Origin of the sequence: Streptomyces sp. NPDC008125 (assembly GCF_042957125.1) — a bacterium.
GTDB lineage: Bacteria > Actinomycetota > Actinomycetes > Streptomycetales > Streptomycetaceae > Streptomyces.
On record NZ_JBIBHR010000005.1, the window covers coordinates 134,642 to 365,327 of the forward strand.

Annotated in this window: 157 protein-coding genes and 2 pseudogenes (2 of these 159 cut by a window edge); 93 read left to right on the forward strand and 66 right to left on the reverse strand. The window is 72.6% G+C overall.

All coding sequences use genetic code 11. The features are described from left to right. The 6 genes from ACFZAX_RS10650 to ACFZAX_RS10675 all read left to right on the forward strand — a co-directional run. Positions 1 to 452 carry the end of a cytosine permease gene (locus ACFZAX_RS10650; RefSeq protein WP_390960670.1) on the forward strand. Its footprint begins 1,084 nt before the window's first position, so only the last 452 of its 1,536 coding nucleotides appear in the window; the start codon falls outside the window, past its left edge; it ends in the stop codon at positions 450 to 452. Between the two features lie 64 nt (positions 453 to 516). After that, positions 517 to 921, forward strand: coding sequence for a nuclear transport factor 2 family protein (locus tag ACFZAX_RS10655; protein ID WP_390960672.1), 405 nt, complete (start codon positions 517 to 519; stop codon positions 919 to 921). Between the two features lie 17 nt (positions 922 to 938). Next, positions 939 to 2,378 carry an aminobutyraldehyde dehydrogenase gene (locus ACFZAX_RS10660; protein ID WP_390960675.1) on the forward strand — a complete coding sequence of 480 codons (1,440 nt, stop codon included), beginning with the start codon at positions 939 to 941 and terminating at the stop codon, positions 2,376 to 2,378. Between the two features lie 190 nt (positions 2,379 to 2,568). Next, entirely contained in the window at positions 2,569 to 3,021 is a 453-nt protein-coding gene (locus ACFZAX_RS10665; RefSeq protein ID WP_390960677.1) for a hypothetical protein, read from the forward strand. 500 nt (positions 3,022 to 3,521) lie between these two features. Beyond that, entirely contained in the window at positions 3,522 to 4,760 is a 1,239-nt protein-coding gene (locus ACFZAX_RS10670) for a DUF4032 domain-containing protein (RefSeq protein WP_390960678.1), read from the forward strand. A gap of 174 nt (positions 4,761 to 4,934) precedes the next feature. Continuing rightward, complete coding sequence (locus ACFZAX_RS10675) at positions 4,935 to 5,126, forward strand: DUF6381 family protein (protein ID WP_390960679.1); 192 nt, start codon at positions 4,935 to 4,937, stop codon at positions 5,124 to 5,126. On the opposite strand, the gene ACFZAX_RS10680 is transcribed toward ACFZAX_RS10675, so the two are convergent. Continuing rightward, on the reverse strand, positions 5,111 to 5,557 hold the full coding sequence (locus tag ACFZAX_RS10680) for a hypothetical protein (RefSeq protein ID WP_390960680.1): 447 nt from the start codon (positions 5,555 to 5,557) through the stop codon (positions 5,111 to 5,113). The two genes, ACFZAX_RS10675 and ACFZAX_RS10680, sit on opposite strands and share 16 nt — an antisense overlap. Positions 5,558 to 5,618: 61 nt before the next feature. Continuing rightward, the gene (locus ACFZAX_RS10685) at positions 5,619 to 6,089 is read right to left on the reverse strand and encodes a MarR family transcriptional regulator (protein WP_390960681.1); all 471 of its coding nucleotides are present in this window, start codon (positions 6,087 to 6,089) and stop codon (positions 5,619 to 5,621) included. A gap of 92 nt (positions 6,090 to 6,181) precedes the next feature. Here ACFZAX_RS10685 and ACFZAX_RS10690 point away from each other — a divergent pair, with 92 nt between their 5' ends. From ACFZAX_RS10690 to pgm, 4 genes are all read left to right on the forward strand, one after another. Next, positions 6,182 to 6,535: an HGxxPAAW family protein gene (locus tag ACFZAX_RS10690; RefSeq protein ID WP_390960683.1), complete on the forward strand. Its 354-nt coding sequence runs from the start codon at positions 6,182 to 6,184 to the stop codon at positions 6,533 to 6,535. Between the two features lie 298 nt (positions 6,536 to 6,833). Further along, the gene (locus ACFZAX_RS10695; protein WP_390960684.1) at positions 6,834 to 8,471 is read left to right on the forward strand and encodes an ATP-binding cassette domain-containing protein; all 1,638 of its coding nucleotides are present in this window, start codon (positions 6,834 to 6,836) and stop codon (positions 8,469 to 8,471) included. A 579-nt stretch (positions 8,472 to 9,050) separates the two neighbouring features. Next, positions 9,051 to 10,703 carry an ATP-binding cassette domain-containing protein gene (locus tag ACFZAX_RS10700; protein WP_390960686.1) on the forward strand — a complete coding sequence of 551 codons (1,653 nt, stop codon included), beginning with the start codon at positions 9,051 to 9,053 and terminating at the stop codon, positions 10,701 to 10,703. 151 nt (positions 10,704 to 10,854) lie between these two features. Beyond that, on the forward strand, positions 10,855 to 12,501 hold the full coding sequence (pgm, locus tag ACFZAX_RS10705) for a phosphoglucomutase (alpha-D-glucose-1,6-bisphosphate-dependent) (protein ID WP_390960688.1): 1,647 nt from the start codon (positions 10,855 to 10,857) through the stop codon (positions 12,499 to 12,501). A 106-nt stretch (positions 12,502 to 12,607) separates the two neighbouring features. On the opposite strand, the gene ACFZAX_RS10710 is transcribed toward pgm, so the two are convergent. Both ACFZAX_RS10710 and ACFZAX_RS10715 read right to left on the reverse strand, forming a co-directional pair. Beyond that, positions 12,608 to 13,804 carry a GDSL-type esterase/lipase family protein gene (locus ACFZAX_RS10710; protein WP_390960689.1) on the reverse strand — a complete coding sequence of 399 codons (1,197 nt, stop codon included), beginning with the start codon at positions 13,802 to 13,804 and terminating at the stop codon, positions 12,608 to 12,610. A gap of 66 nt (positions 13,805 to 13,870) precedes the next feature. Next, positions 13,871 to 14,440, reverse strand: a complete 570-nt coding sequence (locus ACFZAX_RS10715; RefSeq protein ID WP_390961003.1) for a WHG domain-containing protein — start codon at positions 14,438 to 14,440, stop codon at positions 13,871 to 13,873. A gap of 71 nt (positions 14,441 to 14,511) precedes the next feature. Between ACFZAX_RS10715 and ACFZAX_RS10720 the strand changes: the two genes are divergently transcribed. Continuing rightward, positions 14,512 to 15,003, forward strand: coding sequence for an FBP domain-containing protein (locus tag ACFZAX_RS10720; protein WP_390960690.1), 492 nt, complete (start codon positions 14,512 to 14,514; stop codon positions 15,001 to 15,003). A 52-nt stretch (positions 15,004 to 15,055) separates the two neighbouring features. Here the strand turns inward: ACFZAX_RS10720 and ACFZAX_RS10725 are convergent, their stop codons facing one another. From ACFZAX_RS10725 to ACFZAX_RS10755, 7 genes are all read right to left on the reverse strand, one after another. After that, positions 15,056 to 15,418 (reverse strand): hypothetical protein, encoded by a 363-nt coding sequence (locus ACFZAX_RS10725; protein WP_390960692.1) that lies wholly within the window; start codon positions 15,416 to 15,418, stop codon positions 15,056 to 15,058. A 216-nt stretch (positions 15,419 to 15,634) separates the two neighbouring features. After that, a complete protein-coding gene (locus tag ACFZAX_RS10730) occupies positions 15,635 to 16,090 on the reverse strand; it encodes a MarR family winged helix-turn-helix transcriptional regulator (RefSeq protein WP_390960694.1) in 456 nt (151 codons plus the stop codon). 169 nt (positions 16,091 to 16,259) lie between these two features. Continuing rightward, positions 16,260 to 17,399, reverse strand: a complete 1,140-nt coding sequence (gene rho / locus ACFZAX_RS10735) for a transcription termination factor Rho (RefSeq protein WP_390960696.1) — start codon at positions 17,397 to 17,399, stop codon at positions 16,260 to 16,262. A 490-nt stretch (positions 17,400 to 17,889) separates the two neighbouring features. Next, positions 17,890 to 18,888 carry a methylmalonyl Co-A mutase-associated GTPase MeaB gene (meaB, locus tag ACFZAX_RS10740; RefSeq protein WP_390960698.1) on the reverse strand — a complete coding sequence of 333 codons (999 nt, stop codon included), beginning with the start codon at positions 18,886 to 18,888 and terminating at the stop codon, positions 17,890 to 17,892. A gap of 12 nt (positions 18,889 to 18,900) precedes the next feature. Next, positions 18,901 to 21,144: a methylmalonyl-CoA mutase gene (scpA, locus tag ACFZAX_RS10745; protein WP_390961004.1), complete on the reverse strand. Its 2,244-nt coding sequence runs from the start codon at positions 21,142 to 21,144 to the stop codon at positions 18,901 to 18,903. After that, positions 21,144 to 22,997 (reverse strand): methylmalonyl-CoA mutase family protein, encoded by a 1,854-nt coding sequence (locus tag ACFZAX_RS10750; RefSeq protein ID WP_390960699.1) that lies wholly within the window; start codon positions 22,995 to 22,997, stop codon positions 21,144 to 21,146. The genes scpA and ACFZAX_RS10750 overlap by 1 nt, the downstream gene beginning before the upstream one ends. 195 nt (positions 22,998 to 23,192) lie before the next feature. Next, positions 23,193 to 23,609 carry a hypothetical protein gene (locus tag ACFZAX_RS10755; protein ID WP_390960700.1) on the reverse strand — a complete coding sequence of 139 codons (417 nt, stop codon included), beginning with the start codon at positions 23,607 to 23,609 and terminating at the stop codon, positions 23,193 to 23,195. Positions 23,610 to 24,337: 728 nt separating this feature from the next. Here ACFZAX_RS10755 and ACFZAX_RS10760 point away from each other — a divergent pair. Next, entirely contained in the window at positions 24,338 to 25,147 is an 810-nt protein-coding gene (locus ACFZAX_RS10760) for a tyrosine-protein phosphatase (RefSeq protein ID WP_390961005.1), read from the forward strand. Positions 25,148 to 25,291: 144 nt separating this feature from the next. On the opposite strand, the gene ACFZAX_RS10765 is transcribed toward ACFZAX_RS10760, so the two are convergent. Further along, a complete protein-coding gene (locus ACFZAX_RS10765) occupies positions 25,292 to 26,209 on the reverse strand; it encodes a LysR family transcriptional regulator (RefSeq protein WP_390960702.1) in 918 nt (305 codons plus the stop codon). 123 nt (positions 26,210 to 26,332) lie between these two features. Here ACFZAX_RS10765 and ACFZAX_RS10770 point away from each other — a divergent pair, with 123 nt between their 5' ends. After that, the gene (locus tag ACFZAX_RS10770; RefSeq protein WP_390960703.1) at positions 26,333 to 27,214 is read left to right on the forward strand and encodes an NmrA family NAD(P)-binding protein; all 882 of its coding nucleotides are present in this window, start codon (positions 26,333 to 26,335) and stop codon (positions 27,212 to 27,214) included. A gap of 241 nt (positions 27,215 to 27,455) precedes the next feature. On the opposite strand, the gene ACFZAX_RS10775 is transcribed toward ACFZAX_RS10770, so the two are convergent. Both ACFZAX_RS10775 and ACFZAX_RS10780 read right to left on the reverse strand, forming a co-directional pair. Then, positions 27,456 to 28,259: a hypothetical protein gene (locus ACFZAX_RS10775; protein ID WP_390960704.1), complete on the reverse strand. Its 804-nt coding sequence runs from the start codon at positions 28,257 to 28,259 to the stop codon at positions 27,456 to 27,458. Beyond that, positions 28,256 to 28,855 carry a hypothetical protein gene (locus ACFZAX_RS10780; protein WP_390960705.1) on the reverse strand — a complete coding sequence of 200 codons (600 nt, stop codon included), beginning with the start codon at positions 28,853 to 28,855 and terminating at the stop codon, positions 28,256 to 28,258. The genes ACFZAX_RS10775 and ACFZAX_RS10780 overlap by 4 nt, the downstream gene beginning before the upstream one ends. A 207-nt stretch (positions 28,856 to 29,062) precedes the next feature. Between ACFZAX_RS10780 and ACFZAX_RS10785 the strand changes: the two genes are divergently transcribed. The 7 genes and pseudogenes from ACFZAX_RS10785 (at position 29,063) to ACFZAX_RS10815 (ending at position 34,052) form a co-directional block, all read left to right on the forward strand. Beyond that, entirely contained in the window at positions 29,063 to 29,482 is a 420-nt protein-coding gene (locus tag ACFZAX_RS10785) for a DnaJ family domain-containing protein (protein WP_390960706.1), read from the forward strand. 85 nt (positions 29,483 to 29,567) lie between these two features. Further along, positions 29,568 to 30,497 carry a LysR substrate-binding domain-containing protein gene (locus tag ACFZAX_RS10790; protein ID WP_390960707.1) on the forward strand — a complete coding sequence of 310 codons (930 nt, stop codon included), beginning with the start codon at positions 29,568 to 29,570 and terminating at the stop codon, positions 30,495 to 30,497. A 154-nt stretch (positions 30,498 to 30,651) separates the two neighbouring features. Continuing rightward, positions 30,652 to 30,888: pseudogene (locus ACFZAX_RS10795) on the forward strand (EamA/RhaT family transporter); the annotation flags it as partial. Positions 30,889 to 30,928: 40 nt separating this feature from the next. Continuing rightward, entirely contained in the window at positions 30,929 to 31,567 is a 639-nt protein-coding gene (locus ACFZAX_RS10800) for an EamA family transporter (RefSeq protein ID WP_390960708.1), read from the forward strand. A 440-nt stretch (positions 31,568 to 32,007) separates the two neighbouring features. After that, positions 32,008 to 32,535: a GNAT family N-acetyltransferase gene (locus tag ACFZAX_RS10805; protein ID WP_390961006.1), complete on the forward strand. Its 528-nt coding sequence runs from the start codon at positions 32,008 to 32,010 to the stop codon at positions 32,533 to 32,535. Beyond that, complete coding sequence (locus ACFZAX_RS10810) at positions 32,499 to 33,368, forward strand: ATP-binding cassette domain-containing protein (RefSeq protein WP_390960710.1); 870 nt, start codon at positions 32,499 to 32,501, stop codon at positions 33,366 to 33,368. Before ACFZAX_RS10805 ends, ACFZAX_RS10810 begins: the two co-directional genes overlap by 37 nt. Before the next feature lie 180 nt (positions 33,369 to 33,548). After that, complete coding sequence (locus ACFZAX_RS10815; protein ID WP_390960712.1) at positions 33,549 to 34,052, forward strand: DUF6328 family protein; 504 nt, start codon at positions 33,549 to 33,551, stop codon at positions 34,050 to 34,052. Between the two features lie 46 nt (positions 34,053 to 34,098). Here the strand turns inward: ACFZAX_RS10815 and ACFZAX_RS10820 are convergent, their stop codons facing one another. Next, the gene (locus ACFZAX_RS10820; protein WP_390960713.1) at positions 34,099 to 34,923 is read right to left on the reverse strand and encodes a VOC family protein; all 825 of its coding nucleotides are present in this window, start codon (positions 34,921 to 34,923) and stop codon (positions 34,099 to 34,101) included. A gap of 280 nt (positions 34,924 to 35,203) precedes the next feature. Here ACFZAX_RS10820 and ACFZAX_RS10825 point away from each other — a divergent pair, with 280 nt between their 5' ends. Next, positions 35,204 to 35,338, forward strand: coding sequence for a hypothetical protein (locus ACFZAX_RS10825; RefSeq protein ID WP_390960715.1), 135 nt, complete (start codon positions 35,204 to 35,206; stop codon positions 35,336 to 35,338). Here ACFZAX_RS10825 and ACFZAX_RS10830 read toward each other — a convergent pair. Beyond that, positions 35,335 to 36,216: a cation diffusion facilitator family transporter gene (locus ACFZAX_RS10830; protein WP_390961008.1), complete on the reverse strand. Its 882-nt coding sequence runs from the start codon at positions 36,214 to 36,216 to the stop codon at positions 35,335 to 35,337. The two genes, ACFZAX_RS10825 and ACFZAX_RS10830, sit on opposite strands and share 4 nt — an antisense overlap. A gap of 103 nt (positions 36,217 to 36,319) precedes the next feature. Next, entirely contained in the window at positions 36,320 to 36,649 is a 330-nt protein-coding gene (locus ACFZAX_RS10835; RefSeq protein WP_390960717.1) for a DUF6479 family protein, read from the reverse strand. An 88-nt stretch (positions 36,650 to 36,737) separates the two neighbouring features. On the opposite strand from ACFZAX_RS10835, the gene ACFZAX_RS10840 reads away from it, so the two are divergent. The 9 genes from ACFZAX_RS10840 to ACFZAX_RS10880 all read left to right on the forward strand — a co-directional run bounded on the left by ACFZAX_RS10840 (position 36,738) and on the right by ACFZAX_RS10880 (position 47,891). Continuing rightward, on the forward strand, positions 36,738 to 37,703 hold the full coding sequence (locus tag ACFZAX_RS10840; RefSeq protein ID WP_390960718.1) for a TIGR03557 family F420-dependent LLM class oxidoreductase: 966 nt from the start codon (positions 36,738 to 36,740) through the stop codon (positions 37,701 to 37,703). A 163-nt stretch (positions 37,704 to 37,866) separates the two neighbouring features. Next, positions 37,867 to 38,256: a hypothetical protein gene (locus tag ACFZAX_RS10845; RefSeq protein WP_390960719.1), complete on the forward strand. Its 390-nt coding sequence runs from the start codon at positions 37,867 to 37,869 to the stop codon at positions 38,254 to 38,256. A 55-nt stretch (positions 38,257 to 38,311) separates the two neighbouring features. Then, on the forward strand, positions 38,312 to 38,920 hold the full coding sequence (locus ACFZAX_RS10850) for a 2Fe-2S iron-sulfur cluster-binding protein (protein WP_390960720.1): 609 nt from the start codon (positions 38,312 to 38,314) through the stop codon (positions 38,918 to 38,920). Continuing rightward, the gene (locus tag ACFZAX_RS10855) at positions 38,917 to 39,909 is read left to right on the forward strand and encodes an FAD binding domain-containing protein (RefSeq protein ID WP_390960722.1); all 993 of its coding nucleotides are present in this window, start codon (positions 38,917 to 38,919) and stop codon (positions 39,907 to 39,909) included. Before ACFZAX_RS10850 ends, ACFZAX_RS10855 begins: the two co-directional genes overlap by 4 nt. 52 nt (positions 39,910 to 39,961) lie before the next feature. Next, complete coding sequence (locus ACFZAX_RS10860) at positions 39,962 to 42,058, forward strand: molybdopterin cofactor-binding domain-containing protein (RefSeq protein WP_390960723.1); 2,097 nt, start codon at positions 39,962 to 39,964, stop codon at positions 42,056 to 42,058. A gap of 194 nt (positions 42,059 to 42,252) precedes the next feature. After that, positions 42,253 to 42,711, forward strand: coding sequence for an ATP-binding protein (locus ACFZAX_RS10865; RefSeq protein WP_390960724.1), 459 nt, complete (start codon positions 42,253 to 42,255; stop codon positions 42,709 to 42,711). 151 nt (positions 42,712 to 42,862) lie between these two features. Next, positions 42,863 to 44,284: an NADP-dependent succinic semialdehyde dehydrogenase gene (locus tag ACFZAX_RS10870; RefSeq protein WP_390960725.1), complete on the forward strand. Its 1,422-nt coding sequence runs from the start codon at positions 42,863 to 42,865 to the stop codon at positions 44,282 to 44,284. Positions 44,285 to 44,417: 133 nt separating this feature from the next. Then, positions 44,418 to 46,811: a phosphoketolase gene (locus ACFZAX_RS10875; protein ID WP_390960726.1), complete on the forward strand. Its 2,394-nt coding sequence runs from the start codon at positions 44,418 to 44,420 to the stop codon at positions 46,809 to 46,811. 117 nt (positions 46,812 to 46,928) lie between these two features. Then, entirely contained in the window at positions 46,929 to 47,891 is a 963-nt protein-coding gene (locus ACFZAX_RS10880) for an NAD(P)-dependent oxidoreductase (RefSeq protein WP_390960727.1), read from the forward strand. 31 nt (positions 47,892 to 47,922) lie between these two features. Here ACFZAX_RS10880 and ACFZAX_RS10885 read toward each other — a convergent pair whose 3' ends face one another. Next, the gene (locus ACFZAX_RS10885; protein WP_390960728.1) at positions 47,923 to 49,038 is read right to left on the reverse strand and encodes a chemotaxis protein; all 1,116 of its coding nucleotides are present in this window, start codon (positions 49,036 to 49,038) and stop codon (positions 47,923 to 47,925) included. Positions 49,039 to 49,209: 171 nt separating this feature from the next. Here ACFZAX_RS10885 and ACFZAX_RS10890 point away from each other — a divergent pair, with 171 nt between their 5' ends. Continuing rightward, positions 49,210 to 49,761, forward strand: coding sequence for a DUF1269 domain-containing protein (locus ACFZAX_RS10890; RefSeq protein ID WP_390960729.1), 552 nt, complete (start codon positions 49,210 to 49,212; stop codon positions 49,759 to 49,761). Positions 49,762 to 49,823: 62 nt separating this feature from the next. Continuing rightward, the gene (glsA, locus tag ACFZAX_RS10895) at positions 49,824 to 51,299 is read left to right on the forward strand and encodes a glutaminase A (protein WP_390961009.1); all 1,476 of its coding nucleotides are present in this window, start codon (positions 49,824 to 49,826) and stop codon (positions 51,297 to 51,299) included. Positions 51,300 to 51,350: 51 nt separating this feature from the next. Here the strand turns inward: glsA and ACFZAX_RS10900 are convergent, their stop codons facing one another. Further along, on the reverse strand, positions 51,351 to 52,175 hold the full coding sequence (locus ACFZAX_RS10900; RefSeq protein ID WP_390960730.1) for an endonuclease: 825 nt from the start codon (positions 52,173 to 52,175) through the stop codon (positions 51,351 to 51,353). Between the two features lie 293 nt (positions 52,176 to 52,468). On the opposite strand from ACFZAX_RS10900, the gene ACFZAX_RS10905 reads away from it, so the two are divergent. Both ACFZAX_RS10905 and ACFZAX_RS10910 read left to right on the forward strand, forming a co-directional pair. After that, entirely contained in the window at positions 52,469 to 52,693 is a 225-nt protein-coding gene (locus ACFZAX_RS10905) for a hypothetical protein (RefSeq protein ID WP_390960732.1), read from the forward strand. Between the two features lie 71 nt (positions 52,694 to 52,764). Beyond that, positions 52,765 to 53,940: a methyltransferase gene (locus tag ACFZAX_RS10910; protein WP_390960733.1), complete on the forward strand. Its 1,176-nt coding sequence runs from the start codon at positions 52,765 to 52,767 to the stop codon at positions 53,938 to 53,940. 251 nt (positions 53,941 to 54,191) lie between these two features. On the opposite strand, the gene ACFZAX_RS10915 is transcribed toward ACFZAX_RS10910, so the two are convergent. Continuing rightward, positions 54,192 to 54,518: a hypothetical protein gene (locus ACFZAX_RS10915; protein ID WP_390960734.1), complete on the reverse strand. Its 327-nt coding sequence runs from the start codon at positions 54,516 to 54,518 to the stop codon at positions 54,192 to 54,194. Beyond that, positions 54,515 to 54,655 (reverse strand): hypothetical protein, encoded by a 141-nt coding sequence (locus ACFZAX_RS10920; protein ID WP_390960736.1) that lies wholly within the window; start codon positions 54,653 to 54,655, stop codon positions 54,515 to 54,517. Before ACFZAX_RS10920 ends, ACFZAX_RS10915 begins: the two co-directional genes overlap by 4 nt. 327 nt (positions 54,656 to 54,982) lie before the next feature. Here ACFZAX_RS10920 and ACFZAX_RS10925 point away from each other — a divergent pair, with 327 nt between their 5' ends. The 3 genes from ACFZAX_RS10925 (at position 54,983) to ACFZAX_RS10935 (ending at position 60,139) form a co-directional block, all read left to right on the forward strand. After that, the gene (locus ACFZAX_RS10925) at positions 54,983 to 57,370 is read left to right on the forward strand and encodes a tetratricopeptide repeat protein (protein ID WP_390960738.1); all 2,388 of its coding nucleotides are present in this window, start codon (positions 54,983 to 54,985) and stop codon (positions 57,368 to 57,370) included. Positions 57,371 to 57,532: 162 nt separating this feature from the next. Then, complete coding sequence (locus ACFZAX_RS10930; RefSeq protein ID WP_390960740.1) at positions 57,533 to 57,964, forward strand: DUF6083 domain-containing protein; 432 nt, start codon at positions 57,533 to 57,535, stop codon at positions 57,962 to 57,964. A 606-nt stretch (positions 57,965 to 58,570) separates the two neighbouring features. After that, positions 58,571 to 60,139 (forward strand): FAD-dependent oxidoreductase, encoded by a 1,569-nt coding sequence (locus tag ACFZAX_RS10935; protein WP_390960741.1) that lies wholly within the window; start codon positions 58,571 to 58,573, stop codon positions 60,137 to 60,139. A gap of 59 nt (positions 60,140 to 60,198) precedes the next feature. Here the strand turns inward: ACFZAX_RS10935 and ACFZAX_RS10940 are convergent, their stop codons facing one another. Continuing rightward, positions 60,199 to 62,064, reverse strand: a complete 1,866-nt coding sequence (locus ACFZAX_RS10940; protein ID WP_390960742.1) for a serine hydrolase — start codon at positions 62,062 to 62,064, stop codon at positions 60,199 to 60,201. Positions 62,065 to 62,293: 229 nt separating this feature from the next. On the opposite strand from ACFZAX_RS10940, the gene ACFZAX_RS10945 reads away from it, so the two are divergent. From ACFZAX_RS10945 to ACFZAX_RS10965, 5 genes are all read left to right on the forward strand, one after another. Next, complete coding sequence (locus tag ACFZAX_RS10945) at positions 62,294 to 63,820, forward strand: fatty acyl-CoA synthetase (protein ID WP_390960743.1); 1,527 nt, start codon at positions 62,294 to 62,296, stop codon at positions 63,818 to 63,820. Positions 63,821 to 64,048: 228 nt separating this feature from the next. Beyond that, positions 64,049 to 64,396, forward strand: a complete 348-nt coding sequence (locus ACFZAX_RS10950) for a DUF805 domain-containing protein (RefSeq protein ID WP_390960744.1) — start codon at positions 64,049 to 64,051, stop codon at positions 64,394 to 64,396. 134 nt (positions 64,397 to 64,530) lie between these two features. Next, on the forward strand, positions 64,531 to 64,926 hold the full coding sequence (locus ACFZAX_RS10955) for an ACT domain-containing protein (RefSeq protein ID WP_390960746.1): 396 nt from the start codon (positions 64,531 to 64,533) through the stop codon (positions 64,924 to 64,926). A gap of 107 nt (positions 64,927 to 65,033) precedes the next feature. Next, positions 65,034 to 65,534: a hypothetical protein gene (locus ACFZAX_RS10960; protein ID WP_390960747.1), complete on the forward strand. Its 501-nt coding sequence runs from the start codon at positions 65,034 to 65,036 to the stop codon at positions 65,532 to 65,534. Between the two features lie 489 nt (positions 65,535 to 66,023). Continuing rightward, on the forward strand, positions 66,024 to 66,614 hold the full coding sequence (locus tag ACFZAX_RS10965) for a hypothetical protein (protein WP_390960748.1): 591 nt from the start codon (positions 66,024 to 66,026) through the stop codon (positions 66,612 to 66,614). Positions 66,615 to 66,626: 12 nt separating this feature from the next. Here ACFZAX_RS10965 and ACFZAX_RS10970 read toward each other — a convergent pair whose 3' ends face one another. The 3 genes from ACFZAX_RS10970 to ACFZAX_RS10980 all read right to left on the reverse strand — a co-directional run bounded on the left by ACFZAX_RS10970 (position 66,627) and on the right by ACFZAX_RS10980 (position 71,100). Continuing rightward, positions 66,627 to 67,706: a WxL protein peptidoglycan domain-containing protein gene (locus tag ACFZAX_RS10970; RefSeq protein ID WP_390960749.1), complete on the reverse strand. Its 1,080-nt coding sequence runs from the start codon at positions 67,704 to 67,706 to the stop codon at positions 66,627 to 66,629. A gap of 78 nt (positions 67,707 to 67,784) precedes the next feature. Beyond that, entirely contained in the window at positions 67,785 to 69,761 is a 1,977-nt protein-coding gene (locus ACFZAX_RS10975) for a fibronectin type III domain-containing protein (protein WP_390960751.1), read from the reverse strand. Positions 69,762 to 69,888: 127 nt separating this feature from the next. After that, positions 69,889 to 71,100, reverse strand: a complete 1,212-nt coding sequence (locus tag ACFZAX_RS10980; RefSeq protein WP_390960752.1) for a HupE/UreJ family protein — start codon at positions 71,098 to 71,100, stop codon at positions 69,889 to 69,891. A gap of 234 nt (positions 71,101 to 71,334) precedes the next feature. On the opposite strand from ACFZAX_RS10980, the gene ACFZAX_RS10985 reads away from it, so the two are divergent. From ACFZAX_RS10985 to ACFZAX_RS10995, 3 genes are all read left to right on the forward strand, one after another. Next, positions 71,335 to 72,009: a hypothetical protein gene (locus tag ACFZAX_RS10985; RefSeq protein WP_390960753.1), complete on the forward strand. Its 675-nt coding sequence runs from the start codon at positions 71,335 to 71,337 to the stop codon at positions 72,007 to 72,009. Between the two features lie 570 nt (positions 72,010 to 72,579). After that, complete coding sequence (locus ACFZAX_RS10990) at positions 72,580 to 78,738, forward strand: DNRLRE domain-containing protein (RefSeq protein WP_390960754.1); 6,159 nt, start codon at positions 72,580 to 72,582, stop codon at positions 78,736 to 78,738. Between the two features lie 2 nt (positions 78,739 to 78,740). Further along, positions 78,741 to 79,031, forward strand: coding sequence for a hypothetical protein (locus tag ACFZAX_RS10995; protein WP_390960755.1), 291 nt, complete (start codon positions 78,741 to 78,743; stop codon positions 79,029 to 79,031). 87 nt (positions 79,032 to 79,118) lie between these two features. Here ACFZAX_RS10995 and ACFZAX_RS11000 read toward each other — a convergent pair whose 3' ends face one another. Next, on the reverse strand, positions 79,119 to 81,365 hold the full coding sequence (locus ACFZAX_RS11000) for a germacradienol/geosmin synthase (RefSeq protein ID WP_390960756.1): 2,247 nt from the start codon (positions 81,363 to 81,365) through the stop codon (positions 79,119 to 79,121). Between the two features lie 352 nt (positions 81,366 to 81,717). On the opposite strand from ACFZAX_RS11000, the gene ACFZAX_RS11005 reads away from it, so the two are divergent. Next, complete coding sequence (locus ACFZAX_RS11005; protein WP_390960757.1) at positions 81,718 to 83,040, forward strand: N-acetylmuramoyl-L-alanine amidase; 1,323 nt, start codon at positions 81,718 to 81,720, stop codon at positions 83,038 to 83,040. 144 nt (positions 83,041 to 83,184) lie between these two features. On the opposite strand, the gene ACFZAX_RS11010 is transcribed toward ACFZAX_RS11005, so the two are convergent. Then, the gene (locus tag ACFZAX_RS11010; protein ID WP_390960758.1) at positions 83,185 to 84,324 is read right to left on the reverse strand and encodes a phosphotransferase; all 1,140 of its coding nucleotides are present in this window, start codon (positions 84,322 to 84,324) and stop codon (positions 83,185 to 83,187) included. Between the two features lie 232 nt (positions 84,325 to 84,556). Between ACFZAX_RS11010 and ACFZAX_RS11015 the strand changes: the two genes are divergently transcribed. Further along, positions 84,557 to 86,047 carry a hypothetical protein gene (locus ACFZAX_RS11015; protein WP_390960759.1) on the forward strand — a complete coding sequence of 497 codons (1,491 nt, stop codon included), beginning with the start codon at positions 84,557 to 84,559 and terminating at the stop codon, positions 86,045 to 86,047. Positions 86,048 to 86,156: 109 nt separating this feature from the next. On the opposite strand, the gene ACFZAX_RS11020 is transcribed toward ACFZAX_RS11015, so the two are convergent. Next, entirely contained in the window at positions 86,157 to 87,575 is a 1,419-nt protein-coding gene (locus tag ACFZAX_RS11020) for a SpoIIE family protein phosphatase (RefSeq protein WP_390960760.1), read from the reverse strand. A gap of 427 nt (positions 87,576 to 88,002) precedes the next feature. Here ACFZAX_RS11020 and rpmG point away from each other — a divergent pair, with 427 nt between their 5' ends. Both rpmG and ACFZAX_RS11030 read left to right on the forward strand, forming a co-directional pair. Continuing rightward, positions 88,003 to 88,167 (forward strand): 50S ribosomal protein L33, encoded by a 165-nt coding sequence (gene rpmG, locus ACFZAX_RS11025; RefSeq protein WP_390960761.1) that lies wholly within the window; start codon positions 88,003 to 88,005, stop codon positions 88,165 to 88,167. 81 nt (positions 88,168 to 88,248) lie between these two features. Further along, a complete protein-coding gene (locus tag ACFZAX_RS11030; RefSeq protein WP_390960762.1) occupies positions 88,249 to 88,506 on the forward strand; it encodes a type B 50S ribosomal protein L31 in 258 nt (85 codons plus the stop codon). 469 nt (positions 88,507 to 88,975) lie between these two features. On the opposite strand, the gene ACFZAX_RS11035 is transcribed toward ACFZAX_RS11030, so the two are convergent. Further along, positions 88,976 to 89,143: a hypothetical protein gene (locus ACFZAX_RS11035; protein WP_390960763.1), complete on the reverse strand. Its 168-nt coding sequence runs from the start codon at positions 89,141 to 89,143 to the stop codon at positions 88,976 to 88,978. Positions 89,144 to 89,262: 119 nt separating this feature from the next. Then, on the reverse strand, positions 89,263 to 89,469 hold the full coding sequence (locus ACFZAX_RS11040; protein ID WP_390960764.1) for a hypothetical protein: 207 nt from the start codon (positions 89,467 to 89,469) through the stop codon (positions 89,263 to 89,265). 134 nt (positions 89,470 to 89,603) lie between these two features. Here ACFZAX_RS11040 and ACFZAX_RS11045 point away from each other — a divergent pair. Further along, positions 89,604 to 89,768, forward strand: a pseudogene (locus tag ACFZAX_RS11045) (IS701 family transposase); the annotation flags it as partial. A gap of 113 nt (positions 89,769 to 89,881) precedes the next feature. Here the strand turns inward: ACFZAX_RS11045 and ACFZAX_RS11050 are convergent. From ACFZAX_RS11050 to ACFZAX_RS11060, 3 genes are all read right to left on the reverse strand, one after another. Next, positions 89,882 to 90,493 (reverse strand): DUF1275 family protein, encoded by a 612-nt coding sequence (locus ACFZAX_RS11050; protein ID WP_390961010.1) that lies wholly within the window; start codon positions 90,491 to 90,493, stop codon positions 89,882 to 89,884. A 248-nt stretch (positions 90,494 to 90,741) separates the two neighbouring features. Continuing rightward, the gene (locus tag ACFZAX_RS11055; RefSeq protein WP_390960766.1) at positions 90,742 to 91,791 is read right to left on the reverse strand and encodes a Ca2+-dependent phosphoinositide-specific phospholipase C; all 1,050 of its coding nucleotides are present in this window, start codon (positions 91,789 to 91,791) and stop codon (positions 90,742 to 90,744) included. Between the two features lie 208 nt (positions 91,792 to 91,999). Continuing rightward, positions 92,000 to 92,500 (reverse strand): tetratricopeptide repeat protein, encoded by a 501-nt coding sequence (locus ACFZAX_RS11060; protein ID WP_390960767.1) that lies wholly within the window; start codon positions 92,498 to 92,500, stop codon positions 92,000 to 92,002. Between the two features lie 145 nt (positions 92,501 to 92,645). Between ACFZAX_RS11060 and ACFZAX_RS11065 the strand changes: the two genes are divergently transcribed. The 7 genes from ACFZAX_RS11065 to lepB all read left to right on the forward strand — a co-directional run bounded on the left by ACFZAX_RS11065 (position 92,646) and on the right by lepB (position 99,599). Next, entirely contained in the window at positions 92,646 to 93,503 is an 858-nt protein-coding gene (locus tag ACFZAX_RS11065; RefSeq protein ID WP_390960768.1) for a VanZ family protein, read from the forward strand. 1,868 nt (positions 93,504 to 95,371) lie between these two features. Then, entirely contained in the window at positions 95,372 to 96,157 is a 786-nt protein-coding gene (locus ACFZAX_RS11070; RefSeq protein ID WP_390960769.1) for a DUF4389 domain-containing protein, read from the forward strand. Between the two features lie 51 nt (positions 96,158 to 96,208). Further along, a complete protein-coding gene (locus tag ACFZAX_RS11075) occupies positions 96,209 to 96,724 on the forward strand; it encodes a DUF664 domain-containing protein (protein WP_390960770.1) in 516 nt (171 codons plus the stop codon). 83 nt (positions 96,725 to 96,807) lie between these two features. After that, on the forward strand, positions 96,808 to 97,524 hold the full coding sequence (locus tag ACFZAX_RS11080) for a DUF4230 domain-containing protein (protein WP_390960771.1): 717 nt from the start codon (positions 96,808 to 96,810) through the stop codon (positions 97,522 to 97,524). Between the two features lie 147 nt (positions 97,525 to 97,671). After that, the gene (locus tag ACFZAX_RS11085; RefSeq protein WP_390960772.1) at positions 97,672 to 98,190 is read left to right on the forward strand and encodes a DinB family protein; all 519 of its coding nucleotides are present in this window, start codon (positions 97,672 to 97,674) and stop codon (positions 98,188 to 98,190) included. 140 nt (positions 98,191 to 98,330) lie between these two features. After that, on the forward strand, positions 98,331 to 98,642 hold the full coding sequence (locus tag ACFZAX_RS11090; RefSeq protein WP_390960773.1) for a hypothetical protein: 312 nt from the start codon (positions 98,331 to 98,333) through the stop codon (positions 98,640 to 98,642). A gap of 117 nt (positions 98,643 to 98,759) precedes the next feature. After that, complete coding sequence (gene lepB, locus ACFZAX_RS11095; protein WP_390960774.1) at positions 98,760 to 99,599, forward strand: signal peptidase I; 840 nt, start codon at positions 98,760 to 98,762, stop codon at positions 99,597 to 99,599. Here lepB and ACFZAX_RS11100 read toward each other — a convergent pair. Continuing rightward, entirely contained in the window at positions 99,566 to 100,006 is a 441-nt protein-coding gene (locus tag ACFZAX_RS11100; RefSeq protein WP_390960775.1) for a protein-tyrosine phosphatase family protein, read from the reverse strand. The two genes, lepB and ACFZAX_RS11100, sit on opposite strands and share 34 nt — an antisense overlap. Before the next feature lie 11 nt (positions 100,007 to 100,017). Then, on the reverse strand, positions 100,018 to 100,266 hold the full coding sequence (locus tag ACFZAX_RS11105; protein ID WP_390960776.1) for a DUF6296 family protein: 249 nt from the start codon (positions 100,264 to 100,266) through the stop codon (positions 100,018 to 100,020). A gap of 252 nt (positions 100,267 to 100,518) precedes the next feature. On the opposite strand from ACFZAX_RS11105, the gene ACFZAX_RS11110 reads away from it, so the two are divergent. Further along, positions 100,519 to 101,355 carry a PepSY domain-containing protein gene (locus ACFZAX_RS11110; protein ID WP_390960778.1) on the forward strand — a complete coding sequence of 279 codons (837 nt, stop codon included), beginning with the start codon at positions 100,519 to 100,521 and terminating at the stop codon, positions 101,353 to 101,355. 110 nt (positions 101,356 to 101,465) lie between these two features. Here the strand turns inward: ACFZAX_RS11110 and ACFZAX_RS11115 are convergent, their stop codons facing one another. The 3 genes from ACFZAX_RS11115 to ACFZAX_RS11125 form a co-directional block, all read right to left on the reverse strand. Further along, positions 101,466 to 103,493, reverse strand: a complete 2,028-nt coding sequence (locus tag ACFZAX_RS11115) for an NB-ARC domain-containing protein (RefSeq protein ID WP_390960779.1) — start codon at positions 103,491 to 103,493, stop codon at positions 101,466 to 101,468. A 223-nt stretch (positions 103,494 to 103,716) separates the two neighbouring features. Next, positions 103,717 to 104,625 (reverse strand): zinc-binding dehydrogenase, encoded by a 909-nt coding sequence (locus ACFZAX_RS11120; protein WP_390960780.1) that lies wholly within the window; start codon positions 104,623 to 104,625, stop codon positions 103,717 to 103,719. A 5-nt stretch (positions 104,626 to 104,630) separates the two neighbouring features. Continuing rightward, entirely contained in the window at positions 104,631 to 105,356 is a 726-nt protein-coding gene (locus ACFZAX_RS11125) for a ScbR family autoregulator-binding transcription factor (RefSeq protein ID WP_390960781.1), read from the reverse strand. Positions 105,357 to 105,658: 302 nt separating this feature from the next. On the opposite strand from ACFZAX_RS11125, the gene ACFZAX_RS11130 reads away from it, so the two are divergent. Further along, positions 105,659 to 106,423 (forward strand): SDR family oxidoreductase, encoded by a 765-nt coding sequence (locus ACFZAX_RS11130; RefSeq protein WP_390960783.1) that lies wholly within the window; start codon positions 105,659 to 105,661, stop codon positions 106,421 to 106,423. Between the two features lie 147 nt (positions 106,424 to 106,570). On the opposite strand, the gene ACFZAX_RS11135 is transcribed toward ACFZAX_RS11130, so the two are convergent. From ACFZAX_RS11135 to ACFZAX_RS11145, 3 genes are all read right to left on the reverse strand, one after another. Next, positions 106,571 to 107,362, reverse strand: coding sequence for a DeoR family transcriptional regulator (locus ACFZAX_RS11135; protein WP_390960785.1), 792 nt, complete (start codon positions 107,360 to 107,362; stop codon positions 106,571 to 106,573). An 88-nt stretch (positions 107,363 to 107,450) separates the two neighbouring features. After that, positions 107,451 to 108,809 carry a gluconate:H+ symporter gene (locus tag ACFZAX_RS11140; protein WP_390960787.1) on the reverse strand — a complete coding sequence of 453 codons (1,359 nt, stop codon included), beginning with the start codon at positions 108,807 to 108,809 and terminating at the stop codon, positions 107,451 to 107,453. Beyond that, complete coding sequence (locus ACFZAX_RS11145; RefSeq protein ID WP_390960788.1) at positions 108,806 to 110,218, reverse strand: homoserine dehydrogenase; 1,413 nt, start codon at positions 110,216 to 110,218, stop codon at positions 108,806 to 108,808. The genes ACFZAX_RS11140 and ACFZAX_RS11145 overlap by 4 nt, the downstream gene beginning before the upstream one ends. Positions 110,219 to 110,422: 204 nt before the next feature. Here ACFZAX_RS11145 and otnK point away from each other — a divergent pair, with 204 nt between their 5' ends. Together otnK and ACFZAX_RS11155 are read left to right on the forward strand one after the other, a co-directional pair. Beyond that, entirely contained in the window at positions 110,423 to 111,712 is a 1,290-nt protein-coding gene (gene otnK, locus ACFZAX_RS11150; RefSeq protein WP_390960789.1) for a 3-oxo-tetronate kinase, read from the forward strand. Next, the gene (locus ACFZAX_RS11155; RefSeq protein ID WP_390960791.1) at positions 111,709 to 112,359 is read left to right on the forward strand and encodes a class II aldolase/adducin family protein; all 651 of its coding nucleotides are present in this window, start codon (positions 111,709 to 111,711) and stop codon (positions 112,357 to 112,359) included. The genes otnK and ACFZAX_RS11155 overlap by 4 nt, the downstream gene beginning before the upstream one ends. A gap of 35 nt (positions 112,360 to 112,394) precedes the next feature. Here the strand turns inward: ACFZAX_RS11155 and ACFZAX_RS11160 are convergent, their stop codons facing one another. Beyond that, positions 112,395 to 112,889 carry a hotdog fold thioesterase gene (locus tag ACFZAX_RS11160; RefSeq protein ID WP_390960792.1) on the reverse strand — a complete coding sequence of 165 codons (495 nt, stop codon included), beginning with the start codon at positions 112,887 to 112,889 and terminating at the stop codon, positions 112,395 to 112,397. Positions 112,890 to 113,289: 400 nt separating this feature from the next. Then, positions 113,290 to 113,700: a winged helix-turn-helix transcriptional regulator gene (locus tag ACFZAX_RS11165; protein WP_390960793.1), complete on the reverse strand. Its 411-nt coding sequence runs from the start codon at positions 113,698 to 113,700 to the stop codon at positions 113,290 to 113,292. A gap of 100 nt (positions 113,701 to 113,800) precedes the next feature. Between ACFZAX_RS11165 and ACFZAX_RS11170 the strand changes: the two genes are divergently transcribed. Next, complete coding sequence (locus ACFZAX_RS11170; protein WP_390960794.1) at positions 113,801 to 114,658, forward strand: alpha/beta fold hydrolase; 858 nt, start codon at positions 113,801 to 113,803, stop codon at positions 114,656 to 114,658. Between the two features lie 367 nt (positions 114,659 to 115,025). Here the strand turns inward: ACFZAX_RS11170 and ACFZAX_RS11175 are convergent, their stop codons facing one another. The 7 genes from ACFZAX_RS11175 to ACFZAX_RS11205 form a co-directional block, all read right to left on the reverse strand. Next, positions 115,026 to 116,003 carry a bile acid:sodium symporter gene (locus ACFZAX_RS11175; protein WP_390960795.1) on the reverse strand — a complete coding sequence of 326 codons (978 nt, stop codon included), beginning with the start codon at positions 116,001 to 116,003 and terminating at the stop codon, positions 115,026 to 115,028. A gap of 164 nt (positions 116,004 to 116,167) precedes the next feature. Continuing rightward, the gene (locus ACFZAX_RS11180) at positions 116,168 to 116,512 is read right to left on the reverse strand and encodes a hypothetical protein (RefSeq protein ID WP_390960798.1); all 345 of its coding nucleotides are present in this window, start codon (positions 116,510 to 116,512) and stop codon (positions 116,168 to 116,170) included. Then, the gene (locus tag ACFZAX_RS11185) at positions 116,509 to 117,372 is read right to left on the reverse strand and encodes an isocitrate lyase/phosphoenolpyruvate mutase family protein (RefSeq protein ID WP_390960799.1); all 864 of its coding nucleotides are present in this window, start codon (positions 117,370 to 117,372) and stop codon (positions 116,509 to 116,511) included. The genes ACFZAX_RS11180 and ACFZAX_RS11185 overlap by 4 nt, the downstream gene beginning before the upstream one ends. Before the next feature lie 388 nt (positions 117,373 to 117,760). Next, complete coding sequence (locus ACFZAX_RS11190; RefSeq protein WP_390960800.1) at positions 117,761 to 118,357, reverse strand: phosphohydrolase; 597 nt, start codon at positions 118,355 to 118,357, stop codon at positions 117,761 to 117,763. 142 nt (positions 118,358 to 118,499) lie between these two features. Then, on the reverse strand, positions 118,500 to 119,048 hold the full coding sequence (locus ACFZAX_RS11195) for a TetR family transcriptional regulator (RefSeq protein ID WP_390960801.1): 549 nt from the start codon (positions 119,046 to 119,048) through the stop codon (positions 118,500 to 118,502). Further along, positions 119,048 to 119,632, reverse strand: coding sequence for a DapH/DapD/GlmU-related protein (locus ACFZAX_RS11200; RefSeq protein WP_390960804.1), 585 nt, complete (start codon positions 119,630 to 119,632; stop codon positions 119,048 to 119,050). Before ACFZAX_RS11200 ends, ACFZAX_RS11195 begins: the two co-directional genes overlap by 1 nt. Before the next feature lie 79 nt (positions 119,633 to 119,711). Continuing rightward, positions 119,712 to 120,305, reverse strand: a complete 594-nt coding sequence (locus ACFZAX_RS11205; protein ID WP_390960806.1) for a CGNR zinc finger domain-containing protein — start codon at positions 120,303 to 120,305, stop codon at positions 119,712 to 119,714. Positions 120,306 to 120,361: 56 nt separating this feature from the next. Here ACFZAX_RS11205 and ACFZAX_RS11210 point away from each other — a divergent pair, with 56 nt between their 5' ends. Beyond that, positions 120,362 to 121,699, forward strand: coding sequence for an MFS transporter (locus ACFZAX_RS11210; RefSeq protein ID WP_390960807.1), 1,338 nt, complete (start codon positions 120,362 to 120,364; stop codon positions 121,697 to 121,699). Between the two features lie 154 nt (positions 121,700 to 121,853). Here the strand turns inward: ACFZAX_RS11210 and gap are convergent, their stop codons facing one another. The 3 genes from gap to ACFZAX_RS11225 all read right to left on the reverse strand — a co-directional run bounded on the left by gap (position 121,854) and on the right by ACFZAX_RS11225 (position 125,488). Continuing rightward, positions 121,854 to 122,852 carry a type I glyceraldehyde-3-phosphate dehydrogenase gene (gene gap, locus ACFZAX_RS11215; RefSeq protein WP_390960810.1) on the reverse strand — a complete coding sequence of 333 codons (999 nt, stop codon included), beginning with the start codon at positions 122,850 to 122,852 and terminating at the stop codon, positions 121,854 to 121,856. A 265-nt stretch (positions 122,853 to 123,117) separates the two neighbouring features. Then, the gene (locus ACFZAX_RS11220; protein WP_390960811.1) at positions 123,118 to 124,074 is read right to left on the reverse strand and encodes a helix-turn-helix domain-containing protein; all 957 of its coding nucleotides are present in this window, start codon (positions 124,072 to 124,074) and stop codon (positions 123,118 to 123,120) included. 502 nt (positions 124,075 to 124,576) lie between these two features. Further along, the gene (locus ACFZAX_RS11225; RefSeq protein WP_390960813.1) at positions 124,577 to 125,488 is read right to left on the reverse strand and encodes a LysR substrate-binding domain-containing protein; all 912 of its coding nucleotides are present in this window, start codon (positions 125,486 to 125,488) and stop codon (positions 124,577 to 124,579) included. Positions 125,489 to 125,644: 156 nt separating this feature from the next. On the opposite strand from ACFZAX_RS11225, the gene ACFZAX_RS11230 reads away from it, so the two are divergent. Then, positions 125,645 to 126,655, forward strand: coding sequence for an aldo/keto reductase (locus ACFZAX_RS11230; RefSeq protein ID WP_390960815.1), 1,011 nt, complete (start codon positions 125,645 to 125,647; stop codon positions 126,653 to 126,655). A gap of 71 nt (positions 126,656 to 126,726) precedes the next feature. Further along, complete coding sequence (locus ACFZAX_RS11235; RefSeq protein ID WP_390960818.1) at positions 126,727 to 127,143, forward strand: SRPBCC family protein; 417 nt, start codon at positions 126,727 to 126,729, stop codon at positions 127,141 to 127,143. 41 nt (positions 127,144 to 127,184) lie between these two features. Here ACFZAX_RS11235 and ACFZAX_RS11240 read toward each other — a convergent pair whose 3' ends face one another. Then, complete coding sequence (locus tag ACFZAX_RS11240; protein ID WP_390960819.1) at positions 127,185 to 128,132, reverse strand: formyltransferase family protein; 948 nt, start codon at positions 128,130 to 128,132, stop codon at positions 127,185 to 127,187. A gap of 231 nt (positions 128,133 to 128,363) precedes the next feature. On the opposite strand from ACFZAX_RS11240, the gene ACFZAX_RS11245 reads away from it, so the two are divergent. The 8 genes from ACFZAX_RS11245 to ACFZAX_RS11280 all read left to right on the forward strand — a co-directional run bounded on the left by ACFZAX_RS11245 (position 128,364) and on the right by ACFZAX_RS11280 (position 148,945). After that, on the forward strand, positions 128,364 to 129,719 hold the full coding sequence (locus tag ACFZAX_RS11245; protein WP_390960821.1) for a SidA/IucD/PvdA family monooxygenase: 1,356 nt from the start codon (positions 128,364 to 128,366) through the stop codon (positions 129,717 to 129,719). 160 nt (positions 129,720 to 129,879) lie between these two features. Next, the gene (locus ACFZAX_RS11250; RefSeq protein WP_390960822.1) at positions 129,880 to 130,938 is read left to right on the forward strand and encodes an iron chelate uptake ABC transporter family permease subunit; all 1,059 of its coding nucleotides are present in this window, start codon (positions 129,880 to 129,882) and stop codon (positions 130,936 to 130,938) included. Between the two features lie 146 nt (positions 130,939 to 131,084). After that, entirely contained in the window at positions 131,085 to 132,107 is a 1,023-nt protein-coding gene (locus tag ACFZAX_RS11255; RefSeq protein WP_390960824.1) for an iron chelate uptake ABC transporter family permease subunit, read from the forward strand. A 45-nt stretch (positions 132,108 to 132,152) separates the two neighbouring features. Then, positions 132,153 to 133,001, forward strand: a complete 849-nt coding sequence (locus ACFZAX_RS11260) for an ATP-binding cassette domain-containing protein (protein WP_390961011.1) — start codon at positions 132,153 to 132,155, stop codon at positions 132,999 to 133,001. A gap of 117 nt (positions 133,002 to 133,118) precedes the next feature. Beyond that, entirely contained in the window at positions 133,119 to 134,177 is a 1,059-nt protein-coding gene (locus tag ACFZAX_RS11265) for an ABC transporter substrate-binding protein (RefSeq protein ID WP_390960825.1), read from the forward strand. 46 nt (positions 134,178 to 134,223) lie between these two features. After that, positions 134,224 to 136,011, forward strand: coding sequence for an ABC transporter transmembrane domain-containing protein (locus tag ACFZAX_RS11270; protein WP_390960826.1), 1,788 nt, complete (start codon positions 134,224 to 134,226; stop codon positions 136,009 to 136,011). Positions 136,012 to 136,314: 303 nt separating this feature from the next. Further along, a complete protein-coding gene (locus tag ACFZAX_RS11275) occupies positions 136,315 to 147,258 on the forward strand; it encodes an amino acid adenylation domain-containing protein (RefSeq protein ID WP_390960827.1) in 10,944 nt (3,647 codons plus the stop codon). Continuing rightward, a complete protein-coding gene (locus ACFZAX_RS11280; protein ID WP_390960828.1) occupies positions 147,242 to 148,945 on the forward strand; it encodes an ABC transporter transmembrane domain-containing protein in 1,704 nt (567 codons plus the stop codon). Before ACFZAX_RS11275 ends, ACFZAX_RS11280 begins: the two co-directional genes overlap by 17 nt. Positions 148,946 to 149,009: 64 nt before the next feature. Here the strand turns inward: ACFZAX_RS11280 and ACFZAX_RS11285 are convergent, their stop codons facing one another. Next, positions 149,010 to 150,122: an alpha/beta hydrolase-fold protein gene (locus ACFZAX_RS11285; protein ID WP_390960829.1), complete on the reverse strand. Its 1,113-nt coding sequence runs from the start codon at positions 150,120 to 150,122 to the stop codon at positions 149,010 to 149,012. A gap of 255 nt (positions 150,123 to 150,377) precedes the next feature. Between ACFZAX_RS11285 and ACFZAX_RS11290 the strand changes: the two genes are divergently transcribed. After that, on the forward strand, positions 150,378 to 150,590 hold the full coding sequence (locus tag ACFZAX_RS11290; protein ID WP_390960830.1) for an MbtH family NRPS accessory protein: 213 nt from the start codon (positions 150,378 to 150,380) through the stop codon (positions 150,588 to 150,590). 457 nt (positions 150,591 to 151,047) lie between these two features. Continuing rightward, positions 151,048 to 151,470 (forward strand): TIGR03618 family F420-dependent PPOX class oxidoreductase, encoded by a 423-nt coding sequence (locus tag ACFZAX_RS11295; RefSeq protein WP_390960831.1) that lies wholly within the window; start codon positions 151,048 to 151,050, stop codon positions 151,468 to 151,470. A gap of 121 nt (positions 151,471 to 151,591) precedes the next feature. On the opposite strand, the gene ACFZAX_RS11300 is transcribed toward ACFZAX_RS11295, so the two are convergent. The 3 genes from ACFZAX_RS11300 to ACFZAX_RS11310 all read right to left on the reverse strand — a co-directional run bounded on the left by ACFZAX_RS11300 (position 151,592) and on the right by ACFZAX_RS11310 (position 154,563). Further along, the gene (locus ACFZAX_RS11300; protein ID WP_390960833.1) at positions 151,592 to 152,338 is read right to left on the reverse strand and encodes an ATP nucleotide 3'-pyrophosphokinase; all 747 of its coding nucleotides are present in this window, start codon (positions 152,336 to 152,338) and stop codon (positions 151,592 to 151,594) included. Positions 152,339 to 152,551: 213 nt separating this feature from the next. Beyond that, entirely contained in the window at positions 152,552 to 153,727 is a 1,176-nt protein-coding gene (locus tag ACFZAX_RS11305) for a GNAT family N-acetyltransferase (protein ID WP_390960834.1), read from the reverse strand. Beyond that, positions 153,724 to 154,563, reverse strand: a complete 840-nt coding sequence (locus ACFZAX_RS11310) for a methyltransferase (protein ID WP_390960836.1) — start codon at positions 154,561 to 154,563, stop codon at positions 153,724 to 153,726. Before ACFZAX_RS11310 ends, ACFZAX_RS11305 begins: the two co-directional genes overlap by 4 nt. A gap of 652 nt (positions 154,564 to 155,215) precedes the next feature. Between ACFZAX_RS11310 and ACFZAX_RS11315 the strand changes: the two genes are divergently transcribed. The 8 genes from ACFZAX_RS11315 to ACFZAX_RS11350 all read left to right on the forward strand — a co-directional run bounded on the left by ACFZAX_RS11315 (position 155,216) and on the right by ACFZAX_RS11350 (position 172,951). Continuing rightward, positions 155,216 to 156,766, forward strand: coding sequence for a Re/Si-specific NAD(P)(+) transhydrogenase subunit alpha (locus ACFZAX_RS11315; protein ID WP_390960837.1), 1,551 nt, complete (start codon positions 155,216 to 155,218; stop codon positions 156,764 to 156,766). A gap of 1 nt (position 156,767) precedes the next feature. Then, positions 156,768 to 158,216 carry a Re/Si-specific NAD(P)(+) transhydrogenase subunit beta gene (gene pntB, locus ACFZAX_RS11320; RefSeq protein ID WP_390960839.1) on the forward strand — a complete coding sequence of 483 codons (1,449 nt, stop codon included), beginning with the start codon at positions 156,768 to 156,770 and terminating at the stop codon, positions 158,214 to 158,216. A 147-nt stretch (positions 158,217 to 158,363) separates the two neighbouring features. Further along, the gene (locus ACFZAX_RS11325) at positions 158,364 to 159,317 is read left to right on the forward strand and encodes a 5'-nucleotidase (protein ID WP_390960840.1); all 954 of its coding nucleotides are present in this window, start codon (positions 158,364 to 158,366) and stop codon (positions 159,315 to 159,317) included. Between the two features lie 293 nt (positions 159,318 to 159,610). Next, positions 159,611 to 159,850, forward strand: coding sequence for a winged helix-turn-helix transcriptional regulator (locus ACFZAX_RS11330; protein ID WP_390961013.1), 240 nt, complete (start codon positions 159,611 to 159,613; stop codon positions 159,848 to 159,850). A 105-nt stretch (positions 159,851 to 159,955) separates the two neighbouring features. Continuing rightward, a complete protein-coding gene (locus tag ACFZAX_RS11335) occupies positions 159,956 to 164,155 on the forward strand; it encodes an SNF2-related protein (protein ID WP_390960841.1) in 4,200 nt (1,399 codons plus the stop codon). Beyond that, positions 164,152 to 165,354 carry a hypothetical protein gene (locus ACFZAX_RS11340; protein WP_390960843.1) on the forward strand — a complete coding sequence of 401 codons (1,203 nt, stop codon included), beginning with the start codon at positions 164,152 to 164,154 and terminating at the stop codon, positions 165,352 to 165,354. Before ACFZAX_RS11335 ends, ACFZAX_RS11340 begins: the two co-directional genes overlap by 4 nt. 406 nt (positions 165,355 to 165,760) lie before the next feature. After that, on the forward strand, positions 165,761 to 168,778 hold the full coding sequence (locus ACFZAX_RS11345) for an AAA family ATPase (protein ID WP_390960845.1): 3,018 nt from the start codon (positions 165,761 to 165,763) through the stop codon (positions 168,776 to 168,778). Positions 168,779 to 169,198: 420 nt separating this feature from the next. Next, entirely contained in the window at positions 169,199 to 172,951 is a 3,753-nt protein-coding gene (locus ACFZAX_RS11350) for a carboxypeptidase regulatory-like domain-containing protein (protein ID WP_390960846.1), read from the forward strand. Between the two features lie 666 nt (positions 172,952 to 173,617). On the opposite strand, the gene ACFZAX_RS11355 is transcribed toward ACFZAX_RS11350, so the two are convergent. Then, entirely contained in the window at positions 173,618 to 173,977 is a 360-nt protein-coding gene (locus ACFZAX_RS11355) for a hypothetical protein (protein ID WP_390960847.1), read from the reverse strand. 784 nt (positions 173,978 to 174,761) lie between these two features. Here ACFZAX_RS11355 and ACFZAX_RS11360 point away from each other — a divergent pair. The 3 genes from ACFZAX_RS11360 (at position 174,762) to ACFZAX_RS11370 (ending at position 179,115) form a co-directional block, all read left to right on the forward strand. After that, positions 174,762 to 175,412 carry a LuxR C-terminal-related transcriptional regulator gene (locus ACFZAX_RS11360; RefSeq protein WP_390960848.1) on the forward strand — a complete coding sequence of 217 codons (651 nt, stop codon included), beginning with the start codon at positions 174,762 to 174,764 and terminating at the stop codon, positions 175,410 to 175,412. Positions 175,413 to 175,596: 184 nt separating this feature from the next. Then, on the forward strand, positions 175,597 to 176,697 hold the full coding sequence (locus tag ACFZAX_RS11365; protein ID WP_390960850.1) for a hypothetical protein: 1,101 nt from the start codon (positions 175,597 to 175,599) through the stop codon (positions 176,695 to 176,697). Positions 176,698 to 177,282: 585 nt separating this feature from the next. Continuing rightward, positions 177,283 to 179,115 carry a hypothetical protein gene (locus tag ACFZAX_RS11370; protein ID WP_390960851.1) on the forward strand — a complete coding sequence of 611 codons (1,833 nt, stop codon included), beginning with the start codon at positions 177,283 to 177,285 and terminating at the stop codon, positions 179,113 to 179,115. A gap of 141 nt (positions 179,116 to 179,256) precedes the next feature. Here the strand turns inward: ACFZAX_RS11370 and ACFZAX_RS11375 are convergent, their stop codons facing one another. The 3 genes from ACFZAX_RS11375 to ACFZAX_RS11385 all read right to left on the reverse strand — a co-directional run bounded on the left by ACFZAX_RS11375 (position 179,257) and on the right by ACFZAX_RS11385 (position 182,120). Further along, a complete protein-coding gene (locus tag ACFZAX_RS11375; RefSeq protein ID WP_390960853.1) occupies positions 179,257 to 179,385 on the reverse strand; it encodes a hypothetical protein in 129 nt (42 codons plus the stop codon). Between the two features lie 208 nt (positions 179,386 to 179,593). Continuing rightward, positions 179,594 to 179,839 (reverse strand): Smr/MutS family protein, encoded by a 246-nt coding sequence (locus tag ACFZAX_RS11380; protein ID WP_390960854.1) that lies wholly within the window; start codon positions 179,837 to 179,839, stop codon positions 179,594 to 179,596. A 190-nt stretch (positions 179,840 to 180,029) separates the two neighbouring features. Beyond that, positions 180,030 to 182,120 (reverse strand): cysteine/serine endopeptidase inhibitor, encoded by a 2,091-nt coding sequence (locus ACFZAX_RS11385; protein WP_390960855.1) that lies wholly within the window; start codon positions 182,118 to 182,120, stop codon positions 180,030 to 180,032. A 754-nt stretch (positions 182,121 to 182,874) separates the two neighbouring features. On the opposite strand from ACFZAX_RS11385, the gene ACFZAX_RS11390 reads away from it, so the two are divergent. Both ACFZAX_RS11390 and ACFZAX_RS11395 read left to right on the forward strand, forming a co-directional pair. After that, positions 182,875 to 185,658: a hypothetical protein gene (locus tag ACFZAX_RS11390; protein WP_390960857.1), complete on the forward strand. Its 2,784-nt coding sequence runs from the start codon at positions 182,875 to 182,877 to the stop codon at positions 185,656 to 185,658. Between the two features lie 53 nt (positions 185,659 to 185,711). Continuing rightward, a complete protein-coding gene (locus ACFZAX_RS11395; RefSeq protein ID WP_390960858.1) occupies positions 185,712 to 187,304 on the forward strand; it encodes a hypothetical protein in 1,593 nt (530 codons plus the stop codon). Here ACFZAX_RS11395 and ACFZAX_RS11400 read toward each other — a convergent pair. The 4 genes from ACFZAX_RS11400 to ACFZAX_RS11415 form a co-directional block, all read right to left on the reverse strand. Next, the gene (locus ACFZAX_RS11400; RefSeq protein WP_390960860.1) at positions 187,285 to 189,474 is read right to left on the reverse strand and encodes a hypothetical protein; all 2,190 of its coding nucleotides are present in this window, start codon (positions 189,472 to 189,474) and stop codon (positions 187,285 to 187,287) included. The genes ACFZAX_RS11395 and ACFZAX_RS11400 overlap by 20 nt on opposite strands. 523 nt (positions 189,475 to 189,997) lie before the next feature. Next, entirely contained in the window at positions 189,998 to 191,698 is a 1,701-nt protein-coding gene (locus ACFZAX_RS11405; RefSeq protein WP_390960861.1) for a glycosyltransferase family 39 protein, read from the reverse strand. Next, positions 191,695 to 192,702, reverse strand: a complete 1,008-nt coding sequence (locus tag ACFZAX_RS11410) for a glycosyl hydrolase (RefSeq protein WP_390960862.1) — start codon at positions 192,700 to 192,702, stop codon at positions 191,695 to 191,697. Before ACFZAX_RS11410 ends, ACFZAX_RS11405 begins: the two co-directional genes overlap by 4 nt. Next, positions 192,699 to 194,396 carry a glycosyltransferase family 2 protein gene (locus ACFZAX_RS11415; protein WP_390960864.1) on the reverse strand — a complete coding sequence of 566 codons (1,698 nt, stop codon included), beginning with the start codon at positions 194,394 to 194,396 and terminating at the stop codon, positions 192,699 to 192,701. The genes ACFZAX_RS11410 and ACFZAX_RS11415 overlap by 4 nt, the downstream gene beginning before the upstream one ends. Before the next feature lie 383 nt (positions 194,397 to 194,779). On the opposite strand from ACFZAX_RS11415, the gene ACFZAX_RS11420 reads away from it, so the two are divergent. The 5 genes from ACFZAX_RS11420 to eccCa form a co-directional block, all read left to right on the forward strand. Continuing rightward, on the forward strand, positions 194,780 to 195,235 hold the full coding sequence (locus tag ACFZAX_RS11420) for a YbaB/EbfC family nucleoid-associated protein (protein WP_390960865.1): 456 nt from the start codon (positions 194,780 to 194,782) through the stop codon (positions 195,233 to 195,235). 81 nt (positions 195,236 to 195,316) lie between these two features. Next, complete coding sequence (locus ACFZAX_RS11425) at positions 195,317 to 195,673, forward strand: hypothetical protein (protein WP_327179394.1); 357 nt, start codon at positions 195,317 to 195,319, stop codon at positions 195,671 to 195,673. Further along, positions 195,673 to 227,643, forward strand: a complete 31,971-nt coding sequence (locus ACFZAX_RS11430; protein WP_390960867.1) for a hypothetical protein — start codon at positions 195,673 to 195,675, stop codon at positions 227,641 to 227,643. The genes ACFZAX_RS11425 and ACFZAX_RS11430 overlap by 1 nt, the downstream gene beginning before the upstream one ends. A gap of 137 nt (positions 227,644 to 227,780) precedes the next feature. Continuing rightward, a complete protein-coding gene (locus tag ACFZAX_RS11435; protein ID WP_390960868.1) occupies positions 227,781 to 228,572 on the forward strand; it encodes a hypothetical protein in 792 nt (263 codons plus the stop codon). A gap of 491 nt (positions 228,573 to 229,063) precedes the next feature. Further along, positions 229,064 to 230,686: the start of a type VII secretion protein EccCa gene (eccCa, locus tag ACFZAX_RS11440; protein ID WP_390960870.1), read on the forward strand. Its footprint extends 2,304 nt past the window's final position; only the first 1,623 of its 3,927 coding nucleotides appear in the window; its start codon is at positions 229,064 to 229,066; its stop codon lies off the right edge, out of view.

Below are 230,686 nucleotides of genomic sequence, written 5' to 3' on the forward strand. Positions count from 1 at the left end.
CCACCTTCGCCACGCTGATCATCACCTGCACCGCCCCGTGGATGGTCGTCATGGCGCTCGGCTACGTCACCCGGCGCGGCTGGTACGACCCCGACGCGCTCCAGGTCTTCAACCGCCGCCAGCGCGGCGGCCGGTACTGGTTCGCCCACGGCTGGAACTGGCGCGGCATGGCGTCCTGGCTGGTCTCCGCCGTGGTCGCCCTCCTCTTCACCAACCTGCCCGGCCAGTTCGTCGGTCCGCTCGGCGACCTCGCCGACGGCGCGGACATCTCCCTGCCGGTCGGCCTCCTCCTGGCCGCGGTGATCCACCTCGCACTCCTCACCCTCTTCCCCGAGCCGCGCGCGGTCTACGGCCCCGCAGGCCCCCGCTTCGTCCGCGCCGCCGACACGGAGGTCCCGCCCATCACCGGCGGCCCCGAGGAGCGGATGACGGCCGCGACCGCCGTGGGCTGACCGCCCGGGCCCGCCACACGTCACACCCCCACCCACGTCTCCCCCCACGGCAAGGAGCCGATCAATGAGCGACACCCCCGGCCACGAGGACGTGCGGGCCGCCGCCGACGCACTCGTCGCGGCCTTCGCGGAAGGCCGCCTCGACGACTACTTCGGCGCCTTCGCCCCGCACGCGACCTTCGTCTTCCACACCACCCCGCAGCGGCTGGCCTCCACCGCCGAGTACCGTGCCCTGTGGCAGCGCTGGGTGGAAGAGGACGACTTCCGCGTCCTGGCCTGCACCTCCACCGGCCGGCTGATCCAGCACTTCGGGGACACCGCGGTCCTCAGCCACGACGTGGAGACCCGTATCGCCACCTCCTCGGGCGAGGAGACGCTGCTGGAGCGCGAGACGATCGTCTTCGCCCGCGCGGCCGACGGCGGCTGGCCCGCCGTCCACGAGCACCTGTCCGCCCGTACCACCGTCTGACCAGGAGAACCCGTTCCATGAGCACCACGTTCCGCAACTACATCGACGGCGTATCCGTGGACGCCGCGGACGGTCGCACCCTCGACGTGGTGGACCCCACCACCGGTGACGTCTACGCCACCTCGCCGCTCTCCGGCCAGGCCGACGTCGATGCCGCCATGGCCGCCGCGGCGGCGGCGTTCCCGGTGTGGCGCGACACCACCCCCGCCGTGCGCCAGCGCGTCCTGCTCAGGATCGCCGACGCGATGGAGGCGCGGGCCGACGAGCTCGTCGCCACCGAGAGCCGCGACACCGGCAAGCCGCTCCACCTGACCCGGAGCGAGGAACTCGCCCCCGCCATCGACCAGATCCGCTTCTTCGCGGGCGCCGCCCGGATGCTGGAGGGCCGCTCGGCCGGCGAGTACATGGAGGGCATGACCTCCCTCATCCGGCGCGAGCCGGTCGGCGTCTGCGCCCAGGTCGCCCCCTGGAACTATCCGCTGCTGATGGCGGTCTGGAAGTTCGCCCCGGCCCTCGCGGCGGGCAACGCCGTCGTCATCAAGCCCTCCGACACCACCCCGGCCTCGACCGCGCTCATCGCTGAGATCATCGGCGGCGTGCTGGCGGAGACGGACCTGCCGCTCGGCGTCTTCAACGTCGTCTGCGGCGACCGCGAGACCGGCCGCATGATGGTGGAGCACCCGACCCCCGCGATGGCCTCGATCACCGGTTCCGTACGCGCCGGCATGCAGGTCGCCGCCTCGGCGGCCAAGGACGTCAAGCGCGTCCACCTGGAGCTCGGCGGCAAGGCCCCCGCGGTCGTCTTCGAGGACGCGGACCTGGAGAAGGCCGTGGAGGACCTGATCGTCGGCGGCTTCTTCAACGCCGGCCAGGACTGCACGGCGGCGACCCGGGTGCTGGTGCACGAGTCGGTGCACGACGCCTTCGTGTCGGCGCTCGCCGCGGCGGCCAAGGGAACCAGGACCGGCCTGCCGGACGACGAGGACGTGCTCTACGGCCCCCTCAACAACGCCGGCCAGCTCGCCCAGGTCAGCGGGTTCATCGACCGCCTCCCGGCGCACGCCACCGTCGAGGCGGGCGGCCACCGGGTCGGCGAACAGGGCTACTTCTGGGCACCGACCGTCGTCTCCGGCCTGCGCCAGGACGACGAGATCGTCCAGAACGAGGTCTTCGGCCCCGTCATCACCGTGCAGTCCTTCACCGACGAGGCCCAGGCGCTGGAGTTCGCCAACGGCGTCGAGTACGCGCTCGCCTCCTCGGTGTGGACCAAGGACCACGCGCGCGCGATGCGGATGTCGAAGAACCTCGACTTCGGCTGCGTCTGGATCAACAGCCACATGGCACTGGTCGCCGAGATGCCGCACGGCGGGTTCAAGAAGTCCGGCTACGGCAAGGACCTCTCGGCGTACGGCTTCGAGGACTACACCCGGATCAAGCACGTCATGACCGCTCTCTGAGCCTTGCCCCCAGCCGGCCGCGCGACAGCCCGCGCGGCCCGCCTACGGCCCACGCCCCGCGCCGGGACCCTCGGGAACCGGGCGGGGCGTGGGCCGTAGGCGGCCCGTCGCACGCACCGCGCACGCCCGGTCGGGTGGCCCGGGCGGCCGGAACCCCCTCCGGGGCCGGGAGACGGGCAGGTACCGAGGCATGAGCGAAGAACACGCCGACCGCCCGGACACCGCCCACACCCGACCCGACGGGGTGGGCGACGCGACCGTCCGCGCCTTGGGCGCCCTGTCGGAGGCCCTGGAAACCACCGAGCGCGCCCGCGGTGCCCTCTACACCTTCCACCAGCTCACCGGGGGCGCGGACTTCCAACTCGACGAAGCCGTACGGCTCCTTCGCGAGGCCGGCCACGACAGCGCGGCGGACAGGGTGGAGCAGGAGATCGTGGGCCGCAACGTCATCCCGGGCCACTGGACGTTCCAGATCGTCGAGGCGTACGACCGCACGTACTACCGGCCCTTCGTCGACGTCGAAGGACGCCTGGTCGACGAACTGGCCGCAGGGCGCGCCCACTTGTACGAGGCGGAGCTCAAAGAGGCCCGCCGGACCCGGGGCCTGCCCGACCACACCGCGCGCCCGGGCACCGCGCGATGACCCGAGCCGGAGACCTGCCGCCGGTCGGACGCGGGCCGCCCGGGTCACGAGTGATCCGGGCCTGCTCGCGGCTCCACCTCCCCATCGGCGCGCTGACGCTCTGGGGGCATCCCGCACACCCGCCGCCCTCGCCTGCGCGCCGGCTGCGGGCCCGCTCACCCCGGCGGTGCCTCACCTCGCCGACCCGCTCGCGCTGCGACGCGTCCGGCGCACTTCTTCGGCACGGTCAAGAGCGCCACCCCGGTCTTCGCCGCCCTGATCGGTCCCGTCGTGCTCCGCCAGCATCTCGACGCGGCTGCGTGGACGGAGGCCTTCGTCACCGTCGGCGCCAACACCGTGGCCGTCGAAGGGACACGCAAGCCACCGGAGCAGCAGGTCCAGGACGCCTGACCCGCTCGGGGGAGGGAGCGGCCCGGCGTCCCTCCGCCACCCCGATGCCCGGCCCGTACGACCGCGTCCCGCACACTGGTGGCCCCGCACCCGTACGAGCGAGGCGAGTCATGGCTTTGCAGATCAGCGCCACCAACCCGGAACACCCCGCGCTCCTCCTGGAGCTGCCGTGGCACCTGCCGCTGGAGGAGTGGCCGGAGAAGTACCTCGTACCGCTGCCGCGCGGCATCTCCCGGCACGTGGTGCGCTACGCCCGCGCCGGAGCCGACGTGATCGCCGTCAAAGAACTCGCCGAGCGCCCGGCCGTCCGCGAGTACGACCAGCTGCGCACCCTCGACCGGCTCGGGATACCCGCGGTCGACCCGCTCGCCGTGGTCACCGGACGGGCCGGGGCGGACGGGGAGCCGCTGGAGCCCGTGCTCATCACCCGGCACCTCAACGGCTCGCTGCCCTACCGCTCGATGTTCGAGACCACCATGCGCCCCTCCACCGTGCACCGGCTGATGGACGCCCTCGCGGTCCTGCTCGTCCGGCTGCACCTCGTCGGATTCGCGTGGGGCGACTGCTCGCTCTCGAACACCCTGTTCCGGCGCGACGCGGGCGCCTACGCGGCCTACCTCGTGGACGCCGAGACCGGGGAGACCCACGAACGGCTGAGCGACGGTCAGCGCGAGTACGACATCGACCTCGCCCGCGTCAACATCAGCGGCGAGATGCTCGACCTGGAGGCCGCCGGAGCGCTCCATCCCTCGGTGGACCCGATCGCGTTCGGCGCCGAGATCTCCCGCCGGTACGCCGCGTTGTGGCAGGAGCTGACCCGTACCTCCGTCTACCCGGCGGGCAAGTACCACTACATCGAGCGGCGGGTGCGCCGGCTCAACGACATGGGCTTCGACGTGGCCGAGATGCAGATCGTCAACTCGCCGGACGGCGACACCGTCACCTTCGTGCCCAAGGTCGTCGACGCCGGCCACCACCAGCGCCAGCTGCTGCGGCTGACCGGCCTCGACACCGAGGAGAACCAGGCGCGGCGGCTCCTCAACGACCTGGAGAGCTGGATGGCCACCCAGGACGACTACGCCCCCGGCGACCCGCTCGGGGCGCGTACCGAGGTTCTCGCGCACCGCTGGGTCCGCGACCAGTTCAGGCCCACGGTCCGTGCCGTCCCGCTCGACCTGCGAGGCTCCATGGACCCGGCCGAGCTCTACCACGAGCTGCTGGAGCACCGGTGGTTCCTCTCCGAGCGCGCCCAGCACGACATCGGCCTGGAGTCCGCCGTGGCGGACTACACCGCCACCAGGCTTTCCCGGGCCGGCATACCCGCGGCCGGGGAAACCGCTGACGATTAGGGGCTCACGTCCGGAATCGCCGGGCACCGGGGCACCCGAGCCGGGCATGATCCGAACGAAGAACCTGGCCCCCGGGCAGGGCAGGAGCCGGTCCGCGCCGGCCCGCCGAGATGCGTCCGCCCCGTCGTGCTGCTTCGCTGGGAGCGTCGGATGTCCAGCGGACGAGGAGTGGTGATGAGCGGAGCGGACGAACCCGCCAAGCTGGCCCGCCAGATGCGGGACAAAGCCCAGCAGCTGAGCGAGGCCTCCGAGAAGGCGAAGGATCCCGAGGAGCGGCAGCGCCTCGCGGAGAAGGCCCGCAAGATGCGCGACCGCAGCGAGCAGCAGTCCGGACTGAGCAGCGGGGACATCTACCCGCAGCTGTAGTACGAGCGCCCAGGCCCGCCGTCGAAGCGGTGCCGCCCCCGCACGGGGCCGGCACCGCTTCCGGTGCGCGGCTCTGACGGTGGTGTCCGGCAGATCACGGCCGGGACCGGCCTCGACCGGCCGGACACCACCTCCAGGGCGAGGGCGCGCAGAGCCGCGTGAGTGACCGTGCCGCGTTCGGCGGTCAGGGTAACGATCCGCTGGCCGGGGCCGTCGGCGCAGGTGAGGAACGACCGGTCGAGGGTGAGCTCCCCCGCGACCGGATGGTGCAGGATCTTCGTACCGGTGCCCTGGCAGGCGAGGTGACGGGCGCCCCACCACCGGCGGGAGAGTCGGTCGTCATCGCGGGCGCCACCCACGGCGACCTGTACGACAGGGACACCTGCGTCGCTCCCGCCGTTGCCCGGCTCACCGGCTTCTTCGGCGAGCATCCGGCCGGGTAGCGGGGGAGCCCGGAGGAGGGGCGGCGGTCCGTCGCTTCCCCGGAGGCCCTCAGCCTCGCAATTCGGCGAGGTGGGCGCGCATTTCGTCGGCGGCGCGGGTGAACCAGTCCGCCAGCACCGCGGTCTCCTCGGGCGAGTAGTCGGCGAAAAGGGCCGTCAGCCGCCGATAGAAGGGTTCGTACACCGCGACCACCCGGCCCGCCGCGGACTCGTCGGCGACGATCCGTACCCGTCGGCGGTCGCCGGGATCGGGCTGTCGGCGGGCGAAGCCCGCGCGCTCCAGACGGTTGAGCACGCCGGTGATGGCGCCGGTCGTGAGGTCGGCGCGCTCGGCGAGGTCTCCCGCGGTCAGCGCGTCGGGGCCCGCACCGAGGATGTGCCCGAGGCAGGTCAGATCCGTGACGTTGAGCCCCAGCGACTGGGCGATGCCGCTCTGGCCCACGAGACTCAGCGCGACGAACTGGTCCATGCGCTGAAGTGCCTGCTCGGCCGAGGCATCGGGGCGGGTCTTGCCCTCCACGAGCATTCTCCTTAGCATCTAAGTAACTTAGCTCGTGAGATGAAATATCTCCCCGGAGCCTGCCGCTGTCATTTTCCTGGACGGAGAGAGCGTTGAGCGCACACGGTGACGTCGACCTCGGCCACACCCTGGCGGGATGGGCCGGTACGGCCCTCGCGATCGTCGGCGTCACGGGTGCCGGAGTCGCCGTCTGTGCCGCTTCCCCGTTGGGCGTGCTGCTGGCCGGAGTGCTGACCGCGGCGGCAGGTGTCGTCACCTGGCTGCTGCATCTGGCGGGCTGGGGCAAGCCCGGCGGCCCCCGGCCCCCGGAGGAGTGGAGCTGGCGGGTGCGGGACACCCCGGCCCGGGCGGGGCACCCGGACTGCCTCGGATGCCGGATGGCCGGACGGGGGGCGGCCCGGACCGGGGAAGGCTCCGCACCGACGGGCGACGCTCTGACCTGCTGAGACGGGCCGAGGCGCGTGGATCCCGGGGCGCCCCCCGCCGTCCCGCCGATAATTCCCGGCACCGGACCGGACCCGGCTGTTATCGTGGACGGCACGTGATCAGCGATGTGATCACCGATGAAGGAGAGCAGCCGTGAAGGGTGACGACGACATCTCCGGGTGAAACCCGAAGGTGAACGGCCACCGGCAGGCGCACGTCCGCGCCGCTGTGATGGCTCCCGTTGTCGTACCCCACCCTGTTCGCCGCCGGGCGGCCCGCTGTCGACGCGCGCCCGCATCACGTCGCAAGGACGTTTTCATGTCCGCACCGTTCCTCACCTGCTCCGACCTCACCTTCGCCTGGCCCGACGGCACCCCCGTCTTCCAGGACCTCTCCTTCACCGTCGGCGCCGGCCGCACCGGACTCGTCGCGCCCAACGGCGCGGGCAAGAGCACCCTGCTGAAGCTGATCGCAGGCGAGTACCGGCCGGTCCGGGGCTCGGTCTCGGTGAACGGAGTGCTCGGCCACCTCCCGCAGGACCTGCCTCTCACCGGCGGCCTCACCGTGGCCGAGGTGCTCGGCGTCGCCCCGGTGATCCGCGCCCTCGACGCCATCGAGTCCGGCGACACGAGCGAGGAACTCTTCGCCGTGATCGGCGACGACTGGGACATCGAGGAGCGCACGCGGGCGCAACTCGACCGCCTCGGCCTCGAAGACATCACGCTGACCCAGCCCCTGGACACCCTCAGCGGTGGCCGGATCGTCTCGCTCGGGATCGCGGGGCAACTCCTGCGACGCCCCGACGTGCTTCTCCTGGACGAACCGAGCAACAACCTGGACCTCGACGCGCGCCAGAAGCTCTACACCGTGATCGAGGAGTGGAACGGCTGCCTCCTCCTGGTCAGCCACGATCGCGAACTGCTCGACCGGATGGATCGCATCGCCGAACTCGACCGGGGCGAAGTCCACTTCTACGGAGGGAACTTCACGTCCTACGAAGAGATGGTGCGCGCCGAGCAGGAGGTCGCCGAGAAGAACGTCCGCAGCGCCGAGCAGGAGGTGAAGCGGGAGAAGCGGGAGATGCAGCAAGCCCGGGAGCGCGCCCAGCGCCGCTCCAGCAATGCCGCCCGGAACATCAAGAGCGCCGGGCTGCCCAAGATCGTGGCGGGAGGACTGAAGCGCAGCGCCCAGGTGTCGGCGGCCAAGGCGGACGGCATGCACGCCACCCGTGTCGGGGACGCCCGGGCCCGGCTCGACGAGGCGGGCCGTGCCCTCCGCGACGACCAGCGGATCACCCTGGAACTCCCCAAGACCCGCGTACCCGCCGGACGGACCGTCTTCCTCGGCGAGGACGTCCGGGTCCGCCGGGGCGACCGGGCGCTGTTCGCCGGTGACGGCTTGCACCTGGAGATCCGCGGCCCCGAGCGGATCGCGCTCACCGGTTCCAACGGGGCGGGGAAGTCGACTCTGTTGCGGATCGTCCAGGGCGAGCTGGCGCCGGAGGGCGGCACCCTGCGGCGGGCCGACGGCCGCATCGCGTACCTCTCCCAGCGCCTCGACCTGCTCGACCCCGCCCGCACCGTCGCCGAGAACTTCGCTGCCTTCGCACCCGCGCTCCCGGAGGCCGAGCGGATGAATCTGCTGGCCCGCTTCCTCTTCAGAGGGTCGCGCGCGCATCTGCCGGTCCCCGCGCTCTCCGGCGGCGAGCGGCTGCGGGCCACCCTCGCCTGCGTCCTGTACGCCGAACCGGCGCCGCAACTCCTGCTGCTGGACGAACCCACCAACAACCTCGACCTGGTCGGCATCGGCCAACTGGAGAGCGCGCTCAACGCCTACCAGGGGGCCTTCGTGGTCGTCAGCCACGACGAACGCTTCCTCGCGGAGATCGGGGTGAACCGTCGGCTGCGCCTGGCCGACGGACGGCTCACGGATGCGGACGCGCCCGGCCCGCACTGACCGCTCGGTGTTCACCCCGGCATGCCCGGGGTCTCTCGTCCGGGTCCGGCTGGGCTCGCGCGCCCCGGTGCCGCACCTCGCGGTGTTGTCGTCGGTCGCCGACGCTCCGCGTCGACTCCCTCCTCCGCCTTGCGAGGCACACCACCGGAGCCCGCTCTCCGGTCCAGCCCGACCCGGACGAAAGACCCGGGGGTCTCTCGTCCGGGTCCGGCTGGGCTCGAATGCCCCGGTGCCGCACCTCGCGGTGTTGTCGTCGGTCGCCGACGCTCCGCGTCGACTCCCTCCTCCGCCTTGCGAGGCACACCACCGGAGCCCGCTCTCCGGTCCAGCCCGACCCGGACGAAAGACCCGGGGGTCTCTCGTCCGGGTCCGGCTGGGCTCGAATGCCCCGGTGCCGCACCTCGCGGCGTTGTCGTCGGTCGCCGACGCTCCGCGTCGACTCCCTCCTCCGCCTTGCGAGGCACACCCCACCACCCCACCACCCCACCACCCCACCCCGCTCCCTCGGCCGGCCCGATCCGGACGAGAGGCCCGAGGCCCCGCCCTGCGGGCCCCGCGACCGCACGAACAGGTGATCCCATGAGCCGACCCGCCCTGCTCGCCCACGACCTCGTCGTCACGCTCGGACGGCGCCGGGTACTCGACGGCGTCTCCCTCACCGCCGCCCCCGGCCGCCGCATCGGCCTGATCGGGGAGAACGGCGCCGGAAAATCCACCCTGCTCAGAGTGCTCGCCGGGTTGGCCGAGCCCGACTCCGGCACCGTCGTCCGCCCCGCCGGCCTCGGTCACCTCCACCAGGAGATGCCGTACGAGGGCGGAACGACCCTGACCGAGGTGCTCGACGACGCCCTCGCCGAGTCCCGCGCGGACCTCGCCCGACTCGACCTGCTCTCCCGGGAGATCGCCGCCGCACCGGAGGACACCCCCGGCCACGCCGACCTCCTCGCCCGGTACGCGCACTGCCTGGAACAGGCCGAGGAGCACGAGGCGTGGGACGCCGACCGGCGCGCCGGGCTCGTCCTCGACGGCCTCGGTCTCGGGGCCCTGGCCCACCACCGCACCCTCGGCTCCCTGTCGGGCGGCCAGCGGGGACGACTCGCCCTGGCGGCGCTGCTGATCCGCCGGCCCACCGCGCTCCTCCTCGACGAGCCCACCAACCACCTGGACGACGAGGCCGCCGCGTTCCTGGAGCGACGGCTGTGCGAGATGCCCGGGGCCGTCGTGGTGGCAGGGCACGACAGGGCGTTCCTCGACGCCGTCTGCACGGACCTGATCGACCTCGACCCAGCCGTCCGGGGGCCGGTCCACTACGGCGGCGGCTACACCGCGTACCAGGACCAGCGGCGTGCCGCCCGGGAGAGCTGGCAGCGCCGCTTCGAGGAGGAGGCGAAGGAACTCGCCGAGCTGCGCGGCGCGGTGGAGATCACTGCGCACCGGGTCGCCCCGGACCGGGGACCGCGCGACAACGAGAAGATGGGGTACGGCCACTCCGGGGGCCGCGTCCAGAACCAGATCGCCCGGCGGGTGCGCAACGCCGCCCGCAGACTCGGCGAACTGGAACGGCAGCGGGTGCCCGCACCGCCCGAGCCGCTGCGCTTCCGTACCCCCGAGCAGCCGGCCGCCGAACCCGCCGTCGCGGTCGCGGACGACGTCCCACTGCTCTCCCTCCGGGACGTCCTGGTGCCCGGCCGCCTCGCCCTCGACCGCCTGGATCTCCGTTCCGGCCACCGCCTGCTGGTCACCGGCCCGAACGGCGCGGGCAAGTCGACTCTCCTCGCGGTACTGGCGGGCGGACTCGTGCCCTCTGCCGGCCGGGTGCGGCGCCGGGAGGGGCTGCGGACCGGACTGCTGGCCCAGGACACGGTGTTCGAACACCCCGGCCGTACCGTCGCCGAGACCTACGCCCTCGGGCTCGGCGAGGAACGGTCCGAACGTGTCCCGCTCGCGGCCCTGGGGCTCTTCGCCGCGCGGGATCTCGACAGCAGGGTCGGCGAGCTGTCGGCCGGTCAGCGCCGCCGGCTCGCCCTCGCCCTGCTCGTCGCGGATCCGCCGGACCTGCTGCTGCTCGACGAGCCGACCAACCATCTCTCGCCCCGGCTCGCCGACGAGTTGGAGGAAGCGCTGGGCACCGGCCCAGGGACCGTCGTGGTCGCCAGCCACGACCGGTGGCTGAGGTCGCGGTGGGCCGGTACGGAACTGTGCCTGCGGACCCCGGCGGGGGAGCGGGCGTGAGGAACGTCGCGTTCGCCCGCGACGGAAACCGGACGCCAGTGCGGGAGGGAAGGGTGGTCATCGGGTACAAATCGTGGTGATCGTCCGCCCTCGGCCCGGCCACCGCCCGGCCCGAGGGCGGACGATCACCACCGACGAACGAGGAGAACCGATGGTGCACGCACGGGCCGGCGAACCGGCAGCTTCCGACGATCTGATCGACGTGGCAAAGCTGGTGACGGCCTATTACGCTCTTCACCCCGATCCGGCCGAGCCCGGCCAGCGGGTGGCCTTCGGCACGTCCGGGCACCGCGGCTCCGCGCTCGCGACCGCGTTCAACGAGGACCACATCGCCGCCACCACCCAGGCGATCTGCGAGTACCGCAGCCGGCAGGGCACGGACGGACCGCTGTTCCTCGGCGTGGACACCCACGCGCTGTCGGAGCCCGCCCGGGTCACCGCCCTGGAGGTGCTCGCCGCCAACGGCGCCACCGTCCTCATCGACTCCGAGGACGGCTACACCCCGACCCCGGCGGTCTCGCACGCGATCCTGACGTACAACCGGGGCCGGACGGACGGCCTGGCGGACGGGATCGTCGTCACCCCGTCGCACAACCCGCCCGCCGACGGCGGGTTCAAGTACAACCCGCCGAACGGCGGACCGGCCGGCTCGGACGCCACCTCCTGGATCCAGGACCGCGCCAACGAGCTCATCGCGGGCGGGCTGAAGGAGGTGCGCCGCGTTCCGTACGCCCGCGCGCTGGCCGCAGGGACGACCGGGCGCCACGACTTCCTCGGCGGGTACGTCGACGACCTGCCGTCCGTACTGAACCTGGACGCGATCCGTGACGCGGGCATCCGGATCGGTGCCGACCCGCTGGGCGGCGCGTCCGTCGGCTACTGGGGCCGCATCGCGGAGACCCACCGCATCGACCTCACGGTGGTCAACCCGCTCGCCGACCCCACCTGGCGCTTCATGACGCTGGACTGGGACGGCAAGATCCGGATGGACTGCTCGTCGCCGTACGCCATGGCCTCGCTCATCGCCCAGCGCGACGCGTACGCCATCTCCACCGGCAACGACGCCGACGCCGACCGGCACGGCATCGTCACCCCGGACGGCGGGCTGATGAACCCGAACCACTATCTGGCCGTCGCCATCCAGTACCTCTACACCCACCGCGACGGCTGGCCCGCGGAGACGGGCATCGGCAAGACGCTGGTCTCCTCCTCCATGATCGACCGGGTCGCCGCCGACCTCGGCCGTCCGCTGGTGGAGGTGCCGGTCGGCTTCAAGTGGTTCGTGGACGGCCTCTTCGACGGCAGCCTCGGCTTCGGCGGGGAGGAGTCCGCCGGGGCCTCGTTCCTGCGGCGCGACGGCCAGGTGTGGACCACCGACAAGGACGGCATCCTGCTCGCCCTGCTGGCCTCCGAGATCACCGCCGTCACCGGCTCCACCCCGTCGCAGCACTACGCGGAACTCACCACCCGCTTCGGCAACCCCGCCTACGCGCGCGTCGACGCCCCCGCCACCCGGCAGGAGAAGGCGGTCCTGGCCAAGCTCTCGCCCGAGCAGGTCACGGCCGACACCCTCGCGGGCGAGGCCATCACCGCCGTCCTCACCGAGGCGCCGGGCAACGGCGCGGCGATCGGCGGGCTCAAGGTCTGCACCGACAGCGCCTGGTTCGCCGCCCGCCCCTCCGGCACGGAGGACGTGTACAAGGTGTACGCGGAGAGCTTCCAGGGCCCCGACCACCTGAGCCTGGTCCAGGACGAGGCCCGCGCCCTCGTCTCGACGGTGCTGGGCGCCGCGGGCTGAAGCCCGCACGAACGGCCCGCACGCACCGACGGGCGCTCGGGGCGCGGGGCATGCGGGTGGAGAATCCCGCATGCTCCCGTGCGGCGCCCGGGCGGCGGACCGGATGTCACGCGCGCGGCCCCGCGAAGGGACCGCCCGACGCGAAGGCGAGCGCCGCGAACCGCTCGCCCATGAGGCGGTGGGTCGCGGCGTCCGGATGGAGCTGATCGGGCAGCGGCAGCCCGTCCACGTCGGCGGAGCCGTAGAGCGCCCGGCCGTCGAGGTGGTGCAGGTGCGGGTCGTCGGCGGACCGCTGCTCGACGATCCGGGCCAGCTCCTCCCGTACGACGTTGAGCGTCAGCTTCCCCGCCGCGGTCTCAGCGGCGTTCCCCATGGCGACGAACCTCAACCGGCCGGTGCTCAGCTGGGAGAGGTCCGGCGCGCTCGGGCCCGGGGTGTCCTCGTGGATCGGGCAGAGGATCGGCGAGATCAGCAGGAGCGGGGTCGTGGGGTGGCCCTCGCGGATCGTGTCGAGGAACCCGTGGACGGCCGGGGTGAAGGCGCGCAGTCGCATCGCGTCGGTGTTGACCAGATTGATGCCGATCTTGAGGCTGATCAGGTCGGCGGGGGTGTCCCGCAGGGCGCGCGCGGTGAAGGGGTCGAGCAGGGCACTGCCCGCCAGCCCCAGATTGGTCAGCTCCGCACCGCCGAGGCGCGCGGCGAGAGCCGGCCAGATGGCGCTGGGACTCGCGGCGTCGGAACCGTGGCTGATCGAGCTCCCGTGGTGCAGCCACACCGGCCGCCCCCGGTCCGGCGCCGGCTCGACGGGGGCGTCGGTGCGCAGGGCGATCAGTTCGGTGGTCTCGTTGTGCGGCAGCCAGATCTCGATGTCCTTGTCGCCCTCGGGCAGGTCGTCGAACCGGATCGTGGCGACCGGCCCCGGCCGGTGCTCGGCCGATCCCGTGACCATGTCGACGATCACGGTGTTGCCGGTGGACGCGGTGGCCCGGCCCGCCGGGCGGCCGTCGACGAGCAGGTCGTACACCCCGTCCGGACGCGGCGGCGCACCCGCGTAGGCCCGCTTGGTGGGCAGGGTGTCCAGCTCCAGGGAGGTGGCCGCGGTGCGGAAGGCCAGCCGGACTCCGGAGGGCTGGGACTCGGCCCAGGCCAGCTGGGGGTCGGCGTACTGGGCGCGGGCCCACCCGGGCAGCCGGTGCGGGAGGACGCCGTGCTCGGTCTGCTCCAGATCGAGGGCGCCGCGCAGGAGTGCGGCGGTGAGGGGCGTCGTGACCCAGCGGTGCGAGATGCTCGGTGGAGTGCTCATGGATGTCAGCCTGTCGGTCGGTGGATGCGAGGCGGCGGGTGGTGGACGGCGGGTACCGAACGTGGCTCAGGGGGCGGCCCAGTTGCGCAGGAGTACGTCGAGCCGGTCCAGGGTCCAGTCCCAGCTCTCCTGCGAGTCGGGGGCGGAGTGACTGAAACCGCCGGTCGACTCCAGGTCGACGTATCCGTGGAACACACTGCCCAGCAGGCGGACGGCGTGCGTCTGGTCCGGTTCCGTCAGGTCGTAGCCCCGCAGGATGGCCCGCGTCATCCGCGCGTGCCGGGGCCCCGCGCTCGCGGCTGCCGTCTCCGGGGCGAGCCTGAGCCGTGCCGCCGCATAGCGGCCGGGGTGTTCGCGGGCGTAGTCGCGGTAGGCGTTGCCGAAGGCTGCCAGCGCGTCCCGCCCGGCGCGCCCCGCCAGGGCTGCGGCGACCCGGTCGGCCATCTCTTCCAGCGCGAGCAGCGCGATCCGCGTCCTCAGCTCCTGGGAGTTCTTCAGGTGTGAGTAGAGGCTCGCGACCTTGACGTCGAACTGCCGGGCGAGCGCCGAAAGGGTCACCTGGTCAAAGCCTGCGGTGTCGGCCAGCTCCGCCCCCGCCCGGACCAGTCGCTCCGTGGTGAGTCCCGCGCGCGCCATGACCTGCCCTCTCTCTGCCATAACAACATAACCGTTTGCCTATAGGTTTTAGGTAAATTAGCATGTCGTTCATGAATCCGCTGACTGAGCAAGAGATCCGTGCCGCGTTCGTGAACTGCAGCAAGGGCGAGGCGAAGCGTCTGGCGGTTCCGCGCGACCTGGCGGACCGCGCGTGGGCCGATCTGGACTTCCTCGGCTGGCGCGACCCCCAGGCGCCCGACCGGGCCTACCTCGTCACGGAGTCGGAGGGCCGCGCCAGGGCCATCGTGCTGCGCTGCCCCGGCGCGGTGCCCGGCCGACAGCGGCGGAGCATGTGCTCGATGTGCCTGACCACCCACACGGGCAACGTCTCCTTGATGGTCGCGCCGAAGGCGGGCAAGGCTGGGCAGCAGGGCAACTCCGTGGGTGCCTACCTCTGCAGCGACCTCTCCTGCTCCCTGTACGTCCGGGGCAAGAAGGACGCGGGCCCCGGCGCCCGGCTGAGCGAGTCGCTCACCTTGGAGGAGAAGATCGCGCGGACCACGGCGAACCTCGCCGCGTTCCTCGCCCATGTGACGGCGTGACGGGCGCGGCGGCCGCGACAGCCGTGCCGGTGGTGACGTCCGGGCGGGCCCTTCACGCCTGCCGGGCGACCCGGCGGGCCCACAGCACCAGGGGCACCTGGAGAGGGACGCGCGCGTAGGCGACGGCGCGCTGCGGAGCCGGGCGGTGGCGCCAGTCGGCCGCCATCTTCACGTTCCCCGGCAGTACGCCCACGAAGAAGGCGGCGGCCCCGAGAGCGGCGGCACGACGGGTACGCGGGGCGAGAACGCCCGCCGCGAGGGCGAGTTCGACGCCGGCGCTCGCGTACGTCCAGGTGCGGGGACTTCCCGGCAGGGCGCTCGGGACGAGCGAGTCGAAGGGGCGGGGCACCGCGAGATGCAGCGCTCCCGCGCCGGCCAGCAGACCGGCCAGGGCGACGGCGGAACGGTGGGTCATGGGCGGTGCCTCCTGCGGGGGAGTGGTTTCCCGGAGAGCCGGTCCTCAAGGATGTCATCGCTGTCCGGCTTCGACGGGAACGGGCGGCGAAGGGTGTTCGGATTCACTTGCCCCGGCCGGACGTGGCGATGCGGGTCGGGCGGACGGCGTCCCGGCCGGCACGTTCTGCCGCGCACGGAATCATGCCGACGCCGCGCAGCAGTGGCGGACCGGGCCTCAGTGGTGCCACGCCTCGCCTCCGACGTTGTGGATCATCCGCTGCAGTACCTTGAGGGTGACCAGGTACTCCTCATCGGTAATGCCGTCGTGGGCCTGCGTGCGCATCGCCGTCTGGCGGTGGGCGCACTGGCGAAACACCGCGTCTCCCGCGCAGGTCGGCCGAAGACGGTCCTCACCGTCGACCGTGAGCAGGCCCCGGACGAGGAGGGCGTCGATCTCGTCCGCGAGCGAGGCTCCCACGTCCAAGTAGCCTCGCAGGAGTTCCGTGACCTCCGCCCGGGTCCGGCCGTTCTCGTCGGTGGCGACCTGGTTCATGACCCACCACTGGGGCTGGGTGACACCGAACTCCGCAAGCCCCGCGCGGATGTTCGTGACGACCGCTTTGTGAGCTGCCCAGCTCCAGTAACCGATGGGCTGTTCGGCCAGCTCGGCGTCGTTGTGCGAGTACTCCATCGTTCTGCCCTCACCATCCGATCAACACGACAGGTGAGACGAACGTAAGACCTCGACCGAACATGAGGTCAAGTCGCCGCGTGGGTGCGGAGGCGGCATGCCCGCGCTCCAGCCGGCCCGGCGGCAGCCCCGAGACGAGTCCGTCGAGCGGGCGCGCACCGGGCGCTGTTCAGGCGCCGGGGACCGTCTGGTGCACCTGGCGGAGGAAGGCCGCGTTGTCGGGCGTCCGACGGACCTTGTCCAGTACGGCTTCGAGCGCGGCCCGGCTGTCCCGGCCCTGCAGGGCGCGCCGCAGCCCGCGTACCGCCGTCAACTCCGGCTCGGAGAGAAGAAGTTCCTCGCGTCGCGTGCCGGAGGGGGCGATGTCCACCGCCGGGAAGATGCGGCGGTCGGCGAGCGCGCGGTCCAGGCGGAGCTCCATGTTGCCGGTGCCCTTGAGCTCTTCGAAGAAGAAGTCGTCCGCGCGCGAACCGGTCTCCACCAGCGCCGTCGCCAGGATGGTCAGCGAGCCGCCCTCCTCGGTCAGCCGCGCCGCGCCGAAGAGCTTCTTGGGACCCTGGAGCGCCGCCGCGTCGACGCCGCCGCTCAGCGTGCGTCCGCCGGGGCCCGCGGCGTTGTTGTGGGCGCGGCAGAGCCGGGTGAGCGAGTCGAGGAGGATGACGACGTCCTGCCCCTGTTCCACGAGCCGCTTGCCCCGCTCCACGGCGAGGCCGGCCAGCGCGATGTGCTCCTTCGCCGGGCGGTCGAAGGTGGAGGCGAGCACGTCGCCCCGCACGGACCGGCGCATGTCCGTGACCTCCTCGGGGCGTTCGTCGAGCAGCACCACCATGAGATGGCATTCCGGGTGGTTCGTCGCGACGGCCGCCGCGAGCTGCTGGAGCAGCACCGTCTTGCCGGTCTTCGGCGGGGCGACGATCAGACCGCGCTGCCCCTTGCCGACCGGCGCGATCAGGTCCACGAGGCGTGGCGCGGGGCCGCCCGCGCGGGTCTCCAGGCGCAGCCTGTCCCGGGGGTGCAACGGCGTCAGCTCGTGGAAGTGGGGGCGGGAGCGAAGGGCCTGCGGGGGCAGCCCGTTGACGCGATCGACGACGGCGAGCGTGCCCGGCCGGTCGCACCCGCCGTTCACGAAGTCGCCCGTGCGCAGCCCGTACCGGCCGATCAGCGCGGCCGGCACGCGGACGTCGCCGGGCGCGGGGTGGCCGCTCGGCCCGCGCAGCAGCCCGTGGCCGCCCTGTGAGGTGTCGAGGACACCGGCAGCGGCGACGGGGGCGTGCTGGGCGGACACGGGGCGTTCGAGTGTGGTGGTCATGGGACATGTCCTTTCGAGGACGGAAGGGAGTGCGGGCCCGGTGCGGGCGGCTGGAGGCGGTACCTACACGCCTCGACGTGCATCGCGGACACCTGCGTCCCGACGGGCGGGGAGCGCGTCGCGGCGTGCGGCCCACGGATGTGGCGGACCGGATCGACGCGTGCGGAAAGCTGCGGGAGAAAAACTGCTGGGGAGGAGCTGAATCGCGGGTCGTGAATCGACAGGTGCGACAGCAGTGAAGGGAATCGGCACCGGTGTCCCGACGGGGACGTACACGAGTGCTTTTTCGGAGACTACCACGAGGGGTGGCCGGAGGGAACGGGGCCGCCCGCCCGCCGGGCGGGGCCGGACGTGAAACGTGGCAGGCGGGGCGTGGAGCGCGGGGCCCGGAAACGCCGGAGCCGTCGCCTGGGCACGTCATCCGCGCGCCGGCTCCGGAAGGCGCCACCGCAGGCCCGTCAGATCTTCGTCCGGAGCCCGACGGTCGCCGTCACCCGCCTCCGGAGCCGCCCCGGAACGCCGCGAGGATCTCCTCCGCGGCCAGAGTGGCCGTCAGAGCGCCCTCGCGGACGCGCCGTTCCAGCTCCGGCGCACGCGCCCGTACGTCCGGGTGGGAGCGCAGGCTCTCCAGCAGCTCGTCCCGGACCATGCTCCACGTCCAGTCCACCTGCTGCTCGCTGCGCTTCGCCGCCAGCCGCCCCGTCGAGTCCAACAGCGTGCGGTGCTGCTCCAGGCCCTCCCACACCGTGTCCAGGCCCGTCGCCTCACGGGCGCTGCAGGTGAGGACCGGAGGGGTCCACGCGGCGTCGGCGGGGTGCATCAGCCGCAGGGCGCCCGCCAGTTCCCGCGCGGCGGAGCGCGCCTCGCGCTCGTGCGGGCCGTCCGCCTTGTTCACCGTGATGACGTCCGCCAGCTCCAGGACCCCCTTCTTGATGCCCTGGAGCTGGTCACCCGTACGCGCCAGGGTGAGCAGCAGGAAGGTGTCGACCATGCGGGCCACCGCGGTCTCCGACTGGCCGACGCCGACCGTCTCCACCAGCACCACGTCGTAACCCGCCGCCTCCATCACCACCATGGATTCCCGGGTCGCCTTCGCCACCCCGCCCAGGGTGCCCGCCGAGGGGGACGGGCGGACGAACGCGTGCGGGTCCACCGCGAGGCGCTCCATCCGGGTCTTGTCGCCCAGGATGGAGCCGCCGGTGCGGGTGGACGAGGGGTCCACCGCGAGCACCGCGACCCGGTGCCCCAGCCCCGTCAGCAGGGTGCCGAGCGCGTCGATGAAGGTCGACTTGCCGACCCCGGGCACCCCGCTGATCCCGACCCGCCGGGCCCGGCCCGCGTGCGGCAGCAGCCTGCTCAGCAACTCCTGGGCCAGCACCCGGTGGTCGGGGCGGGAGGACTCGACGAGGGTGATCGCGCGCGCGACGAACGCGCGCCTCCCGTCGAGCACTCCCTTGGCGTAACTCTCGATGTCGATCGTCGGGGCCATCGGGTCAGCGGCTCACAGCTCGTGCCCGAGTGCGGCACCGAGCCGCCGCACCAGGTCGTACGCGGCGTCCGGGATGACCGTGCCCGGCGGGAAGACCGAGGCGGCACCCGCCTCGTGCAGGGCCTCGATGTCCTGCGGCGGGATCACCCCGCCCACCACGATCATGATGTCCTCGCGCCCCTCGGCCGCCAGCTCCTCCCGCAGCGCGGGGACGAGCGTGAGGTGACCGGCGGCCAGCGACGAGACGCCCACGATGTGGACGTCCGCCTCGACCGCCTGCCGGGCCACCTCGGCGGGCGTCTGGAACAGCGGGCCGACGTCCACGTCGAAGCCGAGGTCGGCGAAGGCCGACGCGATCACCTTCTGGCCGCGGTCGTGGCCGTCCTGGCCCATCTTCGCGACCAGGATGCGCGGGCGGCGGCCCTCCGCCTCCTCGAAGGCGTCGACCAGCTCGCGGGTACGGTCCACCGACGGGGACTCTCCTGCCTCTTTGCGGTACACCCCGGAGATCGTACGGATCTGGCCGGCGTGCCTCCCGTACACCTTCTCCAGCGCGTCCGAGATCTCGCCCACGGTGGCCATGGCGCGTGCCGCGTCCACCGCCAGTGCCAGCAGGTTGCCCTCCGGACCGGGACCCGGGGCGCGCCCCGCTGCCTCGGTCAGCGCGCGCAGCGCGTCCTGGCAGGCACTCTCGTCCCGCTCCGCCCGCAGCCGGCGGAGCTTCTCGATCTGCTGGGTGCGCACGGAGGAGTTGTCGACCGAGCGGACGTCGATCTTCTCGTCCGTCTCCACGCGGTACTTGTTGACGCCGATGACCGGCTGACGGCCCGAGTCGATGCGCGCCTGGGTACGGGCGGCGGCCTCCTCGATCCTCAGCTTCGGGATGCCCGCGTCGATGGCCTTCGCCATGCCGCCGGCGGCCTCGACCTCCTCGATGTGCTGCCAGGCCCGCCGTGCCAGGTCGTGGGTGAGCTTCTCCACGTACGCGCTGCCGCCCCACGGGTCGATGACCCGCCCGGTGCCGGACTCCTGCTGGAGGAGCAACTGCGTGTTGCGGGCGATGCGCGCCGAGAAGTCGGTGGGCAGGGCCAGCGCCTCGTCCAGCGCGTTGGTGTGCAGCGACTGCGTGTGCCCCTGGGTGGCGGCCATCGCCTCCACGCAGGTGCGGGTGACGTTGTTGAACACGTCCTGAGCCGTCAGCGACCAGCCGGAGGTCTGTGAATGGGTGCGCAAGGAGAGGGACTTGGGGTTCTTCGGTTCGAACTCCTTGACCAGCTTGGCCCAGAGCAGCCGGGCCGCCCGGAGCTTGGCGATCTCCATGAAGAAGTTCATGCCGATCGCCCAGAAGAACGACAGCCGGGGCGCGAACGCGTCCACGTCCAGCCCCGCGGCCCGGCCGGCCCGCAGGTATTCCACCCCGTCCGCCAGGGTGTAGGCCAGTTCCAGGTCGGCCGTCGCTCCGGCCTCCTGGATGTGATAGCCGGAGATGGAGATCGAGTTGTAGCGCGGCATCTTCCGCGAGGTGTACGCGAAGATGTCCGAGATGATCCGCATGGAGGGGCCCGGCGGATAGATGTAGGTGTTGCGGACCATGAACTCCTTGAGGATGTCGTTCTGGATGGTCCCGGCCAGCTTCTCCGGCGGTACGCCCTGTTCCTCGGCGGCCACGATGTACAGGGCCAGCACGGGGAGCACCGCGCCGTTCATCGTCATCGACACCGACATCCGGTCCAGCGGGATGCCGTCGAAGAGCTGGCGCATGTCGAGGATCGAGTCGATCGCCACGCCCGCCATGCCGACGTCACCGGTCACCCGGGGGTGGTCGCTGTCGTAACCCCGGTGCGTGGGCAGGTCGAAGGCGACGGAGAGCCCCTTCTGCCCGGCCGCGAGGTTGCGCCGGTAGAAGGCGTTGGACTCCTCGGCCGTGGAGAAACCGGCGTACTGACGGATCGTCCATGGCTGGTTGACGTACATCGTCGGGTAGGGGCCACGCAGGTACGGGGCGATGCCCGGGAAGGTGTCGAGGAAGTCGACGCCTTCCAGATCGTCCTCCGTGTACAGCGGCTTGACGGTGATGCCTTCGGGGGTCTCCCAGAGCAGGTCGTCCACCGAACTGCCGGTCGACTCCTTCACCGCGGCCCGCCAGCGGTCGGCCGAGGGCGCCGGGGGAGTGCCCGCGTCCAGCGGGACGGCGGAGAAGTCCGGGACGGGGCTCGCGGGGCTTCCGGCCGACGAGGTGTTCTCGGGGTTCTGCATCATGCCACTCCCAGTCGGTCGAGTACGGAGGAGAGCACGGCGACGGCATCGCAGCCGGCGAAGACGTAGCCGTCCACCCCGTCCACCTCGCCGGGGCGGCCGGCGAGCAGTACGTGGCCGGCTCCGGCGGCCACCAGCGCAGCGGCCACCCCGGCCGCCTCCCGCTCGTACACCGCGTCGGAGGAGCAGAGGCAGGCGATCTCGGCGCCGGACGCGGCGAACGCGTCGGCCACCGTCGCGGCGTCCACGGTGACGGGGCGCTGGACCGTCCCGACGCCGCCCGCCTGGAAGAGGTTCGTGGCGAAGGAGGCCCGGGCGGTGTGCGCCGAGGCGGGGCCGAGAGCCGCCAGGAAGACCTTCGGGCGGGCTCCCGTGGTGGCGAAATGGGCGTCCGACCGGCTCCGCAGCGCCTCGAAGGCCTCGTCGCGACGGACCTTCGGCAGGCCGCCGGACGGGGCGGTGGGCGCCGCCTCGCGCTCCACCGGGCGTTCGTCCAGGTGGGGGAACTCGCTGACCCCCGTCACCGGCTCCTTGCGGCGTGCCAGATCGCGGGAGCGCTTCTCCCAGGTCGCGGCGAGCCGCTCGGCGACCAGACCCGAGGCGGTGGCCGCCTCCAGACCGCCCGCGCGCTCGATCTCCTGGAAGAACGCCCAGGCGGCGACGGCCAGTTCCTCGGTGAGGGTCTCCACGTACCAGGAGCCGCCCGCCGGGTCGATGACCCGGGCCAGGTGCGACTCCTCCATCAGAATGGTGGAGGTGTTCCGGGCGATCCGACGGGCGAAGGCGTCCGGCAGCCCGAGCGCCTCGTCGAAGGGGAGGACCGTCACCGCGTCCGCCCCACCGACCCCCGCGCCCAGTGCGGCCAGCGTGGTGCGGAGCATGTTCACCCAGGGGTCGCGCCGCGTCATCATCACCGACGAGGTCACCGCGTGCTGCCGCTGGGCACCCGCGCCTGGCGCGCCGCAGGCCTGCGCGACCCGCGCCCACAGCCGGCGCGCGGCCCGCAGCTTGGCGATCGTCAGGAACTGGTCGGCGGTCGCCGCGTAACGGAACTCCAGCTGCGAACAGGCCGCCTCGACGGACAGCCCGGCGGCCGTGAGGGCCCTGAGGTACGCCACCCCGGTGGCGAGCGAGAGGCCCAGCTCCTGGGCCACGCCACCACCGGCCTCGTGGTACGGCAGCGCGTCCACGCTCAGCGCCCGCAGCCCCGGATACTCCCCGGCGCACCGTGCGGCCCACTCGACGGCGGTGGTCAGATCGGGCGTGTCACCCGTACGGGCCGCCGCACCCAGCGGATCGATGCCGAGCCCGCCGCGTACGGCCTCCGGGGCGACCCCCCGGTCCGCGTACAGCCGCACGAGTTCCGCCGCCGCCGCGCCGGAGTCGTCCCCGGCGTCGAGAGCCGGCGGCGCGAGGTCGAGGAGCACGCCGTCCAGCGCCCGGTCCAGACCGGAGACCGGTACACCACCGGGTCCGCCGACACGGAGCCAGAGCGAGGTGACGCCGTTCTCCAGATCGGCGAGCAGGGCCTCGTTCAGCCGGACCGGATCGCTCAGCGCGTGACGCTGCCGGACGTCCCAGCCGCCCGCGGCGTTCCCGGCTGGTCCGCCACCTCGGGTGAAGGGCGCGAAACCGGGCAGACCGGCCGGGGGCGTGCTGTTGCGGAAGGTGTACAGGGGGCGGGTGGTGAGCCCGTCCTCCAGCGTCGTGGACAGGGCTTCCAGCGCGGCCTCACCCGTGACGTCCTTGCCCGACTTGCGCAGCACACCCTCGACGAGGGTCTGCCACTGCTCCGGGGAGGCGTCAGCGAACTCGGCGGCCAGGGGGAGCCCGTCAGCAGGCAGGACCGTCATGCCCAGATGCTAGGACAGTTCGGCGGGGGACCAGCAGAGGATGTTGCTGTGACCTATCCCTCGCCGGTGTGCGTCCGGGCGTTCACGCAGCGTGTCACGGGGCGGCCGGAGCTGTCGGCGATACCCGCCAGATGTCCGGCTGTCCCCGGCCGGGGCGTCAGGACGGCCGGGTCGTCGTGGGGCCGGGTCGTCAGGTCAGAGATCCCTGACGAGGATCGCGGCCCCGTAGGTGTGAGGGTCCGCCTGCTCGGCCGGGAATCCCGCCGACACGAGGATCTCCAGCAGGGCACGCCGCATACCGGCGTGGACGGTCTCGAAGTGGCGGATCGCGTCGGGCAGGGCCGACGGATCGACTCCGCCCGCCAGCAGGTTCACGGCGGCCTCGGTCAGTTCCGTCGCCGTGTTCCATTCGACCAGCACACCGCCGACGACGAGAGCGTCCACATGGACCTCCGCACCGGCCCTCTCCTCGACATCGCCTCCGAAGCCTGCCCGGTACACGGGAATCCCCGCCCGGGCCAGGGCGCGGCACACCTCGTCGGCCTGTGCGTCGCGCCGGGCGACGACTTCCGGCGGGGCCTTCGGCGGCAGGTCGAACCCGTGCTCGGTCACGCGTCCCTCACTCCCATCCCCGCTGTTCGCCCGCCATCCCCGCTGTTCGCCCGCCATCGGAGCGGCCCGCGCCTCCGTGGCCCCGCTCGACGTAACCGGCCGGCAGCTCCTTCGCCTCACTCCGATGCCGGGGGGAGCAGGTGACCGACCACGTGGCCGGTATGCCCGGCCCCGGGAGCGGCGGTCAACTCGGACGCGCGGTCGCCACAGGGCTGCCGCTCGGTGCGGCGGTGATCTTCCGAGAATCGAATCCCTTCGCCTTCGGTTTGTCCGGATCGCCGTCTCCGAGTGCCCGGCGAAGGCGCTGCTCCCGGCCACGAGGTCCCCCGTCTCTGGGTCGTTCCGCACCCTCGTCCGCCGGGCCGGGGGCGCGTCATGCGCCGAAGGCCCCGCTCCGGCCGTCGCTCGCGCCGGCTTCGGTGTCGCTGGGCGCCCGGCCGCCCCTGCCGGGCAGAGATCTTCATTCGATCGGGTGCGGCGGCCCGTACCCGGATCGGGGCCGGGGATTCGATGTCCGGCAGCGAGCCGGGCGGGGGCCGGGTGCGACGGCGCGAACCGGGGCCGGGGCGGCACGAAGCAGGCGCGGGCGCCTTCGCGAGCGAGGAGCGGGGGCCCCTCTCCCGCCGCCGAAGTGCCGGTCCGCTCCGGCGCTTTCCGTTGTCGGATCGCCCCTGACATGCGACGTTGATACCTAAATGCGTAAAACGTCGGGAAAGAGGCAGTTCATCGTGCAGACCGCCCGGGCCGTCCCGGCCACCACCGTCGTCAATCTCCGGGATCTGGGCGGCATCGCCCTGGGCCGCGGCCAGCGGGTGCGGCAGGGGATCCTTCTGCGTTCGGGCCAGCTGAGCGAACTCGATCCGCAGCACGACCTGGCAGTCGCCGCCCTCGGCGTCCGTACGGTCGTCGACCTGCGAACCGCCGACGAACGCCACTGGGCCCCGGACCGGCTGCCCCCGAGAGCCAGACTCTTCGTCGCCGACGTGCTGGGAGGCAATCCCGGGGTCGCCCCGGCCCGCCTCAGGGCCCTGCTCGCCGATCCCGCCGCCGCCGAGGCGGCTCTGGGCGGCGGCAGGGCGGAGGAGGTGTTCGCCCAGACGTACCGCCAGATGGTGCTTTCCCCGGGCGCCGCGGCTGCCTACCGCGCCTTCCTGGAAACAGCGGCGGACGCCTCGGCCCGGCCTGTGCTCTTCCACTGCACGGCGGGAAAGGACCGCACGGGCTGGGCGACCGCGGTGCTGCTGATGATCCTGGGGGCGTCCCGGGAGACGGTCCGGGCCGAGTTCCTCGCGGTCAACCCCGCCGTGCGCCTCGCCTTCGCCCCCTCCGTCCAGCGCTTCCTCGACGCGGGCGGCGATCCGGCCATCGCGTCCGCCGTCATCGAGGCACGGCCCCACTATCTCGACGTGGCGCTGGACGCGATGGAGGAGCGGTGGGGCGGCCTCGACGGCTATGTACGCAGGGGGCTGAGGCTGCCGGAGCCGGTGGTGGAGCGGTTGCGGCAGGAACTGACCGCCCCCGTCGGCGTTCCGGTGTAAGTCGTGTCCGTCGGATCACGCCGGGGTACGACCTCGGTCCGCCGGACACCACTCGGCGCATGGGCCACGGGTGTCGCCGACGGCGACACCCGCAGGCGTGCGTCTGCGGTTCGGTGCGAGGGTGCGACCGGGCCGGTCATGGCGTCAGTGGCGGTGGCCTTGAGGGAGCGTGCTCTCCACCGGGGGTTCCGCTCGTGCGGGCAGGCCTGCTGCGATCGCGCCGGCGGCGCGTACGAGGGCGGCGACGGCCGGTGAGCGGGCGTCCTGGGGCCACGCGATGGCCAGTGTGCATTCCGGCAGGTCGCTGACCGGCCGGTACGCGACCCCGGGGCGCGGGTTGCGTCGGGCGACCGAGGCCGGTGCGAAGAACACGATGCTGCCCGTTTCGACGAGGTTGAAGATCTCCGACAAGTTGGAGGCTGGGCTCGCGGATCCGGGTCGGCGCGCGGTCGCGTGGCCGGCGTCGGCCGGCGCACCGCTGGGGAGTTTTCGGCCGGCCAGATCCGCCAGGCACAGCTGGGTACGGGCGGCAAGCGGGTCGGTGGCGGCCAGGGCGACCAGGACCGGCTCGGTGACCAGCGGCTCGCTGTCCAGCCCGCGGTCGTCCATGGGGCAGAGGACGAGTGCCGCGTCCGCCCGGCCGTCGCGCAGTGCCTGGGGTTGTTCACCGAATCCTCCGAGGACCAGTTCGGGGGGCAGGGCGGCGGGGTCGGCGCTGTAGGCGTCCAGGATCCGAGGCAGGAGGCCGCCGTCGATGTCGGCCTTCAGTGCGATGCGCAGCCGGGGTGAGGTGCTGCCCGCGTGCCGAGCTCGGTGAGCGGCGGCGGCGATCGCCTCCAGGGCGGTTCTGGCGTCGCGCAGCAGGACCTCTCCGGCGGCGGTGAGCTCCACCTGCCGGGTGGTCCGCTCGAACAGCATCACGCCGAGCTGCCGTTCCAGCTCCCGGATGGTGCGGGACAGGGGAGGCTGCGCCATGCCCAGCCGGGCGGCGGCCCGCCCGAAGTGCAATTCCTCCGCGACCGCGACGAAGTAGCGGAGCTGCCGCGCCTCCAGATCATTCATATCGCCAGGGTATCAATCGCGCTCACATCGGTCCTTCACCTGCACCGTCGCTCCGGGTTGACTCGAAAGCGACCGCCCGGCACCCCTGGGGTTCGCCGTCGACCGCCACGCATGGAGGCACTCATGATCGTCATTACTACGCCGACCGGTGACATCGGAAGCCAGGTCGTGGACCGCGTGCTCGACAGCGGTGAGCCGGCCCGGGTGATCGTCCGCGACCCCTCCCGCCTTCCGCAGCACGTACGCGCACAGGCCGAGGTGGTGGAGGGCTCCCACGGCGACGCGGACACGATCACGAAGGCGCTGGAGGGAGCCGACCGGCTGTTCTTGCTCGTTCCTCCGGCCGGTTTCCGTGACGCCGGCCCCGCCGGGCGCTACTACCTGGACTTCGCCCGCGCCGCGGCCCAGGAGGCAGCGAGCCGGGGTGTACGGATGGTGCACGTCACCTCCCTGGGCCACGGCTTCCAGGAACGAGCCGGACTTCTGTCGGCGGCGCTGGACATGGACGAGCTGATCGCGGCCACCGGTGTGCGGCACCGGGCCCTGGCATTGCCGTTCTTCATGGAGAACCTGCTCCGCCAGGCCCAGTCGATCACGGAGCAGGGAGTGTTCTCCATGGCGAACTCCGCGCACCGGCCGCTGTTGACCGTCGCCACCCGGGATGTGGCTGCCGCGGCGGCAGCGCTCCTGCTGGACACCGCCTGGAGCGGACAGGCCCGCGTTCCACTGGTCGCACCCGACAGCCTGACCCCCGACGCCATGGCCGAAATCATTTCCGAGACCCTGGGCCGCACGGTGCGCTACCAGCAGATCCCGCTCGCGGACTTCCGGGCCCGCCTGGTGCAGCACGGCGCGAGCCCCGCGCTGGCCGAGGACATGGCCGCCATGGTCGACGCGCAGAACGACGGAATCTACGACGCCGAACCCCACGACCCGGCCTCCGCCACCGCCACCGGCTTCCGCCAGTGGTGCCAGGACGTCCTCAAGCCGGCCGTCCGGTCCTGACCGGCGCCTCGCTCGGTGCCCGGCGCAACTGTCCCGATCCAGCACCGGGGGAACCGCCCCCGCACCCCGGCACCGGGCGGTGCCGAAGGGCGGAAGGCCGCGGACGGAGAACGCCCCAGCGGCCGGGAGGACGCGGACGCGTGTGTCCGTGTGCCTCCCGGCCGCTCGCTCGCTCGTGTTCCGGGGGAGGGGCCCCGGCTGGAGTCCGGGGCCGGACCTCCGGTGGGCGGGCCGGGGCGGGTCAGACCGCCAGCAGCCGGTCGGTGAGGTCGCGGTAGTGCTGGAGCACGATGCGCAACTGCTCCGTCCGCTCGCCGTTCTGCCCGCCGGCGCCCTCCGCCCCCTCTTCGCTGCGCAGTGCGGTGCTCCGCTCCGTGAGCGCCTTGACCAGGTTCTGGGTAACCGTGTCGAGGGTCTCGCCCGCCTCCCGGACAGCGCGCCGCGGGTCCTCCACGAAGTCGCTGACCGCGTGCCGCATGCGCCGCTCCAGCTCGTCGCGGTCGGTTCCGCCGAGCAGGGCCCCGTCGTGGTCCAGGCCGTTCACGGCGGACGGGGAGGTGCGGGAGGTGGCAGAGGCGCCGGAGGTGGCACCCGTGCTCCGGGTCTCCCGGTGCGCTCCGGCGCGGTCCGTACGATCCGGGCGCTCCACGCGGTCCGTACGATCCGGGCGCTCCACGCGGTCCGTACGATCCGGGCGCTCCACGCCGTCCGCGGAGTCCGTGCGGTCCGCGGGGGTCGCGCGGTCCGCGTCCCGCTCTGCGCCGGGGGTGCCGGTGCGGTCGGTGGTCGCGCGGTCGGTGTCCGCCGTCGCCGTACGGCTGCGCTCGGCCATACGGTCGGCGTGGTCAGCGGTGAGGTCACGGTCGGGGCTGTCGGCGGTCCGGGGGGCGTGTACGGGCTTGGGGCCCGCGGCGCTCCCGGCGCCGGTGGAGGGGGGTGCGGTGACCGCCGTCCGCGTCCGGTCGTCCGTGCGGCGGGAGTCCGGCGCCCCGTCGGTCCGCTCGCCGTCGGTCCGCTCACTGTTCGTAGAAGATCCGTACGTCATGACGTCACACTTCCCTTCGCGTGGTGCTGCTTCTTCATGTCCGTGGTGCGGGCCCGTTCGGCCGGTTCGGCCGTCCGCTTCCCGAGCAGTACGTCGAAGAGCGCGTGGGCCTCGACGAGGGCCTGACGCAGCTCCTCGGTGCCGCCCGAACCGTCGCGCGCCGTGTGCACGCGGCGGTAGGCGTCGACCTGCGGGGCGTGGTGGACCGACAGGGCCTCCGCGCGGTTCTCGACACCGCCCGCCTCCGGGTAACCGCGCTCCCGGGAAAGCTCGTCGAGGAGGTCACCGGCCTCGGCGACCGCGTCCTCGGGAGCGTCGACGAACCGCTCCTGCACCCGGGTCCAGCGCGCGGTGTACCGCTCCCGCGCCTCGGCCGACAGCGGTTGCTCGCTGATCGATCCGTGCCGCTTCACCCGCTCCTCGAGCTCCTGCTCGGCGAGCTTGGTGTCGCCCTGATGGCGGGCGAGCACCCGGTCGTACTCGGGTCCGAAACGACGCTTCAACCCGGCGCCGCCGGTCGCCCGCCCGCGCAGAAGGAGCCACCCGGCGATCGCCGCGAGGACGACGACACCGACGATGATCAGTACGGTCGTCATGATCGACGCTCCCCCCGTTCGCTGTCCGACACGCAGTTCTCTCGCACGGTGGTCAACTCCCTCCGGTCCGGGCTCCGACCGGTTGATCCGGCCGAGCGGGGTGCGTGAAGTCGTGTACCCCCGACCAGCAGTTCGAGACAGCACTGCTCGAACAGAGGCTCCGGGTACCGTGGACGGGTCCTGGCCGGAGTACGGAAGAGGTGTCCCGTGACCGAACGGAAGCCCCCTGGCGTCAGCTTCGATTCCTGGGTGGACCGCCAGATCCACGAGGCCGAGCAGCGCGGCGACTTCGCCTCCCTGCCGGGCTTCGGCAAGCCGCTCCCCGGCCTGGGGCGCACCTACGACGAGGACTGGTGGATCAAGGAGAAGATGCAGCGTGAAGGGCTGTCGGTCCTGCCGCCCGCCCTCGCTCTGCGCAAGGAGGCGGAGGACGTCCGTCGTGCGATCACCGAAGCGGTCTCCGAGCGCCGGGTGCGGGAACTGCTCGCCGCGATCAACGAGAAGATCGACGAGGCCGTACGGATGCCCCCGTCCGGGCCGCCGCTCAACCTCGGGCGCTTCGACGTCGAGAAGACGGTCGGCGAATGGCGCGCGGCACGGGCGGAGAGCCAGGGACGGTCCGTCTGAGCCGGCCACCGGGCCTCCTGCCGTCGCATGGCAGGAGGCCCGTTCCTACGGCGAAGACGCGACGGAGAACGGGGAGTCCGCGGACATGCTCGACCTGCGCAAGTTACGGGTGCTCCAGGAGCTGAGCCGGCTCGGCACCATCGCCGCGGCGGCCCAGGCTCTGCACCTCACCCCCCAGGCGGTCTCCCAGCAGATCGCAGCCCTGGGCAAGGAGCTGGGCGTGCCGCTGACCGAGCCCGTCGGGCGGCGACTGCGGCTCACCGCCGCCGCCCGGATCGTGCTGCGCCACGCCGACACCCTGTTCGAGCAGGTCGAGCGGATGCGGGCCGAACTGACCGCGCACCACGGCGGTGCGTGCGGGCAGGTGGCGGTAACCGGATTCTCCACCACCCTGTCGGCTCTCGTCCTGCCCGCGGTCGCACGCCTCAGGAAGGAGCGGCCGGCCCTGCACGTGGTGCTGGCCGAGGCCGATCCGCCGGAGAGCTTCGCCATGCTGCACCGCGGTGAGACCGACGTGGTGATCTCCGCGGACACCGCGCACAGTCCGGGGGGAAAGGGCACCCGCTTCCACCGGGAACCGCTGTGCGTGGACCCGTTCGACGTGGCGCTGCCGGAAGGCCACCCGCTGGCCGGCCGGTCCGGGCTGCGGCTCGCGGACCTGGCGGACGAGGCGTGGATCTTCGCGACCACCGGAATGTGTCACGACATCGGTGTCGCCGCATGCACGGCCGCCGGCTTCAGCCCGCGCGAGTCCCACGCCATCGGCGACTGGGAAGCCACCCTGTCCGCCGTCCGGCTCGGCCTGGGCGTCGCCCTGCTGCCCCGTCTGGCCCGCCCCGCGCCCCGCCCCGGAGTCACCGTACGGGCCTTCGCGCAGGCGCCGCCCAGCCGCCGGGTGTTCGCCGCGGTCCGGGAGGGCAGCCAGGCCGCGCCGGAGATCGCCGCCGTCCTGGAAGCGCTGCGCGAGGCCGCCACCGGGGCGGTGCGCGGCCGGAGCCGTATCACGGAGACGTGACCGGCAGCCTGACCATCCACATTTCCTGGACGGTACCCGCCACCAGACGTGGATGGACCCCGGGGGAACGGAATGCCAAGGTCGGAGCCGGGTCATTTCCCCCGGCGCACCCGCCGGACCATCCGACACCTTCCGTCCCGGAGGCCGCATTCCCATGTCCGGAGCAACCTGTGCGCGGCTTGCCGCACTGAGCCTGATCTGGGGCTCGGTCTTTCTGTGGATCAAGATTTCCGGATACGGATTCTCCCCCGTCCAGATGGTGCTCGTCCGACTGGCACTCGGCGCCGCCGTGGTCCTCGCGATCGCCCGGGCCAAGGGACTCCGCCTTCCCAGGAGCGGTCCGTACTGGGGCCACATCACGGTGGCGGCGCTGCTGGGCAATGCCGTCCCCTGGACCCTGTACGCCGAGGGCGAGCGCACCGGCTCCAGCGGTGTGGCCGCAGTGGTCAACACCGATCTGGACCCTGGCCGTCACCCTGTTGCCGGCCACCGAGAAGCGCGTCACCGCCGCCAAGGCGGCCGGCGTGCTGCTCGGTCTGGCAGGAACCGCCCTGATCGCCTCCCCCTGGAACGGTTCCAGTACGGGCAGCGGGGGAAGCGTCCTCTGTTTCTTCCTCGGTTCCGTCAGCTTCGGCGCCAGCTTCGCCTACATGGGCACGTTCCTGGTGGGACGGGGCATTCCGCCGCTGATGCTGGCCGGCGGCCAACTGGCCGTCGCCACCGGCCTCCTGCTCCTCGCCTTTCCCTTCCTGGGCCTGCGGGCCGTCGTCTGGCGCGCCGACTCGGTGATCTCCGTGATCATTCTCGGAGTGGTGTGCACCGGGGCCGCCGCTCTGCTCAACTTCGAACTGATCATCAAGGACGGCGCGACCACCGCCTCGACCGTCACTTATCTGATGACCGCCGTCGCCGTCGTCCTGGGCGCCCTGGTCCTGGACGAACCTCTGGGCTGGACCGTCTGGGCGGGCGCGGCGGCCGTTCTGGCCGCTACCGGGCTGCTGCGCCGAAAGCCCCGGGACCGCACCGGGCCGGCGCAGCCCGCCGCACCGCTCCCCGTCGCTGGAGAGTAACCAGCCCCGGGAGCCGGCGGGGTCCGTCTGCCGGGGTGCCGCGCCGAAGTCGAGCGACACCTGGCCGAGGCCGAGCCGGCCCGCCCCGTCGGGGAGGAGGGGGGCATGCCGGAAGCCACCGCGCAGTCGGCTGTCCGAAGCACCGACGGCAGCCCGGCCGGGTCGACGACGAGGGAGTGGCTGTCGGTGTCGTACGTGTTCGGCAGGCCCGGGCAGCCGCTCCAGAGGGTCGCGGTGCCGCAGCCGGGGGCCGTCACGTCCTGGGATCCGACGAAAGTTTTCCAGCGCCGGGAGCTCATGGCGCTGAGCGCCGCAGAGCTCCCAAGAGTGCTGAAACGTTCGATCGCGTGTGGATTCTCCGCCCGTCCGCGCGGGTGCCCGGCGACCCCGGAAACAGCCCGGGGCTCCGCACCGCGCGACGCCCGGGCGATACTTCCCCCATGAACGCGCGGAGCACCGGCCCCGGTGAGGTACGGATCAGGCGAGCCGTCGCCAAGGACGCCAAGCGCCTGACCCGCCTGGTCAGGACCTCCCGGGCGTACGAGGGCCATTGGGCGCCCATGGTGGAGGGGTACCGTGTCGGACCCGACTACATCGAGGCCCACCGGGTCTTCGTCGCGGTGGACGGGCCAGACGGTCCGGTGCTGGGTTTCTACTCCCTCGTGCTCGACCACGTTCCCTGTTCTCAGCCACGTCCGCAGAGCCCCCACCACCCCGGCGGAGCCACGGGTGAGCTGGACCTCATGTTCGTCGCCGACGCCTCCCAGGGACGGGGGATCGGCCGATGGCTGATCGGGCACCTGCGTGAAGAGGCCCGCCGCGCCGGTCTCGACACCGTCCGGGTGGTCTCCCACCCGCCCTCCGAGGGCTTCTACCTCAGCGTCGGCGCCGAACGCACCGGCACGGCACCCGCGACCCCGCCGTACGTGATGTGGGACCGGCCCGAACTGATGCTCCCCATCGCCTGACCGGCGCCCGCCTGGGAGAGTGGACGGGCGAGGACAACGGCCCGGCCCTCGAAAACCTGAGCCTCACTCTCGCCACCGGCCGGATCGTGGCGCTGGTGGGGGAGAACGGCAGCGGGAAGTCGACGCTGGTCAAGCTGTTGTGCGGGCTGTACCAGCCGGACTCCGGCCGCATCCTCTGGGACGGCGTCGACGCCCGCGAGGCCGACCGGCAGGAGCTGGTGTCGCGGGTCGCCGTCGTCGGTCAGGACTTCTACCAGTGGCCCTTCACCGCCGCCGCGAACGTCGGCATCGGCCGTACCGACGAGCCCTTCGACACCGCGCGCCTCGAACGCTCCGCCGCCTCCGCCGGGGCCGACCGGCTGATCGAGGGGCTCCCGCGCGGCTGGCGGACTCTGCTCGCCCGGGGCTACCAGGGCGGCCACCAGCTCTCCGGCGGCCAGTGGCAGCGCATCGGCATCGCGCGGGCCCACTACCGGGGCGGTGAGGTCCTGATCGTGGACGAGCCGACAAGCGCCCTCGACGCCAGAGCCGAACAGCAGCTCTTCGAGCAGATCCGCAGCCTCGCCGACACCGGCCAGACCGTCGTCCTCATCACCCACCGGCTCGGCAGCGTACGGGCCGCCGACGAGATCCACGTACTGGAGAGCGGCAAGGTCGTGGAGAGCGGGTCCTTCGACGCGCTGATGTCGGACGATCATCCCGGCCCGGGGACGTTCCGCGCCCTGTACGGGATTCAGGCCGCCCAGTACGGAGTGAGGGCCGCCGAGGTTCCGGCGGCCCGGACGGCCCCTGCCGACCTCGCCGGCGGGTGGAACTCGTCGGCGGACTTGTAGCCGGGCCCGCACCCCTGACGCTGCCGCTCGCGACCGCCGTACACCCGCCGGAGGGGGCCCGCCGAACGGTCCCACGGCGGTACGACCATCACAGGATTCACCGGTACGAGGGAGGGGAAGGCGTAGGACTCCGGCCGGAGGGATCGCCCCGGCCGGGCTTGTCGACGAGGGAGAACTACGGTGGCGGCAGCTCGGGACGACGGACGGCAGGAGAGCCCGGAGGAGCGCGCGGACCGGCAATGGGGGGAGTTGCTGCAGGAGCTCCGTGTCGCGCAGACGGGTGTGCAAATCCTGTTCGGGTTCCTGCTCGCCGTGGTCTTCCAGCCGCGCTTCGCCGAGCTGGCCGACCCCGACCGGGCCATCTACGTCATCACGGTGATACTGGGCTCCTCGACGGCCGCGGCCCTCATCGGCCCCGTCTCGTACCACCGGCTGCTCTCCGGCCGCCGGATGAAGCCGCAGACCGTCGCCTGGGCGGCCCGGCTGACGATACTCGGGCTCATTCTGCTCTTCTGCACCATGTGCAGCGCGCTGCTGCTCATCCTGCGCGTGGCACTCCACAATCACCTGGCGCTCTGGCTCGTCGCCGGTATGGCGCTGTGGTTCGCCGTCTGCTGGTTCGTCTTCCCGCTGTGGGCGATCGCCCGCGACAACCGGCAGGAGGCCGGTCCGGCGGAGTCCTGAGCCGACCCCACGAACCGCGCAGCCCGGACGCGCCTCCCGACCGTACTCAGGTCAGGCCCGCCTCCGGGCTGCTGGCGTCCGTGACGCCGAAGACCGCGCCGTCGGGGTCGCGCACCACCGCCTCGGTACCACCCCGGACCTCGTGGAGGGCGATGACCGTGCCACCGGCCCGGCGAACTGCCTCCGCCGTCTCGGCCACGTCCTCCACGAGGAACTGAACCTGCCAGTGGGGGCGCAGGACCGGATCGGGCGAGGCCTCCACCGCGCCTGAGCTGATCCGCGCCAGCGGGCGGCCCTCGAAGCGCACGATGACCTCGTCCTCCTCGTAGGAGACCTCGCAACTACCGGGCCGGCCGCTGGCCCAGTCGAGTACCCCGCCGTAGAAGATCGCGGCGTCGAAGGCGTTCCGGGTGCGCAGCCGCAGCCAGGCGTACGAGCGGTCCGCGGGCGAGGACCGCCCGGAGGAGGGTGTGAGGCGCTCCCAGAGTCCGAAGACCGCTCCGTCCAGGTCGGAGGCCAGGACCCCGCGCCCCTCGTTGAGCGTCAGCGGCCCCACCGCGACCGTCGCGCTGCGTTCGCGGACGCGCCCGGCGGCGACGTCCGCGTCCGGGACGGCGAAGTACGGCAGCCAGGCGACGGCGGTCTGGTACGAGGACGAGACGCCCCCGATGCCCGCCAGCGGTACCCCGCGCAGGCGGGCGACGCAGAACTCGGGCCCGAGTTTGCTGGGGTGGAAGGTCCAGCCGAGGGCGGCGCCGTAGAAGTGCTGTGCGGCTTCCAGATCCCGGGTGAGCAGGTTGACCCAGCAGGGTGCCGCCGCGCCCGTCAGCGGCGCGGCGGCGGGGGGCGTACGGGGATCGCTTCCGGTCATCTTCACACTGCCTTCGTCCGGTCGGGCGGGCCCGTCCGCGGGCTGCCGCCGGGCCAGAACCAGCGTCGGCCGACCGGCCCGGTCCCGCAACACGCGAGCCCGGCATGATCGGGACGGGAAGGGCCGTGCCGCGTCCGGCCGTTGCCGTCGGGCAGCCTTCAGACGGCGGTCGCGGCGTCGAGCACCCCGCGCAGGAGGTCCACGGGGCCATGGTGGCGCGCCGTCCCCTGCGGGAGGTGTGCCGGCGATTCCCGTCATCGCGCGAAGGCCCCCGACCGACGTGCCCGCTGTCGAGGCGATTGCCGCGGGCCCGGCCCGGCCCGCTCCGACCGGCTTCTTCCGGCTCGGCCGTGACGCCCGGGACCAGCTGATCGGCGAGTCCGCCGACCCCGCGCCGCCGGAAGAAGCCTTCTAGGCTCCGCCGCGGGGAGGTGCGTTGGTGATGTCGAGGTAGACGTGGTCGGCCTGGGGCCAGGTCCGGTTGACCGTCTCCCTGATGCGGACGGAGACCCGCTCGATCTCCTCACTGTCGATGCCCGGCGACAGGTCGACCCGTGCGGCCACCAGGACCGAGTCGAGCCCCAGCCGCATGGTGAGGAGGGACTCGACGTTGTCGATCTCGTCCTGGCCGCCGAGGAAGTCCTCGATCTCCTTCTGCAACGCGGGGTCGGCGGACTCGCCGATCAGCTGGTCCCGGGCGTCCCGGCCGAGCCGGAAGGCCACGTGGACGAGCAGCAGCCCGATGGCCAGCGAGGCGGACCCTTCCCAGACGACGTTCCCGGTGACCAGGTGCAGCGCCATGCCGGCCATGGCCAGGACCACGCCGAGCACGGCGGTGGCGTCCTCCGCGACCACCGTGCGCAGCGCGGGATCCTTCGCGCCGCCCTCCTCGCCCCGCACCTGGTGCAGGGCCCGGACGAGGGACGTGCCCTCGGCCACCAGCGCCACACCGAGGACGGCCAGGCCGACCGCGTATCCGGACGGGGACTCCTGGTCGTGGCTGCGCAGTGCCTCGAAGCCCTGGAAGAAGGAGAAACAGCCGCCCATGACGAAGATCCCCACCGCCGCCAGCAGGGACCAGAAGTACCGTTCCTTGCCGTAGCCGAACGGGTGACGCGCGTCGGGCGGGCGGCGGCTGCGCCGCAGCGCGGCGAGGAGGAAGACCTCGTTCATGCTGTCGGCGACCGAGTGCGCCGCCTCGGACAGCAGGGCCGGGGAGCCCGACAGAAGGCCGCCCACGGTCTTGGCGGCCGCGATCACCAGATTCGCCGCGAGGGCGACGAGCACGGTGATCCGGGTCCGCCGGTCGGCGGCCTTCCCGCTCTCCGCGCCCGCCGCCCCCGAGTCGGGTGCGTCCGGGGGAGCGCCGGGGGGCCGGCGCTCGGTGCGTATGCCCTCAGTCACGGGGCCGGTCGCTCTCCGGCGGTGTGGTTCCCGTGTCGCGCTCCCCGAGCTCGTAGGGGGACAGGGCGTGGCCGTCGTCGGGGAAACGGTCCTCGCCGTGCACGTTCTCCTGCTGGATGTGCGAGCGATGGTCCGGCGGGACGGGCTGTTCGTCGGCGCGCGGGGGCGGCAGTTCCTTGTCGCGGCGGCGCATGCCGAACCAGAAGGCGCCGATGAGCAGGGCCACGACAGCGAACGCGGCGATGATGAGGCCGGTCCCCAGCGCTCCGGATACGGCGAGCGTGGAGGATGCGGCGGTCTGGGCTCCGTTCGATACGTCCATGCATGCCGGATACCCCGGATGCCGAGCGTCAGACAGTGATTCATTCGAATTCATGTTTTGTAGCTATATGGCCGGATAAGTGTTTTGTATGGTGAAAATTGGCTACACGATGATGACCGAGCAGACCGGCCCCCGGGAGCTGGTGGCTGACGTCGTCGCCGCCGAACGCGCGGGATTCGACTTCTCCGTCACCTCCGACCACTACTTCCCCTGGCTGTCCGAGCAGGGGCACGCCCCGTACGCCTGGACCGTGCTCGGCGCCGCCGCGCAGGCCACCTCGACCATTCCGCTCATGACGTACGTGACCTGCCCGACCGTGCGCTACCACCCGGCCGTCGTCGCCCAGAAGGCCGCGACGCTCCAGATCCTGTCCGAGGGCCGCTTCCGGCTGGGGCTCGGATCGGGCGAGAACCTCAACGAACACGTCACCGGCGCCGGGTGGCCGCGCGCCAGGGTACGGCTCGACATGCTGGAGGAGGCGGCTCGCATCATCGGGGCCCTCTTCGACGGAGGCGTGGTGAACCATGCCGGTACCCACTTCCAGGTGGAGAACGCCCGGCTGTGGGACCTTCCGGAGACCCGGGTGCCGATCGGGATCGCCGTCTCCGGGCCGAAGTCCTGCGCGATCGCGGGGGAACTGGCGGACCTCGTCGTCGCCACCGAGCCGAAGGCCGGACTGCTCGACGCCTTCGCCCGCCACGGCGGCGCCGGCAAACCCTCGGTCGGCCAGCTACCCGTCTGCTACGACCCCGACCGGAGTGCTGCGGTGGCCCGGGCGCACGAGCAGTTCCGCTGGTCGGTGGGCGGCTGGAAGGTCAACTCCGAGCTGCCGGGGCCGGACGGATTCGACCAGGCCACCGCGTACGTCCGCCCCGAGGACGTCGCCGGGGCCATCCCCTGCGGGAGCGACGTGGACGAGTTCACCGAAGCGGTCCGCGCCTACCGCGACGCGGGCTTCACGGAGATCGCCCTCATCCAGGTCGGCGGGGCGCACCAGCAGCCGTTCATCTCCTGGGCGGAGAAGAAGCTGCTGCCCGCGCTCCGCACCCTGTAGGCCGTTTCCCGCGCGTGATCGCCACGCGTACGCGGTGACTTCCCGGGCAGGACCCCTGGACAGGCACTGCGCCGACTGCCGTATCCGTGTCGCCGACTTCCGGACGCCGCGCGAGCCTGGGAGCGGGCCGGCTCCGCCGCGTCCGGCTCCCGAGAAAGGAACCATGGTGAACACCACCGACAGGACCGCTTCCGAGCATCAGGAGAACTATGACGTCCTGGTCTCGCTGAGCGAATGCACGACCGACGACGCGAGCACCGTGTTCGAGGTGCTCCGCCGCTCCTTCACCTCCGACCGGACCGCCGCCGACTCCCCCTCCGACACGAAGGGGCCCCGCCCGACCGTCTGGTCCGCGACCGTCGACGTCTCCACCAAGAAGGAGGCCGCCCAACCCGCCTCGCTCGGCGGAGCGGTCACCCTCGACGCCCAGGGCGGCTACTGGGCGGTGGACCGGCTGCGCGGACATCTCGGGGAGGTCTTCTCGGTGGAGGACGTCGGTACCGCGGCGGGGGACCAGGAACAGGAACTCAGGCTGCGGCTCACCAGCCGCTGATCGCCCGCCCCGCACCTCCACCGTCCCGACGGTCAGAAACGGAAGGCACCCGAGCATGGAACCCCACCGGCTGGTCGAGGACGCGGAGACCGTCCTCCGGATCCCCCCGGGAGAACCGGAGGACGGCGGCGTGCCCGGCGGCCTCCCCGACCGTTCCGCCGTCACCCTCCACGTCAACGGCGCGGCCAGGACGGTGACGCTCGACCACCGCACCACGCTTCTGGACGCCCTGCGTGAACACCTCGGCCTCACCGGGGCGAAGAAGGGCTGCGACCACGGGCAGTGCGGGGCCTGCACCGTCCTCGTCGACGGCCGCCGCGCCAACAGCTGCCTGCTGCTGGCCGTCGCCCAGGACGGCGCCCGGGTCACCACGGTCGAGGGGCTGGCCGGGAACGGCCGGCTCCACCCCGTGCAGGAGGCGTTCGTGGAGCGCGACGCTCTCCAGTGCGGCTACTGCACGCCCGGCCAGATCTGCTCCGCCGTCGGCATGCTCACCGAGGCGGAGGACGGCTTCCCCTCCCACGCGACCGGGCCGGCCGCCCTCGCCGCGGGCGGCCCCGTCGCCCTCGGGCCCGAGGAGATCCGCGAGCGGATGAGCGGCAACCTCTGCCGGTGCGGCGCCTATCCGCACATCGTCGAAGCGATTGAGGACGTGGCCCGATGAAACCCCTCGGTTACCTGCGGCCCGCCTCCGTCGCGGAAGCGGTACGAACGGTGGCGGTGCACCCAGGTGCCCGCTTCCTCGGCGGCGGGACGAACCTCGTCGACCTGATGAAGCTCGGTGTCGAGACGCCGGGCGTCCTCGTCGACGTCACCCGGTTGCCCCTGGACCGCACCGAGCCGACCTCCGAGGGCGGGCTGCGCATCGGGGCGACCGTCCGCAACAGCGATCTCGCCGCGCACCCCCTCGTGCGCGAGAGGTACCCGGCCCTCTCCCAGGCGCTGCTCGCGGGGGCGTCCGGCCAGCTGCGCAACGTCGCGACCACCGGCGGCAACCTCCTCCAGCGCACCCGCTGCCCGTACTTCCAGGACGTGTCCAAACCGTGCAACAAGCGGGCCCCCGGAACCGGTTGCCCCGCGCGCGAGGGCGCCCACCGCGACCTCGCCGTCCTCGGCCACTCCGAGAACTGCGTCGCCACCCACCCCTCGGACCTGTCCGCCGCCCTCGCGGCCCTCGACGCCACCGTCGTGCTCCACGGGCCGGAGGGCGAACGAACCGTGCCCGTCACCGGGTTCCACCGGCTGCCGGGGGAGAACCCGGACCAGGACACCGTGATCCGCCCCGGCGAGCTGATCACCGAAGTGGTGCTGCCCCCGGCCCCCGCAGGCTCGGCGCAGCTCTACCGCAAGGTCCGCGACCGGGCCTCGTACGCCTTCGCGCTCGTCTCCGTCGCCGCTGTCCTCACCGTCCGCGACGGCCGCGTCCAGCACGCCGCCCTCGCCTTCGGCGGTCTCGCCCACCGGCCCTGGCGGGCGACCGCGGCGGAGGCCGTGCTGCTCGGCGCCCCGGCCACCGCCGAGACCTTCGCCCGCGCCGCCGCCGCCGAACTCGCCGCCGCCCGGCCGCTGCGCGACAACGCCTTCAAGGTGGACCTCGCCCGCAGGCTGACCGTCGACGCGCTCACCGAACTCACCGGACGGGCCGCCGCCTGACCGGCCGGCACCCGCCCGCGCCCCGTACCCCGACTCCGCCCGAGGACCCGTCATGAGCCACGCCCCCCAGCCGCTCGGTGCCCCCGTCGTCCGCCGCGAAGCCCGGGAGAAGGTCACCGGGGCGGCGCGCTACGCCGCGGAGCACACCCCGCCCGGCTGCCTGTACGCGTGGCCCGTCCCGGCCACCGTGCCCAGCGGGCGGGTGACCGCCGTCCGCACCGCCGACGCGCTCGCCCTCCCCGGCGTCCACGCCGTGCTCACCCACGAGACCGCGCCCCGCCTGCACACTCCCGACGACCCGATCCTCGCGGTGCTCCAGGACGACCGGGTCCCGCACCGGGGCTGGTACGTCGCACTGGTGGTGGCCGACAGCCTCGAAGCGGCCCGGGCCGGAGCCGACGCGGTGGTCACCGAGTACGCGCGCGAACCGCACGACGTCGTCCTCACCGACGATCACCCCGGGCTGTACACCCCGGAGAAGGCCAACGGCGGCTTTCCGGCGGTCAGCGAACGCGGCGACTTCACGCGGGCCTACGAGGACGCGGAGAACCGGATCGACACGACGTACCGGATCGGCCCCCTCCACAACCACCCGATGGAACCGCACGCCAGCACCGCCCGGTGGGAGGACGGCCGGCTGACCGTCCACGACTCCAGCCAGGGCTCCAGCACGGTCCGCGACACCTTGGCCGCCGTCTTCGGCGTCGACCCCGGCCGGGTGACCGCGATCTCCGAACACGTCGGCGGCGGGTTCGGCTCGAAGGGCACCCCGCGCCCCCAGGTGGTGCTCGCCGCCATGGCCGCGCTGCACACCGGCCGGCCCGTGAAGCTCGCCCTGCCGAGGAAGCACCTGCCCGCCGTCGTCGGCCACCGCGCGCCCACCGTGCACCGCGTGCGGATCGGCGCGGACGACGACGGCATGATCACCGCCCTCAGCCACGAGGTCGCCACCCACACCTCCACCGTCAAGGAGTTCGTGGAGCAGGCCGCCGTACCGGCCCGGATCATGTACGCCTCCCCGCACAGCCGGACCGTGCACCGGGTGGCCGCGCTCGACGTCCCGAGCCCCTCCTGGATGCGCGCCCCCGGCGAGGCGTCAGGGATGTACGCCCTGGAGTCCGCGATGGACGAACTGGCCTGCGCGCTCGGCATCGACCCCGTCGAGCTGCGGGTACGCAACGAACCCGCCACCGAGCCCGACTCGGGGAAACCGTTCAGCAGCCGCAACCTCCTCGCCTGCCTGCGCGAGGGCGCCGAGCGCTTCGGCTGGCACGACCGCGACCGCCGCCCCGCCTCACGGCAGGACGGGCGCTGGCTGCTCGGTACGGGCGTCGCCTCGGCGACGTACCCCGTCCTCGTCGGGGCCTGCTCGGCCGCCGCGCACGCAGCCGCCGACGGGAGTTTCCTCGTCGAGGTGAACGCCACGGACATCGGCACCGGCGCCCGTACCGTCCTCGCCCAGATCGCGGCCTCCGCGCTCTCCACCGACGCCGACCGGGTCCGGGTCGCCCTCGGCGACAGCGACCTCCCCACCGCGCCGCTCGCCGGCGGCTCCTCCGGCACCGCCTCCTGGGGATGGGCGGTGCACAAGGCCGCGGCCGCCCTCGCCGCCCGGCTCGCCACGCACTCCGGGCCGCTGCCCGCCGAGGGCATCACGGTGCGCGCCGACACCGGCGAGGAGACCGGCGCCGAGTCCCCGTACTCCCGGCACGCCTTCGGCGCCCACTTCGCGGAGACCGCCGTCGACTCGCTCACCGGCGAGGTCCGGGTGCGCAGGCTGCTCGGCGTCTACGCCGCCGGACGCATCCTCAACGCCCGGACCGCGCGCTCCCAGTTCATCGGCGGCATGGTCATGGGCATCGGAATGGCGCTCACCGAGGGCAGCACCCTGGACCCTGTGTACGGCGACTTCACCGAGAGCGACCTCGCCGCGTACCACGTACCGGCCTGCGCCGACGTGCCGGCCGTCGAGGCGCACTGGATCGACGAGGACGACCCCCACCTCAACCCGATGGGCAGCAAGGGGATCGGCGAGATCGGCATCGTCGGTACCGCGGCCGCCATCGGCAACGCCGTGCGCCATGCCACCGGGGCGAGGCTGACCGAACTCCCGCTCACCCCGGACAAAATCCTGCCGTACCTGCTGTAGGGCCTCTCGTCGAGGGCGCTCCGCACCCTGGTAGCCGCCTCCACCAGCGGCGACCGGCCCAACTGTTGCGCACCCGGCCCAGCGGCGTCACCCTGAGGAGTGACACAGAAGTGATGACCGCTCACGCTTCGTGCTCAGGGGTCGTCGGTTCACGACGGACACGCACGTGGGCCTCGCGGTGAGGAGCCCCGACGATGACCGTTCCACTCGACCGGCACTATCTGGTCGAACTGCAGGTGTCGGCAGAACGCGTTTCCCAGCTGCGGCGCATCGTCGCGGCGCACCTGCGCCACTGGAGTCTCGAACTGCACGTCCGCCCGGTCTGCCGGGCGCTCGATGAACTGCTGACCAACGTCCACCGGCACGTCGGCGGCGACAACGAGTGCGTCGTCGAACTCCGCTGGACCGGCCGTCACCTGACGGTGGCCGTGGCCGACAACGGCGCGGGGATGCCGAGACTGCTCGACACCGGCGGCGGGCTGAGCCGGGTCATGGCGCTCAGCGACAGCTGGGGCACCTGCCGCACCGACGACGGCAAAGTCGTCTGGTTCACCCGGTACGCCGAGGTGCCGCGCCCGACCGGCCTGCTGCCCCGCACCCCGCCGGACACCGCCCCCGAGTCCCGGCCGCTGCCCTCCACAGCCTTCGCCTGACCGTTCCCGGCCCCCTGCCCGGCCGATCCGGATCGCGTGCCCCCGGCGCGCATGATCCGCGTCGGCCGGGTAGGCGCTGCGACGGAGCCCGCGTTGCGCCGGGCGTGAAGGCGCGGGACGGTCGAAGAACCCAGGCAAGGAGGCCACAGCCATGCCCATCGCGACAGTCAACCCCGCGAACGGCGAAACCCTGAAGACGTACGACGCGATCGGCGAGGCGGAGATCGAACGGCGGATCGCCACCGCGTACGACACGTTCCGTACCTACCGCACCACGGGCTTCGCCGAGCGGGCCGCACTGCTGGAGAAGGCCGCCGACCTCCTGGACGCCGACCGCGACGCCATCGCCCGCACCATGACCCTCGAAATGGGCAAGCCGCTGGCCGCCGCGCGCGCCGAGGCCGCCAAATGCGCCAAGGCCATGCGCTGGTACGCGGCCCACGCCGAACGACTGCTGGCCGACGAGCACCCGGCGGACGAAGACGTGAAGGACTCCGGAGCGACCCGCGCCCGGGTCCACTACCGGCCGCTCGGCGTCGTCCTCGCCGTGATGCCGTGGAACTTCCCGCTCTGGCAGGTGGTCCGCTTCGCGGCGCCCGCGCTGATGGCGGGCAACGTCGGGCTCCTCAAGCACGCGTCGAACGTCCCGCAGACCGCCCTCTACCTGGGCGACCTGTTCCGCCGGGCCGGCTTCCCCGTAGGGGTCTTCCAGACGCTGCTGATCGGCTCCGGCGCCGTCGAGGCGATCCTGCGCGACGACCGGGTCGCCGCGGCCACCCTCACCGGCAGCGAACCCGCCGGCCGCTCCGTCGCCGCGACCGCCGGGGACTCGGTGAAGAAGACCGTCCTCGAACTCGGCGGCAGCGACCCCTACCTCGTGCTGCCTTCGGCCGACGTCGAGCGGGCCGCGAAGACCGCCGTCACCGCCCGGGTCCAGAACAACGGGCAGTCCTGCATCGCCGCCAAACGGTTCATCGTCCACACCGACGTCTACGACGCCTTCGCCGAACGCTTCACCACCGCCATGAAGGCCCTCACGGTCGGCGACCCGCTCCAGGAGTCCACCGACGTCGGCCCGCTCTCCAGCGAACAGGGCCGCACCGACCTGGAGGAACTGGTCGACGACGCCCTCGGCAAGGGGGCTCGGGCGCTCTGCGGCGGGGGACGGCCCGAGGGGCTCGGCGGCGAACTGGAACACGGCTGGTTCTACGCGCCCACCGTCCTCGCCGGCATCACCCCGCAGATGCGGATCCACCGCGAGGAGACCTTCGGCCCGGTGGCGACCCTCTACCGGGTCTCCGGGCTTGACGAGGCCCTGGAGATCGCCAACGACACCCCCTTCGGTCTGAGTTCCAACGTATGGACCCGGGACCCCGACGAGATGGAGGCCTGCGTCCGGGACCTGGAGGCCGGCGGAGTCTTCTTCAACGGCATGACCGCCTCCCACCCCGCACTGCCCTTCGGCGGGGTGAAGCGCTCCGGCTACGGCAGGGAGCTCGCCGGCCACGGCATCCGGGAGTTCTGCAACGCGACCACCGTCTGGTACGGCCCCACGGGGGACGGCGGGGCATGACCCGGCCCCCGAAGCCCCGCCGGTCACCGTCCGGCCGCCGCACCCGCGCCCGGGCCGTGCCCACCCCCGCGCCGCTTCCATCCGCGCCCCGTCCACCCCAGCCGCGTTTCCGCCTCCAGGAGGAGATCCCCTCGTGACCAGCACCGCCGGGCAGCCGGCCCCCTCGTCCACCGCGCTCGACGCCGACGAACTCGCCGCTCTCGACGCCCACTGGCGGGCCGCCAACTACCTCGCGGCGGGCCAGATCTACCTCATGGCGAACCCGCTCCTCGAGCAGCCCCTCGCCCGCGAGCACATCAAGCCGAGGCTGCTGGGCCACTGGGGCACCTCGCCGGGGCTCAACCTGGTCCACACCCACCTCAACCGGGTGATCAAGGCACGGAGCCGGCCGACGCTCTGTATCTGGGGACCCGGACACGGCGGCCCCGCCGTGCTCGCCAACTCCTGGCTGGAAGGCAGCTACTCGGAGACGTACCCCGACATCGGCCGGGACGCCGAAGGGATGGGGGCGCTGTTCAAGCAGTTCTCCTTCCCCGGTGGAGTGCCCAGCCACGTGGCACCCGAGACTCCCGGCTCCATCCACGAGGGCGGTGAGCTGGGGTACGCCCTCACCCACGCCTACGGCGCCGCCTTCGACCACCCCGACCTGCTCGTCGCCTGCGTCATCGGGGACGGGGAGGCCGAGACCGGACCGCTCGCGGCCTCCTGGCACTCCAACAAGTTCCTCGACCCGGTGCACGACGGGGCCGTCCTGCCGATCCTCCACCTCAACGGCTACAAGATCGCCAACCCGACGGTGCTGGCCCGCCTCCCCGAGGACGAACTCGACCAACTGCTGCGCGGATACGGCCACGACCCCATCCACGTCAGCGGCGACGATCCCGCAGAGGTCCACCGCGCACTGGCCGCCGCGCTGGACGTCGCGCTGGACCGCATCGGGGAGCACCAGCGCGCGGCCCGGGGCGGCCGGTCGACCGAACGTCCCCGCTGGCCGATGATCGTCCTGCGTACGCCCAAGGGCTGGACCGGGCCCGAAGAGGTCGACGGGCTGCCCGTCGAAGGGACCTGGCGCGCCCACCAGGTCCCGCTCTCCGGAGTCCGCGACAACGCCGACCACCTGCGGCAACTCGAAGCGTGGCTGCGCTCCTACCAGCCCGAGGAACTCTTCGACGACGCCGGACGCCCCACCGCACAGGTGCTCTCGGTGATCCCCGAGGGCGACCTGCGCCTCGGCGCGACCCCGTACGCCAACGGCGGACTGCTGCTGCGCGACCTCCCGGTACCCCCGCTGGACGAGCACGCGGTCACCGTCGACAAGCCCGGCGCAGCCTCCCACGAACCCACCCGGGTACTCGGCCGACTCCTCGAAGGCGTCATGGCCGCCACCGCCGGACGCCGGGACTTCCGGCTCGTCGGCCCGGACGAGACCGCGTCCAACCGGCTCGACGCCGTCTACGGAGCGACCGGCAAGGCATGGCAGCAGAAGATCCTGCCGACCGACGAGAACCTCGCCCGCGACGGGCGGGTCATGGAGATCCTCTCCGAACACCTCTGCCAGGGATGGCTGGAGGGCTACCTGCTCACCGGGCGCCACGGGCTCTTCTCCAGCTACGAGGCGTTCGCCCACATCGTGGACTCGATGGTCAACCAGCACATCAAGTGGCTGCGCACCTCGCGCCGTCTTCCCTGGCGCCGCCCCATCGCCTCACTGAACTACCTGCTCAGCTCGCACGTCTGGCGCCAGGACCACAACGGCTTCTCGCACCAGGACCCGGGGTTCGTCGACCACATCCTCAACAAGAGCCCCGAAGTCGTCCGCGTCTACCTGCCGCCGGACACCAACACCCTGCTCTCCACCGCCGACCACGTGCTGCGCAGCCGCGACTACGTCAACGTGATCGTCTGCGGGAAGCAGCCGACCTTCGACTGGCTGACGATGGACCAGGCCCGCGCCCACTGCGCCCGGGGCGCCGGGGTGTGGGAGTGGGCGGGAACCGAGGACGGCAGCCGCGAACCCGACGTGGTGCTGGCCTGCGCGGGAGACGTACCCACCCTGGAGACGCTCGCCGCCGCCGACCTGCTCCGGCGCCACCTGCCCGACCTCGCCGTACGCGTGGTGAACGTCGTGGACATGACCCGGCTGCTGCCGCACGGCGAACACCCGCACGGCATGCCCGACTCCGAGTACGACGCCCTCTTCACCCGCGACAAGCCGGTCATCTTCGCCTACCACGGCTATCCGTGGCTGATCCACCGCCTCGCCTACCGCCGGGCCGGCCACGCCAACCTCCACGTACGCGGCTACAAGGAGGAGGGCACGACCACCACCCCCTTCGACATGGTGGTCCGCAACGACCTCGACCGGTACCGGCTCGTCATGGACGTGGTCGACCGGGTGCCCGGACTCGGCGTCCGCGCCGTCGCGGTACGCCAGGCCATGACCGACGCACGGACCCGCCACCACGCCTACATCCGCGAGTTCGGCGAGGACATGCCGGAGGTGGCCGACTGGACCTGGACCGGCTGACCGGCGGCTTCTTCCGGGACCGCCCCGCGCCGGGGCGGTCCCGGCCGGGTCTCCGCACGCTCCTCCCGATGAGCGATCATGGTCGGGCCGAACGCCCGCCCGAGGAGAGCCGAACCGATGACACTGCGCTGCGCCGTACTCGACGACTTCCAGTCCGTCGCGACCACCGCCGCCGACTGGTCGCCCCTGGCGGGCCGGGTGGACGTCGCCTCCTTCCCGGAGCACTTCGCCACCGAGGACGAGACCGCCGAGGCGCTCGCGTCCTTCGACGTCGTGGTGACCCTGCGCGAGCGGGTCCCCTTCCCCGCCACCCTGCTCGACCGGCTGCCGCGCCTGCGCCTCCTCGTCGCCTCCGGCATGCGGAACTCCGTCATCGACTACGCGGCCGCCGCGCGCAACGGCGTCACCGTGTGCGGGACCGCCAGCGCCGGCACCCCGCCGGTGGAACTCACCTGGGCCCTGCTCCTCGGCCTCGCCCGCAACATCGTCCCGGAGGCCACCGCGCTGCGCACCGGGGGGCCCTGGCAGTCGACGGTCGGCGCCGACCTGCACGGCCGGCGCCTCGGCCTGCTCGGGCTCGGCAGGATCGGCAGCCGGGTCGCCGCGGTCGGCCTGGCCTTCGGCATGGACGTGGTCGCGTGGAGCCCCAACCTGACCGCCGAGCGGGCCGGCGAGGTGGGCACCCGGCTCGCCGCCTCCAAGGAGGAGCTCCTCGCCACCAGTGACTTCGTCTCCGTCCACCTGGCTCTCGGCGACCGCAGCCGGGGTCTGATCGGCGCCCCGGAGCTGGCGCTGATGGGCCCGGACGCCTACCTCGTCAACACGTCGAGGGCCGCCATCGTCGACCAGGACGCCCTGCTCGCCGCGCTCCACGCCGGGACCATCGCCGGCGCGGCCGTCGACGTCTTCGACACCGAGCCCCTCCCGGCGGACCACCCGATGCGCACCGCACCGCGCCTGCTGGCCACCCCGCACCTCGGGTACGTCTCCCGCGCCAACTACGCGGCCTACTACGGCGACGCGGTCGAGGACATCGAGGCGTATCTCGCGGGCTCACCGGTCCGCCTCCTGGGAGCGTGAACCGGACCGGGCGGTCTATGGACGTCACCGCTCAGTAGCGCAGTACCGCCGCGATCCGGTGGTGCTCGTTCAGGGTGTCGTCCGGGAGGAACACGACCTCGGCGCCGCTGTCGAGGGCCGCTTCCACCAGCTCGTCCACCACGTCCTCGCGTACCGACGCGTCGCCCGGCTCCACCTCCTCGTCGCCCACCGGCACGAGGTGGTCCTCGGCCGTGCGCGCGGTCTCCTGGTAGTGCTCCTCCACCACGACCAGCCCCGCGCGCCCCTCCCGCACGGCGGTCCACACCTCGTCGAGCCCGCCCGCGAAGGCCTTGGCCCCGCGTGCGCCGTCGAGCCGGGCGCGTACCTCGCCGGCGCGGCGCTCCGCGTGCTCCGCCATCGCCACGCCGAGCTCCGCCAGCAGTGCGGCCGGCGCGATGTCGGCGGGAGCGCCCTTGGCGACCCGGCCGACCGCCGCGTGGGCGCCCTCGCCGGCGTCGTCCAGCAGCGAGAGCGCGGGCGGCAGCCCGACCAGGTACAACGGCCGCGGGTCGGCGGCGAGCACGGCCCGCAGCTTCTCGTCGACCGTACGGAGGAACTGGCGGGTCTCCTCGTCGGTGTACGTGCTCGGGGTGTCACCGATCCGCTCCATCCGCTGAGGGTTCGGCGCCTCGCTCGGGGCGGTCAGCGGGAACCCGCCCTTCTCCTCCAGGTGCACGGAGTCCGCGGTGCCGCCCCAGAGGGCCGCATGGTCGGCGGCGACAGTCAGAGCCCAGTACGGCTGGGACTGCGCCCTGGCCGCCACCAGGTTGCGGGTCAGGTACGTGTCGCTCAGCACCACCCGCTCGGGAGCGGTGCGCGGCAGCTGCCAGATCTGGTACTCCTCCGTGCTCACCAGGAGCACCAGCGACTCCAGGGCCCTGCGCGCGTCCACCTCGGCGACCGCGCGGTCCAGCTGCGCCCGCAGCGCGGCAGCGGTCTCGCGCGGCACCCCCGGATCGGCTTCCAGCCGGCTCGCGGCCTCGGCGACCAGATTGCGCAGCCGTACGGCGTCCTGGGCGTTGTCCGGGGCGCGGCGGTGGGTGGGCATCGTCAGGGACAGGACCGGATAGGTGCGGGTCGCCCGCAGTTCCTTGAGTACTCCGGTGGTAAGGGCGTCCGTGTCCATCGTTCCCTCCCAGGGGTTCGATTCCGGTGGAGGGCCCGGCGCGGTGTCCCGCGGGGCCCGGGCCGTTCCCCGTACCTGGGACGGATGGCCCGACGAGTCAATTCATACCTTTTGATCCTAATATGAGCCAATTAGCCGGAGGTCGTGCTCGGGGGTTCGGGAGGTAGCGGTATGTCCACCCTCGCCGCGTGGAAGATCCGGACCGCGGACGCGGCGGAGCACGCCGAGGCGTCGCTCACGTCCCTGCAGAAGCAGGGGCTGATCAAGATCATCGACGCGGCGGTGGCCGGCCGGCCCATCGACCGCGCGAAGCCCCGCACCCGGCAGCTCCGCAGCCTGGTCGGCGCCGGAGCCCTCGGCGGCACGTTCTGGGGACCGCTCTTCGGGCTGCTCCTCCTGATGCCGCTGCTCGGCGCGGCCATCGGCGCCGCCGCCGGGGCGCTCGGCGGCAGGCTCGCCGACGCGGGGATCGACGACGACTTCATCACCGAGGTCAAGGAGCAGGTCACGCCAGGGACTTCGGCGCTCCTCCGGCTCACCCGGGACGAGATCACCGATCGCATCGGCGCGGCCCTCCCCGGCGGGGGTGCCGAACTGCTCCACAGCAACCTGGACACCGCGAGCGAGAAGAGGCTCCGCAGCGTCTTCGCCGAAGACGCCCTGGACGCCGAGGGTGCCGAGGACGCCGAGGGTGGGGGCCCCGGTGACGGCGGGGGCCGGTGAGACCCGCCGGCGCGGAGCCGCCCGGGGGGCCGCCGACCTCCGGTGCGTCCTTGCCCTCCGACGTGCCGCTTCCCTCCGGAGCGCCGTTTCCCTCCGGCGGCGCCGGTGCGGGGGCGGCCGGTGCGGTGACTGCCGCGCTCGGTGAACTGCGCGCGCGGTTCGCCGGGATCCGGCACGGGGAAGTAGCCTCGTACATCCCCGAGTTGACCCGTGCCGACCCGGACGCCTTCGGTCTCGCGCTGGTCAGCATGGACGGGCATCTCTACAGTGCGGGCGACGCGCGCACACCGTTCACCGTGCAGTCCGTCTCCAAGCCTTTCGTCTACGCCCTCGCGCTGGCCGAACTGGGGCTTGACGAAGTGTCCGCCTGGGTCAGCGCGGAGCCCAGCGGCGAGGCGTTCAATGCCATCAATCTGGAGCACGGGACCGGCCGGCCGGCCAACGCCATGGTCAACGCGGGCGCCCTGGTGGCCTCTTCACTGGTCCCCGACACCCCCGACCGCCCGCGGTTCGAGCGCATCCTGGCGTTCCTGGGCCGGTTCGCCGGACGAGCGCTGGACGTCGACGAAGCGGTGTACCGCTCCGAGTCCGGGACGGGCGACCGTAACCGGGCGCTCGCCTACCTCATCCGCAGCGCCGGCCGGCTCCCCGCCGACCCCGTCACCGCCACCGAGACGTACTTCCGCCAGTGCGCGGTACGGGTGACCGCGGTGGACCTCGCGGTCATGGCGGCCACCCTGGCCCACGGCGGGGTCAACCCCGTGACCGGCGACCGGGTGGTGACCGACGAGGTCGCGGCCCGGGTGCTGGCCGTCATGGCGACCTGCGGGATGTACGACGCGTCGGGCGAGTGGCTGCTACGGGTGGGGCTCCCGGCCAAGAGCGGGGTGTCGGGCGGCCTGATCGCCGCAGGGCCCGCGCGGTTCGGGCTCGCCTCCTACAGCCCGCCGCTCGACGCCGCCGGGACCTCCGTACGCGGGCGGTCCGCCTTCGCCGCCCTCTCGGAACGCCTCGGACTCCACCTCATGCTCAACCCCGCGCTGCCCGGCTCCACCGTCACGCTCGTCACCACGGGGGAGGACCCGCCGCCCGGCAGCGGCGCGGGGGAGAGGGGGCGGGTGGCGGTCGTGGCCGCGCAGGGGGCGCTGGACTTCACCGCGGCCGAACGCGTGCTGTACGGACTCGACGAGGCCGGCTCCGGGGGCGCCCCGTCCGTGGTGCTGGACCTGCGGCAGGTGAACGGGATCGAGCCGGTGGCCTACGCGATGCTCCGCCAGGGGCTGGCCCGGCTGGAGAGGGCGGGTCACCACGTAGCCCTCGCCGACCCGGCCGGCAGGCTGGGTGCCCCGCCCGGCGGCGAAGGCGTACCGCCGGGCGGTGAAGGCGCCCCGGCCGGTGGCGGCGGTCCGTCCAGCGGCGACGCCCTGCCGGACGGCGGCCCGCCCGTGGATCCGCCGCTCGTCGGCCCGCCGAACTTCGCCTCGCGCGACGAGGCCGTCGCGCGGTGCGCCCGGGAGGGCGACGGACAGCGGTCCTGAACGACGACGGCCCGGGTCCGGGCGTGCTCCGGGGCCGCCGGACCGACGGGCCTACCAGATCGACTCGACCCACTCCGGGTGGTCGATGAACGGGTTGCGGTTGTGCTGGTACTGGGTGTAGATGACCTCGTTGCGGTTCTTCTCGAAGGCGCTCGGCGGGTCCTCCTGGCTCCATTCCTTCAGTACGGAGAGCTTGCCGATGTACGGTGCCGAGCCGTTGTCGACCTTCTCGTTGGGCTCCAGGTCGGCCCACGCGTCGTCGCCCTCGTAGCGCACCGCCATGTAGAGGATCATCCGCGCGACGTCGCCCTTGTCCGCGTCGCGGGGTTCGAAGGAGTCGGCGTCGGTGTAGTTGCCCGGAGCGCCCGACACCTGGCTGCCGCCGTTGTCGAAGTCCTTGTTGTCCCGGATGGAGTTGACCTGGACGTCGGCCGGCCGCAGGTGGTGCAGATCGGTACCGGGGCCCGTCGCCGTACCGAAGTCGCCGTGCGACTTGGCCCAGACGTGCTCGCGGTTCCACTGGCCGACGTTTCCGCCGTTGTCGTCCTCGGGCCGGGACTCACCGGTGTACAGCAGGATGACGTTGCCGGGGTTGGCGGGGTCCTCGTCGGTGTCCTTGAGGGCCTCCCAGACCTGGCTGTACGAGACCTTGGTCTGGCTCTTGATGACCGTGTGCAGCGCCGCCTTGAGGGCGGTGCCGGACTTGCCCACCGCGCTCGCGTAGTAGGTGTCGTCCAGAGTGGCGGACGCGGTGGCCGCGGCGGCGGGTGCCGGGGCGTCCTTGCCGGGAGTGGCCGCGGCGGTAGCGGTGAGAACGGTGACGGCGGCGAGGGCGGCCAAGAGTGGACGCGCGTAGATTATGGGGCGACGGGACATGTGGGGTGTCCTCTCCGGGACGCGAAAGGACTGCGGCCACCCTCTGATTCGTGGGGGAGGAGAGGGGCGCGGCAGTCATGCGAAGGGCGATCTGCCCGGCAGCCTTCCATACGCGCCGTGCTTCATGCATGAACAGAAAGTGATGGCCATGTGCAGGTCAAGTGGGGGTTGGTCCCACCGGTCACTCCCGCCTCCACCGCCCCGGCGCGGCCTCGGACGCGAGTGCCGCGTCGCGGCCGGATGCGCGGGCCGCGTCCCGGCGTGAGAATTGGCCGAAAGGACGAGGAGGCGGCATGAGCCAAGATCCCGAATCCATATACCTCACGCGTGACGCACGGGCGATCACGCCGGAAGAGGTCACGCCGGACCGGCTGCTCCACACCGGAGCGAGCGACCGTCCCAGTGCGGAGGACCTGGTCCTCGCCTCGGGCCGGGACGTGACACCGGAGAGTCTCGAATGGGCCCGGCGCAAAATCGCCGAGGAAGGGCGTTCGGCCATCGACAAGCGACTTCCCTGAGACCCTCGGGCTCCGGGGCGGGAAGCGCTCGGCACGGCGGGTGCTCCCGCCCGGGTTAGCCTGAACGCACAATGAACTGTTTGACGACGTCACAGGGCCCCGTCGACCTGGCCCGTTTTCCCGAGCACCCGCGCGACCCCTTCCGCGCCTGGGACGCGGCCGACGAGTACCTCCTCTCCCGACTGGAGGGACCAGCCGAGCCCGGTGCCGCCGGACCCGCCGGGCCGGTGGACCTCTCCGGCTCCGTCGTGGTGGTGGGCGACCGCTGGGGCGCCCTCTCCACGGTGCTGGCCGGGCACCGGCCCGTACAGATCTCCGACTCCTACCTGGCGCAGTGCGCCACCCGCGCGAACCTCGCGCGCAACGGCATCGACCCCGACGCGGTGCGGCTGCTCTCGTCGCGCGACACCCCGCCGGACCGGATCGACGTCCTGCTCGTACGCGTGCCCAAGAGCCTCGCGTACCTGGAGGACCAGCTCCACCGCCTCGCGCCCTCCCTCCACGAGGGCACCGTGGTGATCGGCGCGGGCATGGTCAAGGAGATCCACACCTCCACGCTCAAGCTCTTCGAGCGCATCGTCGGCCCGACCCGCACCTCGCTCGCGGTCCGCAAGGCCCGGCTGATCTTCTCGACCCCCGACCCGACCCTCGTCCGTACGCCCAGCCCCTGGCCGCTGCGGTACGAGCTCCCCACCGACATCGGGACGGCCGCCGGCCGCACGGTCGTCAACCACGCCGGCATCTTCTGCGCCGAACGGCTCGACATCGGCACCCGCTTCTTCCTGAAGCACCTGCCCACGCGCACGGGCCCCGACCGGGTCGTCGACCTCGGGTGCGGCAACGGCGTCGTCGGCCTCGCGGCGGCCCTCGCCAACCCGGACGCCTCCGTCACCTTCACCGACGAGTCGTACCAGGCCGTCGCCTCCGCCGAGGAGACCTTCCGGGCCGGTACGGACCCCGGCCGCGAGGCGTCGTTCCTCGTCGGTGACACCCTGACGGACGTCGAACCCGGCAGCGTGGACCTGGTTCTCACCAACCCGCCGTTCCACTCCCACCTGGCCACCACCGACGCCACCGCCAGGAACATGTTCCACGCCGCGCGCACCGCACTGCGGCAGGGCGGCGAGCTGTGGGCCGTCGGCAACCGGCACCTCGGGTACCACACGCAGTTGCGCAGGATCTTCGGCAACTGCACCACCGTCGCGGGCGACCCGAAGTTCGTGGTCCTGCGGGCCGTCAAGCGCTGATCCGCCGGTCCCGGCTCCGGGAGAACCGGCGGCGGGTCACGTGGGGGGGGGCCGGACCACGCCCTTGCGGTGGGCCGGGGCGACGAGCTGCGCCCCCGGTCGCGGGAGTGCGTCTTCGCGAGCGTGGGTCACGTGGTGGGTTCTTCCGTGGATCCGGCCCCACGGCCCTCACCCGACGAGCGTGTCCCGCCACGGAACACCGCTCCGACCCCCGGAACCGTAAGCCCGGAAAAGGGCCACCGGGCCGTCGGTCATGCGGAGCTTTCGGGCCGGCCCGATGGTTCCTGGTCGTGCGGGTAGTCGCGGTGCTCGATGTAGGGCGCGGCGAGGAGCCGGAGCTGGTACTCGGCGTTCCGGCCGGCCGGCCCGGCGGTCCCCAGATACGGCACCACGGTGTCCTCCAGCAGCGCGAGACGGACCTCGGCCGTGGCGGCGGTGAAGCGAGCGTGCTTGGCGGCGTCCTCGGGTTCGACGCCGAAGCGATCGGGCTGCTTGGTCACCACATCACCGGCGTAGCGGGCCTTCTCCAGCTCCTCGGCGAAGCGGGCGCGGACGAAGGCGGTCAGGACGTCGGTCATGAGAGGCCTCCGGCCGCGGTCTCGACGCCGACGACGGTTCGTTCGCGCAGCGGCGGGATGCCGGCCGCCTCGTGGACGGCTCCGAGCTCGGCGAGCCCCGCGCGCGCCGCTTGGCATTTCTTCTCGGTCGTGGCCATGCTCCGATGATGTCACGACCAGCCGCGTCCCTGGTGGGTGGCCGCGGGACGCCTCCCGGGGACGCCGGACCATGATGTACCCCGCTCGTACGCTTTCGTGGTGGTCGCCGAAGAGCCCGGCAGAGGAGACCCGTGAACGCCGTGACCCCGTGTCTCACCGCATACGCGGCGGGCCGGCAACCGCCGTCCCGCCGCACCGTGACGGCGATCTCCCGACTCGACCCCGGGAGCGGTCCGGACCCGCGCCCTCTTTTGTGACGGGCCGCCATACTGGAACGGCCGGGGGAGGGCGCGGATGCAGCGGAGCGACGGGGGCGACGGCGGACCATGGCGGAGACCAGGCTGATCCAGGGCCGGTACCAGCTGCTCGACTTGATCGGGCGCGGCGGAATGGGCGAGGTGTGGCGGGCCCGCGACGAGTCGTTGGGCCGTCAGGTCGCCGTCAAGTGCCTCAAGCCCTCGGGCCCTCCCCACGACCGCTCCTTCGCCCGCGTCCTGCGGGAACGGTTCCGCCGTGAAGCCCGGGTGGCCGCCGCCCTCCAGCACCGGGGCGTGACCGTCGTCCACGACTTCGGTGAACACGAGGGCGTCCTCTACCTGGTGATGGAGCTCCTCGAAGGGCGCAACCTCGGTCAGCTCCTGGAGGACAACGGCCGGCGGGCTCTGCCCGTCGACGACGTGATCGACATCGCCGAACAGATGGCCGACGCCCTCGGCTACACCCACCGGCAGGGCATCGTGCACCGCGACCTCAAGCCCGCCAACATCATGCGGCTCACCGACGGCACGGTGAAGATCTGCGACTTCGGTATCGCGCGCCTCGCCCAGGACACTGCCTTCACCTCCAAGCTGACCGGCACCGGCATCTCCATGGGCACCCCTCACTACATGTCACCCGAGCAGATCGGCGGAGTCGGTGTCGACCACCGCAGCGATCTCTACTCGCTGGGCTGCGTGCTCTACGAAATCGCCACCGGAGTACCACCGTTCGACCTGGACGACGCCTGGGGCATCCTCGTCGCCCACCGCGACACACCGCCGTGCCCCCTGCGCGCCCACCGTGCCGAAATCCCCGAGTTCTTCGAGCGGGCCGTCCTCGACCTGCTCGCCAAATCCCCCGGACAGCGCCCGGAGGACGCCGGCTCACTCCGGCGTCGGATCGCCCTCGCGCGCACCGGGAACGTAACGGAGACCGGGCCCGCCGGGCACCCGTACCCCGCCCCGGCCCCACGCCCTGAGCTCCCGCCCGCCCGCGCAGAGCTGCTTCCGCCCGCCCGTGCTGAGCTGCTTCCGCCCGCCCGTGCTGAGCTTCTCCCGCCCGCCCGTCCCGAGCGTCACCCGTCCGCCGGCTTCGAGCTGCCTCCGCCCTCCCTCCCCGCGCCGCCTGACGCCGGTCCGCGCGAACTGCCCGAGTGGACCCGCTCGATGACCACCGGCCGCCGGGCCACCGGCACTCGGCGCCGGGTCGCCGGACCGGGCGACCACGCCGCCGCCCTCACTGGCGCATGGACGACCGGCTTCCCCGCCGCCGCGACACCGCAGGCCGCACCAGGAGCTCCGGCCGCCGACGTGCTGCGGTCCCTGGCCGGACGCCACGAGTCCGGCCTCGCCCTCGCACGCCTCGGACGCTGGGCGGAGGCGGAGGAGATCCACCGCTCGGTCGCGACCGAACGCTCCCGGCTGCTCGGGGCCGCCCACCCGGAGGCGCTCGCCAGCCGGTACGAACGAGGCGTCTGCCTCAGCCGCACCGGGTACGACACGGAGGCGCTGGCGGAGTTCGGCCACGTCTCCGAGGGCCGGTCCACGGCCTTCGGGCCGGACCACCCCGAGACCCTGGCGGCCCGCCAGGAGACGGCGTACGTACTGGGACGGCTCGGGCGGCACGCCGAAGCCCACCGCGTGTACGCGACGGTGCTCGCCGCCCGGGAACGAACGGCCGGCCCCGGCCACCCGGACACCCTGAGCTGCCGCCACGACATGGCGTTCAACCTCGGCCGGCTGGGCCGCGCGGAGGAGTCGTACCGGATGTCCCGCGAGGTGGCCGACGCGCGCGCCCGGGTGCTCGGCGCCGACCACCCGGACACCCTGGCGACCCTCTTCGAAGTGGGATACGCCCTCGGCCGGACGGGGCGTTGGCAGGAGGCGCTGGACACGTACACGCGGGTCGCCCGGGGCCGGGTCCTCGCACTGGGGACCACTCACCCGGACACCCTCTCCACCCGCCACGAGATCGGCGTCTGCCTCGGCCGCCTCGGACGGGGCGCGGAAGCAGCGGAGCTCTACCGAGCCCTCGTCCACGACCGGACGAGGGTGAGCGGGCCCGACGACCCGGAGACGCTCCGGGCCCGGCACGGCCTGGGCGTCAACCTCGGCCGCGTCGGCCAGTGGGAAGAGGCGCTCGCCGAGGCGCGCACGGTGTGCGCCGCGCGGGATCGCACCCTGGGCCCCGATCATCCCGACACCCTCGTCAGCTGCCGCGAGATCGCTGTCTCGCTCGGATGGCTCGGCCGCTGGGCGGAGGCGCTCGTCCTCTACCGGAGGGTCGCAGAGGCCAGGACCCGAGTGCTCGGACCCGTCCACCCCGACGCGGTGGCGAGCCGCGACGACGAGGTCCGCTGCCGCCGGCAGCTGGACGCCGGCGCCCCGTTCGCCGAACCCCACCGGCCCCCCGACCCTCCCGCGACACCCCTCCCCGAGGAGCCGTACCCCCGGTGAAAGGACGCCTCCGGGGGTACGGGTCCGGCCTGCCCCGGTGATACCGGTGAGCAGCGGTGCGCCTCGTCGGACGACTCGGGCCGCACCCGTGCACTCCTTCCCCCTCCGGCACGGCCGGATCGCGTCCTACCGCGGGCGACGGCCCGTCCGGACCCTGGATACATGGGGGATACCGGAAATACCGCGCCAGGACCGGACAGTGCCGACCACATCTACCAGGCTCTCCTCGAAGGTGCCACCGCCCCGCGCCCGCCCGACCCGCCCGACTGCCCCTTCTGCGACCTCCGCCAGGACCGCTATCCCACGCACTACGACGGCCACTGGGTTCTCCTCGAACCGCGCGTGATCGTCCCCGCCCACACGGTCCCCCCGCACGACCGCTGGACCATCGGGCCGGACCGCAGGGCCATGAACCTCTGGGACGCCGAACCCTTCCCGGGCGCCCGGTGCCGCATCCCGCACCGCCTCGTCTGCCCGTACCTCCGGCCCGGGGACTTCGGGCTCTGGATCACTCTGCGCCGGCAGACGAACAGAGACAGGATGGGCCGGCTCTTCGACCTGCCGGAAGACGGACCCTCGGCGGTCGAGCACTGACGGAGCGTCATCGCCGCCTGGAGTGCGGCGCCCCGGGGGACGCCGGCCCGGTCCAGGACGGTGGCCGTGCCGTCCTCGCGAAGCACGCTCCCCCCGCGCTGAAGGCCGGTTCAGGCACCTGGCTCAGCGGCCGGGAATGCGGCACCGCGCACGGTGGCCGCGGGAAGTGCCGGTGATGTGCGCGGCGTTGCCCGCCCGCGGTCGCGCCTCGCGCCCGGGGGCTGCTCACTCCGTGTCCCGGGGCCTCGGCCGTGGCGGCCGTTGCCGTCGGACAGCTCGGTGCCGCCGGGTACGCCCCCGCCGGGTGTCAGCCCGGATGATCCGGGCCGACGACCCCACCGGCCTGGGCATGGGGGTCCGGTACGTACTGATCAAGACCTGCCACTGGCAGGTGTCGCGACGCGGAGGCATCCATCGGGCATCCCGTCCAGGAAGCGGTCCTCCCGCATCGGACGCGCATGACGGCGTACACCGACTGGAACGCCTGGAACCAGACGGGGGAGTACTCCGACCCCGACCCGGTCCTCGTGCCCTGTGCCCCGCCCGGGAGCCCCGCCCACCTCGCGTGCTCTGGCCGGGCCCGGTCGTCCTGTGCTACCAAGACGGATGACCGCACCGGGGAACCTGACGCAGAAGAGCTACGACGCCGTGATCGTGGGCGGCGGCCACAACGGCCTGGTGGCCGCGGCCTACCTCGCCAGGGCAGGGCAGTCCGTCCTCGTGCTGGAACGGCTGGGGACGACAGGCGGCGCGGCCGTTTCGACCCGCCCGTTCGCCGGGATCGACGCCAGGCTGTCCCGGTACTCGTACCTCGTGTCCCTGCTGCCGGACAAGGTCGTCCGCGACCTCGGGCTCCGCTTCACCACCCGGCGGCGCACCGTCTCCTCGTACACCCCCACCGTGCGCGGCGGGGCGGCCACCGGGCTGCTCGTCGGCGAGGGCCGGACCAGGGAGAGCTTTGCCGCGCTCACCGGCGGGGACCGCGAGTACGAAGCCTGGCAGCGGTTCTACGGCATGACGCGGCGGGTGGCCGAGCGCGTCTTCCCCACGCTCACCGAACCCCTGCCCGAGCGGGCCGAGTTGCGGGCTCGGATCGGCGACGACATCGCCTGGCGGACGCTGTTCGAGGAACCGCTCGGCGTCGCCGTGGAGCAGAGGTTCGCCGATGACCTGGTGCGCGGGGTCGTGCTGACCGACGCGTTGATCGGGACGTTCGCCGACGCCCACGACCCGGAACTGCGCCAGAACCGCTGCTTCCTCTACCACGTCATCGGCAACGGTACGGGCGACTGGGACGTCCCCGTCGGCGGCATGGGAGCCCTCACCGACGCGCTCGCCGACGCGGCGCGGTCGGCCGGTGCCGAGATCCGCACCCGCCACGAGGCGGTCCGGATCGAGACGGACGGTACCGTCGCGGAGGTCACCGTCCGCGACGGCCGGGGCGAGCACACCGTCGCCGCCCGCCGGGTCCTCGTCAACGCCTCGCCCCAGGCGCTCGCCGCCCTCACCGGGGAACCGGGCGACGGGCCGCCCGCCCCGGCCGAGGGTGCCCAGCTCAAGGTGAACATGCTGCTCACCCGGCTGCCCCGGCTGCGTGACCGGTCCGTCGACCCCCGTACGGCCTTCGGCGGCACGTTCCACATCGCGGAGGGCTACGACGCGCTGGCGTCGGCCCATCGCGAGGCGGCGGGAGGGCGGCTGCCCAGCGCACCGCCGTCCGAGATCTACTGCCACTCGCTGACCGATCCGTCGATCCTCGGCCCCGGTCTCGCGGAGCGCGGCTTCCACACCCTCACCCTCTTCGGGCTGCACACCCCGGCCCGGCTGTTCGCCGCCGACAACGCGGGTGCCCGTGGGACCCTCCTCGCCGCCACCCTGGCGCAGCTGGACGCCCACCTGGAGGAGCCGATCGCGGACTGCCTCGCCCGCGACGAGGACGGCGCTCCCTGCATCGAGGCGAAGACCCCGCTCGACCTGGAGCGCGAACTGGGCCTGCCCGGCGGCCACATCTTTCACCGGGACCTCTCGTTCCCGTACGCCACCGGGCACACCGGCCGCTGGGGCGTCGAGACGGCGCACGCCAACGTCCTCCTGTGCGGCGCGGGTGCGGTGCGCGGCGGCGGGGTCTCCGGGGTTCCCGGCCACAACGCGGCGATGGCCGCGCTGGGGCGCTGACATGGGGTGACCGGGAGCGCCGGACACCGCGCACGCGCACGGCGCCGCCCGGTCGCCGCTCAGTCCGCCGAAGGGGCCCAGCCGATCGCCGCGACGCGGGCCGCGTCGGCCGGACGGGCCTCGTCGAACAGCACCCGGCCCGCGTCCCTCACCCGGATCGCGTCGGTGTACACCCCGCGCCCCACGTAGAGCTTGTCCGTCGTGTACCGCCAGCGCAGCAGGATCTCCTGACCGCGCCAGGCGCCGAGACCGGCGCTGACGGCGTGCCAGACCCGCCCGGACCAGCCCGACACCGCCCCCGTCGGATGTGCGGCCGGCGTGCCGGGCGTCCCGGGGGCCGCGGGCACGGTGGAGAACGGAACAGGCTGCCATCCGGCGCCCGCATCGGTCGACACCTCCAGGTACAGCGCGTCCGAGTCGGGCTCGGTGTCCCACCAGAGCGAGCACTCCAGCCGGGCCCGGTCGGAGACGGGGCGCAGGGCGGGCAGCGTCAGCAGGGCGCTGGCGGAACTCGCCATTCCCGAGAACCACGCCGTGCGCCCGTGCGCCGGGCGGACCGCGACGGCACGCGCCATCCGGTCGGCGGTGGCGACGCGCGGAGCGCTGCCCGAGCGCCAACTGCGCACGGGGTGGACGGAGTTGCCGAGCACGATCAGGAAGGAGTCGGTCGTCGGGTCGATCACCAGGCTGGTCCCGGTGAACCCGGTGTGGCCCGCCGTGCGGGGGGTGGCCATCGCGCCCATGTACCAGTGCTGGTGGAGTTCGAATCCCAGCCCGTGCGCGTCGCCGGGGAACGCGGTGTTGAAGTCGGTGAACATCAGCCCGACCGACTCCTCGGAGAGGATGCGGGCCCGCCCGTAGCTTCCGCCGTTGAGCAGCGTACGGGCGAGGATCGCCAGGTCCCAGGCGCGGGAGAAGACGCCCGCGTGCCCGGCGACCCCGCCCAGGGAGTACGCGTTCTCGTCGTGCACCTCGCCCCGGACGAGCCCCCGGTCCAGCCCTGACCACGGCAGCCGGGCGTCCTCGGTGGCCGCGATGTCCGGCAGCCAGGACGCGGGCGGGTTGTAGCGGGTACGACGCATCCCGAGAGGCCCGGTGATCTCGTCCCGGAGCAGCACGTCGAGCGTCCGGCCGGTGATCTTCTCCAGGATCAGCTGGAGCGAGATCAGGTTGAGGTCGGAGTAGAGGTATGCCGTACCCGGGGCGTCGAGGAGCGTTTCGTCCCAGAGGAGCTGGAGCTTTCCCTCCCGGGTCGGTGCCTTGTAGAGGGGGATCCAGGACCGGAAGCCCGAGGTGTGGGTCAGCAGTTGACGCACGGTCACGTCACCCTTGCCGCCGCCTGCGAACTCGGGAAGGTACGAGGCGACCGGGGCCTCCAGCGTGAGCCGGCCGCGCTCGATCTGCTGCACCGCCAGGATCGAGGTGAAGAGCTTGGACACGGAGGCCAGGTCGAAGACGGTGTCCTCGGTCATCGGTACCTGCTGGTCGGCCGGGAACTCCACGCCGGTGTCGGTCTTCTCGTCGTACGCCGCGTAGCGGACCGCCATTCCGATCGGACGGTGCAGCGCGACCGTGCCGCCGCGCGCCGCGAGCAGGACCGCCCCGGCGTACCACGGGTGGCTGGGTGAGTCCTCCAGATAGGTCCTGGCCACGTCGACGAGCGCGCTCAGCTCCTCCTCGATCAGCCCGGCCCGCCCGGCGGAGCCGCGGCGCAGAGTGGGCCGCTCCGTCGCTGCCGCCATACCGGCTCCCGTTCCCGCCCGTGGGCCCCGGGCCTCCGCGCCGGAGGCCCCCGTTCCGGGCTCGGCGCCCACGGCCACACCCGCGAGGGGGAGCGGCGCCAGGACGAGTGCCCCGCCGAGGGCGAGTATCCCGCCGCCCAGCCTCCGCCGGCCGATCCCGAAATCCTTCATGTCCCCGGTCATGCGTGACCCCTCTCGGTCCCTGTCCGACACTCGCGTGAAAGTAACTTCCGAAAATGCGTCCGATCATGAAACTTGTTGCCGAGGGAGAGGGTACTGTCGCCGCCGCCGTTCCGTACGGGGTTGCGCACAGCCGTCATTGACGTGCTGTCAGGACGTGGGGCGGCAACGTCCTCTCCCGGTATCCGCGCCACCCTTGACCGGCGGCTCCGGCGCGCACAGGATTCCGGCCATGACAGGTGTACGCAGCAGTACGGTCGACGGCGTCCTGACCCGCAGCGCCCGGCGCACTCCCGGGCGCATCGCGCTCCGGTACGCCGACCGGTCGTGGACCTACGCGGAGCTGGACGCCGCCGTCAGTACCGCCGCCGCCGTCCTGACCGGCGAGCACGGACTGCGGCGCGGCGACCGGGTCGCCACCTACGCGCACAACTCCGACGTCTACCCGATCGCCTATCTCGCCTGCGCCCGCGCCGGTCTCGTCCACGTACCGGTCAACCAGAACCTCACGGGCGACGACCTGAGCCACGTGCTCGGCGACTGCGGAAGCTCCCTCGTCCTCGCCGACCCGGACCTGGTGGACCGCGTCCCCGCCGGACACGAAGTGCGGACGCTGCGCGACGCCACGGGTTCCCTGCTCGACGCCCTCGCCGCCCCCCGCCCGTTCACTCCCGAGCGTGCCGTGGGCGCCGACGACCTCGTGCAGCTGCTCTACACCTCGGGGACCACCGCCCTGCCGAAGGGCGCGATGATGACGCACGGGGCGCTCGTGCACGAGTACGTCAGCGCCGTCACCGCACTCGGCCTCGGCGCGGCCGACCGGCCCCTGCACTCACTGCCGCTCTACCACTCCGCGCAGATGCACGTCTTCCTGCTGCCCTACCTCGCGGTCGGAGCGGAGAACACCGTCCTGGACGCCCCGGACCCGGGCCGGATCTTCGACCTCGTCGAGGCGGGCCGGGCCGACAGCCTCTTCGCCCCGCCCACCGTGTGGATCTCTCTCGCCAACCATCCGGAGTTCGCCACCCGGGACCTCGGCGCCCTGCGCAAGGCGTTCTACGGGGCGTCGATCATGCCGGTGCCCGTACTGGAACGGCTCCGCGCGAGGCTGCCCGGCCTCGCTTTCCACAACTGTTTCGGCCAGAGCGAGATCGGGCCGCTCGCCCTCGTCCTCGGCCCCGACGAGCACGAGGGCCGGATGGACTCCTGCGGCCGGCCCGTCCTCTTCGTGGAGGCGCGGGTGGTCGACGAGGGCGGTGCGGAGGTTCCGGACGGCACCGCCGGTGAAATCGTCTACCGCTCACCGCAGTTGTGCCAGGGCTACTGGGGGCGGCCGAAGGAGACCGAAGAGACGTTCCGGGACGGCTGGTTCCACTCCGGCGACCTCGCGGTGCGCGACACGGACGGCTACTTCACCGTCGTCGACCGGCTGAAGGACGTCATCAACTCCGGCGGAGTCCTCATCGCCTCCCGCCAGGTGGAGGACGCCCTCTACACCCGTCCCGAGGTGGCCGAGACCGCCGTCGTCGGACTGCCCGACGAGCGCTGGATCGAGGCCGTCACGGCCGTGGTCGTGCTGCGCGACGGCGCCGACGCCTCGGAAGCGACCGCCGCCGCGCTGATCGCCCACGTCCGCGAGGAACTCGCTCCCTTCAAGGCCCCGAAGAGAGTCGTCTTCGTGAAGGACCTGCCGCGCAACGCCAGTGGCAAGATCCTCAAGAGGGAGCTCCGCGAACGGTACGCGCGGGGCGCGGAATGAGCGTGCGGCGGGCATGCGCCGCGCACCTCCGCCGACGGGTGCATTGAACCCAAATGTCCTTGGATCAGGGGTGGTTAGGCATCGAACGGGCCACGGTCCGGCGTCAGGTGTGTGTACCTTTTCGCTGAGCCCGGAACTGCCTTGACCCGCACCTCGCCCGTGGCCTACTTTTCGGCCTGCTCGGCTGAAAAGTAGGGGCCTCCACGGGGGGCCAGGGGAGGGATCGTTGTGAACTGGTACCTGGACGTACTCAAGAACTACGTGGGCTTCAGCGGACGTGCGCGCCGCAAGGAGTTCTGGATGTTCGTGCTCTTCAACTTCATCGTCGCCGTCGTGCTGTCCATCATCGGCCAGGTCATCGGCTCGCAGTTCCTGTACTACATATACGTGCTCGCGGTGATCCTCCCGAGCCTGGCGGTCGGCGTGCGCCGCCTGCACGACACCGGCCGTTCGGGCTGGTGGTACTTCATCGGCCTCGTGCCGCTGGTCGGCGGGATCATCCTGCTCGTCTTCTTCGCGTCCGAGGGCAAGGCCGAGGCCAACGAGCACGGTCCCAACCCGAAGTACGCGGCCTGACCGCTCGCTCCGCACACCGGAGCGGCACCGACATCCCGGAGGCCGGGACGGCAGCGCATGCCGTCCCGGCCTCCGGCCGTGCGACGGTCCCGAGCGGGGCGGCGGCCCCGCCACCGCCGACCTACCATGACCCCATGACCGGCGAGCGAGACCTCCGCACCCTCCTGAAGACCCTGCGCCCCGAGCTGAACGAAGGCCGGTACGTCTTCACCAGCGTCCGCCGGGACGCCGTACCCGTCGGCGTCTCGCCCGTCGTCACGGTCATGGAGCCGGAGGGGCTGACCCTCGTCCTGTCCGAGTACGAGGCCAGACGGGCCGGCCTCAGCCACGTTTTCGTGGCGGGCTGGATCACTCTGCGGGTCCACTCCGCGCTCGACGCGGTGGGGCTCACCGCCGCCGTCAGCCTGGCGTTGACGGACGCGGGCATCAGCTGCAACGTGGTCGCCGGATACCACCACGACCACCTCTTCGTCCCGTACGAGCGGGCCGCCGAAGCCGTCACCGTACTGGAGACGCTCGCGGCCGAATAACCGCCCGGGGCGCCCTCCGGGGCCCCGACGGCGGAGCCCCGGCCGTGGTGTCCACGCCCGCCCGGGCCCGGCTCCGCGGCGTGAGCCGGGCCACGTAACATGGCTCCATGTCCTTCCTCCGCCGTCGCAGCGCCGCCACTCCCGCCGGCCCGGACTTCGATGTCCTCGCCATGGACCCGGGGGACTGGCCCGGGAACCTCGGAGCCGGTCTGCTGCCCGCGCCCGACGGCACCTGCCAGGGCGTCTTCCTCCGGTACGACCTCTACGGAGGCCGCGGTCCGGCCATGATCATCGGGAACCTCCCGGAGGGCTCGCCCGCCCGCGAGACCGAAGAGGGCCAGGTCCCCTTCGAGGTCGCGCAGCTGCTCCTCGCCCTGGAGAACGACGAACCGGTGGAGGTCACCTCCACCGAGGACGTCCCCGTGATGCAGGGCGACAACCTGCTGATCGTGCGCCGTGTCAAGCTCTCCGAGACCCGCGTCGCCTGCGTGCAGTTCGACCGCAGCGACGGCGTCCTCGTCACGATCGCCAGCTGGGACCGTCCGATCACCGACGACCTCTACGCGCTCCTCAAGCCGCTGCCCGCGGAACTCTTCCAGCAGGGCTGACCGCGCTCTCCCCAGCGGGCTGAAACGTCCCTGCGGCCCACGGAGAAGTCCGTGGGCCGCAGGGACGTCCAGTTTGTCGGAGGAGTCCCGCGATGAGCCGGCGTGAGGGCCGTGCGGCGCGTCGGACGGCCCTCACGGCCGTGCGGGTGCGTCGGACGGCTCAAGCGCAGCCAGAAGTGCCCTGAAGACCTTGCAATCACGCCCGGCTCGCGCCGGCTCATGGTGATTGGCGTGGACCGGCACATCGGGTGATCCGGGTGGCCCGAGCAAGACTCTCAGCGGTCTTCTGAGGGGTGTCCCGCAATGCGTGGTGGATCAGTGTGCGGCGTCGGATGCGGTGCATCGCACGGCGGAGGGGCGTCCGCATACTGATGTATGCGGACGTTCCGACAACGCGGCGAAGTGCCGTAGCTGTCGTCGCGCACCCGCCAGGAATCGCGGGACGACCTTGGGATCGACGACTTCGAGCTCTTCTACGCCCGCCGCGCCGTGGACCGCTTCCGGACGCTGCTGGGCCGCCAAGGCCTCCTCGACCTCCTGGCCGCGGACATCGAGGAGGGAAACGCCGTCCTGCGCGAGAGCGCACGCACCTCCGGCGGCGCCTTCAAGGGGGGTACCACCGTGCTCGCGACGAAGGGGCTGACCTCGGGTGAGTTCCTGTCCTGGATGGACAAGGCGTTCGCGGGGGACGAGCGCGTGCTCCTCGCGGCGCACCCCGAGCACTACGTGATGGGCACCGACGAGACCGGCGCGCGCGTGGTGGAGAACATCGGGCCGTACGTCGCCGACTTCTCCATGGGCGGCTGGGGCACCGACGCGCTGGCCTGGGCCAAGGATGCGGACGAGCTCCTCCCGGAGTCGGAGTTTCCGCGCAAGATGTCCTCGAACCTCTTCCTGGCCGACGGCACGGTCGTCGGGCGGGCGCTGATCCAGTTCGGCGACACGGCCGACGGCTTCACCGCGAACCTGACGGTCTACTTCCCCGTCACGTGCACGGACGAGGTCCTCGACCACCACCTGCGGCACTACGCCGTGGAGTTCCGGAACTGGATCGTCGCCGCCGCGGCCGCGCGCGCCTGACACCCCGGGCGGTCAGGCCTGGTGCCCGGCCTTCTCCCGCAGAGCGCGGTCCACCGCCTCGCGCACCCGCTCGTCCGCCAGCCGCTCGCGGCGGGCCCGCCGGCGCCGGGTCAGGACGACCGTCGCGGCGCCTCCGGCCAGGACCAGGACCACGAGCAGGGTCAGGGTCCACGGGACCGCCCAGCTGTGGGCCGTGGCCCGGACCGGCTTGAGCGCGGTGGTCGAGCCGGCCGCGTCGGTGAGGACCGGGGTGACGGTGACGGTGGCGGCGAGCCGGTACGCGGGAGTGACGCCGTGAACCGGGACCGTCACCTTCCAGCGTTCGCCCGGCAGCAGCTCCGGCGGCGCGGCGACGGCGCCGGCATCGGTGCTGAACGTGCCGAACGGGCCCGTGACGGCGACCTTCTGGGTCCCGGAGAGCACCGCGTTGCCCGTGTTGTGGAGGCTGTACGTCACCGTTGCGTCGCCCTGGGCGAACCCGGCGGAGCCGTCGTACGAGAGGTGCACGTCCTCGACCGCGAGCGCCGGTCGCAGGGCCCCGCTGACCCGCAGCCCGACACGGATGCCCAGGCGCCGGTCCACGGCGATGCCCTCCGCCTCGTCGGGCTGCTTCAGCGAGGTGAGGATGCCGCCCACGTAGTCGCCCGGAGTGGCGTCCGCCGGGACCGTGACCGTGAACGGGATCTCGGCGCTCCTGCCCGGGGCCACCGTGACGGTCTCGCGCGCGGCACGCACCCAGGCACCGATGGAACGGGACTTCTTCTCCCGGGTCAGCAGGTCCAGCTGTCCCTTCTCGGTGGTGAAGCCGTCTGCGGTGTAGACCGCGAGCGTCAGCGCGGTGGTGCCGTGGTTGGCGACGACCATCGCGTCCTTCGTCCTCCCGCCCGGGTTCACGCTGTAGCCGAAGCTCGACCGGTCGGATCCGAAGGCGTTGGCTGCCGTCCGGACCGTCCAGGTGACGTCGCCGTCGTCGGCCGCCCGGGCCGGAGCGGTGGAGACAGCCGCCAGTGCCAGCACCGTGAACAGGACGAGGGCGCCGGCACGGACCAGGCCGGCGGGGAGGGTACGGCGGGATGGTGCCACTGCGTGCATCTCGGGGTCTCTCTCGGATGAGGAGGTGGGGCAGTATCCGGCGGACCGGAGCCTGCCCCACCGGTGGAGCGGGATCGGTCAGCTGCTCAGCGCGGTGATCGTGAGGGTCGCGCGGTAGCCGCCCTTCTGCACGCTGTCCGGGATCTTGAGATCCAGGTCGGCGCCCAGCTTGGAGGTGCCGCGCGCGTGGCCCTGCTCCGCGGAGCCGAGACCGCGGGAGACGGCCAGACCGTCACCCTGGTCGTCGTACCCGGAGGCGACCGGCGAACCGGCCTGGGCGCCCGCGCCCTGGTCGAGCACGTACGGCGTCCAGCCGAGGTAGGAGCCTGCGAACGTCTTGCCGGCGTCCTTGAACGCGCTCACGTTGGCCGAGACCGACCACGGGGAGAGCGAGCGGCGGGTGTCCGACACGAGGATCGGGTTGATCTTGCCGGAGGCGGTGAAGTGGTCACCGTTCTCCTCCTTGGCAGTGCCGAGGTCCACCAGGCCGTTGTAGCCGTCGATGGTCCAGCCGAACTCGCCCGGCGCCGCGTTGGGCACGTTGACCTGGAGCGACTGGCCGTCACCGTTGTACGGGTGGACGCTCACCTTGTCGACGACCGAGCCGACCGGCTGCGCGGCGTCGGTGTTGTTGCACCAGTCGCCGTGCGAGACCTCGGAGTTGGGAGCGGCGCAGGTGCCGCTGCGGATGTTCTCCACGACGAGCTTCTCGTCCCGCACCTGGACCTTGACGTAACTGCGGACGTGCTCCTGGTTCTGCACCGAGTTGTACCAGTAGTTGTCCGGGTCCAGCGGGTCGGCGCCGTTGCCCGCGCCGCTGGTGCCGCTCTTGTCGGGCGCGGAGATGTCGTAGTACTTCGACCCCGAGGCGGAGTTGGCGGTGACGTACAGGACGCCGCCGGGACCCGGGTAGACGTCGGCCGCGCCCGGCTGCTCCTTCGGATCGGCCTTCTGGCCGTTCTTGATGAGGTAGCTGCGGGAGTAACTGTGGTCGTGGCCCTGGAGGACCAGGTCGACGCCGAGCTTGGAGAACGTGGTCGGGAAGTCGACCCGACGGGCCTTGTTGTCCCCGTCCTTGGCGTGCGAGGCCGGCGAGTAGATCGAGTGGTGGTAGACGAGCACCTTCCACTTGGCCTCGGAGCCGTGCTGGTCGATGACGTCCGTGACGTACTTGGTGTGCGCCTCGTCGCCGCCGCCGCCCTGCGAGGTGGCGTAGCTGTTGCTGTTCAGGTCGATGAACAGCACGTCCTTGTAGATGTACCAGTAGTCACCGCCCGAGGTGTTGGACGCGGGGTTGCCGTTGGCGTACTTCGAGGCCGAGTTGTCCGTGTTCGGCGTCGAGAAGTGCTGCTCGTACGCCTTTCCGCCGACGTCGTGGTTACCGATGGTGGCGGCGTACGGGACCTGGCGCAGCTGGTCGGGGGCGAGGAAGGACTTCCACTGGTCCTCGTTGTTGGCGCTCTCGATCTGGTCGCCGCCGGAGACGAGGAGTTCGGCGTCCGGGTTGGCCTTGGTGGCCACGTCCAGCGTGTCCGTCCACCCGGCCTGGTCCTGCGCCAGGTCGCCGGAGGAGCCGATCTGCGGGTCGCCGAGGAAGAGGAAGTCGTACGCGCCCTCGAAGTCCTGCGTCCTGAAGGAGTACGCCGTCGACCAGTTGCCCTCGCTGCCGACCCGGTAGGAGTAAGAGGTGTTCTCCTTCAGGCCGGTGATGGTGGCGTGGCGGTTGTAGCCGCCGCTGGTGGCGATGTTCGCCGCGCCCAGCGCGTCGAAGGTGACAGCCCCGGCGGGGAACTCGCCGCCGGTGAGCTCTGCCGTGGGGGCGAGCTGCACCTTCTGGGCGGTGTCGCCGGAGGAGTACCAGCTGACCGTGCGCTGGGTCTCGTTGGCGCCGACGCCCAGGACGATGCCGGTGAGGGCGGAGGCGTCGGCCGCGGAAGCGGGCGAGCCGACTCCACCCGCGAGGGCCACGGTCAGGCCGAGGAAGGCGGCGGTGGCACCGGTGGCCACGCGGGTCCGCACGGGGCCCCGGGCCTGGTGGGAAGCGTTCGATCTCATGAAGTGTCGTTTCTTCTGTGTGCATACGGTGCGTATGCAAGGGCGATCGACAAGGTGTCCGTGCCAGATGAACCAGAACTGAATGCGAGCTTGGTGAGGGTTGAACATCACCGCCCACGTGCGGTTTTCACGCACCGGCCACGCGTTGGACGAACCAGATGAGCCCCATGGCCGCCACGCCCGCGGAGATCACGCCGGTGGTCCACGCGGCGGCCCGCGGCGAGCGGCGCACGAGGAGCAGGAGCAGCGGGAACACCACGGCGATGATGCCGAGCTGGACCGCCTCGATGCCGATGTTGAACACCAGCAGGGACCACAGCAGGGTCCACGACCAGGCGGCCTCGATACCGAGTGCGCCCGCGAACCCCAGGCCGTGCACGAGACCGAAACAGAACACGACGCCGAGACGGGTCCAGCCCGCGCGGTCCAGGGCGAACCGGCCCTGGTCGGGCGTTCGGAGCTCCGAGAATCGGGCGCCGCGCCCCCTGACCCGCCACAGGTGCCAGCCGGCGACCACCGCGATGGAGAGCGCGATGACGGGCTCCACCAGACCGGCCGGTACGTGCACCAGCCCCAGCGCGGCCAGCAGGAACGTCACCGAGTGGGCCAGGGTGAAACTGGTTGCGGCGAGGACGACTTCGCGCGGACGCCGGGATCCGGCGATGAGCGCGAGCAGGAACAGGATGTGGTCGGTACCGGTCAGCAGATGCTCGGCGCCGAGCCGGAAGAACTCCCAGAAGCGCTGGGTCCAGGACTGGCTGATGGAGAAGGACGGATGCCCGGAGTCGAGCGCGGCGCTCCCGGAGCGGCCCTCGACGTCGTAGGTGACGATCGTCTTGGTGCCCTTGACGTACCCCTCGGAGTCGGGGAAGAGCGTGCCGCGCACCTCGTGCTCGCCACCCCCGTCGTCGACGCAGCTCCAGTCGAGATCCAGCAGGGCGTACGGCACACCCTCTTCGGTGCCCATCCGGAACGCGCTCCCCGGCGTGGGCGTACAGGCTTCGGGGCCGGCGCTGACTGAGAAGTGCCGGGTGACGTAGGCGAGCACGGTCGTGCGGTGGGCTTCGAGCGCGGCGGCCTCGGCGCCGGGGCTCCCCGCTTCGAAGGCGTCGGTGCCCGCCCGGAAGAGGGGGTCGTCGTCACCGGCGTCGGCGGCCGAGACGACCAGCAGGTCGTACTCCAGTTTCAGTTCGGTGCGCAGCGGTCCGTCGCCGTCGGCGGTGACATGCGCGTACACGGTCGACGAGAAGCCGTGGGCGGCTGCGGGCCGGGTGAAGCAGAGCAGGAAGAGAACCGCCGTGGCGAGAGCGAGCAGCGGGCGGCGTACACGGTGGGGCATGGGGCTCCTTGAGGTTGCCCGTGCACCGTGCAGGCCGTGAATGAACCGAAAGCGGCCGGTCAGCGAAGTATGGGAAAACAAACGTTCGACGACGGTCGGTTTCATGGAGATCGGGTGTGCCGACGGCGCAGGATGAGGGAAAGCCGCCCCGAACCGGCCTGCCCGCACGCGCGTGCCCGCACAGTCACGCCGGCGTGCCGCCGGGGGAGGGCTCCCTACCGGAGGACGATCGTCTTGTACCGCCCGCTCCAGGCCGCCGCCGTGACCACCGCGGCCGCCCTCGCCCTGCTCGCCGGATGCGCCTCGGAAGCCGACTGGTCGCAGCCGCACCCGCGCCCCTCCGCGGTCGGCGCGCTCGGCGCGGGATTCATCGGCCCGGACGAGTCGCCCGCCCCGGAATCAACCGTCACGCCCGATCCCGGCTCGTGGTCCGGGGTGCGCCCCTCGGGCGGCGCCCGTGTGGTGCTTCTGACCGCGGGGCACGACCGGCCCACCAGTACTTTGGTGACCGCCGTCAAGAAGTGGGCGAAGGACGAGGACGTCGACCTGCGGACCGTGACCGCAGCCGGCACCGCCGACCTCCTCGCCGCCGTCCTCAGGGCGATGGACCTCCACCCCGACCTCGTCATCAGCGCGGGGAACAGCCTCGTCGACCCCCTTGCCACAGTCACCCCGAGCCACCTCGACCAGGAGTTCCTGGTCGTGGGTGCCGAACTCGCCGAACCCACCCACAACGTCACGGCGGTCGACTGGACGGGCGCGTCCTTCCGGGGCGAAGGGCTCGGCATGTCCTCGGAGTACGACGCCGCCTCCTTCACCGCCGCCCGATGTGCGGCGGCCGTCCGCGCCGGAACGGCGGCGGTGCTGTCGGGGCACACCGGCATCGTGGTGTGGCTCGACGAGTTCTGAGCTGACGTCCGCCGCTCCGGGCCGGGCAGGCCGGGGCGGCCGAGACCACCGGACACCGCACCGACGACGCGTCAGAACACGTGCCGGAACAGGCGGTTGCGAAGGTTCGAAGCGGCCTGCGTGACGGTGGCCTCGGCGCCGGCCCCGCATCCGAGTGCTCCGGCGAGCCGCCCGAACGCGTGCCGCTCGGACGGCCTTTCCCTCGCGCGGTGCCGCCGTCCGGCACTGCGCGGCGGACCTCCGCAGGACAGGCGAGGGCTGCCCCTCGGTGAGGATGCCTGCCCGGTGGTGCGTGGCCGAAAAGCGGAGATGAGATCCGACTCCCCGGCGGGCAGGGGAAAGTTCACGTAAAGGAAGTGTGCATGTCGGGCCATGGGAGGGGATTTGGTAAAGACCGACGAGGGTGTTTGGTCCGATTGATCTTACTGGCCGTGAACTTCGCCGCGTTCGGTCTCAAGAGCAGGCAAAGAACGTGCCGGAAGATGTGATCTTGCTCATAGCGGATGCGTGCAACGATCCAGCTTCCCCGCCCGCTGAGGGTGGGGCACGTTCATGAGCCGAAGGACCTTGATGAGACACCACCACCGGCCCCGTGCCGGTCTGTTCGGCGTGCGCTCTTCCGCCCCACCGAAGCGGACGTGGCTGCGCCCGACCGCAGTCACCGCGTCCGCGCTGCTCGCCCTGCAAGCGGCGACCCTGGTTTCACTGAGCTCCGGCAACGCCTTCGCCGTACAGCCGGCCTCCGCGTCCCCGTCGGCCGGCACGGAATCCGCGCAGGAGCCCGCGGCCGCGACCGGCGCCGACTCGGAGGCGTCGGCCCTGCTGACGGCCCGTCTGCGGGGGCACAGGATCGAGGTGCTGTCCGAGCGCACGGACAGGTCCACGACCTGGGCGTTGCCCTCCGGTCAGCTCCAGACCGAGACCTACGCCGGACCGACGCGCGTCCAGCGGGACGGTCAGTGGCGTGACATCGACACGTCCCTGACGGACACGGGTGCCGATCTCGCGCCGAAGACCGCGGCGGCCGACGTCACGGTCTCCGACGGCGGCGACACGAACCTCGCCTCCGTCTCCAAGGGCCCCGCGACCTTCGGCCTCGGCTGGCAGGACCGGCTGCCGGCACCGGACGTCAAGGACGACACCGCCTCGTACGACTTGGGGTCCGGGCAGACGTTGAGGGTCTCCGCCCTCGCCCAGGGCTTCTCCGAGGACATCGTCCTCGACAAGCGCCCCGCCACCGCCGACGAGGCGGTCTCCTACCGGATTCCGCTGCGTCTGGACGGCCTCAAGCTCTCACAGGCGACTTCCGGCCACCTGTTGCTCAAGAGCGACGACGGCAAACTGGTGGCCGAGGCGCCGGCACCGATGATGTGGGACTCCAGCAAGAACTCCGCTTCCGGAGAGTCGGACAACGTCCACAGGGTCGCGTCGAAGATCGAGACGGCCGCCGACGGATCGCAGTCGCTGGTGCTGACCCCCGACGCCGGCTTCCTGGCCGACGCGGAGTACCCCGTCACCGTCGACCCGACATCCACGCTCGCGGTGACCACGGACACCTGGGTGCAGAACCCGGACTACACCGACTCCCAGGTCTCCTCCGAGGAGCTGAAGTCGGGGACGTACGACGGCGGCACGGACACGGCCCGCTCGTACCTCCAGTTCGACGTGTCCCGCTTCAAGGGCAAGCACATCACCGACACCAACCTCGCGCTGTACTCGTACTACTCCGCGTCCTGTTCCACAGCGGGCGCCGGTACGCAGGTGCGCCAGGTGACGTCCTCCTGGAGCTCGTCGAGCGTCACCTGGGGAGCCCAGCCCTCGACCACGACCACGGGCGCGGTGACCAACAAGGCGGCGCTGGGCTGGTCCTCCGACTGCCCCGGCGGCACGATGAACTTCGACATCGACGCCATCGTGCAGTCCTGGGCGGCCGGCAGCGCCAACTACGGCCTGCAGATCCGCGGCGCGGACGAGAAGGACTCGCTGACCTGGCGGCGCTTCCGGTCGGCGAACTACGTTTCGGGTGACAACACGGTCGAGCCGCACCTGACCGTCACCTACAACTCGTACCCGGCCGTGCCGACCGCGACGGCCATCACGCCGTCGCAGGTCAACGCCTACAACGGCAGCCGCTACGTGACCTCGCTGACCCCCACCCTGTCGGCGACCGTGACCGACCCGGACGGCTCCGCCACCAAGGCCCAGTTCGAGATCACGGCGGACCCTGCCTCCGCGGACACCACCTACACCTACACCGGTACCAGCGCCTCGGTGGCCTCGGGCTCGACCGCGAAGCTGGCCGTCCCGGCGGCGAACGCCTTCCCGGCCGGTACGCACCTGCGCTACCGGGTCCGCGCGTACGACGGCACCGACTACGGTTCGTGGACCGGCTACACCGCGTTCGTGCTCAACACGGCCAAGCCCGTGGCCCCGACCATCTCCTGCGACACCTACGCGCAGAACGGCTGGACGGCGCGCGCGGCGTCGGCGGTGTCCTGCACGATCGACACCACCTCGACCGACGGGGCGGGCTACGACTGGGGCCTGGACGACGCCTCGGCTCCGAACAAGAAGCTCGACACCACCAACGGATCCGGCGGGGACGCACAGACCGTCAGCATCGCTCCGGCGGACGGCTGGCACACGCTGTACGCCCGGACGTTCGACTCCGGCGGCAACTTCTCCACGGCCACCACGGCGTACAGCTTCGGTGTCGGTACGGACGGTGCCGCAATCCTGTCCCCGCGCGACGGTGACACCACCGCACGGCGCCTGACTCTGGCGACCCGTGGCCTGACTTCGTACACCGGGGCCACGTGGCAGTACCGCCGCGGTGAGACGGACGCGTGGCACACCGTGCCGGCCGCCGACGTCGCCGCCTCCGGCAACGCGGTGGCCGGCTGGCCGGTGCCCGTGACCGGCGGCACCGCCGCCGAGCTCGTCTGGAACGTGGTGAAAACCCTCCCCGAGGATGGTGTGATCCAGCTGCGGGCCGCTCTGACCGACGGCTCCACCACCGGTTACTCGCAGACCGTCGAAGCCACTCTGGACCGTGACGCCGGCACCGCGCCGACCGCCGCGGTCGGCCCCGGCACGGTCAACGAACTCACCGGCGACTACACGCTGACCGCCACGGACGCCGCGGCGTTCGCGGTCGATGCCGAACGCACCTTCTCCTCACGCGCCAACGGCAACGACACCGAGGGACAGGCCCAGATATTCGGACCGGGCTGGGTCTCCTCGGTCTCGGCCGAGTCGAGCGCGTACACACAGCTGCGCAAGACGTCCGCCACCTCGGTCGAACTGCTGTCGGGCGATGGCGGCTCGGTCGCCTTCACGGCGACCTCCGGCGGCGGATGGAAGCCGCAGGACGACTCAGCCGACCTGAAGCTGACCGGTAGCACGACCGGAACGTCGTTCACCCTCACCGACACCGACGCCAACACCACGGTGTTCGCGAAGGCCGCCGGCCAGGTGCCGACCTGGTCCCTCTCGTCCTCCGCCTCGGCGGTCGTCGACAGCACCGTCACCGTTGCCTCGGAGACGGTCGCGTCCGGCAGCACCACGCTGGCACGTCCGAAGTACGTCATCTCGCCGACCGGTGCGGTCAAGGCCGCCACCTGCCAGGCGGCCCCGGCGACGAAGGGCTGCCGGGTACTGGAATTCGTCTACGCGAGCTCCACCACCGCCACGTCGAGCGCACCGGGCGACCGCGCGGGCCAGGTCTCGGCGCTGCGGTTGTGGGCCACCGGCCCGGGTGCGTCCGCCGCCACGGCGGAGACCGTCGCCTCGTACGCGTACGACGCGAACGGGCGCCTGGCGCAGGTCTGGGACCCGCGGGTCAGCCCCGCGCTGAAGACCGCATACACCTACGACACCGACGGTCGCGTCAGCACCCTCACCCCGCCGGGTGAACTGCCCTGGAGGTTCACCTACGGCAGCGCCGGCTCCGCGTCCACCGCGGGTGCGGGCATGCTGCTGAAGGCGTCCCGCGCGGCTCTGACCGAGGGCAGCGCGCACACCACGTCCGGCACGGCGACCACCACGGTCGTCTACGACGTGCCGCTGTCCGGCGCCAATGCTCCGCACCAGATGGGCGCCGCCACGGTCGCGACCTGGGGACAGAGCGAGGCACCGACGGACGCCACGGCCGTCTTCCCGGCCGACTCCGTCCCGTCCTCCAGCGTCGGTGGCGAGCTGACCTCGTCCTCCTACGACCGGGCGGCCGTCACGTACATCGACGCCGCCGGGGCGGAGATCGACTCCGCGAGCCCGGGCGGGGCCATCACCACCACCGAGCACGACGTGTTCGGCAACGTCACGTTCCAGCTCTCCGCGGCCAACCGTGAGCTGGCCCTGAGCAGTTCCTCCGACGAACTGACCGGGTTGGGTCTCGCGGACCTGTCCACCGCCGACCGCGCCGGCCGGCTGGCCACCGTCGCCGAGTACTCGGCCGACGGCACCCACGTCGACGCGATCGACGGGCCGCTGCACCAGGTCACCCTCGTCAAGGAGCTCACCGGCTCCACCAGCGAGTCGACCCTGGCCGCAGGCTCGGTCGTCCCCGCCCGTACCCGCACCACCTTCACCTACGACGAGAACCGGCCGGCCGGCGCGGCCGTCTCCGGCCTGCTCACCTCCAAGGTGACCGGCGCCGCCATCGCCGGCTACGCCGGTGCCGGTGCCGACAGCAGCACGGCGACCTATGTCTACGACTGGGCGACCGGTCAGCAGAAGTCCGCCACCGGCGACCCGGACACCGACGTGGTCTCCACCTACGACAGCGTCGGCCGGGTGGCCACCACCCGCACGGCGGGCTCGACGGGCTCCGACGCGGACGCGCTGAACTACACCTACTACAGCGCCACCGCGACCGGCACGTGCGCGTCCGCGCAGTGGGACGGGCTGCTCTGCCGCACGGCTCCCGCCGCGGCGATCACCGCCGGCGCCGGAAACCCGTCCGAAGCGGTCACCACCGTCTACACCTACGACCGCTGGGGCCGGACCGCCACGAAGACCGAGACCGCGAACGGCGTGAGCCGTACGACCACCACCACGGTGGACGGCGCGGGCCGCGTCGTGGGCACCGCCGTCACCGGCGGCACGGGCACGGCCGTCGCGCCCACGACCCTGACGTACGACCAGGGAACGGGCCGTGTCGTGAAGCAGACGTCCGACGGGAAGGCGACGGTCCAGGGCTACGACGACCTGGGCCGGCAGATCTCCTACGACGACGGTTCGGGCAACGTCGCGACCACCAGGTACGACATCCTCGACCGCCCCGCCGGGCGCACCGACTCGGCCCCCTCCTCGGTGTCGTACGCCTACGACACCGCCGGTGACCTGTCGGCGCTGACCGACTCCGTCGCGGGCTCGTTCTCCGGCACCTACGACGCGGACGGCACCCTGACCTCGGAGGCCCTGCCCGGCGGCTACACGCTGACCGTGGACACGGACCCGACGGGCCAGACCACGGCCCGCACGTACACGACGTCGGACGGGACCACGGTCGCGTCCGACACCGCCGGATACACGGTGGACGGCCGCCGCGCCGGCCACACGCAGACCGACGGCACCACCGTCCGGTCGGACTACGCCTACGACGGTTCCGGGCGTCTGGTCCGCGCCTCGGACACGGCCGCGACCGGGTGCACGACCCGTGCGTACACCTTCGACGCGAACAGCAACCGCACGGCCCTCACGACGTCCTCGGACGCCTGCGACGGCAGCGACGCCTCCACGGCGACCGCGACCTACTCCTACGACTCGTCCGATCGCCTCGTGAACAGCGGCTACGCCTACGACGCATTCGGCCGGACCTCCACCAGCGGCAGCACGGCGCTGACCTACTACACCGACGACCTGGTCGCTTCCACGACCGACGGCGCCGGCCGCACCACCTGGTCGCGGGACGCCCTCGGACGCCTCGCCGTCCAGACCGCCTCGTCCCAGGCATCCGACGGCACGTGGAGCGCCGGCACCACGACGACCAGCCACTACGGCGACGCCTCGGACAGCCCGTCCTGGAGCGTCTCGGGGTCCACGGTCGCCCGTTACGTGCACGACCTCACCGGGGCGTTCGCGGCGGCCACCACCGCATCGGGCGACGTGGTCCTCCAGGCGTCCGACCTGCACGGCAACGTCACCGTGCAGCAGCCGCTGGACACCTCCGCGGCCTCGACCGTGCGGCACTACGACGAGTACGGCAACGTCCTCGCGGACTCGTCGCGCGGCGAAGGGTACGGCTGGCTCGGCGCCCAGCAGCGAGCGAGCACCGGCGGCCTCACTCTGATGGGCGTCCGGCTGTACGACGCCACCACCGGTCGCTTCCTGAGCCGGGACGGTGTGTACGGCGGCAGTTCCAACGCCTACGACTACTGTTCCGGCAATCCGGTCACCTGCCTCGACCTCGGCGGTCTCAGCAAGCACAACTACAACAAGCACGGCTGGCACTGGTGGGGTTATGAGATGGACATGACCAACGCCCGCGGCTGGAAGGTGGTCAACCGGTTCAACCAGCGCGCGGCGACGACCGCCGTGATCGCCGCGATGATCGGCCTCTACGCCTGGGCGACGGGCGTGGGGGCGCTGGCGGCCGCACTCGGTGGCGTCGTCTCCGCGTACTACTGGTGGCTCAGCTCCAAGCTGCAGACGACGCTGTACAACCACCCCCACCGAGGAGTGAAGCTCAAGATCAAGTTCGGCTACCCCAACGTGACCAAGGAGTGACCATGGACAAAGCTGTGGACTACGCCGTCTTCGCGCTGGGCTGCCTCCTCGTCGTGACCGGAGCCGTCTCGACCGCCCTCGGCTGGGCGCCCTCGTGGCTGCGGCACATCGACCGGCCCCGGCTGTTCGGCGCATGGGCGCTGCTTCTGGGAGCGTTCTGCGTCACCCAGCTGCCGGCGCTGCGCGACGGGCTGACGCGCATCGGCTCCGCCGCGGCCGACGCCCGTGGCCTGCTGCTGCTCGCCTCCGCGGCGGCGCTTCTGCTCGGGCTCCGGAGAGCCTCGGGCCGGTAGCCGGTAGCGAAAAGCTAGAAGCGGATCAGGGTGCCCCTCCGTCCGGAGGGGCACCCTTCCGCGTTCCACGTGCGGTCCGGACAGCCGCTATGCCCGCACGCCCATCGCCCCCGCCGCCAGCGACGCCAGCCGCGCCGCCGAGGTGCCGAGCCCGGTCGGACCCGTCAGCAGGCCCTGCGGCGGGCGGGCGGCGTTCTCCCGGCGCAGGTCCTCCTCGCGGTAGCGGCGGCAGCCCCGGTGCCAGATCAGAATGCCCGCCAACCAGTGCCGGAGCTCCTGAACATAGCCCGCGAGCACCTCCCGGGACTCCGCGTCCAGAGCGAAGTCGTCGTACAGAAGCGGCAGTTCCACCTCGGCGACATGCTCGAACTGCCGCAGGCGTCCGTTCATCAGGTCGTGGACGACCGCCACCCCGGTCGGATAGTCGACGCCGAAGAAGTTCTGCACGACCAGGACCCCGTTGTGCACCTCGCCCTCGTACTCGATCTCCTTCTGGTACGAGAACAGGTCGTTGAGGAGGGCCGCGTAGTCCGCGGCCGCGTTCTCCAGCGACCGCATCGGACCGCTCCGGTAGATCTCCGGCGGCACCTTCTTCCCGTGCGCCAGCCGGCACAGGGCCATCGTGAGGTCCGACCCGAAGGTCATGCGGCGCATCTCGATGTAGTCCACCGGGTCGGGAATGCGGTTCTGCGCCTGGTTCGCCAGCTCCCACAGCCAGCTCTCCGTCATCGACACGACCGCGTACCGGAAGGACCGCCGCCCCTCCTCGTCCAGCGGCCCGGCGGTCCGCCGCCACAAGTCCCCGAGTCCGCGCTCCAGCGCGTTCACCGGCTCCGGCACGCCCGTGGCCGAGCAGTCCAGCGGCATGAAGAGCGACAGCCGCTCGTTGGCCAGCCGCGCCCCGGCCAGGTCGCGGGTGCGCCCGTGCACCACCGGGAACCAGTCGTCGCCGTACGTGCCCCACGCCAGCCAGGCCGAGGAGAGGTCCAACTCCTCGGGTGAGGCGTCCGGATGGATGCCGGCCGCGCAGAGCGGGAGGTCGATCGCGAGGATCCGGTCCTCGTCCCAGATGTGCGAGCCGGGCACCCCCGGCTGCTCCTCCAGGATCCCCATCCGGCGCGCCCAGTCGACGACCCGCACCCGCGCCCCGTCCAGATGGGGGCTGAGCGTGGTTCCGAACGGCAGTCGGATGTCGGGCAGCAGGGAGGGGCCGACCCGCTGGTGCGGCACATGGCTGTGCCCCCGCAGCCGGGCCGCCTCCGAGCGGGGGGTGAAGCGGATCGACGCGGCCGCCATGCCGAACGAGCCCGTCATCCCCAGACGGCCCGAAGTCGCCACGCCGCCACCGTCGTTCATGTAGCGGCTGGAGCGCAGATGCCACTCGTGGCCCCCGGACTGCCAGTCCTGGAGCCCCTTCACGTAGGCGAGGACGGCGGCGGCCTCCGCCGGATCCAGCCCCTTGCTCGCGCAGAGCGGGCCGAGTTCGGTCAGGGCCGTGTTCTCGAACTGCTGGAGCCGGGAGGTGAGCAGGTCGTTGACGGCCTCGGCCGCCTCCTGCGTCGAGCAGCCGAGAAACTTCTCCAGCACCAGCACCCCGTTGCTGTTCTCGCCCTCGTCCTCCACCTCGCGCTGGTAGGAGAAGAGATCGTTGCGCAGATGGACGCCGTCGGAGAAGGCGTCGCGCAGGACCCGCAGGGCCCGGGCATCGGCCACCGCCTCGGGAACCTCGGCGTTCGCCGCGTACTCCACGAGCCCGGCCGACCAGGGGGCTCCTCCCACCTTGCGGCGCATCTCGATGTACTCGACCGGGTTGGCGATCCGGCCCTCGTTGATGTTGGCGAGCTCCCACAAGGACTCGTTGAGCAGGTTCTCCGTCGCCTCGGCGAACCGCGCCCGCCACGCGTCCGACATGCTCGGCACCGTCCGCGCCCACAGATCCGCAAGCCCCGCCTCGACCGGGTTGACCGGCTCCGGAGTCGGGGCCCCCCGCTCCATCGGCATGAAGGCGGGCAACCGTTCGAGGTAACGTTTCGCGCCCTCCCGGTCCGGGGTGCGCTTGAACAGCTCCAGGAAGTGGTCGTCGAAGAAGAAGACCCACACGTACCAGTCGGTGACCAGGGACAGGGCCTCGGACGAGCAGTCGGGGTGGGTGTACGCGCACAGCAGCGCGTAGTCGTGCGCGGCGAGGTCCTCCTCGTCCCAGATGCCGGAGCCCTCCAGCATCCCCATGCCGCGCGCCCACTCCTTGGTGTGGCGCCGCGCCTCCTCCAGGTGCGGGCTGAGCCGTGCCGGATACGGGACGTAGAAGTCCGGCAACGAGAAGGGCTGTGCCATGTGCGTCGGGCCTTTCCAGGAGACTCCGCGCGCCGTTCGCGCGGACCCGTTGTGCGCGCCAGCACTACCCTTCGACCATCTGGGCTACGCACGGCGGTCATAAGTCGCATAATCACGTCGGACTCTCCCCGGTGGAGTAAAACTCCGGTAACGGAACCCGTCACCCGCCCCGGGCGTTCCTGCCCGTCGCAGGTCACAGCGGCTGTCAGTGGTCTGCACCACTGGCTCGTCCGCCGCCCGGAAGAACGCTCTTGACGTGCCGTCACCTGCGGCCGGAGAGTGTGCCGCCACGACGGTACGAGAGATCGCCCCGCCCCACGGCACAGGAAGTCCCGCTCCCAGAAGGGTTGTCATGACGTCGAAGAAGAGGTCCAGGCTCGCGCTCGCGCTGGCCGCGGCCGGTACGCTGTGCGCCGCCCTGCTCGCCCCGGCCGCCCAGGCCGACGACGTGCGCCCCGAGTGCCCGCGCAGCCTCGCCTGCGACTGGGTACCGGCGGCCTACCAGCAGACCGGCGACCCGGCCGACAAGGCCGCGTACGGCAACTACGACACCGCGGACCGGCCGAAGAGCAATGCGATCAAGTTCATCGTGCTGCACGACACCGAAGTCGACTTCGACGGAACTCTCAGGATCTTCCAGAACCCGCTCAACAAGACGTCCGCCCACTACGTCGTCCGCTCCTCGGACGGGCACGTCACCCAGATGGTCAAGACCAAGGACATCGCCTGGCAGGCCGGCAACTGGTACGTCAACACCCACTCCATCGGCATCGAACAGGAGGGCTTCGCCGCCGACGGGGCCGCCTGGTACACCGACGCGATGTACCGCTCCACCGCCAGACTGGTCACTCACCTCGCCGAGCAGTACGACATCCCGCTCGACCGGCAGCACATCCTCGGCCACGACGGCGTCCCGCCCACCAGCGCCGCCGGGACGGCGAGCATGCACTGGGACCCGGGCCCCTACTGGGACTGGAACCGCTTCATGGCCCTCCTCGGCGTGAAGAGCCGGCCCTCCGGCCCGAAGAAGAGCGAACTCGTCACCGTCGCACCGGACTTCGAACAGAATCAACAGCAGTTCCGGGACTGCGAGAAGGGCGTGGACCTGCCGTTGCAGGGCAGCAGCGCCGTCCCGCTGCGGACCGCGCCCTCCGCCGACGCACCGCTATTCTCCGACCCCGGACTGCACCCGGACGGTGCGGCGGGCACCGACTGCGCCGCCGACTGGGGCAGCAAGATCAGCGCCGGCCAGCAGGCCGTCGTCGCCGAGCGGGTACCCGGCTGGACGGCGATCTGGTGGTACGGCCGGAAGGCATGGCTCAGCACTCCCGCCGGTACACGTGTCACCGTTCCCACGAAGGGCACCGTCGTCCGGCCGAAGGCGGGCCGGACCGAGGTCCCCGTCTACGGCGTCGCCTACCCGGACGCGGCCGACTACCCGGCCGGCTTCACGCCCCGCACCGGCTCCCCGCTCGTCTACACCATCAAGGCGGGGCAGGCGTTCCCGGGCGGCGGCGAGGCCCCGACGGGCTACTACTACGCGCCGACCATCGACGCCTCGACCCCGTACGACCACACGTACTTCGCCGGCGGACAGAAGTACCTGACCGTCCAGATCGGGCACCGGGTCGGGTTCGTGAAGGCGACCGACGTGGACGTGGTCCGCGCCGACTGACGGCGCGCTCCGGTCCGGGCGGACGTCCCGTCCGGACCGGAGCGCGCGCCCGCGGGCCGGTGTGTCGGCACCTCCCGCGAGCGCGCCCCCGCCTTGAGGCGTCCGGCGGATCAGGGCCGGGCGTCCCCCGGGCCCGCCCCGCGGTCAGCGCGTGCCGACGGCCGCCCGTACGGCCCGGCGGGCCATGGCGCAGTCGTCGTGCAGCCGGCGCAGCAGCAGCCGCTGCTCCTCGCCGGACGACAGGGTGCCCGGGCGGTCGTGCGACGCCCCCGCCGGGCCGGGCTCCCGCATGGTCCGCTGGACGGCGGTCTCGTAGGTACGGATCTCTCGTGTCAGCACCAGCATCAGATTGACCAGGAACGCGTCCCTCGCGTCCGCGCCGCGCGCCTGCGCCAGCTTGCTGATCTCACGGCGCGCCACCACCGCGTCCTGGCCCAGCACCGTCCAGAGCGTCGCCAGGTCGTACCCCGGGAGGTACCAGCCCGCGTGCTCCCAGTCCAGGAGAACCGGGCCGGTGGGCGACAGCAGGATGTTGGAGAGCAGCGCGTCCCCGTGGCAGAACTGGCCCATGCCCTGCCGGCCGCCCGCGACCGCGAGACCGTGCAGCAGCTTCTGCAGGTCGCCCAGGTCGCGATCGGTGAAGAGCCCCAGCTCGTGGTAGCGGGAGATCCGCGACGCGTAATCCAGCGGGGCGTCGAAGAGACCGGCCGGAGGCCGCCATTCGTTGACCCGGCGGATCGCACCGAGCACCTGGCGGACATCCGTGCGGGGAGGTGCCTCCAGGGGGTGGCGCGTCAGCGCCGCGACCCGTCCGGGCATCCGCTCGATCACCAGGGTGCAGTTCTCCGGGTCGGCCGCGATCAGCCGGGGCACCCTGACGGGAGGGCGGTGCCGGACGAACGAGCGGTAGGTCGCTATCTCGTGCCTGAACCGTTCGGTCCAGGCCGGTGAGTGGTCGAGTAAACACTTCGCCACCGCGGTCGTCCGTCCGGTCATGCCCACGATCAGCACGGAGCGACCGCTGCGCCGGAGAACCTGGACCGGGTTGAATTCGGGGCAGATGCGCTGCACGGAGGCGATGGCCATGCGGACCTGCGCACCCTGGGGACCCGACAAGTCGATTCTCCCGCTGAGCGGTTGGGTGCCCGGGCCCGCCGTCCGCCGAGCCCGGCCCAGGCCCGGTGCCGGGGAGCCGGAGAGGGGGGCGAGGTACGGTCCGCCTCCGGATCCCCTCGGTCGGAGCGGCCGGGGCGGAGCGGACACGGAGGACGATGCTGTGTACATGGGCGGGACAGATCCCTTCGTGCGCCGACAAGTTGCGTGCACCACCCCGGCCGGCGGCCGTCCGGCACCCTGGGGAGTACCGAGGGCTGCCGGGCGGGGTGGCGCACTCCTACCTGACACCGCAGGGCCCGTGGCAGTGCAGATAGCGTGCCCTGGCGAAGGGTGGCGAATATGCGCGCCGCATCTGACTCGGGGTTAGTGTGCAACTCAGCCGAGAACCTGGGGGCTTGACGTGACCGGAGAACCCAACACCCGTCTTTCCGATCTGTTCGGCATGGCCGGATGGTCGAAGGGCGAGCTCGCGAGGATGGTGAACCGGAAGGCAGCGGCCATGGGCCACTCCCAACTGGCGACCGACACCTCGCGCGTCAGGCGCTGGATCGACATGGGGGAGTCCCCGCGCGATCCCGTGCCGGAGGTGCTGGCGGCTCTGTTCACCGAGCGGCTCGGCCGTGTCGTGACCATCGAGGACCTCGGGTTCGGCCGACGCGGGCGCATGGGAAAACGGCGGGTCACAGGGAAGGAAGAGCATCCCGACGACGTTCCGTGGGCGCCCGAACGGACGGCGGCGGTCCTCACCGAATTCACGGGAATGGACCTCATGCTCAACCGACGCGGCCTGGTGAGCGCGGGCGTCGCGCTCGCCGCCGGCCCCACCCTCACCAGTGCTCTGAGCGACTGGCTGCACTCCGATCCCACCCCGGCGGCCGACGCGCCCCGGACCGGCACCCCCTTCCACGCGGACCCCGCGGGGTTCGACCGGTACGACAACGCCCCCATCGGCTCCGCCGAGGTCACCGCCCTGGAGAACGCGGTCGACATCTTCCGCAAGTGGGACGCCCAGCGTGGCGGCGGACTCCAGCGCAAGGCGGTGGTGGGCCAACTCAACGAGGTTGGAGGCCTGTTGGCGTACCGTCACCCCGCAGACCTCCAGCAACGTCTTTGGGGCGTCGCGGCCAACCTCGCCGTACTCGCCGGCTGGATGTCCCACGACGTCGGCCTCGAACCCACCGCCCAGAAGTACTTCGTCATCGCCGCGCACGCGGCACGCGAGGGCGGCGACCGGCCACGCGCCGGCGAGGCCCTGTCGCGGGCGGCACGCCAGATGGTCCACCTCGGGCGTCCGGACGAGGCACTCGATCTGATGAAGCTCGCCCACTCCGGGGCGGGTGAGGAGGCGCTGCCGCGCACCCGCGCCATGCTCCACACCATCGACGCCTGGGCGTACGCGTCGATGGGCCGCGGGCAGGCGATGCGCCGCTCCCTCGGTGAGGCCGAGGACCTGTTCGTCTCCGACCGGAACGACGAGGAGGCGCCGGGCTGGATGCAGATGTTCGACGAGGCCGATCTCTACGGCATGCAGGCGCTCGCGTTCCGCACGCTGGCCGACCACGACCCCTCGGCGGCAGCCCTCGCGCAGCAGCACGCCAAGAAGGCCCTCGGGATGCGTAACGACGGGCGTCAGCGTTCCAAGCTGTTCGACTTCATCTCGCTCGCGTCGGCGTGCTTCATCGCCGGTGACCCGGAGCAGGGGAACACCTACGCCCGGCGGGCCATGGTGTCGATGGGGGAGACCTCCTCGCACCGCACCTGGGACCGGCTGCAGCAGATGTACCGGCTCACCGCTCCGTACGCCGAGGACCCCGCGATCCGCGATCTGCGCGAGGAACTCGAACTCGTGATGCCCCGCGCCCCCGAGAAGGAGAAGGGAACCGAGGCCTGAAGCCGCACCGACCGGCCCGAACGCCTCGAAGGGTTTCGTCCCGCGCGGCACCACGCTGTCCCGCGAGGCGCAGGGTGCCACGTGTCGGGTACGTGCCGGGTTTCCGGTGTCAGCCGGCGATGCGGGCGACCAGCACGGATCCCTCGACCGGGCGATCCTCCCCGCCGAACCCCTCGGCGACGGTTTGTACGCATTCGGCTGCCGTAAGGGACCGGGAGAAGCGTGGCGCCAGCCCGAGCAGCTTCTCGGGGGCCGCGCCACGGGCCGCGGCCGGGTCCGGTCCGTCGGTGCGCAACAGGAGTACGTCGCCGGGAAGCAACCGTACGGTCTCCTGCCCGTAGGCGATTCCCGGCACGGCGCCCAGGAGCACCCCGTCGGGAGGGAGCAGCGGGGCACCGGAGCCCCCGCGGAACAGCAGAGGGGCGGGGTGTCCCGCCTGCGCCCAGGTCAGGAGGTTGGCGGAGGGATCGAAGAGCCCGCACAGGGCGCTGCCCAGGGTCGGCTGGACCGAGGCCTGGAGCAGCTGGTTCAGATGGGTCAGCAGTGCCCGGGGCTCGACGCCCGCCACCGCCATGCCCCGCAGCGCGCCCAGCACCATGGCCATGGAGGAAGCCGCCGGAATGCCGCGCCCGCTGAGGCTGCCGATGGTGAGCAGGGTTCTGCCGTCCGGCAGGGCCATGGCGTCGTACCAGTCCGTGCCGGTGGTCGGGCCGCATGCCCGTGACGGCAGCAGACGGGCGGCGACGTCCATGACGGCGCCGGATCCGCCACGCACCGGTCCCAGCGAGTCGTGCGGGGAGGGCAGCACGGCCTGATGCAGTTCGACCGCGATCCGGCGCTCGGTCCTCGCGATGTCGTCCTGCCGGTGCAGGGAGTCCCTGGTGCGGACTTCGAGCTGCCGGCTGTCGCTCAGCGCGCTGACGTCGCGCAGGACCGCCCACAGGGAGACGGTGCGGCCCTCGGGGTCCAGCACCGGCTCGCCCATGGCGTGGAGGGTCCGCGTCCTGCCGTCCGGACGGCGGATGCGGAACTCGCCGTCCATCGGCTTTCCGTCGATCAGGCAGTTGGTCACCATGGAGGTGAGCAGGGGCTGGTCCTCGGGGACGAGGACGGTGGGCAGCTCGTCCAGGGAGAGCGGACCCGCGTCCACGTCCCGGCCGAAGATCTCGTAGAGCTCGGCGGACCATTCGACGCCGTCGTCGAGGAGGTTCCACTCGGCACTGCCCGCCCTGCCGGACAGTGGGCCGCCCTGCTCCTCTTCGGCAGGACCGGTGTCCGGGGCCGGCGCGGGCGACCCCTCCCTGAGCTGTCCGAGGCGGGCGCCGAGGTCGTCGAGGTGGTGGGCGGCGAGCTCGCAGAGTGCGCGCTGCCAGCGCTGGTGGGGGTCGTCCTCGTCGATGACCACGGCGGCTCGGCACACCGAGTCCAGGTCTCCGCGCAGTCGGCGTGCGCGGTTGATCATCGCGTCGACGGCGTCCCGCTCGGACGGTCGTACCGCCGGGCGGTCCGCGAAGAGGGGGGACGGCATCTCGAACTCCGATACAGACGCTGCTGCCGGTTCTCGGGGAGGAACGGGAGAGGAACCGAGGATGACTGTGACACAGGGGAGTGGAGCCCGTAAGGGGTTTGGCGACACTCGTGGCGTTCTTGCGCGTGGCATATGTCAGCGGCTGACGCGAAGAAGTGTACTTCGAACGTCCCTTCGGGGGTGGGGAGTTGGTCTGAGGTGAAATGGTCCGTCGAGGGGCATCGGGGAGGATCCGCGCCTGCGGACTGCGATTCCGGCGGGTTCCGGAGACGTCCCGGGGGACGGGCCCAAGGGGTGATCCGCAGGGTGATCCGTGGGGTATCCAGGGGCGGGAATGCCGCCCGGGTTGCTCGTGTTATCCGACCAGAATGAAAACGACACCCATCCCGGACAAGGGAAAGGGCGTCGTCCAGCGGAGGAGGCATTCATGGCACGCAGCGAATCCAGGCCGGTCGTCACCCTCCGGTCCACGGCGGGGACCGGGCAGAGCTACGTCACGCGGAAGAACCGGCGCAACGACCCGGACCGGCTGGAACTGCGGAAGTTCGACCCGGTGGCCGGCCACCACGTGGTCTTCCGCGAAGCCCGCTGAGCCGGGGGCCCGCTGGGCCCCTGAACCGCAGGACCCTTCGAACCGCACCGTCCGCCGTACCGCACGGGAAGGAACACCTCCATGCAGCAGCACATCCACCCCACCACCCGTTCCGTCGTCTTCCGTGACCGCGCCGCAGGCGTCGCCTTCCTCACCCGCTCGACCGCCGACGCGACCGAGCGCGTGGAGTGGGAGGACGGCCGGACCTATCCGGTGATCGACGTCGAGACCTCGTCGGCGAGCCACCCGTTCTACACGGGCACGCGTCGGGTGCTGGACACGGCGGGGCGGATCGACCGCTTCCGTCGCCGCTACGGTGACGTCGCGGCCGGACGCTGACGGGCGGGGCCGGGACAGCGGGTCCCGGCCGCTCCGGGCCGGTCGCGGTCGGCCGGGCCCGTGCCCCGGGTCACACCGGGGAGGCCGGCGTCCGGGAACACCCACGAACGGTTTATCGTTCACCTATACGTGGTGCGAGGGGGACAGTGTCCCCGGGCCTCACCTTTCGCCCATGGGGAAGATCGTTCGGCTGAAGCCCCATGGAGCAACCCGCCGAGAGGCGACCGCCCCTCGCACCTCATGAACGGCCCCGGCCGGATTCCCCCGATCCGGCCGGGGCTTTCCCTTGCCCGGGGGAGCCCGTGCCGGCGGTTGCGGCAGACCAGCAGCCACCCTGCCCGGGCCGTCTGCGGCCACCGCCTGATCTTCGTTTGCCGACACGACTCACGATGATCACCGGTGGCCGCGGCCGTCTCCCCGCCGGCCTGGGGCAGGGCGAGAAGCCCTTCAGCGGGCATGACGCGATGGCTCACCCCGAGGCGCGTCGGAGCTGTCGCGCACGGTACGGGGCGCGCACCAGGGCGATCTCGGTTCCGTGGTGCAGCAGTTCCTGGTTGACCCACCGGACGGCGGCGAGGCGCTTGTACGCAAAGTCGAACTGCTCCAGCAACGGGATCGGGCGCGGTGGCGTAGTCATCTCACGTTCCTGTGATGAGCGAGCTCGTAGGTGGGTCTGCTGCTCCTCGCCCTGAGCCGTAGATCGTGATGTCGCCGGTCGAGGCGGCGCTCAGCACTGCCTGGTGGGGCCGCGGGTGGTTAGCTGCTGATCTCTCGGTCCGCCAGAAGTTCCTTGATGCGTGCGTCAACCTGTTGGCGGTCATAGCCCCGCCCCACGATCTGGAACGGCGGCGGGCCGACCGGCGAGTCAACTTCGGACAGGGTTCCGAGACAGCGGTCGACCTGATGGCGGTCGTAGCCCCGCCACATCAGATCGAAGCCACGGAACTCGGACGATGTCGACACTTCGCACCCGCTCCAACCCGTTAGAAGACGAGTGCAACCACTGTTGATCATCGGTGTGTGAACACTCAAGACCATGCGGTGGCCGCGGGACACAGCGTAGACCCTGCCCGGTGGAGGAGGCATTTGAGGACCTGATGGGCCGGTTCGCAGGCCGGTTCGCCAGGGCTGAACCCCGGCGTCGACAGGGAGGTTGGTACTTGGGCTGTTTTTGGACCTGCCGCGCAAGACCTGTTGGACAACCGCCGAGTGGGCGGGGGGAGGCCACTCCGGACGGCATGCAACACCTGCTCGACCGGGCCGGGCCGGGTGGGAGGCTCAAGCTGTCCGTCGGCGCCAAGGGGCGCCGCTTCTACGGCTGGGCCTGAAGTGCGCAGTGGCCCACTGTGACGCTCAGCTACCTCAGGAATGAAGATCACGGTCTACGGCTGGAGTACCAGCGGTGTCCGGCCGCCTCCAGGACCAGTGCCCCCAGGACCGGGAACACCGCCACGGAAGCGGCACCCGGCGGCCACCACCGTGTCGCCGCGGCGGCCAGCGCGGCACCGGCCACCACGGCGGCCAGCCGCCCGAACACCCGGATGTCGTCCCGGACCGGTCGACCGAGCGCCAGCCGTCCCGTCAGCGAGGTCAGCGTGCCGGTGAAGTAGTTGGTCGGGGTCGCCCGGACCATCCCCTGGACTCCCATGGCCACCGCCACGGCGGCGACCAGCCCGTTCCGTTCCGTTCCCGAGGTGACGAGCCCCAGCCCCCACGCCGTGGCCCCGGCGCCCAGCAGGACCACCTCGACCAGGAGCAGAGCCGCCACCGGCCACCCCCACCGCCGCGCCATCAACGCGCCGCACCCGGCCCCGGCCACGTACGACACGAGCGCGGCGCCCACGTGCGTCGCGGAGCCCTCCTCGCCCGCTCCCGTCGCCGAAGCACCCAGCAGTACGAGATTTCCGGTCATCACGCCCGCGAAGACCTGCCCGGCGCAGAGGAAGACGAACGCGTCGGCCGCTCCGGAGGCTCCCGAGAGCAGCAGTTGGGCCCAGGCGACGCGGCCGGCCGGGGCGTCCCCGGCCGGAGGGCCGGGCGGGGGAGGGGAGGAAGAGGCCACCCGGGCATTCTCGGCGCGGCGGCGGCGGGAGACCGCGCACCCTCGCACCCGGGCGTGCCGGAGGACGCGCGCCAACTGCCACCCGCGCGTGCCGGGGCGACGCGCGCCACGCGGCCGTACGCACCCTCCGGCGAGTTGCCGGGGTGCTTACGGCCGTGTGGCCCGGGGGACGGTCAGCCGGCCGCGCGCGGGACCACCGTGGACAGCACGTCGGTCAGTGCGTGCCAGTCCGCCGAGATGATGCTGGCGTGCCGCCCCGCGAGAAGGGTGAGCCGGCCCAGGGCCTCGGCGGGCGTCGGGTCGGTGCCGTCGATGGCGGGGGCCACAGCGTTCGCGTCAGTCATCAGCACCAGGTACTGGTGGCGGGCGTACCAGGAGGTGTCGACGGAGCCGCCTGCGTACGCGGAGGCATCTCCGTCGAATATCACGAACCAGGGGCGGAGGGAGGCGTCGCTGTATCGCGTACGGGGGTCACCGGCCTGCGCCGTGTGCACGGCGGGGAAGGCCGAAGCCTCGCGCAGCCGGCCCGCGGCGGCGAGGTCGCGCAGCCGCGTGGCGTACTCGCGGTCCGTCCAGAGGGTGTCGAGCGGGTTGCCCTCCTCGACCGTTCCGGGGATCAGCTCCACCAGGAAACGGCCCGCCAGCGCGTCGCGCGTGGGCCAGCCCCCGGAGGTGACGGCCTCGTCGAGCGTGGCGTGCGAGCCCGTGAGATCGGCCGGGCGGTAGAGCGCGTCGCCGAGCTTCGCCGTGAGCAGCGCGTCCAGTTCGGCCGGGCCGCGGCCGCTCGTGCCGAGAAACCCGTCCTTGAGCTCGACCTTCAGCACGATGGGCCGGTGCCCCGGGTGGGCGTCGTGCCAGGCGCGGATGTCGGAGAGGCAGCCGGCGAGGTTCTGGTTGCGCGGCCTGCTGCGCAGCTCGGCGGCGCTCGCCGCGTTCTCGCAGTTGTTGTCGTTGCCGAGCGGGTTGCTGTGGGAGACCCGCCACGAACTGCCGAACGCGTTCGTCCACACGTCGAGTTCGAGCATCGCCGCCCCGGAGTCGAGCGCGTCGGCGAAGTAGGTGAACGTCGACTTCTCGTACGCGTTGTGCACCCCGACGCCCGTCGTCGCTCCGTACGAGCTGCCGCCCTGGCCGGTGGCGGACTGTGCGCTGCCGGCCGAGACCGCCACGCAGAACACTCCGGCCGCGGCGGCCGTCACCCACCGGCGCCATCCCTGCTTCATGGACCCTCACCCTCACCCACGGTCTCGAAGTTGATGCGGACGCGTCAACAAGGGGCACGATAGGAGGCGTGGATGACCTTCGGGAGTACGCGAACCGGCCGTTCGGGGAGCACCGGCTGTCCGCGCGGCAGCCCCGGCGACGGCCCGGCGGAAGCGGCGTCCCGCGGGGAGTGCGGAAGCGGCGTTCCGGAAAACCCCTGGGGCCGGGTCACACCGTCCCGTCGAGACCGGTCGCGTAGTGCTCGATGGCGGCGCGGTACTGCCGCACGTACGGGTCCTCGCTGGTCGACGCGACGAGCCGCAGCAGCAGGCCCATCGCCTCGTGGTGTTCACCGGTGTTGTACAACGCCATCGCCAGGAACGTGTGCAGCGCCCCGTCGTCGGGGAACTCCGCCACTCCCTGACGGAGCGTCTCGACGGCCTGCCCGTATCTGCCGAGCACCCGGTAGGTGCTGCCGAGGCCGACGAGCGCGCCGCGCCGGTCCTCCTCGCCGAGGCGACCGACCGACAGGCTGCGCTCGTAGTAGGCCACCGCCTCGGCCTCCAGGCCGAGGGCGTCGTGCGCCCAGGCCGTCTGGTAGGCGACCTCCGCGTCCTGCGGGAACCGCGCCGTCAGGGCGAGCAGGCGTTCCCTGGCCTCTTCCCTGCGGCCCTCCGTACGCAGCCGTACGGCGTCGGCCAGCAGTTCGTCCCTCTTCGATGAACTCATGGGCGCCATCGTCGCAGGCGCCGTGCGGCCGTCGTCGTGCGCCCCGGCGTGTGCGCCCCGGGGTGGGGCGTCGCACGGGGCGAAGTTCCTCGGACCAGGGGCCGGATCGTGGTGTGACCTGGCTTGGCGGGGGCATCCGAGGGCCATGACCGCTGACGCGAACCGCACTGTGCGGAAGAGGAATTGGGCGCACACGCTGCTGCGCGCCGGCATTCTGGTGGTGGCCTTCGTCGGCCTCGTCGCCTTCTCCGTCGTCCTGGCGAAAGTGACGCTCACCCCGTCACCCGCGTCGGCCGGGATCGCCCATTCCAACATGACGCCCGGCCGCTCACTCCGGCAGTACGCCGAGGACTACACCTTCCTCGCGGCCTGCAAGCAGGCGGGCGGAAACATCCTGCTCGGCGCCCCCTTCGGGGTGCTGCTGCCGATTCTCGTACCGCGCCGCCTCCGGATGCTCCGCATGGTCCTCCTCACCGTCGTGGTCATGGTGGTCGTGGAACTGGCCCAGGGGGCGGTCGTGCAGGGGCGCGCCTTCGACATCGACGACGTCATCCTCAACACCACCGGTGCCCTGCTCGGCTATCTGGTCGTGGGGCGTCGGATCAGCCATCACTACCACTCCTTCGTGACCGTCCGGACCGAGCCTGCCCCGGCGTCCGCTCCGGTCGCCGAGGACGCGCCCGGCAGGCCGGCCGCCGCACGCGCGGGTGACGTCAAGGGGTTCAGGGCGAGGGTGGCCGGTGCGTCGGCGAGGGCCGGCGTGTCCCGGACCACACCGAAGGCGCGAGCCGCCGACGGGACCCGGCGCCCGGCGAAGGCTCCGGCCGTCGCCACGGACAAAAGCGCCGGGAAGGCGTCCGTCGCCACGGACAAGAGCTCCGGGAAGGCGTCCGTCGTCGCGGGCAAGCACCCCGGGAAGGCATCGGCCGAGGCCGTCGGGGGCGCCGGGGCGGTGCGGCCCGGGGGCGGGCGCACCCTGCTGGAGAGGCTCCGCAACCGCTGACCGGGGCGGCAGGGCCTCCCGGTCGGCGGAGACCGCGGTCCCCGAGGTACCGCGGAGCCGGGTTGTCGTGGTCACGGGCCGGGCCGGGCCCCTCGCCCGGTCCGGCCCGCGCCGTACCGCTGTGCCGCATCCGTCAACTCCCCGACCCCCACGGGGGCAGTGGGCCGGGCCCTGAGGACGGAGCGCGTGACGGCGGTGCGCGAGGCCCGATGGCGGGCCGCAGGGGCCTGTCGGGCTGTTCGCAGGCGGTGCGCCCACACGTCCGGAGAGGCAGGGCCGGCCAGTGACCGAAGTCCGGGCCGTATCGCCCGGATTCCGTCTTCCGGCATTCTCGTTTCCGTCCGGTGGCGCGCGCGGGGCGCGGCCGACCGGATCGACGGAGCGCCGGCCTCGGCTCCGGCGGTATTCCGCCGCCCGGCGCACGCCGTGGTCTTCGTCCCGCCGGACGCGTTCGTGGACGGCGTCGGCGCAGGGGTTTACGCGTTTCGCGGATCGTTTGTTACGGGTTCGCCAGCAGGCCGGGACGCTCGCGGCCGCCGCGGGCGAATCGTTCCGGTACTCGTCGGTGACGGTCCGGCCGGCGCGCGACCGGGCGTCGGCCCGTCACCGCCCATACTCCCCGGGGGACGAACGCAAGGTCTCAACGAGCCTTCGAGTGAACCGCGTTGCCCAAGGGCTTGCCGGAGAACAACATGTGGGCCAACAGCGCGCTGACCTGCGAGCGCAGGTGGCAGAACCCGCAGATCATTTCCCGGCAGGCCCTTGGTCCGACGCGTGCCCCGAAACCCTCCTTCCGTAGGCCGGTGGCGGAGCGGCCCATCGCGCGGAGGAGGCGTCCCCGAAGGGACGAGCCACGGGAGCGGCGGCGAGGCCGGTCGTGGCGGGAACTGCTCCGAGGAGCAGGCGGAACGCGTACCGCATGTGAACGGAAAGCGGAGGAAGGCGCCTGCCCGGCCCCTGCCGACCGGGCGTGCCCCTACGGCACGCCGACTGATGGAACCCCTCCCACTGGCCGGCCATGACGCCAGAGCGTCAACTGATGTCGGTGGGCAGGGAGGTTCTGGCCTCCGGCAATCGAATTTATTCGACTCTTCGAGTCTCTTGACTCCGAATTTCCCTCTCCGCATGCTGGGAGCGCTCCCACCCGTTCAATTCTTGTGCTCAGTCTCCGCACACCCAGTGCACACCCCCAGGAACATGAGAGTCGCGAGGAGGAAACCGCGCGTGCCACCGGGACGCCCACGAAGTGCGCGGGCATCGATGAGATCCGGGAAACCCCCGAAAAGCGGAGCGCGATCACGCGGGCCGTGGACCGCGCTCGCAACGGATCTCCTCCTCCCCCCGGGGACGACCGCAGTGGCCGGGACCCAGGCCCAGGCGGCCTCCGTCCAGTGCGGTGTGGACCGCAGGACCCACGACTGGGGCTCGGGCTGCGCCCGGACGCCCCCCTACCGTGCCGCCAAGTCCGCCGACGCCGACGCCAGGACGGTCGCCCACGGGCGCTTCGACGGTACGAGGGGCCACTACCAGGACGACGCGGGCATCGCGGTCCCCGGAACCCGTGCCGACTGGCCCGCGTCGACATCCCCGTCTTCACCTGCCACCGGTTCTGGGCTCAGGCCGGCATCGCACTCGCGCCGGGAGCCAATTCCGACCTCCTGGAGTGAGCGATCAAGAGCAGGCGGAGGTGCGGGTTGAACGGGACGCCCCGCACCTCCGCCGTTCCACCCCCCGGCGGGCCCGCCCCTGGCCCGTCGGGGACACCCGTTCGGACCCCGGCGGATTGCTCCGACGGGTGCGCCGCGTCAGGTTGGCGGTGACGTCCACCGCGCCGGAGGCGCGCCGGGTACCCGCCGAGGAGGAGCCGTATGGCCGACGGCCAGTGGAGCCCGGGCCACGTCTCACCCGGAGTGCCGGAGTTCCAGCCCGTCCTGGACGTCGTGGAGCCCGTGCGGCAGCGCCGGCTCACCGTACTGCTCCGGTCCCTGCTTCTCCTCCCGCACTTCGTGGTCCTTTTCTTCCTCTCGATAGCGGCGGCGGTCATGGTCGTCGTCGGCTGGTTCTCGGCGCTCGTCCTCGGCCGCCTGCCCGAGCCCGTCTTCCGCTTCCTCGCCGGGCGACTCGGCTACCAGACACGCGTCCTCGCCAACGAGATGCTGCTGGTGGACCGCTGTCCGCCCTTCTCCTTCAGCCCGCCGGGGGACTACCCCGTACGCGTCGAGGTGCGCCCCACCGATCTCAACCGGCTCGCCGTCCTCTTCCGGCTGCTCCTGATGATTCCCGCGCTGGTCGTCCAGTCCCTCGCCGTCACCGGCTGGTTCGCCCTGGGCTTCGTGTGGTGGCTGGTCACCCTGATCCTCGGCCGCATGCCCAAGCCCCTGTTCGAAGCCACCGCCGCCACCCTGCGCTACCAGATGCGGTTCGAGGCCTACGCGTCGATGCTCACCCCCGCCTACCCCAAGGGCCTCTTCGGCGACGACGGCCTTCAGGTCGTCCCGTACGGCACCGGCTCCGCCACCCGCCCGCTGGTCCTGAGCCGGGCCGACGGGATGTTCGTCGTCCTCTTCCTCGTGGTCGGCCTCGCGAGCAGCGTCACCTGGTCGACCGCCCCCCACGGCGACGAGCCTTCGGGCACCTACCGGTTGCTCCGGTGACCGTCGGAAAACGAGGTCGCGGTCCGGGTCGGCCTCGGGCATGATCTCCCGATGACATGGACAGCACCTGATCCGGAAACCACCCCCGACGCCCTGAACGCCCCGGAGCGCGAGACCCTGACCGCGTTCCTCCATTCCTACCGCGCCGGCCTGCTGCGCAAGTGCGCCGGGCTGACCGGCGAGCAACTGGCGCGGCAGACCACCGAACCCTCCAATCTCAGCCTGCTCGGCCTCGTGCGGCACATGGCCAAGGTGGAACGCATCTGGTTTCGTGAGCGGTTCGCCGGCCAGGACCTGCCTCCGATGTACGACCCGGCCAAGGGCAAGGACGCGGACTTCGAGGACCTCGTTCCCGAGCGCGCCCAGGACGACTACGCACGGCTGCTGGAGGAGATCCGGCTGGCGGACGAGACGGTCGCCGACGCTTCGCTCGACGACACCTTCGTCCATCGTGGGGAGACGTACTCACTTCGGCTGATCCACGTCCACCTCATCGCGGAGTACGCCCGCCACGCCGGCCACGCCGACCTGCTGCGGGAGCGGCTGGACGGTGTGACCGGCGACTGAAGCCCACCCGATTCTTCCCGGAACAGCGCGAGTTGGGGGCGCGTGGGTGGACTGAACCGGCGCGTACGGGTCAGACGAGCGGTATGACGTCCACCGGTACCGAACCAGACAGCTCCGAGCGGCACGGCGACGGGCCCGCCGCCCGCCCGGCCGCGAAGAAGCGGGGATGGGTCAAACCTCTCGGCATCTGCGCCGTGGTGCTGGCCCTCCTCTTCGCCGGCACCCGGCTCAGCCTCGTGCCGGGCCTGGGCGACCTCTTCGGTGAGAAGACCAACGACCGGTCCGGGCCCGCCGTGCTCAAGTCGATCCAGGACATGAGCGCCTACGAAGCGGCCTCCGGCAACTTCCAGGTCGTCGTGGACCTCGAGAAGGACGCCAAGTTCCTCCCCGACGCGATCCGGGGTACACGCACCCTCTATGTCGGCGCCGGTACCGTCGGCGCCTCCGTGAATCTCGGCAAGGTCGCCGAGAACGGGGTCGTCGTCAACGACGACCGTACGGAGGCCACCCTCACCCTGCCGCACGCGGTCCTCGGCAAGCCCGCCCTCGACCCCGACCGTTCCTACTCGGTCTCCAAGCAACGCGGCCTGCTCGACCGCCTCGGCGACTTCTTCTCCGACAACCCGGGCAGCGAGCAGGCGGTCAACAAGCTCGCGGCCCAGCACATCGCGGAGGCGGCGAAGGAGAGCGGCCTCACCGGGAGGGCCGAGAAGAACACCGCCAACATGCTCAAAGGTCTGCTCACCTCGCTCGGGTTCACGAAGGTCACCGTCACCTTCGGCACACCCGGAGCCTCCTGAGGGCCGTACGCCTTCCCGGTCGCCGATCGGTGCGTCGACGTCTTCTGCCGTCAACGCACCGATCGACGGGGTGCCCGCCGTCCTTCCGTTCGACGAGCGGGGCCCGGTGGTGGTGCGGCCGGGCGGCTCGCTTGTCAGAGTGGACGGATGAACACATCAGATCTGCTCACCGATGCCTTCGGCCGGGTGCGGGAAGCGGTGCACGCTGCCGCCGAAGGGCTCTCCGCCGACGAACTCAACGCCCGGACCGATGAGGGGGCCAACTCCATCGCTTGGCTCGTTTGGCACTTGACCCGGGTCCAGGACGACCATGTCGCGGACGCCTCCGGCGGCGAACAGGTCTGGTTCACCGACGGGTGGGCCGACCGGTTCGATCTCCCGTTCGACCGAGCCGAGACGGGGTACGGACACACCGGCAAGGAAGTCGGCGCCGTGCGGGTCGCCTCGGCCGACCTGCTGCTCGGCTACCACGACGCCGTCCACGAACGCACCCTGGCCTTCGTCGGCGGACTCACCGGCAAGGCGCTGGACCGGGTCGTCGACGAGGCGTGGTCCCCGCCCGTGACCCTCGGCGTCCGTCTTGTCAGCGTGGTGGCCGACGACCTCCAGCACGCCGGACAGGCCGCCTTCGTGCGCGGAGCGCTCGCGCGTGCACATCGCGGATGATCGATCGACCGCACGGCATAAAGACCAGGTCAGAGGTGTGCACAGTCCCGGCGTCGCACACCGGTGCGAGCTCGGGATGGCGGTGCCATACTCGAAAGCAGCCAGTAGGCAGGCTTGGCATTGTCGAAAGGCGAGACGTCATGAACTGGGCATCGTGGACAACCAGTGGCGTCTTCGCGGGAGCCGGCGGAGTGAGCACCGCCGAGGTGGGCATCGTGACCGGGGATCTGACCGTGCACACGACGTGGTCGGACGAGCAGGCGGCCGTGGCCGTGCAGTTCAGCGGATCCTCCGATTGGTTCACCATGGCGGGCAGCCCCGTTCCGTGCTTCTCCGAAGAGGAGAGCCGCACCTTCCATCAGAGCGTGGTCGAGGCCGTGCGCGCCGGCGCGGGCGCGATGGTTCCCCCACCGCGGGGCGCGCCCGCCCCCGCGCCACCCTCCATCGCGTAGAAGCGCCCGACCGCCCAGTGCCGCGACCGGCGAGGCCAGTACCGTCGCGGCACTAGAGTCGCTCACGCAACCGTACCGAGCGGGTACGGAGGGTGAGCGTGGTCGAGGAGCGGTGCGATGACAGGGGCGGACGTGTTGCGGAGGAAGCCGGGAAGGCGGGCGGGGCCGGAGAAGCAGCGTCCCCTCTGGGTGGAGATTCCCCTGCTCGTCGTGGTCGCGCTCTGCCTCGCGTTGCTCATCAAGACCTTCCTGGTGCAGGCGTTCTCCATCCCCTCCGCGTCCATGCAGAACACCCTGCAGGAAGGGGACAGGGTCCTTGTCGACAAGCTGACCCCGTGGTTCGGCTCGGAGCCCGAGCGGGGCGAGGTCGTCGTCTTCCACGACCCCGACGGCTGGCTGACGGGCGTCGAAGCCCAGCAGCCCAATGTCGTCCAGCAGGCGCTGACCTTCGTCGGGCTGATGCCGTCGGCAGAGGAGAAGGACCTGATCAAGCGGGTGATCGGGGTGGGCGGAGACACCGTCGAGTGCTCCGGCACCGGCCCGCTCCGGCTCAACGGCACGGCGCTGGACGAGCCGTACGTCTACCCCGGCAACACCGCGTGCAGCCCGGGCGGGGACGGTGAGTTCAAGGTGACGGTCCCCGACGGAAAGATCTGGGTGATGGGCGACCACCGTCAGGCCTCCGCCGACTCCCGCTACCACCAGCACGACAAGAACGGGGGCATGGTCCCCGAGGACGAGGTGGTCGGACGGGCCGTCGTGGTCGCCTGGCCGGTAGGCCGCTGGGCGACCCTGCCGATCCCGGCGACGTTCAGCCGGCCTGGCATCGAATCGGCGGCCGTCCCCGATGCCCTCGCCCTCACCGGCGCGCTCCCGCTCCTGGCGGTGCGACGCCGGTGGAGGGCAGGCGGCACCGACGGCCCTCAGGCGGAGCGGTCCCCGAAGCGCAGGACGTAGCGCCGCTGCCACGGGGTTTCCACCGCGCCCGGGTGGTAGTGCTCCCGCACGAAGCCGACCGCCTCGTCCGGGCGCACCCCGTCAAGCACCGCCAGGCACGCCAGGGCCGTGCCCGTACGCCCCCGGCCGCCCGCGCACGCGACCTCCACCCGCTCACCTGCGGCGCGGGCCCACACCTCGTCCAGCAGGGTCTGGGCCGCCCCGTGGTCGGCCGGGAGGCGGAAGTCGGGCCATCGCAGCCAGCGCGATTCCCACGCCACCGGTTCGGGTTCACGGCCCAGCAGTCGCACCGAGAACTCCGGGACAGGTCCCTCGGGCAGCGGACGACGCAGTCCCCGGCCGCGCACGAGGCGCCCCGAGGGCAGCCGCAGAACACCCGGGGCGGCCGGATCCCATACTTCGCTCATCCCCCCCATTCTCACTCCGCGGGAGGCGCCTCGGAGCTCAGGGGGCGCGCCAGCAGAGGAGCGCCGGGCACCTGGTGGCCGCCGCTGGCCAGCATCCGTACCTCGCCCCTGGCGCTGATCTCGGCGCGGACGATGCCGGTCTCGTCCTCGTACACGGGATGTCCTCCCGCCCCCGCACGCTCGGTCATCCGGACGACGACGACGTCGTCCTCCGCGCCGAGTGTCTGGAAGATCAGCTCAAAACGTTCCGGATAGTCCATGTGGGCCTCCCGATCGGGCACGACGGACGCCGGACCCCTTGGATTCCATTGTTTCCCAGCGTCGCCCTCCGCGCCCGGTCAAGGGAAGGGCAGGTTCGGCCGCGCGGCGGGCGTCCGGCGGCCGACGGCACCGCGACGCCATTGTCCGGGACGACGGCGGACGAGCCCAACGGGCGGAGCGGTCCGGTCGATCGGGTGACTCGGTGCCGGGGCACAACATGACTGATCGCCGCCCGGGCTAGGCATGCGCACATGAGACTAGATCCCCCACAGACGAACCGTGCCTCCTCGCGTGCCCGCACTCTCCGCGCGGTCGGCGCCGTCGTGTGCGCCGTCCTCGCCTCGGCGATGGTCACGGGCTGCGGATCGGACGGTGACTCCGTGTCGGCGTCGGCGACTTCGGAGGCCGCGAAGGTCGTACCGCACCAGGCCACCACCACGCCGGCCTCTCCCAGCCCGTCCGCGACCAAGCTGACGCAGGAGCAGCAGAAGCGCAGGGACGTGCTCGACGCCACGAAGATCACCTTCGACAAGGCGGCCAAGACCGCGGTGGACGCGGTCTCCGGCAGCAAGCTGGTCGACCTGGAGCTCGGCGGGCTCGACGACGACGAGGACGAGGACGCCAGCCCCAGTCCCAGCCCGACCGGGAGCCCGAGCCCGACGAGCAGCCCGAGCCCGACCGGCAGCCCGAGTCCCACGGGCAGCCCGAGCCCTACGGGCAGCGCCGGCGATCCGGAGTGGGTCGCCAAGGTCGCGGAGAAGGACGGTACCGCACACAGCGTCCGGATCAACGCGGTCACCGGCAAGGTCCTCGGCACCACCGAGGACGACGACCAGTCCGCCGACGACAAGAGCCAGCTGGCCGGGATGATCGGCAAGGCCACCCAGACACCGGAGCAGGCGGCGAAGACGGCCACCGACAAGCAGAAGGGCTGGGTGACCTCGCTCGGGCTGGACGAGAACGACGACGACGTCCTCGTCTGGCAGGTCGACGTCGTCGATTCCGACTGGAACCAGACCGACTTCGAGATCGACGCCGCCAAGGGGACGATCGTCGGTGAAGTGACCGAGGAGACCGAGGAGAACTGATTCCCCGGCCGTTACCTCCGATTCGGTGGTGTGCCATCCGTGCACACCACCGAATCGGTGTTTCTCCGCACGGTTCAGGACCGATCGACGCCCCCGGGCGTCGGGGCAGGTCAGGCCTGACGCCGCTCGGGGCGCAGCGCGTGGGCCAAACCGTGCTCCGCGGTGTCCCTGAGCGCCCGGTCGTAGGCCGACTCGTACGCCGAGTGCCCCGCGGCCTCGCGGGCGAGGCGCTCCCACCGGTCACGGATCGCGCCCAGCTCCGGAGTGCCGCGGTGCGGGTGGCCGACCATCCGCCAGAAAGTCTGCCCCGTCCCCAGGGTGCGCGCCGCGCCCACGCCGTCGCCCTGGGCGGCGATGGCACCGGCGAGCAGGTCCAGCGCGAGGGCGATCCCGAGACTGTCCTGGAGCTGGTGCTTGCTGGTGAGCATGGCGCGGGCATGGGTCTCCGCGTCCCGCGGCCGGCCGTGCATCATGTGTATGAGCGCCAGTTGGTGGTCCGCGTAGCCGCGCGCCCAGCGGTCCCCGTACTCCCGACTGATCCGCTGGAGTCCGACGGCGTCCCCGTACGCCTCCTCCAGCCGGCCCTGGGCCGTCAGCGCGAACAGGCGTATCACCCGGCAGCGCAGGACGGACGGCGCGACGGCGGGTTCCACCGGCAGTTCCCGCAGCGCGCCGTCGCTCACCGCCAGCGCCGCCTGCGGACGGCCCGCCATGAGGTGGTTGAAGCTCACCGTGTGCGCGGCGGAGAGGATCGATTCGGCATCCGCGTCCTCCCGAGCGCAACGGGCGCACTCCTCCCCGACCTCGGCCGCCGCCCCGTGGTCCCCCTGGAGAGTGAGAGTGACACCGAGGGCCCACAGGGCCCGGGTCCGGTCCCTGCCACCGCCCGGGTGCAGGGCGAGGACCCGCTCCAGATAGGAGCGCGCCTGGTGGAGATGGCCGCAGCAGCTCCAGAACAGCCCGGCCTGACCCGCCATGCGCAGGGCCAGTGCGGGGGAGGCCACCAGGAGGTGGTCCAGAGCGGCTGACAGATCCGTGTGACTCTCGTCCATACGCCGGTAGTGCGCGAGCTGGCGGGGGCCCAGCCACCCCCGGTGCGACTTGTCCGTGACCTCGGCGAAGTGCGCGGCGTGCCGGTCGGCCAGCACCCCGTCCTCCGCCAGTTCCCGCAGCCACATGGCACCGTACTCGCGCAGCGTGTCGAGCATGCGGTAGCCGGCGCCGTCCCGCTGCAGCACCGACTGCGCGGCGAGCCTCTCCAGGCCGCGCGCCACCTCGTCCGGTGTGAGCGGCCCCCCGGAGCAGATCGCCTGCGCGTCCGCCAGCCGGATCCCCCCGTGGAAGACGGAGAGCCGGGCCCACAGCAGCCGTTCGAGCGGCGCGCACAGTTCGTGGCTCCAGCCGATCGTCGTCCGCAGCGCCCGGTGACGCCGGGGCCAGGTCGTGTCGTCCACGAGCGAGTCGAGCCGGGAGGTGAGCAGCTCGAGAAGATCCTCCGCCTCGGACTCCCGCAACCGGGCACAGGCGAGTTCCACGGCGAGCGGAATGCCCTCCAGGCGCCGGCAGATCTCTGCCACGGCCGCCGCCGGCCGCGGCGCGTCGAGTTGCCGGGCCGGGGCGGTGAGCGCGGCCCGCTCACGGAAGAGGCGCTGGGCGTCGCTTCCGGTGGCCAGCGGCGGCACCGCCACGACGTACTCGCCCGCCACGTCCAAGGGCTCCCGGCTGGTGGCGAGCACGGTGAGCCCGGGTGCCGCGGCGAGCAGCCGCTCCACCAGATCCCGGCAGGCCGTCAGGACCCTTTCGCAGCAGTCCAGGACGAGCAGCAGCCGCTGATCCGCCAGCCATTCGCTCAGCGCCTCCACCGGACGGCGCCGACTGTGGTCCAGCAGACCGACCGCGTCGCAGACGGCGGTCGTCAGCGACGCGTCACCGTGCAGGTGCGAGAGATCGGCCCAGCAGACACCGCCGGAGAAACGAGCAGCTATTCGGTCCGCGACATGGAGCGCGAGCCGGCTCTTGCCTATGCCGCCGGGGCCCGTGAGAGTGACCAGCCGGTGTTCGTCCAGTGCCCGCTCGGTCCGGGCCAGCTCACCGCTTCTGCCGATGAAACTGGTCGTGACGGCGGGTGGGTTGCCCATCACGGGGTCATCCTGCCTCCCCCGGGGGCGCGCCTTCTCCTCTTGTGCGGAAGCAATCAAAAACGGCCGACATGTGATGCTCGGGGAGCCAGGAATTGGCGTGAATCCCCGTGGCGCCGACGGGCCGGAGGAGCCTCGCCCGCAGCCGGTACGGCACCGACCCCCGGGCCGTACGCGTCCCGTACGCCGGGTCGCGTACGCCGGGGCCCGCGTGCGCTCCGGCTCAGGGCCGCAGTACCAGTTTTCCCACGGTGCGGCGTGCGAGCAGGTCCTCGTGCGCCCGCCCGGCCTCGGCCAGCGGACGGACGCCCCCGGTGAGGGGAGTCAGCCGACCCCGCAGCGTCAGGTCGAGAAGCTCGCCGAGCGCCGTCGAGAAGGCGCCCGGACGGGAGAGCGACCTGCCCAGCTGAAACCCGGTCACCGACGCGTTCAGCATCAGGAGCCGGCCCGTGTCCAACGCCGCCGGCGCGGACCTGGAGGCGTTGCCGTAGGTGACGATCCTGCCGTGTTCCGCGAGCGAGGCCAGCCCCTGGTCGAAGAGCGCGCCCCCGGAGGCGTCCAGCACGATGTCCGCCTTCCCGGCGAGCGGGTACTCGACCGCCTCGTCCGCACCCGCCTTCAGGGCGGCGGCACGTTTCTCGGACGTCGAGGCCACCGCCACCACACGGCCGGCGCCGAACTCCCGGGCCAGCTGCACCAGCAGATTGCCCACGCCGCCGGCGGCCGCGTGCACCACCACGCTCTCGCCCGGCACCAGCCGTGCGGCCGACTTCAGCAGGTGCCAGGCGGTGAGTCCCTGTGTCAGCAGCGCCAGCGCCTGCCCGGCGTCGAGTTCCTCGGGAAGGCCGATCATGGTGGCCGGATCCGCGCTCACGCGCTCCGCGTAGCCGGACCGCACCTTCGCCAGAACCCGCCGGCCGTCCTCGGCGCGTCCGACGACCTCCGTACCGGGGATGAACGGGTGGCCGCCCGGGGCCGGGTACGTGCCGTCGGTGACCATGGTGTCCACGAAGTTCACACCGGCCGCCTCGACGTCGAGCAGCACCCGTCCCTCCGCGGGGACGGGGTCGGGCACCTCCGCGTACTCCAGCACCTCGGGGCCACCGGATCTGTGGACGTGGATCGCGTGCATGCGTGTCACCGTTTCGACGGGGGAACAGAAGCGCCCATCCGCCCGGTCAGCGCCGGGAACGAGGCACCTGGCACGTTATCGAACGTCACCGAGAGGTCCCAGCTGGGCCGCCCCAGCTCGTCGAACACGTGGTGGGCGCGGTCCGGATCGGTGGACAGCACCCGCAGCACTCCCGGCACCGCGATGCCGGGCAGGACCAGCCGATAGAGGTCGGAGGCGAGGAGGAGCAGGCTGTCCGGCCTGTCCACGGTGGTGGAGACGAGCTGTAATCCGGTGAACGCGCCCACCAGCACGTTCGCGGTCTCCATCGGGTCGATGTGCTCGAACACCTCGCCCTGGGAGCGGCCTTCGGTCAGCAGGGTCGCGATGACGTCCCGCCACTGCGGCCACGGTCCGCCGAAGAACGGCCGGGCGTTCTGGTCGGCGGCCAGTCGTGCCGCACCCTGGAGTAACGGCTCGCGGGGCAGCCGGTACGCGAGGAGCAGGCCCAGATCCACGATGGCCTGCATCTTCACCGGGTTGTCCGGCTTGATGATGACCGCGTGCTGGAGCACCGCGTGCGCCAGCGCCTCCTTGCCGGAGAAGTGGAAGTACAGGGCGCCTTTGGTGACTCCGGCCAGGGACATGATCTCGCTGATGGTGGACGCTTCGTACCCGTTCGACGCGAACACCGCCGCAGCGGCCTCCAGCACGGTGTAGCGCGTTCTGATGGCCCGCTCCTGCTGCGCCATGCCCGACTCCTTCGGTCCGTCCGCCCGGTCCCCCTGCCGCGCGGCGCGTCTCGTGAGGAGGGCCGGCGCGAAACAGGCGCGCCGGTATGTTACCCCTGCTCGCGGGCCCTGACTCCCGTGACCGGTGGGGCATGTGACGGACCGGCACCTGCCGTCCGAAGGCGGGTTCGACGCCCGCCGCCGTCGGGTCCTCGCCACCCCTTCCGCTCAGCCGTTCCACCTCGGTGATCACCCTTCCGAGGCTCCCTGTACGGTTCCAGGAACCGGCGGACCGGCCGCCGGGTGGACGGAGCTGGGCGCGCATGGGATCCCTCAAGGGCAGGACGGCGCTGGTGACCGGCGCGAGCCGCGGCATCGGACGCGGGATCGCCAGGCGCCTCGCCGCGGACGGCGCACTCGTCGCCGTCCACTACGCGAGCAACGAGGAGGCCGCCGCGCGGACCGTCGCCGGCATCCGCGACGACGGTGGACACTGCTTCCCGGTACGCGCCGAGCTCGGCGCCGACGGAGACGTCCGGGCCCTGTTCGACGCCTTCGACGCCGGCGCCCGCGAGCAGGGGGCCGGGCCGGGGATCGACATCCTGGTCAACAACGCCGCCGTCAGCATCTCCGCGCGCATCGAGGATCTGCGGGCCGAGGACTTCGACCGGCTGATCGCGGTCAACACCCGGGCTCCCCTCTTCGTCATCCAGGAGACGCTGAAGCGGATGGGGGAGGGCGGCCGCATCGTCAACATCTCCTCCGCCGCGAGCAGGAGGGCGCTGCCGCGGACCCTCGCGTACTCGATGAGCAAGGGGGCGGTCGACTCCCTGACCCGCACCCTGGCGGAGGAACTGGGCCCCCGCGGCATCACGGTGAACGCCGTGGCACCGGGGTTCGTCGAGACGGAGATGAACGCCTCCCGGCGCGCCACCGAGGAGGCGCGGAACGCGATCGCCGCACTCTCGGCCTTCGACCGGATCGGCCGCCCCGACGACATCGCCGACATCGTCGCGTTTCTGGCGTCCGACGACTCCCGGTGGATCACCGGTCAGTACATCGACGCCACCGGCGGCAGCAAACTCTGACGACCCGGGCCGTGCCCGGCCGTCCCCGTCGGGCGGACGGTGTCCGGTGATCCGATGCGCGGGGCCGGCCACGGCCCCGACACCGAGTGCCCTCCCCCTCTCCGGCCGGAGAGGGAAAGGGCACCGTGGCGGTTCTGGCGAGGCCGCTCAGACACGCGCCAGACGCAGGTCCACACCGCCGGCTCGGATCCCCTCTGCTGCGGCCGTGGCCAGCGCGTCGTCCGTGACGACGGTGTCGAACGAGCCGAGCGGGGCCACCCTGAACTTGCCGAAGGTGCCGAACTTCGAGGATCCGGCGACCAGCACGGAGATCCCCGTGCACTCCATCGCGGCCTGCTTGACCTCCACCTTGGCGGCCGACGGAGTGGTGACCCCGCGCAGCAGGTCCCAGGAGCTGGTGCTGATGAAGGCGATGTCCAGGGCGAGCTGCCGCAGCGTGGTGGCGGCCAGGCGGCCGACGCTCGACCGGTTGGACGGGTCCACCTGTCCACCGATGTGTATGACGTCGAGGTGGGTGAAGGACATCAGCCGGTCCACGGTCGTGAAGTCGTTGGTGACGACCGTCAGCGACTCGTGACGCGCCAGCAGCGGGACCATCGCCAGCAGGGTCGTGCCGGCGTCCAGATAGACCGTCATGCCCTCCCGTACGAGCTCCACCGCGTTCGCCGCCATGGCTTTCTTCTCCGGCTGCTCCACGAGCGACTTCGCCTGGAAGCTGGGCTCGCTCTGGAGATGGCTGGCGATCCGGACACCGCCGGGCACGGAGAACACGAGGCCCTGCCGCTCCAGTTCGGCGATGTCGCGGCGGACCGTCATGTGCGAGACGCCGAAGATCTGCGTGATCTGCTGCACGCTGAGCACTCCGTCACGGCGCAAGTGCCTCACCAGCAGTTCACGCCGCTGATCGGGGATCAGCGGCAGGGGCTCTTCGTCGGCCATCTACGGAACACCTTTCTTCCCACGACCACCACAGGTCGCTGCTCGATTGTGCCGTTCCCGGTGCTGTGGGCCCAAAAGGACTCGATGTTCAGGAACCGACGAACGTGCTGAGCAGCAGGACTCCGCCGAGGCTGAGCAGCGACTGCAGCGACAGCATGAGCGTCCAGGTACGGAACGTCTGCGCCACCGACAGCTGGTAGTACTCCTTGAAGAGCCAGAAGCCGGAGTCGTTGACGTGCGAGAGCATCACCGCGCCGGAGGCGGTCGCGAGGACCAGCAGTTCCGGCGAGAGGCCGGGGTACGCGCCGATGAGGGGCGCCACGATCCCGGTGGCCGCGGCGGTGGCCACCGTCGCCGATCCCAGGCAGATCCGCAGCAGGGCCGCGACCAGCCAGGCGAGCAGCAGCGGCGGGATCGACCAGTGGACGGCGTAGTCGGAGATCAGCTTGTCGATGCCCGTCGCGGTGAGCATCGCCTTGAGGCCGCCCCCGGCGCCCAGGATCAGCACGATCCCGCCGACCGGGCCGAGGCCCTTGCCCGCCATCTTCTGGAGCTGGCCGAGACCGAAGCCGGAGCGGAGGCCCAGGGCGAAGAAGGCGAACACCACGGCGGCGAGGAGCGAGATCACCGAGGAGTCGCAGGCCTCGAAGAACGCGTAGGGAAGAGAGCCCTCGGCCGTGTTGGAGGTGCCCACGGTTCCGATGAGCATGAGCACCGGCGGCAGCAGCACGGTGACCAGCGCCAGGGTGAAGGACGCGGGCCGGCGCTGGTTCTCCGGCGCGGGTCCCGGCTCGGGGACCGGCCCGTTGTCCAGGTCGGGGGCGGGGCCGAACCACCGGGAGGCGAACCTGGTGAGCAGCGGACCACTGATCACGGCGATCGGGATGCCGATGATCAGGCCGTACATGATGGTGAGGCCGGTGTTCGCGCCGTACGCGGAGACCGCCAGCGTGGGGGAGGGGTGCGGGGGCAGCAGGCCGTGCGAGATGTACAGGCCCGCCGCCATCGGAAGCCCCACGTACAGCAGGTGCGTCCCGGTGCGCTTGGCCACCGCGTAGACGAGCGGCACCAGCATCACGAAGCTGACGTCGAACAGGTGCGGCATGCCGATGAGGAGCGCCGCGGCGGTGATCGCTGTGGGGATCCACTTCACGGGACGGGCGCCGATGAAGACGGTGGCTATTCGGTCGGCGCCGCCCGAGCCCAACAGGATGCCGCCGAGGATGGTGCCCAGGCCGATGGTCGGGCCGGTGCTCTTCAGGGCGTCGCCGAAGCCGTCCTGGAAGTGCGAGACGGTGTCGCCGGGGCCGATGCCGGCCGCGAGCCCGAGGCCGAGGGCGGCGAGGGCGAGCGCCAGGAACGGGTGGAGCTTGGCCTTCGTGATCAGAAGGATGAGGACGACGACGGCGGCGACGCCCAGCAGCAGGTGCTGGAGATCGGTGCTCATCGACCGCTCGCAGGGGCGGGGGAGGAGCCGGTGGCGCGGGAGGTGCGTCCGGCGGTCCAGGCGTGCAGCAGGTCTGCGTCGGCGTCGGCGAGATCCGCGAGCGTGATCAGCTCACCGGCCCCGACGTCGCGGCTGAGGGTTGCGTGGGCCGCCAGGTAGAGCGGGGCGGTGTCGACGGGGGCGTCCTCGTCGCGCAGCAGTACGGCCTGCACGCCGGTGACGTCGTGGTGGTGGCCGCCCATGTCCAGCACGGTGCCGGCCGGCAGGTCGTGCCGGGCGCGGCCGGCCAGTACGGCGTGTCCGCGCGGGTCGGTGCCGCCCGAGGGCCGGCCGTGCAGCACCGCGGAGAGCAGCGAGACGGGGGTCTCGACTCCCATGAGGTGGTACGGGAGGTAGATGGCGGCGTACCGGCCGTCGCGGCTGACGACGTGCCCCTTGCCCCGCAGCGTCTCCCAGGTCACCGGGTCGCCGGTGCGTACGACGACGAACACACCGCCTGCGAACGACGCCTCGTCCGGCAGCCGCAGTGCGCTGAAGACGTCGACGGCGCCCGGGCGGCGCAGCACGCCGCCGTCCTCGCGGAGGGCGTAGACGTCGGCGAGTTCGGCGATCCGGGCGACCGGGTAGTGGAGGCGCTCGGTGTCGGGCCGGAAGCCGGTGTTGGTGGCGACGACGGCCATCTCGCAGTAGTCGGCGGTGGCGCCGACCGGGAGCGCGGACACCGCTGCGGCACGTGCCGCCAGGGTGGAACGCGGGTCGCCGCCGAGGGAGAGCAGTCCGGCGAGCTCCGGCGCGGGGACGGTGGTGTCGAGCTGGGTGACCGTACCGGCGTCCGGGTCGAGGACCAGGTCGTACTCGCTGGACTTGCCGATGGCCACGATGTCGAGGCCCAGCAGTTCGGCCCAGGTCACCAGCGCGATGAGGTTGGCCGGCTGGTCGCCGTCGGCCGTGGTGTAGACGACACCGTTTTCCTGGGCGAGGTCGGCGAGGTGCAGACCCGCGACGGAATCGACCTCCTTGCTCACCATGGCGACGTGGCGCCCGGCGGTCAGCGCGGCGCGCGCCATGGCGAAGCCGTCGGCGGGGCTGCCGGTCGCCTCCACCAGGATGTCCCAGGCACCCGCCGACAGCAGGGCGCCCTCGCGCACCAGGGCGATCCGGCCTTCTTCGCCGGCCCGGGCGACCTCGTCCGCGTCCGCACAGACACACAGGGCGTCCGGGGCGTACCCGAGTTCGAGAAGCATCTCCGTCAGGCGCTCCACGTCCCGGTCGCAGAGGACGGAAGGTGCCAGCCGGTCGATCCGCAGGGTCTGGGCGAGCAGGGTCCGGGCGAAGCCGCCGCCGGCTCCGGACAGCGCGTACCGCACGGTCCGGTCGCCGGTGCCGGCGAAAGGGTGGTGCACGTTCATGGGTGGCTCTCCTAGACGGGCGCAGGACGCGGTGGTACGGCTCCGAACGGGGGCGGTCTCGGTCTGTGACGCGAGCGCACCGGGGAGCTTGTTAACAAGATGTATCAGCAGATCCCGTATGCGTAAAGTCTGTTAACATAATTTCACATGCCGGATCATGGATCACCCTCCCGGCACCGCACCCAACGCAAGGGGGTCCGTCCGATGCCGACGCTCGGGGCCATCGCCGACGACTTCACCGGAGCAACCGATCTCGCCACGATGCTCGTCGCGCGCGGCTACCGGACGGTGGTGACCGTCGGCCCCGACGGCATCACGGACAGCCGGAGCGGACCGGCGGTCCGCGAGGCGGACGCGCTGGTCGTCGCTCTCAAATCACGAACCGCCCCCGTCGGCGAGGCGGTCGCCGACTCGCTCGCGTCCCTCCGTGCGCTGCGCGACGCGGGCTGCCGGCGGTTCTACTTCAAGTACTGCTCGACCTTCGACTCCACGCCGCACGGCAACATCGGCCCGGTCGCGGACGCGCTCCTGGCCGAGCTCGGTGAGCGGCGCAGCATCGTCGTCCCGTCCTTCCCCGCCACCGGGCGGACGGTCCGGAACGGACTGCTCTCCGTCCACGGCGAGCTGCTGGAGGACAGCCCGATGCGCCACCACCCGCTCACCCCGATGCGGGACTCGCACGTCGGACGTCTCCTCGCCCCCCAGACCGGCCACCCGGTACGGCTCGTCGGCCTCGACACCGTACGGACCGGGATCGCCGCTCTGCGGGCGGCGCTGGACGAGCCGGATTCGGCCGACGCACTGACCGTCGTCGACGCGGTCACCGACGACGATCTGCGCACCGTCTCCGCAGCGGCGGAAGACCTCACCCTGGTCACCGGTGCCGCCGGGCTGGCGCTGGGCCTCACCGGCCCGCGCCCGGACGCGGACACCGCACGCGCCACACCCGCCTCCGCGCCCGGGGCCCCCGGCGTCGTGCTCTCCGGCAGCGCCTCGTCCGCCACCCGCGCCCAGGTGGCCCACGGGCGGACCCTCCTGCCGCACCGCAAGCTCGACCTCGCCGCACTGCGGGCGGATTTCAGCGGCACCGTCGACGCTCTCGTCGCCTTCGCACGGGCCTGCTGGCAGGACGACCCGCGGCGGCCACCACTCATCTACGCGGTCGACGACCTGAGAGACCTCCGACAGCCCGCGCCTCCCGGCGCCGAATCCGCCGCCGAGCTCGTCGAACGCACCCTCGCGACCTGCGCCGCGCGGCTCGTCGACGCGGGCGCCCGCCGGCTTCTGGTCGCGGGCGGGGAGACCTCCGGCGCCGTGGTCACAGCGCTCGGCGTACGGACTTTGAGCATCGGAGCACCCATCGCCCCGGGCGTCGCCTGGGCGCGGGCCGAAGGCCGGGTCAACGACCGCGATCACACCGTGGACCTCGCGCTCAAGTCCGGGAATTTCGGCGACACGACCATCTTCACCGAAGCCTGGAGCGCCCTGGTATGAGTACCCCCCGAGCCGACCTCGCGGCCGCCGGAGCACACCTCGCGGCCCTCGGACTCAGCCCCGGCTCCTCCGGCAACCTCAGCGTCCGCGACGGTGAGCACATCCTCATCACCCCGACCGGCGCCGACCTCGCCCGTATCGACCCCGGAGCACTGAGTGTCCTCGACCCCGACGGGCAGCACGTCGACGGGCCCCGCCCCTCGAAGGAATTCCCGCTCCACACGGCCCTCTACCGCAGGAATCCCGAGACCGGGGCCGTGGTGCACCTGCATTCCCGCCACGCCACCGCGGTGTCCTGCCTTACGCCCTGGTCGCCGCGGAGCGCCGTCCCCCCACTGACGCCGTACTTCGTCATGCGGGTCGGCCAGACGCCCCTCCTCCCGTACGCCCCGCCGGGCGACGCCGCACAGGCGGAGCATCTCGCCGGCCTCGACTTCCCGCTGCGGGCGGCGCTGCTGCAGAACCACGGGCCGGTGGTGGCGGGCACCGACATGGGGGCGGCCGTCGAATCGGCGGTCGAACTGGAAGAGGTCTGCGCGCTCCTCCTGGCCCTCGGCGACCGCCCCGCCCGCCTCCTCGGCCCGGAAGAATCGGCGCTGCTCGCCGCCAAGTACGCGTCACCCTGGGGCACCGGCGACCGCGTCTGAGAATCCCGCCCCGGAGCCGGACAGCGCGTGCCCGTCTACCGCGGTTTGAGCGGGACGATCAGGCAGGTGCTGGTCGCGTGCGCGAGGAGGCGGTCCTCCGCGTCGAGGAGCTCCGCCTGCGCCAGGCAGGTGGTGCGGCCGCTCTTGAGGACCGTGCCCACCGCCCGCACGGTGCCGGTGTCCGCCGTGATCGTCCGGAGGAACTTCACGCTGAGGTCGAGGGAGGTGTACCCCACCCCGGCGGGCAGCACCGAGTGGACGGCGCAGCCGGCCGCCGAGTCGAGCAGCGTCGCGTACACACCGCCGTGGACGCTGCCGATCGGGTTGTAGTGCTCTTCGCCCGGTTCCAGGGTGAACACCGCCCGCCCGGCGTCCACTTCGGTGATCCGGAATCCCATCATCCGGCTGATCGGCGGACTGGGGAGGCGGCCGGCCACGAGGTCGCGCAGCATCTCCAGCCCGGTCGCCGTGCCGACGGCACCGGCAGAGACCGAAGGGTCTTCCCAGTCGTACGTGCGTGTCCGGCCCATCTGCCGCGCTCCCGCCGTTCGTGTCCACCCGACGCTGCCCCGTACTCCCCGGCGGGTGTGCGACGGCAGCTGCGGCACCTCGCCGCGATGCACCGTATCCGACGCCGCGCGGGCGGCCCCCACGGATCACGGGACAGCCCTTCGCCTCACTTCCGCCTGAGCCGCGCCGGAACGTCCCCGAGCAGCTGGACGGCGACCGCGATCACCGCTGGAGCGCGGCCCTGCACGCCGGGCGGCCCCACGGATGTGCTGCCGGTAGTCGATGCCCTCCTCGGGAGCGCTCTGTGCGGTGAACACGACGTCGGCCCGGCCGGGACCCAGCGCCACCCCGGAGCGACGGGGCAACAGGGCGGCGACGCGGGCCACGTCCTGAGCCTCCCGCACGGGGTGACGCTCCGGCTCACCGCTCCTCGCCCTCCTGATCGGCGGCCTCGTTGGCGCGGTCGATCTCGGCCATGTGCTCCTCCGCCCAGGTCCGGAGCCCCGCAAGCGCGGCTTCCAGGGACAGCCCGAGTCCGGTGAGCCGGTAGAAGACCCGCGGCGGCACGGTCGGCTCGACCCGCCGAGACACCAGCCCGTCGCGGGTCAGGCTGCGCAGCGTCACGGACAGCATCTTCTGCGAGATGCCGGGCATCCGGCGTCTCAGCTCCGCGAAACGCACCTCGTCCGGTGCGGCATCGGCGAGCGTCCTGACGGCCATGGACGTCCACTTCGTGCCGATGCGGTCGAGCAACTGCCGCGTCGGACACTGGGGATCGAACAGATCGCCGCGTACCCCGCGACCGGTCGCCCGGGCTCCTCGGGCGGTCACCTACAGCTCACCACCTTCCCTGGAAGTGCCGTCTAGGAAGCGGCCGCGCCGTTACCTATCGTTCTGTGGTCACCCATGGTAACCACCTGGAGGAGCCGTCATGCCTGCGACCACCCCACTCCGGCTACACCGCATCACGACCAACGGCGTCCAACTCAACGTCGCAGTCGCCGGGGACGGGCCTGCGGTTCTCCTGTTGCACGGCTTCCCGCACACGTGGCAACTCTGGAGCGGCATCATGGGCCGACTGGTCGCGCGGCACCGGGTGATCGCCCCGGACCTTCGCGGCTTCGGCGCCAGTGCGCGTGCCGTCGAGGGCTACGACGCGGGGACTCTCGCCGCCGACGCCGAGGGGCTGCTCGACGTCCTCGACGAGCCCTCGGCGGCGGTGGTCGGCATCGACGCGGGCACCGCCCCCGCCGTACTGCTCGCACTGCGCCGACCCGACCTCGTCCGGCGCCTGGTCGTGATGGAAGCACTGCTCGGCCCCCTGCCCGGAGCAGGACACGGCATCGAGGGCGGCACCCCGTGGTGGTTCGGCTTCCACGCCGTTCCCGGCCTCGCCGAGACCGTCCTGGCCGGCAACGAGGCCCCGTACATCGACTGGTTCCTCGACTCGGGGACGCTCGGCCGAGGAGTACCCGACGACATCCGGGCGGCCTTCGTCCACGCGTACACCGGAAAAGAAGCCTTGCGCTGCGCGTTCTCCTACTACCGGGCCCTCCCCACCAGTGCACAGCAGATCAGGGAAGCCGTCGCGACAACGCGGCTGACCATGCCCACCATGGCCATCGGCTCACATCCTGTCGGCACCGGGCTCGAACGCCAACTCCGCCCCATCGCCGACGATCTGGTCGGACACCACCTCCAGGACTGCGGCCACATCATCCCCCTCGACCGGACCGACGACCTGTTCGCGCTCCTTGCGCCCTTTCTCTCCGCCGGTCTGCCGCAGTGAGCGGTGGTGTGCTGCGGTGCGGGCCAGGTGGCGATCTCGGCCGGTCCGTGGCCTTGGCCGGGGCAAACCCGCCGCCCCGGGAGGGCGTCCATGGCCAGGGACCGACTTCGGCCCGGGTCAGCGAGCGCGACAACGGGACCCATCGGTAACGCGCGACGGCGGAGGGTTTCTGACGGGGCGTCCTTCCTTTCCTCCGCCCCTCCGCCCCTCCGCCCCTCCGCCCCTCCGCCCCTCCGCCCCTCCGCCCCTCCGCCCCTCCGCCCCTCCGCCCCTTCGTCTCCTCGTGGCGGACTGACCGCGAGCCGCGTACCTCACCCTCGGGGATGAGGCACGCGGCTCCGGCCCGACGCGCCTGGCCGGACACGGCTCACCCGTCGACGGCCACCGGGGACGCGGACGGGCCGACCGCCGTGGCCTGCTCCACCGGTGCCGACCGTGACCAGCGGCCGGCGAGCCCCGCACAGACCATCAACTGCATCTGGTGGTAGAGCATCAGGGGGAGTACGGCCAGGGCGGCCCTGCCGCCGAAGAGCACCGCGGCCATGGGCAGTCCGTTCGCCAGGCTCTTCTGCGAGCCGCACATCACCATCGCGATCCGCGACGGACGGTCCAGCCCGGCGAACCGGGCCGCGGCCTGTGTGAAGGCCAGAGCCACCGCGAGCAGCACCGCGAGGACTGCCAGCAGCCCCAGCAGCCGGAGCGGGGTGACACGGCTCCAGACGCCCTGGTTCATCCCCGCGCTGAACGCCACGTAGACCACCAGCAGGATGGAGGCGCGGTCCACGGGGCCGAGGACGCGCTTGTTCCTGGTGACGAATCCTCCGATCCGCCGGCGGAGCAGTTGCCCGGCGACGAACGGGGCGAACAACTGGCCGCCGATGCGGAGCAGTCCGTCCGCCGAGAGGCTCACCTCCGAGCCGATCAGCCAGGCGGCGAGCAGTGGGGTGGCCGCGAGCCCGATCAGACTGGAGTAGGTGCCGGCGCAGATGGCCGCCGCGATGTCGCCCCCTGCGGTCGAGGTCAGCGCCACCGACGACTGGACGGTGGACGGCACGACGCTCAGGAAGAGTAATCCGGCGCCGAGTTGACCGGCCAGCAGATCGGGCGCAAGCCGGAGCGCCACCAGCCCGAGCAGCGGGAACAGTGCGAAGGTGGAGATCAGGATCAGTGAGTGGAGGCGGATGCGGCGCAGACCCGCCAGCGTCTCGCGGGTGGAGAGCCGCACGCCGTAGAGGAAGAAGAGAAGGACGATCGCGATCTCCGACGCGGTCCGGGTGGCCGCCTCGGCCCCGCCGGAGGCGGGCAGCAGCGCCGCCAGCGCCACGGTCGCGACGAGCGCCGTCACATAGGGATCGAGGAACTTCGGCCACCGGAGCGGGCGTTGCGGCGTCGGGACCGTCGGGACCGTCGGGACCGTCGGGACCGTCTGGGCTGCTGGGGTCGCTGGGCGCGGTCCGGCAGGAGAGGCGCCCGGTGGGCGGTCGTCGGTGCTCTGCCGCCCGGCGCCGGTCATCCGCCGTCCTCGGAATCGTCGTCGGTGCGGTCGGGGTTGATCAGGGTGTCCATGAGGTCCACCGCACTGCCGTCGTGGTCGCTGCCCGAGGTACCGCTGCCGTGATTGGTGTTCGCCGTGCGGTCGATCTCCAGCCAGGAGTCCGCGTTCGAGTTGTCGATCAGCTTCAGGCCGCCGATCAGCGTCAGGTCCCCGGCCGCTGCGGGAGAGCCGACGGCGGTGAGAACCGCGGCGACCAGCGTCACCGCGGCGGCGGAGCCCCGGCCGGAGTGCGGACGCCTGTGCGGCCCCCGGCCGGGGCGGTAGGAAGCCGCCCCGGCCGGAAGCTTGCGTACGGTCATGCGGAGATGGCCTCTCGCGTGTCGTGGTGGCGGCTGATGTTTTGCGCCAGCAGCTCGGTCGACTCGCGGACACCGACCTCACCGGTGCCGCCGGCCTCCGGCAGCCGCCCGTCCGCGTACTGCAGCTCCGCCAGCGCCGTGTCCATCGCCCGGTGTGCGGCGAACAGGCAGGGGGTGCTGTAGATCGCCACGTCCACGCCGAGTTCCGTCAGCTCCGTGAGCGAAAGGCGGGGAGACTTGCCGCCCGCGATCTGGTTGAACAGCAGCGGCTTGTCGCCGACGACCCGGCGGATCCGCTTGATCCACTCGACGCTGCGTACCCCGTCCACGAGGACCACGTCGGCATCGGTCTCGGCGAGCGCCTCCGCCCGCCGCAGGATGTCGGCCTCCTCCGTGGCGTCCGTACGCGCGACCACCACCAGGTCCTTACGGGTGGCCAGCACCAGCTCCAGCTTCTCCAGGTACTCGTCGAGGGGGAGTACCTGCTTCCCGTCCGCGTGGCCGCACCTGCGGGGCCGCTTCTGGTCCTCCAGGATCACCCCGGAAGCGCCGATGCGTTCCAGGCGCTGCACCACGTGGCAGGCGACCTCAAGGTCGACGTAACCGTCGTCGATGTCCACGAGGAGGTGCTGGCGGGGGAAAGCGCCGCGCAGCCGCTCGACGAATGCCACCATGTCGGGCCAGGCGATGAACCCGATGTCCGGGAGGCCGTAATAGGATGCCGCGAATCCGAATCCGGAGACGAAGAAGCCGTTGTAGTGCTGGGCCGCCACCGATGCGGAGTACATGTCGTAGATTCCGATGAGCGGCGTCGTGCCGGACTCCTCGATTTCTTGGCGCAGGGCATTTCCGTACGTCATTGCTATTTCTCCGTGGCTGTTGATGGCCCTGGGGTTCCGGGCCAGGGGGGTGCGGCTGTCTGCGGGGGAGCCCCCGACGATGTGTTGACTTCGCATAGTCGGATGATGAGTCAAATATGGATTGACTTTGCCGACGAGCGCGGAAGGGGTGATCCAAAAGGATTCGTCCGCCCTTCTGGGAAAACCATAGCTTTGCCTGCTGTTTGCCTGCAAGGTGAAGTTTCGGCTCTGGCGAGAAAGTGCCGTCTGTAATCTCGATAAAACAATTGAATACCGATGGCACGAGCACGTGATCGGGGATCCGGATGTTGATGTGCTTTCCTTCCGGTAATCCGGTAATCCGGCGGGGGGTGAGGGGGCGTGAGGTGTCGGACGGGGTCGTGGGGCGTCAGGCGAGCACCGGGTAGGAGGCCTGGAAGGCGAGCCGCTGGTCGGCCACCTCGCCGACGCGTTCCAGCACCTCGTCGAGTGCGAGGTACTCCTCCCACTGCGGTCTGCCCGTCGCTCGGACGAGGCGCGCGACGACGAGGTCTTCCAGCTCAGGGACGCGCTTGTTCTTCCAGGCCTTGTCGGCAGTGCTCACCAAGAGGTCTTCCAACGTCACCCCGGGGGCCGTCCATGTTCCGTGAGTTCCGGCGAAGCGCGCCAGACCGGCGCTGAACCCGTGCGCCAACAGCAGTTCCCTGCCGGCCTCTTCGTGGCGGGAGCCGGGCCCGGAGAGTTCGGCGGGGTGTTCCGTCTTGCCGATGTCATGGGTCGCCGCTCCGAAGAGGACGGCCGTGCGGTCCACGGTGAGGCCGGGAGCCCGGCACTCGGTCCAGACGACCAGTTGGTGCGCCACGTCATGGACGGCGCGCAGATGGGCGGCCAGGCGCGGAGGTGCGTTCAGCGAAAGGAGAAGGTCCGCGACGGACCGGGGCAACGGCCGCAGCGGTGGGTCTGCGGGGTCGAACAGTGCACGGGACAGGGCGTCGGGCGAAGTCATCGGGGCAGGCTACGGCCTGCCGCCCCCGTACGTGTGGGGAAAGGCAGATGCGACAGGGCCCGTGAGGCGCGCGTCAGGTCGCGCCTCACGGGCGGTCGAGGGGGTCGGCCGTCGGCTCCGGGTCCGGGCGGGCGGGGGAGAGCTACCGGTGGTCCGCGGTGAGCCGGCCGACCGCCTCGCGCGTCAGCGCGCGCGGGTGGGGCTCGTGGTCCAGGGCGCGGTGCAGCGTCATGCCCTCGATCAGCGCGTCGACCTGGCGTGCGGTCTCCGGGTCGAAGTACCGCTCCAGGAGGGCGCGGCTGCGGAGCATCCACGCCTGGGTCAGCTCGCGGTACTCGGGTCGGCGGGCGGCGAGGGTGTAGAGCTCCTGGCCGAGGATCAGGTCGCGGCGGGGGCCTTCGGACAGCGTGTGGATGAGGTCGGTGACCGCGTCCCGGGCCTGCTCGACGGTCTCCACGCCGGTGAGATGGCGCTCGAAGACGGCCACGATATGACTCGCGAAGAGAGTGAACGCCTCGCGCAGCAGCTCGTCCATGCCGTCGAAGTGATACGTCATCGAACCGAGCGGGACCTTCGCACGCACCGCGATCTTGCGGTGGGAGACGCCGGGCACACCGTCGTCCGCGATCAGATCGAGAGTCGCGGCGAGGATGCGCTCGCGCCGCTGCGGATCCGCCTGCCCGGTCGCCATCAGACGCTGCGCACCGGGCGGGCGGGGTTGCCGACCGCGACGACGTCGGCGGGGATGTCCTTGGTGACCACGGAGCCGGCGCCGATGACGGAGTTGTCGCCGATCGAGACACCCGGGCAGACGATGACGCCGCCGCCGAGCCAGACGTTGTCGCCGATGGTGATGGGGAGCGCCGCTTCGAGTTTGTCCCGGCGGGGTTGCGGTTCCACGGGGTGGGTGGGGGTGAGGAGCTGGACGTTCGGACCGATCTGGCAGTCCTCGCCGATGGTGATCCGCGCGACGTCCAGGGCGGTCAGATGGTAGTTGACGAAGGTCCGTGCCCCGATGGAGATGTTGCTGCCGTAGTCGACGAAGAGCGGAGGGCGCAGGTCCACGCCCTCGCCCACCGAGCCGAGCAATTCGGCCAGGACGGCACCGGGCCGGCCGCCCTCAGCGAGGTAGGCCTCCTGGTATGCGGCCGTCAGCCGCATCGCGTTCTTCTGGCGCTGCCAGATCTCGGGGTCGTCGGCGATGTAGAGATCCCCGGCGAGCATGCGCTCCAGCTGGGTGCGCGGGTCGTCGGCGAAGTAGTCCGTCGTCGTCATGCGTACGATCGTACGCCTCGAATGCGTGGACGTACATCGGCTCCGTCGCGTGTCCGGGCGTCGAGAGGCCCGATCGCTGTCACTTCGCTGTCGCTGTCGAACGGCTGGAGGACTCGGTGGAGGGGCGGGAGCGCCGATGGGCGGCGACCCGTTCGCGGGTCGCACACCGGCGGGAGCAGTAGCGGCGTTCGGGTCCGCTGCCCCGGGCGAGGAAGACGTAGCGGCAGCCGACGGAGGAGCACACCCCGCCGGGCGGCCGTTGGGAGTCCCAGAGGAGCACCGTGAGAGCCATGCACGACGAGGCGAGGAACCACTCGTCCCACGGGGCCTCGTCGTCGTGGTCGAGATGCGGATGCCAGGGGCCGGTGCCGTCGTGGGAGGTGAGCCGGAGTCGTCCGGCGCGCTCCCGCAGGAGCCGGTCGAGCGCCTCGGCGGCGGTGTGGGTGTGCTCGGCGGCGAACACCGCCCGCAGCAGTCCGGCGGCCTCGCGCATCGCGGCGATGTCGTCGGCGGTGAGGGCGATGGGCTCCGCCTCGCCGAAGTCGCTCAGCACGGAGGCGACGTCGCGTGCGTCGGGGTATTCCGCGACGAGGGCGTTGACCAGCGCGACGGTCCGCCGTGCGGTGGCCAGTACGGAGTGCCGGGTGGACCAGTCGTCGGATGTGGAGGCCATCCGGCGAATGTAACGCATAGTGCGCGGTTTTGAGTTACCCGCGTAACGTTCCGAGGATGAGAAGGCGTTACCCCCTTCCGATGTACCTCGCCGGGGCGCTGGCCGCCCGGACCGGCGACGAGATGTCCGGCCCCGCGCTGCTGCTGGCCGGTTACGCCCTGACCGGGTCCGCCGCCGGGGCGTCCTCACTGCTCGCGGGGATCACCGTTGCCGCCGTGGTGGGCGGGCCGGTGCTGGGAGCTCTGCTCGACCGGGCGAGGCACCCCGGGCGCGTGCTGGCCGGAGCCCTGATCGTGTACGCCGCGGGTCTCGGGGCGATCCTGGTGGGCCTGGTCCGGTTGCCGTTCGCGGTCACCCTTCTGATCGCGGTGTCGGCGGGGCCGGTGGCGCCCGCCCTCTCGGCCGGCTGGTCGGCTCAGCTGCCCGGGGTGGTGCCCCCCGACCGCTTGCCGCGCGCCGGAGCCTTCGACGCCATGACGTTCAACGCCGCGAGTCTGGCCGGCCCGGCGCTCGCCGGGAGCATCGCCGGGGCGCTGGGCGCGCCTGCCGCGCTCGTCGTCTCCGCGGTACTCGTCGGAGCCGCCGTTCCCGCCGCGTGGACGCTGTCCGCCCCCTCCGGTCCGGGCCCCCGCGTACGGGCGGCCCCGCTCCGGGCCGACCTCGCCGCCGGAGCCCGGATCATCGTCGACAGACCCGCGCTGACCCGCGCGACGCTCACCCCGGCCCTGTCCTCCACGGCACAGGGCATGCTGGCGGCCTGCTCCGTGTCTCTCGGCGAACGAGTTCTGGGCGGAGCCGGCCGGGCAGCCCTCCTTCTCGCCTGCGCGTCGATCGCCGCCCTGACGGCCAACGCCGTTCTCGCGAGATTCCCGCCTCCCCTCGCCCCCGACACGATCGTCTGGGCCGGCGCACTCGTCCAGGCCGCTGCCTTGGCCCTCGCCGCCCACGCGGGTCCCGCCTTGCTCCTCGGGGCCGTACTCCTTGCAGGGGCGGGCGAAGGCCCCCAGCTCACGGCCGTGTTCGCGATCCGGCAACGCGAATCCCCGCCCCGTCTGCGCGGCCGGATCTCCACCGCCTGCGCGGGAGCGAAGCTGACCGGGTACGCCCTGGGAGCGGCCGCCGCCGGACCGGCGACGGCCTGGTCCCTGCCTGGCACGCTTCTCCTCGCGGCGAGCGTGTCGGCCCTGGCGGTGGCCGCGTTCTTCGCGGTTCCGTCGACGGCGACCCCCGCGTGGGAGGACGTACGGAGCGCGCGAAGGAGCCGGACACGGGGCGGGGGTGTTGTCCGCCGACCGGACGACGGCAGTTCGACGCCGCGCCCAGCGGTCACCTCGCGACGAGGGCGCACTCCCTCCCCGGGCGGTCGGGCGCGTCGGACACGCCCGCCACCGTGATGCCGAGCGAGGTCAGGTCCTTCTCCACCTCCGCGCGTCCCCGGAAGCGCAGCGTCGCATCCGACTCAGGACCTCGCCGCCGCCGCGAAGACGTGGGTCCGTCAGAAGCCCGCGAACCGCGTTCGGAGCGAGCGGGTCGGGGTCCGGCTCCCGGTCAGCCTGCCGCGAGGAGTTCGAGGGTGTCGATCACGCGGTTGGAGAAGCCCCACTCGTTGTCGTACCAGGCGACCACCTTGACGTGGCGGCCGTCGACACGGGTCAGGGCCGAGTCGAAGATCGACGAGGCCGGGTTGCCGGTGATGTCGGACGACACCAGCGCGTCCTCCGAGTATTCGAGCACCCCGGCGAGCGGACCAGCCGCCGCCGCGCGGTACGCCTCCAGCACGTCCTCGCGGCTCACGTCACGGGCGACGGTCGTGTTGAGTTCGACGATCGAGCCCACCGGCACCGGTACGCGGATCGAGTCGCCCGACAGCTTTCCGGCCAGGTTCGGCAGCACGAGGCCGATCGCCTTGGCGGCACCCGTGGTGGTCGGCACGATGTTGACGCCCGCCGCGCGCGCCCGGCGGGCGTCGCGGTGCGGACCGTCCTGCAGGTTCTGCTCCTGCGTGTAGGCGTGCACCGTGGTCATGAAGCCGTGCTCGATACCGGCGAGTTCGTCGAGTACGGCGGCGAGCGGCGCGAGCGCGTTGGTCGTGCAGGAGGCGTTCGAGACGATGGTGTGCGCCGCGGGGTCGTAGGCGTCGTTGTTGACGCCGTACGCGAGGGTGATGTCGGCACCGTCCGCCGGGGCGCTGACGAGTACCCTCTTCGCCCCCGCGTCGAGGTGGGCACGGGCGGCCCCGGCCGAGGTGAAGCGGCCGGTCGCCTCCAGCACGATGTCGATGCCGAGCTCGGCCCACGGCAGCCGCGCCGGCTCTCGCTCGGCGAGCACGGCGATGCGACGACCGTCCACGACCAGGGTGTCGCCGTCGGCGGAGACCGGGCGGCCCAGCCGTCCCGAGGTCGAGTCGAAGGCGAGCAGCCGCGCCAGGGCAGCGGGCTCGGTGAGGTCGTTGACCGCGACGATCTCCAGCTTGCTGTCGCGTTCCAGGAGCGCGCGCAGCACGTTGCGTCCGATGCGGCCGAATCCGTTGATGGCGATGCGAGTCATGAGCGGTGTCCCTTGTCCCTCGGTGCTGTCCGTCGTGCGGTTCACCTCCAGGTTCGCGCGCCGCGTGGGCCGGTGACAGCGGCTCGATCGCCACGGTCCGCAAGGATCGTGCCATCGTGCCGGAGGAGCCCGGACGCTGCTCGGACGCACGGCGCGGGCCCCGCTCCCCGGCCGACCGCGTGCATGGCGTAGCAGGCCGACACGCCTGGCTCCGGACCACGACCGGCCATCCACCCAAGGCTGCGGTCCTCTTCCGGGACAGCCTTCACTCGCCCCGCGCGAACGTCTGCCGGTACTCGCTCGGGGTGGTGCCGAGGATGCGCTGGAAGTGCAGCCGCAGATTCGCACCCGTACCGAGCCCGACGTCGGCGGCGATCTGCTCGACGCCCCGCTGTGAACGTTCCAGCAGCTCACGGGCCATGTCGACACGGGCCCGCATCACCCACTGCATCGGCGTGTACCCGGTGTCCTCGACGAAGCGCCGGGAGAAGGTGCGCGAGGACACGGCGGCGTGCCGGGCGAGCGCGTCCAGGGTGAGCGGCTCGCCGAGCCTGCGCAGCGCCCACTCCCGGGTCGAGGCGAACCGCTCGCCGAGGGACTCGGGCACGCTGCGCGGCACGTACTGGGCCTGCCCGCCACTGCGGTACGGGGCCGCGACCAGCCGCCGGGCCGCGTGGTTCGAGGCCGCCACCCCGAGGTCGCCGCGCAGGATGTGCAGGCACAGGTCGATGCCCGACGCGGCGCCGGCCGACGTCAGCACGCTGCCGTCGTCGACGAAGAGGACGTTCTCGTCGACCTGGACGAGCGGATGCTTCGACGCGAGCGCCCGGGTGTAGTGCCAGTGGGTCGTGGCGCGCTTGCCGTCGAGCAGGCCTGTGGCCGCGAGGGCGAAGGCGCCGGTGGAGATGGCGGCGAGCCGGGCCCCCCGGTCGTGCGCGGCGATCAGCGCTTCGAGGACGGCCCGGGGCGGCTCGTCACGGTCAGGGAAGCGGTATCCGGGCACGAAGACGATGTCGGCCCACGCGAGCGCGTCGAGGCCGTCGGCGACGTGGTACGAAAGCCCGTCGCCGCCGGTGACCAGTCCCGGGGCCGCCCCGCACACCCGCACCTCGTACGGCATGCTCGCGCGAGTCGTGAACACCTGTGCGGGGATGCCGACGTCGAGCGGCTTGGCGCCTTCGAGCACGAGTACGGCGACGTGATGCAAGGGCGAGGCGGACACGCGGACAGGGTACGCGGGGCGTCGCCCGCCGTCCCGGACCGCGGCCGCGGGGGCCCGTTCCTCCGGCGCGGGAGCGGTCGGCGCCTTCGTGGGTACTTCTCCGGGTTTCCGGCGCGCATCCTTCGCAGGGGTGGAGTACGGGGCGTGGGGGCCTGCATCCGGCGGACGGGGGCAGGCGTACGTCAAGGTCCCGCGGGCTCGCGGGACATGAACCGGTATTCCTCCCTCGACCGAGGGAGTGGGACGGAGTGGTGATGTCCTCGTTGACGAACGCCGCCGATGTGTCGGCTGCCCCCGCGTGGTTACACGTCGCGGTGATGGTGATCGCGGTCTTGGTACTGCTGTACAGCCTCTCCAAGCGCAGGAGTTGACCCCTTCGGAGGCCGGGCGCGGCCTCGCACGGGAGGGTTCGGAAGTGAAGAGGGCGAGGCGGCGAAACCGAGCGCGGACGGGCGGTGAAGGTGGGCGGTGAAAGCGGAACTCGCGCTCCCCTGCGGCGGATTCACCCGGCCGATGGAGTCGGGGCGCGGCCGTCCAGAACGGTCGTGCGGAAGGACGCCACCACCGGCCGCAGATCGACCCGGTGCCACGCGGCCCACAGATGCACCGATCCCCGGTGCCACGGCAGTTCCCGGACGGTGACGCCCTCGGTGGCGCCACGGACCATGCTCCGCTGGACCAGCGCCAGCCCCAGACCGGAGGCGACCAGCCCCAGAGCGGTCAGCGGCTCCGGAGCGCTGAGGCGGATGTCCGGGGTGAAGCCCGACGCCACGCAGTCGGCGACGAACCCGTCCCTGGCGGCCGGCTCGCCCGAACCCTCGACGGCGATCCAGGGCTGACCGTCCAGATCCCGCGCCGTGATTTCCTCCCGGCCCGCCAGTGGGTGGCCCGCCGGCAGGGCGAGCAGCAGCGGGTCCTCCAGCAGCGGGGCGGCCGTCAGGTCGGGATCGTCCTCGGCCGGCGGGCGCGGCACGAGAGCGATGTCGAGACTGCGCTGCCGCAGCCCCACGAACTGCTCCTCCGGATCGAGGCTGTAGAGCGCCACGTGGATGCCTGGCCGTTCCCCCTGGAGGGTGCGCAGAGCCGCGGGGAGAACTCCGGTGTGCATGGCGTCGGAGACGTACCCGATGCACAGCCCGCCCTCCTCCCCGCGTCCCAGGCGGCGGCCCAGGTTCTCCAGGCGCTCCGCGTGCCGCAGCAGCGCGCGAGTCTCGCTGAGGAAGACCCGCCCGTCGGCGGTCAGGCGGATGCGCTGCTGGCTGCGCTCGAACAGGGTGAGCCCCAGGCTCTTCTCCAACTGGGCGATCTGCCGACTGAGGGGCGACTGTGAGATGTGCAGTTCCTCCGCGGCGCGGCCGACGTGTTCGGCCTCGGCCACGGCCACGAAATAGCGAAGTTGTCGCAGGTCAAGCATGTAAGACCTCAGGGGACTCAAGTCAGTCCAAGCGTGTCTTGGACAGTCTCAAGTATCGCTCCTAATGTCGGAGAAGTCAGACCGGCGGCCCACCGCGGCTCTCACCAGGAGTCGTACGCGACGGTGCCGCCCCGCACTCTCCGTAAGGAATTCCCCATGGGCATCGCCCCGCTCCTGTCCGGCCCGATCGGCTTCGGAACCGCCCCGCTCGGCAACATGTTCCGCGCCATCCCCGACGCCGAGGCGGCCGCCACCGTCCAGGCCGCGTGGGACCACGGCATCCGCTACTTCGACACCGCCCCCTTCTACGGAGCCGGTCTCGCCGAGCTCCGCCTGGGCGAGGTGCTCGCCGCGCAGCCGCGCGACGACTACGTCCTGAGCACCAAGGTCGGCCGGGTGATCCTGGACGAGGTGGAGGACCCGGCCGCCCGCGAGCTCGGCGAGAAGGGCGGCCTCTTCGAGCACGGCCGCCCCAACAAGATCGTCAACGACTACTCGGCCGACGCCACGATGCGCTCCATCGAGGACAGCCTCACCCGGCTGAAGACCGACCGGCTGGACGTCGTCTGGGTGCACGACATCGCCCAGGACTTCTATGGCGACGAGTGGCTCGCCCAGTACGAGAGCGCGCGTACCGGCGCCTTCCGCACCCTGGACAAGCTCCGAGCCGAGGGCGTCATCAAGGCCTGGGGCGTGGGCGTGAACAAGGTCGAGCCGCTGGAGCTCACCCTCGACCTGGACGAGCCGAGGCCCGACGCCTTCCTGCTGGCCGGCCGCTACACCCTCCTCGACCACGACCGTGCCCTGCAGCGCCTGCTGCCCGGCGCCGCCGAACAGCACGTCGACATCGTCGTCGGCGGCCCCTACAGCTCGGGCATCCTCGCCGGCGGCACCCACTTCGAGTACCAGCAGGCACCGGCGGAGATCATCGCGAAGGTGGAGCGGATCAAGGCGCTCGCACAGGACCACGGGGTCGGCATCAAGGCCGCCGCCCTTCAGTTCTCCCTCGCCCACACCGCCACCGCCGCGGTCATACCCGGCGCCACCCGGCCCAGCCGTATCGCCGAGGACGTCGCCGCGCTCGGCGAGCGGATTCCGGCCGGCTTCTGGGCCGAGCTGCGCGAGGAGCGCCTGATCTCCCCCGACGCTCCGGTACCGACCGTCTGACCGTCCGTCCTCGCGGCCCGGCAGGACTCCGCCTGCCGCTTTCTTCAGCCGAATCCAGGGAGAACACCCTCATGGCCAAGACCACCGCGTCCGTCCGCATACCCGCGTCGCCCGACCGGGTCTGGCAGCTCATCGGCGGGTTCGACACCCTGCCCGACTGGCTGCCCTACATCCCGACGAGCGTGCCCGGCGAGGGCGGCCGGGTACGCACCCTCACCAACGAGGACGGCGGCGTGATCGTCGAGCGCCTCGAAGCCTTCGACGACAAGGCCCGCACCTACAGCTACTCGATCCTCCGCGCGCCGTTCCCGGTGACCGGCTACCTCTCCACCCTGACGGTGCACCCGGAACCGGACACGGACTTTGCCCGGGTGGAGTGGAGCGGCAGCTTCACCCCCGACGGGATCGGCGACGAGGAGGCGGTCGCCCTCTTCCACGGCATCTACGCCGACGGACTCGCCGCGCTCGCGGCGACGCTCGCCGCCTGAGCGACCCCCGCCCGAGCGCTCGGGCGGCGAGCGCGGTCGCCTCAGGGACGGCTGGTGAGATACCCGCCCATGGAGGTGAAGTACTCCGTCGCGGGCAGCTCCCGGCCGTCCTCGGTGCGTACCCGGGTGATGGCCAGGCCGTGGTTGCGACCGGTACGCGCGTCGGCGCCGGCGACGATCACCACGCCCTCGCCCTCCCGGTAGAAGATGCGGCCCGGCGTGCCGCCGTACCGCGCTTCGGAGACCACGGCGGCGAGGACCTCCAGCCGCTTGCCCCGGTGGTGGGTGAAGGCGCTGGGGTAGGGGTCGGACTGGGCGCGGACCAGGCGTTCGAGGTCCTCGGCCGGCCAGCTCCAGTCGATCCTGATGTCCTCGGCGGACCGCTTGTGGAAGAAGCTCGCCCGCGAGCGGTCCTGCCGGGTGAACTCCGTCTGCCCGGAGGCGATGAGCGCGAGCGCGCCCGTGGTGACCGGGGCGATGAGGTCGACGGTCTTGTGGAAGAGGTCGGTCGCGGTGTCCGTCGGACCGACCGGGACGGCCTCCTGCCGGACGATGTCACCGGCGTCGAGCTCGTCGTTCATCATGTGCGCGGTGACGCCCACTTCGGTCTCGCCGTTGATCAGCGCCCAGATCAGCGGCGAGAAGCCCGCGTACTTCGGCAGCAGCGAATCGTGGATGTTCAGGGTGCCGTGACGCGGGAGCGCGAAGATGCGCGGGGGAATCCAGGTCCGCCAGTTGTTCGCCACGATGATGTCCGGCTCCGCGGCTTCGAGGCGTTCGAACAGCTCCTCGTCGTCGGGGCGGTTGCGGATCAGTACGGGGACACCGTGCGCCTCCGCGAGATCGGCGACGGAGTCGCTCCAGATCTTCTCGTACGCGTGTTCGCTCTTGGGGTGGGTCACGACCAGCACCACGTCGTGCTCGGAGTCCAGGAGGGCTTGCAGGGTGCGATGACCCCAGGTCTGGTAACCGAACATGACGACCCGCATGGGGTTCCTCCTCTGTGCCGGAATGGACCGTGGGCCAGTAAAGCAAGGCTTACCTTGGTTTGCAACGGGCGCGTGATGCCGCGAACTTGACGGGACATGCGCCCCGGCGCCCTCTCGACAGCCTCACAGGATTAGCTTAGGCTCACCTAAATTCGAGCCGCGCCGTCGGTGTGTCCGACGCTCGCACCTTCCCCATGCCATGAGCGGCTTCCCCGCACGAATGGGAGTGACATGTCACCGGTTCTTCCTGGCGACGCACCGCAGGTCCATGACCTCATCGGAATCGGTTTCGGACCGTCCAACGTGGCCATGGCCATCGCGATCAGTGAGCACAACGCCCGCGCCGGCGAACGACAGCCGGTCAGTGCCCACTTCTTCGAGCAGCAGCCGCGCTTCGGCTGGCACCGCGGCATGCTGATCGACGACGCGACCATGCAGGTGTCCTTCCTCAAGGACCTGGTGACGCTCCGGAACCCCGCCAGCGAGTTCAGCTTCCTCTGCTACCTCCAGAGCAAGGGGCGGCTGATCGACTTCATCAACCACAAGAACCTCTTCCCGCTGCGGGTCGAGTTCCACGACTACTTCGAGTGGGCCGCCGCCCAGGTCGAGGACATGGTCTCCTACGGCCACGAGGTCGTCTCCGTCAGGCCGGCCGTCCAGGACGGAATCGTGGATCACCTGGACGTGACGGTCCGTTCGGGGCAGGGGCTCTCCGTCCACCGGGCCCGCAACCTCGTCATCGGTACCGGGCTCCGCCCCCTGCTGCCCGAGGGTGTCGAGCGTGGTGACCGGGTGTGGCACAACTCCGAACTGCTGGCCAGGGTCGGTGAACTGGAGGGGACTTCGCCCTCCCGGTTCGTCGTCGTGGGTGCCGGACAGAGCGCCGCCGAGAACGTCGCCTACCTGCACCGCGCCTTCCCCGAAGCCGAGATCTGCGCGGTCTTCTCCCGGTACGGATACAGCCCCGCCGACGACAGCGCCTTCGCCAACCGGATCTTCGACCCGGGTGCCGTCGACGAGTACTTCGCGGCGCCCGACGAGATCAAGCAACGCCTGATGGGTTATCACGGAAACACCAACTACTCGGTGGTCGACATCGACTTGATCGACGACCTCTACCGGCAGAGTTACCAGGAGAAGGTGCTCGGCACCGAACGACTGCGCTTCCTCAACGTCTCCCGCCTCGTCGGCGTCAAGGAGACCGAGGAGAAGGCCCGTGCCACCGTGACGTCCCTGGTCACGGGCGAGGAGACCGCCCTGGACGCCGACGTCGTGGTGCTCGCCACCGGCTACAGCCCCGTCGACCCCCTCGGCCTCCTCGGAGAGGCCGCGGACCTCTGCCGCACCGACGACCGGGGCCGCGTCCGCGTCGAGCGCGACTACCGCATCGGGACCGACCCCGCACTGCGCTGCGGCATCTACCTGCAGGGCGGTACGGAACACACCCACGGCATCACCTCGTCGCTGCTCTCCAACACCGCGATCCGGGTCGGCGAGATCCTGGACTCGCTGCTCGACCGCAGGGCCGGGGGAGCCTCGGGGAACGCGGAGGCTGTCGCCGAAGGGGTCGTCGGCGCGTCCCGCTGAGACCCGGCGAGGGCGGCCCGCTCCTGGGCGGCGGGGAAGCCGGGTCCGCCCGCGGGTACCCTCGGCCGGGGCGCGTCCCGGGCCAACCAGGCCCTCGGCGGAGCGAATTGGCCAACCTCCCCTGCGGACGCGGAAGATCAAAGGGATAACGTACGACGACATGACCACGACTACGGTGGAGCTCTCCGAACCCCGGGGAGCAACGAACACGCGTCGAAGACGAGTTGTGGGCCTCGGCGTGCTCGCGCTGATCGTCGTGCTCGCGGGGGTCGCCTCGCTGGCGGTCGGTGCCCGGGCGCTGAGCCCCGCCGACGTGTGGCACGGCCTGTTCGCCGAGCCGGACACCGACCGGCGGCTCACCGAGATCAGGCTCATCGTGCGGACCGTCCGGGTGCCCCGTACCGTGCTCGCGATCGTGGCGGGCATCGCCCTCGGCGTCGGCGGGGCCCTGATCCAGGGATACACGCGCAACCCGATAGCCGACACCGGACTGCTCGGTGTGAACTCCGGCGCCTCCTTCTCCGTGGTGGCCGCGATCGGGCTGCTCGGCTTCACCGACCCGTTCCAGTACGTCTGGTTCGGCTTCCTCGGGGCGGCGGTCGCCGGAGTCGTCGTGTTCGGCCTGTCCAGTGTGGGCCGGGGGGCGGGCAATCCGCTGACCCTCGCCCTGGCCGGCCAGGGCGTCACGGTGTTCCTCGCCGCGATGACCACGGCCGTCGCGCTCTCCGACCAGAAGTCGCTGAACGCCCTGCGGTTCTGGAACGCGGGCTCCGTCGCCGGGGTCGGATTCGACGTCATCCGGCCGATGACCGCCTTCATCGCCGTCGGGCTGGTCCTCGCGTCGACCACCCTGCCCGCCCTCAACCTGCTCACCCTGGGCGAGGACGTGGCGCGCGGGCTCGGCGTGAACATCGCGCTGAGCCGGACCGTCGGCATCCTCGCCATCACCCTGCTCGCGGGAGCGGCCACCGCCGCGTGCGGTTCCGTCGCGTTCCTCGGGCTCATGGTGGCCCACATCGCCCGCTACCTCGCCGGACCGGACTACCGCTGGCTGGTGCCGTACGCGGGCCTCCTCGGAGCCGCCGTCCTGCTCGTCTGCGACATCGTGGGACGCCTCGTGGTGCGGCCCGGAGAACTGGCCGCGGGCGTCGTCGTCGCCCTGCTCGGCGCGCCGTTCTTCGCCGTCCTGGTCTGGCGCGGAAAGTTCAGGAACGCGTGAACGGGACAGAAGTGGAATCATCGCCCTCCCCGGAGCCGTCGCCCTCCCCGGAGCCGTCGCCCTCGCCGCAGCCGTCGTCCTCTCCGGCACCGGCGCCCGCCCCGAAGCCCAAGCCCTCCGCGGCACCCGGAGTACGCCTCGGCCGGGTGTCGTTCGTCTGGCGGCCCTGGATCGTCACAGTCACGCTCGTGCTGGCCGTCGCGCTCTTCCTGGTGTTCTGCCTCTCCATCGCGGTCGGGGACTTCCCCCTCGCGCTGCCCCGGGTCATCGCCACGGTCTTCGGCCGGGGCGAACAGGTCGACGAGTTCGTCGTCATGGAACTGCGGATGCCGAGGGCCCTGGCCGGACTGGTGGTGGGGGTCGCGCTCGGGGTCTCCGGGGCCATCACCCAGTCCGTCGCGCGCAACCCGCTGGCCAGCCCCGACGTGCTGGGCATCACCGGGGGCGCCGGGACGGTCGCGGTGTTCCTCGTCACGGTCTCGGGCGGGGCCGCCGCCGCGGTCGTCAGCTCCGTGGGCCTCTCCATCGCCGCGCTCGCCGGTGGCCTCGGCACCGGACTGCTCGTCTACTTCCTGGCGTGGCGCCGGGGGGTCGACGGATTCCGGCTCATCCTCATCGGCATCTCGGTGAGCGCCGTGACGGAGGCGCTCACCACATGGCTGCTCGTGACCGCCGACATCAGGGACGTGGCGCGGGCCCAGGCATGGCTGGTCGGCTCGCTCGACAACCGCTCCTGGGACGAGGTCCGGGTGGCACTCTGGTGCACCCTCGCGCTCCTCGCCGTGGTGGCCACCGCCGCCTTCCAGTTCAAGCCGATGCACCTCGGCGACGAGGTGGCCGCCGGGCTGGGCGTCCGGTACACACGGGTGCGTGCGGTTCTGCTGCTCTGCGCGGTCCTGCTGGCCGCCGCGGCGGTGAGCGCGGCCGGCCCGGTGCCCTTCGTGGCGCTGGTGGCGCCGCAGGTGGCGATGCGGCTGGCCAGGTGCCCGACACCACCGCTGGTGGCCTCCGGGCTGGTGGGGGCGCTGCTGCTGACCGGCGCGGACCTGGTCGCACGTACGGCACTGCCCATGGCGCTGCCGGTGGGGGTGGTCACCGCCGCGATCGGGGGACCCTTCCTCGTGTATCTGCTGGTACGGGCGAACCTCGCGGGAAAGCGAGCGGGCTGACGGCACATGGGGGCCGACATGACGACGACCGACGACGGGGGAGAGATGACCACGCGGCGAACCACCGGGACCGGAACCACGACCGGTGCCGAATCGGAAGACGCCCGGCTGGCTGCCAGAGGGGTGACGGTCGGGTACGGCGGACGCGTGGTCATCGACGACCTCGACGTGTCGATCCCGTCACGGCTGATCACCACGATCATCGGCCCCAACGGCTGTGGGAAGTCGACCCTGTTGCGCACTTTGACCCGGCTGCTCAGGCCGACGAGCGGAACGGTCGTGCTGGACGGCGACGACATCGCCCGGCTCCGTACCCGGGACGTGGCGAAGAAGCTGGGGCTGCTGCCGCAGACGCCCGTCGCCCCCGAGGGCTTGACCGTGGCCGATCTGGTCGCCCGGGGCCGGCATCCTCACCAGAGCTGGCTGCGGCAGTGGTCCTCCGACGACGCCGAGGTGGTCGAGCGCGCGCTGGCGATGACCGGGGTGTCCGAACTCGCCGACCGCCCGGTCGACTCGCTCTCCGGCGGGCAACGGCAGCGCGTCTGGATATCGATGACCCTCGCCCAGGGCACCGATCTGCTGCTGCTGGACGAACCGACCACCTACCTGGACCTGGCTCACGCCATCGACGTGCTCGACCTCGTGGACGACCTGCACGAATCGGGCCGCACCGTCGTCATGGTGCTCCACGACCTCAATCTGGCGACGCGCTACAGCGACAACCTCATCGTGATGCGGGAGGGGGCGATCCTGGCCCAGGGGCACCCCCGGGACGTCATCACCGCAGATCTGCTGCGCGAGGCGTTCGGCCTGCGCGCCGAGGTGATCGACGATCCGGTGGGCGACCGTCCCCTCATCGTGCCGATCGGGCGGACGCACGTCCGTTCCAACTAGGCATCGAGGCACAGGAAATACCTTGGTTAGGCTAGGCTGGCCTCACCTCTTCAGGATACGGTTTGGCTGCCCCGCGACCGGGGCGCGGGCGGCCAGCGCGAGAGCAAGGGATTCGGGATGCTCCTCCAGAGAACGACGGGTACGAAGTCCTGGCGGCGGGTGGCGGCGATCCTGTCCGCCACGGCCCTGGGTGTGGGCCTCCTCGCCGGATGCGGCGGCTCCGACGAGCCCGACGCGAAGGCGAGCGGCAGCGCTCCGGCCACCGCCACCGGCGCGTTCCCGGTCACCGTGGAGCATGCCTTCGGCACCACCGAGATCACCAAGGCCCCGCAGCGGGTCGTCTCCGTGGGTTACACGGACGACCAGGCCATCCTCGCGCTCGGCGTCAAGCCGGTCGGCATGGTCGACCAGTACCCGAACCCCGCGGGCACGTCTCCCGACATCAACACCCAGTGGCCCTGGGTGAAGGACAAGTGGGGAGACACCCGTCCCGAGGTCATCATGAGCAACGGTGACGCGGGCCCCAACTACGAGAAGATCGCGGCCCTGCGGCCGGACCTGATCATCGCGGTCTACTCCGAGATCGACCGGGCCGCCTACGACAAGCTCTCCAGGATCGCGCCGACGGTGGGCCGCACCAAGGCCGAGAAGGAGCCGTTCAGCGCTCCCTGGCAGGACAACGCCGTGCACATCGCCAAGGCACTCGGCAAGGAGGCCGAGGGCAAGGCGCTCGTGGAGGGCATCCAGGCCAAGCTCGATTCCGCGGCGGCGGCCCACCCCGAGTTCGCCGACCAGACAGCCGTGGCGCTGTCCTGGTACGAGGGCTCGGTCGCACCCTTCGCCACGACCGACGTGCGTGGACGGCTCATCACGGGCATCGGCTACCAGGGCGCCACAGAGGTCGACAAGGCCGCGGGCGGCAAGTTCTACACCGTCCTCTCGCCCGAGCGCATCGACCTGGTCGACGTCGACCGCATCTTCGTCATCAACGACAAGGCGGACACGGACGCGCTGAAGAAGTTCGACCTCTTCGCCAACCTCTCGGCGGTGAAGGCGGGGAAGGTCTCGTACCTCCTCGACAGCGAGGGGCCGGCGGTCGGCGCGGCCATGTCCCAGGGCACCCTGCTCTCCCTGCCCTACGCCATCGACGAGCTCGTCAAGTCGGTCGACCAGTGATGCCGGCCGCCCCGTCCCGTACCGCACGGGCCGTCAGGGGTTCGGCGTGAGCGCCGTGGACACCCGCACCGCCCCCGCGACCCTGCGCACGGCGGGCGGGGGAGAAGCAACCCGGTGGCTCGTGGCGCACTGCCGGCAGGTGCCTCTGCTGACGGCCGCCACCGTGCTCACCACGGTGGCGGGAGCGGTCCTGCAGGTGCTTCCGGTGCTCCTCCTCGGCCGGGTGGTCGACGGGGTGGTCGACGGCGAGTCACGTTCTGTCCTGGTCACCGTCGGTGTCCTGATGGGAGCCGCCGCGCTGCTCGGCGCGGCGGCCACCGCCGGATCGACGTACCTCATCGGACGGCTCGGCGCGGACCTGCTCGCACGACTGCGCGAAGGCGCCGTCCGTGCGGTGCTGGGCATGCCGAGCGCCCGGGTCGAACAGGTCGGCCGCGGGGACGTGCTCTCCCGGGTCGGCGACGACGTCGCCGTGCTCTCCAAGGGCATCCGGTCGGCCGTTCCGACCGTGTTCACCGCCGGAGTCCTCGTCGCCATCGCGACCACCGCCATGTTCGGACTGGACTGGCGGCTCGGCCTCGCGGGGGCCGGCGCGCTGCCCGCCTACGCGTTCGCGCTGCGCTGGTACCTCCCCCGGTCCGCACCGCTCTACCAGAAGCAGCGGGCCGCCCAGGCCGACCGAGCCCAGGCGCTGATCAGCGGCCTCAACGGGATCGACACCGTGCGGGCCTACCGCCTGGAGGGTGCCGTACGCGAGAAGGTCACCGGTGAGTCGTGGCGGGTGCGTGAGCTCGGCGTCGAGGTATTCCGGTTCTTCGGCCGGTTCGTCGGCCGCGAGAACCGCGCCGAGTTCATCGGCCTGGTCCTGATCCTCCTCGTCGGGTACGCCCTGCTGGAGAACGACGCCGCGAGCCTCGGCGAGGTGGCGTCCGCCCCGCTGATGTTCCACCGGCTCTTCACCCCGCTCGGCTCCATCATGTTCACCTTCGACGAGGCGCAGAAGTCGGGTGCCAGCCTGACCCGCCTGGTCGGGGTCCTGGGGGAGCAGGCGGAAGACCGGCTGGTGGGCGACACCTCGGTCGCCCCGGCGGCCGTCGTCCCGTACCCCGTGACGGTGGAGGGGCTGACCTTTGGCTATCCCGGAGCCGAGGAGCCGGTCCTGCGGGACGTGGCTCTGACGATCCCGGCCGGCGGCTCGCTCGCCCTGGTGGGGGCGACGGGCGCGGGCAAGTCGACGCTCGCCGCGCTGATCGCGGGCATCGGCTCCCCGCAGACCGGCACCGTGCGCATCGGCCCGGCCGACCTCGCCGACCTCGACGAGGCCGGCGCGCGGGCCCTGGTGAGCATCCTGACGCAGGAGACCCACGTGTTCTCCGGTCCGCTCGCCGACGACCTGCGCCTCGCCGCTCCGCAGGCGACCGACGCCGAACTGACCGACGCGCTGCGCGCGGTCGGCGCCGGGGCCTGGCTCGACGCCCTGCCGGACGGGCTGTACACCCCGGTCGGCGAGGGCGGCGAACGCCTCGACGGCACCAGGGTCGCCCAGATCGCCCTGACCCGGCTGATGCTCGGCCGCGCCCCCGTGGTGGTGCTCGACGAATCGACCGCCGAGGCCGGCAGCGAGGGCGCCGCCGAACTGGAGCGCGCCGTGCTGGCCGCGTGCGCCGGCCGGACCACGCTCTTTGTGGCCCACCGGCTCACCCAGGCGATGGCGGCGGACCGGATCGCGGTGCTGGACGCCGGGCGCGTGGTGGAGCAGGGCACCCACCGGGAACTGGTCGCCCTGGACGGCCGGTACGCACGCCTGTGGCGGGCCTGGCGCGAAGGAAGCTGAACCCCGCCCGCCTCCGCAACTCGTACACCCCCCGTTACTCGTACACCCCCCCGTAACTCGACACCCCGTATCCCGTACGCCCGCCCCCTGTGCAACGGCGCACCCGCACGCCCGTCCGGATGCGGACACCCCCGTCCGGTCTCCTCGGCGTGCCGGACGACGGTACCTCCCGCCCCTTCCGCGATGCAGCGGACCAACCGCGCACCGTGCTCGGGCGCGCGCCCGGAACCAGCCGACGAACCCAGCCCGGACCGTGCCCGTTCCGAGCCAACTCTCCAACCCGGAAGGGACGATGAGTCTTCGATGATGGACCCCCACGCCCGCCTCGTGCCGCTGTCTCCCGCGAGCCTGGCCGCTGTGCGCCGGCGAACCGGTGACTACTCCGACACCACCATCACCGAGGCCTGTGCCATCGGCCTGTCGTACTGGGCCACCGGCCGCGGCCCCGAAGGCATGGGCCTCGGCCCGGCCACGCTCTTCCCCGACATCCTCGGCTGGGTGCACAACGGAGGTACGGGGCCCGCCGGGTGGACGGTGGGCGAGGACGGCCGGAGCATCACCGTCCCCGAGGGTGTCGAACCTGCCGACGTACGCGGCGTGCTGGACGATCTCCTCGACTTCCCCGACCGGCCCCTCGGCACGATCGGTACCGCCGACGCCTCGGCCAGGGCCGAACTGCTGGCCCGGTGGAACGACACCGACGCCGAACGGGACCGCCCGACCCTCGTGGAGATGTTCCGCGAACAGGCGCGCACCAGGCCGGACGCCATCGCCGTCGTCGACGGGAACCGCTCGCTGACCTACCGTCAAGTCGATTCACTGAGTGCTCAGTTGGCGCATCACCTACGCGGTCGCGGGCTCGGCCCCGAAGAGGTCGTCGGCATCTCGCTCGGCCGGTCCGCGGACATGGTGATCGGCCTGCTCGCGGTGCTCCGGGCGGGAGGCGCCTTCGTTCCGCTCGACCCGCAGTGGCCGGCCGCCCGCCGGAGCGTCGTCATCGAGGACGCCAGGGCCGTCCTCCAGCTCAACGACTCGGGGCTACGGCCCGAGGGCGAGCCGGAGGCCGTCGCCGTCGACCTCGGCGACTGGGGCTACGGCTCGGAGCCCGCCGACGGGTCCCACGCCACGGTGTCCGGGGCGGCCCTCGCCTACGTGATCTTCACTTCCGGCTCGACCGGACGCCCCAAGGGCGCGATGATCCGGCACGAGGCGATCAGCGAACGCCTTCTCTGGCAGAGCCGCGAGATCCTCGGCTTCGGCCACGACGACGCCTCGCTCTTCAAGGCACCGCTCTCCTTCGACATCTCGATCAACGAGATCTTCCTGCCCCTGGTGACCGGCGGCCGGCTCGTCGTCCTGCGGCCCGGCGGCGAACGCGACCCGCACCACCTGCTGAGCGTGATCGCCGAGCAGCGCGTCACCTTCACCTACCTGGTCTCCTCCATGCTGGACGTCCTGCTGGAGATCGCCGGTGACTCCGGCCGGCTGGACAGCCTGCGGCACGTGTGGTGCGGCGGCGAGGTGCTCACCCCGGAACTGTACGAACGCTTCCGCACCAAGCTCGACATCCCGCTCTACCACGGCTACGGCCCCGCCGAGACGACCATCGGCGTCTCGCACGTCATCTACCGCGGCGCCGCCGAACGCCTCTCCACCTCGATCGGCAAGGCCAACCCCAACACCCGGCTCTACGTCCTCGACGACGAACTGCGCCCGGTCCCCGTCGGCGTCGGCGGCGAACTCTACGTCGGCGGCTTCCTCCTGGGACGCGGCTACGTCAACGCCCCCGGCCTCACCGCGGCCCGGTTCGTGGCCAACCCCTTCGCCGACGACGGGTCCCGGCTCTACCGCACCGGCGACCTCGCCCGCTACGCCCCCGACGGCTCGCTGGACTTCCTCGGCCGTGCCGACAACCAGATCAAGATCCGCGGCATGCGGCTGGAGATCGAGGACGTGGAAGCCGGCCTCGCCGAACACCCCTCCGTACGTCACACCTGCGTCGTCGCGAAGAAGAACGCGGCGGGCGGCACCTACCTGGTGGGATACGTCATCCCCGCCACCGGGTCCGAGAACCTGCGCGGCGACGAGGTCAGGGCCTGGGCCGAGAAGCACATGGTGGAGTACATGGTGCCCACCCACATGGTCGTGATGAAGGAGTTCCCGCTCACCGCGAACGGCAAGCTCGACCGAAAGGCCCTGCCCGAACCCGTCGTCGCGACCGGCTCGTTCGTCCCGCCCACCACCGACGACGAACGCGCGGTCTGCGCGGCCGTCGCCACGCTGCTCCGGCTGGACGAGGTCGGTGTCGACCAGGACTTCTTCCGCCTCGGCGGCGACAGCATCCTCGCCATCTCCCTGCTGAGCGCACTGCGCGAAGCAGGCCTCCACGTCACGGCGCGACAGATCTTCACCCACAGCGTCATCGGCGCGCTGGCCGCCGTCGCGAGCCGCGAGGAGGCCTCCGCGCCCCTCCACCGCGACGTGGCCACCGGCGAGATCACCGGATCGCCCATCCTGCGGTGGCTCGGCGAGACCACCGACGCGGTCGACGGCTTCGTGCAGTCGGTGGTGCTGAACGTCCCCGCCGAACTGACCGCCGACGCCCTCGACGAGATCCTCACCGCCCTGGTCCGGCGGCACGACATGCTCCGCGCCCGGCTGGTACGCGGCGACCACTGGGCCTTCGACGTCCCCGAGGCGGACGGAGCCGCCGCGGGGTGGCAGGAGAGCGGCCTGCCGCAGGAGGAGTGCGTCGCCCTCGCGACCGACGCGCTCGACCCCGACGGCGGTGTGATGCTCCGCGCCGTCTGGCGCCGCGCCGCACACCAACTCGTCCTCGTCGTCCACCACGTGGTGATCGACGGCGTGTCCTGGCGGGTCCTGATGGACGACCTGGCCACGGCGTGGCGCCAGTGGTCCTCCGGCGCGCCGATCGAACTTCCCCCGGTGCGCACGTCCTTCCGGCACTGGACGGAACTTCTCGCGCGCACGGACTTCGAGGCGGACCGCGCGTACTTCCAGCGCCCCCTGCCGGGAGCGGACGGACCCATCGGCCGCCGGGCGCCGTCCGGGACCGACACCGTCGACCGGGAACGCACCCGGACCATGACGCTCGGTCCCGGCCCCACCGCCGCACTGCTGGGCGACATCCCCGCGAAGTTCCACGCGGGCGTCAACGACGTCCTGCTCACCGCGCTCGCCGTCACCCTCGCCCGGTGGCGCCGCGACCTCGGACAGGACCAGACGTTCGCCCACGTGGAGCTGGAGGGGCACGGCCGCGAAGGGCGCTTCGTGACCGGATCCGAGCCCGAACTGTCCCGCACCGTCGGCTGGTTCACCACCCTCTTCCCGGTGACCGTGGACCCCGGCGCGGCCGGGGACCTCACCGCGCCCGGCTACCTCGCCGCCGCGCTCAAGGCGGTCAAGGAGAACCTCGCCCAGGTCCCGGCCAACGGCCTCTCCTACGGCGTGTTGCGCCACCTGACCGGCACCGCGTTCGACACGCCCGCACCCCAGGTGCTCTTCAACTACCTCGGCCGCTTCGACGCGGAGACCTCCGGCGACTGGCGGCTCTCGGGAAGCACCGGGCAACTGGGCGAGGAGCGGGACCCGCGCATGCGGCTGCCGCGCCCCCTGGAGTTCAACGCGATCGCGGAAGCCTCGTCCACCGGCGCTCACCACCTCCTCACCACCCTCTCCTGGCCCGACGGGATGTTCACCGACGAGGACATCGACACCCTGGTCACGTATCTGAGGGAAGCACTGACCGGCCTGGCCGCCCTCCAGCAGGGCGGCCACACCCCCAGCGACTTCCCCCTCGTACCGCTCACCCAGGCGGACGTCGACGCCCTCGACACACCGGAGCTCCGCGACATCCTGCCGCTGACCCCGCTCCAGGAAGGCCTCTACTTCCACTCCGTCTTCGACGACGACTCGGCGGGCGCCTACGTCGAGCAGCAACTGCTGACCCTCGACGGCGAGGTGGACACCGGCCGACTGGAGGCGGCGGCGACGCGGCTCCTCCAGCTCTACCCGAACCTCGCCGCACGGTTCACCGCCCTCGCGGACGGCCGGGTCGTGTCCGTCCTGGAGAGCGGGATCAGCGCGCCCTTCACGGTGCTGGAGCGGCCCGGGATCACCGACGCCGAGATCCGCGACCTCGCCGAGCGGGACCGTCGCGCCGGATTCGACCTGGCCACCGGCCCGTTGATGCGTTACACCCTGATCCGCGCCGGCTCCGCGCGGACCGTGCTGGTGCAGACCGTGCACCACATCGTCGCCGACGGCTGGTCGGTACCTCCGATGCTCCGCGCGCTGCTGGCCGAGTACCACGCGCCCGGCACGGAGTACCGGACCGGCGGGTTCGCCGACTATGTGCGCCACCTCGCCGGCCTCGACGAGACGGAGAGCGACCGGGTGTGGCGGGAGGAGCTCGCCGGACTCCCGGGCCCCTCCCTGGTCGCCCCGGACCACACCCCGTCCGACCGCTTCGCCGACGCCGTCGAAGAGGGCGCCGACCCCGCCACGGACGTCGACACCGCCGCACGGTCGGCCGGCGTGCCCCTGAGCGTGGCCGTGCACAGCGCCTGGGCGCTGACCCTCGGCGGCATCCTGCACGGCACGGACGTGGTGTTCGGCTCCACCGTGTCCGGACGCGACGCGGACGTTCCCGGCATCGAGGACATGGTCGGCCTGTTCATCAACACCGTTCCGGTACGCGCCCGTTGGTCCGACATCACCACGGCCCGCGAACTGCTCGCCTCCGTCCGGGAACACCAGAGCCATGTCCTGCCGCACAGCCACGTCTCTCTCGCCAGGACCGGGCGCCTGGCCGGCCACGGCACCCTCTTCGACACCCTCGTGGTGTTCGACGTCGCGACCGACGTGGACGCGCTGCGGAGCCCCGGCGACGACCTCGCCATCACCGCCGTCGAGAACGAGGGCGCCCCGCACTACCCCCTGACCCTCGTCGTCGAACGCACCCCCGACGGGCGCGTCCGCTTCAACCTCGTCCACGACCGCGAACTGCTCCGCGAGGCCGGCGCCCGGAAGATCCTGCGCACCTTCACCCGCACCCTCACCGCCCTGCTCACCCGGCCGGACGCCCCGGTCCGCGCACTGGCGCACCCGGAGCACCGGCCCGTCGAACCGACGGCCCCGACGACGCTCGGCGGACTCTTCGACGCCGCCGCACGCCGCGACCCTGCCGCCACCGCCGTCACCGCGTGCGCCCTCGACGGCACCACCCACTCCCTGACCTACGGCGAACTCGCGGCCGCTCGCGACGCGTTGGTCCCCGTACTGCGCGCGGCCGGGGTCCGGCCCGGCAGCCGGGTCGCCGTCGCGGTCCCGCGCTCCGTGGAACAGGTGGTTGCCCTGGTCGCCGTCGTCACCGCCGGCGGAGCGTACGTACCGCTGGACCTGGCGTACCCGGACGAGCGCCTCGAACACATCCTCGCCGACGCCGCCCCGCAGGTCGTCCTCGTCGCACCCGGCGGGCGGGACCGCTTCACCGGCCTGCTCCGCCGGACCGGAGAGGACCCCGCCCGCCTGCTGGTACTGGGCGACGAGCCACTGCGCGCCGACCCGCCGTCGCGGGAGGTGGCACCCACCGGGGCCGGCCCGCACGACCCCGCCTACGTCATCTACACCTCCGGATCGACCGGCCGGCCCAAGGGCGTCGTCGTCCCGCACTCCAGCGTGGTGACCCTGCTCGCCAACACCCGTCCCGCCATGGACTTCGGCCCCGACGACGTCTGGGTCCAGTTCCACTCCTACTCCTTCGACTTCGCCGTCTGGGAGCTGTGGGGCGCGCTGGCTCACGGCGCGGAACTGCTGGTGCCGGAGTACGCCCTGACCCGTTCCCCGGTGGACTTCCACCGGCTGGTCCGCGAACGCGGGGTCACCGTCCTCAACCAGACCCCCTCCGCCTTCTACCAGTTCGTCGAGGCCGACCGGCACGCCGCGGAACCGGCCACCGCGCTGCGCCGGATCGTCTTCGGCGGTGAGGCACTGGACCTCGGACGGCTGCGCGGCTGGGTCGAGCGGCACGGCACCACCGCGCCCGAACTGGTCAACATGTACGGCATCACCGAGACCACCGTCCACGTCACCCACCGGGTACTCACCGCCGAGGACTTCGGCGGCGGCGACACCAGCCCCATCGGCGGTCCCGTCCCCGGCCTGACCACCCACCTCCTCGACGACCGGCTCCGCCCGGTGCCGCCCGGCCGGGTGGGCGCCATCTACGTGGCGGGCGACCAGGTGTCCCTCGGATACCTCGGCCGGCCCGGCCTCACCGCAGGCCGGTTCGTCGCCGACCCGTTCGCGGGCGACGGCTCCCGCATGTACCACACCGGTGACCTCGCGCGCCGCACCCTCGGTGGAGAGCTGGAGTTCGTCGGCCGCGCCGACGACCAGGTGCAGCTGAAGGGCTTCCGCATCGAACTCGGCGAAGTCGAGTCCACGATCAGGGAGTTCGACGGCATCACCGACGCGGCCGTCACCCCCGCCGAAACCGGCGACCACCTGGTCGCCCACGTGGTCGGCCGGGCACCCGGCGACCTCGTCCGCCTGCTCGCCGCGAAGCTGCCCGCCCACATGGTGCCGGGCCGGGTCCTGACCCTCGACGCCCTGCCGCTCACCGTCAACGGCAAACTCGACCGCACAGCCCTGACCGAGCGCGCCGCACGGGAGGACACCCCCGTGGCCACGAGCGGCCCGGCGCGCGACGCACTCGTCACCCTCGACGCACTCGTCAACCTCTTCGCCGAGACCCTGCCGGAACCCGACGTCGACGGCGACACCGATTTCTTCATGGCCGGCGGCGACAGCATCGTCGCCATCACCCTGATCAACCGGGCCAGGGCGCTCGGTCTGCCCGTCGCACCCCGCGACGTGTTCCTCCACCGGACCCCGCGCGCGCTCGCCGCGCACCTGGAGACCCGCGCGCCGCAGCTCCCCGTCGTACCCGAGCCCGTCCGCCCGCAGGGCGGCCCGCTCCACCCCACACCGATCGTCCTGCGCCAGCGCGAACTGGGCGGCTCGCTCGACCGGTTCGCCCAGGCCCGCGCCCTCACCGCGCCCGAGGGCACCACGCCTGCCGACGTCCGGCGCGCCGCGGACACCCTGCTGGCCACGCACCCGGCCCTCCGGCTGCGGCTGCGCGCCGACCACGGGGTGTGGACCCTCGCCACCGAACCCGCCCGCACCGCCACCGTCCTGCTCCCCGACACCACCGACCCGACGGCCGCGGCGGACGAGGCCGCCGCAGGGCTCGACCCCTCGGCCGGGCACGTCGTCGCGTTCTCCTGGATCGGGGAGACCCGCACCGTCGTGGTCACCGCCCACCACCTCGGCGTCGACGCGGTCTCCTGGCTGATCCTGCTGGAGGACCTGGCCGCCGCCCTGCGCGGCGAGACCCTGGCACCGCCGACCACCCCCTTCGCCGAGTACGCCGAAGCACTGACCACCCGCTCCGCCGAAGCCGCCGACGGCCTCGGCCACTGGCTGACCACCCTCGACGCCCCCGCCCCGCTGCCCCCGGCCACAACGCTCCGCGTCCGGACGACCGTGCTCCCGCCGGAGACCGGCGACCGGGTCACCCGCACCGCGCCCGCCGCCCTCGGCACCGGAATCACCGAACTGCTCCTCGGCGCACTGCGCACCGCGCTGACCCGGATCCAGAACGAGCCCACCGACCTTGCGATCGACCTCGAACACCACGGTCGCGTCCCCGCCCGGGACCACCACGACTACTCCCGTACGGTCGGCTGGTTCACCGCCGTCGCACCCGTACGCCTCACCGCGCACACCGACCCCGTCGCCGCTGCCCGCGAGGCCGCGACGCGCCGGTCCGACGAGGACGGACACCTCGGCTACGGCCTGCTCCGCCACCTCAACCCGCAGACCGGACCGCTCCTGACCGCCCGACCGCACCCCCAGGTGCTCTTCAACTACCTGGGCCGGGGAAGCGAGTCGGAGGCGCTCCGCCTCACCCCGGGGGACCAGGGCAGCCCGTACGCCGTCGAGGTCAACGCCTGGACCGACAGCGCCACCGGCAGCGTGCACGCGGAGTTCATCCTCGCCGACGGCGTCCCCGACACGATCACCGAGCACTGGCGGCGCGCCCTGGAGGAGATCGCCGACGCCTCGGCGACCGCCGAGCGCACCGTACCGGTCACCCCGCTCCAGCGCGGCCTCTACTTCCAGGCCCAGCTGGCGGGCACCGCCGGACACTACGTCGCCCAGAGCTGGTTCACCTTCGACCGGCGCCTGGACACCGACGCGCTCGCCGGGGCGATGGCGTACGTGATCGCCCGCCACCCGGTCGTCGGCGCCGGCTTCACCACCGACGACGACGGCTACCCCGTCCAGGTCCTCGCCGCAGGCCGGCGCGTCCCCGTCCGCACGGTCTCCCTGACCACGGAGGCCGAGACCGACGCCCTGCGCGCCCAGGACCGCGACACCGGATTCGACCCCGGCGAACCGCCGCTGGTCCGGCTGACCGTGGTGCGGCTGCCCGACGGCCGCGACGGCCTGCTGCTCAGCTACCATCTGCTGCTCTGGGACGGCTGGTCCCGCGAGATCGTGCTCCGCGACCTCTTCGAGGCCTACCGGGCGATCCTCGCCGGGGAGCCTCTGGACCCGGCCCCCGCAGCCCCGTCCTTCGAGGACCACGCCCGCGCGCTCGCCGCCAAGGATCCCGCCGTTCCCACCCGCTTCTGGGCCGGGCACCTGGCCGGGCTCACCGGCCCGACCCTGCTCGCCGGACCGGACCCCTCCTTCCCGGACGACCTGCCGCGCGCCCTCACCCAGACCCTCACCACCGAGGAGTCCGACCGTCTGCGCGAGGCCGCCAGGACCCACGGCGTCACCCTGAACTCCGTGCTCACCGGCGCCTTCGGCCTCCTGCTCGGCGCGCACACCGGCCGGACCGACGCCGTGTTCGGCGTCACCGTCTCCGGCCGCGAGGGCGAGGACACCTCCGGCATCGTCGGCGTACTCCTCAACACCGTGCCCCAGTGGACCCGGCCCCGCCCGGACGACACCGTCGGCGCCTACCTCACCGCCGTCCAGCGGGCCCGCGTCGAGGCAATGGAACACGAACACCTCGGGCTCGGCGAGATCCAGCGGGCCGCCGGACACGACAGCCTCTTCGACAACCTCTTCGTGCTCCAGAACTTCCTGGACATGGACGCGTTCGCCGCGATGAATACCCGGCACGGCATCACCTCGGTGAAGGCCGACGACTCGACCCACTACCCCTTCACCTGGGTCGTCACCCCGGGCGACCGCCTCACCGTCAAGCTGGAGTACCGCGACGACGACACCGAGGGAGCCCGTCGCCTGCTGGCCGGCTACCTGCGCGTGCTCGACGCCCTGGCCCGCACCACGGGCCCCCTCGGCGCACTTCCGGGTCTCGGCGACGTGCCCGCGCCCGCCGACACCACGGAGATCGGCACGGACACCGTCGTCGACCGGTTCGACCTGGCCGCCGACCGCGACCCCGGGCGGACCGCGCTCGTCGCCCACGGCGCCACGATGACCTTCGCCGAGCTCAGGGACCGCAGCCGTGCCCTCGCGGGCGTCCTCGCCGCACGCTCCATCGGCCCCGAGACGACCGTCGGCCTCGCCCTCCCGCGCTCCCTCGACTCGATCGTGGCGCTCTTCGCCGTGCTGCGCACCGGCGCCGCCTACGTACCGCTGGAGCTCGACCACCCCGACGAGCGGATCGCCGCGATCGTCGCCGACGCCCGGCCCGCGGTCACCCTCACCGTCAGCGCCGTCGCACCCCGGCTGACCGGCGAACTGATCGCACTCGACCGCCCGCTCCCCGACGCCGAACCCCTCGTCACCTTCGCGCCCGACGATCCGGACCGCCTGCGGCACCCCGCGTACACCATCTACACCTCCGGATCGACCGGGAAGCCCAAGGGTGTGGTGACCGAGTACGCCGGCCTCACCAACATGCTGATCAACCACCAGCGCCGCGTCTTCGAACCGGTCCTCGCCGAACACGGCCACCGGACCTTCCGCATCGCACACACCGTGTCGTTCGCCTTCGACATGTCGTGGGAGGAGCTCCTCTGGCTCGCGGACGGCCACGAGGTGCACATCTGCGACGAGGAACTGCGCCGTGACGCCCCCCGGCTCGTCGCCCACTGCCTCGAACACGGCATCGACGTCATCAACGTGACCCCGACCTACGCCCAGCAACTGGTCGCCGAGGGCCTGCTCGACGACCCCGCACACCGCCCCGCACTGGTCCTGCTCGGCGGCGAGGCCGTCACCCCCGCCCTCTGGCAGCGACTCGCCGCCACCGATGGCACCGTCGGCTACAACCTCTACGGGCCCACCGAGTACACCATCAACACCCTCGGCGTCGGCACCTTCGAATGCCAGGACCCGGTGGTCGGCGTGCCCATCGACAACACCGAGGTGTACGTACTCGACCCGTGGCTGCGCCCCCTGCCGGACGGCGTTCCCGGCGAGCTGTACGTGGCGGGCGTCGGCATCGCCCGCGGCTACCTCGGGCAGCCCGCCCAGACCGCGCACCGTTTCGTCGCCTGCCCGTTCGGCGAACCCGGCGCCCGGATGTACCGCACCGGGGACCTGGTGCTCCGGCGTCCCGACGGGAACCTGAACTACCTCGGCCGCACCGACCAGCAGGTCAAGATCCGGGGCCACCGGGTCGAACTCGGCGAGGTGGAGGCCGCGTTCGCCGCGCACCCCGCGGTGCGGTTCGTCGCCGCCGTCGCCCAGCCCGACCCCCAGGTCGACGGAGCCCACCGGCTCGCCGCCTATCTGGTGCTCGACGGCCGCGACGGGGCCGGCGTCGCCGACCTCGCCTCGGTCGCCGCCGACGTGGGCGCCGGGCTGCCCGACTTCCTGCGCCCGACGCACTACGCGCGGGTCGACGCGATCCCGCTGACCGTCAACGGCAAGGCCGACACCAAAGCCCTGCCCGAGGCCAAGCCCCTCGGCGTCCTCACCACGGCCGGCGAACGGGCCCCCGAGGGCGAGACGGAGACCCTGGTCCGTGAGTTCTTCGCCGAGGCACTGGACCTGGACGACGACGAGGTCAGTGCCGTGAGCGATTTCGTGTCCCTCGGGGGACACTCCATGCTGGCGGTGCGGCTGATCGGGCTGCTCCGCCGCGAGTACGGACCCGTGATCACCATCCGTGATCTGCTCACCCTGCGAACCCCGGAAGCGATTGCGCGGCACCTTGAAGACAACAGCTGACACCCAGCGGCCCCGCCAGGGCGCCGACATCCTGCGGACCGCACTGCGCCGCAACATCGGCGCCATGGCCTGGGGCACCGTCCTCATGGGCCTCTACCAGGCCGGTGAGACGGCGTTTCCGATCGCACTCGGCCTGATCGTCGAGCACACCATGCAGGAACGCAGCCTCGGCAGACTCCTGCTGTCGATCGGCGCGCTGGCCGTGATCATCACGACCGTGTCGCTCTCCTGGCGGTTCGGGATGCGCATCCTGCAGAAGGCCAACACGACCGAGGCGCACCACTGGCGGGTCCGCGTCGCGGCCTGCGGACTCCAGCCGGTGGCCCGGGACATGGACCTGAAGTCCGGCGAGGTGCTGACCATCGCCACCGAGGACGCGGACCAGACCGCCGACATCATCGAGGTGGTGCCGCTGCTGGTCAGCTCGGTCGTCGCGATCCTCGTCGCGGGGACCGCGCTCGGACTGGCCGACCTGCGGCTCGGTCTGCTGGTCTTCGTGGGAGCCGCCGCGATCCTCTCGGTCCTCGGCGTGATGTCGAAACGGATCGGCGCGAGCACCAAGGAGCAGCAGGCCCGGGTGGCGCGGGCGGGCGCGAAGGTCGCCGACCTGATCACCGGCCTCCGCCCGCTGCACGGCTTCGGCGGCAACCACGCCGCGTTCCGGTCCTACCGCGACGTCAGCACCGAGGCGAAGCACCAGGCGATCACCGTCGCCCGGGTGAACGGGGCCTACGCGGGTGCCTCACTGGCCCTCAATGCCCTTCTCGCCGCCGTCGTGACCCTGGCGGCGGGCTGGCTCGCCTTCGACCGGCAGATCACCGTCGGGGAACTCGTCATGGCGGTGGGCCTGGCGCAGTTCATCATGGAACCGATGAAGCTGTTCTCGGAGATGCCGAAGTACGTGATGATGGCGCGCGCCTCGGCGGAGCGGATGGCGCTGGTCCTCGACGCCCCGCCGGTCGCGGCCCCGGGCAGGGGAAGCCCCGAGCCGGGCGCCGGCCTGGAGATCGACCGCGTCCGCCACGGCTCACTGCGCGAGCTCAAGTTGCAGGTCGCCGCAGGGGAGTTCGTCGCGATCGCCGCCTACCAGCCGCGCGCCGCCGCCGAGTTCGCGGCGATCCTGGCGCTGAACGTACCGCCCCACGCGTACGAGGGGGTGGTGCGGCTCGGCGGCCAGGAGATCGGCGACCTGCCGGCCGAGGCGGTACGCGCGCACATGCTGGTGAACCCCTACGACGGGGAGATCTTCGCGGGCACGCTCCGTACCAACATCGACCCCTCCGGCACCAGCCGCATGATTTCGGAGGCCGTCGAGGCGTCCCTGCTGACCGACGTCGTCGCCCTGCACCGCGAAGGACTGGACCACACCGTCCGCGACCGGGGCGCCAACCTCTCCGGAGGCCAGCGCCAACGGCTCTCACTGGCCCGGGCCCTGGCCGCCGACAGCGACATCCTGGTCCTGCACGACCCGACCACGGCGGTCGACGCGGTCACCGAACAACTCGTCGCCCGCAACGTCGCCGAGCTGCGCCGGGGCCGCACCACGGTCGTACTCACCAGCAGCCCGGCCCTGCTGGACGCCGCCGACCGGGTGCTGGTCCTGGACGACGGCGTCATCACCGCCGAGGCCACCCACCGCCACCTCCTCGCCACCGACGAGGCGTACTGCCGGGCCGTGGCGCGATGACCCGGTGACCCTGCCACCGGGGTGGCAGGGTCGGCCGGGACGAAAAGGGCGGCAGGGGCAGGGCTCAGGCCAGCGCCCAGGCGACATCCCGGAGCAGGGCGTGCCGCCAGCCCACCCGGTCGTGGCCCGAGGGCGACCGCGAGACCCGCACGGTCGCCCCGGCCGCCCGGGCCAGCGACTCGACCGCCTCGCAGTGGGGAAGCATCCGCGTCTCGTGCTCGCCCACGTCGAACGCGACGCGCAGCCCGGACAGGCCGGGGTGCTCACGCAACCGGGCTGCCAGGGAGCCCCCGGGCGGGCCGCCCAGCGGGTCCGCCGCACCCACCGCGTCCGGCGACCACCAGAACGACCCCGACTGCACCGCGACCCGTGACACCAGGTCCGGGAAGTCCAGCGCCGCGTGGAGCGCGCTCAGCCCGCCGAGGCTCTGCCCGACCGCCACCAGCCGGCCCGGGTCACCCGGCACACCGGACTCCGCCACCAACGGCAGCAGTTCGTCGCGGACCGCCTCCCACAGCGCCGGCCGGCACCCGAACTCCGCCTCCCGGTCCTTCACCGGCAGGAAGACCAGTGTGACCGGGGGCATGTCGCCCGCGGCCACCGCCGAGTCGAACGCGGTGGTGGCCGGATGCAGATGGAGCCAGTCGTCCCCGTCGAGGAGCAGCACCAACGGACCGCCGCGGCCCGCCGGATGCACCCGTACGGTGCGCCGCCCGCCGAGCCGCTCGCTCGCCCAGCGCAGCCGGGTACGCGGCAGGGGCAGCACGTCGTCCGCTCCGACCAGGGGCCAGTGCGGCTGAGGCGGGGCGTCCGGGGCCGCGGCCAGCGAGCGGTCACCGCCGGCGCCCGCGGGGTTGAGCGGATCGGCGTACGCCCCGTCGTCCGTGAGGAGCTGGTAACTCACCCGCAGCCGCTCGGGCATCACCACCTCGGCGTACCAGCAGTCCGTGTCGCCGAAACGGTGCAGGGGCACCGGCTCCGACCAGCTCTCGAAGACGACGCGCGCGGGGGACCCGCGCCACAGGAAGAGGGCCGCCCAACCGCCGCCGGGCGACGGCACCACCACGGGACTGCGGGCCGACGCCCAGAACGCCTCGGTCCCCGGGCCGCCGGGCAGCCCGAAGTCCGCGAAGCACGGGGGACGGTGGTCCGCTGGGCCGGCCGGGGCGCCCGTCACGGCCGGCCGGCGGAGCGGTGGCGGTCCGTGGTCCGGCGGAACGCGCCCAGCGGCGGGCGGGCTCCGTCCCCGGTGCGGAAGCGTTCGGTCGCGGGAAGCATCAACGTCTCCTTGTGAGAGGGAAGTCGAAGGGCTAGGCTCACGGTGATTAGGTTACCCTAACCTGATGATCCCGCTGCGGATGGACGTCGGTACGGCCGCGAACCACCCGCTCGACACGGCCGCCCGGCCGGTCCGCCGAGGAGGCGCTGACACATGAGCACCAACCCGTTCGACGACCCCGAAGGCCGCTTCCTGGTCCTGGTGAACGACGAGGGCCAGCACTCGCTCTGGCCGTCCTTCGCCGAGGTCCCCGGAGGGTGGGCCATCGCCTTCGAGGAGAACACCCGGGACGCGTGCCTGGAGTTCGTCGAGACCAACTGGACCGACCTGCGACCCCGTTCGCTCGCCGCGGCCATGGATGCCTGACGCCTGACGCCTGACGCCCCGGCTCCTGCGGGGCGGCGCGCCGCACGCCGCGCCCGACCGTCCTCGATCCGCCGGACACCACTCAGGGCGGTCTTCGGCGGGTGCCCACCCCGCAGGGGCTGTCGCCGACGTCACCGTGAAGCCGTGGGCAAGGAATCGGGCTGGTGTCGCGCCCCTGGGGCGTGATCCCGTACAGGTGAGCGGAGGAGGGACGTGCGTCGCTCCATGGTGGTGCAGGCGCCGGAGCCGGATCCGGAAGCACCCGTGGTCCCCTGATCCAGTTCGCCCGTAAATCTCCGACGCGGGCGCGCAGGGCCGGTGGGGAGAGCAAGGGGTACGTCGACACGGGGTGCGCTGCCCGTTCCAGTGAGAGCCGCCCGGGGCCCGACGGTGAGGCGCCCGGGCCGCCTCGACGCGCCGGGGAACAGAGCGCGCCGGGAGCCGGTTGGCGCCGCACATGACGTTATTCGCAGGCTTCGCCCCCGCCACCGAGGAACTACTCGACGGCAGGAACTTCGCCACCCTCGCCACCATCAACCCTGACGGCGGTCCGCAGACTTCGGTGGTCGGGTTCGAGCGAGAGGGCGACACGCTGCTCATCTCCGTGACCTCCGCACGGAAGAAGGCCCGGAACATCGAGCGCGACCCGCGTGTCAGCCTCACGGTCTTCGACCAGGGCAACCCGTACCGGTCGGCCGAGATCAGGGGCACCGCCGAACGGCTGCCCGACCCGGACAAGGTGCTGCCGAAGCGGCTCTCTCAGCGCTGTCCGGCAGAGGATCCGCCTGCCGGGAGTCCCGAGGAGAGGCGGCTGATCGTCCGGGTCACCCCGGAACGGGTGAACGACTTCGCGGCCCAGGTCCCCGCGCCCGACGCGTAGTCGACCCCCGCCGGCGGGCCGGGCCCAGCGCCCCCTGAAGGGGCGGCCGGCGCGCGCACCCGCCACCACCGGGCCCCCGCGGCCGCTGTCGCTGTTCCACGGCCACGGGGGCCCGGCGTGTTCACGCGGGCGCCGGCAGCGTCCGAACGGTCCCGGGGGCGGCGAGGGACTCGGCGCCGCTCGGTACGGGCACGGCGGCGAAGAGGGCGTCCTGTTCCCGCTGCAACCGCTGCTTGCGCGCGGCGCTGGTGGAGGGGAGCCGCTGCTCCTCGTACAGCTTGTGGGTGGCCTCCTGGGCGTGCTTGCTGGCGGGGGTGTGGAACTGGATCTCGAACAGCTGGCCGGAACGAGGCGCCCGCCAACCGGTGTTGAGGGCCTTGTAGCCGCTGGTACGACCCCAGGTGTTCGACCACTTGGTGCTGTCGTTGCCGAAGGAGTCGAGCGTGTCCGCGACGTCGGTGACACCGGCCGTGTATGCGGCGTCCTGCCACTGCACGGTGTAGCGCACGGCGTCGCTGATGCCCGCCAGCACCGTGTCGATGTTGCGGCCGGCATCCTGGACGAGCGCGGTGGCGACCTTCCGCTTCAGGGAGTCGGGCGACTTCAGGCGCTGGTCGAAGCCGATGATCTCCGCGCCCGAGAGGGCGGCGGCGGTGCGGACCTGGACGCTGATGCTGCGTTCCGCCTGCCGGGCGTGGTCCAGGTAGGTATCGACCTTGTTGTTCTGGGCGGCCGTCAGGCTGAGTCCGCCCTCACCCTTCCAGCCCTGGGGCTCGTCGGCCGCGGCCACCGAACCCAGGGAGAGGACGGCGGTGAACGCGACAGCGACGGCCGTACGGCCCACGACGGGGCGGGTGCTGATGTTCATGCGGTGGTACCGGTCTTTCTGGTGCGGGGGAAGGGGGCCCGGTCCGTTGGACGGATCACACCGTGCGAACGATCTTGGCCGCCGGGGGTCACGTCCCGCACCGGACCGGGGAGCCGCCCCGTGCCGCTCCCACCCGCCCCGCCCCGACCGCCCGGCGACTTCCGCCGCCCCGGCGGTCCGCCCGGGAGGACGGCCGCCCGGGCGGGGCGCGCCTCACTCCGCTTCCCAGTCCCAGGTGTCGAAGTACGCCGTCTCGCCCGACCGCCGGGCACCGTCGATGGCCAGCAGCCGGCGGTAGTCGCCGTCGGGCATGTGGTCCCGCCACTCCTCCAGCGGCCGTACCCGCACCTCGTCGTGCTCTGCCGGATCCAGGACGATCGCCTCGATCTGACGCCGGGTGAGACGCCCGCCGTCGAATACACACCCGAAGGTGCTGTACGGCCACTGCGCGCCCGGCAGGCCGTAGACGGCGGCCAGCAGACGCCGGGGAGGCCCGCCCACGACGATCCCGGTCTCCTCCCGGCACTCGCGCACGGCTGTACCCCAGGGGCGCTCGCCCGGGTCCATCGTGCCGCCGGGAACCTGCCACGGGTGCGAGGAGGAGTACACCGCGTGCAGTTGCAGCGGATGGCCGTCCTCATCGGTGAAGTACAGCCCGGCGAAGCCCGTGGCGTGCATGACCGTCTCCGCGAACTGCGCGGTCGACAGCCCCGCCACGTTTCCGGACCGCCGGACGGGGGCCCGGGTCATCCGCAGCAGCGCCGCGTCGTGGAAGAATCCGAACCGCTCGTAGAACGGCACCGGTTCACCGCCGGTGTGGAGCGCGTACTCGGTGACGCCCAGCTCCTCCAGATGCCGCAGCAGGGCGCCCAGCGCGGCGCTGGCGTAGCCGCGCCCGCGGTGGGCGGGCTCGGTGGCGACGGTGTCCACGTGTGCCGCGAGGCCCTCGGGGGAGTCGCTCGACGGGAACACCGGATGCACCAGGGCGAGCGCACAACTGGCCAGCCCGCCCCCCGCAGGCGCGTCGACCACGTAGGCCACAGCGCTGCCGGCCGCCGTGAGACGGGCCGCCAGGAGGGTACGGGTCGCGGCGAGCCTCTCCGGTGAAAGCGGCTCGGGGCAGGTGTGCGCCGACTTCAGCCGCGCGATCTCCGCCGCGTCACCGGGAACGGCGGGCCGGGGCTCGGGAACGGCGAAGGGCCGGGCGCCACCGGCCGTCACCCACCGGTCCCCGGTACCGTCCGGGCGGCGCGAACGCGGCACCGGGCCGTGGCCCCGGTTCGCACCTTCCGGCAGCGCGCGTTCGCCGTGCCCCGGAAGGGACCGGCGCGCACGGGCCGGCGGTGCGGCGGGCTGCTCGCGCTGCTCTCCGGCAGCCTCGCCCCTCACGCGAGGTCTCCCGGCCGCCTGGCGAGACACACGGTGAACACGCTCTCCTCGGTCAGTGGGCCGGGAGCGGCGTGGGCGGAGAGGAGCCGGCGCGCGTCGTCCTCGAAGGCGGCGTGCCGGTCACCGAAGAGCGCCGGACCGGCGAACGAGGTCGTCGCGAGGTGCCCCACCACCTGGTCCGGTTCCCAGACGCGGGTCACCGGGAACTCGTGCACGCTCACCGTGCTGAACGCCGATCCGGCCAGATCCTCTCCGTACGGGCGGGACGGCTCCGCGTACGCGCCCGCCGTACCGGCACGACGGACAGGGCCGAGGTACGACTGGATCAGCGACCGCAGGGCGCGCGTCCAGTCGGCGTCGTGCGTCCACAGGCTCCCGTCACCCATCACCGCGAAGACGGCGCCGGGAGCGGCCACCCGGTCCGCCATCGCCAGGACGGCCTGCCGGTCCATCCAGTGGAAGGCGCGGCAGCACGTGATCAGGTGCGGACGACGGTCGGGGTCCAACGGCCCGAAGTCCTCCGCGCGGCCGGCGAACCCGGTGACCCGCGACGCGCCCAGTTCCGGCAGCAGTGCGTCGAGCGCCGCACGCATCCGTTCACGGCTCGTGTCCACCACCGACACATGGGCCGGAGCCAGCGACTCCAGTATGGACGAGGGAACCTGGCCGGTCCCCGTCCCGAGGTCCAGCAGCACCGGGGCGGGTACCCCGGAGAGTGTCGCGGCGAGGAACCGGGCCGCCTCCGGCGGCACACCGGGCCGGTGACTCGCGTACGCGCGCGCGGTCCCGAAGTGGTCCGGCGGCGGTGAACCCCGGTCCGTGCACTCTTCCGTCATCAGCGGTGTTCCTCCTTGAGGCGTGCGGGGGCGGCCCGCCGCGCCGGCGCCGTACGGGCCGGGGCGGCCGACGGCCGGTGGGTGAGGGGCACCCACCGCATGGTGAACGGATGTTCCGGGCCCGCGGTCACGGACATCCGCCCCGACTCGCCGTACGGACCTGCCGGTGCTCCGCCGCGTCCTTCTGCCCACGACCTCCAGCACGTGAACGACCGGGGGACCTGTCCCCCGCAGAGCCCACCGCCTGACTCGCGCCTGCGCCGGACTACCGCCCCACGGGCGCGATCGTCAACCCGCTCTCCCTGTGCTGATCCGCGCTCGGACATGGTCTGGTGCGGCCCGGACGAACGGGGCAGCATCTAAGGGCTGTCCCGCCTCGATCCGCCCGACACCACCTGGGCCGCCTCCGGCAGACCTGCCGGCGGAGGCGCTGAAGGCTGTGCCGCGGATCCTGGCGGGTGCGCGACGACGACACGGCGCCTCGCCGTGTCGTCGGAACGTCCGCATGCATCCAGTATGCGGACGTCCCTCCGCCTTGCGATGCACCGCGTCCGACTCCGCGCACAGCTCCACCAGCACCAGTGGGACAGCCTTCGGCTCCGCCCAACTCACCATCCGCGCACCGTGATCCACCCTTCCAAGGAGCTCTTCCATGCTCATCGGAGTGACCCGCGAGCCGGCCGGGGAGACCCGTGTGGCCGCGACCCCGGCGACCGTCAGACAACTCACCGCCCTCGGTTACACCGTGGTGGTCGAGTCCGGAGCCGGTGAGCTCTCCGCGTTCACCGACGCCGGGTACACCGGAGCCGGGGCCGCCACCGGCACCGCCGACGACGCGTGGGGCGCGGACATCGTCCTGCGCGTCGACGCACCCGCCCCCCGAGACATCGACAGGCTGAAGGACGGGGCCCTGCTGGTCTCCACGCTGGCCCCGGCCCTCAACCCCGGCCTCGTGGACGCCCTGGCCGAACGGGACATCACCGTCCTCGCCATGGACGCCGTGCCGCGCATCAGCCGCGCCCAGTCCCTGGACGTCCTGTCCAGCATGGCCAACATCGCCGGCTACCGGGCCGTGATCGAGGCCGCCCACGCGTTCGGCCGGTTCTTCACCGGCCAGGTGACCGCCGCCGGAAAGGTCCCGCCGGCCAAGGTCCTCGTCGCCGGCGCCGGAGTCGCGGGCCTCGCGGCGATCGGCGCCGCGTCCAGCCTCGGCGCCGTCGTACGCGCCACGGACCCGCGCCCCGAAGTCGCCGACCAGGTCAAGTCACTCGGCGGCGAGTACCTCCCGGTCGTCGTCGACGAAGAGGCCCAGCAGTCCGGCGACGGCTACGCCAGGGCCACCTCGGACCTCTACGACGCCGCCGCCCGCGAGCTCTACTCCGCCCAGGCCGCCGACGTGGACATCATCATCACCACCGCCCTCATCCCCGGGCGCCCGGCCCCCCGGCTGATCACCGAGGCCGACGTCGCCACGATGAGGGCCGGCTCCGTGATCGTCGACATGGCCGTCGCACAGGGCGGCAACGTCGCCGGCAGCGTCGAAGGCCGGAAGGTCGTCACCGACAACGGTGTGACCATCCTCGGCTACAGCGATCTGGCGGGCCGTCTCCCCACCCAGGCAAGCCAGTTGTACGGCACCAACCTCGTCAACCTGCTCAAACTGCTCACGCCCGGAAAGGACGGCGAAGCCGTCCTCGATCTCGACGACCCCGTCCAGCGCGGCATCACGGTCGTCCGCGCGACCGGGGACGGAAGGGGCGAAATGCTCTGGCCGCCGCCCCCGGTCCAGGTCAGCGCCGCCCCCGCGACCGCGCCCGTCGCCGCGGTGGCCGCGAGACCACGGCACAAGCCCCTGGCCGGCCCCGCGAAACTCGCGCTCGTCCTCACCGGAATCGCCCTGCTCTGGCTCGTGATCGCCTTCGCCCCGGCGCCGATCCCGCAGAACTTCACCGTACTCACCCTGGCTGTCGTCATCGGCTACTACGTCATCGGCAAGGTCCACCACGCGCTCCACACGCCCCTGATGAGCGTCACCAACGCCATCTCCGGGGTCATCGTCGTCGGAGCACTGGTCCAGGTCGGCCTCGGCGGGCACACGATCCAGGCGCTGGCCGGCCTCGCGACCCTGCTCGCCTCCGTCAACATCGTCGGCGGCTTCGCGGTCACGCGCCGCATGCTCGCCATGTTCAGCAAGGGGAACTGACGTGACCGCAGCCTCGATCTCCACCGCGGCGTACCTCGTCGCCGCCCTGCTCTTCATCCTCTCCCTGGCGGGCCTGAGCAAGCACGAGACGGCCCGGCAGGGGTGGGCGTACGGAGTGGCCGGCATGGCCGTCGCCCTCGCCGCCACCATCGGGCTGACCCTCCACGACACCTCGGTACGGGGCGGGACCGCGCTCGTCCTCGCGCTCTCCCTCGCTGCCGGCGCCGTCATCGGGCTCTGGCGCGCCCGCGTGGTGAAGATGACCGGCATGCCCGAACTGATCGCGCTGCTGCACTCGTTCGTGGGCCTCGCCGCCGTGCTGGTCGGCTGGGCCTCCTACATCGAGGTCGAACGCCACGGTGAGGGAGGCTTCTCCGGATCGCTCCTGAGCATCCACCACGCCGAGGTCTCCCTCGGCATCTTCATCGGCGCCGTGACCTTCACCGGCTCGATCGTCGCCAACCTCAAGCTGAGCGCGAGGATCAAGTCCGCCCCGCTCGTGCTGCCCGGCAAGAACATCCTCAACCTCGGCGCCCTGCTCGCCTTCGTGGTCCTCACCGTCCTCTTCGTCGCCCGCCCGACTCTCTGGCCGGTCATCGCGGTGACCGCGATCGCGCTGCTCTTCGGCTGGCACCTGGTCGCCTCGATCGGCGGTGGAGACATGCCCGTCGTGGTCTCCATGCTCAACAGCTACTCCGGCTGGGCGGCCGCCGCGAGCGGGTTCCTGCTCGACAACGACCTGCTCATCGTCGTCGGCGCGCTGGTCGGCTCCTCGGGTGCGTACCTCTCGTACATCATGTGCAAGGCCATGAACCGCTCCTTCGTCTCGGTCATCGCGGGCGGCTTCGGGATCGAGGCGCCCGGGAGCGGCGGCGACGACGGACAGGGGGAGCACCGCGAGACCAACGCCGACGAGACCGCCGAACTCCTGGCCGGCGCCTCCCGGGTGGTGATCACCCCCGGCTACGGCATGGCGGTGGCCCAGGCGCAGTACCCGGTCGCCGAACTGACCCGCCTCCTGCGATCCCGGGGCGTCGACGTCCGGTTCGCCATCCACCCGGTCGCCGGCCGCCTGCCGGGCCACATGAACGTGCTGCTCGCCGAAGCCAAGGTGCCCTACGACATCGTGCTGGAGATGGACGAGATCAACGACGACCTCGCCGGCACCGACGTCGTCCTGGTCATCGGCGCCAACGACACCGTCAACCCGGCCGCCATGGACGACCCCGGCAGCCCGATCGCCGGCATGCCGGTCCTGCGGGTCTGGGAGGCCGCGAACGTCGTCGTCTTCAAGCGGTCGATGGCCAGCGGATACGCCGGAGTGCAGAATCCGCTCTTCTTCCGCGAGAACACCGCCATGCTCTTCGGCGACGCGAAAACCAGGAGCGACGAGATCGTGGCAGCCCTGGCCACGCTCGCAGGCACCCGCGTGGCACCTGTCCCGGCCTGAGTGACCTGCCCGCCCCGCCGCGGTGGCCGGGCGAGGGCGGGCGGTCTTCCGGCACCCGGACCGTCCGGCGGACACCCGTCGGCACCGTCAACGAACCCCGGTGCGAAGATGCGATGACATGAGGAGCGGGCCGACCAAGGGATTGCTGTGGGCTACGAACTTTCGAACCGGCTCGTCGTCGGGATCGCGTCCAGCGCTCTCTTCGACCTGACCGAGTCGGACGCCATTTTCCGCGAACACGGCGAAGAAGGCTACCGCGGCTACCAGGAGAAGCACCGGGACGACGAACTCCGGCCGGGAGTGGCATTCCCGTTCATCCGCCGTCTGCTGTCGCTCAACAGCCTGAGCACGGCCGACGACCCGCTGGTGGAGGTCATCGTGCTGTCCCGCAACGACCCCGACACCGGACTCCGGGTCATGCGCTCCATAGAGTCCCACGGACTGCCCATCAGCCGTGCCATCTTCCGGCAGGGCCGATCGCCGTACGACTTCATGCCCGCGCTCAACATGTCGCTGTTCCTGTCGGCGAACGGGCAGGACGTCCGAGGGGCCGTCTCCTCCGGTCTCGCGGCCGGACACGTCCTGGGCGCGCCGCACGAGGACGACTCGGACGACGACGACCTGCGCATCTCCTTCGACTTCGACGGCGTACTCGCGGGAGACGAGTCGGAGCAGGTCTTCCAGACGGGCGGGATCGAGGAGTTCCGCGCCCACGAGACGAGGAACGCCGCCATCCCGCACGACGCCGGGCCGCTCAAGGAGTTCCTCGCCGGCGTGAACCGTATCCAGCAGCGCGAGGAGGAGGAACGCCGGAGGAACCCCGGCTACCGGATCCGTCTCCACGTCTCGATCGTCACCGCGCGGAACGCCCCCGCCCACGAGCGCGCCGTCACCAGCCTGAAGGGATGGGGTCTGAGGGTCAACGACGCCTTCTTCCTCGGTGGCATCGACAAGGGCGAGATCATGAAGGTCCTCAGACCGCACATCTTCTTCGACGACCAGGAGACCCACCTGGTCAGCACCTCGCGGACGACGCCCAGCGTGCACGTCCCGTTCGGGAAGATCAACGAGGTCGCCGAGACCGACCGCCGTCCCGCCTGACCGGGGTCCTGGTCACCGCCCCGGTCCCGTACGGCCCGTCAGGCGGCATCCGGAGCGGTCGGCACCCCCCGCCTGAGGATGCAGGGTCCGCGCCGGGTCGTCGCCAGGACTCGCCCGACCGGCATCACGCCCACGGCGTGGCGGCCCATCACCGCGGCCGCGAACGCTGCAGAGGCGAGCGCCGAGACGCTCCGGCTACGGGTCACCGCGGGCAGGGAAGCGCAGTGCCCGGTCCGGGCGAGGTCCAGGGCGCGCGAGGAGTGACGTGGACCAAGGACTGCTCGGCGCACGGAGTGCTGGGGCATCTCGCCGGCCGGTGGACGAGCCTGATCCGCACGGCGCTGCTGGTCGAACCCTTGCTCTACCACGCACTACGTAGGGCGATCACGGGAATCAGCGACAAGAGCCTGGCGGCCACGCTGCGCTCGCTCCAGCACGACGGCCTGAGCAGGGCGGAGGACAGGCCATGGACGACCGGCCCTCGGACATCCGCTCGACGCGCTCGGTCGAAACCCCCCTCGCCCTTCGCTTAGTGTGTCCGTGTCTTAGCCGTCAGTAAGCACAGACCGGGCGCCGGCGGCTCGTGCAGGGGAGTGGGAGTGGGTTTCACGGCAACAGCCGGACCGGAAGACCGCGCGGTGAGCGAGCTGGACACCCAGCAGTGGCACGAAGCGCTCAGGCAGCTCGCGGGAGCCGGGAACGACGACACCGCGATGGCCGACGACGCGGTCCGCCGTCACCGCGCCGGCCTGCTGACGGTACGGGACATGCGCCTGGTACTGCTGGCCCGGGCCGACGCTCCTGCGTGGGCGCCCGCCCGACAGGCCGTCATGGAAACCCTGTCGCACCACCCGCAAACGGCCCGGCAGGTCCTGACCACCCACATCCAGGTGGAGCTCTGGCCGCCCCTGCGGTTCGAGGACACCACCACCGCTCCGGGCACCCGGGCGAGGTTCACCGTCGCCGCCGTGGCCGGGCCGGCCGAGTCCCCGGTCACCGGCCCCGCCCAGTCCGCCTCCAGCAGCAAGGAGGCGAAGGACCGGGCCGCGCTCGCCCTGCTGGCCCGCCTTGCCGGGGCCGCCCTGCCCGGCCAGGAGCCGGCCGGTCCCGGCAAGGCGGAGCGCGTGGTCCTGCCGGGGATGCTCACGGAGATCTTCGAGCACCGTCTGGGCCGGGACGTGGCATCCGGACGATGCCCTGCTCCCGACCTGGAGGCAGAAGTCCTGCGCCGTGCCCGCACGTCGCGGCTGCGCCACCACGACCTGTACCTCCTGTTGTTCGAAGCTCGTGGCCCGGCCTGGGCAGTCGTACGCGAAGCCGCCTTCGCACGGGCGGCGGCCATGCCACCGGCCCTGGCCCGGCTCCTGAACCAGCACGCTGAGCAGCACGGCGTGGACCACGGCCTGTCCTACCAGGAAGACGTCGACGAGCAGGGCCGCCATCACACGCAAGCGGAGCTGGCGACGGGGGAGGGGACGGTGACCGGCCCGGTGCGCTCCGCCGCGGCGCGCAAGACGGCCCGGCACCACGCGTCGTGCGCGCTGCTCGCCCTCCTGGCGGACCTCCCCGAACCGGTGTACCCGGCCCCCGACAAGCCGGCGCCCACGCCGAGGATCCCGGTTCCCGGACCGGGCCAGGATCCGGTCAAGTACCTCAACAAAGCTCATCAGCTCGACCTCATCACCAAGCCCGGGGCGACCGTCCGCGCACTGGGCTCCTCGAAGGAGGTCACCTACACCTGCCGGCACGTGGCGTCCGGCACGCTGGTGAAGGCGACCGCCACCGGCCCGGACAAGACCGCCGCACGCCAGGCGGCGGCGCTGAAACTGCTGCGCGAGCTCCACGCCCTCGATGACGCCGCCCCCGCTCCGGCGGAGGGCGACGCGGGAGCCGCCACCGGTGAGCAGCAGGCGGTCCGCCCGGACGGCCCTTCCACCGCGCCGGTGCCTCCGCCGGCCCCCCGCACGCCGGGGCCGGCGCAACGCACCGTCCTCGACGTGCGAGACCGTCCGGCACCAGTCCTGCTGCGGTGCGCCGTCTCCACCGGCTGCACGGTCACGTTCGTACCCGCCGAAACCGGCCGGCCGGCCGCGTGGCGGGTGCAGGACGACGGCCGGCAGGCGCTGCCCATGACCGGGCTGCCCGCCCCCCTGGTCGCCGAGGCACGCCCCCACGGCCGGGCCGGCTGGCGCCTCCCTCTTCATGTGGGCCTGCCGGTGCTGTGCCGCACGCACCGCGGCGCGAGTCCGGCGGCAACGTTCTGGCAGCGGGGCCTGCACATCGCCCTGCAGCTCATCGCGGCCCGGCTGGTCCATCCCGCCCACGGCGACGACGGCCGGGCGGCGTGGCGCGTCGGGCCGATCCCGCCCAACGCCGAACACGCCCTGACCGTGCTCGCCGCCGCCGCGCCCACCGGCGCGACGCCGCCCGCGACGCCGGCCCGCCAGGCGCTCACCGCCGTGGCCGACGCGGTTGCCGACGCTCTGGTCCGTACCCCGGCCGCCGCCCTGTTCGGTACCGGCCCCTGGACGCACCCCGACCGGACGACGGTGGACGCCGCCTGCGAGCAGGCGGTGGGGGGCTGGCTCGACGGGGTGGAGGAACAGGCCGACGGCGGCCCGGCCCCGCAGGTGATCCTGCGCGTCGAGGCTCCCAGCGACGACCAGGCCGCCGCAGGCCGCCTCACCGCCGAACTGCACCTGGCGCCCGCCGACGCCGGCACCGACGTCGCCGCCGGCGTGGACGCGGTGCCGGCCGCGCACCTCTGGTCGGGCGCCGCCCGCCTCGCCGGCCGGCAGTCGGACACCATCCGTCCGCGCGTCCGTCGCGTCCTGCGCCGGGCCGCACGCCGGTGCCCCGCACTGGCCGGACTCGCCGCCCAGGATCGTCCCGGGCGCTGCACGCTTGACCCGGAAGCGGTCGAGGCGCTGCTGGAGCAGGAGACCGAACTCGCCGAGCACGGCGTACGGGTGGTGTGGCCCGAGCATCTGCGCACCGCGCTGCAGACCGCCGCGGTCATCGGCACCGAGCCCCGCACCGGCCCGGCCGTACACCGCCCCGTGGGCGAGGCGCCCCGGTTCAGCGTCACCGCACTCCTGGACTTCCGCTGGCAGATCGCCCTGGACGGCGTGCCGCTCAGCGAGGAGGAGATGGACGCGCTGGCCGAAGCGGCCCGGCCCCTGGTACGCGTCCGTGGCCACTGGGTTCTGGCCGACCCCGTCCTGCGCCGGCGAGCACGGCACCGTCCGCTGGGGCACCTGCCGGGCACTGAGGCGCTGACCGCCGCGCTGACCGGCACCGTCACCGTCGACGGCACGGTCGTCCCCTGTCGGACCGCAGGGCGACTCGCCCACGTGATCGGTGTGCTCACCAGCGGCGAACACCATCCCGAGACGGTGCCCGCCCCCGACGGCCTGGGTGCGACGCTGCGCGACTACCAGCAGCGGGCCCTGACCTGGCTCGCCCACACCACCGGCCTCGGCTTCGGGGCGGTCCTCGCCGACGACATGGGTCTGGGCAAGACGCTCACCGCGCTCGCCTTCACCCTCCACCATCAGCAGCAGGCCCCGGGCCCGGCTCTGGTCGTCTGCCCGGCCTCCCTGATCACGACCTGGTGCCGCGAGGCCGCCAAGTTCACGCCCGGCCTGAACGTCCTCGCCTACCACGGACCCGACCGCACCCTCGACGAGGTCACCGACACCACGGTGGTGGTCACCACCTACGGCGTCCTGCGCCGCGACCAGGCCCGCCTGGGCGGCCGCGCCTGGTCGCTGGTCATCGCCGACGAAGCCCAGTACGCGAAGAACCCCGCCTCCACCACCGCCCGGAACCTGCGCGCCCTCTCCTCCACCACACGCCTCGCGTTGACCGGCACCCCCGTGGAGAACAACCTCTCCGAGCTGTGGGCCCTGCTGGACTGGGCCAATCCGGGCCTCTTCGGCCCTCTGAAGGCCTACCGGTCCCGGTGGGCGAACGCGGCGGAGAAGGACCCCGGCGGCGACAGGGCCGTCGAACTCGGCCGGATCATCGCACCGTTCCTGCTGCGGCGACGCAAAACGGACCCCGGGATCGCCCCGGAGCTCCCCGCCAAGATCGACCAGCCGCGGCACGTCCGGCTCACCACCGAGCAAGCCGGCCTCTACGAGGCCCTCGTCCGCGAAACCCTCCAGCAGATCCAGGAAGCCAGCGGCATCACCCGCAACGGTCTCGTCTTCAAGCTGCTCACCGCCCTGAAGAAGATCACCAACCACCCCGCGCACTACCTGCGCGAGGAGCCGGAAACCGCGACGGGCACCCCCGAGTTCACCGCCCGCTCGGCCAAGACCGCGGCCCTGATGGACCTTCTCGGCGCGATCCGGCTCCGCTCCGAGGCCTCGCTCCTCTTCACCAGCTACGTGACCATGGGACATCTGCTCCATCGCCACCTCGACCGGCACGGCTACGACCCGCTCTTCCTCCACGGCGCCACCTCCCTGCCCGAGCGCCAGCGGATGGTCGACGCCTTCCAAGCCGGCCTGCACCCCGTGATGATCCTCTCCCTCAGGGCCGCCGGGACCGGACTGACCCTCACCCGCGCCGCCCACGTCATCCACTACGACCGAAGCTGGAACGCGGCCATCGAGGACCAGGCCACCGACCGCGCCCACCGCATCGGCCAGCAGCAAGCCGTCACGGTGCACCGCCTCATCACCGAGCACACCGTCGAGGACCGCATCGACGAACTCCTCACCCACAAACGCGCCCTCGCCTCCGCCGTCCTGACCGGTGGCGACCGCGCCCTCACCCAGCTCACCGACCGGGAACTCGCCGACCTCGTCACCCTGGGAGCCTGCCGATGACCCGCCCCGCCGACGTGTGGGCCCGCGCCCTGACCGCCGCTCTCACCACCACCACCGACACCGCGATCCTGCGCGCCGCACACCGCCTGCTCGCCGTCGAGGACGCCCAGCTCAATGTGAACAAGGGCTTCGCCACCGCCAAATTCCCGCTCCCCGACGGCCGGTCCGTCCGCCCCCGTCTCCTCGTCGAAGAACTCACCGGCGAGCAGTGGGACCGCGTCGAAGCAGCGATCGCCACGCATGCTCCCGGCACCGGCACCGGCACCGTCAGCGACGAATGCGCCGATCCCGACCGCACCGCGGGCATCCCGCTGCTTCCTTCCGCGCAGGATCTCTCCCACGTCTGTACCTGCACCCCTACGCCCCCCGACTCCTGCGCGCACACCGTCGCCGTCGGACTCCTCCTCGCCGAACGGCTCCGTACCACCGCCGCCCCGATCTTCACCCTCCGAGGCCGCCCCCACCAGCAGATCAAGAAGCGCCTGCGCGCCACCGGCGGCCCCACCGTCGCGACCTCCCCGGCCCGAGCCCCGACAGCCGTCCCGCCGCCCGCGACCGACCCCGTCCCCGGCATTCCGGCCCAGCAACCCGCCCCGATGCCCGAACCCGCCGACCTCGACCTCACCAACGCCCGCCCGGTCCTCACCGGACCGCTCCCACCGCCCCCCGCGCCGCTGCCCGGACTGCCCGCCCAGAACGCTCTCGTCGCCGACGCCGCCCACCGCGCACGAGCGCTCCTGACCGGCACCGAACAGCCCGACGCGCCGGACACCGGAAGCGACCTCGCCCGCTTCACCGCCCTCGCACACGGTGCGCCCTTCCGCCAGTCCGCCATGGACCACCTCGGCCTCGACATCGTCGGCATGGGACACCTCACCCTCGCCCACACCCACGGCGGGCCCGCCGGTGCCGCCGCCTACCTCCACCGCTACACCGTCGACCAGGACGTCCTCGCCCGCGCCCAGGCCGAGATCCAGCCCTTGCGGCCCGCCCCCAACACGACCGTGGAATACGAGGACAACCACCTCACCGACCCGGCCGCCGGCGTCCAGATCCGCTACGGGCCCGACGGCCGCTGGCACCCCTACCTCGCCCCGTACGGCGCCTGGCAACCCGTCCCCGGCCCCTCCGCGGACCCGGCCCAGGCCTACCGCGCCGCGCGCGCCGCGCGCGCCGCGGCCAGGGTCCGCGCCCGGTAGCACGATCGGTGGTGGCACTGCCCGGCGGTGGCCGGGTTTGTCCGCCCGTCAGCAGGTACCGGGCGCACTTCGGCCACCGTGAGTTCCGTCGCCTGCGCCGCCCGGACGGAAGTGGCGCCTCCTCGCGTGGGACAGGCCCACGGGCCGGCCACGAGTCCCGCGGCAGCGATGGCCGACGGCCCCTCCGCTTCCGCCACCGTCTGACCCACCCGTGGATCATGCTCGTCCGGACCGTCCGCGCCTGCGAGGGCACGTTCGTGACCTGGCACAACAGTGCCCTCCGTGGTCAGCCACACCACGCCGTGGGGCATTTCGCTGCCGCCGAGCGTGAGACGGCTCTGGTGCGAACGAGGGGCAAGAGGCGAGGATGATCAGTGCGTGCTGTGGTGAAGGGGTGGTTCGACCGATGGACGGCGAGTGGAACTCGGCACCACACGTGCTCGCACGGGCCTCCGGAGGCGTCCTCCCGACCGCCGCGGTTCCCCGCCCCGGTGACGTGCCGGACCAGCGTCCCCAGCCGCGGCCACCCGGTTTCGTCGGCAGGAAGGACGAACTGCGCGAAGTCGTCGACGCGCTGACGCCCGGTCGGCCGTCGGCCCTCGTCGTGGTCGAGGGCGAAGCCGGAGTCGGCAAGAGCCGCCTGGTCCGTGAGGCTCTGGCGGGCCGTGAGGCCGAGGCGGCTCAGGACCCGGGCAGTACGCTGATCGCCGTCTGCCCACCCTTCCGGGAGGCGCTCACCTTCGGGCCGATCGTCGACGCGGTCCGGGACGCCTGTCCCGCCGGACCCGCCGGGCTGGGGCTTTCTCCCCTGGCGGGTGTCCTGCGCCCGTTGCTGCCCGAATGGTCCGAAGATCTGCTGCCCGTACCCGAGCCCCTGCCGGATCCCGGTGTCGCCCGGCACCGCCTGTTGCGCGCCCTGGCGGAGCTCCTCGACCTGCTGGCCGTGCGTGTCCTGGTCGTCGAAGACGTCCATTGGTCCGACGACGCCACCCTGGACTTCCTCCTCTTTCTCACCACCCGTCCCACGCGCACCCTCACTCTTGTCCTGACCTACCGTCCCGAGGACCTCCCGCCCGGCTCCCTGCTGCCCCGTCTGACCTCCCGTCCAGCCGCCGGCGTCCGGCACGTCCGTGTCGCCCTGCGTCCCCTGGACGTCACGGAGACCGCAGAGATGGTCTCGTCCATGCTCCACGACGACCATGTCTCCGACGCCTTCTCCACTTTTCTCCACACCCGTACCGACGGCCTCCCGCTCGCACTTGAGGAGTCGGTCCACCTGCTCCGTGACCGAGCCGACCTGGTGCGCCGCGAGGACGAGTGGGTGCGGCACGCCCTCGCGGACATCGCCGTGCCTCCCACCATCCGTGACGCCGTCGCCGAGCGGGTCGCCCGCCTCGACCCGGACGCCCGTACCGTGCTGGAGGCCTCCGCGGTCCTCGGCGAACCCGCCTCCGAAGAAGTGCTGTCCGCCGTCGCCGGACTCCGTGACAACCGGGATCGCAAGGCCGTCGACGGGGCCGTCCGTAGCGGCCTGCTCGCGGAGGGCCCGTACGGACGGCTCGCCTTCCGGCACGCCCTTCCCGCCCAGGCCGTGTACGACGGCCTGGGCGTCCGCGACCGTGCCCGTCTGCACGCCCGTGCCGCCGATGCGTTGGAGGCGGGACCACAGCCCTCTCCGGCCCGCCTCGCCCACCACTTCCGCGGCGCCGGCGACACCGTACGGTGGCTTCGCCATGGCGAACAGGCCGCCGATCTGGCCCTCGCCGCCGGCGACCAGCGGACCGCCGTGTCCTTCGTGCACGACCTGCTGACCGTCCCCGGGCTGCCCGCCCGCGACATCACCCGACTGGTCGGCAAGGTTCCGCTGCACACCTACGGAAGCTTCCCCAACCGGGAAGAGGTCCTGCGCACCCTGCGGGACTGCCTCGCCGGTGAAGGCCTTTCGGCGCGGGACCGAGCGGACGTCCGCATGCAGCTCGGCAGAATCGTGCACGCCGCCGGAGAACTCCGTTTCTCCCAGGACGAGTTCGAGCAGGCGATCCAGGGTCTCGCCTCCGATCCCCCGGAAGCCGCACGGGCGATGATCCTGCTCGGCGTACCGACGGACTCTCCGCTGCCCGTGGCCGAACACCGCCGCTGGCTCGACCGAGCCGCACAACTGATGGAACAGCAAATCCCAGCTGAAAAAAGACTGTTCCACGTTGTCAGTTGGTCCAACGCTCTTCTCCAGCTCGGTGACGAGACCGGCTGGCAACCTGTCGACGGTTTCCTTCGCGACGAGGCCCACGTGAATCCGGGTGACGTCCTCCAGCTGAATCGTGGCTTGCTCAACTCCGGTGCGGGTGCGATGAACTGGGGCCGTTACACCGTGGCGCGACAGCTCCTCACCCGCGCTCTCGACCAGGCGGACCGTCACCGTATCTCCGGCCAGCACATGATGACGGCGGCCAACCTGGTCCATCTGGACTGGTTCTGCGGCCGATGGGAAAGTTTCCCCGACCGCGTACGGGCTCTCGCGGAGTCCGACGACGACCCACGCTTCCTCGCCGAGAAACTGCTGCTTCTCGGCCTGCACGACCTCGCCGCGGGGGAGAGGCTGACCGCCGAGGACCGGCTCACCACCGCCTTGGAAGAGGGCCTGCGCGGGGGCGACCTCCTCCTCCAGGCCGAGCCCGCCGCTGCCCTCGGCCGTCTCTTCCTCGCCGCCGGCGACACCGGCCGGGCCCTCGCGGCCACCGAGAAGGTGGCCCGAACCGTGACCGCCAAGGGCCTGTGGGTGTTCGGCGCCGAACTCATGCCCGCGCGGGTCGAGGCCCTGCTCGCGGCCGGCCGGTCCGACGACGCGGAGCGGCTGGCCGACGCGTTCACCCGAGGCATGACGGGCCGCGCCATCCCCGCCGCAGCCGCCGCCGTGGTCGTCTGCCACGCACTCCTCGCCGAGGCCCAGCGGCCCCCGGCCGTGGCCGCCGACGCCTGGGCGGAGGCCGCCGCGGCCTGGCGAGCCATGCCCCGCCCCTACGAGGCGCTGCTCGCCACCGAGCGCGAGGCCGCCTGCCGCATCGCGGCAGGCGCGTCCGAAGGAGACGTTGCCCTGCTCCACGCAGTGCGGCGCGATCTGGACGCGCTCGGTGCGCGTGGTGACGCAGACCGCGTCGCGGCGGCCCTGCGGGAACGCGGCGAGGCTGCCCGGGTGGTCTGGCGCGGCGGCCGTCGCGGCTACGGCGACCAGCTCTCGCCCCGCGAGACCGAAGTCGTCCGACTGCTCCTCGACGGCCTGACCAACCGGGAGATCGCCGCCGCGCTCTTCCGGTCGCCGAAGACCGTCGCAGCCCAACTCAGGTCGGCCATGCGCAAACACGGTGTGACCACCCGCACGGCGCTCGCCGTGAGCGCGGCCAAGGCGGGCCTGACCCCGGCCCAGTGATCCCCGGCGACGCCCGCCGCAGGCCGGCGCCTGCCGACCGCCGCCCCCGCGCCCGGCCTCGTCTCGATGCCGCGCCGCCCGGAGTTCTTTAAGGCATCCGCCCAATCGCAAGGGGAGCCGCCCGCGCCGGAGACTCGTGCAGCAGGCAACTTTCCCGAGACAGCACGAGAGCGACCTCCTCCCATGAGCAGCCCGGCTCCCGAGCCGCACCACGAGCCCCCGGCCGAACCTCCGCCGCCGCCCGACCCTTCCCAGCCTCCTCCTCCCGCCCCCTTGCCGCCCTTCGCGGACGGCTACGAACCCCTCTGAAACCGGCCCCTCCCCGAAAGGCCCTCCGTGCGTCCGAGATCCGACCACCGACCGCCCCACCGCCGGCGCATACGCACCCTGCTCGCGTACACCGCCGCGGTCTGTACAGGCTTGGGACTGCTGTCCGCCTCGCCCGCGGCCGTCGCGGCGGCGGACCCCCCGGCCGCCGCCGGCCCGAGCGTCCAGCCGTACACCCCTACCGACTGCAACACCCCTGCGCAGAAGCCGGGTCACGCCCGCTGTTTCTCGATGGTGAACACCCGCACCGACCGGCAGATCCTGAGCCGGGCCGCGACCGCAGGGCCGCCGGCCACCGCCCTCGGCCCCGCGGACATCCAGGCCGCCTACGACCTTCCCCGTGGCGGCGAGGGCCGGACGGTCGCCATCATCGACGCCTTCGGCAACTCCCGCGCCGAGGATGACCTGGCCGTCTTCCGCGAGCACTACGGCCTGCCGGCCTGCACCACGGCCAACGGCTGCTTCCGCAAGACCGACCAGCGCGGCGGCACCGACTATCCGGCCGACGACGCGGGCTGGGCCACCGAGACCTCCCTCGACCTGGACGCCGTGTCCGCCGCATGTCCGGACTGCAAGATCCTCCTGGTCCAGGGGGACGACAACTCGCTGGAGAGCCTCGGCGCGGCCGTCGACACGGCCGTCCGGCTCGGCGCCAAATTCGTCTCGAACTCCTACGGCGTCGGTGGCGAGGCGGCCGACGAAACGCTCTACGACCACCACTACGACCACCCGGGCGTCGTCGTCACCGTTTCCACGGGCGACACCGGACACGTGCAGAGCTGGCCGGCCACCAACCCGAACGTGGTCGCGGTCGGCGGCACCCGGCTGAGCGCGGCGCCCGGCACTGCCCGCGGCTGGACCGAGACGGCTTGGGCCGACGGCGGCTCCGGCTGTTCGCTCTTCGAGAACCGACCGGCATACCAGGACGCCGTCGACACCGGCTGCGACACCCGGTCCACGGCAGACATCTCCGCGGACGCCGACCCGGCATCAGGCCTGGGCGTCTACGACACCGTCGGCAACGGCGGCTGGCTCCAAGTGGGCGGCACCAGCCTCTCCGCGCCACTGGCAGCCGCAATGTACGCGCTGGCCGGCGACCCCGCGCCGGACACCTACCCGGTGACCTACCCGTACGCGTACACCGGCGACAGCGGGCTCAACGACGTCACCGCAGGCGCCAACGACTCCTGCGCCGACATCACCTGCACGGCGGGCTCGGGCTACGACGGCCCGACCGGCCTCGGCACACCCAACGGCGTGTCCGCGCTCGCCTTCGGCACCAGCGGCACCCTCACCGGGCGGATCACCGTGCAGGCCGACGGCGCCCCCCTGGCCGGAGCGGTGGTGCGTGCGACGGACACCGCGACGGGACGGAGCTTCCACGCGTCGACGGATGCCGACGGCCGCTACACCCTGGCCGCCCGGACCGGCAGCTACCAGGTCACCGCCTCGCTGTTCGGGTACGCCGACGCCACCAGTCCCACCACCACAGTCGCAGAGGGCACGAGCGCCACAGTCAGCCTGTCCCTCGCCAAGACCGCGACCCGGCGTGTCAGCGGCACGGTCAAGGACGGCGCCGAGCACGGATGGCCGCTCTCCAGCAAGATCACCATTGACGGCTACCCCGGCGGCGCCGTCTACACCGATCCGGAGACCGGCGCATATTCCGTCGACCTCCCGCAGGGCGCGACGTACCAACTGCACGCCACCCCGCTCTACCCGGGCTATCACTCGACCGACCTCACTGTCGAGGTCGGCGGATCGGACCTGAGGAGAAACCTCACCCCCGTGCCCGACAAGGCGCTCTGCACGGCCCCCGGCTACGGCAACGCCGCTGCGGCCGACTTCGAAGGCTGGACCGGAACCGACCCGAGAAGCGGATGGGCCGTCAGCGCTGCCGACGCCGCCGCACCCGGCTGGGAATTCGACGCGCCCCTGGGAATCGACAACCTCACGGGCGGATCCGGCAACTTCGCCACCGCCAACACCCCCGCCCACGACCTCGCGGCCGAGGACACCGTCCTCACCTCACCCGTGGCCGATCTGCGCGGACACACGGCGCGGCTCGACTTCGACTCCCTGTTCGCCGGCGGCGACGGCGTCACCGCCTCAGTCGAGCTCACCGTCGACGGAGGCAAGAGCTGGACCAGCGTCTGGAAGGCGGTCAACGACCCGGTCGAGATGTCCGCCGGCCACGAGACCGTCCAGCTTCCCCAGGCCGAGGGCCAGGCCCGCGTCCAGGTCCGCTTCCACTTCGCCTCCGCAGCGGGCGTCCTCGGGATCTGGCAGACCGACGGCATCCAGCTCGGCGGGTGCAGCGCCCTCGACGGCGGCCTGGTCACCGGCAGCCTCACCGACGGCAACACCGGTAAGCCCGTCAACGGCGCGACCGTCACCGACGCCGCCGCCCCCTACGCTCCCGGCTACTCCGCCACGACTCCCGGCAACGTCGCCGATCCGGGCGGCCGCTACTGGCTGTTCGCGCCGGGTGCGGGCAAACACACCCTCACCGTCTCCGCCCCGCGCTACGCGACCGGTACCCACTCGGTGAAGATCACCGCCGGGCGGGTCGACCCGCTCGACCTCGTGGTCGAAGCCGGACGCGTGACGGCGGCACCGGCGATCTCGTTCGACGCCGCCCTCGGCCGGAAGAAGACCAAGGCCGTCACCTTCACCAACACCGGCAACGCGCCGGTGAAGGTGGACCTTGGCGAACAGAGCACCGCCGGGGGGACCTCGAAGTCCACCGACGGCGCCGCCTGGTCGAGCTTGCCGGACTACCCCGAGCCTGTCATGAGCAACGCCGTCAGCACCTACCAGGGCAAGGTCTACTCCGTGGGCGGCTTCGACCGGGCCGTCGGCGCGACCCTGACCACGCACGGATACGTGTACGACCCGGCCGGCGGCGCGTGGCAGCGGATCGCCGACCTGCCGGAACCGCTCGCCGGGACGTCGTCGGCCTTCGTCGACGGCACGCTGTACGTGGTCGGAGGCCAGAGCAGCGACACCGAGGCGCGCACCACGGTGCTGGCCTACCACCCCACGAGCAACACCTGGACCCGGGCCGCAGACATCCCGCAGGCCGTCAAGTACGCCGGTGTCGCAGTCCTCGACGGCAAGCTCTACGTCGTCTCGGGCTGCGTGGACGACTGCACCAAACCCACCAAGGCCGTCTACCGGTACACGACGACGTCCGATCACTGGACCCGGGTCGCGGACTTCCCGAAGGCCCTGGACAGCACCACGTGCGCGGGCCTGCCCGGCGAGATCGTCTGCGCCGGAGGCATGGACTACACCGACGGTCTGACGGCGGCGGCCTACGCCTACCACCCGTCGACCGCTGCCTGGACACGCATCGCGGACATGCCCACCGCCGTCACGGGTGCGTCCGCCACAGGGGCGAACGGACGGATGCAGGTCCTCGGCGGGTACACCCACGACACCTACGCCTCCGCCGCCGCGGTCGAGTACGACCCGGTCAGCGGTGCCTGGTCCGAGCTACCGGACTCGAACTACCCCGTCTACGAGGGCGCAACGGGGTGCGGGCTCTACGAGGTGGGCGGCGGGCAGAGCGTCCGCTCGTACCTGACCGGCGGCGTCCACGCCGAGTACCTGACCGGCTACGACCAGTGCGAGGGCGACGACGTGTCCTGGCTGTCCGAGACCCGGACCCGGTTCACCCTGAAGCCCGGCCACTCGGTCACCATCCCGGTCACCGCCGATGCCGGCGCCGTCCCGGCGGCCGGCACCTACAAGGCCGAACTCACGATCGGAACGGACTCGCCCTACACCGGACAAGCCGTCGGCATCACCCTGACCGCTGCACACCACCGCACCAGCCACTGACCGTTCCGACCGGGGCCCGCGCGGACGCGACACGTCCACGCGGGCCCCTGCCCCCTTCGTGAAAACCAGGTTCCGCCCCGTCGTCGCAGGAGCCGCGACCAGCGCCGCGCGGACGGTCCGACGTCTGCGCGGTTCACCGAGCCCGGGGCCAGTTCTCGCGGTCGGCGCGGCGTGTGTGCGGGACTCCATCGCTGGCCGGCCTCTCATGGAGAGGCTCGCCGTAGACCGTCCGGCGGTGCGGACGACCTCGGTCGACGGTGGCTACCGCCGGCATCTCGTCGAGCATGCCGCCACCCGCGGCATCAACCCGCACATGGTCCGCCGCGACCCCGCCACCGGAGGGATTGCCGTCCTGCCGCGACGATGTGCCGTCGAGAGAACGCGGGCCGGCTCATGAACCACCGGCGCCCGGCCCGCGACGACAAAGCCCACCCGCACCGCTCCGAGGTCATGATCCACCTCATTGACCCGCAGACTCCCCGCGGAATCCCGTCCGAGCCGGCACGGAACCTGAACCACCCCCGAGCGGTCAATTCGGGACGGAACACGGTGATGGAACACCCGAGGCCGCGTAGTCAGGCCTTGGCGGTAACCGTCCAGCGATTCGGCCGCCGAGATCGGCTCAGCCTCGATATCCGACATCCACCGGTCCACAGCTCGGGCCGGTCACCACAGGGAGATGGACCACACGTCCCCTGCCTGATGGCCGTCCGGATCGGTGGGGCCTGAACCGTACGGATCAGGATCGAGGATGACGTCGATGCGGGCGGCGGACCCGGATACGCGGTAGCGGTGCATGTCGCGCGAGGTTTCTCCGAGCTCCACCGAGTGTCCCAGGGACAGGATGGCGGCCCGAAGATCTTCGAACGGCAGCCGGGGCGCGAACTTCCCGTACTTCCGCGAAAGCGGAAGCGGCACGGTGTTCGGGGACAGGTCGTACAGCAGCCGTTGAGGCTTGACGCCGAAGCCGAAGCAGCACATCTGCCCCTGGAGGCGCTGCTGGTCCGGTGAGAAGTTGATCTCCACGAGTCCGTAGTCCCTCCGTAGGAGGCCGCCGCCGGGAACATCGAGGAAATCCGGCCCCACGGCAGCTTCCCAGCCACCGGGGTCGGTGCCGATTCCAGCTCCGAGTACGTCGCCACTCGTGGCGACGTGGGTGAAAAAGTCTAGAGCTGGTACCTGCTGACCTGCCTTGTTCGTTCGAAAAAACCGTCTCGAACGGTACCAGCGCTGCCGATTCCGTGACTCGGCCAACCTTCGGTGGATGCAGGGCCGCGCCCCTTGAGCACCGAGATGATCACTGGTGTGGGCGGTCCGGGAGGGCCTACCGGACCACGGTGTCGGGTTCACCCCGCGACCCGATGCTCGTCGGCACGGTTCCGCTCGATCCGTGCAGTACGTGCGGGAGGCGGAAGAGGTCTCGCCCGGCGTCCTCGTGGTCCGGCTCCCCTGGCTGCTTCCCTCGAACTTGCCCCGACTGAAAGCGGGTTGCGCCGGATTTGCCCGCCTCGCCGTCCTCTCCGCGGGGTCCACCGGCGCCGGGCGGAGGCTGCGCGCCGACGCCCGCCGCTCATGGTTGTCCGACAGTGCACTGCTTCTGCTTGATCGTGCATGGACCACCGGCTTGGGCGGGGCTGATGCCCCGTGAGCTGTGATGATCGGAATCGAGAGAAGAGAGCGCGTACTCCACTGCTCCGTCGGTCCGGCACAACGGGCGGACCTGCCCGATCGGCAAAGGTGCAGATGCCGGGCCGTCAGGGGGATCCGTGCGCTCCTTCCGCGCGGTATCGCGCCCTCGACAAGGAGTCCCATGGCTGATCACACCGACGAAGCGCGCGCCGTCCCGGGGGTCGTCGTACAGGCCGACGATCTCCTCACCCGAGACGGGACGGCCGCCTTTCTGGGCGCGGACAGCCGGGTCGCGCTGCTGGAGGCCGACCGGATCGCCGACGCCGACATCCTGGTCGTCCTCACGGCAGCGGTGAGCGGCAAGACCCTCTCCACGATGAGCCGGGCCAGCCAGGCCACGGAGGGACGGATCCGGATCGTGCTCGTCGCCGACCACATCTCGGAACAGCAGCTCGCCCTGGCGGTCAACCACGGGCTGGTGAGCTTCTTGGTGCGGCCCTTCACCAGTTTCAGCCGGATCCTTTCGGCGGCCGTCGAGGCGCACCGGGGACGCGCCGCCCTGCCGCCGATCCTCATGAACATGCTGCTGGACCGGATGCGCACCATGCAGAAGGACGAGTGCCCCACCGGTCTGCTGCCGGTCGAACTGTCGCAGCGCGAGCTCGATGTGCTCCAGCTCCTGGCGGAGGGGATGGACACCGTGGAGATAGCCAACAAGCTCAGTTACTCGGAGCGCCTGATCAAGAGCGTCATCCAGGCGGTGATCAAGCGGCTCGACCTGCGCAACCGCACCCACGCCGTCGCCTACGCCATCCGTATGGGCATTCTCTGACCGAGGTCGTTCGCCGACCGACGGCGATCCGACCGGAGGTGTCGAGAAGGGTAGGGGTGATGTGCGTCCGTGCAGGCCCGCCCCGTACCGGTCCCTGTGGACACCCGGCCTCCCTAGGCTTCCCGGAGAGTCGTCGACGTGTGAGCGGCTGGGCCGATGACCTCACCACCTGGACCGGGAAGGCATGGAGATGAACCACCGCGAGCCGCAAGGCGGAAACTCCGACGAGTTCGCCGGAGCGCGGGAAGGGCAGGCGGTATGGGAGAGCGAACTGCCCTGGCAGCTCCCGCATCCGGACCAGGCGGGGGAGGACAGCCCGCTCTTCGCGCCCCCCGGGGCACGCACGGCCACCGAGGCGCCGTCCACGGCCTTTGACGCCGACGCGACCGCCATCGGCCCCGTCGCGCACGCTCCGGTCACCGGCGCCTCCGCCGGTACGTCCTTCGAAGGTGAAGCCGAAGCGGGCGCGTCGACGGACCGCCGCACGACCCGCCCCGCGATCGCTCCGCAGCCGGCGGGCGGAGGCCGACGCCGGCGAAGGGCCGGGAGTGCCGGAGGCCGACGGCCCGGCTCGCGCGGACACCTCGCCAAGCCGATCCTGGCCGGCGCCGGCCTGCTCAGCGCGCTGCTGCTGCTCGCGCCGCACCTCTTCGGCAACGACGCGCCCCTGCAGACGGTCAAGGCCGGGGCGCAGGACAGAGAACCGGAATCCGACACCACACCCGACCCGGGCCACCCGGGCGCCGGGAAGGCCTCACCGCGCCCGGAAGCTTCCTCGACGCAGCGCGGCAAGGACACCGGAAGCGGCGGGCACGACGCCATCGTCGAGGTGGCGGCGACCGTGCCCACCGAGTCGGCGAAAGCCACCACCGAGCCCACGGTCGCCCCGCGCGCGACCAGGAGCGTCGCACCCACCAAGGCCCCCGCCCCGACCGTGACGGCTGAACAGTGGACGACCACCGTGGTGAACGGCACCCGTGTGCTGGATCCGGGCCAGTTGTGGTCCACCAACCGCGTCGGCCTGACCTTCCAGGGCGACGGCAACCTGGTGCTCTACGACACCAAGGGCACCCCGCTGTGGTGGTCCGGGACGGTCGGACACGGGGGAGTCAGGGCCGTCTTCCAGGCCGACGGCAACCTCGCCGTCTACAGCCAGGACTCGCAGACCGTCTGGTCCTCGCACACCGAAGGCCACGACGGCGCCCGGTTGGTGCTCCGGTCCGACGGGAACGTGGTCATCGAACAGGGCGGCACCGTGCTGTGGTCCACCAACACCGCGATGTGACGCCCTGGTTGCGGACGCCGCATCGGACACGGCCGAGCCGCCGGGCGCGGACCCACTGTCAGTCGGCGAGGCGGACGTATCAACAGAACCACCTCTCACATCATCACGGTCAATCGGCTTCGTGGGCGTACTTGTCGTGCGTCACACGCCGTCGGAGCCCACCCGCGTCCAGGACCACCTCGGCGAGCGCGGCGGGGACTGCCCGAAGGTGCATGATCCGTGCCCGTCCCCTGCGACATGCCTGGTCGGGCCGCACGCGCGGACAGTCGCGGTGGACTGCGGGACGAACGGGTTCCTAGAGTTGGCCGTCTGTCCCCGCGTGGTGCCGGTCGATCGCGCCGCCCACCGGCAGGGAGACCCGCCTGCACGGAGAAGCCGGTCATGAGTGGCAATCACACACGAGTTCCCGCACCCGGAAAAGGGGTGGCCGCGCGGCCCACACCGGGGCCGCGCCGGGAGCCCGACCCGGCTGCCCCGGGCGACCCGTCCCGCGACGGTGTTCCCGTCCGTGCCGCCGGACGCCATGCTGTCGGCGGCCCCCCCTTCACGGCCCACCGCGCGGGTGAAGCCTGGCTGGTGTCCCCGGTGGGCCCGGCAGATCCGCGTGCCCTCGCCTTCACGGCCGGGCTCGCCCCGGACGCCGAATGCACCGTCGTCGTGGCGGACCTGCCGGACGGTTCGGACGACGCGACCCTGGACCGGCTCGTCCGGGCGGTCCCCGCCGGGACGGACGACCTGAGAGTGGTGTTCGGCAGACCCCTGCGGCGGGACGCCATGACAGTCGCCCGGCGCCTCGCCGAACGACTCGGCCGGACGGTGATCGCCGCGGCGGGCGCCCCGCTGCCCACCCCCGGCGGAGGCCTCTGGGTGGGGCCGGACAGCGGACCGGGATGGATGCGCTGCGCACCCGGGGCCCCGGAGGTGCCTGACTCCCGGGCTTTCCCGAAGCCCTCGTGGGAACCCGCCGTCCCGTCACGCCCCTGGTCGCTCGGCAGAAGCGTGGCGGAGCCCTTGCCCGCCGGTGTCTGGCTGCGGCCCGCGACGGAGGACCCCGACCGCTCCGCCCACTGGGCGCGGCTCGCCGGGGGGCCGACGGTGTCCACCGAGCTGATGACCGTGGCGGTCGGCGCCCCGGGAGCCCCGGCGCTGCCGGTGGCGGACGTCGCCCGCTTCTGGGAGGACCTTCCCCCGTGGCTGCGCCCGGCGGTGCGCTTCCTCTGCTACGGCCCCGCCCGGCTGAGCGGCGGACGGCACCTCGGCGACGTCCTCGCCCAGGCCGTCGGCGAGCCGGTGCGCTTCCTCAGCGGCATGCCGCAGGGCTCGGGCGACGGGGGAGAGGTGCTGCTGACGGGAGCCGACGGCACGCCGGGCCGGCCGCTGTGGGCCCACGAGTTCGTCCACCTGCCCCCGGCCGGATTCCCCGGCCCGCCACCCTCCCCGATCGCGTCGGCTCACCGGTGGCCGCTGGGCGAGCTCCCGGAGATCCGCCCCGGCACCCACCGCCTCGCCGACGACGTCGTCGTCGAAGTGGTCCGCAGCGGCCTGTGGGTGCGGCCGACACCGGCCCCCGCGCACGCCCCGCAGATGCGGGACGCCGACCCCGACCCCGCACACGAACGCGTGCTCTGCGACGCGGGATCGGAGGAGAACCTTCCCCGGCTCCGCCGGCTCGCGCAGGACCTGGTGCGCTCCTTTCCCCCCGGACTGCGCGGCGCGGTACGCCTGGGCACCGGCCGCCCCACGGCCCCGGCCGGCCGGGCGCCCTCGCGGGCCCCGAGGGCCCCTCTCCCCGGCGCGCCCTCCGGGGCCCCGTACCCAGGGCCCATGGGTCGTACGTCCCTCGCGGCCGAGGCGCTGCGTCGAAACCCCGGACTGGCCGACGGTGCTCCGGACCCCGCTGCCGCCCTCGCGGCGGTCCTGCGCCGACTGGCGGGAGAGGGCGCGCCGGAGGCCGCGATGACATCCACGGCCGGGCACCCGCCCGGCCCCACCGAGGACATCCTCCTGGGCAGGGGGCTGCGGATGCTTCCCGTCCTCCCCGGGCCGACCGGTCTGCGGACCACCCTCGACGAGCCGATGCTCCGCTGGTACGCCGAGCAGCCCGTGGTGACCGATCCGTACGCCTGCGAGGCGTCGACGGTGGGCCCCGCCGAGGCGCCCGGCAACACCGTCTTCCTGATCCTGTCGGTGAACGGCCGGCTCACGGATCCGCTCGACCCGCTCCGTCCGGACCGGGTGCTGTTCCTGCCCGGCTCCCGGTTCCGGGTGCTGGAAGCCGGAACCGGGGCCACGGGTGTGGTCATGATGCGGGAGATGGCGCCCGAGGAGTCGTCCATCGACCGCGTGCTCGACAGGACGGCGGTACGGGACCTCACTCGCGCCTGGCAGGACTGGCGGGCGGGGCGGCCCGGCGCCTGACCGACCCTCGTCCATGGAGGCCGCCGAGGCCACCGAGGCCACCGAGGCCAAGGATGGCAGGGCGGGTACCACCAGTACACGGACGTCCTCCGCCTTCGACGCACCGGGCCGGACACCGCACCTGATCCGGCGGCGGGGTACTCAGCCGTTGGTTCGAGAGGTGTCCAGGGACATGGCGAAGTCGACGAGCGTGTGGAAGTCGCTCTCCCGCAGGCCGATCCGCGGGTTGACGTGGTGCAGGAGCCCTGGCCCTTGATGGTGGGCGGTCACATACGTCTGGTCCGGTCCGCTCTGCTCGTCGTGCCCAGCACAGCTCGAAGCCGGGCCCTGCGCGCTGTCGGCCCTGATCAGTGGACGATCACGTCATGGTGCCGAGCCGGCCCCCACTGCCGCGACCAGGCGCTGCAACTCCGCAGCCCGCACCGCTCGGTTCGGCGGTGCGGGCTGCGGGATGCCGCGGTCGGGTGGACGCGGCGAACTACGTGAAGTGGATGACGATACGACCGGCGTTGGCCGGGACCTTCTTCACCTGACGGTAGAAGCGCCGCATGTGTCGCTGGCCCAGGTAGGCCAGGACGTGTGTCATGAGTCGCTGGCTTCCCTTCCCGGTGATGATCTCCGCAACGGACTCACCCGAGCCGTGCGCGTTGAAGACGAAGGAGCGTACGGCCTGGTCGATGTCCCGGTTGTTGCGGAAAATGGGGTGCAGGTCGAGTGATCGCAAGGGGCTGTCCCGTCATCCCGTGGTGGCTTCAGTGTGTGGCGTCGGAGGCGGTGCATCGCAAGGCGGAGGAGCGTCCGCATACTGGATGCATGCGGACGCTCCGGCAACGCGGCGAGGTGCCGTAGTTGTCGTCGCACTCCCACCAGGGATGACGGGACAGCCTATGGCGTCGGCTCCTTCTGCTCGAAGCTCAGTCGTCGTAGGTGGTGGTGCACTTGTCGTTGCTGAAGAGTGCGCCTTCGGTGACGGGGAGGTCGTCGGCGGGGTCCTGGACGACGGTGGTCAGTCCGGTCAGCCGGTCCGCGCAGTCGTGTGCGGCGGAGTCGCTGTCGCCGTCACCGCCGCCGAGGTACATGTCGAGCCAGGTCGTGGCTCCCTCGGGAGCGGTGTCCAGGCTGTGGCAAGGTCCGTTCTGCGGGCTGCCGCCGTCGCCGCAGGCGTCCTCGACGATGAAGTAGCGGCGTACCTTGGGCATGTAGAAACGTGTGCCCGCCGGGTAGTCCAGGGTGTCCTTCCCGCCCTCGACGGTGTGGCCGACCGCGAGGGTGATCGGGTCTTCCCATGTCCCCGTACCGCCGGCCTGGTCGTGGATCACGGGTGCGGAGATCTGCGCACTGCCCCGGGGCGTGTTGTCGAACCACGTGTACCCGGTCGTGAACGCGTTGCTGATCGTCTTCCCCGAACCACCCGAACCGCCCGAGACCACCGCACCCGTACGGCCGGAGGGCGGGACGGTGGACGCCGGCTCGGCGGGAACCCGACGGGACGGCGGCTCCTTCGACGACGACGGCGAGGGGGACGCGGTCGACGAGACCGCCGGGAGCGGGTCGGCCATGCCCTCCGGCAGCGTCGCGGGAACCGTCTCCCGGTCGGTTGTGTTCACGGCGCTGAAGGTCTTCAGGAACTGGTGCTCGCTCTGTTCCGTGCCGCTGCAGTCGTCGGAGAGGGTCCCCGCCGCCGGGCAGGCCTTGTCCCGGCCGAGCGACCAGAACGCCAGCTCCTGGATGCCCTTCTCCACCGCGAAGTCCGCCAGCCGGGACGCGTCATCGGTGGTGAACACCTCGCCCTCGGTGTCGTTCACCCCGACCATCGGCGTGTTCCCCTCCATCGCCCACAGCTCCGCGTCCGACTTGGACGGCCAGATCTGCCCCAACTGCCCGTGCAACGCCGTCGCCGCGTCGATCGCGGCCTGCCCCATGTCCGCCACCGCGGACCCGTAATCCATGGTCATGACGTTCACCAGCGACACCCGTACCCCCGCACGCTCCGCGTCCTGGAGCATCTCCACCCCGTCCGCCTCCAGCCCGGCCACACCCGACGGCAACGTGAACTGCACGTCCAACCGCCCGCCCGCACCCTCGACATCCCTCTGCAACGCCGCCAACGCCTCGTTGCGACGCCCGTTCACCGCCGTGTCCGCCAACGCCGCGCCCTCAAGGTCGAAGTCGATCCGCGACACCCCCAGCGCGTCCACGACCGACCGGTACTGAGCTTCCAACGCGTCCACCGAGTCGCACCCCGAGGCGAGTTCCGTCCCCGACGCACCGCCGAACGACGCGATCACCTCACCCCCCGAACCGCGCAATCCCTCGATCGCCGACAACCAGCCCTCGTCCGTCACCGGCATGTCCCCGTTGAACATCGCCTCACACCCCCCACCGTCCAGCACGAAGCCCAACGTCGCGTACCGCAACCCCGCGGCACGCGCCTCCTCCAGAACCGACGGCGACCCCCACGTCTCCACGTACGGCGCCGCGAACCGCGACGGGAAGGCCGAACCCGTCGCGAGCGGAGGGTTCCCCGGGGCGAGGCCGGGGGAGGACGAGGTCGAAGAGGACGGGCGAGTGATCTCCCTGCCGTCGTCGGTGACGAACTTCCAGGTGATGCCCTGGACGAGGCCCTTTTCGAGCGGTGCGAGCTGCTCGAACGCCGTCTGGCTGAGGTCGAGATGGTCGGCGGCGCAGGAGGGGCACTGATCCCTGACGGGCACGGTGATGGACTTGCCCTCGTAGGACACCTCGACGGAGACGCCGTCGCAGATCGGATCCTCGTTGGGGTCGTCGGTCGTCCACCACGCGTGGGACACCGCCACGAGGTCCTCGGTCGCGGCGTCGACGACGTCTCCGCAGGCGCCGTAGCCGCTGGCGTTGTAGTACGTCATCTGGCCGGTCATCTCCTGGTTGCCGGCCGGGTCGTCGGCCAGGGCCAGGGACACACCGCCCAAGGTGACGGCCAGCAGCGCGACCGCGCCGCCCGCGATGATCCGATTCCGGAAGGACACGGTTTCTCCTGTCGGGGTGGTGAGTCGTCGGTCGGCCACCGCTCGGCCCCGGGGAGCCGGGCAGACGCGGAAGCCGTTCGGGGGCCCGTCGGGCACACAGGGCGGGCCGGGAGTGCGGAGCCGGGGGTGAACGCCGCGCCGGGCCGATCATGGGAGATCGGGGGAGGGCGCGACGAGGAAGCCTCGGTCGTCTGCCCGGCGAGCCACTGACTGCGCCTCTTCGGCCACCGTGTCGCCGTGCCGGGCCGGAGCGGGGTGGGGCGTGCCGTGCCGTGCCGGGCCGGGGCGGGGCGGGCAGTGCCGGGCCGGGCGGGGGCGGGATCGCGGTGCCGCCGTCGACGCCGTGGCCACTCGTGCACGACCGGCCCGCAAAAGGGCAGTGCCCCGCCACCGGCCTTGTGGACCTCCGGGGATCTCTGCTGCGATGGGCCGGGTCGGGTGCGGCTTCCCGTTACCGGGGGCCGCGCACACAGGACGGCGAAGACGGCGAGCGGTGAGAAGGCATGAGCGAGACTCCCGGCCGGCTCACCGGCCGTCGGCACACCGGCCGTCGTCACACCGGGGGACCCCTCCCGCGCCGCGCAGGTACGGCCACCGGCGCCGACTCCGGCCCGTCGCCCGCCCCACGTAACCAGCCGCCCTCACCCGGGTGCGGCCGACGCGGTGAGGGCACGACGTACGGGGGCGGTACGCCGTGCGCCGGCTGAACGGAGGACTGAGCCCCCTGCGGACGCTCGCCGCGAAACTCGGGGGCGTGCCAGGGGCGGCTGACGCCGGGCCCGTCGTGCTGCTCGCCTCCGACACCGACGAGTCGGCCGGTCTCACGGCGACCGTCGATGCGCTGCGGCACGAGGACCCGGACCATGCGACCGTGGTGGTCGCCGCGGGACTTGAGGGGTCCAGGGCCCTCTGGCGACAACTCACGCCGGTACTCGACGGTTTCAGGAAGTCCGGCATCACCGCCGTACGGCTCGTGTGGGCGGGCGCGGGCGCGGACGAGCCCGGGCGGCCCGCCCCCGCGCGGCGGATCCGTGACGACTGGCGGCTGGAAGTCGTCGCTCCCGCCGGACCGGTGGTGGTCGCGCCCGGCGGAACGCTGTTCGCACCGTCCGGAGCCGGCGGTACCGGCGGGTGGTGGCGTTTCGCCCCCGGTCTGGGGCCGCAACCCCTGGGCCTGCGCCATCCCGTACCGAGCTGGGAGGACGCCGCCGCGCACCTCGCGTCCGACTCCGTCGACGGCCATGTGGTCGAATCCGTCCCCGCAGGCGTGCTGATCCGCCGGGCCGAACCGCTGCCCCCGGCCGCGCTGTCGGTCGGCGCCTCCATTCCCGTGGACGGGCACCGACTCGCGGTCGTGGTCGGCATCCCCGGCGCGTCCCCGGTCACCGCCCGGGCGGTCACCGAACTTCTGACCCGGCTGCCCCCGCGGGCCCGGTCCGCCGCCCGGCTGATTCCCGGAGACGGGCGCGACCTGCTCGCCGCCGGTCAGGGAGCCGCCGATCTGCTGGGCACCGAGGTGGAGGTCGTCAGCGGCGTGCCAGCCCTGCTGGAATCTGCGGACGGCGTGGAGACCCAACCGGCCGTAGTGCTCATCGGACCGGACGGCGAACCGTCGTGGCGGCCCTACGCGGAGGCGGTCGCCTGCCTGCCCGCCCAGGACGGACGTACCCCCGCACCGCGCATCGTGCGCCGGCGGTCCCCCGTCGCCGGTCCGGCCCCCCTGCCCGAGGGCGGGGCGATGCCGTTGGGGGACCGGTGGGGGGTCGTCGTCACCCGCGCGGGGCTGTGGGTGGGGCCCCGCGAGGGCTCCCGGCCCGAGGCCCTCGGCCTGGTGCTCGACCCGGACACCATGGTCGTCGACATCGGCGTCCCCGGACGACCGGTGGACGACGGGCTCTGGCCGGTGCTCGACACCTTCCTCGACGAGCTGGAACCGGCCGTGGTCGAGCGGACGACGCTCCACGTGAGGGGTGCGTGGACCGCGCAGGGCGGGCGGCGGGCCCGGCGCCTCGCCGACCGCCGCGGGCTGTCCCTGGAGTACGACGAGGGTCCGTCCGCCGAGCACGACACGACGGGCACGCCGGGGACGAGGGAGGGGGACGCCTCGGCGCGGGAAGCGGCGCGGATGGAAGCGGCCCGGAGGGAAGACGCTCCCGAAGTTCCCTGGCACGCCTCGCCGATGAGCGTACGCATCCGGCACGTGGCCGTGCACCCCCCGGCCGCGACCGGCGATCTGCCCGCCTCCGTCGCCGGGGCGGCCGGCGGGCAGGCGGTGCGCCTCACGTCGACGGCCGGCAGCGGAGGCGGTGAGTCGCCCTCCCCGTCCGCAGACGGTCCGGTGGCCCCTTTCCCGGCCTCTTCCCCGGCACGGGTCGGGGGTCCGACCGCACTCGGAGTGGGGATGCCCGCCGGCCGGATCGCGTTCACGGCACCGGCAACGGCGGCCCGGGCATCGGCGGCACCAGCTCCGGTACCGGCGAGCGCGGCAGTCACCCCGGGTGCTCCCTCCGCTCCCTCCACTCCCTCCGCTCCCTCCGCGTACGGTGCCGGAGCCCCGCTGCCGCCGGGATTCGCCGAGGCGTTCGCCGCCAGTCGCCCCGGCGGAGGCCGGCCCGCCGGCGGGCCGACCGGAGGCGCCGCGTCGCACAGGGCACCGGCCGTCCCGAAACCGCCCCGAGCCGCCTTTCCGGCGGCGACGCCGGGCACGCCCACAGCACCGAGCCCGCCCTCCTCTCCCCCGCGTTCGGCCGCCCTTCCCGCGCCGGTCGGTCCCCTCCACCGGAGCGGTCCCGCCGAGCAGCAGGCGCTGCGTGCGCTGGCGGGGGAGCAGTGGTGGCAGCAACAGGCCTCGGTCGCACGCACGCTGACGGTGATGCCGGGGCTGCGCGGGCAGGACGAGGACGACGCCGTACTCGCCGACCTGATCGCCGTACGCTCCTTCCTCACGCTCGACGACTCCCCGCTCGGCCGGCGTTGGCTGGAACGGCAACTGGCGGCGGGGTCCGCCGACGCCCACCCCAGCCTGGCCGGTCTGGCGTCCGGTCTGCGGAGGCTTCCGTCGTACCGGGGGATCGTCGTGCGCGACATGGCGGCGTTCTCCCCGGAGGCGACGGCCCTGACGGCCGGCAGAGAACTGTGCCACCCGGGGCCGGTCGGCGCGTACGTGCTGGAGGGGGCGCCGGCATCGGCGGGCGACCGGTATCTGATCTGGTCGACGACCGGTCGTAGGGTGCGCAGCCTGAGCGGGGCCGCCACGCCGCCGGGACAGTGCGAAGAGGTCGTCTTCGGCCCCGGCACCCGCTTCCGGGTTCTCGGTACGCAGGGTGGGCCCGGCGCCTCCACGGTGCTGCTGCGCGAGGTGGCCCCCGGCGACCCGGTCGCCCGCCCCGGTGAACAGGACGCGTCGGACCGAGGCGTACGCGAGCAACTGTCCGGGGCCGCGGAACGCCACCCCATGACCGAAGGTGCCGCGGCCTGGCCCGAACGGTTCTCCGGCCGGCTCCCCGAACGGGCCCAGTACCGGGACGACCACGTCTGATTCCGCGGACCGGCCCCGCTGCGCCGGTCGCACCCATCGCAGAGGAGAACAACATGTCCGCCGATCGCAGGACGCCGCGGCGCGGCACACCGCCGGAGGCCACCGACCAGTTGCGGATGCGGCGGGCCGTCGTGCTGTCCGCTCCCTCCGCCGACCCCGGCCCCGGTCGCGAGACAGATGCCGGAAACCGGGGGACCGAAGGCGCGCGCCGCGAGGGCCGGAACCCAGGGCGGCCGGAGGGACACGGGCGTGGCAGGCCCGACGGACCCAGGGGCGGTACGGAGGAAGGCGCGCCCGCGCCCGCCAAGGGCAACCACCGGCCGATGCTCGCCGCCGCCGCGGTGGCCGGTGCCGTCCTGGTCGCGTTGCCGTTGGCCCTGAGCGGAAACGACAAGAACGACCACGAGCTCGACTACGAGGCATCGGGCCGCGAAACCGCCTCCCCGCCGGGCAGCGGCCCGAACTTCACCCTCGACGTGATGACGCCCCCGCCCTCGGAGGGAACACGCGTCCACGAGGGCGACGAGCGCGACCACTCTTCCGGGTCGTCCCCGCGCTCCTCGACGTCCGCGCGGTCGGCGTCCCCCTCTCCCGTCGCGTCGTCGTCCGCCCCCGCCATCCCGGTCTCGCCCCGGAAGGCGTACCAGGGCCCCGGTATACGCGCCCCGCACGCCTCCGTACAGGAGAGCGTGAGCCCGTCCACCGGAACGGCCCGGTCCACGACACCCCGGCCCGAGCCCTCCCGGGTCCAGGTCGCCCGCGTCGAGGCCGAGGAGCCGGACACCGCGGCGACCGTCGAGCCCAGCCGGGAGCCGGCCCCCGGGCCGAGCACGGGACAGGGCTCCGAGCCCACGACGGGGCCCGCCACCCCGTCGACCACTCCCGTGCTGCTGTCCGCACGGACGGCGGAGCCCGCGGCGGCATCGGACCTGACGGCAGGTCAGCAGCGCTCGGAGGAAGGGCGCGTGGAGGAGGCGCGTGCGGAGGAGGCGCATGCGCAGGTGGTGGCCGCGCCGGAGGTGCAGGGGGCGACAGTGCCCGAGGGCGGGCCCACCGGACCTGTCGGGCCGAACGCCCCGACCACGTCCACCGGTCCGAGCACGGCAGCCGATCCCAGCGCGCCGACGGACCCCCACGTTCCGACCGATCCCGGCACGCCGATGGACCCCTCCACGGCGACGGGCCCCGTCACACCGACCGTCCAGACCCCGCCGACCGGCCCCGCCACGCCCACCGTGCCGACCCCGCCGACCGTCCGGACCACGGAGCCCCTTCCCGGTGGTCCGGACGCGGGGGCCACGGCCCCGGAGACCGCGGGTGACACGGTCGTACAAGCGACCCGGGTGCTGGAGGCCGGTGGGACGATCGAGTCGGAGCGGGCCGCCCTCTCCATGGGCGAGGACGGCAACCTGGTCGTCACCGACGAGAACGGCCTCGTCCGCTGGTCCTCGCACACCGAAGGCCAGGGCCACAAGGCGGTGTTCCAGGCGGACGGCCACCTCGTCGTCTACACGAGCGACAACCGGACGGCCTGGTCCTCCGGCACGGCGGGTCACGACGGTGCCGAGCTGGTGCTGCAGAAGGACGGCGACGTGGTGATCGAGCAGGACGGCACCGTCCTGTGGGTCAGCGGAACCGCCCACTGAGCGCGACCGGCCGCCCACCCGCGACCGGCCGGTCCGACACGGCAGCGGGACCCACCGGAGCGGTGGAACCGGTCGCACCGGTGGGTCCGGTCGGCCCGGCCCGGCCGCCCGCGCCTTCCTGACCGTCCGCGCCGCCCGCACCGCTCAAAGCCCCCGGGCCGTCCGGCGTGGGCGGCGTCGCGAACGGGTCCCGGGCCGGACCGCGCACCATGCCGCTCTCCTCGTCCTGGCGCCAGATCCGCAGCGCCGCCACGAGTTCGCGCAGGGCGGCCTCCCCGGTGGCGCCGGCCCCGCAGAAGCCGGCGGGCGGCAGTTCGCCCATCAGCACCACCGCGCGCCCATCCGGCCGGGCACGCACCTGGAGGACCTCGAACCGGGTGCCGGGCGGGAACAGCACCCGGTCCGGCTGCTCGGGCTCCAGAAGAGCGGTCCGGCGACCGGTGGTGGAGCGGATGAGGATGTCGGTGTTGCCGGGGCGGCCCGGCGTGCCCGTGAGGGACGCGGCGCACACGTCGTACGCGGTGGCGAACCCGTGCTCCCGGTACCGCTGGACCGCCTCCGGGGCCAGGTCGGCACGCAGGGCCACCACCCCGGCGTAGGCGGGGAGCAGGGCCAGGGCCGCCGGCGCGGGCGGGTCGGCCGTCGGCGGGGCGGAGGCGTGGGCGCGCCCGGACTCCTCTCCACCCGGCCGGGCGCGGACGGTGAACCGCGTCCGTACGGCGGCGAGTCCGGCGCGCACGGTCTCGGGCGGCAGCACTCCGCCCAGCCCGGGCTCGCGGCGCAGCGCCAGGTCGACGACCGCGGCGTCCGCGGGCGACCCCGGGGCGGGGCCGGGGCGCCCGGCGGGAGGGGCGGCGGGAAGCCCGGGTCCCTGACCGGCGGCCGGCGGAGCAAGCGCGGCCAGGGCGGGCGCGGCCAGGGCGGGCGCGGCAGCCGGGACGCGCGGCCGGGGGATGCCGGCCGCCGGCCGCCAGGGCCGGCCGGCGCTCACCACGCGCACCGGCGGGCCGCCCCGGGAGGACAGCCGCCCGAGAACGTCATCGGCCAACTGCCGCAGCCGGGGCAGGAGAGGGGGGACACCGTCGTCGCAGAGGATCAGCTCGTGACCGGGATGGGCGGGAGCCCCGCGTACCGCGTCGGCGTCGGCGGGTTCGGCCGACGGGCGGATCCACAGCCCCCAGGGCAGCACTTCCAGGACCGCGCCGGACCCGCCGTGGTGGAGACCCTGGCGGAGCATCGGCAGATGGTCCAGGGGCCAGCGGTGGTCCGTCGCGAACGCGGGATGCGGCGGTCCCTCCGGCTCCGGGGGCAGGTGGAGGAACTCCCGGGCCCGGACGGGGCGTCCGGGTGTTCCGTCCGGCGCGAGGAACAGGACCTCGTCCGACAACCCCCGGCCGACCAGCGGATCACCGGCCGGGAAACCGTTGTAGACGTGCACGGCTTCCCCGGTGAGGGCGGCCAGGCGCCGGCCGAGGGGCGGGGTCCCGAGGCCGCGGCCGGAGCCGTACGCCAGCACGCGCGGCGCGATGCCCTCGGGCAGGTTCCGCCAGAAGCGCGCGAGGTCCTCCGCAGCCGGTTCCGGTGCGCCGGGGGCGCCGATCACGACGGTGGGCGCGTCGGCCCGGCACCGCAGCCGTGCCGCGAGCAGGCCGCGGTGCCGGTTCTGGGCGGCGTCCTCCCGTACCGGGCGCAGCCACACCCCGGCCGCCACCGGCTCGGCGACGGCGGCCGGTCCCACCGGCAGCGGGCGGCCCGGCAGGCCGGCGTCCCACGCGGGCCGGGGGAACCTGCGGGAGACGTGGTGGACCTCGCCTTCGGGTGTGCACAGCGCCCAGCCCCGGCCCCGGTCCGCCCCGATGAAGAGCGTGCCTCCGGCGGAGGGGCGCAGAACACCGTCGGGCACGACCACGTGCCGGCCCAGGCGCCGCGCCAGCCGCCGGCCCGCGGGCGCGGCGCCCCGGGCCGGTGTCCGGCCGAACACCACGCGCAGACCGTGCGGACCGGCGGGCACCGCCCGGGCCAGCGCCTCCTCGACCGAGTCGAGCGGCGCCCCGGGCGGGAGGTCCACCACCACCAGGGCGTACTCGGGGTCGGGGGCCAGACCGGCGGCGAAGAGCAGGGACTGGCGGTCCGGGCCGGCGGCCGGGTGCACCAGCCAGGCGTTGCCCACCCGGCGCACTCCGAGGCGCGGGGCGGGCGCCGTGGTCCTCGCGGCTGCTTCGGCAGCTGCCGGTGTCCGGGCTGCCGAAGACTGCGCGGACGGTGCCTCGGCCGGTGGTGCCGAGCGGGCTCTCGACGGCAGCCAGGGGCGTCTTCTGCCGCCCGCGCCGCCGTCATGGTTCTGTGCGGTCAAGTGCCGGTCCGGCAGGGTGCGGAACCGTGGGAGGCGTACCGTCCGGCGGTGAGCCGGGAGCCTGGTGCGCCGTCACCAGCGAGGGGGGACGAGGGTCGGGGTCCGACGGTCCTCGTCACCTGACTGCGTTTCATCCGCGGCGTCTCCGTGGTCGTGCTGAGGCCTCGCGGCCGTGCGGGGAGCTGTCGGCTCCGGCGCGCGATGCCCTGGAACCGATGATAGGGAAATCGGCTGCCGTCGACGGGGTCGGTGCCCTTCCGGGAAGTGTCCGTGCCCCTCGGTGCAGAGGCAGGTCGCACTGCTTGCGGCCACCGGGCCTCGGAGCCCGCGTCCGCCGGAGTCACGTGGACGACGCGGGCGCGGCGCGCAGGGGGAGCCAGATCTCGAAGTGGCCCGCGCCCACCGAGGTGCGGTAGATCAGGGCGGTGGCCAGCCGGTACCGGCCGCTGGACCGCATCTCCTCGCGGATCAACGTCTGGATCTCGCCCGGCTGGTCGGACCAGTCCAGTACGACGCCGTCGAACCAGCCGTCGTCGATCGCGGCCCGGTAGCCTTCCGGCCCGTCGAGGTGCCGGCCCTCCCGCCCGGTGTAGTCGATGTAGTAGATCGACGTCCACAGGGTGTAGTCCGTCAGCCCCCGGCCACTGAGGTAGTAGACCGGCCCTTCGTGCGGCTGGCCCAGCCACTTCTGGCCGGGCCGCACGTTCTTCGCGAGCTCCGGTACGAGGCGGCTGGTGTCGGGCCAGACGCCGTAGTTCTGGGCGGACTGCGACATGCCGAAGGTCAGCGCCAGCACCCCGACGGCGATGACCACCTGCGGGAAACGGAAATGCGCCCCCATCAGGCGGTTCAGGCCGACCCCCGCCATCGGGGCGGCGAACAGCAGACCGTAACCGATGTGCTTGTGCAGCGAGATGCTGGTCTGGAGGTGGATCTGGTAGGCGGGCGCGAGCAGCGCGGTGCCGGTCAGGAGGATCCCCAGGGCCAGCCGCCACCGGCGCGGCGGTGCGGCCCACACCCGGCCGGGGACCTCGCCGAGTCCCGCCCGGCGCGTGTACAGCACCGTGCCGAGTCCGGCCAGGGCGAAGAGCAGCCCGCCCCACCGGGCGCAGTCCCCCAGCAACTGCCCCAGCGAGGCGGTGCCGTGGGCGCGTTCGGTCGTGGTGCTGCGGATCGCCTCCAGGTAGTCAGTGGTCAGCAGGCCGGCACCGAGCAGGAGACACACGCCGGCGGTGAACACCACGCAGCGCCGCAGCGCCTCGCGCCGTCCGAGCCTCTCGTGGGCGACGAGCACCAGCAACAGGGCGACGGTGGGCAGATACAGCGCGGACGCGTACTTCACCCCCACCGTGAGGGCCGCCACCGGGGCCGCGGCGAGCGGCAGCGCCCAGTGGCCCGGGGCGACCCGGACGAGAATCCACGCCGTCAGCGCGAGCAGGAAGAGCGCCATCGCGTCGTACGTCGCGAAGTTGCCCAGGAACAACGTCGACTGGGTGACCGCGAAGACGCCCGCCGCGAGCAGCGCGGTGCGTTCGTTGAAGAGCCTGCGGGTGAACGAGTGGAGCAGGCCCGTGGAGCCCAGCATGAACGCCAGGCTCATCAGCCGTACCCCGGTCAGTCCCGCCGCCGAGTCCACCCAGGCGGCCAGCACCGGGTACAGGGCGGGCGACCCGGAGAAGTAGCTCGCGAAACCGCCGTATTCGGGCATGCCGTGGAAGAGGTGACCGATCATGGCGTGCCCGGCGTAGACGTAGAGCGCCTCGTCCTCGAAGGCGCTGTTGTGCAGACGCAGCGACAACAGGGCCTGCACCAGCAGCAGACACGCCAGCAGGGCGCGGCTCACCCAGGTCCGACGGCGCCCGGGCTCCGGGGACCACCCCCTGTCGGGCACTCGGCCCAGCACCCAGTCCGCCCGGGTGATCTCGTCGAAGGTGTACCCGGGGGCCGGCTGCGGGCCGCGTACCGCCGGCACCCGTATCTGCAGGGTCGACTCGGGGTCGTACCACCCGGTGGTACCTCCGGGAGTCCCGGTCGTCGTCACGGGCGCCTCACGTCGAAGCCGAACCGCGGGTCGGCGACACCGCGGCGGAAGGCGGCGAGCGCCCCGGGACTGCTGTCGATCCGCCAGTCGGTCCCGCCGGGAGCGTCGTTCGCGTCGAGCCAGACGAAACCCACGACGTCACCGCGGGTGGTCACGGCGCGCACCAGGTCCGCGACGTCCGCGGGCCTGCGGTCGCCGGGCGGGGCGGCCGTCCCGGCGACGAGCACGGGGATACGCGTGAAGGCCCGTGCCTCCGCCACGGAGGGGCCGAACAGGGAGGCGTACGTGTGGGGGCCGCGTTCGGTGTAACGGCCCACCAGGCCGAGCCAGTCGGCGTAGGCGTCACCCGGGTAGTACGGCTCCAGCCGCACCGACGGCTTCACGGCCACCGTGGGGCTCCACACCCACACGACGTTCGACACCCCCATGTCCTGGAAGAGGTCGTGGACGTGCCGCCACGCCCCGACGAACTCCTCGGCGCTCGCCCGGCCCGCCCCCCACGGCCGCCCGCCGTCGTTCATCCCGGGGGCGAAGGCGAGGGCGACCGGCACGTTGAGGTCGCGGAGCGCCTCCGCGACGTGCCGGACGTAGCCGTCCTTCGCGCCCGCGGCGATCTCCCGGAGCGTCGTCCTGAAGGGCTCCCAGGAGAGGTACGGCAGCACCCGCTGCTCCCAGACGGCCAGTACCCGGTCCCGGGGGAACTCCTCGTCCCAGGTGAAGCTCTGGGCGAGCAGCGTGGGCGCTTTGCCGGTCCTCCCCGACCACAGGGCGAGGTAGCCCGGCGTCACCGGCTTCCCGGCGAAGGAGACCCCGAGGTACTTGTGGTCCCCCCGGGGCCGGATCAGCCAGGTGACGTCGAACGGCACGTACGGCGCCGTCCGTTCGTCCGCTCCCTCCCCGCCGGCCCCGATCGGTGCCGTACGGCTCGGCGCACACCCCGCGGTCGCCGCCACCGCCGCGCCCGCAGCCCAGCGCAGCAGGCCCCTGCGGCCCACCCGGCTCACGCCGGTACCGACTCTGCGAGGCGGCCGGGCACGGACGACGTGTCCGGCCCGGCGGAGGCGATCGCGCCGGGCCCTTCCTCCTCCTCGGGACGCGGCAGGACCAGGACCCGCACCACGGCCGCCGCGTAGAAGAGCCCCGAGGCGAGCGGCAGGGCGAAGTCCTCCGGCACCATCGTGTCCATCCGCCACAACGCCGCCCCGATCCAAACCGCCGTCGACGGCACGGTCCACGCCCAGACGCCGATCCACAGACGACGGGTGTTGTTGCGGCGCGCCCCTCCCGAACCGGTCGGCTGCCAGCCCATGGGGCGCCGGCGCAGCACGTCCCAGATCGCGAAGACGTGCGACCAGCTGTAGAGGACCCGCGCCGCCCACGCCTCCAGCCGGTACGGAGTGCGGTGCCACAGCGGGTACACGACGACGAGGTAGAGCACCCCCGGCAGCACGAGGCGCATGTCGGTGAACTTCACCTGCTCGGGAAAGAACAGCAGCAGCACGGAGACGATCAGCGGCCCGGTGAACAGGAGCAGGGCGGACTCGACGTAGTACACGAACCCGGACACGTAGCAGAGGCGGCTGGCGAACCGCATCCGTACCCTCCAGAAGTCCTGGACGCTGCCCAGCATGCTCATGGACGCCATGCACCAGCGGTACTGCTGGTTGTAGTACGCCCCGACGGTGTCCGGGCACAGCCCGGTCGCCAGCGCCAGGGGCACGTAGCGCAGGTCCCAGCCCCGCGCCCGCAGGTCGAACCCGGTGTGCATGTCCTCGGAGTGCTCGATCAGGCTGGTGCCGCCGACCTCGGCGAGCGCGGTACGCCGGTAGACGGCGCAGGAGCCGACACAGATGGAGCCGTCACTGCTCTGCCGGGACACCTGCACCGAACGGTAGAACAACTCCTGCACGGCACCGGCGCCCCGCTCGATCCAGTTCTGCTGGTCGAGCACCCGGAAGTACTGCGGGGACTGCACGATCCCGCAGTCCGGGTCGGCGTCCATGTACGGCAGCAACTCGCCGAGCAGGTCGGTGCGCGGAACGAAGTCGGCGTCCAGGATCAGGATGAACTCGGCTTGCGAGTGCGCGAATCCGTACCGCAGGTTCCCCGCCTTCTTGTACCAGCCCCGGTCGGGCCGCACGAGGTACCGGAAACCGAAGTCGTCCGCCATCGACGCGACCTCCTCGCTGTCGGAGTCGTCGAGCACGAGCGGAACGACCTGGCCGGGATACGCCTCCACCAGCCGCCGGAGGTGGGTCCAGGTGTTGTGCAGCACCTCCAGCGGTTCCCCGCACACCGGCAGGAACACATCGACCGACGGGTACTGGCGCGGCGACCACGCCCGCACCAGCGCCCGGTGCGCCCCGATGTCGAAACTCGGGCTGAACAGCTCCAGCCGCAGCGAGATGAGCACCCCCAGCACCGACAGCAGCAGGACCGGCGCGAAGAACCAGATCCACGGCCCGTGCCGGGCGGAGTCGACCTGGCTGTAGAGCACGCACGCGAAGCCGAGGAACGACGCGGTCGTCAGCAGCCAGGTCCGGCGCACCACGTACGCGTACTTCTCCCGCTCGTCGGGCGGGGTCGGCAGCAGCCCGCCGGGAGCCGGCGGACGCACCGGCCTCCCGCGCCCGGGGCGGCGCGCCCGGCGGACGGGCCGAGCGGCACCGGTGGCGTGGACAACTCGGACTGCAGCCATGATGTCGGGCTCCAAGGGCGGCTGATGTGGTCGCTGCCGTCCGCGCGGGCCCGGGAAGGCCCGGCGCCGTTCGCCCGGCAGTACGCCGGACACGCTAAGGAGCGGAGCGGGCCGGTATGCACGCTCGGCCCGAACAGGGCCCTTTGGTGCAGGACTTGTGTACGGAGTGCCACCGGACCGGTACGCCCCACCCGCTGTCGGCGCCACGACCGACGGCGTGCGCACGTCCCTTCGGACAGAGTCGGCGTTCAAGCGGGCACGGGCGCCCGCCCGCTGTTCTCCCCGCCGCCCGCCTCGTGTTCATTGGGCGCTGCGCGGTGGCGGTACCCGCCCCGCCCCGGAGCGCTCCGGGAAGAACGCCGGGCCGGAGGAGGAGTGAGCGGGTGACCACGCCGTTCGACGAACAGATCGAGCAACTGCAGGAGACCTACCGGGCGCAGCTGGCGCAGATCGACGACATGCAGCGCCGGATGCGCGAGGTGTCCGGCACGGCGACCGCCAAAGCACAAGCGATGAAGGCGACCGTCGGCCCGCAGGGCGAGCTGACGGCCGTCGAGTTCCCCACCAGCGCCTACCGGCGACTCACGCCCAAGGAACTGGCGGACCTGGTGCTCTCCACCGTCCAGGAGGCCCGGGCGAAGGCCACCGCCGGAATGGCACAGGTCATGGCACCACATCTGCCCGAGGGGCTCGACGCCGAACACCTGCTGCGGGGCACCGCCGACGTGAAACAGCTGATGCCGCCGGAGCCCGCCATGTCGGAAGCGGTACGGCAGTACGTCGAGCAGGGCCGCGTCGCCCAGGACTCCGCCGACGGGCCGAAGATCGCGCACAGCTGACCCGGCTCCCGCCCTGCCCCCACACCGCGCCGCCCGACGGACGCGGTGCCCGTACCGACCCCGCCCGAGGAGTGAGCCCACATGCCCCAGGTCACCCGTGTCGACACCGAGGGACTGCAGAGGGGCGCGGACCTGCTCGGGCCCCTCGGGGAACGCCTCCGGGTGTTCGTCCAGGGGACGATCCGTGAGCTGAACTCCACTTCCCCGGAGGGGAACGACAAGTTCGGCCGGCAGTTCGCCGGGAAGCGCGACCCGTTGGCGGCCGAGCTGGGAGAAGGGCTGGAATCCCTGAGCAGGGTGATCACCTCCATCGGGGACGGCCTGAACTCCATGGTCGCCGTCTTCGACGGCGCCGAGCGGAACGCCTCCACCCTGACCTCCCGCCTCAACTCCCAGCTGAACGAGGGCGGCGGCAACGGCGGCGGAGGTCGCCGGTAGTGGCTGGGGCCCCCGAAGCGCTCCGCTGGGCGGCTTATCTCACCGGCACGGAACTGCCCGAGGCGGACCCCGCCGGGCTGCGCCGCCAGGGCGAGATCTGGGGCGATCTGGGCCGAAAGGTCCAGAGCATGGTGAGCGAGGTCAACGCCGCGAACGCCCAGGTCCAGGGGCACATCACCGGTGATCCCGCAGAGGCGTTCACCGACTACATGCGGCAGTTGAACAGCACCCTGCCCGGGTTGGCGCAGGCCGCGGAGAACATGCAGATCATGCATGACGACTTCGCCCTGCAGGTGGAGCACGCCACCAACCTGGTGATCGCGATGCTCTCGTGGATGCTGGTGGAGCTCGCGTTCCTGGCGAACTCGCTGTTCGGCCTGGCCGCCGTACCGGCGCTGATCACCGGCGTACGCGCGGTGATCATGGCGATTCTGCGGCGCCTGCTGCTCTCGACCGCGGTCGGCGCCGGGATGATGACCGGCCTGGAGACGCTGCTCCAGGCGATCGAGATCCTGGAGGGGCACCGCAAGAAGCTGGACCCGAAGGCCATCAAGGACATGGCGGTCGGTGGCGCGATCGGCGGAGCGGCCTTCGGCGCCCTGTCCGGCCTCGGCAGAGTGGTGGCACCCCGCGCGTCGAACTCGCTGATCGGCAGAACCCTGATCGGCGGCACGGCGGGCGTCGTCGGCGGCGCGGCGGCGAACGCCGCGATCGGCGGGGAGATGGATCTGGGACTGGCGTTCCTCGGCGGGGCGGCGGGAGCCGCACTGGGGACGCCGGGCACCGGAGGTGGAACCAAGGGCAAGGACCCGGGCAGCGCCGTCCCCGACGTGGCGAACCTCGTCAAGGCACCGGAGGACTCGACGTTCACGGGGTCCGGGGGACCGAAGGGCCAGTCGGCGGTCGACCCCCTGACGGTGGCCACCAGCGGGGCCCCCGGACCCGGAACCACGGGCGCGGCAGGCACGACCGGTGCCCCCCGGAGCGGAGTGCGGGCGGGTGGCGGGGCGGGGGCGGGTGCGGCCGACTCCGGCCCCGCGCCCGTTCCCGGTACGACGGGTCGGAGCACGGGCGCGCCTGACGGGGCGGAGCGCCCGAGCACGGGTGCGGGGACGGGAGGCCGTACGCGGGCGGGTACGGAGGCGGGCTCGGACACGGACGCCGACGCGGCCTTCGCTACGGCCACTGGCCCGGGTGCGGGGGGACGTACGGGTACGGCGTCGGGTACGGCCGGGAGCGCGGGGACGCGAACTCCGTTCGCGACGGCGGCCGGTGACGGTACTCCCGCCGGCACGCCCGAGACGCGCACCGGTGTGGTGACCGCAGGCGGCAGCGGTGCCGGGACCACACGGCCGGCGGGCGACGGACTGCCGGGCTTCGACGAGGCGCCCCGCGCTTTTGCCGGACCGGAGAACGTGACCGGCGCGGGGGGCAGGGGGGCCGCGACGGGGAACCCCGACAGTGCGCAGCCCACCCTGCTGGTCCGGAGCCCGGAGGCCGGGACGGCCGGGGCCCGAGGGCCCGAGGCCACCATCGCCGCATCCGGAAGCCCGGAGGCCGGGCCCGCCACGGTCAGGGCGCCGGAGCCCGGGACCACGACGACCAGGGGGCCGGGGGACGCGACCGTCCCGGCGGGGGCCACGGAGACCGGGGCCACCGTGAACCGCGGCGCGGAAGCGGCACCGAACCGCGGCGCGGAAGCGGCGCCGCCCGCCACCACCTCCGCGCACCCCGCCGCCCCCGACACCTCCGCGCGCCCCATTGCCTCCGCGCACCCCGCCGGGGCCGAGGCGGCGCCCGTCCGGCCCGTCGGCCAGGACCCCGCGGTGGCGACGCGCGAGAACTCCGCCGCACCGGCGGTCGCACCCGGCGCCGGCACGGCCGGTGGCGGGCGCCCCGACGTACCGGCCGCCACCGGACGGCAGGACGCCACGGCGACCGCGCCCAGCACCGCCCCGCCCCGGCAGGCGGGTGCGGCCCAGCCGGGCCCGTCCACCGCCACGCTCAGCCGGGGCGAGCCGGCACCGGTGTCCACGGGGAGCTCCTCGGCCCAGCCGGGCCCGTCCACCGCCACGCTCAGCCGCGCGGGCGAGCCCGCACCCGTACCCACGGGCACCTCGGGCCAGGCGACCACCGGCGGCTCCCCCGGCCCCGTGCGCCCGGCGACCGTCGACGGCACGGCGACACCCGACGCACGCACCGGCGTTTCCGCACCGGCGCAGAGCACGGGCGACCGCACCGGGACGGCCGCCACTCCCGCGACCGGCACCGCGCAGGGCCGTGCCGACGCGGGCGCACGCACCCCGGCGGCCGGCGGGCCCGGGGCCCCGGCCGGTGGGCGCCCGTCGGACACCGCGACCGGCTCGGAGCGTCGAGCGGGTGCGCCTACCGGTACCCGTACCGAGGCGCCGGCTCCGGCCCCCCGGGACACCACCTCGGCCGACCGCGCCCCCGGGACGGGAAGCGGCACGGCGCGCGGCGAAGGGGGAGCACCGGAGAGCCGAACACCGCCCACGGGGGCGCCGGAGGGCGGGTCGCCGCACCGGACCGGGACCGCCGTGGCCGCCGCGGACGGTGCGCCCCCGCGTACCCCCGACGACACCCCTCCCGGGCGGGCGGACGAGGGAAACGCGAGCGACCGGCCCACCCACGACGACGGCGCACGTCCCGGCGACGAGGCCGAGAACGGTGCACGCCCCCGCGACGAGGCGGACGACGGCGCCCTCTCACCGAGCAGCAGGCCCGAGGCCGCCGAGTCGTCCGAGCCGGCTCCCCCCGGGGCAGCGGCCGCCCACACCGGCGCGTACGTCTTCCGGGACGAGGACCCACTGCTCGGTGCGGCCTGGCGCCGGGCGCAGGACGAGGTGACGGACCACTACCGCTTCCGGTTCGAGGTCGAGGAGATGGCCGAGCGCCGGGTGGCGGAGGCCTTCACCGCGTACCTGGACGACCCGAACCCCGTGCACCGCCTTCCCGAGCGGGCGCTTTCGGACGAGGAAGCGACCGAGGACGTCCCGACGCCGCGGACCCCCTCGGCGCTGCCCCGCGTGGAGCGGACCTCCGAGGGCGGCCCCTTCGCACTGGCCGATCCCGCGGACCCGCGGTTCCGCGTGGTCCAGCCCGAGACCCACGACGAGTTCCTGGTGCTCGGAAGCGACCGCGAACCTCCGCCCGGCGCACGGGCGGAGGCGGAGGGGCGGCGTCAGGAGGTCAAGAGCTGGTTCGACGCGCGCTGGGAACCCGACGCGGAGGCGTACCAGCGGGGTGACATCTCCCTGGCGGAGTTCCGCTCGCGGTTCGACGAACTGTCCGCCGGGCTGCGCGACGACTTCGAGATCAAGGCGGCCGTGCACCTGGCGCGGGAGTCCGCCCGGGAGACGTTCGAGGAGTTCGAGACGCGGCTGCGGGACACGGGCATGTCGGCGCCCCCCGGCAGGCTCCGGGCCGCGCGGTATCTGACGGACCTGTCGGAGCTGCCGAGGTCCGCGGTGGCGCGCGCCCGTGAGGCGTTCGCCGAGGACGTGGTGGCGGAGGTGAACCGACTCGCCGAGGAACAGCGGTCCACCGGCGACGGCACCCGTGCCGAGCCGCTCGACTGGCCGCGGCTGCACGACGATCTGCGCGCCCAGACCCGGGACCTGGCAGGGGGCCTGCGGGCCCGTCTGGAACTGGAGGTCACCGCCGAACGCATCTTCGACCGAGCCGTCGAGGCGGCGCGGGTGGAGGAGCGTCTGACCCGGGGTGCCGAGGACGGGATCGCCACGGTCGAACGGATCGGCCTGTGGACGGACCGGGCCCGCGCCGACTTCCGTACCGACTTCGAGGTCCTCACCCGCGTCCTGCCGGGCGGCGACGGCCCACCCGCCCGGCGGACGCCCTTCGGGCAGTGGGTGGAGCGGCGCGGGGCCTTCGCGCCGGGGATGGACGACCTGGCCGCCCGCTGGGAGGCGCGGCTGCGGGCCACGGCGACCGAGGAGTCCCAGCGCGCGCAGGCCGACAGGAGGGTCGAGGCCGCCCACGCCAGGTGGGTGCGGTCCACCGGACGGGAGCGGATCGAGGCCGAGACGGTGGACACCGCCGCGGTGGCCGCCGCCCACGGCGCGGAACTGACCGCCAGGGGCGAGGACATCCTGGCCGGCCGGGAGCGGCGGGATCTCACCCCCGACGACTGGAAGTCGTACACCTACCGGATGCGGCGGGCTCACGCCCGGCTCCTCGACGAACTGCCGACACGCTTCGAGTACCAAGTCGGCCTGGAACGAGCCCTGCAGGGGGCGGAGGTGCGCTTCGACCGGCTGGGCGTCGACGGGGTGCACGCCCAGCGCGCCCGCGAGCAGCTCCGGCAGGACGTCACGCGCGACTTCGGCGAGCTGGCGGGCCGGGCGGAGAACGGCACCTGGAAACCGAAGCGGGTGGCGGCCGGCGAGGCCGCCTTCTTCCACCGCTATCTGCCGTCGCTGGAACAGTCGATGCCGCACCGGCTGCGGCTGGAGTACGGCCTCGAACGGGCGTTGACCGAGGGTGGAGAACAGTTCGCCCGGCTGACCACCCGGCGCGGTGAGCTGACCGAGCGGGCCGAATACCGGTACGACGTCGAGGAAGCCACCCAGGACCGGCTGGGCGAAGGGTTCCGCGGGGACTGGGTGCACCGCTACCACGACGTCTACGGCCCCGGCGCGCGTGACATGGACGGCTGGCTGGCGCGCGAACGGGAGGACGGCGACACCTTCGGCAGCACCGTCCGATCCGAGTGGGACGCCCTGCGCGAGGAGATCGAGCAGGCGGACCGGCGGCGCGGGGAGGCGGCGGCAGCCGTCGAACGCGAACGCCTCGTGCAGGAGGGGAGGGAGCGGCGGCAGCAGATGGCCGCCAACTTCGACTCACTGCTCAACAGGGAAGCGTCGCTGCGGGAGTTCGTAAGGGATGCCGGAGCGGCGCCCGGCGAGCTCCGCACCGCGCGCGTGCGCACGGAGTACGAACAGGACGTGGAGGCACTCCGGTCGAGCTTCGCCCGGGAGTGGGCCGACGTCTCGCGCTCCACGCCCCGGGAGGACCTGCCCGGGGCGCGCACCCGGTTGATCGACAGAGCGCGGCAGGAATGGAACGACCTCGCCGACGCGGCCCGTGAGGAGGACAGCGCGTACCGGGCCTGGGAGAGCGACCCGGCCCGGATCCTGGACCTGTCGCGGTGGGAGATCGACCGCACCCCCTTCCAGGAGACCGCGCGCCGCGGTGACCTCCCGGGCCCCCCGGACCGAGGCGCGGACGGTGACACGCAGCTCCAGGTCCAGGAGTTGGCGGCCCGCCCGGAGCGGACACCGGCGGACCTGCGGGCCGCCGTCGAGAGCAGGGACCGGGCCTACACCGTTTTCAGCGAACGGCTCTCCGCCGTCCGCGGGTTGGACGGCTCCGGGGCGGACGGGCCGGTCGCGGCCGTGCGGGAGAGATTCGCCGACGCCTGGGGACAGGACCGTGCCACCGCGGCACCGGCCGAACTGACGCCCGCCCGCGTCGACGCCCTCCGGGATCTGGACGCCGGTCTCGTCTCCGCCCAAGAGATCCTCACCGCACGGGAGGCGGCCCGTAAGGTGTTCCACCGCGAGGTCGCCGCCGTGGTGCCCGACGTTCTCGCGCGTGTCACGGGCTTCGCCACCTCGGCGCCCGCAGCGGAACTGGCCGCCCTGTTCCAGGACATGGTGGCCGACGGAGCGACGGCCGAGGCGCAGGAGGCCCGCACGGGGACCGTGCGGGAGTTCCGGCAGCGGTACGCCGAGGCCCACGCGGCCTGGACGGCGGACCGCGAGGCGCACGCCGCCTTCGACCGCGCGCTCCACGCCCGGACCGGCGAGAACCCGCACGGCGGATTCGCGTACCGGGAGCGACTGGGCACTCTCGCAGAGCAGAACTGGTACGAGCGGCAGCTCGACGCCCTGCGGCAGGGGTACGCCACGGAGCGGGCCCGGGCGCTGGCCGTCGAGGACGCCGGTGAGCGCCAGGAGCAGCTGCGGAAGCTGGACGAGAACATCCGCCGGGCCGCGGCGCACCAGCGCCGGCTGGCCCCGGAGGCCGTCGAGCTGACGCGCCGGTTCGCCGAACACGCCGACCGGTTCCGCGCCGACCGCACCTGGGGCGAGGAGGTGCGCGGCTGGTACGAGCAGCAGCGCCTGACCCTCCAGGCACCGGTGGTCGAACGGCTCGGCCGGTACGGTCCCGAGGCACACGAAGCCGCCGTGGCGAGGTACGACGCGCAGGTCCAGGCGCTGCGGGAGGTGGCGCAGACCCGGCACCGCGGCGAACTCGACCGCGTCGCGCTGCTCGCGGACGAGCCCCCGGGCACCGTACGGATGGAGCACGCGGAGACCGTCCGGTGGGCCCGGACCCATGTCGAGCACCTGCGCGAGGAGTACGTCCGCTCCGTCGTAACCGCTCGGGTCGCCGCCCCGACGGCCGGGCTCGTCGCGCCGCCGGCGTACGCCGACGCCGACGACTGGCGGACCCCTGCCTGGCAGGACGCCCAGCGGACCCTGCACCAGCGCTACGCCGAACTGCTGGCACGCTCCGACACGGCCGGAACCGACGCCGAAACCGGAGACAGAGCAGCAGCGGACGCCGACGCCGAAACCGGAGCCGGAGCACGGGCGGAGAGCGCCCCCGGGACGCCCCTCGTCGACGACGGCACCTTCGACGAGGCCTTCCGCGTGTGGGCGGGGGACAAGGCCTCCGTACTGACCGAGGAACAGCTGACCGCCGTCCGCGAGCAGGTCCGCACGGAGCACGCCCGCCTCTCCGCCGTCACCTCCGACACCGGGGCGGCCGTCCGGACGGTCCAGGACGCCTTCACCGTGGCGGCGGTCCGGCAACGCGGACTCGACCACGCGGAGGCCGCCTTCGAGCGCACGTTCCACACCTGGTGGCAGGAGACGCTCGCCGCCTCCTCGCGCAGACTGACGGACGGGACCGGGGCACCCTTCGAGCCGGCCCCGGAGATGGCCGGAGCGGTCCACGACCGCCTCGCCGCCGAGTTCCACGACCGGGTGGACCGGTTGGTGGACCGCTCCTTCACGGGCATCGACCCGGAACGCGCCCTCGACGGAACGGTGCGGCAGGCAGTCCGCGACCTCCGCGAGATGATCACGCCGCTGCCGGACGAGTTCGACCGTCGGCTCCATCTCCACCTGCTCGAACCGGCCTTCGAGGCGGCGGTCGCCTCGTTCCCCGGTCACCGGGGCGCCGGGTCCCGGGCCCTGACCGCGGCCGAACACACGCCGGTCTCCGCCCACGAACGACTGCTGTCCGCGTTCGCGGCCGAAGGCACCCCGGTCTCCGGTCCGGGGCGGGCCCGGGTGCTCGACGACGCCCGGCGCGCCCTGGACGACGCCTTCGACGGGGTGGAGCGCCCCGGCGCAGGCACCGGTCACCGCGCCGCGCCGGTCGACCGGCGGACCAGACTGGAGGCGGTGGTGGACGGCCTGCACCTCCGGCTGGCGGAGCAGGCGGTCCGCGAACACCAGATCGTCCGTGTCCAGGAGGCCGTCCGGGCGGCAGCGGCCTCCTGGGCGGAAACCGGTCCCCGCACGGGCGACGCGGCGTTCCTCGACCGCTTCCCGGGGGACGCCGGCAGACCCGGCCAGGAGTTCGTCGCCGAACTCGGGGCGACGATGGCCGTCGTCGTCAACCAGCGTCTCGACCAGGTGCTGGCCGAGACGGAGCGGCTCGGCCCGCAGGAGCGGGCGGAGCGCTGGCAGGACGACTACCGGCGACTGACGGACCCCGAGCGGCTGCACACCTGGCTGACCGTGCGGCACGCCCGCGACCGGATCGGCGAGGTCGCCGAGGAGCTCCTCGCCGTCCACCTCACCCAGGGGCGCGAGGCCCACGGAGACCGGTCCCTCGACGAAGCCGACACCGCTCGCGTCCGGGCCGGCCTGGAGGAGCGACTGGGGTCGGCGTTCGACGTCCTCCATCCCCGCCACACGTTCGTCCTCGACGACGAGGACGCCCTCGGGCGCAGGTGGGACGCCGTCCTGGCCGCGGAGGCGCAGGCCCTCCCCGCGCACCTCGCCTTCGAGTCCACCGTCGGCACCGCCCTGCACGGAGCCGCGCGTTCGTTCGAAACGCTGCGGGGCGACCGCGAGACCGAGGACGACCGGTTCGCGGCACTCGGCAGCGCCTTCCGCCGCGACTTCCTCGACGCCTACGAGACGCTGTGGGCGCCGCAGAAGCTCTCCGACGCCTGGGCCGGCCACGAAGCGGCCCACGCCGACTCCTTCGCCACCGGCCTCACCGCCGCCCGCCTGCACGCCCTCGACCCCGAGGGGAGCCGCGACGCCCGGCGGACGGCGGACGACATGGAGTCCCGGCTCCGCCGCACGTACGACGAGCCGGACTTCCAGCAGCTCTGGGACCGGGCGAACGAGCTGCTCGGCCCGCGTCTGCTCACCGGCCGCGACCCGGAAACGGTCGCCCTCCGCGAAGCGCGGCGTCAGGCGCTGTTCCGCCTCATGGGCCACCTCGGCAGGGGAGGGGACGAGCGGCGGGCGCGCGACCTGGCGCGGGTGCTGGTGGAGCGGGCCGCCTCCCGCTCCGGACGGTCCCGCCGGGACCCCGGGATCTCCGCCACGGGCCCCGTTCCTGACACCTCGCGGGAAGCGGGCGCCTCGACGGCCGCCGCCGGCGGGAGCAGCACGCGCGCGGACCTCGGACCTGAGATGGATTCGGAGTTCGCACCGGGGTCCGAGTTCGCACCGGGGTCCGCGTTCGCGCCCGGCGTGGGCGGGGAGCTGGTGGACCGCCTGCGGGCCGCGTTCGACACGGAGACCCTGAAGAGCCGGTGGGTGCACGCCATGGCCATGCTCCGGCCGGCCGTGCTGATCGGAACGGAACCGGAGACGGTCGCGCTGCGGGAGGCCCAGCGGCACGCGGGGTTCCGGATCATGGAGGTGCTCGGCCGGTCCGACGGGCCGCCGTGGACCAGGGCTCTGGCGGAGCAGGACGCCCAGGAGCTGGCGGACGAGCTCGCCGCGGCGACCCCCGGCATCCGCTCCGAGCAGCCGGCGCTGCGGGCAGGCGCTCCGCACGGGGCGGCGGACTCCGCCGCCCGGACGGCTCCCGACGCCCGGATTCTGGCCGACGCGGCCCGGGAAGCGGTCCGGGCCGTCTCCCGGAGCGGGGAACGATCCGCGGTTCCGGCGGACGCCCTGGTCGCCTTCCTGAACCGAGCCGCCGCCCGCACCTGGCACGAGGACTGGCCGGCCGCGGACCTCGCGCGCATGGCCGCCGCCGACGCGACCTGGGTGGCCGCCGGGCACGCCGAGCTCGTCGACGCGCTCGTGCACCCGGCCCACCTGCACGTGGTGAAGGCGATCGTCCGCCGGCCGGAGGTCGGAACGATCCTACAGGCGCGCCCCCAGCACCTGGAGGTGCTGTCCGGCTCCGGTGAGCTGCTGCGGAGACTGAGCGCGCTGGACTCCACGACACTCGCCGCGTACGCGCTCGGCCCGAGCCATCTGGACGCGAAGCTGGCCCCCTCGGCGGACGGGAAGCGCGAGCTGGTGGAGGCGATCGAGAACAGGTCGCCCGACGCGGCGCATCTGCTCGACGCCGTCGAAGTGGCGACCGTCCTCAAAGGCCGGACCGCCCACATCCTCGCCGTGTCGTCCTCCGAGACCGTCGCCGACCTCGTGGCCCTCCTGCCCGATCTGGCCTCCGCGGTCCTGGCCGGCACGCCCGAGAGCGCACGGTCCTTCGCCCGCGAGGAAGTGCTCACCTCCGCCGTCTTCGCCCGGGTGGAGGCCGACGCGGAGATCGATGTCGCCGCCCTGTACGCCAACCGGGAGCTGCGCGCGCGTCTGCAGACCCACGCCGACCAGACGGACCTCCTGCTGCGGGCACCGGACCTCCTGGCGGCCGTGACCCGCGACCTCGGCCTGCTGGACGTCCTGGGGCGCGACGCGCGGCTGATCGACGTGCTCGCCGACGCGCCGGACTTCGCCAACCGTCTCGGAGCCGACGCACGCCTGGTGACCGCCGCGGTGGACAACCCCGCCGTCGCCGGCCTCCTCTCCCGCGACCCCGCCCACTTCGACGCCGTACCCGCACCCGCCCTGCTGGACGCGCTGCGTCAGGCGGCACCCGTGGCACGGACCGAGCAGGGCGACCTGGCCACGCGGACCTCGCAGCCGTCGGCCGCGGACCCGGTCTCGCTGCGGGACCTGCGGGCCGCGCTGCCCGCGCTGGACGCCGCCCTGACCGTGGACCCCCTCCTCGCCCTGGAGTTGCGGGCCGACGCCGACCTCCGGCGGGCGCTGCTGCTCCACCCGGACCTGCTGACCGACCCCCACGAGTACCGCCGCCTGCTGGGGCCCGACGCCGAGACACTGCGCCCCCTCGTACGGGAGAGCTCGCCGCTGCTCGCCCCGTACGTCCTCAAGGCCGCCCTGCGCCACCCCGTCCTGCGGTTCTGGCTCGGCCACTCCCCGAGCCTGCTGGAGACCGGCCCCGGCGACCCGCGGATCGCGTTCACCGACGCCGCCGACGCCGACCCGCTCGTGGGCTGGATGGCCTGGGTCAACCCCGCCGTGGGCCTGCTCCTCGACCACCAGTCCCCGGGCTCACCCGACTTCGGCAACCTGCGCGCGTACTGGGAGCTGGGACCCGCCGACGAGCGGATCTTCACCCACTACGCGCTCGAAGGCTTCCACGACCTGCTGTACGTCGAGGACCGGCAGCGGCTGCTCGACGTACTGTTCCGCAGCGACGCGCTGCTCCGCCTCGCCCGGTACGACCGGCGGGTGCTGGACGCCGTCGACACCGAGGCGGTGGCGGGACTCCACGCCCATCCGCGGGTGCTGACCGAGCTGGCGTCCCGGCCCGGCTTCCAACTGCCCGTCGCCCATTGGCGCGCCCTCTTCCGCTCGCCCCGGCTGCTGCGCGGACTGGACGGCGACAGCGGACTGCTGAGCCTGCTGGCCTCCGCACCCGAGGTCTTCCGCGAGGCCGTCGCCCGCCCCGCACTCGTCGACGCGCTCGGCACCGAGCCCTTCCGGGCCGGGGTCGCGGCCGTCGTGGAGGCCCGCAGGGCGGAGAACGCCAAGAAGAGCAAGAAGAAGACGAAGGCGTGGACGAACACCCTGGCGAACCTCGTCACGGCACACGGCGGCGACGCCGTCCTGTCGCCCGAAGGCGTACGCCTGCACGCCGACGACGCGCGCTGGGCCGGACTCTGGCACCTGGCGCCGGAAGCGGCGCGTGCGGAACTCCGGCGCATGGCCGACGGGCCCGGCAGCGAGGAACGGCTCGCCGCCCTCCACACCGTCCACGACCTCGTCCGCGGAAACGGGACGCTGCTCGACGCCGCCCGCGGCAGCCGCGCCGCCGGAGCCATGCTCTTCCAGGACCCGGAACTGGCCGAGATGCTGGTGGCGCGGCCGAGACTCCTCGCCACCGTCCACGACCCCAATGCCTCGGTGCTCGTCCTCCTCCGCGACAACCCGCCGCTGACCGCCGCGCTGCGGACGGACGACTCCCTCTACGCGTACACGTTGCTGCGCGGCACCGTCAGCCAGCTCGCCGGCAATCCGGACCTCGTCCGGCAACTCGTCGCCGTGCCCGACCTGGTCCGCTTCATGCTGCAGCGCCCGCACGAACACGCCATCGCGACCAGCGACCCCCACCTGAGGCAGCTGATGGGGGAGCGGAACGACGTGGCGCGGGTCCTCGCCGACGACGGCCGCGTCGCCGAACTGCTGCTGTCGACCCCCTCCCTCGCCACCGAGCTGATCACCTTCCACACGGGCAGGGACGAGGACACCGCGGTCGTACGGGCCGTGCTGAGCGGCGTCCCGGCGGCCCGGTCGGTCGCGGCCACACCGGCGTTCGCGCAGGTCCTGCGCCGCTACCCGGCGGTCAGCGAGTCCATCGCCGCCCACCCCGAGGCGTTCACCGACACCGCGCACTTCCGACGTTTCCTGTCGGACGAGGAGCCCCTGCGCGCCCTCCAGCGCCACCCGGACCACATCGGGCGGGTGCTGGCCTCCGCCGAGCTGCTGGAGACGACGCTGCGGGCCCCCGCCCTCGTGGACGCGCTGGCCGCCGACCCCGGACTGGTACGCCTGCTGGAGCGCCGCCCGCAAGGCGAGTCGCTCCACGCACTCCTGCGTACACAGCCGGAAATGACGCACGCCCTCGCCGCCGTCGAGGGCGGCCTCGGGCACACCCTGGTCACCGCGCTCGGCGCGGTACGGGGCCTGACCGGTGCGATCGCCGCCGACCCGAGGATCGGACGCGACCTGACGGACGCCCCCTGGCTCTCCGGCGCTCTGCTGCGCAGCCACGGTCTGGTGGAACACGCGGTGGACGAGAGCCCGTTGTGGCGCGCGGCCCGCGCGTCCCGACCGCTCGCCGACGCCCTCGTCCCGCGCCTGGTACGCCGGCTCGCCCCCCGCGAGACGCTGCTCCGACGGCTCGCCGAGCACCCCTCGGCGCTCGTCGGCGCCGACCCCCAGGAGCTGCGGCGGCTGCTCACCGACGCCGACCTCACCCGCTTCCTGGATGACACCCCGCGGTTCGCCGACCGGTTCTTCTCCACCGCCGCCCTGCGCGACCGGGCGCTCCAGTCGCAGGGAACCGCCGGTGAGCTGCGGCAACTGGCGCAGAACGGGACGGAGTTCGACCGCCTCGCCGAGGACTCGACCGGGCAGCGCCTGCTGTCCGCGCTGCCCCGCGTCGCCGCGCCCGCCTCCGACACCGTCGCGGCGCGGCCTCAGGAGACCGCGCGCCCGGGAGTGGGGACGGCGGCGCGCCGCGGACGGAAGAACGGCAGGGGAGCGGTGAGGGCGGCGGTCACCGTACGCGAGCGGGCGACCGAACAGCCGTCGGTGTGGGCGCAGGCGCTGACCTCGGTGCCCGAAGCCGCAGGGCTGCTGCTCGCACCCGGGGGCGCCGCCCTCGCCGCCGAACTCGGCCGCAACCCGGAACTGCTCCCCCTGATGCTGGGCGCGCCCGCGGTCCTGGAAGACCTGAGCCTGAACCCCGCCGACTGGCAGGACTACGCCTTCGCCCCCTACCTCGCCTCCGGCGAAGCCGCGCTGACGGTCTTCGACACCGACTTCTCCGCCTGGCTGGACCGGCTGGGCGTGATGGTGGAGGGAGACTTCCACCAGCGGGTCCGGGAGACGGCACAGGGCGCCTGGGACCGGGAAGTCGCCTCGCGCGCGGCCCGGGCCGCACGGGAGAGAGAACGCGTCGCCGAACGGCTGGCGAGATTCCAGCCGCACCGCCCCGAAACCTGGGACCAGCGCGCGGGACGGCTCCTGCACACCCGCCAGGCGCGCGCGGAAGCGCTGACCCCCGCGCAACTGGCGCTGCTCAATGAGGTGGCCACAGGGCACAGGAGCCCGCGAGAGGCACAGAACCGGCAACGCTCCGTCGCCGTCCATCAGGCACTCCACATCCACCTGGACGGCGGCAGCGGCGGCGCCTCGTTCGCGTACGTCCTCGCCGACGACGGGCACGTCGACACCCTGGTGTACGCCATCAGCCGGTCCCGGCAGAACAACGACTACACGTGGGACGGATACGGCGGCCACTACACGGCCGGCCCGATGGACATCGGCGCGATACGGAACGAGCCCGCGCTGCGCGCCTCGGTGGAACGGGTGGAACGGGCGACGGTGCAGGCGGCCGAGAACCGCAACGACCAGGCGAAGGCCACCGGCAAGAAGGAGAAGGGCAAAGGCAAGGAGGGGGAGCCCGCTGCCGCCGCGGGGGCGCGGACGGAGACCGAGACGTACGCGCGCGCGGTCGACCCCGACCTGACGCGGCTGGCGGAGGCGCTTTCGGCGTACCACTCGGCCATCGCCGACCAGGCCGCCGCACCACAGCCGCGGGACAAGAAGGCCCCGGCCCGCGAGACGGCCCTGACCGCGGCCCGGCAGCGCCTGCGCGCGCTGGGCCTGGACCCCGAGGCGCGTACCGGACTCGACGACGAGGCCGTCCCCGGGCAAGGCGGCACCGGGAGGTTCGCCGCGGACGGGGCGAGGGGGCTGGGGGCGCGGCTCGGCCTCACCACCCGCGCCGCGGAGGCACTGCTCACCGCGGCGGGCGGCCACCTGCGCGCGCCCGTGCTGATCGGAACGGACCCCGAGACGGAGGCGGCACGCCGGGCCCACCACGAACACCTGATCGACGTCGCCGAGGTCCTGCACACCCGGGGCGCCGAAGCGGCCCGCGCCCGGGCCCTGGAGCTGGGCGGGCCGCAGACGCGCGGCAAGCTGCTCGGAGCCGGGGCGCAGCAGAGCGTTCCGGTGGCCATGGAGATGGAGGTCCTGGGTTCCCAGGCCGGGCCGAGCAACCAGGCGGGACCGAGCAACCACGTGGGCCCGGACGCCCAGCCGGTGACGGACCGGGAGGCGGAGGAACTGGAGCAGCGCTTTCTGGAGCCGCGTCCGCAGCGGCGGAGCGAACTCGTGGCCGGCCTGGACCGTGTCCTCGCCGGCCGGGAACCCGGCGTCGACGCGGTACAGGACGACCAGTGGATCCCGGTGGTGCGGCAGGCCGAGGAGGAGCAGGTCGCGCCCGGCGAGCAGGTCGCGCCCGAGCCGGAGCAGCAGACCGAGGTGGCCGTGCAGCTCCGGCCCGAGCCCGAGACGGAGCGGATGCTGCCGGACGACGCCGAGCAGCAGGCGGCCCCCGTGCCCGCCCACGTGCCGGAGGCTCCCGTAGCGGCGGCACTCGCACCCGAGACCCCCGCCCCGCACACCGTGGAACCGGCTGCGGCTCAGGTGACGGACGTCGCCGCCCCCGTGACCGGGGCGGCCGGTGGCGCCGTGGACGCTCCCGCCCCGATCAGCGACTCGGTGCGCGCGTACGGGGCGGAGTTCGACGGCGTGCAGGGCACGGTGAGCCTCGGCCGGGTGCCGGAGAGCACGGTCGACTGGCTGCGGGACCGGCTGAGCCGACAACTGGAAGGGAGCCTGGGGGAGGACGCCGACCTGCGTGACCAGGTGCGCGTCCGGCTCACCCCCTCCTACCTCGTCAACGAGTGGTCCGAAGTGCGCGGGGAGAACGGACTGGTTCTGCACCTGCGCCACCGGGGGATCGCGCGGACGGTCCGGGTGCGGTTGCGCCTCGGCGACCCCCGGCCGGCACCCGAACTGCTCGACGGGCTGGCCGAAGGGGTGCCGAACCGGGTCCAGCGCTGGGGCGCCGGATACTCGGATACGGGGAACACCGCCGGCACGGCGGACCTGCGCACCTTCCAGTTGGCGGGCAGCCACGTCTGGCAGCCGTCGCTGGGCGTGCTGAGTCAGATCGCGATTCAGCCTCAGGTAACCCTCGTGCACAACCAGTTGTCGACCCAGGTGAGCGTCGTCAGCGCCGCGCAGGCCCTGTCGTTGGTCACCGTCTCGGGCGGGGCGGTCCCGTACGCGTACCGCATGCGGTGGCAGTTGCGGGTGGACACCGGAGCGGCCCCGGCCGACTGGACCACGGACCAGGAGGGCCCGGCCGGGGAACGGATGGCCGTCTGGTTCCCGGAGCACCTCACCCGCACCGACCCGCCCGAGGCGACGGACACCGCCGTCCCGGACACCGCGGCGGGCGGATCCGGCCAGGCGGCCGTGGCGCGGGCGGCGGCCGAGCGGGAACACGCCCCGCTCCGGACGGCGGTGCACGAGGTCCCGCTGTACGGGGTGGAGACGGTACTGAACCCGGAACGCGTCCTGCACGCGGCGGAACAGGCGTTCGCGGACCATCTGGGCGCCCTGTCGGGAGCCTCCCACGAGGACCTGCAACGCTTCTTCGGTTCCCGCAGCATGCGGGACGCCCTGCCGAGGATGCTGAACGGCTGGCACGCCTCCCCCCTGCTGCTGGCGGCCAACGGCTCCGCGCTGGGCTTCATCCGCGTACGGGCCGAGCTCGCCGACGACGGCCGGCAGACGGGCCCGACCGCCCCGGCCGCGGACCTGCAACACCAGGTGGTGCGTACCGTCCGGGTCGTCGGGCAGTCGACCGTCACCAACGCGGTGGGCGCCGACCTCCGCCTCACGGTAGGTTTCTCCGCCCCGCAGGGCGACGCGGTGACCGCCCCCATCGGCGGCGCCCTGATGGTGAACGCCGGTGCCCGCCAACAGGTGTCGTACGTCCTGGGCTCCGGCGGCGACCTCACCAGATCGCTGACCCTGCAGTCGGGCGGTCCCATGTTCCAGGTCGAGGGCCGGGTCACCTTCGAGATGCAACTGGTCCTGCCCAAGGGCGGCGTCGCTCTGCCGGCCGCGACCAGCCCCCTGCACGCCGGCGCCGACGGCGAGGGCCGGACAGCCTACCCCGTGGTGTTCCGGGTGCCGTCCCGGGCGGTGCTGGAGGGCGTGGTGGAGCCCGTTCCGCGCTCGCTGCCGCCCGAGATGGTGCGGCTGCGTTCCCTCGGGATCTCGACCACGACCCTGCGCGTCGACGGCGCGGAGCCGCTGTACGACATGGCCGGGCGGTGGCTGCGCGAGCACGGGTTCCTGCCGTCCGGAACGAGCGGCCGCTGGACCGGGGACGCCACCCGGGCGAGGTGGCTGGCCAACGCCCGTGCCCTGGACCACGCCCGCTCCGCCCAGACCCTGCGGGGCGCCGCGGACGAGCTGGTCGAGGGCGGCCACACGGTATGGCTGGAGGTGCCCGGCACCGGGGACGTGCAGCGGGTCCGGGTGCGACTGACCGCCGAACGCATCGACGACGCGCCGGTCACCGCCGCCCGGTCACTGCCCGGTCTGCAGACCAACAACTGGTCCGGCTACAACCGCCCCGGCCAGGAAGGGCGCAAGGTCACCCCGATGGGCTGGTCACTGACCGGCATGGGAGAGGTGAGCAACCCCCTGGAGTTCCACGGCCAGCTGCCGCTGCAGGGAGTGCGGCCGGAGTACACCGCCAGCGGCTCGAACGCCGTGGCCACCGCCACCACGTCGCTGGTCGGCCAGGAGAAGTACCTGTCCACCGCGGCCGGCGACGGGCTGCAGCTCTTCGAGATCCCGGTGCGGCTGCGACTCGACCTTCGGTGGAGCCACGGCCCGGCGCCCCTCCCGCTCGTCGCCGAGGGCACCCTCGCCGTGGCCGTACCCACGTACCGGACGGTGAGCGCGCCTCCGCGGGCAGCGTTCCCGGCGGTCGTGGAGGAACCGGTCGTGGAGGAGCCGGCGGCGCAGGAACCGGTCGTGCGGGAACCCGTCGCCGCCGACCCGTCGGTCCGTTCGGACGAAGCCGCGTACGGATCGGAGGACTCCGCGTCGGAGGCGTCCGACACGGAGTCGGTCGACTCGGTGATGTCCGACGAGCCGCACATCGCCGTCCGGGTCACGGAGGAGGAACTGGCCCGGCTGACGGGCGACGCGCCCGAGGTGCTGCGTCGGCTGCCGGAGTCGGCCTTCGTGGACCGGGTGCTCGGCGGTGACACCCTGGTCCGGGTCGTGAGCCGACTGCTGGGCGCACCCCCTGAGGAGACGAAGGACGAGGACCTCTTCGACCTCACCGCGCTCCACAAGAGGGAGACGGCGGCCGACCAGGCCGCCGAGGCGGTCGCCGCACCTCCGGCCGAGCGGACCGGCGACCCCGTCCCGGAGACCGTTGCTGTCGTGCCTCCGGCCGAGGCGGTGGTGGCAGGCTCCGCGCCGGAGACCCTTGCTGTTGCACGTCCGGCCGAGGCGGCTGCAGGCCCTTCGCCGGAGACCGCCGTCGCGCCGCCGGCCGCGACCGCCGCCGCGCCCGCGGTCAGGACCCCCGCCGAGATCTGGGCCTCCGCCGGTGCCGGGGGCCCGCTGGGGTGGGCCCAGCGCATGGCGGACGGGGCGTGGCGGTGGACGACGCGGACGACGGTGGGCGGCTCGCTCGTCGACCAGGACAGCATGGCCCAGCAGGTCCTGCGGTCCGCGCTCTCCTTCCACCAGCTGACCGCCAACGCCCTGACCGTCTTCGGCGACGGCCTGGTTCTGGAGGGCGCGGGCAGCTTCGGACTGGTGTCGGGCACGGACGTCTCGGTCGAGATCACCGGCTACCTCAGCGGTGTGCGCCGGCTGGAGGCCCCCGGCCCCATGAGCATGGAAAGCTGGCTGTACGCGTCGGACACCGTCACCTCCACCCGGTCGGAGGGCGGAGGAGGGCAGACCGGATTGACCGTCAGCGGCGCCTATTCCCCCGGGGTCTCCCTCTTCCCGAGTGGGCGCTACGTGGACACCTCGGCCACCACCGTCAGTACGACCCACTCGGACAACGCCTCGGACGCCCGCGTCACCGCCCACAGCAGCACCCGGATGCAGCGGTTCACCGCGGACGCCACTTACCGGGTGACGGTCAGTCAGGGCAGGCGCAACGTCGTCTCGGGGACCCTGGCGGCCCGCCCCCACACGGTGCGGACCGTGGGCTTCCTGGTGCCGGACGCGGTGGAGTTCCTGCTTCCCGAGAGCGACCTGGCCAAGCATCCCGAGCTGGCGGCGCTCGCCGGGTTCACCCCGCCCGCCCAGGACCGGACGCTGATGCTGCCCCAGTGGTACCGGGACACCGGCCAGCTCGGTCAGGGCGCCGTCATCGGCGTCGAACCGGAGGGCCCGCGCGGACAGTTCCGGCAGAACCTCCTCGACGCCATCGAGAAGGCCGCCCCCGGGGCTACCCGGCCGGGAGATGCCGGATACCTGCCCGGCCTCGCGTCCTGGGTCAGTGACCACTCCTCCTCGGTGGGGCTGCGGGTGCCGATCGGCGCGGGCCCGCGGGGGACCGGCTCGATGCACTTCGTGCACCGGGGCTGGCTGGGTCTGGGCCCGCGCCTGGTGACGGTGGAGGTGAACGCCCGGCCGAGGCCGGGAACCGACCTCGGCCGGATACGGGGCAGCGGCGTCGACGACACCGCGCAGCTGACCCACAGCGCTGCCCACGGGGGCGGACGGAACGCCGGCCTGGCCGAGCCGGGTGTCCAGTCGCAGAGCGTCTCGTACAGCAGGGCCCGCCAGCTGGAGGCCAGGCCGGTGCTCCAGTCCGGGGGCCGGCGCCTCCAGACCACCTTCACGGGGGCCCTCGAAAACGCGGTCGGCGCTTCCGCCACGTCGCAGCGCGAGACGCGGGCCTGGCAGCGCTCCGGCGAACTGGCCGAGTTCCAGGTGCCGTACCGGTACCGGGTCACCGTGCGCAGCAGCCCGATGTCCGGCAACGGAGACGGCCGGGTCACGGGCCTGGTCTCCGCGACCCTGGGCGGACCCGGGACGCGTGAGTACCATGCCACGGCCGATGCCACCGCGACGCTGTGGTTCGACCGCGACGACCTGCCGGCCGAAGCTGACCAAGCGGTTCCTCTCGTGCGGCCCGCCGTCTTCGAGCGGGACCCCGCCGACCGGACCGCCCCGCCGCCCGGCACCGTCGTCATCGGTCTGGACGGGCTGACTCCCGCCGTGCGCGACGCGCTGGACGGCCAGGACTGGGTGCCCGACCGGCCGTTCGCGCTCTACTCCTTCGACGCCGGCGCGGAGCTGGCCCGGGCCCTGCGCGACGTCGACCCCGCGCTCGCCGGTCCCGACCGGATGCACACCTCGTTCTCGGACGAGAGTCTCCTGATCCGGCTCTCCCGGCTGGTGCGCCCGGGGGACGGCGACGCGGGCAGGCGGCTCGACTCCGTCGCGGTGGGCCGTCTGATGGGACGTACTGGGGCCGACCCCGCCACCTCGGTACGGCTGCGGCTGCTGCCCCAGCAGATCCTCGCCACCGGTGACACCGCCCTGGACGACGTCCGCACGTCCGGCGACGCGTACACGGCGACCGCCGCGACCACGGCGACCTCCTCGGCCACCACCCTGTACACCGCCCGGGTGACCCCCGACGACACCAACCGGGTCCTCCTCTCGGCGCCGTTCGCCCAGAACGCGGGGGCGCAGGGGCAGTCGGGCGGCGGCAACAACTACCGGCGCGACTACCTGAAATACGGACTGCCCGCGCGGGCCGGCAAGCCCGGACCCACGACCGGCCATCTGATCCGGGCGCTGGCGGTCCTGCACGTCACTGGCCCGGAGGAGAACCGCTGGGTGCTCGGCACCATGGTCCTGCGCGCCATGGACACCCCGCCCCTGCGGACGATTCCGGCGGTGACGGAGACCCCGGCGGCCACGGAGACCCCGGCGGCCACGGAGACCCCGGCCGCGACGGCTACCGGCAGCACTGCCGCCTCCGCCGAGCAGCGGGGCAAGGCGGCCGACCGGAGCACCGACCACCCGGGACGTGCTCAGGACACTGAACCGGACGCCACAGAACGGGCCACCGCAGAACCGGATGCGGCCGAACTGGACACCGAGGACGTACGCCGGCTGGCCGAGCGGCTCGGCGTGTCCGACGACACGGTGCGGGCGTTGGCCGGATCAGCATGGCGCCACCTGGCCGCTCCCCTGGAGATCGGCCGGGAACCGGAGGTGCAGGCGCGGCTGGAGGCACGGCGGGCCGCCGTGGCGCGGATCGTCGAAACCCTGCACGCCCAGGGCCCCGAAGCCGCCCGTGATCTCGCCGACCGGCTGGCCGCGGACAATCCCGAGCTGCGCGCCGCGGGAGTGAAGGTGCGGGGCGGAGCGAGGAGCGGGCCGACGACCGGAACCACCGACGAGAACGGCGCCGGGGGCAGCGGGAGTACGAGCAACCCCCAGCAGGCCCTGGATCCGCACCCCGCCCCGCCGGTCGCCCAGCAGCCCGACACGGTGTGGCGTCCGCCGTCGCCCGAACCGGAGTCGCCCCTCGGCACCGTCGTCCGCGAGCCGCGCCCGCCGCGCCCGTTGCCGGAGCTCGCCGGCGTGTTCGCCGAGGAGGGCGTACGGACGGAGGCCGGCGGAGGGAACGGGCGTCAGGCCGGCCAGGTGTTCGCGCCGCCGGAGTACACGGGGCGGCAGGGCGCCGGCCAGGAGCGCTACGCCTTCGCCGACGACCGGCTGCACAACGCCGTCCGCGACGGCGTGCTCGGGCTCCTGCCGCGGGAAGCGCGAGCGGAGACCGAGCCGCTGCTCGATGCCTACCTCGCGGCCACCGACGCCGGCACCGTCCTGCGCGAGGCGGTCGCCGGCGGACACACCGCGGTCCTGCGCCCGTCCGGTGGCCCGCTCGCCGTCACCGTGCGGCTGCGGCTCGCGGACTGGACCCAGCTCACCGGCGCGCGCGGCGAGCCCGTGGGCGACGCCGGGACCCACTCGCTGCCGGACGACGGACCGCGGCAGACCGCCCAGCAGATCAGGGCGTGGGGGGAGAGCACCTCGGCCGACCGGACCGTCGATCACGCTCTGAACGTCTCGCTGCCGCAGCCGATCACGCAGGCACTCTCCACCGTTTCCCAGCTTTCCGGGATCGTCTCCGGCACGCAGAGTGTCCTCGGCGGCTATTCGAAGAAGACCGCTTACAGCGCTTCCACCGCGCGGAGCACCACGCGAACCGTCCGGCCGGCGTCCGCCCCGGAGGAGATGCGCTTCCTCCACGACGTGGAAGTGGGCCTGGAGGTCCGGCGCAGCGGGCAGGACGGTCCGCAGCGCGCCCGCACGGTCGTCGAGCGGGCCGTCATCGGTACCTATCCGCGCGGGGCCGTACGCGCCCTGCCCCGGCCCGCCGGCACGGACCACGCCACCTCGGCGCTCTGGACAGAACTGTCCGGCGAGCCCCGGACGAGCACCGCGCACCTGTTCCAGGCCGCCGTCCCCGACGGGGCGGACACCTTGTTCCGCACGGCCGGACCCGCCACCGTGGGCGCCGCGGTCGCCCTTCCCGCGCTGTCCTGGGTGGACTCGGTGACCGGGGGCGCGGCCTACCGGGCCGCGGTGTTCGCCGCGGCCGGCCCTTCCCTGGCCGATCCGTCCGCGCCCACCTTCGAGACGCTCAACGCCTTCGCCGGGGTCCACACCCTGCTGTCGAGCCTGCTCGACGCCACCGGCGGTCTCCACTCGGCGCGGCTGGAATCCGCCGACGGACGGTCCGACGCGGTGCGGGTCGACGCCACCTTCCACAATCCCCGGGCGGTGGCGGACGGCACCGAGTTGTCCCGGATCGACGTGGAGGACGTCCACTCCGCCGCGGCGGGGGCGGCCTCCGTCCAGGGCGACGCCGCCGGCGCCGGTACCGACTTCGTGCTGTCGTGGGCCAAGAACTGGTTCGGGATACCCGCCCTGGTGCCGCTGCCCAAGCTCACCTACAACCGCTCGGTGCAGTACACCCTGCCGGGGCAGCAGGCCGACCACCTGGAGGTCCGCCGACTCAGGCACAGCGACGAGCCGACCACCGTCGTCGAGTACGACGTGCGCGTGGAGACCGGTTCGCTCAGTGGCGGGCCCGGCACACACACCTGGATCACCGCCCGGGTGCGGGTGCTCACCGCCGACGCGGCACGCCTCGGACACCTCCCCCCGGCCGCCGACGCCCACCTCCCGGCACCGTCCGAGGACCCGGAGGCCCAAGCCCGGACCGCTCCCGGCCGGGTGCTGACCCTGCCGCCCGCCGCCGACGGGTGGCTGCCGCCCACCAGCCGCATCGCCGAGATCGACCCGCGCGACGCCGGGGAAGCGCTGACCGGCGCCCTCGACCTCGTACGCAGCCGTTTCCCCCACTACCTGGCACCCCGCGCCCCCTGGCAGGACGCGCAGGCCGGAGCCGCGGCCGGCGCGGCCTCCGGCCGCCGCCCGCTCCACGCGGCGCAGCCGCACCACATCGCCAACCACCTCGCCCTGGCCGAGGCGTTGAGCCCTGCCGCGCTGACCGGACGGGCGCACCTGCTGACGGGGCCCGGCCACACTCTCGTGCTCACGAGCCCCGTGGCCGGCCGCGCGGGCGTGGAACAGCGCCTCCTGGTCACCGTCCGGGCGAGCCTGGACCAGACGGACTTCAGCTACGCACGGTCCCGGCGCGGCCAGACCGAGGTCGTTCAAGGCGCCTCCTTCAGCCTGCTCACCTCCGCTCTGCGGAACTGGAAGGTGGCAGCGGGCCTCGGGTTCAAGTCCGGTGACACGTCGGAGGAAGAGCCCGCCGCCACGGAACAGAGCCGCAGCCTCACCTCCGGGGTCACCTGGAGCGGCTCGGTCGACGAGACCGGCGGATTCTCCGCGGCCGGAGCCTTCGGCGGCGGTTCGCTCTGGCTCGCGGAATTCGATGGACCCGTGGTTCTCCACATCACCGCTACGCCGGTGCCGAGCACCGGGGAGGCCGTCGGCCATCTTGTGGAGGCCGCGCCCGTCACGGTCCGGGCGACTCTCGTGACGCCCGAGGACCTTGTCCTGGAACAGGACGGCGCCGGACTCCCGCGCAGCACGATGGAGTTCGAGTCCCGGACGGACGACACCGGAACGGTGGCACGGGTGCCGCGCACCGCCGAGCCCGCGCCGCCCCGCTCCTGGACGCCGGCCGTGGGGGAGCGGCTGCCCCGCGACACCCTGCACCTGGTCCGCACCGACCACCTGTTCCCCACCGCGGCGGCCCTCCTGCGCGAGATCGGGATGCCGCCGCTCGACCCGGCCGACGAGGCCGCCCTGCGTACCGCCCTGTCCGGGCTGGCCCCCCGCGTCCGGGACCTGGATGGAGCCCCCCGCCCGGTATGGAGCCGCCCCGCCCCCGCCGGCACCTTCCGGATGGTGGGGCGCGTGGAGGTCGCGGTCCGGGCCGTCACCGCCGGGCTGACCGCGATCGGGGAGAGCGCCCACGCCTTCCACTACGACCACTCCCTGGTCACCGCACTGGTCCGGGACACCGGAACCCACGACCGCCTGGCCCTGGACGCGACCGCCGAGGAATCCCTCGCCGCCGCCCAGCCGACCACGGTCGACCCGCCCGAATCGAGCAACACCACCAAGCTCACCTTCGGCTACGGGCGCAGCGCCCCGGTCTCCACCGGGCGCACCGCCAGCGGGCGCGGCGACCGGACGCACACCACCGCGGACGACCACGTGTGGGCCCAGGCGCCCACCGATTTCGTGGTCACCGTGCGCCGCTGGGACGAACTGCGGGTGAGCTTCGGGGACTACAGCTCGCGCAGGTTCAACGAGCGTGAGGTGACCGGTGACCCGGTGCGCTCTCCCGGTCTGGCCCTGCTGTCCTCCCGGTCCGCGCACGCCCTCGGCCTCGTGGAGCGCCCGGTCGGTCCGCCCGGCCCGGCCACCGATCCCGCCGGAGCCACCGCTCTCGCACCCGTCAACGTGCTGCGCGGCGACGGATTCGACCACGCCGTCCTGCTGGACGCCCCCGATCTCGGCCCGCTCGTCGACCAGGTCATGCCGCGTCTGCGCGAGTTGGGGCTGCTCTCCCGGGAACACGTCGAGGCGGTGGAGAGCGAGCTGTGGAAGGTGGCCGGACGGCAGGGCACCGCCGCCCTGCTGGAAACCATGCTCACCGGTCTGCCGATCCTGGTGCCCGACCGCAACGCGTACAGCACCTCGATGGCACGGGTCGTCCTCACCGCGGAACTGCTCGCCCCGCGCGCGGCCGGCCGGGAGCCCGGCGTCCACGTCCTGGAGAGCGCGAACGGGCGTACCCGGGAGACCAGCCGCTCCGAAGCACGGGAAACAAGCAGTCAGGGGCGGGCGGCGCTCGCCGGAACCTCCGACCAGTACGACGTTCTCGCCCCCGTCGGAGCCGGCCGCCTCAGGCCCACGGTCACCCGGTCCGACAGCGCGCGCACCCGCACCACGGACCAGCGGGACACCGCCGTGGTGACCGTCCTCCACCCGCACGTCACCGCCTTCGACGTACGGCTCACCGCCGAACTGGAGGTGCACCGCGCCGTCGCCAACGCCCCCACGCCGCTCGGCGGGCTGATGCCGCTGATCGGACGGGAGGCGCGGCACGTGCTGGGGGTGGAGGTGTTTCCCGGCGCGCTGCGGCTGGGCCACGCTGTGCAGGTGACGGGGCACGACCCCGCACCGGATCCTCGCCCCGCGACGGCACAGGAAACCGCGGACGTGGAATGGCAGCGCCCGGAGCCGCTCCTCTCCGCGGAGGCGCTACGGGACGCGTTCGTCGGCACCGTCGCCGATCTGCCCGCCCTGCGGAGAGCGGCCGAGTCACTGTTCACGGGCCGCGAGCTGTGGACCAGCCCCTCACGCGCCGCCCACTCCTGGCAGGGCGGCCTCTTCCTGGTGCGGTCCAAGATCGCGGCGGTCTTCAGCCCGCCCTACATGAACCAGTGGTTCCTGACCCTGGCGGCGGGAGGCACCCTCGACGAACCGGTGACGCTGCCGAGAACCGCCAGCACGGACCTGCCCGCCCGGCTGGAGATCAGCGCGGACGTCCGGGGCCTGCGGGTGGCGCCGTCGGGTCCGGACGGGGCGCTCCCCGACACGGTCGCCAAGGAGCCGACGCGCTCCGTGCTGCTCCCGGCCGGCCGTTCCGGCAGGGCCGCCGTGCGTCTCGGCGGTCCGCTGCGCGGCGACTCCTCCGCCTCGGCGGTCCGAGCACGGACGGACGCCGCGACGATCCGGCTCACGGGCCCGGACCGGCAGGCCGGCCGGTCCTACGCGCGGGTGGAGGCGGGCTCGGTCACCTGGCACCTCGTCCTCCGGCCGACGACGGGTGACCCCCGGGCGGTACGGGCGACCGTCACCGACCGGGCGGCTGTCTTCTACGTACCCACCGAGAGCCTGTCCGAGCCGCCGCCCCGGACGGACGCCGGTACGGACAGCTCCCTCCGGACCCGGGACACCCCGGGCGGCACCCGTGCGGCGAGGGGCGACGGCCCCGGCGCGGCGCATGCCGGCCACTCCCAGGACGCTCCGGCGACGGACGAGGGCCGCCGCGCGGGCAAGGACAAGGGCAAGGGCAAGGCGACCGACCCCGAGCGGGCCGACCCCGAGCGGGCCGACCCCGAGCGGGCCGGCGCCGAGCGGGCCGGCGCCGAACGGGCCGACGCCGCGCGGGGGCCCGCGGTCGAGACCTTGACACCCGATCAAGTGAGCGAAGCAGCACAGGAGTTCACCGAGGCGATGCTCGCCCTCGATCGTGCGCGAGAGGCACTGGCGGCGCTGGAGGAACGGGAGGCGCACACCAGCGCGGGCAGGTCCGACGACACCGTCCGCGAGATCGAGGCGGCGCGGCGGGAGGTCGAAGCGGCCGGACGACGGGCCGTGGCGGCCGACCGCGTCATGGGCCTGGTGGAGAGCGTGGAACCTGCCACCTTCCCGATGCCCACCGAGGCCGAACTGCGCGCGAACCCGCGTGCGCTGGGCGCCGGGCCGCTGGACCGTCTCCGCACATGGCTGGACGGGTCCGCCTCCGCCCGCCAGGACGACACGGCGGGCGTGACGCGCCGTACGGACGAGCAGGGGCTGGCTCCGGACCGCACCGAAGCCACCGGCTCGCACTTCCTGGAGCCCCTTCCGGAGTGGGCCGCCGCTCCGGACGACGAGTCCGCCGCGGTGACGGAGTCCCGCCCGGTCGAGGTGGCGCATGCTGTGGCCGAGGCGCCGGCCCTGCCGGCCCCGCCCACGCGCCTCACCGCGGGCATCCTCGGCGCCGGGGACGTGGTGCACAGCCTCGGCGCGGGGCCGCAGGACTTCACCCTCCGGATGGCGGACGCGCTCGCCGAGCCGCTGGGCACCGACAACGCCGACCTCGCGCGGGACCAGATCGCCGAGCATCTGCAGACCGAACACCTCGGGTCGTGGCTGTACGGGCTTACCAACGGCGAGACACGGAACCTGACCATCGACACCCCCGGATGGCAGGGCCGTATCCCGCTGCGCGCGACACTGCGCAACGCCCGGACGACGGGCACCGTCGCCAAGTTCGAGTTCGAGCCCGGGATCGAGTCCGGGACGGGCACGGCCGTGGCGTACGACGCCAACCGCGGCTGGAACGCGGGTGTCGCGGCGCGCGGTACCTTCCCGTTCGTCCGCCTGGACCTCGGTGCCACGTACGCGCGCGAGAGCGGCCAGGGCATGATCTACCAGGACATGAGCCGGATGACCGCCCGTGGAAAAACGGTCTCCAGGGCTCTGGCGGTCACGGTGGACGTGCGCTTCCAGCTGGACCTGTCGCATCTGGTCCGGGGCGACGGCACCGCCCCGCCCGAACCGCTGACCCGCAAGGCGGTCACACTTCCGGCCACGCTGTCCACGCCGTACGCGGACTCGCCCTCCGTCCCGCCGGCCGGCACCGCCCGTTCGGTGCCGTCGTACATGAGCCGGATGCGGGCGCCGGGCCCCTTCGACCTGCTCGTGGACTCGTATCCGGTGAACGCGGACAGCGATCGCCGCGACGGAGGGCTGAACGCGATCCTGCGGCAGCCCCTGCCGCACGTACCCGGCCACTCGCCCCGCGACGCGGCGGTGGAGGTGTTCGGCAGCGCCCGGGACGCGGACGAGGTGCTGGCCGCCCTCGAACAACTGGTGCCGTTCACTGCGTTGCACCAGCAACTGCGTACCCTGATGTGGGCCGGTCCGCTCATCGTCGACCTGCCGGACGGTCTCGGACGGGTCGAGCTGGAGGCCGAGCTGGGCGCCGCGAGGTTCGCCCACCACACGGAGAACGGCACCGAGTTCAACGTGGGCACGAGCACCGGCCAGTCGGTCCTGACCAGCTCCGCGCATTCCCGGTCGACCAACCTCACGGGAACCCTGCAGGGCAATCAACTGGGCGACACCACGTCCTGGATCCTCCCGGGCATGGCGGAGCCGTCCGGCTTCAAGGCCCTGGTGGGCGCGAACCGCACGGCCGCGAAAGAGGCCAACACGCTCCAGGAGGAGTCCGCCACCACCGGCGCCACCGTCAAGGCGAAGGTGCCGAGCTCCGTGTTCGACACGACCGTCGTGCTGACCGCGCGGTTCCGGAACGCCGACGGCCGTACCGCCGAAGGGCGGGCGCCGATGGGCGCCAGATTCGTCGTGCGGACGTCGGACACCGAAGCGGCCGTGGACGGGTCGTGGGCATGGACCTCCTCGTGGATCGAGCGGGGAACGGCACCGGCCGAGCCCCGGCACTTCGTCCTGCCGACCTACCAGGTCGGTGACGTCGTGCACCGCCCGGAACTCGAACTCTCCGACGACTCCGTGGTTCTCGCGCTGCTCGCCGGCGGCAGCGTCGCCATCCCGGAACTGACCCCCGTCCCGGTCTCCGCCGCGCCGCAGACACAGGCACGGGCCCCGAGGGGCCACCTCGTACGGGCCCGGTTGCAGGCACTTGGCTCGGTGGTGGACAAGAGCTGGAGCCGGCACGAGGCCGCGATCCAGAACGCCTTCAGCTCGGAGCGGCTGGCGGCGAACCTCACCCTGATGAGCCGGGGCGTGCTGCGGGGGCCCTCCTTCGACAGCAGCACGGTCCACGGCAGGGCGCGCATCGTCTCGTCGGCGCGGGTGCGGAGTCTGGCCTACCTGAAGGTCGTTCCGGGTTCCGAGCTGAACGTCGTCAACGAGGTCGGTTCCTCCTCCGCGGTGCGCAGCGGCTTCTCCACCCTGAATCAGGGACAGGGCGCCGCAGGCGCGTCCTTCGGTTTCACGGCCGGCACGTCGTGGCAGCCGACGGCGGGCTGGGGGCGGGGAAAGCGCGAGCGCGAGTTCTTCCGTACGGCCCAGTCGGCCAAGGAACTCGCCAACAGCAAGTTCAAGGAGGAGATGGCCCTCTACGCGGGCGAGGCGGTGTTCCGCTTCGGGGTGATCGGCGGCCAGGAGCGGCAGACGCGCGGTACGGCCACGAACGAGGGCGACGACGTCGTCGTGCCGTTCTTCGTGGCGATCCCGACCCGGCTGACCCGGCCCCACACGGTGGAGCGGGCCGGAGCGCAGATCTTCCGCGCGCAGGCCGCCGCGCCCGCGGAGGTGCCCGGACCCGCTGAGGTCGCCGCACCCGCGGCGGAGTCCGCGCAGGTTCCCGTACCGGCGGCGGAGTCCGCGCTGATTCCCGTACCTGCGGCGGAGTCCGCGCAGGTGCCCGTACCCACGACGGACCCCGGACCCCCGCGGTCCGTGCGTGACCGGTCCGTGCTGCCCGAGGACACGCAGATCCTCTCTCTGGGAAACAAGGGGCAGAACGTATCCACGAGAGTGTTCCGATCGCTCCGCGCCCAGTTGGGGGAGAGGGAGCTGGCCGAGGAGGAGGCGGCCTACGAGATGCTGCTCAGCCCCGGCTTCCTGCGGCCCCGGCTCGCCTCCCTCTCCTCCGCCTCGGCACGCAATCTGCGTACGCCCGAGCCCCGGAACCCGGTTCCCGTGCACACCGTCACCGGGCGGCACTCACGGGTCGTGTTCACGAGCGTCGGGGCCCACGATTTCACCTTCGAGCGGACCGTGAAGTCGTTCGAGGCGGAGACGGGGACGGAGGAGAGCGCCGTCACCGGACGCGCCGAAGACCGGATGCAGCGCACCACGCGCATCCTCGACAGCGTGGTGACCGCGCCGTACACCACCATCCAGAACACCGTCACAGCCAACCAGGACACCAGCCGCAGCACGGTCACCGATGCGGGCACGACCCTCGGGAGGAAGACCAAGGCCACCGAGTCCTACGGGGTGTTCAACGGCACCGTGCGGCTGCGGGGACGCGTCGAATACCGGCACGGGGACACCTGGGCCGCCCCGGCGGACCCGTTCACGGTGGACGTGCCCGTCCGCGCCGCCTTCCCCACCGCCCACCTGGTGCGGCCCGGCGGCAGCCCGGCACTGAACACCGGAGGGGGGACCCGGCGGCCGTCTCGGAGCACGCTGTTCAGCCGCCGGCTCAGGGAGAGCGACGTCACCGGCCGGGTCCAGGTGCTGTTGCCCGACGACGCCCCCGGTGGCCCGCTGGGTGACCTGGAGGCCCCCGGCATCGCGCTCTTCGGCCGCGAACAGTGGGCCAGGAGCAGCCAGGTACTGGCCCACAAGGTGCGGTCCACCGACCTGACCGCCGCCGCCCGGGGCGCCTTCGACGGGCAGCCCGTCGTCCTCACCTTCCCCGGCGGCCACGCGGAGGTGACGTTGATGCTGCGCGGCACGACGGTGCCGGAACACGACCGGCAGGTCGACACCGTCGAGTTCAACATCGGCAACTCCCGCGAGCACAACGAGGACAGCGTCGACGGTGACAACACGCGGTCCCGCGCCACCTCCACCTCCCAGCGCATGAGCGTGACCGGCAGGGCCGAAGCGGTGCCCGGCGTCGCACCGCTGGGCACCCTCGCCCACCAGTGGACCAAGGCCCAGGAGAACGCCGAGTCCCGGCTGACCAACGTCGGTGCCGGGGGCGGGACCAAGAGCAAGACCAAGGGGTCCGTCTTCCGCGACCAGGTCGACCTCCTCCTCACGGTGCACCGCGACTTCGCCGGTTCCCGGGCCAGGTTCGCCGCGATGAAGCTGTTCGTCGCGGACAACTGGCGGGCCCGTGCCATGCGGAAGAGGGTCGAGCGCCAGCAGGAGCTGCTCGACACCCTGACGGCCGCCGCCACGGAGGAGGAGCAAGCGGTACCGGGCACGGAAGATGCTCGTACGGACGATGTCCGAGACGCCCGTACGGAAGCCGGCCCCGCTCGTGCGGACGCGGACGCGGACGCGGACGCGGAGGCCGGCAGGCCGGTCACGGGCGCTGCCAGGCCCCAGCCGGTCACGGCGGCGGCCACCCCGGCCGCTGCCGTGCCGAGGCCCGTTCTGACCGACGTCGAGAAGTGGGCCATCCAGCGGGCCGGCCAGTTCAAGGCCACACTGCCGGCCCGGATGACCCATACCTCCCCCACCCGCACGACCGAGACCGTCGGACCCGCGGCGGCTTCAGTATCTGCGCGGCAGACGGAGCCGAACCGCCCGCCGGATGGGATCACGGCACCGATGCTCCGTGGAACCACGGTCCAGATGCGCTCTCTGTCGTCCATGGAGAGCGTCCGCAGCCTCGTCGCCGGCCGGGGTGCGGCGCTCTACGGCTCCTGGAACTCCCGCCACGGCGCCTCCTCGCGGACCCACGGCCAGTACGTGGTGGACAGGCTCAGCCGGCCCGCGCTGATGGCGTGGCTCAGCGACCGGCTGACCAACCCGGAGCGTACGGACGCGCTCGTCGTCACGGTGGGGGGCGTGCCGGGCGGGGCCATCGCCGTCCGCGTCGACACCCACTTCAAGGACGCGCTGACGTACGCCGGGCTCGACAAGGAGGCGGAGACGGTCACCACGTCGATCACGGGCAACCGCATCGACCTCTCGGGGAGCACCTCCTCGGCACACGCGGGTATGGCGGAGTTCGGCGCCGAGTTCGGGTACAGGCCGGCGCTCGCGCGGGTCTCCGCGCGCGCCGGAGGAGGGGCCCGTACACGCGGCACCGACCGCAGCAGGGAAGCCGGCCGCACCATTCTCAACAGCAAGACCCCGGTGCCCCACGCGCTCTACGAGGGGCATGTGCTGCTGCAGTTCACCTTTCTGCGCGACAACATCCCTCTGGAGAGCAGCAGTTACGGAGCCATCCCCTTCGAGCTGGCCGTGCCGCGTGACGAACTCCGCGCTCTGCCGGCCATCACGGAGGACGACGAGACGCCCCCTCAGGAGCGGCAGCCGTCCCCGGAACAGCAAACCCGCCAGGAGCGAACCCGCCAGGAGCAGCCCCTGCCGGAGAAGCCGGACGGCATACCGCTCGACGACCTCGCGGGCCGGTCCCGGCACGACGGCGCGGTGCCGCGCACGCGGGAGGCCCGGCCCGAGCCGCCCCCGACGCCGCCTCCCGCGCCCTCTGCGCCGCCTCCCGCTCCGACCCCCGCCCCGGCTCCCACGACGGACCGGGGGCCGACGGTCACGAGTGGCTTGCCAACGCCGCCTCCGCCCGGGGACCGGCCCCGCCGTTCGTCCCTCCCGACCACCGGGACCCGGGACCGCGGCCACCTCCGACCTCGGCCCTCGCTGAGCGGGCTGGACCGCTTCGGGCAGGGCGGCGACAGGGGCGGCGGCAGGGACAGGGACAGGGACGGGGACAGGGGCGGGGACAGGGACAGGGACAGGGACAGGGACAGGGACAGGGACAGGGACAAGGGGACGGACGGAACCACGGAAAAAGGGAAGTGATCCAGTGCGTCCGGGCACGGTGGCGACGCGGGGCGGTGCGCCCGTCGCGGTTCTCCTACGATCACGCCCGGGTCCCCGTTCACCCACGGCCGGTCGACCACCGCCGTCCGCGTTCCCCTACCGAGGCAGGCTCGCACGTGGCACAGCAGCAAACGGGCACCGGGCGTACCTCCCGGTCCTCCGGGGATCCGGCCGGCCAGGAGGACCGTGCCCCCCGCGCGCACCTCACGCGGCACCTGCTGACGGGAGCCGTGGGGCTCTGCCTCCTGGTGCTCGTGACACCGGCGTTGTTCCTGGACGACTCCGGCCGGCCGGGGCGCCCCGAAGCGGCTGCCCCCTCCGAAGACCACGAGCCGAGGCGCCCCAGCCCCCTCGCCGACACCGGCGCGACACCCCCGCCGGGCTCCCGGCCCGAACCGGCCCCCAGCGCCCCGTCCGCCCCCGGCCCGCCGGGCGCCCCTCCCACCCGGAGCGCGCCCGAGCCCGCCGTCGAGGCGTCCCCGACGTACCCGGCGGGAGACAGGACCGACGCCGAGGCCCCCGCCCGAACCTCCGAAGAGAGCAGCGCCCGACCCGGGGCGCGGCGCGGGACGGACGGCGTGGTTCGGGGCACCAGCGTCCTGGAACCCGGGCAGACCTGGTCCACCCCTCTGTTCGCCCTCGCCTTTCAGGGCGACGGGAACCTGGTGCTCTACGACCGGGAGAGCCGCCCGCTGTGGGCGTCCGGAACCGTGGGGCAGGGCGCCAGGACGGTCTTCCAGGCCGACGGCAACCTGGTCGTCTACACGCGGGACATGCGGGCCGCCTGGTCTTCCCGGACCGACGGCCACGACGGCGCCGAACTGGTGCTGGAAAACGACGGCAACCTCCTCGTCCGTCAGGGCGGCACGCGGCTGTGGGCGACGGACACCACCGTGCGACAGCCGTGACACCGCCAGTCGTGACGCCGCCAGTCGTGACGCCGCCAGTCGTGACGCCGACGGCCGTACGCACCCGATCGCACGCCCCACCACCCCACCGGCCGCGAGGAACGGGAGGACCGGGAGGAGGACCGGGAGGACCGGGAGGACCGGGATGAGCGGAGGACCACACGCCGAGCCCACCATCCGGCCGGGAGGCCGGCACGCCCCGACACTCCGCCGGGAGTTCGGGCAGTACCCGTGCCCGACCAGGCAGGATGCCCCCTGGGCACTGGCCGCCCCGGGGTCGTCTTCCTATGTTTTCCCTACCTGGGGTCGTACCCGCCGAACCCACCGCGCGGACGGCACCCGGCACGGCACCCCACGGCGTTGCCGGACCACCCGAGCGCATGCGGTCTTCACCCACTGACGCGACACGAATTCCGGACACGACACAGATGCCTGCCACCGGGCTGGAGATGGACCAGATGAACACCGTGGTTGTGAAACGCCCACCGCGCGTGTCAGGGCCCGAAGTACCGGAGGACCGCATCGAACTCGCCGAGCCGCCCGTGCTCGGCGAGCCGGCTGCGGCCGACCTCGGGTCCGTCATGGTCGTCCTGCCGATGGGCATCGGCTTCGGGGCGATGGCTCTGATGTTCACCGTCGGCGGCTCCACCTCCACGTACATGATGTCCGGGATGATGGGCGTCGGCATGATCTCCATGGGCATGGGGCAGATCGGCCGCGCCGGACTCGACCGCAAGCGCCGGATGCGCGCCGAACGCCGTGACTACCTGCGCTACCTCGCCCAGCTCCGTGTCCGGGCCAGACAGGCCGCCCGGGACCAACTGGCCGCGGCCGTGTGGGAGAACCCCCCGCCCGACCGGCTGTGGTCGTTCGTGCGCTCGGCGCGGGTGTGGGAGCGCCGGGCGGCCCACGACGACTTCGCGAAGGTACGCATCGGGCTGGGCACCCGCCGTGCCGCCCTCGAACTCGTCCCTCCGGAGACCAAGCCCGTCGAGGACCTCGACCCGCTCGCCGCGATCTCGCTCCGCCGGTTCACCGCCGCCTTCCAGACCGTGCAGGGCATGCCGTTCCCGGTCGGTCTGCGCAGCTTCAGCAGCGTGGAATGGGCCGGCGACGTCGAGGACGCGCTCGACCTGGTGCGCGCCGTGCTGGGGCAGCTCGTCACCCTGCACTCGCCCGACGAACTGCGGGTCGCCGTGCTGACCGACGAGGCGGGCCGGGAGGAGTGGGAGTGGGTGAAGTGGCTGCCCCACAACGCCCACCCGCGCGAGCACGACGAGGCCGGCCCGTTGCGGCTCGTCGCCACCGACCACGCGGAGTTCACCGATCTCCTCGGGCCGGACGTCTTCGACCGGCCCGACCACGACCCGCAGGCCACCCCCAGCGCCGCCGAGCCGTTCCTCGTCGTCGTCGCCCACCGCACCGCGATCCCCCCGGGCTCCCGGCTGCTCGGCGCCGGCCTGCGCAACACGGTCCTGCTCGACGTCACCGGCGCCATGCACGGCGGCAGCGGCGTACTGCGGCTGACCACGGAGAACGGTACGGTCTCCTTCCCCGTCGCGGACAGCACGGCTGAGGCCGACGCCGACGCGCTGAGCCGCGCCGAGGCCGAGAACCTGGCCCGGCTGCTGGCCCCGATGCGTACCAGCGGCACCATCGACCTGACCGACAACCCCTTCGAGTCCGACTTCGAACTCACCACTCTGCTCGGCATCCGCGACCCGCGCACCTACGACGTGGCCGCCCACTGGCGCCGCCGCCTCGACCAGAGCACCCGGCTTCGGGTGCCCATCGGAGTCACCGAGGACGGCGAGGTCGTCGAACTCGACCTGAAGGAGTCCGCCCAGACCGGCATGGGACCGCACGGGCTGCTCATCGGCGCCACCGGCTCCGGCAAGAGCGAACTGCTGCGCACCCTGGTGATCGGGCTCGCCGTCACCCACTCCTCCGAGGTCCTCAACTTCGTACTCGTGGACTTCAAGGGCGGCGCCACCTTCATGAACATGGAGCGGCTGCCCCATACCTCTGCGGTGATCACCAACCTCGCCGACGAACTGCCCCTGGTCGACCGTATGCAGGACTCCATCGACGGCGAACTCATCCGCCGTCAGGAG

Coding starts and splice junctions, on each gene's coding strand:
- lepB (WP_390960774.1), top strand. CDS start 98,760: ATGACAGGGGCGGACGTGTTGCGGAGGAAGCCGGGAAGGCGGGCGGGG.
- ACFZAX_RS11055 (WP_390960766.1), bottom strand. CDS start 91,791: ATGAAGCAGGGATGGCGCCGGTGGGTGACGGCCGCCGCGGCCGGAGTG.
- ACFZAX_RS10870 (WP_390960725.1), top strand. CDS start 42,863: ATGCCCATCGCGACAGTCAACCCCGCGAACGGCGAAACCCTGAAGACG.
- ACFZAX_RS11250 (WP_390960822.1), top strand. CDS start 129,880: ATGACCACGACTACGGTGGAGCTCTCCGAACCCCGGGGAGCAACGAAC.
- ACFZAX_RS10920 (WP_390960736.1), bottom strand. CDS start 54,655: ATGGCCACGACCGAGAAGAAATGCCAAGCGGCGCGCGCGGGGCTCGCC.
- ACFZAX_RS10780 (WP_390960705.1), bottom strand. CDS start 28,855: ATGACGACCGTACTGATCATCGTCGGTGTCGTCGTCCTCGCGGCGATC.
- ACFZAX_RS11085 (WP_390960772.1), top strand. CDS start 97,672: ATGAACACATCAGATCTGCTCACCGATGCCTTCGGCCGGGTGCGGGAA.
- ACFZAX_RS10865 (WP_390960724.1), top strand. CDS start 42,253: ATGACCGTTCCACTCGACCGGCACTATCTGGTCGAACTGCAGGTGTCG.
- ACFZAX_RS11160 (WP_390960792.1), bottom strand. CDS start 112,889: ATGGGCCGGACACGCACGTACGACTGGGAAGACCCTTCGGTCTCTGCC.
- ACFZAX_RS11125 (WP_390960781.1), bottom strand. CDS start 105,356: ATGGCGCAGCAGGAGCGGGCCATCAGAACGCGCTACACCGTGCTGGAG.
- ACFZAX_RS10725 (WP_390960692.1), bottom strand. CDS start 15,418: ATGACCCACCGTTCCGCCGTCGCCCTGGCCGGTCTGCTGGCCGGCGCG.
- ACFZAX_RS10990 (WP_390960754.1), top strand. CDS start 72,580: ATGAGACACCACCACCGGCCCCGTGCCGGTCTGTTCGGCGTGCGCTCT.
- ACFZAX_RS10700 (WP_390960686.1), top strand. CDS start 9,051: ATGAGCCGACCCGCCCTGCTCGCCCACGACCTCGTCGTCACGCTCGGA.
- ACFZAX_RS10880 (WP_390960727.1), top strand. CDS start 46,929: ATGACACTGCGCTGCGCCGTACTCGACGACTTCCAGTCCGTCGCGACC.
- ACFZAX_RS10655 (WP_390960672.1), top strand. CDS start 517: ATGAGCGACACCCCCGGCCACGAGGACGTGCGGGCCGCCGCCGACGCA.
- ACFZAX_RS11275 (WP_390960827.1), top strand. CDS start 136,315: ATGATGGACCCCCACGCCCGCCTCGTGCCGCTGTCTCCCGCGAGCCTG.
- ACFZAX_RS10765 (WP_390960702.1), bottom strand. CDS start 26,209: ATGAATGATCTGGAGGCGCGGCAGCTCCGCTACTTCGTCGCGGTCGCG.
- ACFZAX_RS10660 (WP_390960675.1), top strand. CDS start 939: ATGAGCACCACGTTCCGCAACTACATCGACGGCGTATCCGTGGACGCC.
- ACFZAX_RS10835 (WP_390960717.1), bottom strand. CDS start 36,649: ATGGACGTATCGAACGGAGCCCAGACCGCCGCATCCTCCACGCTCGCC.
- ACFZAX_RS11075 (WP_390960770.1), top strand. CDS start 96,209: ATGACATGGACAGCACCTGATCCGGAAACCACCCCCGACGCCCTGAAC.
- ACFZAX_RS11210 (WP_390960807.1), top strand. CDS start 120,362: ATGAGAAGGCGTTACCCCCTTCCGATGTACCTCGCCGGGGCGCTGGCC.
- ACFZAX_RS11035 (WP_390960763.1), bottom strand. CDS start 89,143: ATGACTACGCCACCGCGCCCGATCCCGTTGCTGGAGCAGTTCGACTTT.
- ACFZAX_RS11065 (WP_390960768.1), top strand. CDS start 92,646: ATGACCGCTGACGCGAACCGCACTGTGCGGAAGAGGAATTGGGCGCAC.
- ACFZAX_RS10730 (WP_390960694.1), bottom strand. CDS start 16,090: ATGGAGTACTCGCACAACGACGCCGAGCTGGCCGAACAGCCCATCGGT.
- ACFZAX_RS10790 (WP_390960707.1), top strand. CDS start 29,568: ATGCTCGACCTGCGCAAGTTACGGGTGCTCCAGGAGCTGAGCCGGCTC.
- ACFZAX_RS11115 (WP_390960779.1), bottom strand. CDS start 103,493: ATGGGCAACCCACCCGCCGTCACGACCAGTTTCATCGGCAGAAGCGGT.
- ACFZAX_RS10980 (WP_390960752.1), bottom strand. CDS start 71,100: ATGCCCCACCGTGTACGCCGCCCGCTGCTCGCTCTCGCCACGGCGGTT.
- ACFZAX_RS11005 (WP_390960757.1), top strand. CDS start 81,718: ATGACGTCGAAGAAGAGGTCCAGGCTCGCGCTCGCGCTGGCCGCGGCC.
- ACFZAX_RS11315 (WP_390960837.1), top strand. CDS start 155,216: ATGCTCATCGGAGTGACCCGCGAGCCGGCCGGGGAGACCCGTGTGGCC.
- otnK (WP_390960789.1), top strand. CDS start 110,423: ATGCCGACGCTCGGGGCCATCGCCGACGACTTCACCGGAGCAACCGAT.
- ACFZAX_RS10695 (WP_390960684.1), top strand. CDS start 6,834: ATGTCCGCACCGTTCCTCACCTGCTCCGACCTCACCTTCGCCTGGCCC.
- ACFZAX_RS10955 (WP_390960746.1), top strand. CDS start 64,531: ATGACCGGCGAGCGAGACCTCCGCACCCTCCTGAAGACCCTGCGCCCC.
- rho (WP_390960696.1), bottom strand. CDS start 17,399: ATGACCACCACACTCGAACGCCCCGTGTCCGCCCAGCACGCCCCCGTC.
- ACFZAX_RS11200 (WP_390960804.1), bottom strand. CDS start 119,632: ATGACGACGACGGACTACTTCGCCGACGACCCGCGCACCCAGCTGGAG.
- ACFZAX_RS11080 (WP_390960771.1), top strand. CDS start 96,808: ATGACGTCCACCGGTACCGAACCAGACAGCTCCGAGCGGCACGGCGAC.
- ACFZAX_RS10775 (WP_390960704.1), bottom strand. CDS start 28,259: ATGACGTACGGATCTTCTACGAACAGTGAGCGGACCGACGGCGAGCGG.
- ACFZAX_RS10850 (WP_390960720.1), top strand. CDS start 38,312: ATGGAACCCCACCGGCTGGTCGAGGACGCGGAGACCGTCCTCCGGATC.
- ACFZAX_RS10975 (WP_390960751.1), bottom strand. CDS start 69,761: ATGAGATCGAACGCTTCCCACCAGGCCCGGGGCCCCGTGCGGACCCGC.
- meaB (WP_390960698.1), bottom strand. CDS start 18,888: ATGGCCCCGACGATCGACATCGAGAGTTACGCCAAGGGAGTGCTCGAC.
- ACFZAX_RS11415 (WP_390960864.1), bottom strand. CDS start 194,396: ATGGCTGCAGTCCGAGTTGTCCACGCCACCGGTGCCGCTCGGCCCGTC.
- ACFZAX_RS11170 (WP_390960794.1), top strand. CDS start 113,801: ATGCCTGCGACCACCCCACTCCGGCTACACCGCATCACGACCAACGGC.
- ACFZAX_RS10995 (WP_390960755.1), top strand. CDS start 78,741: ATGGACAAAGCTGTGGACTACGCCGTCTTCGCGCTGGGCTGCCTCCTC.
- ACFZAX_RS11110 (WP_390960778.1), top strand. CDS start 100,519: ATGAGACTAGATCCCCCACAGACGAACCGTGCCTCCTCGCGTGCCCGC.
- ACFZAX_RS11365 (WP_390960850.1), top strand. CDS start 175,597: ATGGAGATGAACCACCGCGAGCCGCAAGGCGGAAACTCCGACGAGTTC.
- ACFZAX_RS11135 (WP_390960785.1), bottom strand. CDS start 107,362: ATGGCCGACGAAGAGCCCCTGCCGCTGATCCCCGATCAGCGGCGTGAA.
- ACFZAX_RS11190 (WP_390960800.1), bottom strand. CDS start 118,357: ATGACTTCGCCCGACGCCCTGTCCCGTGCACTGTTCGACCCCGCAGAC.
- ACFZAX_RS10750 (WP_390960699.1), bottom strand. CDS start 22,997: ATGACGGTCCTGCCTGCTGACGGGCTCCCCCTGGCCGCCGAGTTCGCT.
- ACFZAX_RS11100 (WP_390960775.1), bottom strand. CDS start 100,006: ATGAGCGAAGTATGGGATCCGGCCGCCCCGGGTGTTCTGCGGCTGCCC.
- ACFZAX_RS11260 (WP_390961011.1), top strand. CDS start 132,153: ATGACCACGCGGCGAACCACCGGGACCGGAACCACGACCGGTGCCGAA.
- ACFZAX_RS11340 (WP_390960843.1), top strand. CDS start 164,152: ATGACCCGCCCCGCCGACGTGTGGGCCCGCGCCCTGACCGCCGCTCTC.
- ACFZAX_RS10855 (WP_390960722.1), top strand. CDS start 38,917: ATGAAACCCCTCGGTTACCTGCGGCCCGCCTCCGTCGCGGAAGCGGTA.
- ACFZAX_RS10680 (WP_390960680.1), bottom strand. CDS start 5,557: ATGCTCGCCGAAGAAGCCGGTGAGCCGGGCAACGGCGGGAGCGACGCA.
- ACFZAX_RS10970 (WP_390960749.1), bottom strand. CDS start 67,706: ATGCACGCAGTGGCACCATCCCGCCGTACCCTCCCCGCCGGCCTGGTC.
- gap (WP_390960810.1), bottom strand. CDS start 122,852: ATGACTCGCATCGCCATCAACGGATTCGGCCGCATCGGACGCAACGTG.
- ACFZAX_RS10715 (WP_390961003.1), bottom strand. CDS start 14,440: ATGGCGCGCGCGGGACTCACCACGGAGCGACTGGTCCGGGCGGGGGCG.
- ACFZAX_RS10930 (WP_390960740.1), top strand. CDS start 57,533: ATGGGGGATACCGGAAATACCGCGCCAGGACCGGACAGTGCCGACCAC.
- ACFZAX_RS10935 (WP_390960741.1), top strand. CDS start 58,571: ATGACCGCACCGGGGAACCTGACGCAGAAGAGCTACGACGCCGTGATC.
- ACFZAX_RS11090 (WP_390960773.1), top strand. CDS start 98,331: ATGAACTGGGCATCGTGGACAACCAGTGGCGTCTTCGCGGGAGCCGGC.
- ACFZAX_RS10665 (WP_390960677.1), top strand. CDS start 2,569: ATGAGCGAAGAACACGCCGACCGCCCGGACACCGCCCACACCCGACCC.
- pgm (WP_390960688.1), top strand. CDS start 10,855: ATGGTGCACGCACGGGCCGGCGAACCGGCAGCTTCCGACGATCTGATC.
- ACFZAX_RS10945 (WP_390960743.1), top strand. CDS start 62,294: ATGACAGGTGTACGCAGCAGTACGGTCGACGGCGTCCTGACCCGCAGC.
- ACFZAX_RS11310 (WP_390960836.1), bottom strand. CDS start 154,563: ATGACGGAAGAGTGCACGGACCGGGGTTCACCGCCGCCGGACCACTTC.
- ACFZAX_RS11020 (WP_390960760.1), bottom strand. CDS start 87,575: ATGCCGTCCCCCCTCTTCGCGGACCGCCCGGCGGTACGACCGTCCGAG.
- ACFZAX_RS11225 (WP_390960813.1), bottom strand. CDS start 125,488: ATGCTTGACCTGCGACAACTTCGCTATTTCGTGGCCGTGGCCGAGGCC.
- ACFZAX_RS10885 (WP_390960728.1), bottom strand. CDS start 49,038: ATGGACACGGACGCCCTTACCACCGGAGTACTCAAGGAACTGCGGGCG.
- ACFZAX_RS11145 (WP_390960788.1), bottom strand. CDS start 110,218: ATGAACGTGCACCACCCTTTCGCCGGCACCGGCGACCGGACCGTGCGG.
- ACFZAX_RS11395 (WP_390960858.1), top strand. CDS start 185,712: ATGTCCGCCGATCGCAGGACGCCGCGGCGCGGCACACCGCCGGAGGCC.
- ACFZAX_RS10860 (WP_390960723.1), top strand. CDS start 39,962: ATGAGCCACGCCCCCCAGCCGCTCGGTGCCCCCGTCGTCCGCCGCGAA.
- rpmG (WP_390960761.1), top strand. CDS start 88,003: ATGGCACGCAGCGAATCCAGGCCGGTCGTCACCCTCCGGTCCACGGCG.
- ACFZAX_RS11425 (WP_327179394.1), top strand. CDS start 195,317: ATGCCCCAGGTCACCCGTGTCGACACCGAGGGACTGCAGAGGGGCGCG.
- ACFZAX_RS11265 (WP_390960825.1), top strand. CDS start 133,119: ATGCTCCTCCAGAGAACGACGGGTACGAAGTCCTGGCGGCGGGTGGCG.
- ACFZAX_RS10840 (WP_390960718.1), top strand. CDS start 36,738: ATGGTGAAAATTGGCTACACGATGATGACCGAGCAGACCGGCCCCCGG.
- ACFZAX_RS11010 (WP_390960758.1), bottom strand. CDS start 84,324: ATGTACACAGCATCGTCCTCCGTGTCCGCTCCGCCCCGGCCGCTCCGA.
- ACFZAX_RS10960 (WP_390960747.1), top strand. CDS start 65,034: ATGTCCTTCCTCCGCCGTCGCAGCGCCGCCACTCCCGCCGGCCCGGAC.
- ACFZAX_RS10890 (WP_390960729.1), top strand. CDS start 49,210: ATGTCCACCCTCGCCGCGTGGAAGATCCGGACCGCGGACGCGGCGGAG.
- ACFZAX_RS11230 (WP_390960815.1), top strand. CDS start 125,645: ATGGGCATCGCCCCGCTCCTGTCCGGCCCGATCGGCTTCGGAACCGCC.
- ACFZAX_RS10720 (WP_390960690.1), top strand. CDS start 14,512: ATGAATCCGCTGACTGAGCAAGAGATCCGTGCCGCGTTCGTGAACTGC.
- ACFZAX_RS10710 (WP_390960689.1), bottom strand. CDS start 13,804: ATGAGCACTCCACCGAGCATCTCGCACCGCTGGGTCACGACGCCCCTC.
- ACFZAX_RS10670 (WP_390960678.1), top strand. CDS start 3,522: ATGGCTTTGCAGATCAGCGCCACCAACCCGGAACACCCCGCGCTCCTC.
- ACFZAX_RS11105 (WP_390960776.1), bottom strand. CDS start 100,266: ATGGACTATCCGGAACGTTTTGAGCTGATCTTCCAGACACTCGGCGCG.
- ACFZAX_RS10925 (WP_390960738.1), top strand. CDS start 54,983: ATGGCGGAGACCAGGCTGATCCAGGGCCGGTACCAGCTGCTCGACTTG.
- ACFZAX_RS10675 (WP_390960679.1), top strand. CDS start 4,935: ATGAGCGGAGCGGACGAACCCGCCAAGCTGGCCCGCCAGATGCGGGAC.
- ACFZAX_RS11180 (WP_390960798.1), bottom strand. CDS start 116,512: ATGACCGTACGCAAGCTTCCGGCCGGGGCGGCTTCCTACCGCCCCGGC.
- ACFZAX_RS11290 (WP_390960830.1), top strand. CDS start 150,378: ATGAGCACCAACCCGTTCGACGACCCCGAAGGCCGCTTCCTGGTCCTG.
- ACFZAX_RS10940 (WP_390960742.1), bottom strand. CDS start 62,064: ATGACCGGGGACATGAAGGATTTCGGGATCGGCCGGCGGAGGCTGGGC.
- ACFZAX_RS11345 (WP_390960845.1), top strand. CDS start 165,761: ATGGACGGCGAGTGGAACTCGGCACCACACGTGCTCGCACGGGCCTCC.
- ACFZAX_RS10805 (WP_390961006.1), top strand. CDS start 32,008: ATGAACGCGCGGAGCACCGGCCCCGGTGAGGTACGGATCAGGCGAGCC.
- ACFZAX_RS10770 (WP_390960703.1), top strand. CDS start 26,333: ATGATCGTCATTACTACGCCGACCGGTGACATCGGAAGCCAGGTCGTG.
- ACFZAX_RS11300 (WP_390960833.1), bottom strand. CDS start 152,338: ATGAACATCAGCACCCGCCCCGTCGTGGGCCGTACGGCCGTCGCTGTC.
- ACFZAX_RS11185 (WP_390960799.1), bottom strand. CDS start 117,372: ATGACGTACGGAAATGCCCTGCGCCAAGAAATCGAGGAGTCCGGCACG.
- ACFZAX_RS11295 (WP_390960831.1), top strand. CDS start 151,048: ATGACGTTATTCGCAGGCTTCGCCCCCGCCACCGAGGAACTACTCGAC.
- ACFZAX_RS10845 (WP_390960719.1), top strand. CDS start 37,867: ATGGTGAACACCACCGACAGGACCGCTTCCGAGCATCAGGAGAACTAT.
- ACFZAX_RS10905 (WP_390960732.1), top strand. CDS start 52,469: ATGAGCCAAGATCCCGAATCCATATACCTCACGCGTGACGCACGGGCG.
- ACFZAX_RS10900 (WP_390960730.1), bottom strand. CDS start 52,175: ATGTCCCGTCGCCCCATAATCTACGCGCGTCCACTCTTGGCCGCCCTC.
- ACFZAX_RS11070 (WP_390960769.1), top strand. CDS start 95,372: ATGGCCGACGGCCAGTGGAGCCCGGGCCACGTCTCACCCGGAGTGCCG.
- ACFZAX_RS11000 (WP_390960756.1), bottom strand. CDS start 81,365: ATGGCACAGCCCTTCTCGTTGCCGGACTTCTACGTCCCGTATCCGGCA.
- ACFZAX_RS11240 (WP_390960819.1), bottom strand. CDS start 128,132: ATGCGGGTCGTCATGTTCGGTTACCAGACCTGGGGTCATCGCACCCTG.
- ACFZAX_RS11120 (WP_390960780.1), bottom strand. CDS start 104,625: ATGCACGCGATCCACGTCCACAGATCCGGTGGCCCCGAGGTGCTGGAG.
- ACFZAX_RS11140 (WP_390960787.1), bottom strand. CDS start 108,809: ATGAGCACCGATCTCCAGCACCTGCTGCTGGGCGTCGCCGCCGTCGTC.
- scpA (WP_390961004.1), bottom strand. CDS start 21,144: ATGCAGAACCCCGAGAACACCTCGTCGGCCGGAAGCCCCGCGAGCCCC.
- ACFZAX_RS11195 (WP_390960801.1), bottom strand. CDS start 119,048: ATGGCGACCGGGCAGGCGGATCCGCAGCGGCGCGAGCGCATCCTCGCC.
- ACFZAX_RS10910 (WP_390960733.1), top strand. CDS start 52,765: ATGAACTGTTTGACGACGTCACAGGGCCCCGTCGACCTGGCCCGTTTT.
- ACFZAX_RS11235 (WP_390960818.1), top strand. CDS start 126,727: ATGGCCAAGACCACCGCGTCCGTCCGCATACCCGCGTCGCCCGACCGG.
- ACFZAX_RS11245 (WP_390960821.1), top strand. CDS start 128,364: ATGTCACCGGTTCTTCCTGGCGACGCACCGCAGGTCCATGACCTCATC.
- ACFZAX_RS11205 (WP_390960806.1), bottom strand. CDS start 120,305: ATGGCCTCCACATCCGACGACTGGTCCACCCGGCACTCCGTACTGGCC.
- ACFZAX_RS10915 (WP_390960734.1), bottom strand. CDS start 54,518: ATGACCGACGTCCTGACCGCCTTCGTCCGCGCCCGCTTCGCCGAGGAG.
- ACFZAX_RS11155 (WP_390960791.1), top strand. CDS start 111,709: ATGAGTACCCCCCGAGCCGACCTCGCGGCCGCCGGAGCACACCTCGCG.
- ACFZAX_RS10820 (WP_390960713.1), bottom strand. CDS start 34,923: ATGACCGGAAGCGATCCCCGTACGCCCCCCGCCGCCGCGCCGCTGACG.
- ACFZAX_RS11060 (WP_390960767.1), bottom strand. CDS start 92,500: ATGAGTTCATCGAAGAGGGACGAACTGCTGGCCGACGCCGTACGGCTG.
- ACFZAX_RS11130 (WP_390960783.1), top strand. CDS start 105,659: ATGGGATCCCTCAAGGGCAGGACGGCGCTGGTGACCGGCGCGAGCCGC.
- ACFZAX_RS11360 (WP_390960848.1), top strand. CDS start 174,762: ATGGCTGATCACACCGACGAAGCGCGCGCCGTCCCGGGGGTCGTCGTA.
- ACFZAX_RS11030 (WP_390960762.1), top strand. CDS start 88,249: ATGCAGCAGCACATCCACCCCACCACCCGTTCCGTCGTCTTCCGTGAC.